At 53.8% G+C, this 230,686-nt stretch carries 216 protein-coding genes, 8 tRNA genes, 2 pseudogenes, 1 riboswitch and 1 other annotated feature (2 of these 228 cut by a window edge); of the genes and pseudogenes, 86 read left to right on the plus strand and 140 right to left on the minus strand.

What is annotated here, in order from left to right:
* A protein-coding gene (gene argS / locus ACE38U_RS01345) for an arginine--tRNA ligase (protein ID WP_038481781.1) crosses the window boundary here: on the plus strand, positions 1-63 show its 3' portion. 1,671 nt of this gene lie to the left of the window's left edge; 63 of the gene's 1,734 nt are visible here — the last part of the coding sequence; the start codon falls outside the window, past its left edge; the stop codon is at positions 61-63.
* 54 nt (positions 64-117) lie between these two features.
* Here the strand turns inward: argS and flhE are convergent, their stop codons facing one another.
* From flhE to ACE38U_RS01410, 13 genes are all read right to left on the minus strand, one after another.
* Entirely contained in the window at positions 118-513 is a 396-nt protein-coding gene (flhE, locus tag ACE38U_RS01350) for a flagellar protein FlhE (protein WP_038481778.1), read from the minus strand.
* Between the two features lie 3 nt (positions 514-516).
* The gene (gene flhA, locus ACE38U_RS01355; protein ID WP_038481775.1) at positions 517-2,595 is read right to left on the minus strand and encodes a flagellar biosynthesis protein FlhA; all 2,079 of its coding nucleotides are present in this window, start codon (positions 2,593-2,595) and stop codon (positions 517-519) included.
* Positions 2,588-3,739 carry a flagellar biosynthesis protein FlhB gene (gene flhB / locus ACE38U_RS01360; RefSeq protein ID WP_038481772.1) on the minus strand — a complete coding sequence of 384 codons (1,152 nt, stop codon included), beginning with the start codon at positions 3,737-3,739 and terminating at the stop codon, positions 2,588-2,590. The genes flhA and flhB overlap by 8 nt, the downstream gene beginning before the upstream one ends.
* Positions 3,740-3,881: 142 nt before the next feature.
* Positions 3,882-4,532, minus strand: a complete 651-nt coding sequence (cheZ, locus tag ACE38U_RS01365; protein ID WP_039294603.1) for a protein phosphatase CheZ — start codon at positions 4,530-4,532, stop codon at positions 3,882-3,884.
* A 10-nt stretch (positions 4,533-4,542) separates the two neighbouring features.
* Positions 4,543-4,932: a chemotaxis response regulator CheY gene (cheY, locus tag ACE38U_RS01370; protein WP_008453900.1), complete on the minus strand. Its 390-nt coding sequence runs from the start codon at positions 4,930-4,932 to the stop codon at positions 4,543-4,545.
* Positions 4,933-4,951: 19 nt separating this feature from the next.
* Positions 4,952-6,001, minus strand: coding sequence for a protein-glutamate methylesterase/protein-glutamine glutaminase (locus tag ACE38U_RS01375; RefSeq protein ID WP_038481767.1), 1,050 nt, complete (start codon positions 5,999-6,001; stop codon positions 4,952-4,954).
* Complete coding sequence (gene cheR / locus ACE38U_RS01380) at positions 5,998-6,864, minus strand: protein-glutamate O-methyltransferase CheR (RefSeq protein WP_038481764.1); 867 nt, start codon at positions 6,862-6,864, stop codon at positions 5,998-6,000. Before cheR ends, ACE38U_RS01375 begins: the two co-directional genes overlap by 4 nt.
* A 19-nt stretch (positions 6,865-6,883) precedes the next feature.
* Positions 6,884-8,488, minus strand: coding sequence for a methyl-accepting chemotaxis protein (locus tag ACE38U_RS01385; RefSeq protein WP_375529013.1), 1,605 nt, complete (start codon positions 8,486-8,488; stop codon positions 6,884-6,886).
* A 42-nt stretch (positions 8,489-8,530) separates the two neighbouring features.
* Positions 8,531-10,198, minus strand: coding sequence for a methyl-accepting chemotaxis protein II (gene tar, locus ACE38U_RS01390; protein WP_375529014.1), 1,668 nt, complete (start codon positions 10,196-10,198; stop codon positions 8,531-8,533).
* A 125-nt stretch (positions 10,199-10,323) separates the two neighbouring features.
* Complete coding sequence (locus ACE38U_RS01395) at positions 10,324-11,280, minus strand: Csu type fimbrial protein (protein ID WP_375529015.1); 957 nt, start codon at positions 11,278-11,280, stop codon at positions 10,324-10,326.
* 35 nt (positions 11,281-11,315) lie between these two features.
* Positions 11,316-13,595 (minus strand): fimbria/pilus outer membrane usher protein, encoded by a 2,280-nt coding sequence (locus ACE38U_RS01400; RefSeq protein WP_375529129.1) that lies wholly within the window; start codon positions 13,593-13,595, stop codon positions 11,316-11,318.
* Positions 13,596-13,650: 55 nt separating this feature from the next.
* Positions 13,651-14,370 carry a fimbrial biogenesis chaperone gene (locus ACE38U_RS01405; RefSeq protein WP_375529016.1) on the minus strand — a complete coding sequence of 240 codons (720 nt, stop codon included), beginning with the start codon at positions 14,368-14,370 and terminating at the stop codon, positions 13,651-13,653.
* Positions 14,371-14,384: 14 nt separating this feature from the next.
* A complete protein-coding gene (locus tag ACE38U_RS01410) occupies positions 14,385-14,915 on the minus strand; it encodes a Csu type fimbrial protein (protein WP_038481749.1) in 531 nt (176 codons plus the stop codon).
* A gap of 701 nt (positions 14,916-15,616) precedes the next feature.
* On the opposite strand from ACE38U_RS01410, the gene ACE38U_RS01415 reads away from it, so the two are divergent.
* A complete protein-coding gene (locus ACE38U_RS01415) occupies positions 15,617-16,882 on the plus strand; it encodes a dicarboxylate/amino acid:cation symporter (protein ID WP_375529017.1) in 1,266 nt (421 codons plus the stop codon).
* Positions 16,883-16,928: 46 nt separating this feature from the next.
* Here ACE38U_RS01415 and cheW read toward each other — a convergent pair whose 3' ends face one another.
* From cheW to flhD, 6 genes are all read right to left on the minus strand, one after another.
* Positions 16,929-17,423: a chemotaxis protein CheW gene (gene cheW / locus ACE38U_RS01420; RefSeq protein WP_016536985.1), complete on the minus strand. Its 495-nt coding sequence runs from the start codon at positions 17,421-17,423 to the stop codon at positions 16,929-16,931.
* 28 nt (positions 17,424-17,451) lie between these two features.
* Positions 17,452-19,470, minus strand: a complete 2,019-nt coding sequence (cheA, locus tag ACE38U_RS01425) for a chemotaxis protein CheA (RefSeq protein WP_038481743.1) — start codon at positions 19,468-19,470, stop codon at positions 17,452-17,454.
* Positions 19,471-19,480: 10 nt separating this feature from the next.
* Positions 19,481-20,410: a flagellar motor protein MotB gene (gene motB / locus ACE38U_RS01430; protein WP_038481740.1), complete on the minus strand. Its 930-nt coding sequence runs from the start codon at positions 20,408-20,410 to the stop codon at positions 19,481-19,483.
* Positions 20,407-21,297 carry a flagellar motor stator protein MotA gene (motA, locus tag ACE38U_RS01435; protein WP_176981750.1) on the minus strand — a complete coding sequence of 297 codons (891 nt, stop codon included), beginning with the start codon at positions 21,295-21,297 and terminating at the stop codon, positions 20,407-20,409. Before motA ends, motB begins: the two co-directional genes overlap by 4 nt.
* A 126-nt stretch (positions 21,298-21,423) precedes the next feature.
* Entirely contained in the window at positions 21,424-22,002 is a 579-nt protein-coding gene (gene flhC / locus ACE38U_RS01440; protein ID WP_038481735.1) for a flagellar transcriptional regulator FlhC, read from the minus strand.
* A 3-nt stretch (positions 22,003-22,005) separates the two neighbouring features.
* Complete coding sequence (flhD, locus tag ACE38U_RS01445) at positions 22,006-22,356, minus strand: flagellar transcriptional regulator FlhD (RefSeq protein WP_038481732.1); 351 nt, start codon at positions 22,354-22,356, stop codon at positions 22,006-22,008.
* Between the two features lie 937 nt (positions 22,357-23,293).
* Here flhD and uspC point away from each other — a divergent pair.
* Together uspC and ACE38U_RS01455 are read left to right on the plus strand one after the other, a co-directional pair.
* A complete protein-coding gene (uspC, locus tag ACE38U_RS01450; RefSeq protein ID WP_038481729.1) occupies positions 23,294-23,713 on the plus strand; it encodes a universal stress protein UspC in 420 nt (139 codons plus the stop codon).
* 823 nt (positions 23,714-24,536) lie between these two features.
* Complete coding sequence (locus ACE38U_RS01455; protein WP_375529018.1) at positions 24,537-25,040, plus strand: non-heme ferritin-like protein; 504 nt, start codon at positions 24,537-24,539, stop codon at positions 25,038-25,040.
* Between the two features lie 102 nt (positions 25,041-25,142).
* Here the strand turns inward: ACE38U_RS01455 and ACE38U_RS01460 are convergent, their stop codons facing one another.
* The 7 genes from ACE38U_RS01460 to ACE38U_RS01490 form a co-directional block, all read right to left on the minus strand.
* Positions 25,143-25,394, minus strand: a complete 252-nt coding sequence (locus ACE38U_RS01460; RefSeq protein WP_038481723.1) for a DUF2766 family protein — start codon at positions 25,392-25,394, stop codon at positions 25,143-25,145.
* A gap of 108 nt (positions 25,395-25,502) precedes the next feature.
* Entirely contained in the window at positions 25,503-26,477 is a 975-nt protein-coding gene (locus ACE38U_RS01465; RefSeq protein WP_375529019.1) for an ABC transporter ATP-binding protein, read from the minus strand.
* The gene (locus ACE38U_RS01470) at positions 26,470-27,447 is read right to left on the minus strand and encodes an ABC transporter ATP-binding protein (RefSeq protein ID WP_375529020.1); all 978 of its coding nucleotides are present in this window, start codon (positions 27,445-27,447) and stop codon (positions 26,470-26,472) included. The genes ACE38U_RS01465 and ACE38U_RS01470 overlap by 8 nt, the downstream gene beginning before the upstream one ends.
* A complete protein-coding gene (locus ACE38U_RS01475; RefSeq protein WP_375529021.1) occupies positions 27,440-28,252 on the minus strand; it encodes an ABC transporter permease in 813 nt (270 codons plus the stop codon). Before ACE38U_RS01475 ends, ACE38U_RS01470 begins: the two co-directional genes overlap by 8 nt.
* A gap of 35 nt (positions 28,253-28,287) precedes the next feature.
* Positions 28,288-29,241, minus strand: a complete 954-nt coding sequence (locus ACE38U_RS01480; protein WP_038481711.1) for an ABC transporter permease — start codon at positions 29,239-29,241, stop codon at positions 28,288-28,290.
* A 64-nt stretch (positions 29,242-29,305) separates the two neighbouring features.
* The gene (locus ACE38U_RS01485) at positions 29,306-30,895 is read right to left on the minus strand and encodes an ABC transporter substrate-binding protein (RefSeq protein ID WP_375529022.1); all 1,590 of its coding nucleotides are present in this window, start codon (positions 30,893-30,895) and stop codon (positions 29,306-29,308) included.
* A gap of 233 nt (positions 30,896-31,128) precedes the next feature.
* Positions 31,129-32,286, minus strand: coding sequence for a methyl-accepting chemotaxis protein (locus ACE38U_RS01490; RefSeq protein ID WP_375529023.1), 1,158 nt, complete (start codon positions 32,284-32,286; stop codon positions 31,129-31,131).
* A 340-nt stretch (positions 32,287-32,626) separates the two neighbouring features.
* On the opposite strand from ACE38U_RS01490, the gene yecR reads away from it, so the two are divergent.
* The 3 genes from yecR to ACE38U_RS01505 all read left to right on the plus strand — a co-directional run bounded on the left by yecR (position 32,627) and on the right by ACE38U_RS01505 (position 34,821).
* Positions 32,627-32,968: a YecR family lipoprotein gene (gene yecR / locus ACE38U_RS01495; protein ID WP_375529024.1), complete on the plus strand. Its 342-nt coding sequence runs from the start codon at positions 32,627-32,629 to the stop codon at positions 32,966-32,968.
* A gap of 141 nt (positions 32,969-33,109) precedes the next feature.
* The gene (locus ACE38U_RS01500) at positions 33,110-34,384 is read left to right on the plus strand and encodes an MFS transporter (protein ID WP_375529025.1); all 1,275 of its coding nucleotides are present in this window, start codon (positions 33,110-33,112) and stop codon (positions 34,382-34,384) included.
* Complete coding sequence (locus ACE38U_RS01505) at positions 34,384-34,821, plus strand: DUF3574 domain-containing protein (protein WP_038481697.1); 438 nt, start codon at positions 34,384-34,386, stop codon at positions 34,819-34,821. Before ACE38U_RS01500 ends, ACE38U_RS01505 begins: the two co-directional genes overlap by 1 nt.
* Positions 34,822-34,864: 43 nt before the next feature.
* On the opposite strand, the gene ACE38U_RS01510 is transcribed toward ACE38U_RS01505, so the two are convergent.
* Entirely contained in the window at positions 34,865-36,046 is a 1,182-nt protein-coding gene (locus ACE38U_RS01510) for a NupC/NupG family nucleoside CNT transporter (protein WP_375529130.1), read from the minus strand.
* A gap of 348 nt (positions 36,047-36,394) precedes the next feature.
* Here ACE38U_RS01510 and ftnA point away from each other — a divergent pair, with 348 nt between their 5' ends.
* Positions 36,395-36,892: a non-heme ferritin gene (gene ftnA, locus ACE38U_RS01515; protein ID WP_038481694.1), complete on the plus strand. Its 498-nt coding sequence runs from the start codon at positions 36,395-36,397 to the stop codon at positions 36,890-36,892.
* A 41-nt stretch (positions 36,893-36,933) separates the two neighbouring features.
* On the opposite strand, the gene ACE38U_RS01520 is transcribed toward ftnA, so the two are convergent.
* The 8 genes from ACE38U_RS01520 to uvrY form a co-directional block, all read right to left on the minus strand.
* Positions 36,934-37,509, minus strand: coding sequence for a UPF0149 family protein (locus ACE38U_RS01520; protein WP_052049034.1), 576 nt, complete (start codon positions 37,507-37,509; stop codon positions 36,934-36,936).
* A gap of 76 nt (positions 37,510-37,585) precedes the next feature.
* Positions 37,586-38,290: an alpha/beta hydrolase gene (locus tag ACE38U_RS01525; RefSeq protein ID WP_375529026.1), complete on the minus strand. Its 705-nt coding sequence runs from the start codon at positions 38,288-38,290 to the stop codon at positions 37,586-37,588.
* A gap of 168 nt (positions 38,291-38,458) precedes the next feature.
* Positions 38,459-38,544: transfer RNA gene (locus ACE38U_RS01530), tRNA-Leu, on the minus strand.
* A gap of 12 nt (positions 38,545-38,556) precedes the next feature.
* Positions 38,557-38,630 (minus strand) — tRNA-Cys (locus tag ACE38U_RS01535).
* Positions 38,631-38,680: 50 nt separating this feature from the next.
* Positions 38,681-38,756 (minus strand) — tRNA-Gly (locus ACE38U_RS01540).
* 167 nt (positions 38,757-38,923) lie between these two features.
* Positions 38,924-39,472, minus strand: a complete 549-nt coding sequence (pgsA, locus tag ACE38U_RS01545; protein WP_038481692.1) for a CDP-diacylglycerol--glycerol-3-phosphate 3-phosphatidyltransferase — start codon at positions 39,470-39,472, stop codon at positions 38,924-38,926.
* Between the two features lie 57 nt (positions 39,473-39,529).
* Positions 39,530-41,362, minus strand: a complete 1,833-nt coding sequence (gene uvrC / locus ACE38U_RS01550) for an excinuclease ABC subunit UvrC (RefSeq protein ID WP_038481689.1) — start codon at positions 41,360-41,362, stop codon at positions 39,530-39,532.
* Positions 41,355-42,011 carry a UvrY/SirA/GacA family response regulator transcription factor gene (uvrY, locus tag ACE38U_RS01555; protein WP_038481686.1) on the minus strand — a complete coding sequence of 219 codons (657 nt, stop codon included), beginning with the start codon at positions 42,009-42,011 and terminating at the stop codon, positions 41,355-41,357. The genes uvrC and uvrY overlap by 8 nt, the downstream gene beginning before the upstream one ends.
* Before the next feature lie 486 nt (positions 42,012-42,497).
* Between uvrY and ACE38U_RS01560 the strand changes: the two genes are divergently transcribed.
* Positions 42,498-42,722, plus strand: a complete 225-nt coding sequence (locus ACE38U_RS01560) for a DUF2594 family protein (RefSeq protein ID WP_038481683.1) — start codon at positions 42,498-42,500, stop codon at positions 42,720-42,722.
* Between the two features lie 56 nt (positions 42,723-42,778).
* Here the strand turns inward: ACE38U_RS01560 and sdiA are convergent, their stop codons facing one another.
* Positions 42,779-43,501, minus strand: coding sequence for a quorum-sensing transcriptional regulator SdiA (sdiA, locus tag ACE38U_RS01565; protein ID WP_038481680.1), 723 nt, complete (start codon positions 43,499-43,501; stop codon positions 42,779-42,781).
* Between the two features lie 153 nt (positions 43,502-43,654).
* On the opposite strand from sdiA, the gene ACE38U_RS01570 reads away from it, so the two are divergent.
* Positions 43,655-45,016, plus strand: a complete 1,362-nt coding sequence (locus tag ACE38U_RS01570) for a CoA transferase (RefSeq protein ID WP_375529027.1) — start codon at positions 43,655-43,657, stop codon at positions 45,014-45,016.
* A gap of 20 nt (positions 45,017-45,036) precedes the next feature.
* On the opposite strand, the gene tcyN is transcribed toward ACE38U_RS01570, so the two are convergent.
* The 6 genes from tcyN to fliA form a co-directional block, all read right to left on the minus strand.
* Positions 45,037-45,789: an L-cystine ABC transporter ATP-binding protein TcyN gene (tcyN, locus tag ACE38U_RS01575; RefSeq protein WP_375529028.1), complete on the minus strand. Its 753-nt coding sequence runs from the start codon at positions 45,787-45,789 to the stop codon at positions 45,037-45,039.
* Positions 45,786-46,454 (minus strand): cystine ABC transporter permease, encoded by a 669-nt coding sequence (gene tcyL / locus ACE38U_RS01580; protein WP_038481671.1) that lies wholly within the window; start codon positions 46,452-46,454, stop codon positions 45,786-45,788. Before tcyL ends, tcyN begins: the two co-directional genes overlap by 4 nt.
* Positions 46,455-46,494: 40 nt before the next feature.
* A complete protein-coding gene (gene dcyD / locus ACE38U_RS01585; RefSeq protein WP_038481668.1) occupies positions 46,495-47,481 on the minus strand; it encodes a D-cysteine desulfhydrase in 987 nt (328 codons plus the stop codon).
* A 119-nt stretch (positions 47,482-47,600) separates the two neighbouring features.
* Positions 47,601-48,401, minus strand: a complete 801-nt coding sequence (gene tcyJ / locus ACE38U_RS01590) for a cystine ABC transporter substrate-binding protein (RefSeq protein WP_038481665.1) — start codon at positions 48,399-48,401, stop codon at positions 47,601-47,603.
* 85 nt (positions 48,402-48,486) lie between these two features.
* Positions 48,487-49,032, minus strand: coding sequence for a flagella biosynthesis regulatory protein FliZ (gene fliZ / locus ACE38U_RS01595; protein WP_038481662.1), 546 nt, complete (start codon positions 49,030-49,032; stop codon positions 48,487-48,489).
* 38 nt (positions 49,033-49,070) lie between these two features.
* Positions 49,071-49,790: an RNA polymerase sigma factor FliA gene (gene fliA / locus ACE38U_RS01600; protein WP_008453816.1), complete on the minus strand. Its 720-nt coding sequence runs from the start codon at positions 49,788-49,790 to the stop codon at positions 49,071-49,073.
* A gap of 392 nt (positions 49,791-50,182) precedes the next feature.
* Here fliA and ACE38U_RS01605 point away from each other — a divergent pair, with 392 nt between their 5' ends.
* Together ACE38U_RS01605 and ACE38U_RS01610 are read left to right on the plus strand one after the other, a co-directional pair.
* Entirely contained in the window at positions 50,183-51,133 is a 951-nt protein-coding gene (locus tag ACE38U_RS01605) for an ATP-grasp domain-containing protein (RefSeq protein WP_375529029.1), read from the plus strand.
* Between the two features lie 10 nt (positions 51,134-51,143).
* Positions 51,144-51,860 (plus strand): class I SAM-dependent methyltransferase, encoded by a 717-nt coding sequence (locus ACE38U_RS01610; protein ID WP_038481659.1) that lies wholly within the window; start codon positions 51,144-51,146, stop codon positions 51,858-51,860.
* 47 nt (positions 51,861-51,907) lie between these two features.
* Here the strand turns inward: ACE38U_RS01610 and ACE38U_RS01615 are convergent, their stop codons facing one another.
* The 4 genes from ACE38U_RS01615 to ACE38U_RS01630 all read right to left on the minus strand — a co-directional run bounded on the left by ACE38U_RS01615 (position 51,908) and on the right by ACE38U_RS01630 (position 58,947).
* On the minus strand, positions 51,908-53,047 hold the full coding sequence (locus tag ACE38U_RS01615; RefSeq protein WP_038481656.1) for a DegT/DnrJ/EryC1/StrS family aminotransferase: 1,140 nt from the start codon (positions 53,045-53,047) through the stop codon (positions 51,908-51,910).
* A 41-nt stretch (positions 53,048-53,088) separates the two neighbouring features.
* Complete coding sequence (locus tag ACE38U_RS01620) at positions 53,089-56,457, minus strand: O-linked N-acetylglucosamine transferase family protein (protein WP_375529030.1); 3,369 nt, start codon at positions 56,455-56,457, stop codon at positions 53,089-53,091.
* Positions 56,458-56,481: 24 nt separating this feature from the next.
* The gene (locus ACE38U_RS01625) at positions 56,482-57,909 is read right to left on the minus strand and encodes a hypothetical protein (protein WP_375529031.1); all 1,428 of its coding nucleotides are present in this window, start codon (positions 57,907-57,909) and stop codon (positions 56,482-56,484) included.
* Between the two features lie 201 nt (positions 57,910-58,110).
* Entirely contained in the window at positions 58,111-58,947 is an 837-nt protein-coding gene (locus ACE38U_RS01630; protein WP_176983189.1) for a flagellin N-terminal helical domain-containing protein, read from the minus strand.
* 400 nt (positions 58,948-59,347) lie between these two features.
* On the opposite strand from ACE38U_RS01630, the gene fliD reads away from it, so the two are divergent.
* The 4 genes from fliD (at position 59,348) to amyA (ending at position 63,108) form a co-directional block, all read left to right on the plus strand.
* A complete protein-coding gene (gene fliD, locus ACE38U_RS01635; RefSeq protein ID WP_375529032.1) occupies positions 59,348-60,769 on the plus strand; it encodes a flagellar filament capping protein FliD in 1,422 nt (473 codons plus the stop codon).
* A gap of 9 nt (positions 60,770-60,778) precedes the next feature.
* On the plus strand, positions 60,779-61,189 hold the full coding sequence (gene fliS, locus ACE38U_RS01640) for a flagellar export chaperone FliS (protein ID WP_038481644.1): 411 nt from the start codon (positions 60,779-60,781) through the stop codon (positions 61,187-61,189).
* Positions 61,189-61,551, plus strand: a complete 363-nt coding sequence (gene fliT, locus ACE38U_RS01645) for a flagella biosynthesis regulatory protein FliT (RefSeq protein WP_038481641.1) — start codon at positions 61,189-61,191, stop codon at positions 61,549-61,551. Before fliS ends, fliT begins: the two co-directional genes overlap by 1 nt.
* Positions 61,552-61,620: 69 nt before the next feature.
* On the plus strand, positions 61,621-63,108 hold the full coding sequence (amyA, locus tag ACE38U_RS01650; RefSeq protein ID WP_375529033.1) for an alpha-amylase: 1,488 nt from the start codon (positions 61,621-61,623) through the stop codon (positions 63,106-63,108).
* 671 nt (positions 63,109-63,779) lie between these two features.
* Here amyA and yedD read toward each other — a convergent pair.
* Entirely contained in the window at positions 63,780-64,205 is a 426-nt protein-coding gene (gene yedD, locus ACE38U_RS01655) for a lipoprotein YedD (RefSeq protein WP_038481635.1), read from the minus strand.
* Between the two features lie 162 nt (positions 64,206-64,367).
* On the opposite strand from yedD, the pseudogene yedE reads away from it, so the two are divergent.
* Positions 64,368-65,615: pseudogene (yedE, locus tag ACE38U_RS01660) on the plus strand (selenium metabolism membrane protein YedE/FdhT); the annotation flags it as partial.
* A complete protein-coding gene (yedF, locus tag ACE38U_RS01665; protein ID WP_016537040.1) occupies positions 65,612-65,848 on the plus strand; it encodes a sulfurtransferase-like selenium metabolism protein YedF in 237 nt (78 codons plus the stop codon). The pseudogene yedE and the gene yedF, both read left to right, overlap by 4 nt.
* Positions 65,849-65,879: 31 nt before the next feature.
* Here the strand turns inward: yedF and ACE38U_RS01670 are convergent, their stop codons facing one another.
* The 3 genes from ACE38U_RS01670 to fliE form a co-directional block, all read right to left on the minus strand.
* Positions 65,880-66,734 carry a MurR/RpiR family transcriptional regulator gene (locus ACE38U_RS01670; RefSeq protein WP_038481629.1) on the minus strand — a complete coding sequence of 285 codons (855 nt, stop codon included), beginning with the start codon at positions 66,732-66,734 and terminating at the stop codon, positions 65,880-65,882.
* Positions 66,735-67,042: 308 nt separating this feature from the next.
* The gene (locus ACE38U_RS01675; RefSeq protein WP_375529034.1) at positions 67,043-67,762 is read right to left on the minus strand and encodes a YadA C-terminal domain-containing protein; all 720 of its coding nucleotides are present in this window, start codon (positions 67,760-67,762) and stop codon (positions 67,043-67,045) included.
* Positions 67,763-68,389: 627 nt separating this feature from the next.
* Entirely contained in the window at positions 68,390-68,704 is a 315-nt protein-coding gene (fliE, locus tag ACE38U_RS01680) for a flagellar hook-basal body complex protein FliE (RefSeq protein WP_038481626.1), read from the minus strand.
* A 229-nt stretch (positions 68,705-68,933) separates the two neighbouring features.
* On the opposite strand from fliE, the gene fliF reads away from it, so the two are divergent.
* From fliF to rcsA, 14 genes are all read left to right on the plus strand, one after another.
* On the plus strand, positions 68,934-70,628 hold the full coding sequence (fliF, locus tag ACE38U_RS01685) for a flagellar basal-body MS-ring/collar protein FliF (protein ID WP_375529035.1): 1,695 nt from the start codon (positions 68,934-68,936) through the stop codon (positions 70,626-70,628).
* Positions 70,625-71,617 (plus strand): flagellar motor switch protein FliG, encoded by a 993-nt coding sequence (gene fliG, locus ACE38U_RS01690; RefSeq protein ID WP_038481620.1) that lies wholly within the window; start codon positions 70,625-70,627, stop codon positions 71,615-71,617. The genes fliF and fliG overlap by 4 nt, the downstream gene beginning before the upstream one ends.
* A complete protein-coding gene (gene fliH / locus ACE38U_RS01695; RefSeq protein ID WP_038481617.1) occupies positions 71,610-72,305 on the plus strand; it encodes a flagellar assembly protein FliH in 696 nt (231 codons plus the stop codon). The genes fliG and fliH overlap by 8 nt, the downstream gene beginning before the upstream one ends.
* A complete protein-coding gene (gene fliI, locus ACE38U_RS01700; RefSeq protein WP_038481615.1) occupies positions 72,305-73,663 on the plus strand; it encodes a flagellar protein export ATPase FliI in 1,359 nt (452 codons plus the stop codon). Before fliH ends, fliI begins: the two co-directional genes overlap by 1 nt.
* Positions 73,664-73,675: 12 nt before the next feature.
* Positions 73,676-74,119: a flagellar export protein FliJ gene (fliJ, locus tag ACE38U_RS01705; protein WP_038481612.1), complete on the plus strand. Its 444-nt coding sequence runs from the start codon at positions 73,676-73,678 to the stop codon at positions 74,117-74,119.
* Entirely contained in the window at positions 74,116-75,366 is a 1,251-nt protein-coding gene (locus tag ACE38U_RS01710) for a flagellar hook-length control protein FliK (RefSeq protein WP_375529036.1), read from the plus strand. The genes fliJ and ACE38U_RS01710 overlap by 4 nt, the downstream gene beginning before the upstream one ends.
* Before the next feature lie 121 nt (positions 75,367-75,487).
* Positions 75,488-75,955: a flagellar basal body-associated protein FliL gene (gene fliL, locus ACE38U_RS01715; protein WP_038481606.1), complete on the plus strand. Its 468-nt coding sequence runs from the start codon at positions 75,488-75,490 to the stop codon at positions 75,953-75,955.
* A 4-nt stretch (positions 75,956-75,959) separates the two neighbouring features.
* Positions 75,960-76,964 (plus strand): flagellar motor switch protein FliM, encoded by a 1,005-nt coding sequence (gene fliM, locus ACE38U_RS01720; protein WP_038481602.1) that lies wholly within the window; start codon positions 75,960-75,962, stop codon positions 76,962-76,964.
* On the plus strand, positions 76,961-77,371 hold the full coding sequence (fliN, locus tag ACE38U_RS01725; RefSeq protein ID WP_008458131.1) for a flagellar motor switch protein FliN: 411 nt from the start codon (positions 76,961-76,963) through the stop codon (positions 77,369-77,371). The genes fliM and fliN overlap by 4 nt, the downstream gene beginning before the upstream one ends.
* Positions 77,372-77,752, plus strand: coding sequence for a flagellar biosynthetic protein FliO (fliO, locus tag ACE38U_RS01730; RefSeq protein WP_375529037.1), 381 nt, complete (start codon positions 77,372-77,374; stop codon positions 77,750-77,752).
* The gene (fliP, locus tag ACE38U_RS01735) at positions 77,752-78,492 is read left to right on the plus strand and encodes a flagellar type III secretion system pore protein FliP (protein WP_038481596.1); all 741 of its coding nucleotides are present in this window, start codon (positions 77,752-77,754) and stop codon (positions 78,490-78,492) included. Before fliO ends, fliP begins: the two co-directional genes overlap by 1 nt.
* A 12-nt stretch (positions 78,493-78,504) precedes the next feature.
* The gene (gene fliQ / locus ACE38U_RS01740) at positions 78,505-78,774 is read left to right on the plus strand and encodes a flagellar biosynthesis protein FliQ (RefSeq protein ID WP_008458124.1); all 270 of its coding nucleotides are present in this window, start codon (positions 78,505-78,507) and stop codon (positions 78,772-78,774) included.
* Entirely contained in the window at positions 78,771-79,556 is a 786-nt protein-coding gene (fliR, locus tag ACE38U_RS01745) for a flagellar biosynthetic protein FliR (protein WP_038481591.1), read from the plus strand. Before fliQ ends, fliR begins: the two co-directional genes overlap by 4 nt.
* A 346-nt stretch (positions 79,557-79,902) precedes the next feature.
* Positions 79,903-80,526: a transcriptional regulator RcsA gene (rcsA, locus tag ACE38U_RS01750; RefSeq protein WP_016537069.1), complete on the plus strand. Its 624-nt coding sequence runs from the start codon at positions 79,903-79,905 to the stop codon at positions 80,524-80,526.
* Positions 80,527-80,940: 414 nt separating this feature from the next.
* On the opposite strand, the gene dsrB is transcribed toward rcsA, so the two are convergent.
* Positions 80,941-81,129, minus strand: a complete 189-nt coding sequence (gene dsrB, locus ACE38U_RS01755) for a protein DsrB (protein ID WP_038481586.1) — start codon at positions 81,127-81,129, stop codon at positions 80,941-80,943.
* Positions 81,130-81,259: 130 nt separating this feature from the next.
* On the opposite strand from dsrB, the gene yodD reads away from it, so the two are divergent.
* On the plus strand, positions 81,260-81,493 hold the full coding sequence (gene yodD / locus ACE38U_RS01760) for a YodD family peroxide/acid resistance protein (protein WP_038481583.1): 234 nt from the start codon (positions 81,260-81,262) through the stop codon (positions 81,491-81,493).
* Positions 81,494-81,933: 440 nt separating this feature from the next.
* Here yodD and dgcQ read toward each other — a convergent pair whose 3' ends face one another.
* The 3 genes from dgcQ to ACE38U_RS01775 form a co-directional block, all read right to left on the minus strand.
* Positions 81,934-83,601, minus strand: a complete 1,668-nt coding sequence (gene dgcQ, locus ACE38U_RS01765; RefSeq protein WP_176982066.1) for a cellulose biosynthesis regulator diguanylate cyclase DgcQ — start codon at positions 83,599-83,601, stop codon at positions 81,934-81,936.
* 177 nt (positions 83,602-83,778) lie between these two features.
* The gene (locus ACE38U_RS01770) at positions 83,779-83,958 is read right to left on the minus strand and encodes a YodC family protein (RefSeq protein ID WP_038481580.1); all 180 of its coding nucleotides are present in this window, start codon (positions 83,956-83,958) and stop codon (positions 83,779-83,781) included.
* A gap of 92 nt (positions 83,959-84,050) precedes the next feature.
* Entirely contained in the window at positions 84,051-84,965 is a 915-nt protein-coding gene (locus ACE38U_RS01775) for a DUF808 family protein (protein WP_375529038.1), read from the minus strand.
* Between the two features lie 172 nt (positions 84,966-85,137).
* Between ACE38U_RS01775 and yedA the strand changes: the two genes are divergently transcribed.
* A complete protein-coding gene (gene yedA / locus ACE38U_RS01780) occupies positions 85,138-86,055 on the plus strand; it encodes a drug/metabolite exporter YedA (RefSeq protein WP_038481578.1) in 918 nt (305 codons plus the stop codon).
* Here the strand turns inward: yedA and ACE38U_RS01785 are convergent, their stop codons facing one another.
* The 4 genes from ACE38U_RS01785 to drpB form a co-directional block, all read right to left on the minus strand.
* Complete coding sequence (locus ACE38U_RS01785; protein ID WP_176982064.1) at positions 86,056-86,556, minus strand: very short patch repair endonuclease; 501 nt, start codon at positions 86,554-86,556, stop codon at positions 86,056-86,058.
* Positions 86,557-86,568: 12 nt separating this feature from the next.
* Positions 86,569-87,978, minus strand: a complete 1,410-nt coding sequence (locus ACE38U_RS01790) for a DNA cytosine methyltransferase (RefSeq protein WP_375529039.1) — start codon at positions 87,976-87,978, stop codon at positions 86,569-86,571.
* Between the two features lie 97 nt (positions 87,979-88,075).
* Entirely contained in the window at positions 88,076-88,771 is a 696-nt protein-coding gene (locus ACE38U_RS01795) for a phosphohydrolase (RefSeq protein WP_375529040.1), read from the minus strand.
* 165 nt (positions 88,772-88,936) lie between these two features.
* The gene (drpB, locus tag ACE38U_RS01800) at positions 88,937-89,209 is read right to left on the minus strand and encodes a cell division protein DrpB (protein ID WP_176982062.1); all 273 of its coding nucleotides are present in this window, start codon (positions 89,207-89,209) and stop codon (positions 88,937-88,939) included.
* Positions 89,210-90,882: 1,673 nt separating this feature from the next.
* On the opposite strand from drpB, the gene mgtA reads away from it, so the two are divergent.
* From mgtA to ACE38U_RS01820, 4 genes are all read left to right on the plus strand, one after another.
* A complete protein-coding gene (mgtA, locus tag ACE38U_RS01805) occupies positions 90,883-93,576 on the plus strand; it encodes a magnesium-translocating P-type ATPase (protein WP_375529041.1) in 2,694 nt (897 codons plus the stop codon).
* 75 nt (positions 93,577-93,651) lie between these two features.
* On the plus strand, positions 93,652-93,888 hold the full coding sequence (locus ACE38U_RS01810; protein ID WP_038481560.1) for a hypothetical protein: 237 nt from the start codon (positions 93,652-93,654) through the stop codon (positions 93,886-93,888).
* Positions 93,889-93,890: 2 nt separating this feature from the next.
* Positions 93,891-95,543 (plus strand): Na/Pi cotransporter family protein, encoded by a 1,653-nt coding sequence (locus ACE38U_RS01815; protein WP_375529042.1) that lies wholly within the window; start codon positions 93,891-93,893, stop codon positions 95,541-95,543.
* 67 nt (positions 95,544-95,610) lie between these two features.
* Positions 95,611-95,952 carry a DUF2493 domain-containing protein gene (locus ACE38U_RS01820; protein ID WP_176982059.1) on the plus strand — a complete coding sequence of 114 codons (342 nt, stop codon included), beginning with the start codon at positions 95,611-95,613 and terminating at the stop codon, positions 95,950-95,952.
* 44 nt (positions 95,953-95,996) lie between these two features.
* Here the strand turns inward: ACE38U_RS01820 and ACE38U_RS01825 are convergent, their stop codons facing one another.
* Both ACE38U_RS01825 and ACE38U_RS01830 read right to left on the minus strand, forming a co-directional pair.
* A complete protein-coding gene (locus ACE38U_RS01825; RefSeq protein ID WP_375529043.1) occupies positions 95,997-97,529 on the minus strand; it encodes an amino acid ABC transporter permease/ATP-binding protein in 1,533 nt (510 codons plus the stop codon).
* 24 nt (positions 97,530-97,553) lie between these two features.
* On the minus strand, positions 97,554-98,381 hold the full coding sequence (locus ACE38U_RS01830) for an ABC transporter substrate-binding protein (RefSeq protein ID WP_081948205.1): 828 nt from the start codon (positions 98,379-98,381) through the stop codon (positions 97,554-97,556).
* 536 nt (positions 98,382-98,917) lie between these two features.
* Here ACE38U_RS01830 and ACE38U_RS01835 point away from each other — a divergent pair.
* The 8 genes from ACE38U_RS01835 (at position 98,918) to ACE38U_RS01870 (ending at position 107,254) form a co-directional block, all read left to right on the plus strand.
* Positions 98,918-99,841 carry a LysR substrate-binding domain-containing protein gene (locus tag ACE38U_RS01835; RefSeq protein WP_038481548.1) on the plus strand — a complete coding sequence of 308 codons (924 nt, stop codon included), beginning with the start codon at positions 98,918-98,920 and terminating at the stop codon, positions 99,839-99,841.
* 176 nt (positions 99,842-100,017) lie between these two features.
* Complete coding sequence (locus ACE38U_RS01840) at positions 100,018-101,283, plus strand: flavin-containing monooxygenase (RefSeq protein ID WP_375529044.1); 1,266 nt, start codon at positions 100,018-100,020, stop codon at positions 101,281-101,283.
* A gap of 25 nt (positions 101,284-101,308) precedes the next feature.
* Positions 101,309-101,737: a RidA family protein gene (locus ACE38U_RS01845; RefSeq protein ID WP_038481542.1), complete on the plus strand. Its 429-nt coding sequence runs from the start codon at positions 101,309-101,311 to the stop codon at positions 101,735-101,737.
* Positions 101,734-102,408, plus strand: a complete 675-nt coding sequence (locus tag ACE38U_RS01850; protein WP_375529045.1) for a DUF1028 domain-containing protein — start codon at positions 101,734-101,736, stop codon at positions 102,406-102,408. Before ACE38U_RS01845 ends, ACE38U_RS01850 begins: the two co-directional genes overlap by 4 nt.
* Positions 102,401-103,549, plus strand: coding sequence for an acetylornithine deacetylase (argE, locus tag ACE38U_RS01855; protein ID WP_375529046.1), 1,149 nt, complete (start codon positions 102,401-102,403; stop codon positions 103,547-103,549). Before ACE38U_RS01850 ends, argE begins: the two co-directional genes overlap by 8 nt.
* 323 nt (positions 103,550-103,872) lie before the next feature.
* Entirely contained in the window at positions 103,873-104,502 is a 630-nt protein-coding gene (locus ACE38U_RS01860; protein ID WP_375529047.1) for a hypothetical protein, read from the plus strand.
* 114 nt (positions 104,503-104,616) lie between these two features.
* Positions 104,617-105,885, plus strand: a complete 1,269-nt coding sequence (locus tag ACE38U_RS01865) for an MASE1 domain-containing protein (RefSeq protein ID WP_375529048.1) — start codon at positions 104,617-104,619, stop codon at positions 105,883-105,885.
* Positions 105,886-105,928: 43 nt separating this feature from the next.
* Entirely contained in the window at positions 105,929-107,254 is a 1,326-nt protein-coding gene (locus ACE38U_RS01870) for an HdeD family acid-resistance protein (protein ID WP_038481533.1), read from the plus strand.
* Positions 107,255-107,262: 8 nt separating this feature from the next.
* Here the strand turns inward: ACE38U_RS01870 and ACE38U_RS01875 are convergent, their stop codons facing one another.
* Entirely contained in the window at positions 107,263-107,598 is a 336-nt protein-coding gene (locus ACE38U_RS01875) for a DMT family transporter (RefSeq protein WP_038481530.1), read from the minus strand.
* 177 nt (positions 107,599-107,775) lie between these two features.
* A tRNA-Ser gene (locus tag ACE38U_RS01880) sits at positions 107,776-107,865 on the minus strand.
* 94 nt (positions 107,866-107,959) lie between these two features.
* Here ACE38U_RS01880 and mtfA point away from each other — a divergent pair.
* Together mtfA and ACE38U_RS01890 are read left to right on the plus strand one after the other, a co-directional pair.
* Positions 107,960-108,757 (plus strand): DgsA anti-repressor MtfA, encoded by a 798-nt coding sequence (gene mtfA / locus ACE38U_RS01885; RefSeq protein ID WP_038481526.1) that lies wholly within the window; start codon positions 107,960-107,962, stop codon positions 108,755-108,757.
* A gap of 100 nt (positions 108,758-108,857) precedes the next feature.
* A tRNA-Asn gene (locus ACE38U_RS01890) sits at positions 108,858-108,933 on the plus strand.
* Between the two features lie 105 nt (positions 108,934-109,038).
* Here ACE38U_RS01890 and ACE38U_RS01895 read toward each other — a convergent pair.
* A complete protein-coding gene (locus tag ACE38U_RS01895; RefSeq protein ID WP_375529049.1) occupies positions 109,039-114,612 on the minus strand; it encodes a DUF3320 domain-containing protein in 5,574 nt (1,857 codons plus the stop codon).
* A 498-nt stretch (positions 114,613-115,110) separates the two neighbouring features.
* Between ACE38U_RS01895 and ACE38U_RS01900 the strand changes: the two genes are divergently transcribed.
* Positions 115,111-115,485 carry a gamma-glutamylcyclotransferase family protein gene (locus ACE38U_RS01900; RefSeq protein ID WP_375529050.1) on the plus strand — a complete coding sequence of 125 codons (375 nt, stop codon included), beginning with the start codon at positions 115,111-115,113 and terminating at the stop codon, positions 115,483-115,485.
* Here ACE38U_RS01900 and ACE38U_RS01905 read toward each other — a convergent pair.
* The gene (locus ACE38U_RS01905; protein ID WP_375529051.1) at positions 115,436-115,738 is read right to left on the minus strand and encodes a hypothetical protein; all 303 of its coding nucleotides are present in this window, start codon (positions 115,736-115,738) and stop codon (positions 115,436-115,438) included. The two genes, ACE38U_RS01900 and ACE38U_RS01905, sit on opposite strands and share 50 nt — an antisense overlap.
* 270 nt (positions 115,739-116,008) lie before the next feature.
* Positions 116,009-117,031 (minus strand): LLM class flavin-dependent oxidoreductase, encoded by a 1,023-nt coding sequence (locus ACE38U_RS01910; protein WP_375529052.1) that lies wholly within the window; start codon positions 117,029-117,031, stop codon positions 116,009-116,011.
* Positions 117,032-117,193: 162 nt separating this feature from the next.
* Positions 117,194-117,295: riboswitch (TPP riboswitch) on the plus strand.
* A gap of 59 nt (positions 117,296-117,354) precedes the next feature.
* Between ACE38U_RS01910 and tenA the strand changes: the two genes are divergently transcribed.
* The 4 genes from tenA to ACE38U_RS01930 are packed head-to-tail and all read left to right on the plus strand — an operon-like array spanning position 117,355 to position 120,498.
* The gene (gene tenA, locus ACE38U_RS01915) at positions 117,355-118,035 is read left to right on the plus strand and encodes a thiaminase II (protein ID WP_375529053.1); all 681 of its coding nucleotides are present in this window, start codon (positions 117,355-117,357) and stop codon (positions 118,033-118,035) included.
* Positions 118,032-118,772 carry an ABC transporter ATP-binding protein gene (locus ACE38U_RS01920; protein ID WP_375529054.1) on the plus strand — a complete coding sequence of 247 codons (741 nt, stop codon included), beginning with the start codon at positions 118,032-118,034 and terminating at the stop codon, positions 118,770-118,772. Before tenA ends, ACE38U_RS01920 begins: the two co-directional genes overlap by 4 nt.
* Positions 118,769-119,539 carry an ABC transporter permease gene (locus ACE38U_RS01925; RefSeq protein WP_375529055.1) on the plus strand — a complete coding sequence of 257 codons (771 nt, stop codon included), beginning with the start codon at positions 118,769-118,771 and terminating at the stop codon, positions 119,537-119,539. The genes ACE38U_RS01920 and ACE38U_RS01925 overlap by 4 nt, the downstream gene beginning before the upstream one ends.
* A 26-nt stretch (positions 119,540-119,565) precedes the next feature.
* Positions 119,566-120,498, plus strand: a complete 933-nt coding sequence (locus ACE38U_RS01930) for an ABC transporter substrate-binding protein (RefSeq protein WP_176982047.1) — start codon at positions 119,566-119,568, stop codon at positions 120,496-120,498.
* A 44-nt stretch (positions 120,499-120,542) separates the two neighbouring features.
* Here ACE38U_RS01930 and zigA read toward each other — a convergent pair whose 3' ends face one another.
* The 8 genes from zigA to ACE38U_RS01970 all read right to left on the minus strand — a co-directional run bounded on the left by zigA (position 120,543) and on the right by ACE38U_RS01970 (position 129,481).
* Complete coding sequence (zigA, locus tag ACE38U_RS01935) at positions 120,543-121,763, minus strand: zinc metallochaperone GTPase ZigA (protein ID WP_176982046.1); 1,221 nt, start codon at positions 121,761-121,763, stop codon at positions 120,543-120,545.
* Between the two features lie 144 nt (positions 121,764-121,907).
* Positions 121,908-123,452 carry a methyl-accepting chemotaxis protein gene (locus tag ACE38U_RS01940; protein ID WP_375529056.1) on the minus strand — a complete coding sequence of 515 codons (1,545 nt, stop codon included), beginning with the start codon at positions 123,450-123,452 and terminating at the stop codon, positions 121,908-121,910.
* A 385-nt stretch (positions 123,453-123,837) separates the two neighbouring features.
* Positions 123,838-124,782 (minus strand): HTH-type transcriptional regulator Cbl, encoded by a 945-nt coding sequence (gene cbl / locus ACE38U_RS01945; RefSeq protein ID WP_038481486.1) that lies wholly within the window; start codon positions 124,780-124,782, stop codon positions 123,838-123,840.
* 106 nt (positions 124,783-124,888) lie between these two features.
* The gene (gene nac, locus ACE38U_RS01950; protein ID WP_038481483.1) at positions 124,889-125,806 is read right to left on the minus strand and encodes a nitrogen assimilation transcriptional regulator NAC; all 918 of its coding nucleotides are present in this window, start codon (positions 125,804-125,806) and stop codon (positions 124,889-124,891) included.
* 255 nt (positions 125,807-126,061) lie between these two features.
* On the minus strand, positions 126,062-126,565 hold the full coding sequence (locus tag ACE38U_RS01955; RefSeq protein WP_375529057.1) for a protein disulfide oxidoreductase: 504 nt from the start codon (positions 126,563-126,565) through the stop codon (positions 126,062-126,064).
* Positions 126,555-127,184 (minus strand): DsbA family protein, encoded by a 630-nt coding sequence (locus tag ACE38U_RS01960; RefSeq protein WP_375529058.1) that lies wholly within the window; start codon positions 127,182-127,184, stop codon positions 126,555-126,557. Before ACE38U_RS01960 ends, ACE38U_RS01955 begins: the two co-directional genes overlap by 11 nt.
* Positions 127,181-129,067 (minus strand): protein-disulfide reductase DsbD family protein, encoded by a 1,887-nt coding sequence (locus tag ACE38U_RS01965; protein WP_375529059.1) that lies wholly within the window; start codon positions 129,065-129,067, stop codon positions 127,181-127,183. The genes ACE38U_RS01960 and ACE38U_RS01965 overlap by 4 nt, the downstream gene beginning before the upstream one ends.
* Positions 129,068-129,115: 48 nt before the next feature.
* Positions 129,116-129,481 (minus strand): hypothetical protein, encoded by a 366-nt coding sequence (locus ACE38U_RS01970; protein ID WP_038481471.1) that lies wholly within the window; start codon positions 129,479-129,481, stop codon positions 129,116-129,118.
* A 191-nt stretch (positions 129,482-129,672) separates the two neighbouring features.
* Between ACE38U_RS01970 and ACE38U_RS01975 the strand changes: the two genes are divergently transcribed.
* Together ACE38U_RS01975 and ACE38U_RS01980 are read left to right on the plus strand one after the other, a co-directional pair.
* Positions 129,673-129,748, plus strand: a tRNA-Asn gene (locus tag ACE38U_RS01975).
* Between the two features lie 558 nt (positions 129,749-130,306).
* Entirely contained in the window at positions 130,307-130,942 is a 636-nt protein-coding gene (locus tag ACE38U_RS01980) for an acyl-homoserine-lactone synthase (RefSeq protein WP_038481465.1), read from the plus strand.
* Positions 130,943-130,950: 8 nt separating this feature from the next.
* On the opposite strand, the gene ACE38U_RS01985 is transcribed toward ACE38U_RS01980, so the two are convergent.
* From ACE38U_RS01985 to ACE38U_RS02000, 4 genes are all read right to left on the minus strand, one after another.
* Positions 130,951-131,661 (minus strand): helix-turn-helix transcriptional regulator, encoded by a 711-nt coding sequence (locus tag ACE38U_RS01985; RefSeq protein ID WP_375529060.1) that lies wholly within the window; start codon positions 131,659-131,661, stop codon positions 130,951-130,953.
* Positions 131,662-131,810: 149 nt separating this feature from the next.
* Complete coding sequence (gene nfsB, locus ACE38U_RS01990) at positions 131,811-132,464, minus strand: oxygen-insensitive NAD(P)H nitroreductase (RefSeq protein ID WP_038481462.1); 654 nt, start codon at positions 132,462-132,464, stop codon at positions 131,811-131,813.
* 61 nt (positions 132,465-132,525) lie between these two features.
* On the minus strand, positions 132,526-132,831 hold the full coding sequence (locus ACE38U_RS01995; RefSeq protein ID WP_038481459.1) for a putative quinol monooxygenase: 306 nt from the start codon (positions 132,829-132,831) through the stop codon (positions 132,526-132,528).
* A gap of 1 nt (position 132,832) precedes the next feature.
* The gene (locus ACE38U_RS02000) at positions 132,833-133,840 is read right to left on the minus strand and encodes a zinc-binding alcohol dehydrogenase family protein (RefSeq protein ID WP_375529061.1); all 1,008 of its coding nucleotides are present in this window, start codon (positions 133,838-133,840) and stop codon (positions 132,833-132,835) included.
* Positions 133,841-133,951: 111 nt separating this feature from the next.
* On the opposite strand from ACE38U_RS02000, the gene ACE38U_RS02005 reads away from it, so the two are divergent.
* Positions 133,952-134,872, plus strand: coding sequence for a LysR family transcriptional regulator (locus ACE38U_RS02005; protein ID WP_038481454.1), 921 nt, complete (start codon positions 133,952-133,954; stop codon positions 134,870-134,872).
* On the opposite strand, the gene ACE38U_RS02010 is transcribed toward ACE38U_RS02005, so the two are convergent.
* Positions 134,869-136,506, minus strand: a complete 1,638-nt coding sequence (locus ACE38U_RS02010) for a methyl-accepting chemotaxis protein (protein ID WP_375529062.1) — start codon at positions 136,504-136,506, stop codon at positions 134,869-134,871. The genes ACE38U_RS02005 and ACE38U_RS02010 overlap by 4 nt on opposite strands.
* A gap of 200 nt (positions 136,507-136,706) precedes the next feature.
* Here ACE38U_RS02010 and ACE38U_RS02015 point away from each other — a divergent pair, with 200 nt between their 5' ends.
* The 3 genes from ACE38U_RS02015 (at position 136,707) to ACE38U_RS02025 (ending at position 140,171) form a co-directional block, all read left to right on the plus strand.
* Entirely contained in the window at positions 136,707-138,161 is a 1,455-nt protein-coding gene (locus ACE38U_RS02015) for an AMP nucleosidase (RefSeq protein ID WP_176982039.1), read from the plus strand.
* Between the two features lie 21 nt (positions 138,162-138,182).
* Positions 138,183-139,964 carry an aminopeptidase P family protein gene (locus ACE38U_RS02020; protein WP_375529063.1) on the plus strand — a complete coding sequence of 594 codons (1,782 nt, stop codon included), beginning with the start codon at positions 138,183-138,185 and terminating at the stop codon, positions 139,962-139,964.
* Positions 139,965-140,095: 131 nt separating this feature from the next.
* Positions 140,096-140,171 (plus strand) — tRNA-Asn (locus tag ACE38U_RS02025).
* Positions 140,172-140,229: 58 nt separating this feature from the next.
* Here the strand turns inward: ACE38U_RS02025 and ACE38U_RS02030 are convergent.
* The 4 genes from ACE38U_RS02030 to ACE38U_RS02045 all read right to left on the minus strand — a co-directional run bounded on the left by ACE38U_RS02030 (position 140,230) and on the right by ACE38U_RS02045 (position 144,323).
* Positions 140,230-140,562: a type II toxin-antitoxin system PemK/MazF family toxin gene (locus ACE38U_RS02030; protein ID WP_038481446.1), complete on the minus strand. Its 333-nt coding sequence runs from the start codon at positions 140,560-140,562 to the stop codon at positions 140,230-140,232.
* On the minus strand, positions 140,563-140,820 hold the full coding sequence (locus ACE38U_RS02035; protein WP_375529064.1) for an AbrB/MazE/SpoVT family DNA-binding domain-containing protein: 258 nt from the start codon (positions 140,818-140,820) through the stop codon (positions 140,563-140,565).
* Positions 140,821-141,137: 317 nt separating this feature from the next.
* The gene (locus ACE38U_RS02040; RefSeq protein ID WP_038481440.1) at positions 141,138-142,526 is read right to left on the minus strand and encodes an APC family permease; all 1,389 of its coding nucleotides are present in this window, start codon (positions 142,524-142,526) and stop codon (positions 141,138-141,140) included.
* 378 nt (positions 142,527-142,904) lie between these two features.
* Positions 142,905-144,323, minus strand: coding sequence for a glutamine synthetase family protein (locus tag ACE38U_RS02045; protein ID WP_038481437.1), 1,419 nt, complete (start codon positions 144,321-144,323; stop codon positions 142,905-142,907).
* Positions 144,324-144,535: 212 nt separating this feature from the next.
* On the opposite strand from ACE38U_RS02045, the gene puuD reads away from it, so the two are divergent.
* The 5 genes from puuD to ACE38U_RS02070 all read left to right on the plus strand — a co-directional run bounded on the left by puuD (position 144,536) and on the right by ACE38U_RS02070 (position 149,323).
* A complete protein-coding gene (puuD, locus tag ACE38U_RS02050) occupies positions 144,536-145,300 on the plus strand; it encodes a gamma-glutamyl-gamma-aminobutyrate hydrolase (RefSeq protein ID WP_038481434.1) in 765 nt (254 codons plus the stop codon).
* A gap of 25 nt (positions 145,301-145,325) precedes the next feature.
* The gene (puuR, locus tag ACE38U_RS02055; RefSeq protein ID WP_154189164.1) at positions 145,326-145,883 is read left to right on the plus strand and encodes an HTH-type transcriptional regulator PuuR; all 558 of its coding nucleotides are present in this window, start codon (positions 145,326-145,328) and stop codon (positions 145,881-145,883) included.
* Positions 145,884-146,021: 138 nt separating this feature from the next.
* Positions 146,022-147,515 carry an aldehyde dehydrogenase PuuC gene (puuC, locus tag ACE38U_RS02060; protein ID WP_038481428.1) on the plus strand — a complete coding sequence of 498 codons (1,494 nt, stop codon included), beginning with the start codon at positions 146,022-146,024 and terminating at the stop codon, positions 147,513-147,515.
* A complete protein-coding gene (locus ACE38U_RS02065; protein WP_038481425.1) occupies positions 147,512-148,792 on the plus strand; it encodes an NAD(P)/FAD-dependent oxidoreductase in 1,281 nt (426 codons plus the stop codon). The genes puuC and ACE38U_RS02065 overlap by 4 nt, the downstream gene beginning before the upstream one ends.
* A gap of 270 nt (positions 148,793-149,062) precedes the next feature.
* Positions 149,063-149,323: a YdgH/BhsA/McbA family protein gene (locus ACE38U_RS02070; protein WP_038481422.1), complete on the plus strand. Its 261-nt coding sequence runs from the start codon at positions 149,063-149,065 to the stop codon at positions 149,321-149,323.
* 44 nt (positions 149,324-149,367) lie between these two features.
* Here ACE38U_RS02070 and ldtA read toward each other — a convergent pair whose 3' ends face one another.
* Positions 149,368-150,303, minus strand: coding sequence for a L,D-transpeptidase LdtA (ldtA, locus tag ACE38U_RS02075; RefSeq protein WP_375529065.1), 936 nt, complete (start codon positions 150,301-150,303; stop codon positions 149,368-149,370).
* Between the two features lie 159 nt (positions 150,304-150,462).
* Between ldtA and ACE38U_RS02080 the strand changes: the two genes are divergently transcribed.
* Entirely contained in the window at positions 150,463-151,704 is a 1,242-nt protein-coding gene (locus tag ACE38U_RS02080; RefSeq protein ID WP_375529066.1) for a mechanosensitive ion channel family protein, read from the plus strand.
* Here ACE38U_RS02080 and ACE38U_RS02085 read toward each other — a convergent pair.
* Complete coding sequence (locus ACE38U_RS02085) at positions 151,701-153,155, minus strand: EmmdR/YeeO family multidrug/toxin efflux MATE transporter (RefSeq protein WP_038481414.1); 1,455 nt, start codon at positions 153,153-153,155, stop codon at positions 151,701-151,703. The genes ACE38U_RS02080 and ACE38U_RS02085 overlap by 4 nt on opposite strands.
* 197 nt (positions 153,156-153,352) lie before the next feature.
* Here ACE38U_RS02085 and ACE38U_RS02090 point away from each other — a divergent pair.
* Positions 153,353-153,428 (plus strand) — tRNA-Asn (locus ACE38U_RS02090).
* 104 nt (positions 153,429-153,532) lie between these two features.
* Here the strand turns inward: ACE38U_RS02090 and ACE38U_RS02095 are convergent.
* Both ACE38U_RS02095 and ACE38U_RS02100 read right to left on the minus strand, forming a co-directional pair.
* Positions 153,533-153,721 carry a helix-turn-helix domain-containing protein gene (locus ACE38U_RS02095; RefSeq protein ID WP_176982030.1) on the minus strand — a complete coding sequence of 63 codons (189 nt, stop codon included), beginning with the start codon at positions 153,719-153,721 and terminating at the stop codon, positions 153,533-153,535.
* Positions 153,718-154,365, minus strand: coding sequence for a hypothetical protein (locus ACE38U_RS02100; RefSeq protein ID WP_176982029.1), 648 nt, complete (start codon positions 154,363-154,365; stop codon positions 153,718-153,720). The genes ACE38U_RS02095 and ACE38U_RS02100 overlap by 4 nt, the downstream gene beginning before the upstream one ends.
* Before the next feature lie 320 nt (positions 154,366-154,685).
* Between ACE38U_RS02100 and ACE38U_RS02105 the strand changes: the two genes are divergently transcribed.
* On the plus strand, positions 154,686-155,141 hold the full coding sequence (locus ACE38U_RS02105; protein ID WP_176982028.1) for a GNAT family N-acetyltransferase: 456 nt from the start codon (positions 154,686-154,688) through the stop codon (positions 155,139-155,141).
* Between the two features lie 17 nt (positions 155,142-155,158).
* Positions 155,159-155,337 (plus strand): annotated as a pseudogene (locus tag ACE38U_RS02110) (helix-turn-helix domain-containing protein); the annotation flags it as partial.
* A gap of 65 nt (positions 155,338-155,402) precedes the next feature.
* On the opposite strand, the gene ACE38U_RS02115 reads toward ACE38U_RS02110, so the two are convergent.
* Positions 155,403-156,530: a DNA alkylation repair protein gene (locus tag ACE38U_RS02115; RefSeq protein ID WP_176982027.1), complete on the minus strand. Its 1,128-nt coding sequence runs from the start codon at positions 156,528-156,530 to the stop codon at positions 155,403-155,405.
* Positions 156,531-156,615: 85 nt separating this feature from the next.
* Positions 156,616-157,359 carry a Crp/Fnr family transcriptional regulator gene (locus ACE38U_RS02120; protein ID WP_235212888.1) on the minus strand — a complete coding sequence of 248 codons (744 nt, stop codon included), beginning with the start codon at positions 157,357-157,359 and terminating at the stop codon, positions 156,616-156,618.
* A 218-nt stretch (positions 157,360-157,577) separates the two neighbouring features.
* On the opposite strand from ACE38U_RS02120, the gene deoD reads away from it, so the two are divergent.
* Together deoD and ACE38U_RS02130 are read left to right on the plus strand one after the other, a co-directional pair.
* On the plus strand, positions 157,578-158,291 hold the full coding sequence (gene deoD, locus ACE38U_RS02125; RefSeq protein WP_235212943.1) for a purine-nucleoside phosphorylase: 714 nt from the start codon (positions 157,578-157,580) through the stop codon (positions 158,289-158,291).
* Positions 158,292-158,313: 22 nt separating this feature from the next.
* Positions 158,314-159,840, plus strand: a complete 1,527-nt coding sequence (locus ACE38U_RS02130) for a purine-cytosine permease family protein (RefSeq protein ID WP_176982026.1) — start codon at positions 158,314-158,316, stop codon at positions 159,838-159,840.
* 17 nt (positions 159,841-159,857) lie between these two features.
* Here the strand turns inward: ACE38U_RS02130 and ACE38U_RS02135 are convergent, their stop codons facing one another.
* Complete coding sequence (locus ACE38U_RS02135) at positions 159,858-160,757, minus strand: LysR family transcriptional regulator (protein ID WP_038481401.1); 900 nt, start codon at positions 160,755-160,757, stop codon at positions 159,858-159,860.
* Between the two features lie 110 nt (positions 160,758-160,867).
* Here ACE38U_RS02135 and ACE38U_RS02140 point away from each other — a divergent pair, with 110 nt between their 5' ends.
* Entirely contained in the window at positions 160,868-162,244 is a 1,377-nt protein-coding gene (locus ACE38U_RS02140) for an MFS transporter (protein WP_375529067.1), read from the plus strand.
* 3 nt (positions 162,245-162,247) lie between these two features.
* Positions 162,248-162,622 carry a DUF4440 domain-containing protein gene (locus ACE38U_RS02145; protein WP_176982023.1) on the plus strand — a complete coding sequence of 125 codons (375 nt, stop codon included), beginning with the start codon at positions 162,248-162,250 and terminating at the stop codon, positions 162,620-162,622.
* A gap of 46 nt (positions 162,623-162,668) precedes the next feature.
* Here ACE38U_RS02145 and proR read toward each other — a convergent pair whose 3' ends face one another.
* The 3 genes from proR to fusA form a co-directional block, all read right to left on the minus strand.
* Positions 162,669-162,971 carry a transcriptional regulator ProR gene (gene proR, locus ACE38U_RS02150; protein WP_038481391.1) on the minus strand — a complete coding sequence of 101 codons (303 nt, stop codon included), beginning with the start codon at positions 162,969-162,971 and terminating at the stop codon, positions 162,669-162,671.
* Positions 162,956-163,330, minus strand: coding sequence for a type II toxin-antitoxin system RelE/ParE family toxin (locus tag ACE38U_RS02155; RefSeq protein WP_038481388.1), 375 nt, complete (start codon positions 163,328-163,330; stop codon positions 162,956-162,958). Before ACE38U_RS02155 ends, proR begins: the two co-directional genes overlap by 16 nt.
* A 214-nt stretch (positions 163,331-163,544) precedes the next feature.
* The gene (gene fusA, locus ACE38U_RS02160) at positions 163,545-165,647 is read right to left on the minus strand and encodes an elongation factor G (RefSeq protein WP_375529068.1); all 2,103 of its coding nucleotides are present in this window, start codon (positions 165,645-165,647) and stop codon (positions 163,545-163,547) included.
* A gap of 192 nt (positions 165,648-165,839) precedes the next feature.
* Here fusA and ACE38U_RS02165 point away from each other — a divergent pair, with 192 nt between their 5' ends.
* Positions 165,840-166,148: an ArsR/SmtB family transcription factor gene (locus ACE38U_RS02165; protein ID WP_038481382.1), complete on the plus strand. Its 309-nt coding sequence runs from the start codon at positions 165,840-165,842 to the stop codon at positions 166,146-166,148.
* A 154-nt stretch (positions 166,149-166,302) separates the two neighbouring features.
* On the opposite strand, the gene ACE38U_RS02170 is transcribed toward ACE38U_RS02165, so the two are convergent.
* The 5 genes from ACE38U_RS02170 to dacD all read right to left on the minus strand — a co-directional run bounded on the left by ACE38U_RS02170 (position 166,303) and on the right by dacD (position 170,258).
* Positions 166,303-166,638 carry a DUF496 family protein gene (locus ACE38U_RS02170; protein ID WP_038481379.1) on the minus strand — a complete coding sequence of 112 codons (336 nt, stop codon included), beginning with the start codon at positions 166,636-166,638 and terminating at the stop codon, positions 166,303-166,305.
* Between the two features lie 174 nt (positions 166,639-166,812).
* Positions 166,813-167,871: an FUSC family protein gene (locus ACE38U_RS02175; RefSeq protein WP_038481376.1), complete on the minus strand. Its 1,059-nt coding sequence runs from the start codon at positions 167,869-167,871 to the stop codon at positions 166,813-166,815.
* Between the two features lie 155 nt (positions 167,872-168,026).
* Positions 168,027-168,461, minus strand: a complete 435-nt coding sequence (locus tag ACE38U_RS02180) for a VOC family protein (RefSeq protein ID WP_375529069.1) — start codon at positions 168,459-168,461, stop codon at positions 168,027-168,029.
* A gap of 12 nt (positions 168,462-168,473) precedes the next feature.
* Positions 168,474-168,938, minus strand: a complete 465-nt coding sequence (gene sbmC, locus ACE38U_RS02185; protein ID WP_375529070.1) for a DNA gyrase inhibitor SbmC — start codon at positions 168,936-168,938, stop codon at positions 168,474-168,476.
* 153 nt (positions 168,939-169,091) lie between these two features.
* Positions 169,092-170,258: a serine-type D-Ala-D-Ala carboxypeptidase DacD gene (dacD, locus tag ACE38U_RS02190; RefSeq protein WP_375529071.1), complete on the minus strand. Its 1,167-nt coding sequence runs from the start codon at positions 170,256-170,258 to the stop codon at positions 169,092-169,094.
* 252 nt (positions 170,259-170,510) lie between these two features.
* Between dacD and ACE38U_RS02195 the strand changes: the two genes are divergently transcribed.
* Both ACE38U_RS02195 and sbcB read left to right on the plus strand, forming a co-directional pair.
* Positions 170,511-171,662, plus strand: coding sequence for an acyltransferase family protein (locus ACE38U_RS02195; RefSeq protein WP_375529131.1), 1,152 nt, complete (start codon positions 170,511-170,513; stop codon positions 171,660-171,662).
* A gap of 76 nt (positions 171,663-171,738) precedes the next feature.
* Positions 171,739-173,166, plus strand: coding sequence for an exodeoxyribonuclease I (gene sbcB, locus ACE38U_RS02200; RefSeq protein WP_176982421.1), 1,428 nt, complete (start codon positions 171,739-171,741; stop codon positions 173,164-173,166).
* Positions 173,167-173,228: 62 nt separating this feature from the next.
* Here sbcB and ACE38U_RS02205 read toward each other — a convergent pair whose 3' ends face one another.
* The 4 genes from ACE38U_RS02205 to ACE38U_RS02215 all read right to left on the minus strand — a co-directional run bounded on the left by ACE38U_RS02205 (position 173,229) and on the right by ACE38U_RS02215 (position 176,801).
* A complete protein-coding gene (locus ACE38U_RS02205; RefSeq protein WP_038481358.1) occupies positions 173,229-174,593 on the minus strand; it encodes an APC family permease in 1,365 nt (454 codons plus the stop codon).
* A complete protein-coding gene (yoeI, locus tag ACE38U_RS22445) occupies positions 174,583-174,645 on the minus strand; it encodes a membrane protein YoeI (protein ID WP_494545903.1) in 63 nt (20 codons plus the stop codon). Before yoeI ends, ACE38U_RS02205 begins: the two co-directional genes overlap by 11 nt.
* Before the next feature lie 375 nt (positions 174,646-175,020).
* Positions 175,021-175,935 carry a LysR substrate-binding domain-containing protein gene (locus ACE38U_RS02210; RefSeq protein ID WP_375529132.1) on the minus strand — a complete coding sequence of 305 codons (915 nt, stop codon included), beginning with the start codon at positions 175,933-175,935 and terminating at the stop codon, positions 175,021-175,023.
* A gap of 38 nt (positions 175,936-175,973) precedes the next feature.
* A complete protein-coding gene (locus ACE38U_RS02215; protein ID WP_375529072.1) occupies positions 175,974-176,801 on the minus strand; it encodes an SDR family oxidoreductase in 828 nt (275 codons plus the stop codon).
* A gap of 200 nt (positions 176,802-177,001) precedes the next feature.
* Between ACE38U_RS02215 and hisL the strand changes: the two genes are divergently transcribed.
* The 9 genes from hisL (at position 177,002) to hisIE (ending at position 184,236) form a co-directional block, all read left to right on the plus strand.
* The gene (hisL, locus tag ACE38U_RS02220) at positions 177,002-177,052 is read left to right on the plus strand and encodes a his operon leader peptide (protein WP_126358378.1); all 51 of its coding nucleotides are present in this window, start codon (positions 177,002-177,004) and stop codon (positions 177,050-177,052) included.
* Positions 177,028-177,150 (plus strand) — a sequence feature (His leader region). (Overlaps the previous gene by 25 nt.)
* A gap of 37 nt (positions 177,151-177,187) precedes the next feature.
* On the plus strand, positions 177,188-178,087 hold the full coding sequence (gene hisG / locus ACE38U_RS02225) for an ATP phosphoribosyltransferase (RefSeq protein WP_038481352.1): 900 nt from the start codon (positions 177,188-177,190) through the stop codon (positions 178,085-178,087).
* A 4-nt stretch (positions 178,088-178,091) separates the two neighbouring features.
* Entirely contained in the window at positions 178,092-179,399 is a 1,308-nt protein-coding gene (hisD, locus tag ACE38U_RS02230) for a histidinol dehydrogenase (RefSeq protein ID WP_038481349.1), read from the plus strand.
* Complete coding sequence (gene hisC / locus ACE38U_RS02235) at positions 179,396-180,478, plus strand: histidinol-phosphate transaminase (protein WP_375529073.1); 1,083 nt, start codon at positions 179,396-179,398, stop codon at positions 180,476-180,478. The genes hisD and hisC overlap by 4 nt, the downstream gene beginning before the upstream one ends.
* Positions 180,475-181,542, plus strand: coding sequence for a bifunctional histidinol-phosphatase/imidazoleglycerol-phosphate dehydratase HisB (hisB, locus tag ACE38U_RS02240; protein WP_375529074.1), 1,068 nt, complete (start codon positions 180,475-180,477; stop codon positions 181,540-181,542). The genes hisC and hisB overlap by 4 nt, the downstream gene beginning before the upstream one ends.
* Positions 181,542-182,132, plus strand: coding sequence for an imidazole glycerol phosphate synthase subunit HisH (gene hisH / locus ACE38U_RS02245; RefSeq protein ID WP_038481340.1), 591 nt, complete (start codon positions 181,542-181,544; stop codon positions 182,130-182,132). Before hisB ends, hisH begins: the two co-directional genes overlap by 1 nt.
* Positions 182,133-182,135: 3 nt before the next feature.
* Positions 182,136-182,873 (plus strand): 1-(5-phosphoribosyl)-5-[(5-phosphoribosylamino)methylideneamino]imidazole-4-carboxamide isomerase, encoded by a 738-nt coding sequence (hisA, locus tag ACE38U_RS02250; RefSeq protein ID WP_375529075.1) that lies wholly within the window; start codon positions 182,136-182,138, stop codon positions 182,871-182,873.
* On the plus strand, positions 182,855-183,631 hold the full coding sequence (gene hisF / locus ACE38U_RS02255) for an imidazole glycerol phosphate synthase subunit HisF (RefSeq protein ID WP_038481334.1): 777 nt from the start codon (positions 182,855-182,857) through the stop codon (positions 183,629-183,631). Before hisA ends, hisF begins: the two co-directional genes overlap by 19 nt.
* Positions 183,625-184,236, plus strand: coding sequence for a bifunctional phosphoribosyl-AMP cyclohydrolase/phosphoribosyl-ATP diphosphatase HisIE (gene hisIE, locus ACE38U_RS02260; protein WP_375529076.1), 612 nt, complete (start codon positions 183,625-183,627; stop codon positions 184,234-184,236). Before hisF ends, hisIE begins: the two co-directional genes overlap by 7 nt.
* A gap of 56 nt (positions 184,237-184,292) precedes the next feature.
* Here the strand turns inward: hisIE and wzzB are convergent, their stop codons facing one another.
* The 17 genes from wzzB to rfbB form a co-directional block, all read right to left on the minus strand.
* A complete protein-coding gene (gene wzzB, locus ACE38U_RS02265) occupies positions 184,293-185,291 on the minus strand; it encodes an LPS O-antigen chain length determinant protein WzzB (RefSeq protein ID WP_375529077.1) in 999 nt (332 codons plus the stop codon).
* Positions 185,292-185,489: 198 nt separating this feature from the next.
* On the minus strand, positions 185,490-186,899 hold the full coding sequence (gnd, locus tag ACE38U_RS02270) for an NADP-dependent phosphogluconate dehydrogenase (protein WP_375529078.1): 1,410 nt from the start codon (positions 186,897-186,899) through the stop codon (positions 185,490-185,492).
* Positions 186,900-187,039: 140 nt separating this feature from the next.
* Positions 187,040-188,413, minus strand: coding sequence for a phosphomannomutase CpsG (gene cpsG, locus ACE38U_RS02275; protein ID WP_375529079.1), 1,374 nt, complete (start codon positions 188,411-188,413; stop codon positions 187,040-187,042).
* Between the two features lie 2 nt (positions 188,414-188,415).
* Positions 188,416-189,159, minus strand: a complete 744-nt coding sequence (locus tag ACE38U_RS02280; RefSeq protein ID WP_375529080.1) for a glycosyltransferase family 2 protein — start codon at positions 189,157-189,159, stop codon at positions 188,416-188,418.
* Complete coding sequence (locus ACE38U_RS02285; protein ID WP_375529133.1) at positions 189,149-190,567, minus strand: mannose-1-phosphate guanylyltransferase/mannose-6-phosphate isomerase; 1,419 nt, start codon at positions 190,565-190,567, stop codon at positions 189,149-189,151. Before ACE38U_RS02285 ends, ACE38U_RS02280 begins: the two co-directional genes overlap by 11 nt.
* An 18-nt stretch (positions 190,568-190,585) precedes the next feature.
* A complete protein-coding gene (locus ACE38U_RS02290; RefSeq protein ID WP_375529081.1) occupies positions 190,586-191,032 on the minus strand; it encodes a GDP-mannose mannosyl hydrolase in 447 nt (148 codons plus the stop codon).
* 9 nt (positions 191,033-191,041) lie between these two features.
* Positions 191,042-192,007: a GDP-L-fucose synthase gene (gene fcl, locus ACE38U_RS02295; protein ID WP_375529134.1), complete on the minus strand. Its 966-nt coding sequence runs from the start codon at positions 192,005-192,007 to the stop codon at positions 191,042-191,044.
* Positions 192,008-193,126: a GDP-mannose 4,6-dehydratase gene (gmd, locus tag ACE38U_RS02300; RefSeq protein ID WP_375529082.1), complete on the minus strand. Its 1,119-nt coding sequence runs from the start codon at positions 193,124-193,126 to the stop codon at positions 192,008-192,010.
* Positions 193,123-194,157, minus strand: a complete 1,035-nt coding sequence (locus ACE38U_RS02305; protein ID WP_375529083.1) for a glycosyltransferase family 4 protein — start codon at positions 194,155-194,157, stop codon at positions 193,123-193,125. Before ACE38U_RS02305 ends, gmd (ACE38U_RS02300) begins: the two co-directional genes overlap by 4 nt.
* A complete protein-coding gene (locus ACE38U_RS02310) occupies positions 194,144-195,373 on the minus strand; it encodes a hypothetical protein (protein WP_375529084.1) in 1,230 nt (409 codons plus the stop codon). Before ACE38U_RS02310 ends, ACE38U_RS02305 begins: the two co-directional genes overlap by 14 nt.
* A 171-nt stretch (positions 195,374-195,544) precedes the next feature.
* Positions 195,545-196,798 carry a glycosyltransferase family protein gene (locus ACE38U_RS02315; protein WP_375529085.1) on the minus strand — a complete coding sequence of 418 codons (1,254 nt, stop codon included), beginning with the start codon at positions 196,796-196,798 and terminating at the stop codon, positions 195,545-195,547.
* A 20-nt stretch (positions 196,799-196,818) separates the two neighbouring features.
* Positions 196,819-198,069 carry an O-antigen translocase gene (locus ACE38U_RS02320; RefSeq protein WP_375529086.1) on the minus strand — a complete coding sequence of 417 codons (1,251 nt, stop codon included), beginning with the start codon at positions 198,067-198,069 and terminating at the stop codon, positions 196,819-196,821.
* Positions 198,066-199,169 (minus strand): DegT/DnrJ/EryC1/StrS family aminotransferase, encoded by a 1,104-nt coding sequence (locus ACE38U_RS02325; protein WP_375529087.1) that lies wholly within the window; start codon positions 199,167-199,169, stop codon positions 198,066-198,068. The genes ACE38U_RS02320 and ACE38U_RS02325 overlap by 4 nt, the downstream gene beginning before the upstream one ends.
* Positions 199,162-200,361 carry a formyltransferase family protein gene (locus ACE38U_RS02330; RefSeq protein ID WP_375529088.1) on the minus strand — a complete coding sequence of 400 codons (1,200 nt, stop codon included), beginning with the start codon at positions 200,359-200,361 and terminating at the stop codon, positions 199,162-199,164. Before ACE38U_RS02330 ends, ACE38U_RS02325 begins: the two co-directional genes overlap by 8 nt.
* Positions 200,358-200,759 (minus strand): sugar 3,4-ketoisomerase, encoded by a 402-nt coding sequence (locus tag ACE38U_RS02335; protein ID WP_375529089.1) that lies wholly within the window; start codon positions 200,757-200,759, stop codon positions 200,358-200,360. The genes ACE38U_RS02330 and ACE38U_RS02335 overlap by 4 nt, the downstream gene beginning before the upstream one ends.
* A 10-nt stretch (positions 200,760-200,769) precedes the next feature.
* Positions 200,770-201,633 carry a glucose-1-phosphate thymidylyltransferase RfbA gene (gene rfbA / locus ACE38U_RS02340; protein WP_375529090.1) on the minus strand — a complete coding sequence of 288 codons (864 nt, stop codon included), beginning with the start codon at positions 201,631-201,633 and terminating at the stop codon, positions 200,770-200,772.
* A complete protein-coding gene (rfbB, locus tag ACE38U_RS02345; protein ID WP_375529091.1) occupies positions 201,633-202,706 on the minus strand; it encodes a dTDP-glucose 4,6-dehydratase in 1,074 nt (357 codons plus the stop codon). The genes rfbA and rfbB overlap by 1 nt, the downstream gene beginning before the upstream one ends.
* An 89-nt stretch (positions 202,707-202,795) precedes the next feature.
* Here rfbB and ACE38U_RS02350 point away from each other — a divergent pair, with 89 nt between their 5' ends.
* Positions 202,796-203,011: a hypothetical protein gene (locus ACE38U_RS02350; protein ID WP_375529092.1), complete on the plus strand. Its 216-nt coding sequence runs from the start codon at positions 202,796-202,798 to the stop codon at positions 203,009-203,011.
* Between the two features lie 99 nt (positions 203,012-203,110).
* On the opposite strand, the gene galF is transcribed toward ACE38U_RS02350, so the two are convergent.
* From galF to ACE38U_RS02455, 21 genes are all read right to left on the minus strand, one after another.
* Complete coding sequence (galF, locus tag ACE38U_RS02355; RefSeq protein ID WP_375529093.1) at positions 203,111-204,010, minus strand: UTP--glucose-1-phosphate uridylyltransferase GalF; 900 nt, start codon at positions 204,008-204,010, stop codon at positions 203,111-203,113.
* 174 nt (positions 204,011-204,184) lie between these two features.
* Positions 204,185-205,609, minus strand: coding sequence for a colanic acid biosynthesis protein WcaM (gene wcaM, locus ACE38U_RS02360; protein WP_038481283.1), 1,425 nt, complete (start codon positions 205,607-205,609; stop codon positions 204,185-204,187).
* Between the two features lie 26 nt (positions 205,610-205,635).
* Positions 205,636-206,856 carry a colanic acid biosynthesis glycosyltransferase WcaL gene (wcaL, locus tag ACE38U_RS02365; RefSeq protein ID WP_375529094.1) on the minus strand — a complete coding sequence of 407 codons (1,221 nt, stop codon included), beginning with the start codon at positions 206,854-206,856 and terminating at the stop codon, positions 205,636-205,638.
* Positions 206,853-208,133, minus strand: coding sequence for a colanic acid biosynthesis pyruvyl transferase WcaK (wcaK, locus tag ACE38U_RS02370; RefSeq protein WP_038481277.1), 1,281 nt, complete (start codon positions 208,131-208,133; stop codon positions 206,853-206,855). Before wcaK ends, wcaL begins: the two co-directional genes overlap by 4 nt.
* Positions 208,134-208,154: 21 nt before the next feature.
* Entirely contained in the window at positions 208,155-209,633 is a 1,479-nt protein-coding gene (locus ACE38U_RS02375; RefSeq protein WP_375529095.1) for an MOP flippase family protein, read from the minus strand.
* Between the two features lie 12 nt (positions 209,634-209,645).
* Positions 209,646-211,040, minus strand: a complete 1,395-nt coding sequence (gene wcaJ / locus ACE38U_RS02380; RefSeq protein WP_176982859.1) for an undecaprenyl-phosphate glucose phosphotransferase — start codon at positions 211,038-211,040, stop codon at positions 209,646-209,648.
* Between the two features lie 200 nt (positions 211,041-211,240).
* A complete protein-coding gene (cpsG, locus tag ACE38U_RS02385; protein ID WP_375529096.1) occupies positions 211,241-212,611 on the minus strand; it encodes a phosphomannomutase CpsG in 1,371 nt (456 codons plus the stop codon).
* A 73-nt stretch (positions 212,612-212,684) separates the two neighbouring features.
* Positions 212,685-214,127 carry a mannose-1-phosphate guanyltransferase gene (gene cpsB / locus ACE38U_RS02390; protein ID WP_375529097.1) on the minus strand — a complete coding sequence of 481 codons (1,443 nt, stop codon included), beginning with the start codon at positions 214,125-214,127 and terminating at the stop codon, positions 212,685-212,687.
* Positions 214,128-214,144: 17 nt separating this feature from the next.
* Complete coding sequence (wcaI, locus tag ACE38U_RS02395) at positions 214,145-215,365, minus strand: colanic acid biosynthesis fucosyltransferase WcaI (RefSeq protein ID WP_375529098.1); 1,221 nt, start codon at positions 215,363-215,365, stop codon at positions 214,145-214,147.
* Positions 215,362-215,841, minus strand: coding sequence for a GDP-mannose mannosyl hydrolase (locus ACE38U_RS02400; protein ID WP_038481260.1), 480 nt, complete (start codon positions 215,839-215,841; stop codon positions 215,362-215,364). The genes wcaI and ACE38U_RS02400 overlap by 4 nt, the downstream gene beginning before the upstream one ends.
* Positions 215,842-215,843: 2 nt before the next feature.
* Positions 215,844-216,809 (minus strand): GDP-L-fucose synthase, encoded by a 966-nt coding sequence (gene fcl, locus ACE38U_RS02405; RefSeq protein WP_375529099.1) that lies wholly within the window; start codon positions 216,807-216,809, stop codon positions 215,844-215,846.
* Between the two features lie 2 nt (positions 216,810-216,811).
* Positions 216,812-217,933 carry a GDP-mannose 4,6-dehydratase gene (gene gmd, locus ACE38U_RS02410; RefSeq protein ID WP_038481254.1) on the minus strand — a complete coding sequence of 374 codons (1,122 nt, stop codon included), beginning with the start codon at positions 217,931-217,933 and terminating at the stop codon, positions 216,812-216,814.
* A gap of 55 nt (positions 217,934-217,988) precedes the next feature.
* A complete protein-coding gene (gene wcaF, locus ACE38U_RS02415) occupies positions 217,989-218,528 on the minus strand; it encodes a colanic acid biosynthesis acetyltransferase WcaF (protein ID WP_038481250.1) in 540 nt (179 codons plus the stop codon).
* A 17-nt stretch (positions 218,529-218,545) separates the two neighbouring features.
* Positions 218,546-219,298, minus strand: a complete 753-nt coding sequence (wcaE, locus tag ACE38U_RS02420) for a colanic acid biosynthesis glycosyltransferase WcaE (protein WP_038481247.1) — start codon at positions 219,296-219,298, stop codon at positions 218,546-218,548.
* Positions 219,298-220,530 (minus strand): colanic acid polymerase WcaD, encoded by a 1,233-nt coding sequence (gene wcaD, locus ACE38U_RS02425; protein ID WP_038481244.1) that lies wholly within the window; start codon positions 220,528-220,530, stop codon positions 219,298-219,300. Before wcaD ends, wcaE begins: the two co-directional genes overlap by 1 nt.
* The gene (locus ACE38U_RS02430) at positions 220,505-221,722 is read right to left on the minus strand and encodes a glycosyltransferase (RefSeq protein WP_375529100.1); all 1,218 of its coding nucleotides are present in this window, start codon (positions 221,720-221,722) and stop codon (positions 220,505-220,507) included. Before ACE38U_RS02430 ends, wcaD begins: the two co-directional genes overlap by 26 nt.
* Positions 221,719-222,204, minus strand: coding sequence for a colanic acid biosynthesis acetyltransferase WcaB (gene wcaB, locus ACE38U_RS02435; RefSeq protein WP_038481239.1), 486 nt, complete (start codon positions 222,202-222,204; stop codon positions 221,719-221,721). The genes ACE38U_RS02430 and wcaB overlap by 4 nt, the downstream gene beginning before the upstream one ends.
* 2 nt (positions 222,205-222,206) lie before the next feature.
* A complete protein-coding gene (wcaA, locus tag ACE38U_RS02440; RefSeq protein WP_038483364.1) occupies positions 222,207-223,058 on the minus strand; it encodes a colanic acid biosynthesis glycosyltransferase WcaA in 852 nt (283 codons plus the stop codon).
* 10 nt (positions 223,059-223,068) lie between these two features.
* Positions 223,069-225,237, minus strand: coding sequence for a tyrosine-protein kinase Wzc (gene wzc / locus ACE38U_RS02445; protein ID WP_038481236.1), 2,169 nt, complete (start codon positions 225,235-225,237; stop codon positions 223,069-223,071).
* Between the two features lie 2 nt (positions 225,238-225,239).
* Positions 225,240-225,683 carry a low molecular weight protein-tyrosine-phosphatase Wzb gene (wzb, locus tag ACE38U_RS02450; RefSeq protein ID WP_038481233.1) on the minus strand — a complete coding sequence of 148 codons (444 nt, stop codon included), beginning with the start codon at positions 225,681-225,683 and terminating at the stop codon, positions 225,240-225,242.
* 6 nt (positions 225,684-225,689) lie between these two features.
* Entirely contained in the window at positions 225,690-226,829 is a 1,140-nt protein-coding gene (locus ACE38U_RS02455; RefSeq protein ID WP_176982852.1) for a polysaccharide export protein, read from the minus strand.
* 731 nt (positions 226,830-227,560) lie between these two features.
* Here ACE38U_RS02455 and ACE38U_RS02460 point away from each other — a divergent pair.
* Entirely contained in the window at positions 227,561-229,144 is a 1,584-nt protein-coding gene (locus ACE38U_RS02460; RefSeq protein ID WP_038481226.1) for a TerC family protein, read from the plus strand.
* A gap of 54 nt (positions 229,145-229,198) precedes the next feature.
* Here ACE38U_RS02460 and asmA read toward each other — a convergent pair whose 3' ends face one another.
* Positions 229,199-230,686, minus strand: partial view of an outer membrane assembly protein AsmA gene (asmA, locus tag ACE38U_RS02465; RefSeq protein ID WP_375529101.1) — the 3' portion only. Its footprint extends 366 nt past the window's final position; the window shows 1,488 of its 1,854 coding nt (coding positions 367-1,854); the start codon falls outside the window, past its right edge; the stop codon is at positions 229,199-229,201.

Raw genomic sequence — 230,686 nt, forward strand, 5'->3', positions numbered from 1 at the left:
ACCGCGAAGACCCTGAAGCTGGGTCTGGATACCCTGGGGATCGAAACCGTAGAACGCATGTAACTGCCACAGTCTGCGGGAACTAAAAAGGCTCATCGTTTGATGAGCCTTTTTATTTTACTGGATGTAGTTAACGATAACCTGATTACTGCGCACCCGCAGCGGTGGGTACATTGAGCCGCCGCCCGGCACTTCCCAGACAAAACGCAAAGGCTGGTTGGCGTCGGTATTGGTCAGGCCGCGCGTGGTGCCGTTATCACCCTCAAGCGGCGTGCAGTTGGTTGGCGAACAAAGTTTGACCGCCAGTCCGGCAGGCGTCGGGCCATCCAGCACATAGGTCCAGGCAATCAGCGTCATTTTGCCGGTAACGGGCTGCATCGGCTTCAGCGGGCGGGATGATGCCGTCACGCCACGGTTGCTCAGCGTCACGCCGATACCGCTGTCCTGCCAGGAACCTTCGCCTAACGCCAGCGCACCAAACGGCACCAGCAGCATCAAAAGCAACGCTTTCATTATTTATTTCGCTCCGATTGTGGCCGTCATACGGATGTTACGGTTGTCAGACAGCTCGAGGCTCGACAAGACCACCAGCTGAGGCAGCGTTCTGCGTAAGAAACGCGCCAGCAGCGGACGCAGCGCGTGGTTCACCAACAGAACCGGCGGCGCACCCAGCATCTCCTGGCGCTGCAGGGCATCCTGAGTCTGCTCCAGCAGGCGATCGGCCAGCCCCGGCTCAAGGCCGCCACCGCCCTGCAACGCCTGTAGCAGCAGACGCTCAAGCGCCGCATCCAGACCGATAACCTGCACTTCGCCGGTGCCGGGGAACCATTGCTGAGTGATAGCCCTGCCCAGCGCCACGCGAACCACGGCGGTCAATTCATGCGGATCGCTCTGAATAGGCGCATGCTCGGCCAGCGTTTCCAGAATCGTGCGCATATCACGAATCGGCACTTTCTCTTCCAGCAGGTTTTGCAGCACCTTGTGCAGCGTGGTGAGCGTCACCACTGCCGGGATAAGATCTTCGGTCAGCTTAGGCATTTCCTGGGTCACGCGGTCAAGCAACTGCTGCGCTTCCTGACGGCCAAACAGCTCCGGCGCAAACTGCCCGATAAGATGGTTCAGGTGCGTTGCCACCACGGTACTCGCTTCAACCACGGTGAAGCCCTGAATCTGCGCCTGCTCTTTCAGCGCACTTTCAATCCAGATAGCGGCCAGGCCAAAGGCCGGATCGATAGTCGCCTCGCCCGGCAACGTCCCCGCGGCGGTGCCGGGGTTAATCGCCAGCCAGCGGCCCGGATAGGCATCCCCGCTGCCGATTTCAACGCCCTTCATCAGAATACGATAGCGCGCGGGCGGCAGGTCCATATTGTCGCGAATATGCACCACCGGCGGCAGGAACCCCATCTCCTGAGCGAATTTTTTACGGATACTGCGGATACGCCCGAGCAGCTCGCCGTCCTGCTGGAAATCAACCATCGGGATCAGGCGGTAGCCCACTTCCATCCCCAGCGGATCTTCCAGCTGAACGTCATTCCAGGTCGCTTCCACCGCCTGAGTATTTTCCGGCATTTTAACCGGCTGCGGCGCTTCCGGCGCGGCCATCTGGCGGCCACGCATCCACCAGGCTAACCCCAGCAGCGCGGCGGTAAACAGCAGGAAGACGAAGTTAGGCATCCCCGGCACCATGCCGAGCAGCCCCAGAACGCCTGCGGCTAGCAGCATCACGCGTGGGTTATTGAACAGCTGGGTGACCATCTGTTCGCCAACGTCCTGATCGGTCGCCACGCGAGTTACGATAACGCCCGCCGCCGTGGAGATAACCAGGGCGGGGATCTGGGCGACCAGCCCGTCACCGATGGTCAGCAGCGTATAGCTTTGTGCCGCCGCGCCCATCGCCATATCGTGCTGGATAACGCCGACCATCAGCCCACCGACCACGTTAATCACCATGATGATAAGCCCGGCCACGGCGTCGCCACGCACGAACTTACTTGCCCCGTCCATAGAGCCGTAGAAGTCCGCTTCCTGGGTCACTTCCGAACGGCGCTTTTTCGCCTCTTCTTCGCCAATGATCCCGGCGTTCAGGTCGGCATCGATGGCCATCTGTTTACCCGGCATCCCGTCCAGCACAAAACGCGCCCCGACTTCAGCGATACGTCCCGCACCCTTGGTGATAACCATAAAGTTGATGATAACGAGGATGATAAACACCACGATACCGATGGCGAAGTTACCGCCGACCAGGAAGTGGCCAAAGGCCTCAACCACTTTACCCGCCGCCGCGGCACCGGTATGCCCTTCAAGCAGGATGATACGGGTAGAAGCCACGTTCAGCGCCAGGCGCAGCAACGTGGTAAACAGCAGAATGGTCGGGAACGCCGCGAAGTCCAGCGTGCGCTGGGTGAACATCGCCACCAGCAGCACCATGATCGACAGCGCGATGTTAAAGGTAAACAGCAGATCGAGGACAAACGGCGGCAGCGGCAGCACCATCATCGACAGAATCAGCAGGATCAGTACCGGGCCGGCAAGAATTTGCCATTGCCCGGATTTCATGTTGCCCGGCAGGCGCAACATCGCAGCCAGATTAGCCATCGGAGTCCTTCTCGTTTGCAAAGTCCAGCGCCTCAGGCACCGGCAGATTTTCAGGTTTCTTCGGAATTAAGCCGCCGGCCATGCGCCAGCGCCGTAGCTGCCAGACCCAGGCCAGCACTTCCGCCACGGCGGAGTAAAGCTGACCGGGGATCTGCTGGCCAATTTCCGCATGGCGGTACAGCGCACGAGCCAGCGGAGGGGCTTCCAGCATTGGGATACGGTTTTCATTACCAATCTCTTTGATGCGCTGCGCGATCAGCCCGGCTCCTTTGGCCAGCACCTTCGGCGCACTCATCTTGTTTTCGTCGTACTGCAGGGCCACCGCATAGTGGGTCGGGTTCGTCACGATAACGTCAGCCTTCGGCACATCGGCCATCATGCGACGGCGCGCGATCGCCCGCTGCTGCTGACGAATACGCCCTTTGATATGCGGGTCGCCCTCGTTTTGTTTGTACTCGTCACGAATATCCTGGCGGGTCATGCGTAACTTTTTAATGTGGCTGTAAATCTGGAAGAAAACGTCGAACCCCACCATTGGGATAAGCCCCAGAATGACCAGCAGGGCACAAAGCGCCACCATGTTCAGCGCGTTTGCCAGCGCGGTAACCGGGGATTCGCTCATCAGCCGCATCATCGCCGGCCAGTTGTGCCACAGATACCAGCCGGCCACGCAGCCCACCAGGGTCGCTTTCAGCATTGCCTTCAGCAGTTCCGCCGCCGTCTGCATGGAAAACATCCGCTTAATCCCGGTAATCGGATTGAGCTTGCCGAGATTAAACTGAATTGCTTTTGAGCTGAAATTCACCCCGCCCAGCAGCATCGGCGCGGCTATCGCCACAATCACTAATCCGGAGATAAGCGGCAGCAGCGCCATCACGGCAAGCTTAATCAAATGGCTGATCTGATTCACAATCAGGCTGGGATCGTTGATGATTTTATGGTCAAAGTGCAGGCCATCAGACAGCATCGCGCCGAGCATTTTGCCAAGCGACGCCCCGCCCATCCAGATAATGCACAACCCCACCAGCAACATCAGCAGTGAGGTCAGTTCTCGGGAACGCGGGATTTGCCCCTCTTCACGAGCCTTTTCAAGTCGGTGGGCCGTGGGGGCTTCTGTTTTTTCCTGATCGCTATCTTCAGACACCGCAACAATCTCGTGGCCGCAATTTCAAGGACAGCATGCCAGAGCACGGTTGGGCTAATAGAGGAATTACAAACGTTTTTGTACGTTTATTTTGGCGTTAAGAAGCTACCTCCCCCGCACACGCAGGAGAGGTAGCGGGCGTTTAGAACCCTAAGCTGTCGAGCAAATCGTCAACCTGGTCCTGGCTTGCCACTACGCCGGCGGCGGTAGCATCAAGCTGCGGGCCGTTCAGCAAGCCTTCGTTCACGCGCTTAGCGCGAGCGTCCGGCTCCGGCATATTTTCCAGCAGCACCATCAACAGCTGGCGTTCAATCTCCTGGATAACGTCCATCATGCGCTTGATAACCTGACCGGTAAGGTCCTGGAAATCCTGCGCCATCATGATTTCCAGCAGCTGGGCGTTGGTGAAGCTGGTGTGCTCCGGCACGCCAGACAGGTAGCTGCGGGTATCGGTCACCAGTTCACGGGCGTCTTTCAGCTCGATTGGATTTTCAAACCATGCATCCCAGCGGCCGCTCAGCGCTTTGGCTTCGCTTTCCAGCTGATTCTGATGAGGCTGGGACAGCTCCACGCAGTTCAGGGCGCGTTCCGCGGCCTGGGCGGTCATCTGCACTACATAGTCCAGGCGATCACGGGCGTCAGGAATAGCTTCAGCCGCTTCGGCAATCGCCTGGTCGAGCCCCAGTTCACGCAGGCTGTCGCGCAGCATGCGGGTCAGGCTGCCGATACGTGCGATAATATCGGTCGGTGAATGCTCGTGTATCTCTGTTGCCGGGTTTGTTGATGAGTGCATTTGCGCCTCCTTACATGCCGAGCTTTTCGAAAATTTTGCCCAGTTTCTCTTCCAGCGTCGCCGCGGTGAATGGCTTCACCACGTAGCCGCTCGCCCCGGCCTGTGCTGCCGCGATGATGTTTTCTTTTTTGGCTTCCGCCGTCACCATCAGCACCGGCATGGCTGACATCGCACCATCGGCACGAATGGTTTTCAGCAGTTCCAGACCGTCCATGTTCGGCATGTTCCAGTCAGAAATCACAAAACCAAATCCGCCTGCCTGCAGTTTGTTCAGCGCGTCTACGCCGTCTTCAGCCTCTTCAACGTTATTAAAACCCAGCTCTTTAAGCAGGTTACGCACGATGCGGCGCATGGTTGAAAAGTCGTCTACGACCAGAAACTTAAGTTCTTTGTCCGCCATAAAATCCGGGCTCCTTCAGTTAAATACGTATTGCCTGTCCGGCACTAATTTTCGCCAGCATCTGCTGGCTTACCTGGCTTAAATCGACCACTTCGCTGACGCCACCGGAATTGATGGCCTCACGCGGCATGCCGAACACCACACAACTTGCTTCGTTTTGGGCGATGGTCCACGCCCCTGCCTGGTGCATCGCCAGCATCCCGGCGGCACCGTCATTACCCATTCCGGTGAGGATCACGCCCACGGCGTTTCGCCCCGCGTGTTTCGCCACCGAATGGAACAGCACATCCACGGCCGGGCGATGCCGGTTCACGGGTGGGCCGTCATGTAATTTGATTTGATAGTTCGCGCCGCTACGCGCCAGCTCCATGTGCTTATCGCCCGGAGCGATATAAGCATGGCCCGGCAGCACGCGTTCGCCGTCTTCCGCCTCTTTCACACTTATCTGACAGAGCTTATTCAGGCGCTCGGCAAACGACCGGGTAAAACCAGGCGGCATATGCTGGGTTATCAGCAGCGCCGGGCTGGAAAGCGGCAGCGGCTGCAGCACGTGACGAATCGCCTCGGTGCCTCCGGTTGAGGCGCCAATGGCAATCAATTTCTCAGAGCTCAGCAGCGGCCCGGCCTTCAGGGTCGCAGGCACGGCGGTCGGTGCATGAGCGGCAATCTTAGCCCTGGCGGCAGTACGCACCTTCTCGGCAATCATTTCGCTGTAGGCCAGCATCCCTTCGCGGATGCCAAGCTGCGGCTTGGTCACGAAGTCGATCGCGCCCAGCTCCAGCGCCCGCAACGTAACCTCAGACCCTTTTCCGGTGAGGGAAGAGACCATCACCACCGGCATAGGCCGCAGGCGCATCAGCTTTTCCAGGAAGTCGAGGCCGTCCATACGCGGCATTTCGACGTCCAGCGTTAACACATCCGGATTAAACTTTTTAATCAGATCGCGCGCCACCAGCGGGTCCGGGGCGGTAGCAACCATTTCCATATCGCTATGACTGTTGATAATTTCCGTCATTATCTGCCGCATCAGCGCAGAGTCATCGACCGATAAGACACGTATTTTCGTCATGTTCTTTCCTTACTCAGGCCATAGACCGTCTGGCCACGCAGCCAGAAGTCGCGGCTGAGGTTACTGAAGTTCTCCGAATGCCCGGCAAACAGCAATCCACCGGGCTTCAGCAGCGGAACAAAGCGCTGCAAAATGGCCTGCTGTGTTGGTTTATCGAAATAAATCATCACATTGCGACAAAAAATGGCGTCAAAAGGCCCCGGCACCGGCGCCTGCTTGTCCAGCAGGTTGATCGGCGCAAAATCAATATGACTCGACAGCTCACTGCGCACGCGAACCAGGCCGTCATGCGGGCCCGTGCCGCGCATGAAATAGCGCTGCATCTGCATCGGTGACAGCGTTTTCAGCTCTTCCTGGCGGTAAACGCCGCTCTGCGCCTTCTCCAGCACCTGAGTGTCTATGTCGCTGGCAAAAACCTTCCAGCGCCCCGCGCCGCCGCCCAGCACATCGGCAAGCGTAATGGCGATGGAATACGGCTCTTCGCCGGTCGAAGCCGCTGCGCTCCAGACTTTATAATCTCCGCCGCGCTTGCGGGCGTGTTCCGCAAGGATCGGGAAGTGGTGCCCTTCGCGGAAAAATGCCGTCAGGTTAGTGGTCAGCGAGTTAATAAAGGCCTGCCATTCGGCGGTACTGGAGTTGGCCTCCAGCATGCCCAAATAACGGCCAAAATCATCCAGTCCCAGCAGCCGCAGGCGGCGAACCAGACGGTTATAAACCATGTCCCGTTTATGGTCTGCCAGCACGATTCCCGCGCGCTGGTAAATCAACTGACATATCCGACGAAAATGCGCGTCGGAGAGCGGCAGACGCTGTGTCATCTGTAGCATTAATGACTGTTGCCCCGTGGGCGTTGGTGATGTCATAGCGCCTTCTTCATTCCATTCAAGATGTTACCCATTCTCCGGAAGCGACAAACTCACTGGCGGAGGGCTGAGGTTCGGCGCCGCTCAGGTTAAATACGGCCACCACGCCGGAGAGATATTCGGCCTGGCCCGCCAGCGCATCGGTGGCGCTCGCCGCCTCTTCAACCAGCGCGGCGTTTTGCTGTGTCACCTGATCCATCTGGCTTACCGCCTGGGCGACCTGTTCGATGCCACGACGCTGTTCATCAGACGCCGAGGCTATTTCACCCATAATGTCGTTCACCTGCGTCACCGAACGGACTATCTCGGCCATCGTGGTCGCCGCCGTATCTACCAGCTTTGACCCCTGCTGTACGCGGTTAACGGACTCTTCAATTAATACTTTGATCTCTTTTGCCGCCTGAGCGCTGCGGCTGGCAAGATTGCGAACCTCACCCGCCACCACGGCGAAACCACGGCCCTGCTCACCGGCGCGCGCCGCTTCTACCGCCGCGTTCAGCGCCAGGATGTTAGTCTGGAATGCAATGCCGTCGATAACGCTGGTGATGTCGCTGATTTTCTGCGAGCTGCCGGCGATGTCGCGCATGGTGCTGGCCACGTTAGCCGCCTGCTGCCCACCCTGCTTCGCGGTATCGGCCGCGCTGCGGGAAAGTTGAGCCGCCTGGCGCGCATTATCCGCATTCTGCCCCACGGTTGCCGTAAGCTGCTCCATGCTGGCGGCAGTCTCGGCCAGCGAAGCCGCCTGCTGCTCGGTACGAGCAGACAAATCGTTATTGCCTGCGGCAATCTCACCAATGCCGGTATGCATCGCGCTGGTGCCGCTTCGAACCTGGCTTACCGTCTCTTTTAACGCGGCCTGCATGTTTTTCAGGCTGGCGAAAATCTCCGAGATCTCATTGCGCCCAAAGACCGAAATCGGCCTCGCCAGATCGCCAGCGGCGATGTTGTCAAAATGGCTACGCACAATCGCCAGCGGCTGAACAATCATTTTTCGCGACCAGGCCAGAGAACCGAGCAAAAGCACCACGGCGACAATCGTCACCACGGTAAAAATCACCGCAGAGAGATGGTAATTTTTCTGGCTGTCGCCGCTGGCGGTCGACACTATCTGGTTAATGCTCTGCTGCCAGGCGTTGAAATTCGCATCAAAAACGTCCTGCGATTTCTGTACCGGGGCGCTCATAAAATCAGAAAGCTGGTTGTTCTCAAGCCACGTAGCCTGATGCTGGAGATCGTCGCGGAACGCCGCATAGCTCGCTTTCGTCGACGCCATCAATTTCTCGACATCGCCGCCCGTCTGCGGAACTTCGAGGAACTGGTTAAACAGCATATCCGCCTGCTTCAGGCTGCTGCGGGCGTTAGCCATCAGGCGCTTAATATCGTCCGGCGGATAGCTCAGCGCCGTCAGGGTACCCGCCCGGTTTAAGGCGTTGCTGGCCTGCAGTAAAGCGGCACGACTCTGCGTTAACGCATCGCGCTGCTGATTGCTCACCTCGACTCTCTTGAAGTTCTGAAAATCGTCACGAAAAGCCCAGAAAGACAAACCATTACTGCCAATCTGCAGCACGCCGCAGACAATCAAAATCAGGAAAAGAGTGGTCGAGATCCGGATACGGTTTAACATCAAAGCTTTCCTCTGCTGGCCATTTGGCCGCGGTTCATCCGATCAGAAAGTTTCCCAGTTATCGTTATCACCGGCCCTGGCCGGAGTACGCGGGGTGTGAACCACAGAGCTTTGCGCCACCGGCGCGGCCGCTGTAGTTTTTTTACTGCCCGCATTCCCTTGCAAACGGAACGTCGCAACCGACTGAGTCAGGCGGCTGGCCTGCTCCTCCAGCGCGGCGGCCGCGGCAGCAGACTCTTCCACCAGGGAGGCGTTCTGCTGCGTAACTCTGTCCATTTCAGAAACGGCAAGGGCGACCTGGTCGATACCTTTGCTTTGCTCATCTGACGCCGAGGCGATTTCTCCCATGATGTCCGTGACTCGCGTAACGGCGTTCACGATATCGCTCATAGTTTCCCCGGCGCTTTCGACCAGCACGGAGCCGGTGTCCACGCGTGAAACGGAATCTTCAATCAGTGACTTAATCTCTTTCGCAGCCTGCGCGCTGCGGCTGGCTAAGTTACGAACCTCACCGGCCACCACCGCAAAACCACGCCCCTGCTCACCCGCGCGAGCGGCCTCTACCGCCGCGTTCAGCGCCAGGATATTGGTCTGGAAAGCGATGCCGTCGATGACGCTGATAATGTCGGCGATTTTTTTCGAGGAGCCGGCAATGTCGTGCATGGTTTTCACCACGCCGTCCACGACCTTGCCGCCGCGCTGCGCGGTTTCAGAGGCATTCAGCGCAAGCTGGGAGGCCTGCCGCGCGTTCTCGGCGTTCTGCTTAACGGTGGCGGTCAGTTGCTCCATGCTGGCGGCGGTTTCTTCCAGAGAAGCCGCCTGCTGCTCGGTACGGGAGGAGAGATCGTTGTTACCTGCGGCGATTTCGGTGGTCCCGCTGTAGATAGCGTCAGAGCCTTCGCGCACGCTACTAACCGTGGCGATCAGTTCCTGCTGCATGTGCTGCACGCTGGAGGCGAGCTGGGTCAGCTCGTTTTTTCCTTCAACGTTAATTTTTTCCGTCAGGTTACCGGCGGCAATTTCGCGAATATGGCCAATCACCACGTTCAGCGGTTTGAGCAGGACCCGGCGCATACCGAGCCAGACCAGCAGAATGACCGCCGCCAGCGCCAGGGCTAAAATACCAAGCTGCCAGATGGCGAAGGTATAACCGGCACGGCTGTCTACGTAGGAGGCTTCGTACATGCGGTCGTTCAGCGCCAGATAGCCGTCGTAGGCTTTTTCGAGCGCGTTTTGCATGCCCTGAGTTGACTGGCCAAAGTAGGCGTCCATATTGCCGCTTTCCAGGTAACCAATCAGCTCAGCCAGCGCCTGGTGATAGGCCTGGTAGTCACCGTCGATGTCTTTCACCACGGCGTTCATTTCTGGGGAGATCGGAGCGACCTGTTTAAAGCTGTTGTAGTGCTGCCCGGCGCTGGCGAGGGACTTCTTCGCATTGTTCAGCAGGTCGGTCTTCGCGGCGCTCTGGCTGTTCGCCGGGTCCATCATCATGCGTGCGGCAGAGCGGCTCAGGTTGATACGCGTGTGCAGCATCAGGATCCAGGCCTGGTTTAACTCTGCCTGCTGAACCCGTAATTCTCGAGAAACCTTGAAGTTGTCATTATTGCTTTTTAAAGAATTAAAGAACATTCCACCGGAAATGATTTGCAGCAGCGCGAACACCACCAGCACCATCATTAGCATGGTGACAACGCGAATACGCTTTAACATAGGACGCCCTTTTAACGACTTGTTCCCGAAGTTATCGGCACAGGGCGCGGGAACTTTACGTTAAGTCACAGGGAAATTAACCGGTTGCGCTACAGCAACCGGCTATGGGCAAGACGTGGCGACGATCAATAAGTTACGGTGATGGTTACCGTGTCAGCGTAATCATCGGGGGTGTAGTTAGTGCTGGGAATGGTGACGTAGACCGGGTACGCCTGTGCGACGCCGGTTCCCGTGCTGGAACGGTAGTTTGATGCCGTATTCCCCCACACCGCCCCGGATGCTCCGGTAGCTTGCCGGAGCTGATAAGGCACCTGATCGGTATTCGTTCCGGTGCCTTTTAACGCCCCTGTTCCCCCGGTGTTGTTATTCGAAGGAGTAAGGCCCACGGTGTAAAGGGTGCCGTTAGTGCAGGCAATGCCTATGGTGTTATTCGAGGCCAGATTGGTTTGCATGGCCGACACCGGCCCGAAGCTCACGTTGTTGGCATAGCTGACGTTGCACTGCTTGCTGACGGTTGCGATGACATTAAAAGGAAAGTTTGTTGCGACGCCCGTGCCGCAGCCAGCGGGTGGCGCCAGCAGGCCGGTATTCATCGTTACCGTTGTCATACCGCTGGTGTAAATATCCTGATAACCGCCCGGCGCGGCGGAGGTTTGCGGCACCGACATTTGCGCGTAGACCGTCAGGCTGCCGGTGACGGGCGTCAGGTTGAGTAAATTTAACTGTATCATCGGATAGGTGGTCCCCGACTGGAACTGACTTCCCCATGCGCCTCCGCTGACTGTCCCCTGATAAAGCTCATAGCTCAGCGTGCTGGCAGGCGGCCCGGCAAAAGACATTTTGTGGTTCCCTACCCCGGCCCCGTCAATATTAAAACAAAGCGTCACCCCGGCCAGCAGATCGCCCAGTTGCTTGGAACAGCTGTAATCGAAGGTCATCGACGTATTGGGCGTACCTGTCGCCAGCGGGTTGACGGTACCAAAGTTAACCGTTTGAACGTTGCTCACCGAGCAAACCACCGCCTGGCTAATTCCGGGGGACAGCAAGAGCACCGCCAGCAGCAGCAATTGTTTTAATCTCACGCGGATAACTCCTGTATCAAAAGGCCACAGACTTGCTAGCGGCACACAATCGGGCCGATATTCGGCACGCTTTTCTGGTTCTCGGGGTAGTCAAATTCGGCGATACAAATGCCGTTTTCCGTGGTCACTCTTAGCTCGTTGTGACTTTCAAGCGCGTCAAAGTAGGCCAGGCCATCAAACCCGACCACGGTGTCTTGCCCAATGCCCGCCATCAGCCTGACGGGGCTGCCTTCCGCAATAGCATTTCCTTTAGCATCCACCAGGCTCACCTGCGCAGCGCGTACCGGCTTAATGTCAAAATTCACCAGAGTCCCGGAGCGGTCTGCCGGCGTGGCGTTCATGCTCACGTTACGGATCCGCATATTGGCCGGGAGGTTCATCGGGTCAATGCTGATGAGGTTGTTTTGGTAGCTGTTCAGCGGCGTAACCAGCAGCTGACCGTTGCCGTCGCTGTTGCCGACCAGATTATGCTGCAGCTTCACCGGCACGTTCGGAATGCCGTCCGTCGACACCACCGCAAAACCGTTATTGATCTCGCGTGCGGCAAACACGCCGCCGCCCATCATCACCAGCGAGCCGGTAGCGCCCGCATAACCATAGTTATTATCAGGAATGCTGCGGAAGCCGCTATATACGCGGCCGTAGCGCCCCAGATAGCCCACTTCGCCCTGCCCGCTTTGCTGAGAACTCTGCTGGCTGGCGGCCACGTTCCAGCCCACCCCGCCTTCAGACGGCGGGGTCTTGCTGGCGTTGAGCTGGTACCCCATCTTGTCGCCCGTGCGCTGAACCGTTGCGCCTGCGGTAAGGTTGTTCTGGGTACTGACGGTCACCATCAGGTAAACGCTGCGGTCGCGGCTGTCGTCGATGTTCTGGTTAAAGCTGGCGCTGAGGGAGACGTTTTCGGAAATGGATTTAAACCAGCTGGCGTTGGCATAGCGAATTGCGCTTTGGTCCGGGTAGCGAAACTGCAGATAGCTCATACTGAGGTTCCCGCCAACGCCAAAGTTATACCCCACCACCGCGCTGCCGCTGAACGCGGGCGGCGCGGAACCATAACGAGTGGCAACGTCGCGATAATCTCCGGAGGTGGCCGTGGCGCTGGAGCTAAAGTTGAAACGCCCCCCGGACCAGCGGTAGCCCAGGCCGTATAAATAGCCATTCTCCCCGGAGTCCGAGCTGGCGGCGAGCGCCGTTGAAATTGTTCCGGCCTGGCTGGCGGGGATCCAGTCGCTGCTTATCCCGCCGTTCACCAGGCTGTCGCTGGTTTCGAAATGACCTCCGGCGGTCAGGCTGTTGCTGAAGCCACGCCGCCATGTGCCGCTGATCGCCGGCTCGCTGGCGTAGTCAAAAGAGCTGTAGCCGTAGTTTTTTCTGACCACACCCAGTTCGAGGGACCAGTCGGTCAGCCCCTCCCTCAACAAAAGCTGATCGTTATAAAAAGAAAAGTTCTGCACGCTGGTTCTGCCCAGCGCATCGGTCATCATTACCTGAGCATTCCCTGCCCCGGTGATGTTTGGCAGCGTATTCAACTGGAAGCTGCCCGCCGGCACTTCACCGTTATAATATTTCACCCCATTGACATATAGCTCAACGCTCGACGGCAGCGTTGCCGAGCCAAGAAAAGCCGGCAGCGGCGTCGTGGGCATATTGGGATTAAGGCCAAAATCGGTACCGATTTTTACCCCGGCGATACGTGTCTGACGGGACCAGGAAAGCGAACTGGTTAGCGTGTCACCGAGGGTGACCGCCAGCATTTTGTCGGGAAACGAAGAGCGCCAGCTGGTATCAAGCCGGCTAAAGGACTCGTTATCATTTTGCTCGGTGGAATAGCGCGTAAGCTGGGTCGAACTGAATACGCCTGCAGCGCCAAACGCGCGGAACTCACTGAATGAATTGAAGTTACTTTCTTTCCCGCTGTCCGCATAGAGATCGTAGTTCAGCAATGCGCCGACGGCATTTGAGGCCGTCGGAGAGGACACATCCGTCTGGTTTAGCTGGGTTGTTTTCAGATCTAACAGGCTCAGCGGCGCGTTCAGCGCCAAAGTTTGCTGCTGAACGTTATAGTCAACCGTGACCTGCGAAATATCATTGAGGTAAAAAGGCGGGCGCGCTTTTTCCGGCAGGCGAAATCCCAACTGACGCAGGGCCATTGCGTCGCCGTATAATTTGCCGTTAGCGTAGCCAAGATGAACCAGACCCACGGGATTACCATTCACCGTCGTGTCGAGATATAAATCAACGCCTACAGGCTGAGCTGTGTCATTTTTGACCGCATTCTGAGGTAAGTCATTATTAGTATCTTGTGCTGCCGTTATGCCTGAGAAAAATAAACCATTAAGCAATATAATTTTTACCAAAGAATATGGCCAGTCATAGATCTTGTTCTGTTTTTTGACCATTGATAGCGACTTCAACTTTTCCACTATGGTAAGCATCACCGGCAGATGAAGATATTATCCACCGCATAGTTGAACCTGGAAGAACATAACCTAGCAGACCTGAAGTAATCGTTTTTCGCGCACCATTAGGTGAAATAAACGTCATGGCCGAAAGCTGAGCGTGGCTGTTTCCCTGATTGCTCACTTCGATAAACGTTTTGCCCTCGACATTAATTAATGCCCATTTTAGCTTCGCCGAGTTTTCCCCCTGCCCAACGGGCTGTAAAAACACCGGAACGGAATAGCGCATCACAAACTGAATTTTATTCCGCTGCAGTTTGGCCGGCGGAAGCTCATCGATAAACAAGCGGTACGCCTGTTCCACCTGGTTGGTGGCAGGCCCGGTACGGATAACCCTGATCAGCTGACGCTCTCCCGCCGGCAGCGTCACGATTGGCGGGCTGATAACCAGCCCCTGAGACGTTGACAGCTTGTCGGCATAGCCGCTTTGCTGCCAGTTGAAAACCCGCACCTGCGCGTTGAGCGGCGCGTCACCTTCATTACTCAGCCAGATCCCATCTGCATTTTGTGCCGCCCTTAACGTCAGGTTAACCGGTGATATTTGCAGGCCACCGGCTAACGCATGCCCCCCCGCCGCCAGCGCCAGCCACAGGCACGCACAGGCGGAGCGTCCACCTAATTTCAATTTCATCCGCTGTCCTGAAATCAGTAGTTAACGTTGACGGTAACCGTATCCGCATAGCTGTCTGGCGTGAAGTTCGCGCTCGCCGCCGTCGCATAGACGGTATAAGTCTGCGCGGCGCCCGACCCGGTACCCGCCACGCCGTTACCGACCACGGTGGTGGTCGCGGTGTTCCCCCAAACCGGCCCGGTCGCCGAGGTTTGGTTCAGCTGGTAGGGCACTTTATCGGTGTTGGTCGCGGAGTTAGCGACTGACGACATGGCCCCGGACCCGGTGGTGGTTCCCCCGTTCGCTGCGGAAGGTGCAAGGCCGATAAAATAAGGCGTTGTCTTTGAACAGTTAACGGTAAAGGTATTGCTTTGCGAAGTGTTTACTGCACTGGCGTTAACCGTCCCCAGGTTAATATTCGAGCCGCTGCCGGCGGTCACCGCGCAGGACTTTTGAATAGTAATGAGGACCTGAAATGTGCCGTTTGCCACCGCCGCATTAGCCGATGGAATAACCGCAAACGCAGTACAAGAGAGAATTAAGCGTGCTGCAGTGGCTGAATTCATATCCTTAACCTTATTCAAATGACTCAATCATGCTTCGTGAATACGCAACGAAGCGGTACGGGATGATTTAACGTTAGATTTTTCTCTTTCCCTGTTTTTCTCTTTAACTGTTTTCCACTTTAATAGTGACAGCCGACACCATAACTCACCGTTAATATAATTCGCCCTGAAATCTCATTCGCTGCCTGTAAAATACCGTGGGCAATATCGCACCCCATAATTCCGGAGTTCCCTCCCCACCTGTTTGTACATTTTACGACCAGGCAATTTACAACCGGGCAATGCGGCTTCCCTGGCGACATGGGCAGGCGAACTGGTAAGAAAAAAATCAGTACGTTACGTCATCACTTAGTTGAAATTTAGTTTAGAGACCCGGAAATAACCAACCGCGCGGCAAAATTCAGCAAAACGGCGGATTGACGAGTTATTTACTATTAAAACAGTGAGTTAACCCTTCCCTCTCATATCTTGATGCAAACTGAAAAGAATATATCCGTCAGTTTGTGATATTCATCACAAATAATGATTAAGCACTGCTTAATTAACAATTTACAGAATTTATAAAAAAGAGTTGTATATCGACGCCGTTTGATTCAATTTATGCTCCGCATATTTACTGCCCGGCAATAATAATTATATAGGGGTCAGTAAGTTACAAAAAAACACACATTAACTACAGTCAACTACGGGATACTAAGTCAGTGGCAAGTTCAAACAAACTCACGCTATTCATCATTTTGTTCATGATAGCGGGGATCTTCACCGGTGCGGCCATCCACGAATACGCCGCCGCAGACGTTATCAAAGGCTACGCCGACAACATCACGCTGTTTACCGACATCTTCCTGCGACTGATCAAGATGGTGATTGCACCGCTGGTCTTCAGCACCCTGACGGTCGGTATCATGAAGCTCGGCGAAACCTCCACCATTGGCCGCGTGGGCGGTAAGGCGATGGTCTGGTTCGTCTCCTCTTCCGTGCTTTCTATTCTGGTCGGGCTGTTTATCGTTACCCTGGCGCATCCAGGCGCGGGCATGAATCTGGAAGTGCCGACGGAAGCCGTACAAACCGGCCTTGCCGTAAGCGGTATGACGCTGAAAGCCTTTATTTCTCACACCATTCCAACCAGCATTGCTGGCGCGATGTCGGACAACGAGATCCTGCAGATTGTGGTGTTCTCGATGTTCTTCGGCATTGCCGGAGCCTCTTTGGGTGAGAAATTTAACGCACCGCTGGTGAGCGCGCTGGATGTGGTTTCTCATATCATGCTGAAAGTCACCGGCTACGTTATGTACGTTGCGCCGTTGGCCATCTTCGCCGCCATCTCTTCGGTAATTGCCACCCAGGGCCTGGGCATTCTGCTGAACTACGCGTCGTTTATCGGCGGCTACTATGTGGCTATCGTACTGACCTGCGTGGTGCTGATTAGCGTGGGTTATATGGTGCTGAAGCGCGACGTCTTCCGCCTGTTGGCGATGCTTAAAGATCCGGTGCTGGTCGCTTTCACCACCAGCAGCTCTGAGGCCGCTTATCCAAAGACTCTGGATCAGCTGACCCGCTTTGGCTGCTCGCGTAACATCGCGTCGTTCGTGCTGCCTATCGGCTACTCCTTTAACCTGGTCGGCTCGATGGTTTACTGCTCCTTCGCGTCGATGTTTATTGCCCAGGCTTATAACATTCACCTCTCCTTCTCCGAGATTGCCGTGCTGATGCTGACGCTGATGCTGGCGTCAAAAGGGATTGCCGGGGTACCGCGCTCCGCGCTGGTTGTGCTGGCGGCGACCATCCCAAGCTTCAATATCCCGGTGGCCGGGATCCTGCTGCTGATGGGTATTGACCACTTCCTGGATATGGGCCGTTCGGCCATTAACGTGCTGGGCAACGGCGTGGCTACCGCGATGCTGTCCAAAAACGAAGGTATGCTGGAAGAAACCGGCAGCGTGCCGGGGGCAGAAGTTAAGGCATAAAAAAAGGGGCTACCTGCCGGTAGCCCCCATTTTCTAATCGATTCGATTAAGCAACCGCAGAATCCAGCAGCTCCATCTCTTCGCTGTTCAGCAGCTTCTCGATGTTCACCAGAATCAGCATACGTTCGCCCAGCGCGCCCAGGCCGGTCAGGTATTCGGTAGACAGCGTCACGGCAAACTCCGGGGCAGGACGAATCTGGTCGGCGGTCAGCGACAGTACGTCGGATACGCCGTCAACCACGATCCCCACCACGCGCTTCTCAAGATTCAGCACGATAACCACGGTATTGTCGTTATATTCCACGCCGTCCTGCTCGAACTTCAGGCGCAGGTCGATGATCGGCACAATCACACCGCGCAGGTTGGTCACGCCTTTGATAAAAGCAGGCGTATTCGCGATACGCGTTACCTGGTCGTAACCGCGGATCTCCTGCACCTTCAGGATATCAATGCCGTACTCTTCATCGCCGAGGGTAAACACCAGGAACTCCTGGCCTACGTTTTCCCCGGTCAGTTTTGTCACATTCGTTAGTGCAGTCATTTGCGTACCTATTTTCTTATGCAGTTAATCAGGCGACGGTAAGCGCCAGACGTTGTTCACGGTTTAGCCCCTGCAGCGCAGAAACATCGACGATCAGCGCCACGCTGCCGTCACCCAGAATGGTGGCAGCAGAAATTCCCGGTACCTTGCGGTAGTTGCTTTCGAGGTTCTTCACTACAACCTGATGCTGACCAATCAGCTGATCGACCAGCAGCGCGTAGCGACGTCCGGCGCTTTGCAGGATAACGACAATGCCCTGCGTGGCTTCGGTTTTCGCGCCCTGAACGTCAAAGACTTTCCACAGTTCGACCAGCGGCAAGTATTCGCCACGCACTTCCAGCACGCGCTCGCCGCCCGCCAGCGGGTGCAGATCTTCTTCCTGCGGCTGGAGTGATTCCATCACCGCGTTCAGCGGCAGGATAAACACTTCATTGCTGACCTTCACCGACATGCCGTCGAGGATGGCAAGCGTCAGCGGCAGCAAAATACGGATGGTGGTCCCGGTACCGGCTTTCGACTGAATTTCAACGTGGCCGCCCATCTCCTGGATGTTACGTTTCACCACGTCCATGCCGACACCACGGCCGGAAACGTCGGTGACCTGTTCGGCGGTGGAGAAGCCCGGCGCGAAAATAAGCATGCCAACTTCGTCGTCGGTCATGCTCTCGCTGACCGGCATTCCCTGGGACATCGCCTTCGCCAGGATGCGTTCACGGTTAAGCCCCGCGCCGTCGTCGGTCACTTCGATACAGATATTGCCGCCCTGATGTTCAGCGGACAGGATAAGGTTGCCGACTTCGGACTTCCCGGCAGCCCGGCGCTTTTCAGGCGACTCGATACCGTGGTCAAGACTGTTACGCACCAGGTGCGTTAACGGGTCGATAATACGCTCGATCAGGCTCTTATCCAGCTCGGTGGAACTGCCCATCAGCGTCAGCTCAACCTGTTTGTTCAGCTTGCCTGCCAGGTCACGCACCAGGCGCGGGAAGCGGCTGAAGACGTATTCCATCGGCATCATACGAATCGACATCACCGATTCCTGCAGATCGCGTGCGTTACGCTGCAGCTGCCCCATGCTGGTTATCAAATCACCGTGATTAACCGGGTCAAGTTCGTTAGAACGCTGGGCCAGCATCGACTGGGTGATGACCAGCTCGCCGACCAGGTTGATCAGTTGGTCAACTTTCTCAACCGCAACACGAATACTGGTTGATTCCGACGCACGAGCGGCAGGTTTATCACGCTCAACGCGTCCGGTGGCCGGGGTTAACGGCTCAGGCAAGCCGGCTTTTTGCACGGCGACGGCCGTTTGCGCAGGCGCTTCCGGCACCGCCACGGAAGTCGTTTCCGCGGCCGCTGGCGCGCTGGCTGCCGCCACCGGCACAAAGCTGATTTGTTCTGGCTCAATCACGAAGCAAAGTACGGCGGTAATGTCGTCTTCGCTGACGCTGGTTTCAAGCGTGGCGGTAATAGAAGACGCATCTTTGACCACATCGCTCAGGGTACCAAGATTACCCAGCTCTTCGAGCATCAGGTCACGCTCGGTCTCTTTCAGTCCGTCAATCACCACTCGCAGCCTGCCGCCGTTATCGGTAGCCGTAGCAGCCTGCTGCTCCGTTTCTACCACGGAGAGTTTGGCCGGCGCCGAAGGGACTTCGCCCTTGGCTTCCAGGGCCAGCTGGCGCAGCGCTTTGCAGATGTAGTCGAAGCTGGCAGCATCCGGCTCTTCAGAGTTTTTATAAGCGTCCAACTGTTCCTGCATAATATCCTTGGTTTCCAAAAACAGGTTGATGATATCGGTGTTGAGCTGCATCTCACCGCGCCGCGCTTCGTCGAGCAGGTTCTCCATCAGGTGCGTCGTTTCCTGCAGGATGGAGAAGCCAAACGTTCCGGCCCCGCCCTTAATGGAGTGGGCAGCACGGAAAATAGCGTTCAACTGTTCAGAATCAGGCGCCTCGGGCACCAGATCCAAAAGATGCTGCTCCATATCCGCCAACAGTTCGTCGGCTTCGTCAAAAAATGTCTGATAAAAATCGCTAATATCCATGCTCACGCTATCACCTCATGCCTGGTTGTGGCGCAACTGTGTTATTCGCCGGAGCCGCCGTTGGGACCTGCTGCAGAACCCCGATCGGCTGGTTATCGCTCTCTGAGTTCTCATGCATGATGGCGTCTTCGGTCTGTTTATTAAGCACCAGCAAACTGATGCGACGGTTAATGGCGTCACCGCCTCCGCGTTTGGAGAGGCTCATCTGTGAGGACATCCCGATGACGCGCAGCACTTTGCCGTCGTCGAGACCGCCCGCCACCAGCTCACGACGGGAAGCGTTCGCGCGGTCGGCGGAAAGCTCCCAGTTGCTGTAACCGCGTTCGCCGTTGGCATAAGGCAAATCATCGGTATGGCCGGACAGACTGATTTTGTTAGGAATACCGTTCAGCACTGGAGCGATTTTGCGCAAAATATCGCGCATGTAAGGCTCCACTTCCGCGCTGCCGTTTTTAAACATCGGGCGGTTCTGGCTGTCGATAATCTGAATACGCAGACCTTCCTGCACCAGGTCAATCTGCAGGTGTGGCCGCAGCGCGCGCAGTTTCGGGTCGGACTCAATTAGCTGGTCCAAATCCCCTTTGATACGCTTCAGGCGGTTAGCCTCCATGCGCTTGCGCAGCTCTTCAATGTTGGGCTGTTTTTTCACTTCACCCTGCTGTTGAGTGACGTCATCACCCCCGCCGGGGATCGGGCTTTCACTGTCGGCAATACGTTGGCCGCCGGTGATAGCCTGGGCCAGTGGAGTGCGGAAATAGTCAGCAATTTGCGCCAGCTCTTTCGGGCTGGAAATGGAAATCAGCCACATCACGAGGAAGAAGGCCATCATCGCGGTCATAAAGTCCGCGTAGGCAATTTTCCACGAGCCGTGAGCCGCCCCGCCGTGTCCCTTGTGCTTGCGGCGCTTTACGACAACGATGGGATGGGCCTGATTTTTCATACTTCTTCTTCCGTCGCGCGCTGCGCGTTCGGTGAACGTACCGCCCTGACGTGCTCTTCCAGCTCAATGAACGACGGACGCTCGCTGGAGTACAGCGTTTTACGACCAAATTCCACCGCGATCGGCGGCGCATAACCATTGAGGCTGGACAATAAAGTCACCTTCACGCACTGCATCATTTTGGTGGTTTCAGCGCTTTTCTGACGCAATACCGTGGCTAATGGGGAAATAAATCCGTAGGCCAGTAAAATACCGAGAAAAGTTCCCACCATAGCGTGAGCAATTAATGCCCCTAACTCCGCGGCAGGACGGTCAGCGGAGGCCAGCGCGTGCACAACCCCCATTACCGCAGCAACGATACCGAAGGCGGGTAATGAATCCCCCATTAACGCCAGGCTGTTTGCAGGTATTTCCGATTCGCTTTCATGGGTCTCGATTTCTTCATCCATCAGCGCTTCAATTTCGAAAGTATTCATATTTCCGCTGATGATCAAACGCAAATAATCGACAATAAAATCAAGCATCATGGCGTCCGCTAAAATACGCGGATAGCTGGCAAAAATTTCGCTTTCTTTAGGGTTTTCGATGTCTCTTTCAAGTGAAAACATCCCCTGCTGACGCGACTTAGCCATCAGACGATAAAGCAATGCCATCAAGTCCATATACATGCTTTTGGTATATTTTGAACGTCTGAAGAGCAGCGGCAGCGCTTTTAAGGTGCCCTTAATCGCTTTACCGTTATTCCCTACAATGAACGCCCCAATACCCGCCCCACCAATGATGATAAATTCAGCAGGTTGATAAAGTGCGCCAAGGTGGCCGCCGGTTAACATGTAACCGCCGAACACTGTCCCTAAAACAACCAGGTAACCTATTAAAATCAGCACGAGATCATCCTTACGCCGTTGAGTGTAGCGAGGATGCCCAGGGGGGCAGATGCAGCGTCATGTTTGGGCATAAAAAAAGCAGCGGCAATCACTTACCGCTGCTGGAATACGCAAACACAGAATCTGTTAAACAGCCTGTTCCACCTGGTCATCCAGCAGTTGTGGAATAATATCGGCAGTATTCTGGGAAAGTTTACGTCTTTTTACCGCCCTTGATGGCGGCTGGCACAGACTGCAGGCAAAGCTGCCGACCGGCTGGTGTGCGTGGGTGATAAAATTACCCCCACAGCAGTTACATTGGCTTAACTGGAGCATTCCGCTCTCGACAAAACGCACCAGTGTCCACGCGCGAGTCAGCGCCAGAAGCGGGCCGTCGGCCTGGGAAGGACATTGTTCAAGGTAAAGTCGATAGGCTTTAATGACCGCATCAACGCCGGTGCAAAGCCCACTGCGAAGTAAAAACTGCCAGGCATTACAGAACATGGAAGCGTGAATGTTTTGCTCCCAGGTCATAAACCAATCAGTAGAGAAAGGCAGCATCCCTTTTGGAGGAGGACTTCCACGGAGTTCTTTGTAGAGTTTGATCAGGCGACCACGGCTCAGCTGCGTTTCGCTTTCCAGCATTTGCAGTCGGGCACCGAGGGTTATCAGCTCCATAGCGAGCTGAATGTCGCGAGCTTCCTGGACAATACTTTTCTCGCTCATTTGTTATGCCCTTTTTTTCTTAGGTGCCTCGGCAGGCGTCGACACCTCATTCAATAAACGGGTAGATAACAAAATACCGGTATGAATTTGCTGTAAATCATCCACACGGGAGTCTTGTGTTAAGCGAGTAATCGCCTGACTTTCGTTAAAGCGGAACTGACAAACTAATTGGTTAGTTTCTGCCAATTTTACCATTTGGGGCAACGTGAGTTCCCCTAGAGTATTTGCCATATCCTCAGCGATGCCTAAACGAAACATTGCTGATGCTTTGTCCTGACTAATAAGACGCTGTGCAAGCAATAAATACGATAAATTAATGTCGTAAATATGTTTTAGCAACTCGGAAGTATGCATTTTTTCCATCCCGAATAACCAACTATTATTGTATGCGGCCTAGCCTAAATATTTCGGATGACAGTAACGTGTCAACGTCAGGAAATTCTCCAGAAACTTACAGCTGTAAGAAACCGAAGCGAGCCTTCGCGCCATTACCGTTTTCTGAACTATTAGGGGGTTGTTACCGCACCCCGCGATGTCGCCGGGTCGCCCCGGGTAAATTAAAACAATCGTTACGGCCAAAATGCACGGATAAATCTTACGCTCTGACTAGGCTCCTCCGCCTACCGCGGTAGAAGCTACTTCCCTGACAAAGCCCGAACGCCTGTTGTCGTTCATCATTTTATTACAAAAAACTAAGATTTTTCCTAATTCGGGCAAACTCTACTCGCAGCCCCTGGCACATACAATGCAGCCATCGGCGATTTTGGAATTTATGTGACGCAGATCACATAAATACATCATCCTTCGAAGTGAAAAGCATCAGAATCGCTTTTCATTTGCTTAATTTTTAATCTGATTGAGAATTTTACCGATAACATCAGACGAATAGTGACACTGAAACATCACAACTCCATGAGTTACCATTGCTTTTTATCCGATACCGGCGGTCAGGAATGCTTAGGCGATCACACTTTACGAAAGCAGTTAGGAGTAACCTGCTGTTATTCAGAGACTTAAGCTAAATTATAGCGGCATTTTAACCGAGCGTTATGATTTCAAAAGCGCCAGTTACTGAAAGTTATCACTCGATCCAGGTTCGCAAATTAATCCGTTCGCCTTATGGCAAATTTTTACAAATCGTCTACGAAATAATGTTGCAAATTCGTTTCATAAGAATAACTAAACAATTTCTATGAGTGGCTTCACATTTCGTATGGCGACAAGCGTTGCGCCTGGACAACAAGTGGTGTAAGAAAATGTTAACAATTCACACAATATGTGGAGGGTCCGTATGAGCTATCGTCATGTGCTGGTTGCCGTGGCCATCACGCCTGAGAGCCATCATCTGGTGCAAAAGGCCGTCTCTATCGTCAAACCCGTCAACGGAAAAATTACTCTCGTCACGCTAGCCTCCGATCCCGAACTGTATAACCAGCTTGCCGCCCCGATGCTGGAAAACCTGCGCGATCTGATGCTGGAAGAAACCCACCTTTTTCTCGATGAGCTGAAAGAGAAAGCGCAATATCCTATTGAAAAGGTAATTATTTCCACAGGGGAACTAAGCGAACACATCCTGGATATCTGTGAAAAGCAGGATGTGGACCTGGTGCTTTGCGGCAATCATAATCAGAGTTTCTTCGGTAAGATCACCTGCTCAGCCAAGGCTGTCGTGGCCTCAAGCCAGGTTGATGTGCTGCTGGTCCCTCTTTAGAACGACCTCAACAGGAAGCGGAACCTGCTCCGCCTTTCCGCCCTCTGCTAAACTACTTTCCGGGTTATTCCATAGCGACTAATTATGCCAGTTTCGGAAAACTCGATTTTTTATCCTGACTTTTCTTTCCTCGCCAATAAGAACAAAAATGTTCAAATAAGCGGCACAAATTTAGAATCCTGCCCGCGTGAATGATAACCCGCTTCCCTCAGCAAATTGCCCTCTGCTTCTCAGCCGGAGCAACGCCAGCACGCCAGGGCCTCAAAATCATCACGTCAAGCCATAAGGATTTGCGATATGCACAAAAAAACAACTCATTAGCCGCGCCCGCAAATCCAGGCCCTGGGATCTCCTCTGATTTGCTCTCTTTTTATACTTTCGATCTTTTATTGCGCAATCCCAGTCCCTCCTCAGCGTCGATTAATTTTCATCTTGCCTGGGATTTTTTTGTTTGGTGCACGGATTTTAGAATCATGAAAATATGCAGCAGGAGGCACAAAGATGATCTCATCCCGTTTAAGTGAAAAATAGTAAAATTAACCAAGAGGCAAAAAATGATTAACACACAAACGCCGAACAGGCACGCCTAACATGCTCTTAACATAAAATGAGAGCGAAACCACAAAAACAAAGTTCAAATATATTCTATATCAAATACAGTGAGTTACACCTAGCCCAGAAAATGAACATCTCGGTGCACTATTATCATGAAAAAAATTAAAGAAATGATAAATAGACTTGCTTAGGACTTTTCTCGAACTTGATAGCAGCGTATGGTTATTTAATACTCCATAAAATTGTCCACGGAAATAAGGATATTAATATGCCCGCTGCCAGCATGATCCAAAAACTTAATGCGCAAATTAATCGTGAATTTTATGCCTCCCATTTGTGTCTGCACCTGAGCGCCTGGTGCACGAAGAACAGCCTGACCGGCAGCGCGAATTTTCTACGCAGCCAGGCTCAAAACAACGTTACGCACATGATGCGGGTATTTAATTTTATGAAGCACTCTGGCGGCATGCCGAGCGTAGGCGCGATGCCTCCACCTGAGTGCCACTGCCTGACGCTTGAAGAGCTGTTTCAGCAAACGCTGGATGATTACCACCTGCGCCACGAAACGCTGGCTACCCTAAAAGAAGAGGCCAAAGCGGCCAATGCCCGTAAGGTCATGAGCTTTCTGATGGCATTAAGCGAAGAACAGGATCGGGACGGTGAACGGCTGCAGACAATTCTGGAAGAAGTGCGCAATGCTAAAAAAGCGGGCCTGTGCATGAGCCAGACCGACCGACATCTGCTGAATTTTGTCGAACACGAGTCTCACTGAGAGCCTCCTCTTTAGATAAAAAAAGCACCAGCAATCCGCCGGTGCTTTTTTATTATCTTGTGGACGCTTAGCCTTCCGGCGTCCAGGAGAAGGAAAGAAGGATTAGTGCGCTTCTTTCTGCTGGGTAAATTTCAGCTCAATCAGGGCTATCGCTTTTTGAATCGCGCGGCGAGTTACCGGGTCAACGGCAGCAGGATGGCTGGTAAAGTCGATGGTTTTCAGCTGTTCTGACATCTTTTCACGGACTTCAACCGGCGCAATCACATCAATCACGTCGAGAATTTGTTTGATAACCAGCTGGCACGCCACGACGTCGGAAACCAGTTCCTGATCGGCAGAGAGTTGTTCGGCCATTTTAATCTCCTGTTTTATTTGCGCGACAGTCTACCTGCCCCGCTCCGTGCGAGGCAACAGTCCATTCGGCGTAAAATCCCTAAGGCGGGGAAAAAAGCCCCCATGGATTTACTTTTCAAACTGCCAACAGGCAACCCGATGCCCCGGAGAGATCTCCTGCATTTGCGGAGGCTGCCGATGGCATTTCTCCATCGCACGTGGGCAACGGTTAGCAAATTTACAGCCTGTATATTCACCAATCCCCCCGGCAGTTTCGCCTTTTAGCCCGCCCTGCTCCAGCATTTGTACATGCGGGTCGGCGAGAGGAATAGACGCCAGCAGCGCCCGGGTGTAAGGGTGAGCCGGCTGGTTATACAGCGTTTCTGCCGGAGCCTCCTCCACCAGCGAGCCGAGGTACATCACGCCAATGCGGTCAGAAATATGGCGCACCATCGACAGATCGTGAGCGATAAACAGGTAGGTCAGGCCTGATGCCTGCTGCAGATCCTGCAAAAGATTCACCACCTGCGCCTGCACTGACACGTCGAGCGCGGACAGCGGTTCATCGCAAAGAATGAACTCGGGGTTCACCGACAGCGCGCGAGCAATACTGATACGCTGGCGCTGCCCGCCGCTGAACTCGTGAGGAAAACGATCGAGGTGCTCACGGCTTAACCCCACCTGCCCCAGCAGCTCCAGCGTTCGACTTTTCCGCCGTTCAGCATCGTAGCCGTGAATACGCATCGGTTCGGCAATCAGCTGCTGCACCGTCATGCCTGGATTCAGTGAGGAATAAGGATCCTGAAAAACGGCCTGCATCCGGCGGCGGACGGGTTTCAGCTGACGTTCGCTTAGCCCGGCAATGTTTTGCCCGTCAAACTCAATCTCACCTTCGGTAATGTCGAACAGCCGCAACAGGCTTCGGCCTAGCGTTGACTTGCCGCAGCCCGACTCTCCGACCAGGCCGTAAGTTTCCCCTGGATAAATATCAAAACTGACGCCGTCCACGGCCTTTACCGTCGTGCGTGGCCCGAACCAGCCCCGGTCAGAGGTGAAATGTTTACTCAGGTTGCGGACGCTAATCAGTGGAATAACCTCAGGCATGAGCCACCTCTTTTTCCCACAGCCAGCAGCTAACTTCGTGACCATCGGCGAAAGTGTGTTTAGGTGCCGCCTTATCACAAACGGCCATGCGTTGCGGACAGCGAGCGGCAAATGGACAGCCCGCAGGGGGATTCAGCAAGCCGGGCGGGCTCCCTTCTATCGGAGACAAGCGTTCTTCACTGCCGTCGGGGCGGGGCAGCGATGCCAGCAGGCCACGCGTGTAGGGATGCGAGGGGCGATAAAAAATAGCCTCTACACTTCCCTGTTCCATCACCAGCCCGCCGTACATCACAACCACCCGCGAGCACACCTGCGCCACCACGCCTAAATCATGCGTTATCAGCAAAATTGCGGTATCCGTCTGCTGCTGAAGCTGTTTAAGCAGCCGCAGGATCTGCGCCTGGATTGTCACGTCCAGCGCGGTAGTCGGCTCGTCGGCAATCAGTAAAGACGGATGGCACGACAGCGCGATGGCAATCATTACCCGCTGGCGCATGCCGCCGCTAAATTCGTGCGGGTATTGGTCGTAGCGTTTTTCCGGCTGGCTAATGCCCACCTGCCCGAGCATCGCAATCGCCTTCTCTTTAGCCGCCTTTTTGCTCAGGCGTTGATGACGAATAAGGATTTCACTCATCTGCCGCCCGATGCTCAGCACCGGGTTCAACGCGGTCATCGGATCCTGAAAAATCATCGCTATCTCACTGCCGCGAAGATGGCGCATTTGCTCCGGCGTTTTGCGGGCCAGATCTTCGCCCTGAAAGCGAATATGGCCCCCCACTATCCTGCCGTGGCTCCCCAGCAAATTGATAACCGATTTGCAGGTGACGCTTTTCCCACAGCCAGACTCGCCGACGATGCCCACGACTTCTCCACGCCGCACGCTGAAGGTGACGCCACGCACCGCATGAACTTCGCCGTCGCGGGTAAAGAAGGATGTTTTCAGACTATCGATTTCAAGCAGGTTACTCATCGCGGTTTGCTCCCGGCTCAAAGACGGTGCGGAACACATCGCCCAGCACGTTAAAGCTCAGCACCGTCAGCAGGATCAGCACGCCGGGGAACATGGCAAGCCAGGACGCTTCACCGATGTAAGACTGGGCGTTATTCAGCATGCTGCCCCAGGAGGCATTTGGCTGCTGTACGCCAAGACCAAGAAAGCTCAATGTAGACTCCATTAAAATAGCGGAGGCGATATTCAGGGTCGCCGCCACGATAATCGTCGGCAAAATATTGGGGATAATATGGCGGGCGATAATCAGCAACGGATGCTCACCGGAGGCACGCGCGTAAACCACGTACTCACGCTCTTTTAGCGTCAAGGTTTCTGCGCGAACCAGGCGCGACATGTTCATCCAGGTCAGCGCGCTGATGATCAGGATAATGTTAGCTATGCCGGGCTTCAGGTAAGCATTGAGCACCAGCAGCAGGAAAAAGGCCGGGATCGACATGAGTATGTCCACCAGCCTCATCAGCAGGTTGTCTATTTTACCCCCGAAGTAGCCGCTGACCGTGCCCACCAGCGTGCCGATAAGCGTGGAGAACAGCATCGCCAGAAACCCAACCATCAGGGAAATCTGCCCGCCGTAAAGCGCACGCGTAAAGTAGTCCCTGCCGTACTCATCCGTGCCAAACCAGTGCCCGGTATCCGGCGGCAGCATGCGCGCCTGGAGCGACATCTGGTTTGGGTCCCAGGGGCTAAAGAATGCCGACAATGACGCCAGGGCAAAAAGCACCAACACCGCCAGCGAACACTGCGCGGGACGGCTGTGTTTCATGCCCTGTTTAACCTGTGTCCATCTTCTGCTCATCATTACCTCAGCGCCTTAATGCGCGGGTCCGCCACGCGATACAGAAGATCGGCCAGTAAATTTCCCGCAATCAGCATCAAAGAAGAAAGCAGGATAATGGCCATGATCAGCGGGTAGTCCAGGGAGGTGATGGACTGGATCCCCAGCAGCCCCATCCCCGGCCAGGAAAAGACGCTTTCCGTGACGTAAGCCCCCACGATCAGCTCGCCAAAGGAAAGACCAAACAGCGTAATCACCGGCAGCAGCACGTTCTTAAGCACGTGACGGAACAGAATGGCACTGCGGGTCGCACCGTAGGCGAGCTGGGTTTGCACGTAGTCGGCGGACAGCTGGCTAATGGTATTAGATCGGATATAGCGCACGTAGCTGGAAAGGTTGTAAAAGGTCAGTGCAATACAGGGCAGAATGCCGTGGCGCACAACATCAAGCCACGAATCTTCCATGCCAATCGTTCTCATCCCCATGCTGGGCAGCCAGTTTAGCTGCACCGAAAACACGGTAATCAGCAGGATGCCAAACCAGAAAATCGGTACCGAAATACCCACGTAGGCAAAGAGATTCAACACGTGATCCAGCCAGCGGTGTTTAAACGCGCCCGCCAGCAGCCCAAGGGGGATCGCCAGCACAATCGCCAGCAGCAGTGACGCGCCCATCAGGCCAAGCGTGGCCGGAATGCGTTCGGCAATCATCGTCAGCACCGGACGGTGATAAATCAGCGAGTAGCCCAGGTCGCCCTGCAGCAGATTTTTCAACCACAGCAGATACTGCACCGGCAGCGGTTTATCCAGGCCCATACTTTGACGAATACGTTCGATATCATCCGGGCTCATGCGCGGCGTGATATACGCCTGAACAGGGTCGCCCGGAGCAAGCTTTACCAGTAAAAAAGAGACCAGCGAGATAAAAAGCAGCATCGGGAACAGCTGCAGTAAACGCCGGAAAAGAAGGTTATTCATATTTTTACCGCCCTCGCCCTGCCGCCGCGCCGTAAGAGCACGCCAGGGCGAGGGTCATTCCCTGTTATTGTTGATAAATCTTCGACAGATCCTGGAACATATAAACAGGCTTAGGCTCCGCCTCTTTTGTGCCGCCAAAACGTTTATCCACCGCCACGACCGCGTTGGTGTAGGCAACAGGATACCAGGCCATATCATTGGCTACGGTTTGCTGAATTTGTTTGTAGATGGCCGCACGCTTGACGGCATCCGTTTCGGAAGCCCCCTGCTCCCACAGCGCATCAAACGCCGGGTTCTTATAGTGTGCGTAGTTATAGGCTTCGTTGCTCATGTACAGCGACTTATAGCCGTCCGGCTCTGACCCCATGATGTATCCGCCCAGGCTTAGCTCCCAGGCCGTATTCTTCATGTCCTGGCTACGCTGCGACATCGCGTTAGCGTCCAGGGCCAGCAGCTCTACGTTGATGCCAATCGCCTTGAGCTGCTGCTGAATATAAAGCCCCATACTTTCCTGGGTTTTATTGCTGTTGATGTAAGCCAGGCGCAGCTTCAGGCCGTCCGGCTGCCCGGAGGCTTTAAGCAGCGCTTTGGCTTTTTCAATATCGAACTTGTACGGCTCAACGTCGCTGGTCTGGTAGAGGGTATCCGGGGTCAGGATAGAAGCCGCAGGCCTGGCGTAGTCGAATGAGGTAAATGCCGTTTGTACCAGATCGTCTTTATTCAGGGCGTAAGCAATGGCCTGGCGAAGATCCTTGCTTTTCATGCTGTCGACGTTCTGGTTAAAGGTCATATAGGCCAGACGACCTTCCGGGTAGATAACAAAATCAAACTTGCCGGTGGCCTTCAGGCGCGAGACGTCCTGCGGGTCAACCATCTTAAGGTTGATTTCACCGTTCTGTAGCGCAAGGTTGGCCGAGTTAGCATCCTTGGCAAAGCGATAAGTGACCGAGTCCAGCTTCGGTTTACCGTTCCAGTAGTCGTCAAAACGCGTCAGGGCGTAGTACTGCCCGGCGCGGTACTCTTTAAATTTGAACGGGCCGGATCCGACAGGTGCCTCGTTGCGGGCGCTCTTTTCGAGATCGCCTTTTTCACTGTCGAAGATATGCTGCGGGATCGGGAAGATTTGCACCAGCGTACCGGCAAAGGCGGCGCTCACCTGCGGCAGGGTAAATTTCACCGTCAGCGGATCCACCTTGCTCACGCTAAGAGGCTTGTTGCCATAGACAAACATGCTGCGGAAGAAGCTGTGCTGTTTTTCATCCAGCAGCTTATTAAAGGTGAACACCACGTCATCGGCGGTAATGGCCTGACCGTCCTGCCATTTCAGGCCGGACTTCAGCTTCAGCGTCCAGGAGAGATTATCCGCAGACGGCGTCAGGCTTTCCGCCAGGCCCCACTCGATTTTGTCCCCGTTGTAGCTGTATAACGGCGAATAAAGCGCCTGCATAATCGTTAACGTAGTACGGTCGCTGGCGTACAGCGGGTTGATGGCCAACGGATCGCCGGACGTGATGCCGATAATCAGGCTGCCGCCCTGCTTTGCTTCTTTTGCCGGGGCAGGTGCGGCCGCGGTTTCTTTTTTGGCGTCATCACAGCCGCTTAATGCCAGGGCCAGCGCGGCGACCAGCGCCGACAATACCAGAGGTTTACGCATTGCTTCAGAAACTCCTTGCTTAATAAGAGCCCGCATAGTGCGACACTCACTATCGCTTGTAAATGTGCCTAAAAAGCATAAGCTTAGCCAAATTTTGACTATCCGCATGGCGCCTGAGCGCAACGCCTGAAGGGAATACTATTTAACCGGCACACGTCACATAATTTTCGTCACCTCACCGCGTACAGGCGTAAAAAAAGCAGCCATCTGGCTGCTTTATCACTTCATTCGTTTCAGCTTCCGCTGCCGCTCAGGCGGAACATCGCCACCACATCGTGCAGATGGTGCGCCTGTTTCTCCAGCTCGCCGGAGGACAGCACCGACTTCTGCACCAGGTTAACGTTCTGCTGCGTTACGCTGTCCATCTCTCGCACGGCCACGCCCACCTGCCCGATCCCCTGGCTTTGCTCAACCGATGCGCTGGCAATCTCGCCCATAATATCGTTGACCTGCTTCACGGCCTTGAGGATCTCGTCCATCGCTTCCCCGGCCTTTTTCACCTGCTGCGAGCCGGTGTGAATATTGCTGACCGACTCATTCAGCAACGTTTCAATCTCTTTTGCTGCCCCGGCACTGCGGCTGGCCAGGTTACGCACTTCGCTGGCAACGACCGCAAACCCTTTGCCCTGCTCCCCCGCTCTTGCCGCCTCGACCGCCGCGTTCAGCGCCAGGATGTTGGTCTGGAACGCAATGCTGTTAATCACCGTGGTGATATCGACGATTTTATTCGCGCTGCTGGCAATAACATCCATTGTCTTCACCACCTGCTTCACCGATGCACCACCGTTCACCGCCGTGTTGGTGGCGTTCTGCGCGAGATGGCTGGCGTGGTTCGCGTTGTCGGCATTGAGCTTCACCGTACTGTTCAACTGCTCCATGCTGGCGCTGGTCTGCTCCAGCGCGGCGGCCTGCTGCCCGGAACGGGATGACAGGTCGGTATTTACCCCGGAAACCTCGGTGGCACTGGTGCGAATCGCATCGGCGCTGTCCCGGATACGGCTCACCGCCTTTTCCCAGTTATCCTGCATTTGCTGAATAGGCGGCACCATCAGGCCAATGCAGTTACGCCCCAAGTCCGGCAGCGCCGTGGCCAGTTCGCCCCGGGCGAGAACATGCATGTGATTACGGATAGTATTGACCGGCTTCACCAGGCAAAACCACAGGTAGCGTTCGGTAAAAAGGGTAATCGCAATACTAATAGCGATTGAAAGCATCAGCATCAGCTGGGCCATGTTAATCCACGCCAGCTGGTCCGGGCTCAGCGCGAGCTGCTGCTTGAGGTTGTGTAAAAGCCAAAGCGTCGCGCCCGCGACGCTTATCCAGGCTAGCGTCGAAAAGATTTGTATCAGCACCACCATTGCGCGGATTTTGATATTGCGAATCACATTCATCTGTCTGGTTCCCCGGTCAAAAATAAAATGCACCTCCTGTGCGGCTTTAGCGGCACGCGTCCTGATTTATTCCCTCGTATACCTGCATAAGTGAAATTAAACCGCGCCGTAGCGCTATTGTCGGCACGTTTCAGCAAAACTTGACGCGTATTTGATCAAAAAATCGCCGCGCATTTTGTGGGGAATTTACGTTAGGTGAAATGTTTTTATGCCGTAATTTGAATTAAGGATTATTTAAAATTCGAAATTTATGGAATCCGTTGCCCACAGCAGTGAACCGACTTTTCTGGCCGCCCCGCGTGCTACCATAAAAGCGGTTAAGCATGAGGTATTAATAAAGATGAAGCGCATTTATCTGGCCGTTACCGCCCTGTTCCTGGGTGGATGCACCGTAAGCAAAACGCCCGTCCCGCTCAACGCTAACGAGCCAGCCGGCGTTGTTCGCCTCGCCTATAACCTGCCGCCGCTTCAGACGGCGAAAGTAGACAAGTTCCTCGCGCAGTCAACCGCCTCGCGCCAGTGCCAGCAGTGGGGCTATGCCAGCGCGCTCCCTTACGGCAGCGACGTCAAAACCTGTACGACCTACAGCGGCACCCTTTGCCTGAATACCCAGGTTGTGCTGGAGTACCAGTGCCGTGGCGTGAGCGGCCCACAGTATGCGGGCGTCACCAGTAACTGGTAATTCCTGAAAATTTCTCTATTTTTAGTGACATCCAGCCAAAGAGAACCCTGACGCCAATGTAACCCTTCCTGACGATAACTTTCTCGCGCTGCCGTTTTGAAAAACGGCGGCTTGACGCTGTTTATTCATCAGGAACTTACCATGATTCTTTTGCTGCTACGCGCCCTGCGCCAGCACCGCTGGTTCGCGCTACTCGGGCTTGCGCTGCTGTTTTCATCGATTGGCAACGGCCTGACCTACGTTCTGGTCTTCAGCCAACTTTTAAACAGCCATGCCACGCCCGCCTGGCTTTCTCTCGCCTACGTGCTCGCCCTCGCTCCCGGCTTACCCGCCAGCTTCTTTGGCGTGTGGTTATTAAAACGTTGGCCGGCGTTTTCCGTACTTATTCTCGGCGAGGTACTGGGCCTCACAGGCCTGATCCTGCCGGGTATTGCGCTGCTGGTTGACCACCCGGCGATGCTGCTGTTAAGCCAGGCCGCGGCGGCCTTTAGCACAGGTATGACGGTGCCGGTGCTCAGCAAGCTCTTCAAACAAGGATTATCCAAAACACTGATGCCCGCTGCCGCCGGAATTGAAACGCTGGTATTCGCGGCCAACGTGATTTTCGGCGTCGGCATAGGCACGCTGCTGTACGGCCATATCAGCCTTTGGCTTATGCTGTTGATGGATGCATTCAGCTTCACCCTCGCGACCGGTTTGCTATGGCGAGCAGCCGTCTCGTTTACCACGCAGTGTGACGAGGAGCAGGAGTCCGCTCAAGACGAAAGGTTTAGCTGGCGCGGACTGCCGCCGGGGCAAAAACGCAGCCTGCTGTTGCTGCCCAGCCTGGCGCTCGTTGGGGCTCCGGTGATGGCGTTGCTCCCGGCACTTGCGCCCGCATTGCCTGGCGATAACACCGACAACGGGCTCATTCTGCTGTTTGCCCGCAGCGTTGGGCAGCTCTTAGCGCCGCTGGTCCTCAGCGAGAAACAGGTGCGTTACCGCGCCAGCGCCACGTTACCCCTGATGCTGGCGCTCTTACTTTTCACGCTTTGTTATTTCACCGTCGCTGTGTCAGGCAGCCTGTGGATTGCCGTGCCGCTTATCGTTCTCGCCCACCTGTTCAGCAACTGGTTCTATCTGGTGGCAACGCTTAACGTGATGGACAGCTTTCCCCCCGGCCAGGTTGGCGCGGCAATGGCCTCCAGCTGGCGTCTGCAGCTTGGTCTTACCCTCGTCGTCCCGCTGGTCACCGGGATGATTGCAGATCGCTTCCCCGCGCAGTGGGTGCTGCTCGGGAGCGGCATCACCGGGATTATTCTTGCCCTGTTGATGCTCGGTGACTTGCGAAAAACACCAAATTGTAATTTGATAGCGCGGCGGAATCATTCCGCACTTAATTTTAATAATGATGATGACAGTAAGACAGGTGGATAATGGCATTTTATAAAGCAACACTTGCAGGGGCATTAGCCCTGGTGCTGGCGGGCTGTGTGGCCCCGGCAAAAACGACCACGGCGGTTACGGCCCCGGCTAAGCAGTGCCAGGTCGGCGACGCAATGACGCAAACCACGCTCTATTTCGGCATTAGCCGCCCATCCGGCGCGATAATTACCGCGAACGAGTGGCGTAGCTTTGTGGATAAAGACGTCACCCCACGTTTCCGCGAAGGGCTGACTGAGTATGACGCCAAAGGCCAGTGGCTGAATGCGAAAGGCGAAGTGACGCACGAACCGAGCAAGGCGATTATGCTGATCCGCGGCAGCGATGCTGAGAGCAGTAAGAAGGTTGACGAGCTGCGTGCTATCTATAAAACCCGCTTTGCGCAGGAATCTGTGATGCGCGTTGACCAGCCGGTCTGTGCCGCATTCTGATCGTTCTTCGTTAAACAAACGGCGGTTTCCCCGCCGTTTTATTTTACAGTACCAGGCCGGCAAACGCCGCCGACAGCAGGCTGACCAGCGTCGCGCCGTAAACCAGGCGAAGGCCAAAGCGAGAAACCACGTTCCCCTGCTTTTCATTCAGCCCTTTAATGGCGCCGGCCACAATCCCGATTGAAGCAAAGTTAGCAAACGACACCAGGAAGACGGACAGGATCCCGAGGCCACGCGGCGACAGCGTTGCCATGATCTTTTGCAGCTCAATCATCGCCACAAATTCGTTAGCCACAAGCTTGGTTGCCATAATTCCGGCCGCCTTCAGCGCATCCGCCTGAGGAATACCCACCAGCCAGGCAAACGGATAGAACACGTAGCCAAGAATTTGCTGGAAGCTCATGCCAAAGACCGTGGCAAACAGCGCGTTAACGGCGCTGATAAGCGCAATAAAACCAATCAGCATCGCCAGAATAATCATCGCTACCTTGAAACCCGCGAGGATGTACTCCCCCAGCATCTCGAAGAAGCTCTGCGACTCGTGCATCTTCTCAAGCTTAATTTCTGGCTCAGCGCCCGGACGAGTCGGGTTAATGATCGACAGGATAATAAAGGCGCTGAACATATTCAGAATCAGCGCAGCCACCACGTACTTCGGCTCCAGCATCGTCATGTAGGCCCCGACGATCGACAGCGAAACGGTGGACATTGCCGTGGCGGCCATAGTGAACAGGCGGCGAGAACTCAGGTCGCCCAGCACGCCCTTGTAGGCAATGAAGTTTTCTGACTGGCCCAGAATCAACGAGCTGACGGCGTTAAAGGACTCCAGCTTGCCCATGCCGTTCACTTTTGAAAGCAGCGTGCCGACGATGCGAATAATAATAGGCAGAATGCGGAAGTGCTGAAGAATACCGATCAGCGCAGAGATAAAGATTATCGGACACAGCACGCCGAGGAAGATAAAGGCCAGCCCGGCTTTGCTCATTCCGCCGAAGACGAAATCACTGCCCTGTCCGGCAAAGGTCAGAAGGTGACCAAAGAAACCGGACACGCCGTTAATCACCCACAGCCCGCTGTCGGAGTGCAGGAAGAAGAAAGCCAGCAGGCCTTCAATAACGATAAGTTGTAACAAATAGCGGAGACGGATGGTTTTACGATCGAAGCTCACCAGCCACGCCAGCCCCATGATGACAACAAGTGCGAGAAGAAAATGAAGAATATTCATGTGCAGTCTAGTTTTGAAAGAAACGTATTTAGCCACACCTCCTGCGCCAGGTAAATGGCGGGCATAAGAATATTTAGCCATAAGTTTTTCCAATGACAACATACGCTTACTCTTAGCATGGTTATCATTTCAACCGCAGAATATGACGAGTTTATTACCCATTACATTGGCGCATAATAAAGAAACGGAACAAGATTAATTCTCATTATTAATTCGCAACGTCACAAATAAAATAATAGTAACAACCATTCTCATTACACTAATATAATTAACATTTTCTTTGCATTCGGGAAAATAAATAATTAAAGTAGCGCCATATTAACGCCCCCACAAATTATGGAGCCTGTGATGCTGAAGACGGAAATGATTGAAAAACTGAACGAGCAGATGAACCTTGAACTCTACTCCTCCCTGCTCTATCAGCAGATGAGCGCCTGGTGCAGCTATCACAGCTTTGAAGGGGCTGCCGCCTTCCTGCGCCGTCATGCTCAGGAAGAGATGGAGCATATGCAGCGTCTGTTTGCTTATTTAAATGATACCGGGAGCATGCCGCGCATTAACGCCATTCAGTCCCCGTATTTAGAATATGCTTCGCTGGATGAATTATTTAAAGCCACCTACGAGCATGAGCAGTTAATTACTCGTCAGATTAATGAACTGGCACACTCCGCAATGATTTCTCAGGATTATCCAACCTTTAATTTCCTGCAGTGGTATGTTGCCGAGCAGCATGAAGAAGAAAAACTGTTTAAATCCGTGCTGGATAAACTCAGCCTGGTGGGTAAAAGCGGCGAAGGTCTGTACTTCGTTGATAAAGAGCTGGCAACCCTGGACACTCAGGCTTAATTGCCAAGAATTAGCAGGCCTTACGGCCTGCTGTTTCTATTTTAGTGCAGCGAAGCCCCATCGCGCTGGCTGTGCCAGTAGCCATAAAGCGCAAGCGCTGCAGGTTTAATTGCCTCGATGCTTGCCAGAAACGCTTCCGGCGTCAGGTTCTCAAACTGCTCTTCATTCTCTATAAGCCCGTGCAGCGCAATGGCATCCAGCTCAGGCTGAAGCTCAGCAGGCAGCGCAGGCCAGCTTTCCAGTGAAACACCTCGCATATAGCCGTAGCACCACTCTTCAACAATCGTAATTTCACGGTTGTCTACTTCGCTGGTGCCAAACAGCGGCTCAAACTGCCCGGGATATTCTGCCAGACGCTCCGCAATGTCATTCATGTGCTGGAACACGAGGACGTTAAAGCGGGTAAGTTCTTCTTTGGACTCCCACTCAGGCTCAACATCACCGCCCCATACGGCCCGCAGCACGGTGGCAGGCTCGATCGTTTTAGGGCCAGAAAGGACTGCCGTGAGCAACCCATCCAGTTCGGCCACGTCAATCACCGAATGCGCGGTGCCATACTTCAGCAGCACATCATCAAGCCAAATAATTTCGTCTTCGTTCAGCGGTCCCTGGGTCATCTGTGGGCTCCTCATTTCGCGGTTTTAAAAAATGTAGCGCATTGTACCCGTTCCTTGCCCGAAAGGTTATGTTCCATTACGTCGGCGTCAGGCATTCCTTCAGTAAACAGCGGGTTTTATCACAGAGTTGAGGGCTGTGCTGCAGCGCCGGCCACACGCTGCTATGGTCTGAATCAGGCACCGTCAGCAAGGCATGTTTCCCCTGGCCCGAGGCTGAGTCATAAAGCCGCGGCGGGATCTCTGCCGGAATCACCCGATCCTCAGCGGCGGCAATCACCAGAACATTACCGCTAAATTCGGACACAAGCTGCCACGCATCGCTTTCTTCCCAGCTGCGCGGCTGACGAATGATGGTGGAAAATTCAGGCCCAAAATTTACTCGATACGCCGCAGGATGATACACGCCGGGCACCATCAGGATCAGCGCATGCAGAGGAACAAACTTGCTGAGATGCAGCGCGTTGTAAGCGCCCATACTCACGCCCATGCAAGCGGTGAGCTGAGAACCCAAACGATCGGCTATTGCTCTGGCCTGCTCTGTACGACTAATCAGTGAGGAATGAGACAGCTCGCCGCCGGTTTCCCCATGACCGATGCAGTCGAACGCCGTGCTGCCAAAGCCCAGCTCCGCCATCAGATGCCGGTATTTCAAGCCGGCCTCACGGTCTTTTGAGCCACCGTGGATCATCAACACGTGGCCTTTACTGCCGTATATGCTGTCGGCCTGGAGCCTGTGGCCCTGAAAATCAACGTCAAAAGCGTGGCGGGAGGTGGTGTTCATGGCTGCCTGATGGAGTGCGAATGAATGGCTTAGCATGGCATTTTTTAAGGGAAACGGACAAAAAACAAAGGGATTAATTTCAGGCAGGCAAATCGCAGGCAATAAAAAACCACCCGAAGGTGGTTTACACGACACTGCTTATCATTGATTTTATTCTTTTTATTCCCATGGTACCCGGAGCGGGACTTGAACCCGCACAGCCATAAGCCGAGGGATTTTAAATCCCTTGTGTCTACCGATTTCACCATCCGGGCTCGGGAAGAAATTGGAGGCGCGTTCCGGAGTCGAACCGGACTAGACGGATTTGCAATCCGCTACATAACCGCTTTGCTAACGCGCCAAAATCTTTTGCCTTTTCAGGCGGTAACAGAAAACTCTATTACCTGAATCTGGAGCGGGAAACGAGACTCGAACTCGCGACCCCGACCTTGGCAAGGTCGTGCTCTACCAACTGAGCTATTCCCGCATTTTGTACAAGTGACCGTTGGTGGCCGTTAAGCTAATCACTTGATTTTATTATCTTCCGGCTAGCCATGCTGCCTTTCGATGCGTTGCATTCTACTTACCTGACGCAATGAGTCAATGAAATTTTCTAACACCACGAATCGTTTGCTGAATTTTGCGCCGGATAGATCACGGTTCGAGCAAATCGCCGCGTGCCGCAGCAAGATACTGGAACATTGACCAGAAGGTCAGAACCGCAGCCACGAAGAAAAGCGCGATGCCGGTGTATTCGATCCACATGTTCGGCCGCCACAGCATCCCGATCAACGCCAGCATCTGTGCCATGGTTTTGGTTTTGCCAATCCAGGACACCGCCACGCGGCTGCGCTTGCCAATTTCCGCCATCCATTCGCGCAGTGCGGAAATAATAATTTCACGAGCGATCATCGTTGCCGCAGGCAGGGTCACCCACCAGGCATGGTAGTGTTCCGCCACCAGTACTAAAGCCACGACCACCATCACCTTATCAGCAACCGGGTCAAGGAATGCGCCAAAGCGCGTGCTCTGGTTCCAGCGACGCGCCAGGAAACCGTCAAACCAGTCGGTGATAGCCGCCAGCCAGAAGATGAACGCGCAAAGGAACGGGCCCCAATTGAACGGCAGATAAAACGCCAGCACAAAGAACGGGATAAGGATGACACGAAACAGCGTGAGCAGTGTTGGGATATTGAATCGCATAGTGCCAGTTAACTATCTGTCATAAGTGGAAATTGTCTCTATGTTGCTACAGAGCCCTTAATGTTTCAACGAGTAGTAGATCTTTTCTGCCAATGCCTGCGAGATGCCCGGCACTTTTGCGATCTCCTCGATAGAGGCATTGATTAACGGTTGCAATCCGCCCATATACTTCAGCAACATCTGGCGGCGTTTAGGTCCGATCCCTTCGATGGTTTCCAACGAGCTGGTACTTTTCACCTTAGCGCGTTTTTTACGGTGCCCGGAAATCGCATGATCGTGTGAATCATCACGGATGTGCTGGATCACATGCAGTGCCGGAGAATCCGGCGGCAAAGAGAACCCCTCACCTTCCGGTTCGAAGAACAGCGTTTCCAGCCCTGCTTTACGGTCGCTGCCTTTTGCCACGCCAAGCAATAAAGGATGGTGTTTGTCCCAGGGCACGTCCAGCCCGGCAAATACGGACTTCGCCTGCCCCAGCTGCCCCTTCCCGCCGTCTATCAGGATAACGTCGGGTATTTTGCTTTCTTCTATGGCCTTGCCGTAGCGACGACGCAGCACCTGGTTCATGGCGGCATAATCATCGCCCGGCGTAATGCCGGTAATATTATAGCGGCGATATTCAGACCGCAGCGGACCGTTGCTGTCAAAAACAACGCAGGAAGCGACGGTTTGCTCCCCCATTGTATGACTGATATCAAAACACTCCATCCGCTTCACTTCCGGAAGTTTTAGCACCTCAGCCAGCGCTTTCAGGCGCTGATGGATAGTGGACTGTTGGGAAAGCCTGGTTACCAGTGCCGTTGCCGCGTTGGTACGCGCCAACTTCAGGTAACGCGCCCGGTCACCGCGAGGTTTGGTTTGCACGTTCACCTTACGGCCCGCCAGCTCGCTCAACGACTCCGCCAGCAGGGATTTATCCGCCAGCGCAAAATCAAGCAGAATTTCAGAAGGCAGCGTGCGCATCTGGCTGCCCTGCAGATAAAACTGGCCGACAAACGTCTCGACAACTTCGCTCAGCTCGGTACCGGCTGGCACCTTAGGGAAGTAGCTACGGCTGCCAAGCACTTTGCCCTGGCGAATAAACAGCACGTGAACGCAGGCCATCCCCGCATCAAACGATACGCCAATAACGTCGAGATCGTCGCCGGTATTGGAAACAAACTGTTTCTCGGTAATGCGCCTTACCGCCTGAATCTGATCGCGGATCCTGGCGGCCTCTTCAAACTCAAGATTTTTGCTCGCCTCTTCCATACGGCCGATAAGCTGCGTCAGCACCTGATCGTCCTTCCCGGCTAAAAACAGACGGACATAATCCACCTGACGAGCATAGTCATCTTCCGTTACCAGACCTGCAACGCAGGGACCGAGACAGCGTCCGATTTGATACTGGAGACAAGGCCGGGAGCGGTTGCGATAAACGCTGTTCTCGCACTGACGAATCGGGAAAACCTTTTGCAGCAGCGCCAGCGTTTCGCGCACGGCATAGCCGTTAGGAAACGGGCCGAAGTATTCACCCTTCGCATGCTTCGCGCCGCGGTGCATGGCCAGCCGCGGGTGGCTGTCCGCGCTCAGGAAGATAAAAGGATAGGATTTATCGTCACGCAGCAGCACGTTGTAGCGAGGCTGATAGAGCTTGATGTAGTTGTGCTCTAACAGCAGGGCTTCGGTTTCGGTGTGGGTCACCGTGACGTCGATGTGGTGAATCAACGCCACCAGCGCCTCGGTTTTGCGGCTCGCGAGGTTTGTACGGAAGTAGCTGGAAAGGCGTTTTTTCAGGTCTTTGGCTTTGCCGACGTAGATAACGGTGCTGCCGGCATCGTACATGCGATAGACGCCGGGCTTGCTGGTTACCGTCTTGAGAAAAGCCCGGGAATCGAAAGTGTCACTCACTACTGATTAACGTCTCCGCGTTGAATAACCCATGGCGGATAGCCAGGTGTGTCAGCTCAACGTCGCCGCTGATATTCAGTTTACTAAACATCCGATAGCGGTAGCTGTTCACCGTTTTAGGGCTGAGATTAAGCTGCTCAGAGATCTCATTGACCTTCTGGCCTTTGGTGATCATCAGCATAATCTGTAATTCACGCTCAGACAAACTGGCGAAGGGGGATTCCGCCTCGGGCTCTATCTGGCTTAAGGCCATCTGCTGGGCAATGTCGGAGGCGATGTAACGCTGGCCCGCATTGACGGAGCGAATCGCGTTAACCACGTCCTGAGGCGCCGCGCCTTTGCTCAGGTAACCTGCCGCGCCGGCCTGCATCACTTTCGCAGGCAGCGGATTCTCGGTATGGATAGTCAACATGATAACTTTGATATCTGAAGAGTAACGGGCAATCTTACGGGTGGCTTCCAGGCCGCCGATCCCCGGCATATTCATATCCATTAACACGACATCGACCGGGTTGCTGCGGCACCATTTAATGGCATCCTCACCGCAGTTCGCTTCACCCGAGACTTTGATGCCTTTAATCTCTTCCAGAATGCGTCGTATCCCTGCGCGCACCAGTTCGTGGTCATCAACAAGAAGAACGTTGATCAAAGGGCTATTCTCCAGAAAGGGATAACGCTGCTGATAGCTAATTGGTCATATATTAACGTTTTTCTGGCAACATTAAAATCCAAATTGCAGTGAGCACGTTGTGCTACCTTAAAAGGAGAATATATCTTTACTTTCGGGAGCGTTTCTGCGGCACACATCAACTTTCTAAAATCCAGCGGCTCGCTATTATTCTCTGATTAAAAAACAGCTAATTACCTGAATGAGATCATTATCGAGAATGAAAATCGTATTCTCTCGATTTATTTAACGTTAGTTAAACGAGAACGAAACAAATTGTTTTTACTCCCCTCACCCACCGCCACGAATAACCTCTGCGCGTATTGTTTATTACCGTAAACATTCGCACGCCTTTCCACGGCTGAACATGAATAATTTTTTCAAAGCTTATGGTATACTCCGCCGCCTTATGAATATCACGGTGCATAATGGCAAGCATTCGTACTAACTAAGCATTGAGGAAAGTAAATGAGCACTCCTGATTTTTCCACCGCCGACAACACCAGCGAACTGGCACAAGAAGTCACCTGTCTGAAAACGCTGTTAACCCTGATGCTGCAGGCTATGGGCCAGGCTGATGCGGGCCGAGTTATCCTGAAAATGGAAAAACAGATCGCTCAGTTGGAAGACCAGGCTCAGGCTGAAGTATTCGGTAATACCGTTCAGCAAATTAAACAGGCTTACCGTCAATAAGCCGGGGCGGCTGGCAGAATCTGGGTTCTCCAGCCGTCAGGACCTGCGCTGCAGGCTCAAATAATTCCCATCGCTGCGGCGTAACACGCTATCTGCGTCTTGTTTGGCGCGTTGAATTTCTTCTGCATATTCTTCTGGTGGAAGTTCACCGTATTCTCAGAAATTGACAGAATAATCGCGATTTCTGCCGACGTTTTCCCCTCACCCGTCCACTGCAAAATCTCCCGTTCACGCCTGCTGAACTTCATATCCAGTATTTCAACCGACGGATCGTCAAGCCTCGTTAGCGTCGCCATGCTCAGTTCTGCAATGTAGCCAAGCCGCAGCCCCAGTTCGTCTTCAGGCAAAACATCCGGGCGTACGTTTGAGCGCGAAACGGAGAGAAAACCAGCCGTGCGGTTAGGCGACATCACGCAGTGAGTCCTGCCTGTCGCCAGGCCGTGGTCGCGCGCGGCGTCCCAAAGCTCACGAGACTCGGCAAACAAGGCGTCGCTCCAGATTATTTCCCCGCGCATGAAATTAGACTGTTTCAATACCGGATCAATAGCAAAATAGTTTTCAGTCACATACCACTCTAACCATTTTTGTGGATAAGAACTCTGCAAGGATAATTTAGGCCGCGTAAATGGCACCGGGTGCCGAACGCACAGCGAAAAATAATCAAACTCCAGGCGCTGAGTTTGTTGTTGAACTAAAGTTTGTAATTCGCTGGCCTGGGTAATTGACAGGAAAAGTTCGAGTGCTTCCCGTCGCCAGCTAAAAAAGTCACGTTCCAGCATTATATCTGGCGTTTCTCCCGGCGCTAAAAAGTATTTCATTAATAGAATGTAATAAGCTAACACATTTATTAAAGTAATTAATGTGATTTATTGTCATTCAGGCACAATTATTCGGTTTTTACATATGTCAGGAAAAATTTACTGGAGCTCTGTATGGTTAAATCCTCGTTTTCCTCCCTCCTGGCCGCAATGAGTCAGGAACAGGGGCTGGGCATCCCTTCCAGCCCGGTCGTTGTGAGCGGCGAAGGTGCACTCATATCCTGTTTTCCTGTTACCGAACTCGCCGCCGCCAGTATCACTACCGCAGGAATCGCGCTCAAAGCGCTGCTCTCTCGCCCGAATGCCCCTCTTTCTATAGACCAGAGACTTGCCTCGTACTGGTTTTCCGCCAGCCACTTTCCCGTTAACCGCGCTCCGGCAGCATTATGGGATGAATTTGCCGGGGATTACGCCACGGCGGACGGCTGGGTGCGGCTACACACCAACGCGGCGCACCACAGGCAGGCAATGGAACGCGTGCTGGGCGTCAGTAAAAATAAAGCCACACTCGCGCAGCAGGTCGCTCACTGGGGAAAAACCGAGCTTGAAGAGGCGATAGTGGCTGCAGGCGGATGCGCCGCCGCGATGCTGACCCACGACGAATGGCTCAAACACCCGCACGGGAAAACCGTTTCAGCAGAGCCGTTATTCTGGCAGGAGTACCACGCTGAGGCCTCCCGCCCCGAACTGACTTTGCCACCTGCTCGCCCGCTGGCCGGCATTCGGGTCCTGGACCTCACCCGCATTATTGCCGGGCCGGTCGGCACACGTTTTTTAGCCGGCCTGGGCGCGAAGGTACTGCGCCTCGACCCGCCGGAATGGGAAGAGCCCACGCTTGTCGAGGAAGTCACGCCAGGGAAAAGATGCGCGAGGCTCGACCTCAAATCCTCCGGCGGACGGGAGCAGTTCAAAGCCCTGCTTGGCGAAGCGGATGTCCTGGTGCACGGCTACCGAGCGGACGCGCTGGAATCGCTGGGCTTTGACGCCGAAACCCTGCAGGCAATCTCGCCGGGGCTGGTAGACGTTTCGCTCAACGCCTGGGGGTGGCGCGGCCCCTGGCGGAACCGAAGAGGCTTCGACAGCCTGGTGCAAATGTCCAGCGGCATTGCCGGGGCAGGACAGCGTTGGAAAAAAACAGAGCGCCCTCACCCATTGCCCGTTCAGGCCCTGGATCACGCCACGGGCTATCTCATTGCTGCGGCGGTGCTTAAAGGCTTAAAGGTACGGCATGAACAGCATCGGGGATATAGCGCCCGCCTGTCCCTCGCCCGCACGGCCGCGTTATTGATGTCGCAGCAGGCAGGTGACCATCCCGCGCTTGCGGCAATCAATACGCATGATTTCCAGCCGCTGATCGAGTGGTCCGAGTTTGGGATGGGCAACCGGTTGAAGTTCCCCCTTATGCTGGCGGGCACGCCGGTTATCTGGGCCACACCACCGGCGGCGCTCGGCTCGGCGAAAGCCGCCTGGTGGTGATATAGCGAAAACAAACCGGTTTATTGGGTCAAAAACTTATCCAGGAACTGGCGAGTACGAGGCTGCTGCGGGTTGGCAAAAAGCGTTTTGGCCGGCCCCTGTTCCACGATTTTGCCCTGGTCCATGAAAATGGCGCGGTCGGCCACGTCGCGGGCAAAGCTCATTTCGTGGGTCACAATGACCATCGTACGCTTCTCTTCCGCCAGCTGGCGGATGGTGTTCAGCACTTCCCCCACCAGCTCAGGATCCAGCGCCGACGTGGGTTCATCAAACAGAATAACCTCCGGGCGCATTGCCAGCGCCCGGGCAATCGCCACACGCTGCTGCTGCCCGCCGGACAGGCGACGTGGGTAGCTGGATTCTTTCCCGCTGAGCCCCACCTTCACCAGCAGCTCTCGCGCCCGGGCAATGGCTTCTTCTTTCGGCTCACCCTTAACGATGACCGGGCCTTCAATAATGTTTTCCAGCACCGTGCGGTGCGGAAACAGATTGAAGTTCTGGAACACGAAGCCTACCTGCTGACGCAGTTGGCGAATCTTCTCTTTCTGCTTCGCCAGCGGCTGCCCGGCATCGATCGTGATGTCGCCCACCTGAATGAGGCCGCTTTCCGGCTCTTCAAGCAGGTTGATGCTGCGCAACAGCGTTGTTTTTCCCGAGCCGCTGGGGCCAATTATCGCCACCACTTCACCCGGCTTGACGTCGAGATCGATGCCGTGCAGCACCGTCTGACCGTGGAATTTTTTCACCAGTTTTTTTACGTCGATGGCGCTCATTTCGGCTCCCTGTCCTGGCGATTAAGCTGATTTTCGAAATAGTTCTGCAGCGCGGAGAGCACCGTCGCCATCACCCAGTACACCAGGGAGGCGGCGAGATACATGGTAAAGACTTCCAGCGTGCGCGAGGTAATCAGCTGCGCCTGGCGGAACAGCTCGGGCACCTGAATCGTCGCCGCCAGGGAGGTATCTTTCACCAGGCTGATAAAGCTGTTGCCCAGCGGAGGTAATGCCACGCGGGCGGACTGTGGCAGAATCGCGCGCCGCAGCGTTTGCCAGCGCGTCATGCCGATACTGGCCGCCGCTTCCCACTGCCCTTTATCAATGGACGAAATGGCCGCACGCAGCGTTTCGGAGGCATACGCCGCGGTATTGAGCGACAGGCCGATCATCGCTGAGGGGATCGGGTCCAGCTCGATGCCAAACTGCGGCAGCCCGTAATAAATCATAAAGAGCTGGGCGATAAGCGGCGTGCCGCGAAATATTGAGACATAGAAACGCGACAGTAGCGAAAACGGTAAAAACGCCGACAGGCGCATCAGCGCCAGCATAAAACCGAGGATCAGGCCGAAGAACATTCCGCCGATACTCAGCTGCAGCGTAAAGACCGCCCCTTTAAGCAGATACGGTGCTGAGTCCAGCACCAGTTGCAAACTTTCTTGCATGGTAATTCCCGATTATCAAATCCTGGCCTGCGCCCATTGCTTACAGGTGCGGATGGTAGGCAAATAGCGCGGGTGCTCCGCCGGTGTGAATAAAGGCGATTGGCCCCTGATCTTTGAATCTCTTTTGTGCCACGCCGTCGATAAGCCCGGCCATCGCTTTGCCGGTATAAACCGGGTCCAGCAAAATACCCTCGAGCCTGGCCAGCAGTTTTACCGCTTCCATGCCTTCTTCATTCGGCGTGCCGTAGCCCGGCGCGAAGTAGTCATCCCACAGGATGATATCGCTTGCGGCGCTCACTTCCAGAGAGTGCGCCACGGCCTGCTGCAACGCGACGACCTTTGGCTTTTGCTGCGCCACGGTTCTGGAAACGGTAACGCCAATCAGCTCAACGTCGGGCATAAGCTGCTCAAGGCCAACCGCCAGGCCTGCGTGCGTGCCCGCGCTGCCGGATGCGACCACCACGGATGACAGATTCACCGCACCTTCACACTGCTGGGCGATTTCCAGCGCGCTTTCGACATAGCCTAATGCGCCAAGCGCGTTAGAGCCGCCCACCGGAATAACATAAGGCCGGAACCCCTGAGCTTCCAGGCGCGTAGCCACCGCTTCAAGCTGCTTGTCCGGGGCGTTCAGCGCCTCGCACATTTCGACTTCAACATTAAACAGATCGAGCAGCAGGCGGTTACCGTTGGTCAGGTAGTTTTCCGCGCGGGTCCCGATTGGGTTCTCGAGCAGCGCCACGCAGTGCAGCCCGAGCTTCGCCGCCACCGCCGCCGTCTGGCGAACGTGGTTGGACTGGATAGCCCCGGCGGTAACCAGCGTATCGGCGCCTTCGCGCAGCGCGTCGGCCGCCAGAAACTCCAGCTTGCGCAGCTTGTTGCCGCCCATCGCCATCGGCGTCACGTCATCACGTTTAATATAGATTTCACGGCCAAGATAGTCAGAAAAGCGTGGCAAATACTCCAGCGGCGTCGGCGCGCCAATAAATTCAAGACGTGGAAAACGCGTTAAGTGATGCAGTGACATAGGGCCTCCTGAGCCGAGATCGATATCCAGTTTCATTATGCACCAGAGTGGCGGCTTCCCTCTCTACGATAAATAAAAAAAGGTGCTGAAATCAGCACCTTTTTCACCGTGATAGAGCGTTATTTGGTTACGTCCGCGCCAAACCACTTGTCGGAAAGCTTCGCCAGAGAACCGTCTTTCTGCATCCCGGCGATAGCCGCGTCGATGGCCTGCAGCAGATCCTCGTTGCCTTTACGCACGGCAACGCCAGCTTCCTGACGGGAGAACGCATCGCCCGCTACCGCCAGCGTGTCTTTCGTTTTCTTCACCAGATCCAGCGCGGCCAGACGATCGACCAGGATCGCATCAATACGGCCCACGCGCAGATCCTGATATTTGGTTGGGTCATCGTCATAGGTACGAATATCTACGCCCGGCACGTTTTCGCGCAGCCACTGCTCGTAGTTAGTCCCGAGACCCACGCCCACTTTTTTGCCCTTCAGATCGGCCGCGGTTTTAATGCTGCCTTCGTTACCTTTTTTCACCAGCGCCTGAATACCGGAGATGGTGTAAGGGGTAGAGAAGTCGTATTTTTTCTTACGTTCGTCGGAGATGGTGACCTGGTTTATCACCACGTCGATACGTTTAGAGTCTAAAGAAGCCAGCATGCCGTCCCACTTGGTCGGCTTCAGCGCCGCTTTGACGCCAAGATGCTGGGCCAGCTGCTCGGCAAATTCAACTTCAAAGCCGGTCAGCTTGCCGTCATCTCCCTGGAAGCTGAACGGAGGATAGGTTCCTTCCAGCCCAACCAGCAGCGTGCCGCGCTCTTTCACTTTATTAAGAAGATTTTCAGCCGCGAAGGTTTTGACGCTCGCACCGGCCACCAGCGCTACGGCCAGCACGCCCATCAGCGCCTGGCGTCCCATCATTGTTAGTTTCATGTTTACCCCGAATATTTACATTTTTTGTAGTGTAGCGGGCAGGTCCGGAATATATCAAAACCAGTCCGCTACAACTTATGCAAATTTAGTATATATCGGAGGTTGCGCTAATTTCCTGACGCGGGATCGCATGTCCCTGCACCTGGAATTGCCAATATTTTCTTAGTGCAATGCGGTAATTGTTGGTGCTGGTGCGGGGCAGCCAGGCGTCCAGCGTCTCATCCAGCAGGCCCTGCAGCGAGCCGGGAAGCGGAACTTTATGCTCGCTCAGATGGTTACCAAGCCGGCGCAGACGAACCACATATTCGCGAATCGTCCCGTGGCTCATTTCGGTCTGCTCAAACAGATACTGTTTGAAGCCAATAATATCGAAGTAGTTGTTTTGTTCTTTGCAGTGCAAATCACCGCAAAAACGACACAGCGCCATCCACTCTTTCTGCTCGATAAGCCAGGTGGCTTCATCAATAAGCGTATCAAGCTGAGCGATGGTGGCCTTATTGATAATGACCCCGCTGCGCGTGAGCGTGATGCGGTCGAGCAGCTTACTGCAATGGGCACAATGTGTCTGGGTGTGTTTGAAATCTTTGAGATAGCGGCTTAATGGCCGTCTTTTTGACTGCTGCACCGTCATGATAATTCCCAGGTCGTCAGATAATTGTGCGGCACTCCCTACAACTTACCCAGCTTGGTGCGCAAACGCTTGATCGCCTGGCTATGCAACTGGCTGACTCGCGACTCACCCACATCAAGCACCGCCCCAATCTCTTTGAGATTCAGCTCTTCCTGGTAATAAAGCGTCAGCACCAGTTGCTCGCGTTCAGGTAAAGCTTCAATGGCTTCCATCACGCGCTGGCGCAGATTACTGTCCAGTAACTGCTGTAGCGGGTTTGCCTGCTGGTGTTCCTCGGTGACCAGTTCAATACTATCGCCGTGCTCTTCACGCCACTCATCATAAGAGAAGAGCTGGCTGTTATTGGTGTCGAGCAACATCTGGCGATACTCTTCGAGCGGGATGTCCAGCCGCTCCGCGACTTCCGTCTCGGTAGCGTTACGCCCCAGCTCTTGCTCCAGTTGACCAATCGCCTGTGCCACACCGCGAGCGTTACGCCTGACGCTTCGCGGCACCCAATCACGGCTGCGCAACTCATCAAGCATCGCCCCACGGATGCGCTGCACCGCGTAGGTAGTAAATGCCGTTCCCTGCAGGGCATCGTAACGTTCGACTGCATTCAACAACCCGATGCCGCCTGCCTGTAGCAGATCGTCGAGCTCCACACTCGCCGGCAGACGTACCTGCAGGCGCAATGCTTCGTGACGCACAAGCGGTACATAACGCTGCCACAGCGAGTGTTTATCCATTACACCTTCAGCGGTATACAGTGAATTCACGATAAACAGCCCTGCGTTAGTTGAGTTATCGGCATGATTATCCGTTTCTGCAGGGGTTTTAATCGGATGAATAGTGGGTGAAATGGGGGGTTATTTGGAGGTTACAGCAGAATAAGCCCCCAGGATTTTAACCATTAACGATGGCAAATCATGTTCAGGCTTACTTAAAAGTATCAATTGGTTGTTAAATATTAACGCCAGATACTATAGCGGGACTTCTTTAATAAAGCCGAAGAATCTATCGCGTAAAAAGGGTGTAAAAAGCCCTGTTATTCAGTGCCTGAGTCCGGCTATTTTTATCTTAAAGTGGTAAATATCCATATTGTTACAATACCGCGACGACAGGTCACCCTCTCGGGTGAACCGCATCGATGACAAGGCAGGTCACGACCATGAATATTTTAATTACGGCCATCGGCTCAATGTCGGCTAAAGCCGTAATTGCAGCGCTCCGGCGAGCGAATCATGGCGTATTTGGGTGCGATATTTATCCTGCTGAATGGCTTTACGCTTCACGCCTGGTGGATGATTTTAGCCAGGTTCCCCGAGCGGATAATCCTACCGCCTATCTTGCAAGCATCAATGCACTGTGCGATCGCCACAAAATAGACCTGATTATTCCGCTCACCGATGTTGAAGTGGACACGCTCTCCTTACATCGCGATAAATTAATCCCCTCATCAACGCTGGCGTTGATGTCAGCGAAATCCGTGTCGCTTGCCCGGGATAAGTTTAGCTGGAGCCAAAAGTTATCTCTGTCTGCTGATATTCAGCCTCTTCCAACCTTCCTGCTGGCTGACGTCCCGCTACAGGGCTTGCATTTTCCGGTAATGCTGAAACGTCGTGACGGCCGCAGTAGCGAAGGCCAGCGCCGTATTGAGACTGAAAGCGAATTTCTGGAACTGCAGCATCGCCTTCCAGGCAAAGAGTGGATTGTTCAGCCTTTTCTGCCGGGCGAGGTACATGTCATCGATCTGGTGCGTAGTCAGGCCAGCGGCGAGTGCGCTGCGGTTGCCCGTAAAGAGCTGCTGCGCACCGCCAACGGGGCAGGATTGACCGTAGAAATGGTCGCCGATGAGGCATTAGTAGCCAAAGCCACCGAGGTCGCCCGCCTGCTCGACCTGAACGGCTGCATCAATATTGAGTTTATGCGCCATGCGACGGGGGATTATCTGATGGATATTAATCCTCGTTTCTCCGCCGGCGTGGAGTTTTCCGTCATGGCTGGCTACGACATGATTATTAACCATCTTCATTGCTTCACCGGGCGGCCTGTTCAGCCCTCCACCGTGGTGCAAAATGCCATTTTTACTCGCCACTATGTCGCCGAGCATTCAAGTTAAGGATAGAGAAATGAGCCAAACTACCGAGCCTGCAAAACTGATCACTGCCGAGGACTGGGACAATAAATGGCAGGGTATTTTTGACCATTATCAAAATGATATCCGCCACGCCTACTATATCGACGCGGTCAGAAAGAGCGGTGAAAAACGGGTTCTGGAGATTGCCGCCGGAAGCTTTCGCGACATCGTCCAGTTGACCAAACGAGGCGTGGAAGGCCACGGCATAGACTTTTCACCTGAATCAGTAAGCCTGGCGAAAAAGCTCTATCCATCGCTGCAGGACCGTTTTTCCGTGATGAATGCCTTCAATCTGCAATATCCGGATAAGCATTTTGACCTGACCTACCACAACGGGTTCTGGGTGCTGTTCTCAGACGAAGACATCCAGAAAATGGCGATTGAGCAGGCTCGCATCACCAAAGGCCGCATGATCGTTACCGTGCATAACGCCCATAATCAGCCGTTCGTTAATTACTTTAACTCGAAAAAAGAAAGCGACTCGCTGTTTAATATTCGCTTCTTTACCGTCGACCAGATGCAGGAGATCCTCGGCAAGGTCGCCAGGAAAGTGACGATTATTCCGGTGGGTAAAGGCAAGAAAACGCATGAAGACTGGCTTATCCGTCACGGTCTGCACAACCCTCTGCTAATTAACAGCATGTTTAAACTCTGCGGACATCGCTATTTAGCGCGCAGTGAACGCCTGATGTGTATCGCTGAACTTTGATCGTAAAAAAGGGCTTTTGACAAAGCCCTTTAACCTTCCCTACACCATTAAGCCGCAGCAGACCCCTTTACCTTCAGAGGCAGACCAATTCTGCGCACTGCGGCAATAACTCTCTGCTGTTCCTCCTCGCTCATGTCCGGGAAAATCGGCAGGCAAAGTACCTTTTGCGCAATCTCGTTGGCCACGGGTAAATGCTCCGGCGCGGAAGAAGGCAGATGGCGGTACATGGCGAAGGAGCTGATGAGCGGATAGAAATAGCGCCGAGAATAGATCCCCTCTTCTTTCAGCGCGTCATAAAGCGCGTCACGGGCAATAGGGAAGCGCGCATCGACCAGGATCGGGTAATAAGCATGATTCCACTCGAAATCGCCCTCTGGGGTGTAAAGTTCGATGCCTGGAATGTCTGCCAGACCTTCACAATAGCGCTGATAGATAGCCGCCCGAGCCGCTAACGCCGCATCAATATGCTGCAGCTGCAGCAGACCAAAGGCCGCCTGAACTTCATTCATTTTGGCGTTGATTCCCGGCGCTATCACCGTGGTTTCATCAGCAAAACCAAAGTTTTTCAGATAGTCGATGCGTTTTTTGGTTCTGGCATCCGGGCAAATTATCGCCCCGCCCTCAATGGTATTGAACACCTTGGTGGCGTGGAAACTCAGGATCGAAAGATCGCCGCAGTTCAGAATGCTGCTGCCGTTCTGCTTGACGCCAAACGCGTGGGCGGCATCATAAATGACCTTCAGCCCGTAGGTATCGGCGATACGCTGAATTTTATCCACTTCGCAAGGAATGCCATAACAATGCACCGGCATAATGGCGCTGGTTTGTGGCGTGATCAGTGCTTCAATGCTGTCGGCGTTGATATTAAAAGTCTGCGGATTTATATCGGCAAATACCGGCGTCAGGCCGTTCCACAAAAGGCTGTGCGAGGTGGCGACAAAGGAGTAAGGCGTGGTAATGACTTCCCCGCTCAATCGCAGCGTCTGAAACGCCGTGAGCAGCGCCAGCGTGCCGTTTGAGAACAGCGAAAGGTGTTTTACACCCAGATAATCGGCTAGCGCCTGCTCAAGCTGCTGATGAAAAGGCCCGTTGTTAGTCAGGTATTTATTTCCCCAGATTTGCTCCAGGTAAGGAATAAACTCCTCAAGCGGCGGGAGCAGAGGGCTGGTGACAAAAATATTTTTCATAGTACACCTCGGTGTGAAACCAGTTGGCGCGCACCCGCGCCTTATTCCAATACGGTGAACGTCCGGCGTGCTTCACCGGCACAGTAAATTCGCCATGCTTCCCGCAACGCTCGCCCAAAGGTGTCCGCGACGTTAAAGCCATCCGCGGTTTCCGTCGGCATTCTGTCACGCATCGTCAGACGTATTTCACTGAGTTCGGCGACCCGGTCTTGCCAGCTCAATGCCTTCCGGATGTAATCCTCTTCGCCGTAGGCAATAAACTCCTCCAGCCCATGAATACGCATAATATCGACGCCCTGACGGGCAGCCATCGTTGCGCCACAGAGCGTCAGCGTCGGCACGCCCATCCAGCAGGCATGGTTGCTTGTGGTGCCGCCAGAATAAGGAAACGCATCAAGCAAAATGTCTATTTCATGGTGGTAGGCCAGATAATCGAGCAACGGCGCTCTTTTCTTGAAAATCAGGCGCGACGGGTCAATACCCAGCCGTTCGAGCTTCCTCGTCATCCCGGCCACCATTTTTTCATCGTTCATAAAACCGATAATAAATTTGGCGTCAGGACACTGCGTCAGAATAGTGGCCCAGACCCTAAGCACTTCATCGTTGATTTTTTTAGGACGATTGAAGCTGCCGAAGGTCAGATAGCCATTTTTAAGCGCCGGGAGTGGCGCAATATCAGGACTTTGCGGATCGGGCTCAAAGAACTTACGCATCTCAATAAACATGATGCTTTCGGTCAGCTGCTGTTCAAGATCGGCTGGCTCAGCCAGGGTCGCGGTCACAATGCGGTAATCCATCGTGCTTAAACCGGTCGTCCCAGGGTAACCAATCCAGGAGATTTGCACCGGGGCCGGGCGCAGCGCAAACGCCGGTAGCCGGTTGTCTGAGGTATGCCCGGAAAGATCGAACAAGATATCAATCCCGTCCTGATAAATTTGCTCGGCAAGCTGCTGGTTACTTAACCTGTCCACCTGTCGCCACAGCACCGAGCCAGCTGCAAGATGGTCGGTGACCTCGTCATGGACATAAGAGACGCTGTAGCCCACAAGCTCAAAATGTTCTCTGTCCAGCCCATCCCAGAACGGCTCTAAGAAGTGGCTCACAGGATGTTTACGTAAGTCCCCGGAAACAAAGCCCACGCGCAGTTTTTTATCAGGATCTTTTTTGCCACGGTATGGCAGCTGTAGATTACAGTCTTTAGCCCATTTCCCCACCGCCTCACCGTACTGCTGGTGTTTCTGGAAGAGCTGCTCTGCCGTCACCTTATGATCGTGGGTCATGGCAAAAAGCAGCGCGGTAAAGTAATCAAAATGGCTCGGATCAAGCTCTATGGCTTTGTTAAGGAACCAGGCCGCCTCATCGAGTTTTTGACTGTCGCTGAGAATCACACCCATGGTGGCATAGTGAATTGCCTTTACCCCCTCGCTGCGCAGCGAGGCGCGAGAACATTTTTCCGCCAGCGACATTTCGCCCAGTTGGTAATAAGAGTAGGCCAGGCTATGCCAAAAATTAACGTTGTTATCTTCCAGCCTCAGCAGGCCCTGCAAGAGGGTAATGGCGTAATAATGCTTGTTTGTTTTCTGTAAGCCTGTCGCCAGGTCGTAATAAATATCCAGACTTGAGAAATAGTGCCCCATCAGGCGGCAAAGAACCTCAATGGCCTCTTCCCAGCGATTGGATAACACGAGGGTTCGCGAATAGCAGCGAAGCGCGGCAATATCTTCCGGGTTCTCTTTCAGCAGTTGCTCAGCCAGCGTTTTTGCATTCTGAATCTTTTTCTCACCAATTAAATGGTTAATCCGGTCATAAATATCTTCCCCACCCTCTGATTCACGCTGGGGTAAGTCATTCACGTCTTTGCTGAGCAAGCCTCCCCGCTGTTCCGAAACGCTAAGCAGCAGCAAAGTGTTCAACAGCGGCAGCAAAAATTGTCTATTTCCCGTACGTAAAAAAAGCTGGTACTGCTTTTTCCATGCCATCGAGGTGCCCGTCAGCGCGCCTTTATTACGCAGTGACATAAAACACTGCCACGCTTGCGCATCCACGCCGGTCAAACCCTGTTGCAAGTAGCGCCATTCTTCGGGCGTCAGAGAGAACTCCTCTCCCCGGAGGTTCTGAAATATCTGCGGGGCATTCCCTTCAGACTCACCGTTTTTAAGCGGGGAAATAGCCTCCAACGTGTCATTCTCAGCCCGATCGTACGCCTGCGGAGTGCAGCTCCAGTACAGGCCGGAAGGCTGAATAACAAACAAGTCTTCCAGCACTTTCAGCACCGCTGCCCGAACGTCAGCGTTATCTTCCGGCTGACGACAGTTAATGACCAGTTGTTCAAAGCTCAGGCTGAATGGCCAGGCGGCCCCCAGCACATCCAGCACACGTAAAGTCACCGGGTTTTCGCTGCTCGACAGCTGCCCATTGCCGCCAACATGGCCGTTCAATATATTGCCGTGCTCGTTCATTTTGCGGCTAAAGTTCCCGGCCCAATAAAGCGCGTCGAGGCGAGAGCTGTCCGGTAATGCCGGGAAATGTTGCTCTGCGCTGGTCGCGCTAAGCAGGCTGAAGCGTTCGCGGCGCGATACCGCAAAGTCCAGATATTGCTGGGCGGCAATGCGTTGCTGCCCGGCAACCAGGGCGTGTAACGCCGCCACTTTTTCACCATAGGAATGCGGCAACTCATACTGAGGCACCGCATCGCCGACATAGCTCAATCCCAGCTCGCTGGCCTGATGGCAAAATTCGCTAAACGACAGGGATGCCGTGCCAGGAGAGAGATAGCGCAGGGTCAGGGAGAGGTCGCTCTCTTTCTCAGCTTCTTCAATCCGGGCTTTAAGCATGCCTTCCGGCAGGATCATCGCCAGATAGCTCAGCATGCCGCGCGCAGCATTAACCTGTGCTTCAGGATCGCTATTGCCATCACGCGCAGCATGGTAGCTAAGAGCATCGCGGATAGCCGCCGTCTCGTGGTCACCGGTGGAAGGATACCAGTGCAGGCAGATAACGCCGGATGCAGACAGGTTTTGCCGACACCACAGCAAAAGCGCTTCTCGCTCCTGACTGCCGAGTAAAGAGAAAACGCCGCGCACCAGGATGTAGTCAAATTCCCCGCCCTCGATGCCAAGGATATCGCCCAGCCCGGAGGTGAACAGCTCAATATTACTCAGCCCCAATGCCTGGGTATGGCGCTGTCCGGCGGCAATAAGGCTTTCATCAATATCAATCCCTATCACCTGACTTTCCGGGTACGCCAGCGCGTGGGCCGCAATGCTCATTCCCTCACCGCACCCTATTTCAAGGATGCGGGCACACTCGGGCCCCACCGTGGACAGATGGTAGAGAGAGGCTGCAGCCTGAATAGCCGCGGGCGAAATACGATGATCCGGGTAATACTGACTCACGTTACGCTTATCCATTATTTTGAGAAATTAAACTCTGACTCAACCGATTAACGCGCGGTACTTTTCCAACAGCGACGCTTTGTATCGACGATACTCTTCGCTCTCGGCATCGGAGCGACTCAGCACCCAGCTAAATGCATTCTCGCCGTGTTCCGCATCCACCAGCGTGTCCACCTGAACGCGGCCTATTGCCATTTTGTCCAGCGCGCTAAGCTCATTTTCTACGACGGCCAGCGCCACCTGATCGAGGAACCATTCGGCGTTGTTGTTTTGCAAATTGAGATCGATAAACCGGGCAACGGCTGCCAGGTATTTCGTCGACAGCTCGCCCCCTTCACAATAGAGACATGCCGCCAGAATTGATTCCCAGAACGGCGCCCTGTCATCCCAGGTCAGCAGCAAATCTTTGGCGTCTAACTGCCCCTTCACCTCTGCCCACGACTTTCTGACGAGGCTATCGGCGTCGAGCAACAGCACAGGAGAAGTCAGTTTTTCCAGCGCATGTGACAAAAAGACCAGCCGACGGCTGGCGAAGTGTGCTCTGTCGGCCGCGCCTGGATTAAACGTCTCGCTGCTTAAGGAAATAGCCAGCTCGGGCATCGCCTCGTGGAGCGAAGCAATTTGCTGCGCCAGGCCAGCATCGCAGTTATAAATATGGAAATGAACGTTGAGCTCGTTGCGATTGGTGTCGAAGAGGGAGAGCAGCAGCGGCAGGCCATGGGCGGTAAAATAGGCTTTATCACACCCAACCAGCACGGTCGTTTTATGATTGTTTGCCGGCTCAATTAACCAGCTATAGCGGCCAGCGTCAGGCTGCCAGTCGTGCACGGCTAACGGGCTAAAATCGATAAAGGAATCCGGGCGGCCGCCCAGTTTGTAGATAGTCGTGACGACCATCAGCAGCGCCATAGGATCTTCGCCTATCAGCGCCATATTCTCGGTAAGCTGCTGAATAATGACATAAGCCTGATTAAAATCTTCTTCCATCAGACAGATAAGCAATAAGATTTTTAACGCGACCGGTGATTCACTGAGCTCGGAAAGATTATTAGAAATAAGGAAAACGGTAGAATTGATTTCATTAATACGAAATAGAATTTGAACGGCTGCAACCAGATAGTTTTTATTCCCGTCGAGCTTCAGTGCCTCAACGATAAATTGCGTTATTTTTTCAACATTCGCCGCTTCAACCGCCGTAGACTTTTCTCCAGGCCGTTTGTAGAGCGCCGCATTGGCCAGAATAATCGCCCCCGTCATCAGCTTGAGCGCTCTGTCTTTTTCTGGGTTAAGTCCGGTCTGTGCCTGGTTTAATTTATCTTCGAGAGCGGCAAAATCAGAATTGGCAAAATTCAGGACTTCCGTCACCAGCCACGCGGGTAAAGCATCGGCTTCAGGCAGGTAAATCGCACGGGTAAACAGATCGCGGTAATATTGATGCAGGGCCCGAGTGCGGGAGAAACTGTTCATAACTGTCCTTTAGATTGCACTATTTTGCCAGACGGGTGATTGTCTGATGCTAGCACTCGAGCAGTAGGCATAATGCGCTGAACAAAACCGAAATTAACGCCTTATCCTTCATATTAAAAAAGCCCTGCTGCCCGCTATTTTCGACAAAAACAAAAAAAAGGCTGCTGTTTCCAGCAACCTTTCTTGTAGCGGCCTGCGAAATTAACGCAGCAGGGACAGCATTGCCTGTGGAACCTGGTTTGCCTGAGACAGTACGGAAGTACCAGCCTGCTGCAGGATCTGCGCACGGCTCATGTTGGATACTTCGGTCGCGTAGTCAGCGTCCTGGATACGGGACTGAGCAGCAGACAGGTTGGTGATGGAGTTGTTCAGGTTGTTGATAGTGGATTCGAAACGGTTCTGAATCGCACCCATGTTAGAACGTGCGGTATCGATTTTCGCGATAGCAGCATCAGCAGCAGAAACAACAGCCTGTGCAGTTGAGTGGTCGGTGATCGCGGTGCTCAGGCCAGCGCTCAGGCTAGCGGAAGAGGCGTTGATCAGAGAGTCGCTGCCGATAACGATGGTATCGTTAGAGGTGGTGTTAGCGCCAACCTGGATATTCAGACCAGTAGAGACAGAACCGTCCAGCAGGTTTTTGCCGTTGAAAGAAGCACCGCCAGAGATACGGTCGATTTCAGACAGACGCTGGGTGATTTCAGTCTGGATGGATTTCAGGTCAGTGGTGCCGTTGGTATCGGTAGCAGCCTGCAGGGACAGTTCACGGATACGCTGTAAGTTGGTGTTGATCTCGTTCAGGTTACCTTCAGCGGTCTGAACCAGAGAGATACCGTCGTTAGCGTTACGAGCCGCCTGAGTCATACCCTTAACCTGGGAAGTCATACGGTTGGCAATCGCCTGACCAGCAGCATCGTCTTTCGCGCTGTTGATACGCATACCGGAAGACAGACGCTCGATAGCGGTACCCAGTGAAGACTGAGATTTGCTCAGGTTGTTCTGAGTAGTCAGGGACAGCAGGTTAGTATTGATTACGGACATAGTATTAATTCCTTAAAAATTGGGTTTAGGTTCGGTGCCTAACACTCACGGCGTCTCTCACCGTCAACAAGGTTATCGACGCCCTCTGTTCCAACTTTAGATTTAATGATAAAAAAAATTCAATCCATTGAATTAAAAAGAAATTAATTTCACCCTTGGTTCCTGACCTCACCTTCCCTACACTTTTATAATGCGTTTATTGCCCGTTCGAAAATATATCTTTGCGCCACTAAGGCCCATCAGCCACGCTATTAATGAAGGCGTCTTTTCCGACAATCGTCATATAAGGCCGATCCACGGCCTGCTATTCGGCTGATTATTTTTTTTACCTGGCTGTAAACTTTTCACCGAGTCAGCCGATAAGTTAATGAAACTACCAGCGACTTAAAGGAAGACATCAATGGCATCGATCTCTAGCCTTGGAGCAGGCACGACCCTGAACCTCCAGGACACTTACGATAAGCTTTATACGGCAGAGCAGACAAAATTAACCATTTTTGATACGCAGACCAAAACTTATCAAGCTCAGTTTAGTGCCTTTGGTCAATTAAAAACGGCGATATCGGGTCTGGAAACGGCGACGGCAGCGCTGACCAAAAGCGGTGCCCTGCTGGCAACGTCCGTGAGCAGCACGAACACTGCATTCAGTGCCACGACGACCAGCGATGCCATTCTTTCTGACTATACGGTTAACGTACAGCAGTTGGCGAAAGGCCAGGTATTAATGTCCGGCAGTATCGCCAGCAACACTGCACAGCAAGGGGCGACGACGGGCGGAACGCGTACGCTTACCATCACGCAGCCAGGGACGACGACCCCGTTAAACGTGACGCTTTCCGACAGTGACACCTCGTTAAACGGCATTGCAAAAGCAATCAATGGGGCCAACGGTAATGTTTCAGCCTCTGTCGTTAAAGCCACCGATGGTGATTACCGCTTGATGCTGACGTCCAAGAGCACCGGCGCTAATTCAGATATGACCGTGACCGTCACCGGTGACGACCAGCTACAGGGCGTGATTGGCTACAACTCTGCCACCAAATCTGGCGCGTTGAGCGAGCAAACGCCGTCGCAAAATGCCAAAGTCTCGGTAAACGGCGTGGTGATTGAGCGTCAGAGCAATACCATTAGCGATGCTATGCCAGGCGTAACCCTGAACCTGAAAGCAAAAAGCACCGCCGACGAAACGCTGAGCGTGACGCGCACAACCGATGCCAGCAAAAAAGTCATTAACGATTGGGTAAAAGCCTATAACACCCTGCAGTCAACGATTGCGACCGTCACCAAGTATGTGAAAGTGACGCCGGGTGCGGCACAGGATAGCAGCAACGGCGCGCTGGTCGGCGACAGCACCGTTCGCGGTATTCAGGCTGATATTCGCAGCATGCTGACGCAGGTTCAGGGCGGCGATTTCAGCATTATGGCGCAGCTAGGGATTAGCCAGGATCCGGTGCTGGCACCTGATGGCTCCAGCGCGCTGAAAGTGGATGACGCCAAGCTGACTAAAGCGCTGAGTGATAACCCACAGGGCGTGATCAACTACTTCGTGGGTGACGGCAAAACCACCGGTTTTGCAACCCAGCTGGACACCAAACTGAACAACATGCTGAGCACCAGTTCCATCAACGCCGGGGTTATTAAAAACGCGCAGGATGGCCTGACCTCAACATTGAAAACTGTAGCAGATCGTAAACAGGATATGAGCGACAGTATCGACGCCACCATGGCTCGCTATAAGGCTCAGTTTACTTCCCTGGCAAACCTCGTCAGCCAGATGACCAATACGGGGAACTACCTGGCGCAGCAGTTCAACAAAAGTTAAGGATGTAATATGTACAAGAGTTCTGGTGTACAAGCCTATCAACAGGTCGGTCTGGAAAGCGCCGTTATGAGTGCCAGTCCACACCAGCTCGTGGTCATGCTGTTCGACGGGGCACTCAGTGCCCTTGTACGAGCCCGCCTGTTTCTGGAACAGGGGCAAATGCCACAAAAGGGAGAGGCGCTCTCCAAAGCCATTAACATCATTGATAACGGACTAAAAGCAGGTCTGAATATGGATATCGGAGGGGAACTTCCCGGTAACCTTGCGAATCTTTATGACTATATGGTGCGGCGTCTCCTGCACGCTAACTTGCGTAATGATGCCGACGCAATCAGCGAAGTAGAGCAATTGCTCGCCAATATTGCAGATGCATGGAAACAAATCGGCCCCTCTTCCTCTACATTTCAGGATGCTATCTGATGAATGATTTCATCTCATCCCTAAATGAGTGGTATGCCCTTCATGCCCTCAGTCAAACCATGCTTGACCTTGCTCATTCTGGAAAGTGGGATGAGTTGATTGAACAAGAAGTAAAGTACGTACAGCTGGTGGAGGCGATTGCTAATAATCCCATCGCTCAGGCCAGCAACAGAAGCCAGGAAGAAGCAAAGGCGTTACTCGATATGATTCTCACTAATGAAAATCAGATCAAAACGCTGCTTCATAGCAGGCTTAATGAGTTACGAGATCTTATTGACCAAAGCGGTCGTCAAAAGTCGCTGAACAATACCTACGGATTTCTTTCCGGCAACGTCCTGATGCCGAGCGATTTGAATCAGTAAACCTGCTGAATCACGTTTCTTATTCCATACTCCAGAGGTCAGCTAAATGACTTCTGGAGCACGGACGAGATGACTAACCCCACCCTGTTACAGTTTTTCCACTGGTATTCCCCCGGCGACGGAACGCTTTGGTCAGAAGTCGCAGACCGTGCGGCCAGCCTCAGCGACATCGGCATCAACATGGTCTGGCTCCCTCCCGCCTATAAAGGCAGCGCTGGCGGCTATTCGGTGGGCTACGACTGCTACGATCTTTTCGACCTCGGCGAATTCGACCAAAAAGGCAGCGTGCCTACCAAGTATGGGGATAAAACCCAGCTGCTGTCGGCGATAAACGCCCTTCGGGACAACAATATCTCTGTGCTGCTGGACGTCGTCGTCAACCACAAAATGGGCGCCGATGAAAAAGAGCGGATCCGCGTCAACAGGGTCAACGAAGACAACCGCAACGACATCTCGCCGGAGGTCATAGAATGTGAGGCCTGGACGCGCTACACCTTCCCCGCCCGCGTAGGGCAATACTCGCAGTTTATCTGGGACTACAAATGCTTTAACGGCGTAGACCACATTGAAAACCCCGACGAAGACGGCATTTTTAAAATCATCAACGACTACACCGGCGAAGGCTGGAACGACCAGGTTGACGACGAGCTGGGCAATTTCGACTACCTGATGGGCGAAAATATCGACTTTCGCAACCACGCGGTGACCGAAGAGCTAAAGTACTGGGCACGCTGGGTCATGGAGCAAACACACTGCAACGGCTTCCGGCTGGATGCGGTCAAACACATCCCCGCCTGGTTTTACAAAGAGTGGATTGAGCACGTCCAGCAGGTGGCGGAACAGCCGCTGTTTATCGTGGCCGAATACTGGTCACATGAAGTGGACAAACTGCAGGAATACATATCTCAGGTCGAGGGCAAAACGATGCTGTTTGATGCCCCGCTGCAGATGAAATTCCATGAGGCATCGAGGCTTGGCCGCGACTATGACATGAGCCAGATTTTCACCGGTACGCTGGTTGAAGCCGATCCGTTCCACGCCGTCACGCTGGTGGCTAACCACGACACGCAGCCGCTACAGGCGCTTGAGGCCCCCGTAGAGGCCTGGTTTAAGCCGCTGGCCTATGCGCTGATCCTGCTGCGTGAAAACGGCGTGCCGTCGGTGTTCTACCCTGACCTGTTCGGCGCGAGCTACGACGATGAAGGCGGAGACGGCCAGAACTACCACATCGACATGCCGGTCATTGAGCAACTGGATGACCTGATTCATGCCAGGGAGCGCTTTGCCCACGGCGTGCAGACTTTGTGGTTCGATCACCCTAACTGCATTGGCTTTAGCCGCAGCGGCACGGCAGAAGCGCCGGGCTGCGTGGTTATCATGTCCAACGGTGATGACGGCGAGAAAACCGTCACATTAGGCGAAAACTTCGGCGAAAAAAACTGGCGTGATTACCTGGGTAACCGCGAAGAAACGGTGCATACCGATAAAAGCGGGAGCGCAACCTTTGCCTGTAACGGTGGAAGCGTCAGCGTTTGGGTGCTGGAGGATGTGTTGTGATTTAGCTTCACCTGGCGCATTGCCTATTAATCATTAATAGCCACAATTATGTGGCGCTGGATAAAGATTCCGTTCACTTCCTGTCCAGTGTTTTCTGTAGCTCCCGTACCGGTGAACGTCTTAGGGGAGTCACCGTCACTCCCCTAAGAACCCGGACTCCCGGCCAAATAAATCGACCGCTGAAGCGGCAGACCTCCGTTTTATCTCCCAGTCCTGGGTCGGCTGAGATGCGTTCCCGACGCTCTCAGCCTCCGGCCGTTCCCGACGCCCGGCCCCTGGTCAGTCGGAGAGAAAACGGAGGCGATTTAAGCCGGAACCGTGCCTCGCTTCTTATTTTTACCCTCACCCTAACCCTCTCCCTCTGGGAGAGGGAATAAACAATGTTCCCCATCGTCTGTTTTCCCCCTCTCCCTCTGGGAGAGGGCCGGGGTGAGGGTTGAATTGCCTCCCGGCTCTCATCGCCCCCGGTGACGACCCCGAGTCGTTCACCGGTTCGGGGGTTACATATAAAGTTGTATTTGAAGTGAACGGAATTTGCGCCGTCCCTACATAATCATCGTTATTTGTAACGACAAGACAGCCTAAAAAGAGTGAGCGAATGAAATCATAACTAAACATTTGCACAATAAAATCCCCTCGCCCCTTTGGGGAGAGGGTTAGGGTGAGGGGCCTTATTTTTTCTCTTTGGATAACTTCCCACCCAAAGGATTTTTCGCCAGGTAATCAGCGCACTCGGTCGTCAAACGATCCACGCGCTTCAAAGTCATGCCCGCATATTCCAGCGTATCCCCGTTACGCTCGATGCCGTAAATTTCACGCTTAACGGTCACGTTACGCAGATCGCCAGATAAATGCGTCAGCTTACCCGGAACCGCAATCACCCGCTGCCACTGGCGGCAATCAAGGGTATCACCTTCAGGCGTGACGACCAGCGAGGCAATGGCCTCCGGGCTCACCAGCTCGCTCTGCGGCCCGCTGGACTGCCAGTAGCCTGCCATGCCTGCCGGTGCCTCGGTACGCACCACCTGCCCATAATCTCTAACCTCGACGCAGCCGCTCAGTGCCACCAGCGCCGCCAATACTAAAAGCTTCTTCATCGTCTATCCTGACTGCGGAGAAAGAATAATTTTGGCATTAAAGCCCTGGGCCTGCCAGCACTTCCTCCCGAGGCATAAAAATTGATCCAGATTGATTTTTCGTCTTTTCAGCCTGTTAAGCAAAAAAGATAGGCGTATGATCGCGCCCTCTTCCGCTCCTGGCGGCACGTTCTTCTGAGTTCAGAGGCGAAAACAATGACCTGGCACTCCTTCAAACAGCAATATCTCATTACCTTCTGGAAACCGATGCCCGCCGTGATAGCGGCCGGGATCCTCTCCACCTACTACTTCGGCATCACCGGCACCTTCTGGGCGGTCACCGGCGAATTCACCCGCTGGGGCGGCCAGCTGCTACAGCTGATGGGCGTTCACGCCGAAGAATGGGGTTACTACAAGCTCATCCACCTCGACGGCAGCCCGTTGACCCGCATCGACGGCATGATGATCCTCGGCATGTTTGGCGGCTGCTTCGCGGCGGCGCTGTGGGCCAACAACGTTAAGCTGCGCCTGCCTCAGCACCGTATCCGCATCATTCAGGCGGTGCTCGGCGGCATCATTGCCGGCTTTGGCGCAAGGCTTGCGATGGGCTGCAACCTCGCGGCTTTCTTTACCGGGATCCCTCAGTTCTCGCTGCACGCGTGGTTCTTCGCCCTGGCAACCGCCATCGGCTGCTGGTTTGGCGCTCGCTTCACCCTGCTGCCGATGTTCCGCATCCCGGTTAAGCTGCAAAAAGTTTCCGCTGCCTCACCGCTGACGCAGCAGCCAGACCGCGCTAAGCGCCGCTTCCGCATGGGGATGCTGGTGTTTATCGGCATGCTGGGCTGGGGCGGTTTAACCGCCATCAACCAGCCGAAGCTGGGCCTGGCTATGCTGTTTGGCGTCGGCTTTGGGCTGCTTATCGAACGCGCGCAGATCTGCTTTACCTCGGCCTTCCGCGATATGTGGATAACCGGGCGTACCCACATGGCAAAAGCCATTATTCTGGGAATGGCGGTCAGCGCGATTGGCATCTTCAGCTATGTGCAGCTCGGCGTGGAAGCCAAAATCATGTGGGCAGGGCCGAATGCGGTTATCGGTGGCCTGCTGTTTGGCTTTGGCATCGTGCTGGCCGGTGGCTGTGAAACCGGCTGGATGTATCGCGCGGTTGAAGGCCAGGTGCACTACTGGTGGGTTGGCCTGGGCAACGTTATTGGCTCTACGCTGCTGGCCTGGTTCTGGGATGATATTTCCCCCGCGTTGGCCACCAGCTGGGACAAGGTCAACCTGCTGAATACCTTTGGGCCGCTGGGCGGGCTGCTGGTGACTTACCTGATGCTGCTCGTCGCTTATCTGCTGATCGTCGGCTGGGAGAAACGCTTCTTCCGCCGTAAAAACCAGGCTATCAACACCCCAACAGGAGAAACCGCATGAGCCAGAACATCGTGCCTGACTATCGTCTGGATATGGTGGGCGAGCCCTGTCCTTACCCGGCGGTTGCAACGCTTGAAGCGATGCCTCAGCTAAAAAAAGGCGAGATTCTGGAAGTGGTGAGCGACTGCCCGCAGTCCATCAACAACATTCCTCTCGACGCCAAAAACCACGGCTACACGGTGCTGGATATTCAGCAGGATGGCCCGACCATTCGCTATCTTATTCAGCGCTAATGATACAAGGGGCAGAGAGTTGCCCCTTTTACTAACGGACCGGCTTCACCCACGCGCCGGAGTCCAACAGGAAACGTTCCGCGCTGGCAATTTTCTCCACCGCCCTGTCCCCGTGCTTTGCCACCAGCATCGCCAGTAAACATTCAGCAATGCCCATCGCCGACACCACTGAAGGAAAGAATGACGGGCTGTGCGCGGAGAAATAAAGCGTGCTTGTGGCGTGTTCCGCAAGGGGAGAAAGCGGGGAGTCGGTCAGCGCCACGATTTTGCTTCCGGCCTGCCGGGCAGCGCCCAGCACATCAAGCGACTCACGCGAATACGGCGCAAACCCTATCATCAGCACCACATCCTTTGGCGTCAGCTCGCGGGTAAATATTTCGTAGTTACTCGCCTGGCCGTCGATGAGCGACACGTTCTTATTAAACAGGCGATAGATATAAAACAGCGTGTAGGCCACAGAATAGCTGGCGCGAAAGCCGCACACATAGACGTGTTCTGCGGCGTCCAGCACGTCCACCGCCTTTTCCATCGCCTCTGGGTTTTCGGCCTCGGTGTGGGAAAGATTGACCGCGTGGGCGTCAAATACTTCCTGATAGAGTGACGCCGTGCTGCCTTTATCCACCAGTTTTTCGGCCCTTGCCTGATGCGTTTCGTGGCTCAGGCCAAGCTCCTGAATAAAAGCTGTTTTGAATTCCCCCCAGCCGACATAGCCCAGGCGCTGGGCCAGGCGCAGCAGCGTCGCGGGTTTTACGCCAATCCGCGCAGCAAAAGCCCGCATCGAAAGCGCCACCAAATCCTTCACGTTATGCAGGCTCAGGTCAGCGGCTCGCTGCAGCTCGGGGGTTAATGTCTCGTAATGCTCTTCTAGCGTCTGTTGCGGGGTCATAGGCTGGCAGGACTCTCCCATTTAGACCGGAAGTCCCTTCCGGCACAGTAAAGGTATCATCCTGATTTTGCAGTGGAATTACTTTCCACGTCAAACGAATGCGCGCATTAAACCCATCTTACTGGCAAAAACGATACTTCGCTCAACAAACGGAGAGATAAGTCTCCATCACGCGGGAGATAATCAGCATCAGCGCGATGCAAACTCCCATAATGCTGAATGCCGCCAACAGAAAGATTAGATAAAAGCGCATTACTTGCTCCCTTAAAAGAAAAAGCCCCATAAGGGGCTTTTTTAGCGCAGCGTGTTTACCACTGCAGGGATGCACCCGCGCCCACAACAAAGTTTTGCTGTGAATCGTTTGAAACGGAGGCTTTAACCACGGTGCTTTCCGTCGCACGAGCGGAGAACCCTACCGCAAGCGCGCTCTCACCGTCGGTTGTGCCTGCCCCGGCGCCTACGGAAAACGTCGCGCCCTGGGTTACCTGGGGAATGTTAGCCATCGCGGCAACGCCGGCAATACCCGCAGAGGCACGTTGACGGTTTTCGTCCACCCGATCTTTTAAGCGGTTAAAGCTACTGCTGTTGACGGTATTGGCTTCCAGGGCATCAATACGTGATTCATGGTCGGCCAGCTCAGCGGTATGCGCCGCCACGGCCTGATTGGTTTTGTCCAGCGCGGCTTTGTTGGCTTCGGCATTTGCCATCGCGGCGTCAGCTCTTGAACGTGCATAAGCCCCGGTATTTTGTGCGCCCAGAACATCCTGGCCCAGCGAAGCAATCGCCGCCTGGTTAGCACTCACGCCTGCTTCAGTTGCAAGCAAAACCCTGGCATTTCTTTTTACGTCAATATCGAACTGTTCGAGATTGTAGAAGCCGGCCAATCCTGACACCGTGTTTCCGCCGAGGGTATCCGCCACTATCGTGAATTTTCCGTTATTGCCCGTTACCTCATAAGAAGTTTCGTCGGCCCAGGAATAATGACTAATAAAAACGCCCAGAATTAACGCTAAAGTTGCCTTTTTCATGCTAAAAACCTACTATATATTCGCTTGTGAAGATTTAGTAAAATCCGATCAAATCGATAGTTAACCGGCTGCAACCGGTTAACTATCACCTCAATAATTTATTAAGCACCATCACTCTTCTTTATTTAATACGTTATTCCCTTAATAGTTTCGCCAGAAATTAAATAAGCTTTATCGACTTTCTTTAACCCTCGATCTTTCTCTCACCCCATGAGGCGCGCACCCGACAGCCCAGCAGGACGTTCAGTCGTCACGCTGTCATTTTTCAATTAACAATATACTTATGGTCGGCTATTCATTTCCCTGATGCGATATGAACCTGTTCGAATATCACCCAGAAAAAAATAAAATAATAATAATGTGTGATAATTCCGGCGCTGAATATGCATTGCAATGCGGGGGGAAAGTTTGATCTGCGTCATGCCATTTAGCATTCATTGGGCATAAAACGAGAAAATTCCGAGTGTCTTTCATATGAAATATTCAGTTGTTAATCGAATATTATAAAAAGGTTTAGCGTGCGGAATAATACAGAATTGAAATAAGAATGATAATTAATAGTGCTTGTAATAGAGGAGTAAAAGGCCCGTCGTAGACCTTTTCCCCGCTAAAACCGTGCTGGTGTCACTACACCTGCATGTTCATCACTTCCTGGTAGGCTGCGACCAGCTTGTTACGTACCTGAATACCCATCGCCAGAGAAACGGAAGATTTTTGCAAATCGACCATTACGTCATTCAGCGCTACGCCAGGGGTGCCCAGGGCAAACTTCTCTGACTGCGCGCGCGCGGTATTGGACGTTTCGCTGATGCGTCCTAAAGCCGCCTGCAGCTCGCCGGCAAAACTGACCGTTGGCGCAGCAGCCGATGCCGCGGGATTGGTCGCCGCCAGCGCGGTCGTCTGAAGTTGTTGCAGTACGCCTTCGATACCCTGAATTGCCATTTTTTAGCCCCGTTTTTGTTAAGCGGGACAAGATTACCACCTTGTCAATAGGATAAAGGCGTTAAATAGACGTAAAAAATAGAGCTAATTCAGCCATCGAAATTTCCCGAAACGAAAATAATGACACTGCCATCCATATGGAACTTTTGTCGTGTTTGTCGACCCGGGAGTCAGTCTTGTTCACTCATTACTCTAAAAATTTTGTCAACGCTAAGCCGCGAGGTGTGGAATGACCACTGCTGCTCAGGCACAAACGCCGCAAAACAAGACTCTTGAGTGGTTGAATCGCCTTCGTGCAAATCCAAGAATTCCACTGATGATGGGCGGAGCCGCCGCCGTTGCCGTGCTGGTGGCCCTGGTACTGTGGGCAAAAGCGCCTGATTACCGCGTGCTTTACAGCAATCTCGCCGATCAGGACGGGGGCGCGATTGTGACCCAGCTTCAGCAAATGAATATCCCCTACCGCTTCTCAGACAACGGTAGCGCCATTATGGTCCCGGCAGATAACGTCTACGATCTGCGTCTACGCCTGGCTCAGCAAGGTCTGCCGAAAGGCGGCGCCGTGGGCTTCGAGCTTCTGGATCAGGAAAAGTTTGGTATCAGTCAGTTTAGCGAGCAGGTGAACTACCAGCGCGCGCTGGAAGGCGAACTGGCCCGCACTATCGAAACGCTTGGCCCGGTGAAAAACGCCCGCGTTCACCTTGCGATGCCAAAACCTTCTCTGTTTGTTCGTGAGCAAAAATCCCCTTCCGCCTCCGTTACCCTGAGCCTTGAACCTGGCCGCGCGCTGGACGAAGGGCAAATCAACGCCGTCGTGCACATGGTTTCCAGCGCCGTGGCGGGTTTACCGCCGGGTAACGTCACGCTGGTTGACCAGGCAGGCCACCTGCTGACCCAGTCGAACAACGCCGGACGCGATCTTAACGATGCGCAGCTCAAATACGCCAACGACGTTGAAAGCCGCTACCAGCGCCGCATTGAATCTATCCTCGGGCCGATAGTTGGCAACGGCAACGTTCACGCCCAGGTCACCGCGCAGATTGATTTTGCTAATAAAGAGCAGACCGAAGAGCAATACCACCCGAACGGCGATCCGGCTCAAACGGCGGTGCGTTCACGCCAGCTGAACCAGACCTCTCAGGTTAACGGCCAGTTCCCTGGCGGCGTGCCGGGCGCGCTTTCCAACCAGCCCGCTCCGGCTAACACGGCGCCAATTTCAACGCCGCCGCAGAACAATAACCAGGCCAATCAGCAGGCCAATAACGGCCAGCAGAACCAGACCAGCACGTCCAGCCAGAACGGCAGCAGCAACACGTCACGTGACGAAACCACCAACTATGAAGTGGACCGCACCATTCGCCACACCAAGCTGAACGTGGGCGATATCCAGCGCCTGTCGGTAGCCGTGGTGGTGAACTACCGCACGCTTGCCGACGGCAAACCTTTGCCGCTGACCGCCGATCAGATGAAGCAGATTGAAAACCTGACGCGTGAAGCGATGGGCTATTCAGAAACCCGTGGCGACACCCTGAACGTGGTCAACTCTCAGTTTACCGCCACCGAAGACGACGCCGGCAGCAACCTGCCATTCTGGAAGTCTCCGGCCTTCTTCGACATGCTGCTCTCCGCAGGTCGCTGGCTGATTGTGTTGATTGTCGCCTGGCTGATATGGCGTAAAGCGATTCGTCCGCAGCTGACTCGCCGCGCGGAAATCCTGAAAGCCACTAACGAAGCGAAGCAGAGCGTTAAAGCCGAAGAAGAAGCCGTGGCCGTTACGCTTAGCCGTGACGAGCAACAGCAGCAGCGTAAAGCTAACCAGCGCCTGAGCGCAGAAGTCATGAGTCAGCGAATTCGTGATATGTCCGATAACGATCCTCGCGTAGTCGCGCTGGTGATCCGCCAATGGATGAGTACTGAAATATGAGTATGACCGGAACCGAAAAGAGCGCCATCCTGCTGATGACCATTGGTGAAGACCGCGCCGCGGAGGTGTTCAAGCACCTCAGCCCGCGTGAAGTGCAGCATTTAAGTGCCGCGATGGCGAACACCCATCAGATCTCCAACAAAGTCCTGACCGAAGTGCTGGCGGAGTTTGAGCAGGAAGCGGAACAGTTCGCGGCGCTGAGCATCAACGCCAACGACTACCTGCGTACCGTATTGATCAAGGCGCTGGGCGAAGAACGCGCCTCCAGCCTGCTGGAAGATATTCTCGAAACGCGCGACACCACGAGCGGCATCGAAACGCTCAACTTTATGGAGCCGCAGAGCGCCGCAGACCTTATTCGCGACGAGCACCCGCAGATCATCGCCACCATTCTGGTTCACCTCAAGCGTGGCCAGGCCGCGGACATTCTGGCGCTGTTCGACGAGCGCCTGCGCAACGACGTGATGCTGCGTATCGCCACCTTTGGCGGCGTCCAGCCTGCCGCGCTGGCGGAGCTGACCGAGGTACTGAACAACCTGCTCGACGGCCAGAACCTCAAGCGCAGCAAAATGGGCGGCGTAAGAACCGCTGCGGAAATCATCAACCTGATGAAAACCCAGCAGGAAGAGGCCGTTATTACCGCCGTGCGCGACTTCGACGGCGAGCTGGCGCAGAAAATCATCGACGAGATGTTCCTGTTCGAAAACCTCGTGGCCGTCGACGACCGCAGCATCCAGCGTCTTCTGCAGGAAGTGGAGTCCGAATCTCTGCTTATCGCCCTCAAAGGCGCGGAGCAGGCCCTGCGCGAGAAGTTCCTGCGCAACATGTCCCAGCGTGCGGCGGACATCCTGCGCGACGACCTTGCCAACCGTGGCCCGGTACGTCTGTCGCAGGTCGAAAACGAACAGAAAGCTATCCTGCTCATCGTGCGTCGCCTGGCGGAGACCGGCGAAATGGTAATCGGCACCAGCGAGGATACCTATGTCTAATACGCTGCCATGGAAACGCTGGACGCCTGACGACCTTGCCTTCCCAACGCCGGTTTTCGAAGAGATTGTGATGCCGGAAGCCAGTACAGAAGAGGAAGAGCAGGAAAGCGAGCCGGACCTCCAGCAAACGCTGGCGATGATGCAGGCTCAGGCGCGTGAACAGGGCCACAGCGCGGGCTTTGCCGCAGGGCACGATCAGGGCGTAGAAGAAGGCCGCAAGGCCGGATTCCAGCAGGGGCTTGAGCAGGGCATCAATGAAGCCCGTCAGCAGCAGGCTCCGGTGCACGCACGTATGCAGCAGCTGGTGAGCGAGTTCCAGTACACGCTGGACGCGCTGGACAGCGTTATCGCCTCCCGCCTGATGCAAATGGCGCTGGAAGCCGCTCGCCAGGTCATCGGCGAGACGCCAGCGGTCGATAACAATGCGCTGATCAAACAGATTCAGGGACTGCTGATGCAGGAGCCGTTGTTCAGCGGTAAACCGCAGCTTCGCGTCCACCCGGATGATTTGCAGCGGGTAGAAGAAATGCTGGGTGCCACGCTAAGCCTGCACGGCTGGCGCCTTCGCGGTGACCCAGGCCTGCATCAGGGCGGCTGCAAAGTCTCCGCCGATGAGGGCGATCTCGACGCCAGCGTGGCAACCCGCTGGCAAGAACTTTGCCGTCTGGCCGCGCCGGGAGTGCTCTGATGACCGCCCGCCTCACCCGTTGGCTGAACACGCTCGATAACTTCGAAGCGCGGATGGTAGAACTGCCGTCCGTTCGTCGCTACGGCCGCCTGACCCGCGCCACCGGCCTGGTTCTGGAAGCCACCGGCCTGCAGCTGCCGCTGGGAGCGACCTGCATCATTGAGCAGCACGATCGCGAAGTCGAATGTGAAGTGGTCGGTTTTAACGGCCACAAGCTGTTCCTGATGCCGCTCGAAGAAGTCGAAGGCATTTTGCCAGGGGCCAGGGTTTATGCCCGCTCGGCCACGGCGGAAGGCCTGCACAGCGGTAAAAAATTACCGCTCGGCCCGGCGCTGCTGGGGCGCGTGCTTGACGGCAGCGGTCGCCCGCTCGACGGCCTGCCTTCACCGGATACCGACCTGATGGGCGCGCTTGGCGCTGCGCCGTTTAACCCGCTCCAGCGTACGGCCATTGAACATGTCCTCGATGTTGGCGTACGCCCGATTAACGCCCTGCTGACCGTAGGTCGCGGCCAGCGTATGGGCCTGTTTGCCGGCTCCGGCGTCGGTAAAAGCGTCCTGCTCGGCATGATGGCGCGTTACACCCAGGCCGACGTAATCGTCGTGGGCCTGATCGGCGAACGTGGGCGCGAAGTAAAAGATTTTATCGAGAACATTCTCGGAGCCGAAGGCCGCGCGCGTTCGGTAGTCATTGCCGCTCCGGCGGACGTTTCCCCGCTGCTGCGCATGCAGGGTGCCGCCTACGCCACGCGTATCGCAGAAGACTTCCGCGACCGTGGCCAGCACGTGCTGCTGATCATGGACTCGCTGACCCGTTACGCGATGGCGCAGCGTGAAATTGCCCTCGCCATCGGCGAACCGCCGGCCACCAAAGGCTATCCGCCTTCGGTATTCGCCAAGCTCCCGGCGCTGGTTGAACGCGCGGGCAACGGCATTCACGGCGGCGGTTCGATTACCGCTTTTTATACCGTACTCACCGAAGGCGACGATCAGCAGGACCCGATTGCCGACTCCGCGCGAGCCATTCTTGACGGCCACATTGTGCTGTCGCGCCGCCTGGCAGAAGCGGGCCACTACCCGGCCATCGACATCGAAGCTTCTATCAGCCGTGCCATGACATCGTTGATTACCGAGCAGCATTACGCCCGGGTACGTCGTTTCAAACAGCTGTTATCCAGCTTCCAGCGCAACCGTGATTTGGTCAGCGTGGGGGCTTACGCCAAAGGCAGCGATCCGATGCTCGATAAGGCCATTGAACTGTGGCCGCATCTGGAAGCATTCCTGCAACAAGGCATTTTTGAACGCGCAAGCTGGGAAGAAGCCTGCCTCGCACTGGAGGCGCTCTTCCCAACGGTTTGATGAGAGGTGACCATGAACCAAAACAGCGCACTGGATACATTACGTGAGCTCGCCGCCCAGGAAGTAGAAAAAGCGGCGATTCGTTTAGGGGAGATGCGCCGGGGCTGTCAACAGGCAGAAGAGCAGCTCAATATGCTGATTAACTATCAGTTTGAGTACAGCAACAGCCTGAATAACAACATGAGCCAGGGGATTGCCAGCACCCGCTGGCAAAACTACCAGCAGTTTATACGCACGCTGGAAAAAGCTATCGACCAGCACCGCCAGCAGCTGATGCAGTGGACCAATAAAGTCGACCAGGCATTGGGCGCGTGGCAGGAAAAACAAAAGCGCCTGCAGGCATGGCAAACCCTGCAGGACAGAAAGGCAGCGGAGCTGTTGCTCGCAGAGAACAGACTCGATCAGAAGCAGATGGACGAATACGCCCAGCGGGCCACATTGAGGAAAGGTGAATGATCGCATTGCCAAAAATTCTGTTAAACAACGGGGCCGATACCGCTGCGACCGGGGATGTAAAAGGCACGGGCGCGGATGGCAAAGGCTTCGGCGAAGGCTTTTTAGATTTGCTGAGTAAAGCCCTGCCGGGCAAGGTCGAGCTGGAAGACGGCAAATCTCTGCCTCTGGGCGCAGCCTTAAGCAAAGTCGCGGCCACTAATGCAGCGAAAGGCGACGCCAAAGATGGCCAGGCGGTGCTGAACGAATTGCTCAGTACGCCGGAGCAGCCAGAAGCGCTGTCCGCCCTGCTCGCCTCCATCGGCAAAACCGACGCGAGCGGCAAGCCAGAACTGGCAGATAAAGACGCCAAAAGCGACAAGCCGCTGAGCGACGCCGAGCTGCAAACGCTGAGCGCGCTGCTTGCCATGCTGCCGCAGCCGGTTTCCGCCGCACAGCCCGCGACGCTGGGTAAAACCGGTGCCAGCATCGATACAAAAGCGTTATCTGCGCTGACCACGGCGGGTAATTCCGCAGGCAAAAGTGCCACGGATAGCCTGCTGCCGGCCGACGCTAACGCTAAAAAAGCGGCCCCGGCAACCTCGGCCCTTGTTGACAGCAAAACCGCAGCGGCAACGGCTGCCTCCGTGGCTCAGCAGCCCGCTGACGATAAAGCCCAACTGGCCGCCAACAAAGGTGGCGACGGCCGTGACAACGCGCCTCTGCAGGTAAATAACACGGCCCCGGTTACGCCTCAGATAACCCCGGCCATCAGCAGCGCCACCATCGCCACCCCGACGACCACGCACATCGCCACCCCAACGGCGCCGATGATCAGCGCCCAGTTGGGAAGCCATGAGTGGCAACAGCAGATTTCTCAGCACGTGACGCTGTTCACCCGCCAGGGCCAGCACAGCGCCGAGCTGAGATTGCACCCGGAAGATCTCGGTCAGGTGCAAATTAGTCTAAAACTAGAAGATAACCAGGCGCAGCTGCAGATGATGTCCCCGCACAGCCACGTGCGTGCCGCGCTGGAAGCCGCGCTGCCAACCCTGCGCACGGCGCTGGCGGAAAGCGGTATTCAACTGGGGCAGAGCAACATCAGCAGCGAAAGCTTTGCCCAGCAGCAATCTGGCCAACAGCAACAGCAGCAAAGCGCCCGCGGCACGGAGCGTTTCTCGCTTAACGGCAGCGACGCAGAACCGTTGCCGGTGGCCGATAGCCTGCAGCGTCTGGCCAACAGCAACGGCGCGGTGGATATCTTTGCCTGAGCCCCGTTGACGGGTAAACGCCAGAGCTAGCGACAATAAACGCGTGTTTTCCGGGCTTTGACCGCCCGGAGACACGGGATAATTGCTATTCAGCAGTACCGATACAGGAATAAAGCGTTCAATGACTGATACCGCTATCACGAAAGGCCGTAAGCGCGCCATCTGGGTGCCGATACTGGTTCTTATCACACTCGCCGCATGCGCAACCGCAGGCTATAGCTACTGGCGCATGCAGCAAACGCCAGCCACTGCCCAGGCCAAAGCGCCTGAGCCACCGCCTGCGCCAGTGTTCTTCGCTCTGGATACCTTTACCGTCAATCTGGGTGATGCGGATCGCGTCCTGTACATCGGCGTTACGCTTCGCCTGAAAGATGAAGCCACCCGCCAGCGCCTGAGCGAATTCCTGCCGGAAGTCCGCAGCCGCCTGCTGCTGCTGTTCTCTCGTCAGGATGCCAACCAGCTCGCCACCGATGCGGGCAAGCAGAAGCTGGTAGAAGCGATCAAAACTACTCTGGCGCCGCCTCTGGTCGCCGGGCAACCTCAACAGGTAGTCAGCGACGTGCTGTATACCGCCTTTATTTTGCGGTAACTCCATGGGCGACAGTATTCTTTCTCAGGCCGAAATCGATGCGCTGTTAAACGGCGACAGTGAGAATAAAGACGAGCCGAAGGCCGGGACGCCGGGCGAAACCGACATTCGTCCTTATGACCCGAACACCCAGCGTCGCGTTGTGCGTGAGCGCCTGCAGGCGCTGGAAATCATTAACGAGCGTTTTTCTCGTCAGTTCCGTATGGGGCTGTTTAACCTGCTGCGCCGTAGCCCGGACATTACCGTCGGGGCGATTCGTATTCAGCCGTACCACGAGTTTGCCCGCAACCTGCCGGTGCCAACCAACCTGAACCTGATCCACCTTAAGCCGCTGCGCGGCACCGGGCTGCTGGTCTTTTCACCAAGCCTGGTGTTTATTGCGGTCGACAACCTGTTCGGCGGTGACGGGCGCTTCCCGACCAAAGTGGAAGGCCGCGAGTTCACCCACACCGAGCAGCGCGTTATCAACCGCATGCTGAAGCTGGCGCTGGAATCCTACAGCGACGCGTGGAAGGCGATTTATCCGCTGGACGTGGAATACGTTCGTTCGGAAATGCAGGTCAAGTTTACCAATATCACCACGTCGCCTAACGACATCGTGGTTAACACCCCGTTCCACGTCGAAATTGGCAACCTGACCGGTGAGTTCAACATCTGTCTGCCGTTCAGCATGATTGAGCCGCTGCGCGAGCTGCTGGTGAATCCTCCGCTGGAGAACTCACGTCAGGAAGATCAAAGCTGGCGCGACACCCTGGTGCGTCAGGTGCAGCATTCCGAGCTGGAGTTGGTGGCGAACTTCGCCGATATCCCGCTGCGGTTGTCCCAAATCCTAAAACTGAAACCTGGCGATGTGCTGCCCATCGAAAAGCCAGATCGTATTATCGCGCATGTAGACGGCGTACCGGTATTGACCAGCCAGTACGGCACGGTCAACGGCCAGTATGCCCTGCGCGTCGAACATTTGATCAACCCGATATTGAATTCGCTGAATGAGGAACAGCCCAAATGAGTGATATTAATCAACCGTCCGATGACAATGCAGGCTCAGTGGACGATCTGTGGGCTGATGCGTTAAACGAGCAGAAAAGTTCCGGAAAAAGTACCGCAGACAACGTGTTCCGCGCGCTGGAAGGTAATGATATTGCCGGTAACGTGCAGGATATCGACCTGATTATGGATATTCCGGTCAAACTGACCGTCGAACTGGGCCGCACCCGTATGACCATCAAAGAGCTGCTGCGCCTGACGCAGGGTTCCGTGGTGGCGCTTGACGGGCTGGCCGGTGAGCCGCTGGATATTCTGATCAACGGTTACCTGATTGCCCAGGGTGAAGTGGTGGTGGTGGCCGACAAATACGGCGTGCGTATTACCGACATCATTACCCCGTCAGAACGTATGCGTCGCCTGAGCCGCTAAATGAAAACCCAGGCCACCGTCAGTCAGCCTACCGTCAACGCCAGTTCGCCGCTTGTTCAGGTGAGCGGCGCGTTGGCCGGTATTGTTATTTTTATCCTGGTGGCCGCGTGGCTGGCCAGGCGCTTTGGTTTCACCGGCGCGGGCGTTGGCGCAAAAAAGTCGCTGAATATTAGCGCCAGCGTGAGCGTAGGCCCGCGCGAGCGCGTGGTGGTGGTGGACGTTGAGGACGCTCGCCTGGTGCTCGGCGTGACGTCCACCCAAATAACCCATCTGCACACATTGCCTCCGGCGCCTGCCGCAGACGTTGTGGAAAAAGCGCCTGCGCCTGCTGATTTCCAGAAATTGATGAAGAACCTGCTTAAACGTAACGGGAAAGATTGATGAAACGGTTGCTAACGCTCTCGTTACCGGGCTTATTTTTGCTGCTCCCTGCCGCCGCCTTTGCGCAGTTACCGGGCCTGATAAGCCAGCCCCTCGCCAACGGCGGGCAGAGCTGGTCGCTGCCGGTGCAAACGCTGGTCTTTATTACTTCCCTGACCTTCCTGCCGGCCATTCTGCTGATGATGACCAGCTTCACGCGCATCATTATTGTGTTTGGCCTGCTGCGTAACGCCCTCGGCACCCCGTCCGCACCGCCTAACCAGGTGCTGGTCGGCCTGGCTTTGTTTCTGACCTTTTTTATTATGTCGCCGGTGTTCGACAAAATTTATAGCGACGCCTACCAGCCTTTCAGCGAAGACAAAATATCGATGGAAGTCGCCATCGATAAAGGCGCTCAGCCGCTGCGTGAGTTTATGCTGCGCCAGACGCGTGAAGCAGACCTGGCGCTGTTTGCTCGCCTCGCCAATACGCAGCCGCTGCAGGGACCGGAAGCGGTGCCTATGCGCATCTTGCTGCCGGCTTACGTCACCAGCGAGCTGAAAACGGCGTTCCAGATTGGCTTTACGGTGTTTATTCCGTTCCTGATTATTGACCTCGTGATTGCCAGCGTCCTGATGGCGCTCGGGATGATGATGGTTCCCCCTGCGACAATTGCCCTGCCCTTTAAGCTGATGCTTTTCGTGCTGGTAGACGGCTGGCAGCTGTTGGTGGGTTCATTAGCGCAAAGTTTTTACAGCTAGCGGAGAGAGAAAATGACGCCAGAATCGGTCATGATGATGGGCACCGAAGCCATGAAGGTCGCCCTTGCCCTTGCGGCACCTCTGCTGCTGGTGGCGCTGATAAGCGGCCTGGTCATCAGCCTGCTGCAGGCGGCGACGCAGATTAACGAAATGACGCTGTCTTTCATTCCAAAAATCCTGGCGGTGTTCGTGACTATCGTTATCGCCGGGCCGTGGATGCTCAACCTGCTGCTGGACTACATGCGCTCTCTGCTGACTAATCTGCCGAACACCATTGGATGATCCACGTTGACAGCAACCAGTGGCTTAACTGGCTGAGTCTCTATTTTTGGCCGCTGCTGCGCGTGCTCGCGCTTATCATGTCGGCGCCAATTCTTAGCGAGCGTTCGATCCCCAAGCGCGTCAAAATCGGCCTCGGCCTGATGATAACTTTCATCATCGCGCCTTCCCTGCCCGCAACCGGCGTAACGATTTTTTCCGCCGCCGGGTTTTGGCTGGCAATGCAGCAAATTCTTATTGGCGTAGCGCTGGGTTTTACGATGCAGTTCGCGTTTGCCGCCGTGCGTACCGCCGGGGAAATTGTTGGCCTGCAGATGGGCCTTTCCTTTGCCACGTTCTTCGATCCCGGCAGCCGCCTCAACATGCCGGTACTGGCCAGGTTTCTGGATATTCTGGCGATGCTGCTGTTTCTCACCTTTAACGGCCATTTATGGCTGATTTCGATGCTGGTCGATACCTTTCACACCTTGCCCATCGGCGGCAATCCGATCAACGGCAACGCCTTTATGGCGCTGACGCGAGCAGGCGGGCTTATATTCCTCAATGGCCTGATGCTGGCGCTGCCGTTAGTCACTTTGTTACTTACCCTTAACATCGCCCTGGGCCTGTTAAACCGTATGGCGCCCCAGCTATCGGTATTTGTTATCGGCTTTCCGGTCACCTTGTCTATCGGGATGCTAATTTTTATGGTAATGATGCCGCTTATCGCCCCCTTCACCGAGCATTTATTCGGCGAGATTTTTGACCTTCTCGCGGATATAGTCAGCGAAATCCCCGCAAATTAATTCCCACACCTTTCATGATGCCTCTCTGAGGATATTCCTAAAAAAAATTGTTAATAACATCCGCCAAGATATATCTGGCGCGGAATATAAGTTTTTACCTTGCTCACAATACGCAACATTCACTTTACTTTAAGAACATTCCTGGCAAATTATAGGCAACTTTCCGGGATAGTGATTTCGCCTTTTAAATTATTAATAATGGTTACCCAAAATAATTCGAACTGCGGAAATGCGGCGGGCGGGTTTTGCCCTGAGATTGACCTCGTCAGTCACTGGTAAAACCAGTACAGCTTTCAATCTGCACTGCGGCATATTGCGGGTATAACGCGCTTAGTGAGGGTTTGCTATGTCAACGATTATTATGGACTTATGCAGCTATACCCGGCTGGGGCTTGTCGGCTACTTAGCCAGCCGCGGGGTTAGAAAACGGCACATTACAGATGTAGAAACGGTAGAACAGCTGGCACAGGCATGCCGGTTGCAGGCACCCAGCGTGGTGTTTATTAATGAAGACTGCTTTATTCATGACCCGGAAAGCAGTCAGCAAATAAAGCAGATCATTAATCAACATCCTGGGACGCTATTTTTAGTCTTTATGGCTATTGCCAATATTCATTTTGATGAATATCTGCTGGTTCGGGAAAACCTGTTGATCAGTTCGAAATCCATCAAGCCTGAATCTTTAGACGATATTTTAGCGGAATACTTAGCAAAAAATGCACAATGTATTGGACATATTAATTTGCCGACACTTTCTCTTAGTCGCACAGAGTCCAGCATGCTGAAAATGTGGATGTCAGGACAGGGAACGATTCAAATCTCCGATCAAATGAACATCAAGGCAAAAACCGTTTCATCGCATAAAGGGAATATTAAACGCAAAATCAAGACCCACAACAAGCAGGTGATATATCATGTAGTTCGCCTCACCGATAACGTCACCAACGGTATTTTTGTTAACCTTCGGTAGCTTTTTTTACTTGCGCCTCTCCCCTACGCCTTTAAGGCCGTGGTATTTAATCTCTGACGGTGTCAGAGATTAAATACAAGCTCACGACACCCATAACCGTAACAAAACCGCAACAGCGAGCGTGACCTCAACAGCAGCAAACCCTGAAGAAGCAAAATCGTAAGGTATATTAAGCGATGAAATATTCGCTGATTACGCCGATTTTTGCGGCGGTTATCGTGCCAGGCGATCGATTTCTTTCGCTGCTCCCGGCAGCTCAACCCCGCCTGAGTTGGGTCATAGCCGGGGGTGATGAGAGCCGGGAACAAATCTTCCCCTCACCCCGTCCCTCTCCCAGAGGGAGAGGGGGAAAACAGCCAACGTGGAACATTTTTTATTCCCTCTCCCTTCCAGGGTGAGGTTCATCCCCAAAACCTACTCGTCCCTCTCCACGAAAATCCCGTCCGGGTGCCCGGACTCGTTGAAGAACCAGATCCCCAGCGGGTAATCCTCCAGCGCCACGAGATACATCGTCCCCTCGTTAAACGGCTCCACCGCCAGAACAACGCCCGAACGTCGCGGGCCTCCGTCGGTCTTAACGGTCACCCGATCGTTGATTTTCATGGTTATTTCCTCCAGATACATTGTTTGCCATTGTAGATCAAAAAGCCCTTCAGCGCCCTCTCTGCGGACGGTCTGGCGCATTATCTGAAGCGTCTATACTTAAGGCTGGTAGTCAGGCGAGGGTAAAGTGATGAAGACCGTGAAAATGAGCGGTAACGCGGCGCATCAGGACACGGAAGTCGATGTTGACGCGCTGCTGGCCGCCATCAATGAAATTAGCGAGAGCGATATCCGGCACGCCGGCAACGATGAGCACCCGCAACGAGTGAGCGTTGATGGCCGGGAATGGCATAGCTATAAGGAACTGGCGGATGCTTTTGAGCTGGATATTCGGGATTTCAGCGTGAACGAAATTAATCGCTAAGAAAAGCATCCCGGCCGGGGAGCCGGGATGAAAACTTGCTTAAGCAAGAAGCACTTGAAATTCGTTACATCAGGAAATCTGATGTGTTGACCACATTACCTTAAATTTTATTGAATACAAGGATATATTCTTTTAAAGAATGGAGAGACGCTACCTTATTGATGTGGTGAATTTGATGCTAATTGCTTATGAAACGTATTTTTTTTGCCATCCCCCTGAGCTCAAACAAAAGTGACCACCTGATAAAAATGAGATTTATCCTAAACCACCCGGTCCCTTCCTTCCCATTATCTCAGCGCAAACTCAGCAAACTTCCCCGTAGGCAGCAGTGTATGACGCGGCAAAACATTACCCTTATTTCTGCAACGGCTCCCGCTTACACCGCGAACAAAACATCAGCAGTGCTTATATGATATAGCGGACATCGTTCGCGGGAAGGATCAGTCCTGGGTGCAAACCTGATTGCGGCCGTTTTGCTTCGCTTTGTATAAACGCCTGTCGGCAATCGACTGCAGGTGTTCAAAATCATAATCATGGCGCTCATGCGCGCAGCTGACGCCAAACGAGGCGCTGATTTTAATGGTTTCACCGGCCATCAGAAGCAACTCTTTGGTATGAATCCTTAATCTAATACGCTCTGCCACTTTCGCGGCTGCAGGAAGGTTAGTTCCCGGCAGCAGGACGCAGAACTCTTCGCCGCCCACTCGCCCGGCCACGTCTTCCTCACGCAGGGCTGAGCTTAGCAGCGCTGCAGCGTGAGCCAGGACCTTATCCCCGGCGTGATGCCCATAGCGATCGTTAATCCCTTTGAAGAAGTCGAGATCCATCTGGATAACCGAAAAAGGTTTATCCTCGCGTTGGCAATCCTGGGCGAGACCGTGGGCAATATCGAAGAACGCGCCACGATTGTAGAGCCGGGTAAGGGTATCGTAATTCGCACGCCAGCTAAGCGTCTGCTGCAGGGTCAGCATGTTATTCACCAGCCGGCGGATGATTCGCCAGGAAATAAGCAGCATCAGCGTAAAGAGCAGCCAAAGCACCGTCAGCACAATGCTGATCCGACCAAACTCTCCCTGAACGCCCTCGCCCAGGGTATGCACCTTGATCAACACGCCGTCAAAGTTCATCAGCTTCGCCCACGTCACGAAGCGGGTATCCATCCGCAGCTCACCTTCTTCTCCGTTTTCCATGGAGCGTGCAATCTCGGCCTGTTGTTTTTCGTTAAACACCGGCGCGAGCGACACGTGGTCAGCCGCCGTAGCAATCAGCGAGAACTGTCTGTCAAACAGCATAACCTTGCCTTCATAGCGATCGTGAGAAAGCGCCTGGAGGAATTCGTGCATGCCGTTGATAGGGAAATCCATCGCCAGCACGCCATACCAGCGGTTATTCAGATCAAGCGGCACCGACGCGGTGATTATTTGCCCGCTGTGGCTGCCGGGGTTATCGGTGTGGGTCCACTGGAGGCCACGACCGGGGTTATTTTCCGGTGACTGGGCGACAAAATAGGGCTGGGCAATCAAACGATGGTAGAGCGAAACAATCGCCGGGTCGTTTTCCGGTGGCGTGCTGGAAAGGAAAAAGCCCGCCCTTGAGGCGTAAAATACCCGCCGTTGCAGGTCCCGCTTAGCGTCGGCAAGCTGCATGATGTAGCTGAACTCCAGCGCCGCCTCCAGCTCCGGATAAAGCCAGTTTTCATCGCGGCCAAGCAGGCTGTTATGGGCGACAAATTCGTCGGAAACGCCGCTAACCGGCATGCCACGATTAAGATCCAGCTTCAGCTGCCAGTAAGGTTGCGTTCGCTGGATGGCGAAATCTGCCAGCGTTTTACGGGAAATGTCCGTCGAAATAGGCGACTGCAGCGCGTAGTGCATGGTATTGCGGTAAAACAACAGGTTATCGATGCTGTGCTGCAGCTGCCGGTCCAGCGCGGTAGCGACGTTATCCAGGCTATTGCGCTGGTTAGAGATATAGGCTGATTCCAGCACCGCCACTTCGCGCCAGGTCAGCAGCGTTGAACAAAGAAACACCACAACAAAACAGAGGTTTACCACCCGCTGCGGTCTTTTATAGCGGCTTAAAAACCGCTCAAATGCGTTACCGATCAAGGGGGAGACTCCCTGGCTGGTGGCCTAAGCCGCCGTTATCAACTCCTCCCGGAAATGCCGGAAGAATGAAATCATGGCAGATTTTGCCATCGCGGCGGCGCTTTGTCGAAGATAGCCCACGCTACGGCGGCATAAAAAAACCCGGCAATGCCGGGTTCAGTTAGAGAACCAGAGGCTTCACGCCTGGTGATGCTCTCTGGTTTCAACAGGCGCCAGGTCGTCCTCACGGAACGCCTCGCGCTTTACGCCATAACCGTCGTACCACCGGCACTCCACCATGCCACTGGAATAACCCGTGACTATCATGCGAGGACCACCGTTTTTACGCCGGACTTCATCGCTGACCACATAGACCATTGCCGCCTCCGGCGTTAGGGGTGAAAACCTCTAAAGGTATAGCCAATGGTCAGCGTTTTTTCCTGACTAAAGCGATATTTTTCTTCTCGAACTTAGTGCGAAGCGCTTCCCCGCAGGTGATTTATGCCATTCACCAAGAGCAGCACAATACCGCCGGCGATAAAGCCGAGCACCAGATTAGCAAGCGTGGGGCCAACAAGCTCCACAACGCCGCCCAACTGGCCCGCCCATTGCTCAATGCCGTGATGCAGCAACGGCACACCGTGTACCAGAATGCCGCCGCCAACCAGGAACATCGCCAGCGTGCCAACAATCGTGAGGATCTTCATGAGCCACGGCGCAAGAACAAGCAACCCTTTGCCCACCATCCGGGCCAGCGCCGCGCGTTTATCCACCAGCCAATAGCCCAGGTCGTCGATTTTCACAATCATCCCAACCAGCCCGTAGACGCCAATAGTCACCAGAATCGCGATACCGGCCAGGATGAGTACCTGATTCAGCAGCGGCGCTTCGGCCACAATGCCCAGCGTAATGGCGACGATTTCCGCCGAAAGAATAAAGTCGGTACGCACTGCCCCTTTCACTTTGTCTTTCTCAAAAGCCATCGGATCCTGGGCAGCTATAGATTCCAGCCTCGCCTGCTTTTCCTCCGCGCTTTCCTTGTGCTTGCTCGCCTTTATGCTGTGCAGCACCTTTTCCACGCCTTCAAAACATAAAAATGCCCCGCCCACCATCAGCAACGGCGTAATTGCCCAGGGAGCAAAGGCGCTGATAATCAGCGCCAGCGGCACCAAAATCAGTTTATTGATAAACGACCCTTTTGCCACACTCCAGACGACGGGCAGTTCCCGGTTAGCGCGAACGCCCGACACCTGTTGGGCATTAAGCGAAAGGTCATCGCCCAGTACGCCAGCCGTTTTTTTTGCCGCGAGTTTGCCCATCACGGAAATGTCGTCCAGCAGCGTGGCGATGTCGTCGAGCAATGTCAGTAAGCTACTTCCAGCCAAAATATCTGTCCTTATTGATTTCGTTACCCAAGAGTATGAAGCAAAATCGCCGCCGCGAAAATTACTCGTCTTTGTCAATGTAAATTAACATTACATCAACAAGTAAAAGGCTCGCTATCCGCTGCCTTTTGGCGTTAACTATCGGCCTGAAATTGAAGCCTGGTGAGGGAATATGCGTCTTCGTTCTGGCCAATTGTTGCCGCTGATTGCGGCTCTTTTCGCGCTGTATATCATCTGGGGGTCGACCTATTTTGCCATCGCCATTGGGGTAAAAAGCTGGCCGCCCTTTATGATGGCCGGCGTGCGTTTTCTCTGCGCTGGCGTGATATTAACGGCTATTTTGCTTTTCCGGGGGCACAAGCTGCCTCGCCTGCGGCCAATGCTTAATGCCGCGCTGATAGGCGTCCTGCTTCTGGCGGTTGGCAACGGCTTTGTGACGCTTGCCGAGCACCAACACGTTGCTTCCGGCATTGCTGCGGTGATGGTTGCCACCGTGCCGCTGTTTACCCTCTGCTTCAGCCGCCTGTTCGGGATTAAAACCCGCAAGCTGGAGTGGCTGGGCATTGCCATTGGCCTGGCGGGCATTTTGTTGCTGAACAGCGGCGGCAACCTCAGTGGAAATCCGACGGGCGCGTTGTTGATTCTCATTGGCTCATTAAGCTGGGCATTTGGCTCGGTTTACGGCTCGCGGATCGAGCTGCCCGAAGGGATGATGGCGGGCGCCATTGAGATGTTAGCGGCGGGCATTGTCGCCCTTTGCGTTTCGGCCCTGAGCGGCGAACGCTTAACGGCTATGCCGGATGCCGCAGGCTTCCTGGCGGTAGGCTATCTGGCGCTGTTTGGCTCCATGATCGCCATCAGCGCCTATATGTACCTGATTCGTAATGTTTCCCCGGCCGTAGCGACCAGCTATGCCTACGTTAACCCGGTCGTCGCCGTGCTGCTGGGCACCACCTTTGCGGGCGAAAACCTTTCGCCGATTGAATGGCTGGCGCTGGGCATCATCATTTTTGCCGTGGTGCTGGTCACGCTGGGCAAATATCTCTTCCCAGCCAAACCGGTTGTTGAGACTTGTGAAGTAGAAAAATAGCTACTCTGCGGCCAGCGTTTGCTGGTCGCCTTCATCCCGCTGATGTATTCCGGTCACGTTAATTTCTGCGCTACGCCCGCCGCTGCAAATCCACTCTTCTAAACGTTCACACAGCGCCCGATCGCTCATTTTCTCGCGGCCACGCAGCGCGCATTCCCAAACCACCAGTACCCGCCAGCCCCGCGCCAGTAAAAGCCCGACATCGCGTTTATCTCTTGCCACATTGCGGCCGATCTTATCCAGCCAGAAGTCGGTGCGCGTGGCCGGGACCTTAAACAGGTGGCAGTCGTGGTGATGCCAGAAACAGCCGTGGGTAAAGATAACGCAGCGGAATTCATCCACCACAAAGTCCGGCTTGCCGGGCAGGGCTGCGTCCTGAACGCGGAAGCTAAATCCGCATTCGGCCAGCAGCGCGGCAAGGCGTTTTTCAATGGCGGTGTCGCGCGTAGCAATGGCTCGCATGTTTTTACTGCGTATAGCTTTGCTGTGTACATCCGCCATATCTTTCTCCGCTTAGCGCTTTTTCACCGCTTGCTTGATGACCGGCTCCAGCAGTTTTGCCACTGCGGCAAACGCGGGAACGACTACGGAGTTACCAAACTGGCGGTAAGCCTGAGTGTCGGACACGGGAATGCGGAACGCTTTGCCCTTCGGTGATTCAAAGCCCATCAGCCTGGCGCATTCACGCGGCGTCAGGCGGCGCGGCCTGTTCAGCTGATTATCAGGATCGTTAAAGTCAACCTCGCCCAGCGCCTTATCCCAGCCACGATCGATCAGGATCTCCGCGCCATCCTTAAAGTAACGGGCCGACAGCGTTCTGGCCACGCTTGCCGGATTGGTCGGGTCAACCAGCCCGTAGCCGAAGCCGTTCCCTTTGGCCTGGTGCTTCTTCGCGTAGTTATAGAGGTATTTCCACAGCGTCGGGGTCAGAACATATTTTGCTTCGACTTCATCATCCAGCAGCTCACCAAACGTCGGGCGACGAGCCGGATAAAAATCGCTGAGCCTTGCCAGCGTCACCGCAGAGTCCAGGTTCAGGTCACGGCGCGTGCCGACCAGCACGATGCGCTCGCGATGCTGCGGCAGGAAGTTTTTGCCATCGACAATTTTCGGGTCATTGCGCCCGGTGACGGCGGCATCAGCCACGTCATAGCCCAGCTCGTCCAGCGTCTGCATGATGATGCGGAACGTGTTGCCTTTGTCGTGGCTCTTCAGGTTTTTAACGTTTTCCAGCACGAAAATCGGCGGACGTTTGGCGGCAATAATTCGCGCCACGTCGAAGAACAAGGTGCCCTGGGTTTCACAGGCAAAGCCGTGCGCGCGCCCAAGGGCGTTTTTCTTCGACACGCCCGCCAGGGAAAACGGCTGGCAGGGGAAGCCGGCCAGCAGCACATCGTGGTCGGGCAGCGTGGCCTGAATGTGTTTCGTCGCCTGCTCGTCCGTCACGTCGCCGCGGTTGCTGAGCGTCACGTCACGAATATCTTCATTAAACTGATGCTGCGCCGGGTCGCAATACCAGTTTGCCTTGTAGGTTTTCACCGCATGTTTGTTCCATTCGCTGGTAAACACGCACTGGCCGCCAATCGCCTCAAAGCCGCTGCGAATGCCGCCGATGCCGGCAAACAGGTCGATAAAGCGGAAGGCATAGCGGCCATGATGCGACGGCGGCGACGGCAGCATACTTTGCAGCATCTGCACTTCCACCTCGGTTAAGCCCCGTGGCGCAGACTTGCCGTTATACCAGCGGTTCAGGGATTCGCGCGTCCAGTCACCTCCCACCTGTCGCAGGCGCAGGGCGACGGTTTTTTGATCGTAGATTTCGAGTAAGCGGCTGACCAGGGCGTGATCTTCTTCTTGCTGAGTTTGTTTGTGGCGCTGTGCCTGAAGGGAGAGGTGTTCTGCTATCGCGTCAAGATCGTTCATCGTGAACCAAAGATGGGAAAAGGGAGTGAAACTGTATCACTGATTTGACCCAGAGAGAACGGAAACAGCCCGCAGACTGAACTGCGGGCCGGGAAGATTAAGCCTGTGATTTAAAACGCTGCAGAACCTGCTCGTCTACCTGCAGATAGTCGCCTTTCAGCTCGGCGCACAGCTTCGCCATATAGCCCACGAGGAAATCCGCATTGTGGTGCGCCAGCGCTCGCCCGGCTTCGGTCTGCATTGAGTCCGGCAGGCGCAGAAGCTTTTTCTGAAAATGATCCACCGAGTACTGCGTATCGTCCAGCTCGCGGCGCTCGGCCAGCGGATCGTCGCTGTCAAACAGCGAGCGCCCCAGCGCCCCGGAGACATAAAACACGCGCGCGAGGCCTATCGCCCCCAGCGATTCCAGCCTGTCCGCGTCCTGCACCACTTTTGCTTCCAGCGTCTGCGGCGCAATGGCGGCGCTAAAGCTGTGGGCCCGCACCGCATGGGCTACGTCGTCATACAGCTCGCGGGGAAAGTCCGGGAAGTGCGTTTCCAGAATATACAGCGTTTCCTGCGCGGCCTGCGTTGAGGCCAGATGGCGCTCCGGGTGATTCTTGGGCAGGTTAACAATGTCATGGAAATAACAGGCGGTCAGCACCACAAGCCTGTCGGCCTCGGTCCCTTCCATAATATGCTGAGCGGTTTTCCATACTCGCCGAAAATGCGCCACGTCATGGGCCTTGTCGTCCTGCGCCCAGTTCTCAATCAGATACTGCTCAAACTGCTGCTGCCAGCGGGCAATCGGCATACACGTACTCCCCTTCTCGTGAAAAGCGCAAGTTTGAGTATAACCAGATTGATGACAATAATATGACAACATCAATGCAGGCTGGGGACGCGGGAGTGAAGGCAGGTAAGGCGGGGGAACGCGCAGAGCCACAGACAAATGCGGCTCTGCCTAAGAAAGTTCGTTTTAATGCTGGCGATTATCGCGGACGCGGGCAGGATAAACACGTGGCCGGGTATACCAGGCTACCCAGCCCAGCACTGCCGCAACGGAGCCAAGTACCAGCAACCCCATTAATGCGCCAAGCAATTTCCCGCCGAAGGTGCCCAGATCGCCGCTGGTGACCCCACTGACGACCCAAAAATAACGCACCATCGCCCAAACGATGTACAAACAAAAAGCATAAAACAGCCACAGCGCAATTTTTCCACCGGGGCTGCGAGTTGGTTTCGCATCCATAACGTTCGACCTAACTTTTTCAACTGAAACAAAAACGGGCTGTCGACGGCAGGTCCCCCACCGTCTTAATGTGATTTTTATCACACTAACGGATTAGATGAACCGCTATAAGCGTTAAATTTTGTTTCAAATCAAAGCTTATAGGGCATTAATCAGCATTGACAACCGGGTTTGATTTAGCTTAAGGAAAGTTCTTAATCGTGGTGACGCCTCCCGCCAGAGGGTTCGTTTATGTTCACTGCGTCTTTTAATTACAGATATCCGCACTTATGCGGGCTGGCGGATTTTCCGTTCACTCGTAGGTCTGTTTACACTGCACGTTTAGAGCACGGTGAACGTGTCAGGGAGATAACGCCATCACCCAAACATTCAGGGTCGATGAGAGCCGGGAACAAGGGTGTGGCTGTAGGTCTTGAAGCAGCTGTAACGTTCTGTGTAGCTGCGGGTTTGAAGCGAGGCTCGGTTCCGGCTTAAATCGCCTCCGTTTTCTCTCCGACTGGCCAGGGTCCGGGCGTCGGGAACGACCGGAGGCTGAGAGCGTCGGGAACGCATCTCAGCCGACCCAGGACTGGGAGATAAAACGGAGGTCTGCCGCTTGCGGCGATTTATTTAGCCGGGAGTCCGGGGTCTCGGGGAAGTGACGGTGACTTCCCCGAGTCGTTCACCGGTTCGGTGGTGACATATGAAGCAGCTCTGGAAGTGAACGGAACCTTTACCGAACCTACTTAAAACCCTGTATTTATGACCAAGAGACAGCCTCTTGCTTAAGAAAAGAAACTGCTCGGGAAGAGAGATAAAAATACCCTTTATTCTCTTCCCTCAATATTTCCTCACTGAAATATAAACGAACGAATTTAATTTACATTGCCGGGTTGACAATAGTATTGCTCATGGGTAGATTTCACGGGCCGAAGTTGCGGCCTTTCCTAACCTGACATAAGAGACTAATGGATACTGAATTTAGTAGCTGCCCGAACATTGCCTTAATGGCGGTTCGGGAAAGTAAACATGAAATCGATTGTGATCACTTCTTCGTTTTGGTGTGTCTCGCCGGAGCCTGATGCTCTCGTGTTGTCCCACCTCGACCAGGGTTTTCACGGTCCCGAGGTGTGTTATGAACTTCAAATCTACCCTTTTTCCTGGTGTCAAAACAGTGACATCAACGCTGCGTGTCCGGCCGCCCCGCGATCGGGTACTGTCCGCACGCAAAAAACAGAAAAACTCAATTTTCTCTTCGAAAATCAGTGAGTTGAATCAACGTATCACTAACTGGCGTGTCAGTCCTGTCACCGGCCAGCTGGAGCGTCGTTGCAGCTTCTCTGACGGCGAAGACCCACAAAGTCGACCCTTCGTAGCCTGATTCAGCCGTTACGCCGTAGGTTCGTCTGCGCGCTATGCCGCAGCCCGCTTCCGTGCGCCACGCTGAGTTACGTCACTATTGGTAGCTGTTTATTCCCTGATGCAGGCATCCCTGTACATCGGCAGGAATAACCACGTCCAAATAAAAGAAAATATAAATTTCTCGCCTGTTTATTTTAAAAAATAAATAGCGTGGAGCCCTGCGAAATTAATTCAAAACCGATCGCTCATGCGGCATCGGGCTATTTTCGGCCGCCTTTAATCCGGCATTTACCGTAAAAAGCCTGCTGCCGCCCGGCGACAGGAGCACCACCATGACTGTACAAACCAAGAACCGTAATAAAAAAAGCACGCTGTCTATGCGCGCCGCCCAGGAAGCCAAAAACGGCATCGCAGAAACCCTGGTCAACCTCAACACCACCCGGGAAGGGCTGCAGGAAGCCCACGCGAATGCCCGGCTGGAGCGGGATGGCCTGAACGAAGTCGCTCATGACAAGCCGCCTCACGCGCTGCTCCAGCTGCTGATGGCGTTTAACAACCCGTTTATCTACGTGCTCGCTATTCTCGCCAGCATCAGCTTCTTTACCGACTACTGGCTGCCTACCAGCCACGGCGAAGACGGTGACCTGACGACGGTGATCATCATCGGCACCATGGTGGCACTCAGCGGCCTGGTGCGCTTCTGGCAGGAACACCGCTCGGCTAAATCCGCCGAAGCGCTGAAGGCAATGGTGCGCACCACCGCCACGGTCGTTCGTCGTGAACATGCAGGGCAAAAAGGAACCCCGCGTGAAATCCCGATGCGCGAGCTGGTCGTGGGCGATATCGTACAGCTCTATGCGGGCGATATGATCCCGGCAGACGTGCGCCTCATTGAGTCTCGCGACCTGTTTATCAGCCAGGCCGTGCTGACCGGTGAAGCGCTGCCGATTGAGAAATACGACACCCTGGGCGATGTGGCGCAAAAATCCGCGCACGACAAGGCGATCGACAGCGAGAACCTGCTGGATATCCCTAACATCTGCTTTATGGGCACCAACGTTGTCAGCGGCACCGCGCAGGCGGTAGTAGTGGCGACCGGGCCACGGACCTACTTTGGCTCGCTGGCAAAAGCCATTGTCGGTACCCGGGCGCAAACGGCGTTTGACCGGGGAGTGAACAGCGTCAGCTGGCTGCTGATCCGCTTTATGCTGGTGATGGTGCCGGTAGTGTTCCTGATCAACGGCCTGATGAAAGGCGAATGGTGGGATGCCCTGCTGTTTGCCCTGGCGGTCGCCGTGGGCCTGACGCCGGAAATGCTGCCGATGATCGTCAGCGCCAACCTCGCCAAAGGCGCGGTGGCTATGGCGAAGCGTAAAGTGGTGGTTAAGCGTCTCAACGCGATTCAGAACCTGGGCGCTATGGACGTGCTGTGCACCGATAAAACCGGCACGCTGACGCAGGACAAAATCATTCTGGAGCACCACGTCGACACGCACGGTCAGAAAAATGAGTCCGTGCTGGCACTGGCCTGGCTCAACAGCCACCACCAAAGCGGCATCAAAAACCTGATGGATCAGGCGGTCATTTACTTCTCTGAAAATGAGCCGGGATTTGTGAAACCGCAGGGTTACAGCAAGGTCGATGAAATGCCGTTCGACTTCGTGCGCCGTCGCCTGTCGATTGTGGTGAAAGACAGCCAGAGCAATCACCTGCTGGTGTGCAAAGGCGCGGTGGAAGAGATGCTGAGCATCGCCACCCACATGGAAGAGAACGGCAAGGTTATCGCCCTGGACGAGCAGCGTCGTGAGGCGATGCTGGCAATGACCAACGACTACAACAAAGACGGTTTCCGCGTCCTCGTGGTGGCCACCCGTGACATTCCTAAAGCCGAAGCGAAAAAGCAGTACGGCACCGACGATGAACACGACCTGATCATCCGTGGCTTCCTCACCTTCCTCGATCCACCGAAGGAGAGCGCAGGCCCGGCGATTGCCGCCCTGATGGACATCGGCGTGGCGGTGAAAGTGCTGACCGGCGATAACGCCATTGTCACCACGCGCATTTGCCGTCAGGTTGGGCTGGAGCCGGGCGAGCCGGTGCTCGGCCCGCAGATTGAGCAACTGAGCGACGCTTCCCTGCAACAGTTAGTGGAAGAGCGCACCGTGTTCGCCAAGCTGACGCCGCTGCAGAAGTCTCGCGTGCTGAAGGCGCTGCAGGCTAACGGCCATACCGTCGGCTTCCTCGGCGACGGGATTAACGATGCCCCTGCCCTGCGTGATGCCGACGTTGGTATCTCGGTCGACAGCGGCACCGATATCGCCAAGGAATCCGCCGACATCATCCTGCTGGAAAAGAGCCTGATGGTGCTGGAAGAAGGCGTCATCAAAGGCCGCGAGACCTTTGGCAACATCATGAAGTACCTGAACATGACCGCCAGCTCCAACTTCGGCAACGTGTTCTCGGTGCTGGTTGCCAGCGCGTTCATCCCGTTCCTGCCGATGCTCGCCATTCAGCTGCTGCTGCAAAACCTGATGTACGACATCTCCCAGCTCGCGCTGCCGTGGGACAAAACGGACAAAGAGTTCCTGAGCAAGCCGCGCAAATGGGATGCCAAAAACATCGGCCGCTTCATGGTCTGGATTGGCCCGACGTCGTCCATTTTTGACATGACCACCTTTGCCCTGATGTGGTTTGTGTTCAGCGCCAACAGCGAGCACATGCAGACCCTGTTCCAGTCCGGCTGGTTCGTTGAAGGCCTGCTGTCGCAAACGCTGGTGGTGCACATGCTGCGTACCCAGAAGATCCCGTTCATTCAGAGCACTGCCGCCTGGCCGGTGATGATGATGACCGGCCTGGTGATGGCGGTAGGGATTTACGTGCCGTTCTCTCCGCTCGGGCCGTTGGTTGGGCTGCAGGCACTGCCGTGGCAGTACTTCCCGTGGCTGGTCGGCACCCTGCTGGCCTACTGCTGCGTGGCTCAGGCGATGAAAACGTTCTACATGCGTCGCTTCAAACAGTGGCACTAACTCTGCGTTAAGTACGGTAATTCGGTGCCGCTTCGGCGGCACCTTTCAGGCAGGCAACACAAGCTGGAAAGCATTATGGAAAAGCAACATTCCATTATTTTCCTGATTAAAAATAAGACCATCGCGTTGGTTGTCTTATTTTTAATGAAAATAACCCGCGTCCTTCGCGTCCGTGCCCTGGCATGGTTCGCCGGAGGGAAAATTAACTACCGACACACCAAAGCATTACTGAACCTCGCCAGCGCCATACATCGTTTTTCGATCAGGTTACTGCGTTTTGTTACACCACCCGCCCTTAAGAGGGGGAATTAATCATGTCCGGAACTACTCTGTTAATTAACCTGGCTGGCGCCATCGCGTTGCTGCTCTGGGGCAGCCATATGATTTCAACGGCGCTGCAGCGCGGCTTCGGCACGCCGCTGCGCAACTGGATGGGACGCCACCTCACTAACCGCTGGACCGCCCTGCTTGCCGGCATTGGCATTACCGGCGTCCTGCAAAGCAGCACCGCGGTGAGCATGATGGCAACGTCGTTTACCGCCGCCGGCACCTTGAGCCTTGCCCCCGCTCTGGCGGTGATGCTCGGCGCGAATATCGGCTCCACGCTGGTGGTGCAGCTGATGAGCTTTAACATGGAAATCGCCATTCCTCTGCTTCTGCTGGCCGGGTTTGTGGTCTTTAAGCTGCGGGACCATTCCAACTTTGAGAGCGTGGGCTGCGCCCTGATTGGCCTCGGCCTGATGCTGCTTGCGCTGCATTTGCTCAGCGGCACGCTGGCGGACATCGAAGTCACGCCGGTATTTCATGCCGTCATGCAGGGGCTGGAGGGAGACGTATTAATCGCCCTGCTGGTGGCGGCTCTCCTGACGCTGCTGTGCCACTCCAGCGTGGCGATTATTTTGCTGATCGCTTCCCTCGCGGCTACCGGCGCGATGACGCCAGCTACCGCGCTGGTACTGGTGCTTGGGGCAAACATTGGCGGCGCATTACCGCCGGTGCTTAACGCCGGGTCCGCCGTGGCTCGCCGCCTGCCGGTGGGCAACCTGATAGTTCGCCTGTCCGGCTGCGCGCTGGCGCTACTGCTGCTGCCTCTGCTGACGGATGTCGCACAGAAATCCGGGCTGAACACGCCGCAGCTGGTGGTGTGGTTCCACACGGCCTTTAGCGCAGTGCTTGCGCTGCTGTTTATCAGCCTGACCGCGCCGATGGCCCGGTTCCTCGAGAGACTGTTCCCGGAAGAAGAGCGCGTGGGCGACCCGGGCATGCCGATGTATCTCGACGATGCAGGCCTCGAGGTCGCTTATATCGGCCTGTCGAATTCGGTTCGCGAATCGCTGCGCGCCGCCGACATGCTAACCATCATGCTCGATCGCCTGCTGGTTCTGTTTGTCACCCAGGAAAAACAGGCTGCCGACGAGATTCGCCAGCTTGACCAGTCTGTGGATCTGCTTAGCGCGGCGGTTCGCGCCTATCTCGCCGACATCGGTCAGGACGGGTTGAATGACGCGGATGCCGATCGCGCGCAGGAAATTCTGATGTTCATCATCAATTTTGAGCACGCGGGCGACATTCTCTCCAGCAACCTGACCCAGCTGGCAACGCGTCGCGCACGCCGGGGCGAGCTGTTTAACGACTTTGAGTTACACAATATTCACCTGCTGCACGCGGAAATCCTCACCAGCCTGCGCCTGGCGATTGCCGCGTTCATGCGTGAAGACCTGTCTGCTGCCCACCAGCTGGTGCAGCGCAAAGAAACCATTCGCCAGCTCGAGGCCTCCGCCAGCCGCGAGCATTTCAAAAAGCTGCGTGAGGACAAAAATGCCTGGGCGGAATCCGGCGACATCTTCCAGCGGGTACTGCGGGACTACCGTCGCGTGCATCACCACATCGCCGCCGTGGCCTACCCGGTCATTGACCGACTGGGCGATAAATCCCTGCTGTTTATCGACACGCCGCCGGACGTTTAAAAAAACAATAACCGCCGTCGCGCGGACGAGAGTTTTTTCAAGGAAAGCAACTTTAAGGTACAGAAAAGTGAGAGTTTTAATCTGCTCAGGTCGGTTTTATGCCGACACCCATACCATTACCCACGTGCTGGATTTATATGCCCGCACGCAGACTATCAACGTGCTGATTCACGGGGGGCACCAGACGCTGGGCGGCGCGATAGAAAACTGGGCGCGCGGTATCGACGTGCACGTCATTCGCTACCCGGCCAACTGGGCGCTGCACGGCAAATATGCGGAAACCAGGCGCAACCTGTTTATGCTGGAAGACAGCCGCCCTGACGTGCTGCTGGCTTTTCCTGGGGGAGAAGACACGGCGGAGTGCATAAGAATGGCGCGCAATTCCGGCGTGAAGGTTATCGAGATTTAATGCAGACGGGCTGCGACAGATTTATGTTACCGCAGCCCGATTTTTCAGGCCGCCGCTGGCGCCAGGTTAACGTCTTTGAGGAACTCGGTAATACGCGGATTCTCTCCGCTGCGCAGCGCCTGCGGGGAGTCATCGCAAACCACTCGTCCTTTTTCCATAAACACAATTCTGTCCGACACGCTGAACGCGAAGTTCATTTCGTGGGTGACGATCACCATCGTTATCCCCTCGCCCGCCAGGTTCTCGATCACCTGCAGCACCTCATTCACTTTTTCAGGATCGAGCGCTGAGGTAGGCTCATCGAACAGCATAATTTGCGGGCGCATCATCAGGGCCCGGGCGATAGCCACCCTTTGCTGCTGCCCGCCGGAAAGCTGATGAGGATATTTGTGAGCGTGCTCCAGCATGCCAACCTTGCGCAGCAATACGCAGGCCTCACGCTTTAGCTCTGCATCCGTCGCCAGGCGATGGTAGTGCGGCGCCAGCATCAGGTTTTTCATTACCGTTAAGTGCGGGAACAGGTTAAATCCCTGGAAAACCATGCCGATATTCAGCCGGTGTGCGGCGTTTTCCACGTACTGAGGCTTCTGAGCCCCCTGTTTTTCCAGGCGAATAAACGGCTGCCCGTTAATCAGGATCTCCCCGTTATCCAGCTGTTCCAGGCCATTCAGCAGGCGGATAAGCGTCGTTTTCCCGGAGCCGGACGGGCCAATCACCGACACCACTTCCCCAGACTTAATATCCAGGTTAACCGCGCCAAGCACCTCCACGTTGTTATAAGCTTTATGTAACTTACGAGCCTGCAGCGCGGGAACGTCTGACGCCAGCGGCGCGCGTGATACCAGCCCGCTTTCCTGCGCGGCCATCGCTTCCAGTTCGGCTTCCGGCAGGCGGGCGGTTTTGCGCTGGGTGACATCCAGCCGTTTTTCCAGCAGCTTCAGCAAGAAGTCAAAGACCGTCACGATAAACACATAATAGAAAGCCACCGCCGCCATGGTTTCCATCACCAGGAAGTTTTGCGAATAAAGCCGCTGCCCGACCATCAGGATCTCGGTCAGCGAAATCACCGAAACCAGCGAGCTTAATTTCACGATGGAGATGTATTCGTTGGCCAGCGACGGCAGCGCCACCCGCAGCGCCTGCGGCACGATAACCAGCCACTGAATGCCTGCGTAGCGCAGCCCCAGGGCGCGGGCGGCCTCACGCTGACCACGAGGAATGGCCAACAGGCCGCCGCGGTGGATCTCCGCAATATAGGCCGTTTCGCTCAAAACCAGCGCTATGAGCCCCGCCCAGAAAGGGTCGCTCAGCAGGGCCGAACTGCCCGGCAGCGCCTGGGGCAGGTTATAAACAAAGATAAGCAGCACCAGCAGCGGCAGGCTCCGGAACAGCCAAATATAGGCCCGCGCCGGTAAAGAGAGCCAGGGAGAGGCGGCCTGTTTACCCAGCGCCAGAAGAAAGCCAAACCCAATACTGATTATCCAGCTCAGCAGGCTCAGCTTAATCACGGTCCAGGTCGCCTGCCAAAAATCAGCGTTGCTGAACAGGCTGAATAAATAGTTCCAGTCAAAAGACATATCCGCACTCCCCGGCGATGGTGATTACAAACTGCTGGCCTGAATTTCGGCTTCGGACGGCTCCGCCAGGTGATACTTTTTCACTAAGGCCGAGTACTTGCCGCTGGCCTTAAAGGCCGCAATCCCGTCGTTCAGCTCTTTTTTCAGCTCAGGGTTGGTTTTGCTCACCCCCAGGCCCACCAGCACCGGGTACAGCAGTTCCGTCGAGGTCACCGCCAGCCGCCCTTTCATTTTATCCACCACCTGACTTGCCACGGCGGCATCGGTCATCTGTACTTCTACCGCGTGGGAAAGCAATGCCTGGGTGGTTTGCGGGTCGGTTGAAAACTCGCTCACCGCAATCGGCTTCAGCCCCTGCTTGACGCAGTAGTCGGCCGACAGCGTGTGCAGTTTTTCCAGCCAGTAAGTCCCCTGCATCGACCCGACTTTATGCCCGCAAAGCTCTTCCGGTTTGGTTGGCTTAAAGCTGGCGTTGCTGAGGGTCAGCAGCGATTCGCCGGTTTTCAGGTATGGCACCATGTCGATAACCTTCTGGCGCTCGGGGGTGATAAACAGCGCGGAGGCAATCAGCTCGAAGCGCTTCGCCTGCAGGCCGGGGATCAGGCTGGTAAAGCGGGTATCCACATAATCAGGTTTGAGCTTCATCGCCCCGGCAACGCCGTTGATAAATTCAATATCAAAACCTGCGGGCGTTTTGCCGTCGAGGTATTCGTAAGGCGGGAAGGTAATGTCGCTCCCCACCGTAAGCTGGCCGGGGGTCATCACGGCGGCCTGAGCCCCGCCGCTGAGCAGTAAAGGCAGCGCCGCCGCCATGCAGGTGAATAACGCCTTGCTATGTGAAGATGTAAACATGCGATGACTCCAGTGCAGGTGATAAAACATTTTTTATTGGCTCCGTAACGGAGGCGCTTTTCACAGCTTATGGTTTCGCCCTGGCTACTGCCTTGCAATATATTCGCCAGGACGATAATCATTCGGTGAGCGTTTGCGATTGAGCCATGCTGCAGGAGAAAGGCACGGGGATAAAGGACGAAAAATATGCCTTACCTCTATAAAAAATTGTTTTAAGGCAATGGCTATTTTTTTGCACCAGCGCAGCGCAATACTTTAATTCCCAACAGGAAAGCGAATAGAGACATATTTCAGACAGATAATAGCGATATAAAATATTTATCCGCACCAAAAAAGTGCAGCTTATTTTTTTATTGCCACTTTTTGGGGATTATTCGTGACCAATAAAAATGAAAATATTTTTTCTGAGCATCATTTTTACCGTTAACGCCTACCACGGCGGCATCTGGCACAGGCTTTGCTACTAACAGAAATAACTGGATAGCCTGAAACTATCTTGCAAGGTCCACTGCCAATAAAAAACCGGGGTTAGCACCATGACACATTTCACGCTCAAGCAGCTCAAGTACTTTGTCACCGTCGTTGAAGCGCAGAGCATCGCCGAAGCCTCAAGGCAGCTGCATATCGCCCAGCCATCGGTTTCTATTGCCATCAAAAACCTGGAAGACACCTTTGAGCAGCAGTTTTTTATCCGCCACCACGCGCAGGGCGTTTCGCTGACGCCCGGCGGGCTGCGGTTTTATGAAAAAGCCCGCGAGCTGCTGCGGCTTTCATACCAGTTTGAGCAAAATGCCAAGGCGGATAACGACCTTGTGTCCGGCACCATCGCCATCGGCTGCTTCGAATCCGCAGCCCCGCTTTATCTGCCGAGGCTTATCGCCGGGTTTCGCAAGATTTACCCTGAAATAACCATCCGGCTGTACGACGGCGAACAGAATGAGCTGACCCACGGGCTGCATCGCGGGCGCTTTGACCTGGCGTTTATGTACAACCTCGAGCTGGAAAGCACGCTGCATACCGAAAAGTTGAACGCCCCGCAGAAGCCTTATGCCCTGCTGCCTGCGGCTCATCCACTGGCGAAGAAAACGTCCGTGACGCTGAAAGAACTCAGCCGTGAACCGATGATCCTGCTGGACGTCATCCCCAGCAAAAGCTACTTCATGAATATTTTCACCGACAAAGGCCTGCACCCTGAGGTGGCCTACAGTTCGCCGTCGATAGAAATGGTGCGCTGCATGGTCGGCCAGGGAATGGGGTTCTCGGTGCTGGTCACCCGCCCCTGCACCGACGTGACCTATGACGGCCAGCGCGTTACGCAGGTGGAAATAGTCGATGATATGGCCGCCTCAACGCTGGTGATGGCTTATTTACGCCATAACGAACCGACGCGCCCGACGCGTTTATTTATGGATTATTGCCGTACTTTTGAACTGATGCCGGAGGGCGTGATTGAAGAGTAAAAAAGGCGTGAAGCGTAGCCTTAAAATACAGGAAATTCATAGCCTGTAGATTGAGGCTAATTTATTTATGCCTTATCCCTAGATTTATAATATTTTACGGAATGTCTGCCGCTCAATAACCTTGTGCCATAGCGAAGCTGCGCTGAATCTTATTTCCCGGCCCCAAGGAAACAGACATGACCGTAATAAAAACACAAACAGACACTCTAGTGATTGGCGCCGGCCAGGCCGGGATCGCCATGAGCGAGCACCTGACGCGCCTCGGTATTCCGCATCTGGTGCTGGAGAAAAACCGCATTGCCGAAGCCTGGCGCAGCGGGCGCTGGGATTCGCTGGTGGCGAACGGCCCGGCCTGGCATGACCGTTTCCCTGGGCTGGAATTCAGCCAGGCCGATCGGGACAGCTTTATCCCTAAAGACGAGGTAGCTAACTACTTCGAAGATTACGCCCGCAAGTTTGAGGCTCCGGTAAAAACGGGCGTAGAGGTAAAAAGCGTGACGCGCAATCACGGCAGGCCGGGTTTCACCGTGGAAACCAGCGACGGCATTGTAGAAGCGAAGCATATCGTCGCCGCAACGGGGCCTTTCCAGCGCCCGGTCGTACCGGCCATTGCTCCGGAAGATGGCAGGCTCTACCAGATACATTCCGCTGCCTACAAAAACCCGGCGCAGCTGCCTGCCGGAGCCGTATTGGTGGTGGGCGCGGGCTCATCAGGGGTACAAATTGCCGACGAGATCCAGCGTTCGGGCAAGCAGGTTTATCTCTCCGTCGGCGCGCACGACCGCCCGCCGCGCGCTTACCGCAATCGTGATTTTTGCTGGTGGCTGGGCGTGCTGGGGCTGTGGGATGCGGCGGCCAATCAGCCCGGCAAAGAGCACGTCACCATTGCGGTGAGCGGCGCTCGCGGCGGCCACACCGTTGATTTTCGCGCCCTGGCGCATCAGGGCATTCACCTCGTCGGCCTGACTCAACGCTTTGCAGATGGGAAGGTCTTTTTTGAAGACAACCTCGCGCACAATATCCGCCAGGGCGATGAAAGCTACCTTGCCCTGCTGGACGCCGCCGATGCCTGGATTGCCCGCAACGGCCTTGATCTGCCCGAGGAGCCGCAGGCCCGCATCTTCCCGGCCGATCCGCTTTGCGTCACCCAGCCCACGCTTGAGCTGAACCTTGCCGAGACGGGGATCGCCTCGATTATCTGGGCGACCGGCTATGCGCCGGATTACGGCTGGCTGCAGGTGGACGCTTTTGATGCCCAGGGCAAACCCCGTCACCAGCGCGGCGTTTCCAGCGAGGCTGGCGTCTATTTCCTGGGGCTGCCGTGGCTGTCCCGCCGGGGATCAACGTTTATCTGGGGCGTGTGGCATGACGCGAAATACATTGCCGACCACATTGAAACCCAGCGCAATTACAGCCGCTATTCCGACGCTTCCCAGCGCTAACCTCTTGCCAACAAGGAATTGACCGATGCCGACACATACTCGTATTCGCATGTTTAACACCAAAGAAACCTACCCTAACCAGTCGCTGAACAACGACCTCTGCCAGGCGGTGCGCGCCGGTAACACCGTCTATGTTCGCGGCCAGGTCGGAACGGATTTTGAAGGGAAGCTGATTGGGCTGGGCGACCCGCAGGCGCAGGCCGAACAGGCGATGAAGAACGTTAAGCAACTGCTGGAGGAAGCCGGGAGCGACCTCTCCCACATCGTCAAAACCACCACCTATATTATCGACCCGCGCTATCGCGAGCCGGTGTATCAGGAAGTGGGCAAATGGCTGAAAGGCGTATTCCCGATCTCCACCGGCCTCGTGGTTTCTGCCCTCGGCCAGCCGCAGTGGCTGATGGAAATCGATGTCATTGCGGTGATCCCTGACGATGCCGAGGGGAAAAAATGACATTTTCTATCGCCGCACGCTGCCGGGAAACCGGCCAGCTTGGCATCGCCATTAGCTCATCCAGCATCGCGGTCGGCGCACGCTGCCCGTGGCTGATGCCGGGCGTCGGGGCGGTGTCGAGCCAGAATATAACGCTGCCCGCGCTGGGGCCGATGGTGCTGTCGAAGCTGGGCGAGGGTGTTGCGCCGCAGGAGGCTCTAAAGCTGGTCGTCAGCGAGCATCTGCACGGCGACTACCGGCAGGTGACAGTCATCGACAGCAACGGCAAAACCGCCTGTCACAGCGGCGAGAAATCATTGGGTATTTATCACGCCGTGGAGGGGGATAACTGCGTGGCGGCAGGCAATATGCTGGCCGATAAAACGGTGATTAACGCCATGATCGAGCGCTTCGAAAAAAACTGTGGCACGCTGGCAGACCGGCTGATTGCCGCGCTTGAGGCGGCGCTGGAAAAAGGCGGCGAAGCCGGGCCGGTGCATTCGGCGGCGTTAAAAGTCGTGGATACCGTCGCCTGGCCGGTTATCGACCTGCGCGTGGACTGGGCGGACAAGAGCCCGATAGCCGAACTGCATTCGCTCTGGCTGGCCTATAAACCACAAATGCAGGATTACCTGATCCGCGCACTCGACCCGCGAGAAGCCCCCAGCTATGGCGTACCCGGCGATGAATAAACGGCTGCTTCCCTTATTGCAAAAGCTGCTGTCGCGGGACACCACCAGCCGCGAGTCGAACCTGGCGTTGATCGAGGATATTCGCGATTACCTTGCCGGGTGGGGCATCGACGCAGAGCTGTTTCACAGCGAGGACGGACGCAAGGCCAATCTTTATGCGGTACTTGGCCCCTCAGGTGGCGGCGGCGTAATGCTGTCCGGGCATACGGACGTGGTGCCGGTAGACGGGCAGCCGTGGAGCGTTCCCCCTTTCGACATGACCTACCGGGATGGCCGCTACTACGGGCGCGGCGCGGCGGACATGAAGGGCTTTATCGCCTGCGTGCTGGCCTCCGTGCCGGCGTTTCTCGCACAACCGCTGAGAATGCCGCTGCACCTGGCCTTCTCCTATGACGAAGAAGTTGGTTGCCTCGGCGTGCGCAGCCTGGTGGAGTATCTGCGCGCCTCAAAAGAAAAACCCGCGCTTTGCATCGTGGGCGAGCCGACCGAAATGCGCCCGGTTTACGGGCATAAAGGCAAAATAGCCCTGCGCTGCGAAGTGCACGGCCACGCCTGTCATTCCGCCTATGCGCCGCAGGGCGTGAACGCCATTGAATATGCTGCCCGGCTCATCGGCAAGCTGGGCGAGGCTCGCGAGGCGTTAACGCAAACGACGGATGCCCGCTTTGATCCTCCGTTCAGCACCCTGCAGGTGGGAACGATCCGTGGCGGCAGCGCATTAAATATTGTCCCCCAGGAGTGCCAGTTTGATTTTGAAATCCGCTACCTGCCGGAGGTTGATGCCGCCGCGGTGGTGGATGACGTTCAACGCTATGCGCGACAAACGCTGGAACCCGCCATGCAGCGCGTTTCCCCGACAGGCGCGATTCGGTTTGTTCCCCTGAGCCACTATCCCGGCCTGCTGACGGACGCTCAGTCCGAATTTGCCGGCTGGCTGGCGCAGTGGTGCGGCAGCGATGAGTACAGCACGGTGGCATTTGGCACCGAGGGCGGGCTTTTTGATGAAGCCGGGATAGCCACGCTGATTTGTGGCCCCGGCAGCATGGATCAAGGGCACAAACCCGATGAGTTTGTGGCCGAAGAACAGCTGCACAAATGCATGGCGATGCTGGACAACCTGCGCCAGTGGATGAATGCCTGAACGCTGCGTAGCGTCTGCAGGAAAAAACCAGCGAACATATGTGACGCAACAGCAAACCAACAGAATTTAATCCTTAAAAATATCATTATTTAAATCATTAACCCCAAAAACGGAAAGGGCAGCGGCAAATAACCAGTGTAAATATGGGTTTATTCCTTATCGTTGAGCCATTATTTACTCTTAAGGAGGATGATCGTGGAGGATTAATAGTAATAACGCCCTGCTTTCAAAACATTTCATTCACAATAAATTAATCTAATTATTACATAAGGGTTTTGCTGTTTAGCTTATTAAATACGGGTTAGATGAGGGTCATTTTCTTATTGAAAACGACCGATTTAGCCCTGGGGTTGGTAGGGATGTCCGGGTTCAAAACACGCTTATTTTTGCTTAATAAAAACAGCCAACGCCTGCTATTGTTGTGCAGTGGCTTACTGCTTAGCATGCTGGCCGCACTGATTGTCATCGCCATTTTCAAACCCGCTGGAAAGCCGCTGGATGACAGAAGAGATCCTGTTGCTTTACTGGTTTATAGCTGGGAGGCGGAGGCCAGCTCGCACCTGACGTCCGCGAAAATCTTCCATTCGGCGGATGCGGAGACCCGCAAGGACATTTTATTGATGGTCTGGAACGTGAAACCCGACCTTCTGGCGGGTAAAATGTCCGTCTCAGCCATGCCAAATAAGGCCATGAAATGGGTGCAAAGAGAACTTAGGGAGTCTCTGCGCATCGCTTTGCTTCCCTCTCCCGCTTCACGCTGCTTACGCCCCGGGACGGAAGAACAACCCAATATTTATAAGCAAAGCATCGTGGCAGAAGCCGGATCGCATGGACAACCCCCGGAACAAGCTATTGAAGAGAATCATCAGTATGAAGGGCAAATTCAACCGTCAGGGGCAAGCCTTAGGGGCATTTTCTCACCAGAGAAAATCGATGCACGCCATGCCGTCTGACGGGGCATAAACGGTCCTGCTTTGTCTTTTCAGCAAAGGGTTGTTAGCCTTTAAGTAAAATAACGCCCGACAGCAGAATGCTGCGCGCTTTCCTGAATCAAAAATGGACGAGAAATGAAAACGTATTTCCCTTCCTGGCTGCAGCAAACCGCTATCCTGCTTTTGTGGGGGCTGGTCTATTATCTGTCCGGGCTTATCTCATTAAAATTTGACGACCCAAACTCTGCCATAGCGATTGTCTGGTTCCCATCGGGCGTCGCCGTAGCGGCTTTTTTGTCCGCCCGCTGGCGAGACTACCCTGCGCTTATCCTTATCTTCGCGCTGGCAAGCGTACTGCTGGACGAAGCCTGGCAGAGTATTCCACTTTTTTTAACCACGCTGGGTTATTCGCTGCTGGCGATGCCCGCCAACGTTCTCATTGCCTGGCTGGTGCGCCGTTTCTCGCGGCCAAATGACGACCTGCACGTCATCCTGCTGTGGATTTGCGCCACCTTTGTCGTCAGCGTGTTCGATGCGCTTATCGTCGGAGGGGGTTATGCATTTTTCACCGACCAGCCAGTGGCGAAGACTATCTCGAACGGGTTCGTTGCCGATGTGACCGGGATCTTCTTCGCGACGACCGTCGTCATGGGCTTCGTGAATAAACGAGGTCCCCGGGCCGCTCTCGCCTGGTCGACCCGCCTGGCAGGTCTGGCGCTGTTGCTGCTGATTTGTGCAGCAACAGTATTTATCTTCGACTACAGCGGAACCTGGCTCAAAACCGAGGCCGCCGCGCTCTATTTTGCCCTTTCTTGCCTGCCGATTGTGCTGACGATGATGCTTTCCCTGGTCTGGGGCAATCGTGGAGGTTCCATCGGCCTGCTGGCGTTGGGCGCCATCGTCATCCACTTTACCGACCAGCATCAAGGGCCTTTCTTTCTTCACGGCCTTAGCTTTACCGAATCGCTACTGCTGGCACTGAGTTACCTCTCGGCGACCGCCTTGCTTATCGTATTTGTCCGTGTGTTAAGGCGCTCGACGACCCGTTTTAACCCGGATACCGGCAGGCTTGCGGGTAACGGCATACTTTATCGACTGGAGCCTGAAACCGGCGTATTCAGCTGGGAAAACGATCTCTCGTCACTGCTGGGCGCGGGTTACCCGGCAGTGTTTGACACCGTCGAGCGAGTGCTGGGTTATGTACATCCTTCAGATCGGGAAAAACTCAGGCAGCACTGGCTCGCCCCCGTTCAGAACAAACACAAGCCCCTGATATTTCGTATCAAGACGAATGACGATGAGTGGCTAACGCTGGTTGACAGCGGCGGCGTTGCCATGTCAAACGGCGGCAAGCGCATTATTGTCGGAAACTGGCAGGCCAGCCATTACGATCTGGCTATCTAAATCTAAACACGGACGTGATGACTTTTTAAGGAGAGACAGGCTTGTGATTCAGATTGCGTTGTTACTGTTCGGCGTCGACTTTATGCGCTCCAGGGTCAAATACCTGATCCTGCTTGGCAGCCTGTGGAGCCTGCTCGGGCTGGCTATTTTCCTCGATGGTCTGGACGGCGTGACCTACTTCCCCCTGCGCTTTTTTGGCCTGCTTTTGCTGCTGGAAAGCCTGGTGACGCTCAGCATTGCTTCCGGCGGCGTCGGGGCGCAAAAAGCGGTGCTCTACTTTAAGGGCGGCATTTTTTGTTTCGTCTCGCTGCTTATATTATCCAACCAGTCCTACAGTAATTTACTGCTGGCCATCGTCTTTGGTTTTGCCTATTTCGTCATTGGCCTGTTCGTTATTTTCTCGGCGTGGATTGTGCGTTTCCCTCACTGGAAGAGCACCCTGGCGACCGGTTTAGCGCAAATTATATTCGCTTTTTTTATGTTCAGCCCGTGGCCAACCCATTATAAAGCCACGGTTTCGTTCTTCCTGGGCACGCTGATGATTTTCAGCGGTATTCATACCGTCCGGCTTGCGCTTCGCGTGGCGAGGCTACGGGAAGGCACCTCGGTCTTCGATCTCCTGGTGCCTGCTGGAATCGGTTTTGAAGTGAAAAAAGGGGCTGACGCAAAGCCGAAGGTCGCAGAGCCGGAGCACGCTGATTTTCGTGAGCCGCTAACCGTACACATCTGGACCCCGGAAGGCACCGCCAGCGCGTCGACCATTCCGCGCCCGGTTATCAATCGCTATATTGCCGCAGTGGACTCAGAAGGGGTTATATCGACGGGCCACGCCGCGCTTGAAGTCCCGCCCGGCCTCTACATCAGCCTTTATCCTGCAGAAGACATCGACCGCTCGCCGGCCGAGTTTTTGAACACGCTGAAGGCCACGCGCGATAACGACGTGCCGGGGACGTTCCAGCCTGACTATGCCACCGAGGCGGCAGAGTGGTGCCAGTCAGATCGCAAAATCTACTTCCACCAGTACAACGGCAAAGCGTTGCAGCGTTTCTGGAGCGCCTACAAGCTGACGAAAACCTATAACCTGACCTATCGCAATTGCTCCAGCAGCGTTGCCTACGCCCTGGAAGCGTCGCTGGATGGCGTGCTCTCAAAACGCACGAAAAGCGGGCTATCGATACTCAGGACGCTCGCCATGCCTGAACTCTGGATAGCCGCTCAGGTACGCAAACGCGCCATTTCTATGGCCTGGACACCGGGACTGGTGATGGATTACGCCAGAGCGCTGCGCAGCATCGTTCACCCTGTCCCCGAGCCCTGGTATCAACGCTTCTCCTTCAAATGGCGCGACGACAGAAAGGCCGGGGAATAACGCGCCAGTCAGTGGGTAACAGACTTTGAGAAAAGCTGAATAATTATGATGCCCACGGCAATAAACAGCATGCCTGCGATAGCTGGCAGATCGAGTTTCTGCTTATAAAACAGGAATGACATCACCGAAACCAGGAAGATCCCCATTCCGGCCCAAATTGCATAGGCAATACCAATATTCATGGTCTTTACCACCTGGGAAAGACCGTAGAATGAAATCGCATAGCCCACGACGACAACCACGCTGGGAACCAGCCGGCTAAACCCGTCGGAGGCTTTCATCATGGTTGTGGCCAGCGTTTCAGCGCAGATAGAGATGGCGAGGATAACGTAAGTATTAAGCATCTTTTTTTCCCGTTGTATAAAATCCTCGGGAGAGTATAGAACTTAATGAGGCGCGGAATTTCAACAACGGGGAAATCACGGGCTCGTTAAGCTTTGTGTCATGCAGAATGGTTGCGCCCGACTTCCGGGAGCGAGAGATAGGTCACTGAAATTTAATGCGATTAGTGCTTGAATAATTGGCGGAGAGAGGGGGATTTGAACCCCCGGTAGAGTTGCCCCTACTCTAGTTTTCGAGACTAGTCCGTTCAGCCGCTCCGGCATCTCTCCGTTCTGATGGTTGCCATCATGCCAGGTTATGCGGCATTTTAACAGTCTGGGTTCTTTCGTTTCAGTTCAAACGATGACTTTGCGAGCAAGTAACATGATTAAGTGGCCCTGGAAAGCAAGTGATTCAAGCCCTGACCCCGCTTTGCCGTGGGAACAGGCGTTAGCTATTCCCGTTCTGGCATCCCTCAGTGAAACCGAGCAGCAGAAATTAGTTAGCCTTGCGGAAAGGTTTTTACAGCAAAAACGGCTGGTGCCGCTGCAGGGTTTTGAACTGGATGAGTTGAAGTCCACTCGTATTGCGCTGCTGTTTTGCCTGCCCGTGCTTGAGCTGGGCATCGAGTGGCTGGACGGTTTCCACGAAGTTCTGCTCTACCCCGCGCCGTTTATCGTTGATGACGAATGGCAGGACGACTTCGGCCTGGTGCACAGCCAGCGCGTGGTGCAGTCCGGGCAAAGCTGGCAGCAGGGCCCCATCGTCCTGAACTGGCTCGACGTGCAGGACTCCTTCGACGCGTCCGGGTTTAACCTGATTGTTCACGAAGTTGCCCATAAACTGGACAGCCGTAACGGCGACCGCGCCAGCGGCGTTCCCCTGATTGCTTTGCGCGACGTTGCGGGCTGGGAACATGACCTCCACGCCGCGATGGACAGCATTCAGGATGAAATCGACATGGTTGGCGAAAATGCCGCCAGCATCGACGCCTATGCCGCTACCGACCCGGCAGAATGTTTTGCCGTGCTTTCAGAATATTTTTTCAGCGCCCCGCAGCTTTTCACGCCGCGTTTCGCTTCACTTTACCAACGTTTTTGCCAGTTCTACGGGCAAGACCCAATACAACGTCTAGTTGAGCGCGAAAACTCACCCGGCATTGCCGGAAATACGGTGCATTAAATCAGCAACGCGGCTTAAATTTAATCATATGAATTAATGCGTTACTTTTACTGTTGACAGTTTTTATGGCTAAAGCTAATATTCGCCCCGTTCAAACGATTCCTCTGTAGTTCAGTCGGTAGAACGGCGGACTGTTAATCCGTATGTCACTGGTTCGAGTCCAGTCAGAGGAGCCATATTTGAGAAGCCTGCTTAGGAAACTAAGCGGGCTTTTTGCTGTGCTGCTATCCACTAGAGTGGCAACTCAAAGATGTTTCTTTGAGTTGCTCTTAACTCAGAAATCAATCTGTAACTATTGCTTTATTTTCAATAATCAACGCATCTTCTTTTATCAAAGTACCTTTTAAAAGGAGTTGCTCGATGACATCTACAATCACCTTACGTAATGTTCCGCTGGTTGCCTTAAACCCAAGTTTTCTGGAAATCGAGGTGACAATTTCATCTTCAGTTGCGCCATAATTATTTCCTACAACCTCAATGATTCCGGCAGCAATTTCTTGAGGAGGTAACATTTCAGATTTACGCAGCCCTGGCGACTCAACATTCTGCCTGTTTCTTAAAATCATCGTTGATTTTTTATGCATCAAGAATTGACCATCACGATCAATATCTTCTTTACCGCATACCAGGCTGATAGCTCTATTAACAACGGCTTCAATTCTGGCTCCAGCACGTTGTAATCCCCAGGCCGTTCGTAATCTGGTTATCACCTCACTCACATGCACCGGGGACTCAACCTCAATTATCTGTTCTACCATTTCACTAAGAATTCCTAACGGCGTCTCATGTAATTCGTAACCCAGATGAGCAACAAGCGTCGCCTCTACATACGTGTGATGAGATTCACGTGAAGTTTCAGAATCAACAAAGCCGATTTCGACAACCGGGCCTCTATCAACGGTAACAATTTCAACAGGTACCGCTCGTGCTCTTTGTCGTACTTCTTCGCTTCGTTCTGAAAGCTCTTTTTTAGCGGATTCAATCGCTTGAAGTGTGCGTGCCAGCTGCTCTTCAGGGCGCTGGAACCAGTCAGTACTCCAGATTCGATGGATAATCCATCCATGATCTTCTAGTACAGCCTGGCGAAGACGATCGCGTTCACGAGCTGAACGCGATGAGTGGTAAGCGCGACCATCACATTCAATCCCCATTAAATATCGCCCTGGCATATCAGTATCTGCGATGGCTAAATCGATGAAGAAACCAGCGATACCTACCTGAGGATGGACCTGGTAACCGGCTTTTTGCAGCGCTTCAGCAACCTGTTCTTCAAATACACTATCCATTTCTTTTTCTGAACGCTGAGCAAGCGATATTCGTCCCGTACGCGCATATTGCAGGAAGAGTTTGAAGGCGAAAACGCCCTTCCCTTTTGCCCGCTCTAAATCAATATCTTCATCTGTAATGGATGCGTAGACTTCACATCGCCGTTTGGCCCGACTTATCAGAACATTCAACCGTCGCTCACCACCTTCGGCTCCCAAGGGGCCGAAGCGCATTGCTATATACCCTTGTGCATTTCTGGCATACCCGACAGAAATCATAATTACATCACGTTCATCGCCCTGCACGTTCTCAAGGTTTTTAACGAAGAATGGTTCACTCGGATGAGCATTAAAGAATGTCTCCAGATCGGGGTTTAAACGTCGTAATAACTCTAGTTCGTCCTGTATAGCCTTACGTTGTGACACTGAGAAGGTTGCAACACCGAGTGATTGTTCAGGATATCTACGAGCATGCTCCATAATCGCTTTAGCGACGGCTTTTGCTTCTATAGTATTAGTTCCCTTACCGCCAGATTCGAAAACGCCATCGGGAATATGATGAAATTGCAGGCCCATTCCCGCTTCCTGCGTGTAGGGGCTCGGTACAATAAAGAGTTTATTTTCGTAGAACTGGTTATTTGATACTGCAATTAATGATTGATGGCGGCTTCGATAGTGCCATCTCAACATACGCTGAGGTAATCCCCTGGCAACAAATAACCCCAGAACGCTTTCTATGTCAGAAACTTGCGATAAGTCATCATCCTCATTTTCCGCAGATTCTGTCATTTTCGCGAAGAATCGTGTTGGAGGGAGCTGTCTTTCATCACCTACAACCACAACCTGTTTACAGCGAGCAATTGCACCAATCGCATCAACTGGCTGTATCTGACTTGCTTCATCCATAACAAGAAGATCGAATTTTTGTTTCCCGGGGATCAGGAATTGGGCAACGGATAATGGGCTCATCATCATCACTGGCTTTAATGCTTGAATAGCCACGCCAGCCTTTAGCATTAATTGACGGATCGGCAAATGGCCTCTTTTTTTCACCATTTCCGAGCGTAGTATCCCCACAGGGCCAACACCACCAGTCCTGGCGGGTATTTGCCGATGATGTGCGCGGGCAACTTCAAGGCTGGCAGCTTTGATGCGTTTAAGATCGAGCTCAGCAAATCCTCTGACCTGACGAGAATGAAGCTCACCATCAAAACGAACCAAATCAGGCTCCTCTGAAGCCATTATTTTAAGTAACGACTCAAAATAGGTACGCTCAACAACTGGAATAGCGGAATCCAGAGCCAGACTCCCACTAGCGAGATTTTCAACTACCTCAGATAAACCATATGCTCTGGCCTGAGTAATGCGGTGCTGATAAGCAACCCATTTAGAAAGTTGTTCTGAATTCGAAATCCATGTACGAAGTTTTTCGCGTACAGCTGAGATATTTAATGTTTCAGAAACTGAACCATACAGATGTTCTACCGTGCCCCTTAAATCCACCGCAACAGCTTCAAGCTCAGTCCTGAGCTTACGGCTAACCAGATGTGTTGCTTGCGCATATTCGGCGGTTTCTTTTCTGTTTGCCTGTTTAGCCGCAACAAAACGTAGTGCACTATTGTCTTCAAGCCATACATAGGCCTGCGCCAGATAATCCCAGTCGGATGACAACGATTTCCAATGCTCATCAAAAGCATTTGAACCCAGAGAGTGTTCCGCTCGTATTTCCGCAATCCGATTTTGTAGCTCAATCAAACGAATAATTAACTGGCTACGCTCATCGATATTAACTGGTGGCGTCACCATTACACGAGCACACTGTTCATCAATATGAATAAGCTTTTGAATTATTTCTTCAATGAAGACAAGCGACACTCGAGTGATCGATATTTGGTTTGAAAAATGCTCCTCGGCTGATAAACCAAAGGCATTCCATAATATGTCTAACTGAGTCCTCACCTGCAGTAATAGCTGGTTGAGCTGCTGCGAACGAAGCTTAACGCCTTCACGATCAATAAGTCGACTGGCTAATAGCCTCGCTTCAGTTCCAACACCACGCAGCGTTCTCATCCATTCAACTAATGCCATTAAAGAAACACTGTCGCTTTTTTCACCACGCCAATCACGACCAAAAGCTGACTGACCAAAGTCATTGCCTTCCTTGATTTTTTTCCTCTCACCCTGGGCTACAATTAACGCATCCAGTAATACCAATTGCTGGTCCATGGGCAGAGAACGATCGCGCAATAAAGACCCTACAAGCGCCTTTGCTTTTCTCCAGTCACCGCTCAAAAATTTAAAAATACCGGTATGGCTCGCCAAATAATTTCTGGCCGCCATCACATCTGTATTCCAGGAAATCTCATTCATTTTAGAATCAATAGATTCACTGATCGATTTAAAAGAAGTAATTGACTCAACAAGTTCTGCTGCCTTTTCCACGCCATGATCCCATACTGATGCAATAAATGCATCGGGACTGGCGTCAGGGGCCGCTGCAATCCTTTCCCCCAAAGCTATTAGCCGCTCAATTTCCTGAATCGTGTAATATCCTTCCTGAGTACCAAGTTCTTCATGTAAGCGGGAAGCATCAAGCCGTAACTTCGCTAACTGTTTTTCCAGAGCACGCGCGGCGGTAAAACCACTTATCTGGAAATCTCCTGGAAGTGTTGCCAGAGACTCTTCAAGTTCATCGACAGGCGTTTCAATTTCTTCGGCAATGATGTCATTTTCAAGGTTTAATCGGGCTAGCTGATACTCTTTGCCTAATACAACAAGTCGCTTAATAGCAGGCATTTCATCTTGCCAACTGGTTGAAGTCAGGGCCCGGGCTGATAAGTCAGGTGCTTTCTTTATACACTCTGCTATATCAACTAATTCGCTAACTGAAGAGAATAAATCTGGAACGGGTATCACCTCCAGTTTTTCTGACAGACTGGCCATATCATCAGCAAAACGTTCAACGTTATCTTCCAGATGTTGCAAACGCACAAGCAATTTTTCCAGATCCATTGGCAAAATCTGCTCAAGACCAACGCCATTCCACGGGTGACGATCGGGAATACCAATATCCTGAATTCTTTCAACTATTTCTCTTACAAGATCAAGTCGCTTGTTGAAATCGTCGGCATTCCAGTTTTCAAATTTTTCGAGACTAAAATCAGGAGCTGCATGACCTGACTGACGTAACCGAACCAGATTGCCCATGACCTGATAAGGTGTGAATGTCGAGGGATGATATATTTTGTGCAGCCTTGCCGGATGCTCATTCAGTTTGTCCCTGGCATCTGTTAAATTTTCAACTAGTGCTTCAGGGAATTCCCCTCTAGGCGATCCTAACTCCCAGACCCTTTTTAACTCTTCCAGAAAAACTTTTTTGTTTGCCTTATTACTGTGTAGTTCTAAGCAAGCATCTCCCACTCCTGCATAGTCGAGACGACGTTTAACAACTTCAAGCGCGGCCATTTTTTCAGCAACAAACAAAACTGTTTTCCCGTCCGCGACAGCTGAAGCAATAACATTGGCTATTGTCTGGGACTTCCCTGTTCCAGGCGGCCCCTGGATAATCAAGTTTTTCCCCTGACGCACGTCGTGGATAGCAAGGGTTTGAGAAGTATCGCTATCCATAATATGGAGCATATCTTTCGGAAGGATGAAAGGATCTATAGGTGTATCATCATGGAGTCTCTCATCTGGTTCATCAAACCCATCAACCATTAGGGATTGTATAAGAGGTTGGGCCGTGATGTTATCGCCTTCAGGCCAGTTTTCCGGGTCTAAGTCACGATACATTAGAAACTTAGCGAAGGAAAAAAATCCCAGCGTGATATCGTTTTCCTGAACACCCCAATCTGATTTTACCTGTACTGCCTGGGCAATTTCATCGATGTATCTGGAAAGATCAAACGCATCATCTGTATTGAGCTTGGGCAGTATAATTTCATGAGTTCGCTGGAGATAAGCTTCCAGAGAAAGGTTTTCAATAATTTCATCTTGCCTTGCCCGCAGTTTAAATCTTTCACCAACGGTTCCGCGCTCAAGAGAAACAGGAATCAGGATTAAAGGTGCATACCTTACGTTCTCTTTATTGTTAGGATCGATCCATTTTAAGGAGCCCAATGTTAAATAGAGAATATTTACACCTTGTTCTTCCTCTAATGTTCTGGCGTCATGGTATAGATCCAGCAATTTTTTTTGCAGCCCCTGGAGAGTCAATCTTGTTTGAAGCTTAGTGTCCTGATGCTCGGCACGGATAGCATTTGGGGCAATATCATCATCAAAAATGAGTGATGCTTCATTTATGTTCACCGCATCAGGATCGTTTTCCATCTCTTCAACATCAATTAACTCTCCTTTTCTACCCGCTCGTCCTGGCAAAAAAGTGAATGCTTTGCCTTCTTGTACGAGAAGACGATAGATCTCAGTAGACCTCTCGTCAGTAATTTCCAAAAGTTTCGCTGTCTTAGATTTTGGTATATTTAGGAGTTTATTACGCGCAGATAAGTCAAGAAGCTCCATGCGCGCTCGTTCGAGTTTTTGCTGAAGGGAAAGACTATTATTCTTAAATAGTGAATCTTCGTTATCATTCATAGCAGATGTTCCACAGGTTTCTTGAAGACGTATTGAGCATCCAGCCTATGATAGGTCGGAGGCATTCAACATCAGAATGTCGGTATCTTAGCTATTTTTTTGGGGTTATTCTAATTGTAATTTATATAAAACCCCCAAATCGACCAATGTATCTTAAGCCGTGCTTTACATGTTGATTCCATACAGTACAGGTTGTTATATCCTATAACTCAGTCATCAACATCTTCACCTGATAAAAACAATCCAACAAAAAAACATATCTCTTACGAATTAAATAACGAAATCATCTAAACATGCGCGCATTATTATGATTTATCACTAACAGCGAAGGTATACCTCACACATAACCACATACTCAGTCAACTGTTGTCTAAGCTAATGTCAGCCAGAAATACTAAACACTTGAGAAAGGCTTTCCCGTTGCCAGCCGCCCAATTACGCCGTATGTTAAATCCCCTTCCCTACCCCTGATTTAGCTGCTCTGCACGAGGAAGAAAAATGGAATCATTGTTTGTTTACGGCACGCTTCGCCCCGGCCATGTTAATGCACATATCATGGAGAACATCGGCGGAGAGTGGCGGCCTGGCTACGTGAACGGGACTTTTTATGAAAAAGGTTGGGGAGCCGCCGCCGATTTTCCCGGCATCTTGCTGGACAAGAACGGCCCGGAGGTGCACGGCTATCTGTTTATATCTCCCAACCTGCACGAACACTGGCCGATGCTGGATGAGTTCGAGGCCGGTTACGATCGTGTAGAGATTGATGTCACCACGCTTGATGGCAGGACGGTGACCGCCTGGATTTATCAGCTACAGCCACGGGTTATTGGAATAACAAAGAAGAAAGCCCAACGGCCATCACGACGCCCATGACGACCTGCACGAGGACAACCAGAAATGCGAGCACGCCAAATACGGTGATTTTTCTGCGAAGAATGCATGTCACGCCGGATAATACCGCGCTAAACAGCACTATTTTAAGCAGATAGCTCAGCGGCACCAGAGCAGGGAGGTTGGCATGTATCCCGACGATACCTACGAGCCCAAGAAGAAATCCCCCGCAAAAACCCCATCCCCAAAACGTCATCGGCAAACTGAGTTGCCCCGTGACCAGTCTCTTCAACACAACGCTATCCCTTTATAATGTTTATATGTAAACGCCAGTTATCTGGCTTATTCAGTACGGTAATGTGCCGTATATAATAACCTCTTCTAATACGATTCAATGCCGCTAAATAAAAACCATAACCTACCAAAAATAGTAGGCCTGCCTTTTGTTTTTCCAAAATAGAAAAGCCCGCCGGGTCTCCCACGGCAGGCCTGGAAACATACAGACGTCAGCTTAAATCATGCAGGTCTTTATTCAGCGCGTCGCTCAGCACAATATCTTCGAAGTTCACCGCCAGCCCAGTTCCGGCGCGATGTGCTTCAGAATAGATTCGATTACGTGCACGTTATAGTCCACGCCCAGCTGGTTTGGCACGGTTAACAGCAGCGTATCGGCTTCGGCAATCGCTTCATCCTGCGCCAGTTGCTTAATGAGCAGTTCCGGTTCGGCGGCATAGCTGCGGCCAAAAATAGCCCGGGTTTGTGGGTCGATGTAGCCCACCTGGTCGCCTTCTTTGCCGCTGCCGCCAAAGTAGTTGCGGTCACGCTGATCCATTAACGCGAAGATGCTGCGGCTGACGGAAACGCGCGGCTCACGCGCATGGCCCGCCTCTTTCCAGGCGGCACGATAGGCGCGGATTTGCTTCGCCTGCTGGATATGGAACGGCTCGCCGGTTTCATCGGTTTTCAGCGTCGAGCTTTGCAGGTTCATCCCTGACTGCGCGGCCCACACAGCTGTCGCGTTGGAGCTTGCTCCCCACCAGATTCGCTCGCGCAGTCCGGCAGAAAACGGCTCAAGGCGCAACAACCCCGGAGGATTGGGGAACATCGGCTGCGGGTTCGGCTCGGCAAAGCCTTCGCCTTTCAGCGCTTCGAGGAACACCTCGGTATGGCGGCGAGCCATATCGGCCTCGGTTTCCCCTTCTCCAGGCACATAGCCAAAGTAGCGCCAGCCGTCGATCACCTGCTCAGGAGAGCCGCGGCTTATCCCGAGCTGCAGGCGTCCGCCGGAAATCAGGTCGGCAGCACCGGCATCCTCCACCATATAAAGCGGATTCTCATAACGCATATCGATAACGCCAGTGCCGATTTCAATACGTTTAGTTTTTGCCCCAATGGCTGCCAGCAGCGGAAATGGCGAGCTTAGCTGGCGAGCGAAGTGATGCACGCGGAAGTAAGCGCCGTCCGCGCCAAGCTCTTCTGCGGCAACGGCAAGGTCGATAGATTGCAGCAGCGTGTCTGCCGCAGAGCGCGTGCCGGACTGGGCGGAGGGCGACCAGTGGCCAAACGAGAGAAAGCCAATCTTTTTCATCGGATATCGTCCTTAGACTCGGGGTAATCGGCCTACAGTGACAAAAGTTTCGCCCCAAACGCCAGCAAAATATTGAGATACCGCACTAAACGAATCACCGGTTTGATCGGGGCCAGGCACAGCGCCTGACGATTGTAATCAAAAAGTAAATGTCGTATAACAGGCACCTCCGAGGGGTGTCCTGTATGGGCTGAGATGGCGTAAGCCGAACCCTTTGAACCTGATCTGGGTCATGCCAGCGAAGGGACGGTCGGCAATTTCGCCTGTGTTATTGCCTGTTCATACCTCTGCGCGCCCGGATCTCCACTTACACAGGAGGTCCCATGTACACCCCACTTTTCGAAAACGGTCTTTACGGACGGCTGCGTCAGCAGGCCGGTCGCCACTGGCAGGATTACGTCGATCATCCTTTTCTGCAGCAGCTTGCCGCCGGAACATTGCCCAAAGCAGCATTTCAGCGCTATCTGACCCAGGATTACCTTTTCCTGATCCACTTTGCCCGTGCCTATGCCCTTCTGGTGAGCAAGCTCCGCACGCTGCCCGAAATGCGCGCCGCGACCGCCTCTCTGAATGCAATAGTTTCTGAACTGCCGCTCCACGTGGCCTGGTGTGCAAGCTGGGGTTTAGACGAGGAGCAGATGGCCGCCCAGGCGGAAGCACCGGAAACCATGAATTACACCCGCTACGTGCTGGATATCGGCCATTCAGGTGACGCGCTCGATCTGCTGGCCGCCCTGCTGCCTTGCGTGGCTGGCTATGCCGAAATCGGACTTGGCTTGCTGCACAGCCCCGACACGGTAATGGAGGGCAACCCCTACGCCACCTGGATCCGTAACTATGGCGATGAGGGCTATCTGGCCGGGGTGCAGGCCGCTGTTCAGCTACTTGAAACCGTAGGGCGTCAGCGCGGGGCAGAGAGCCGCTTCGCCGAGCTTTCGCAAATATTCACCACCGCAACGCAGCTTGAATCCGCGTTCTGGCAAATGGGGCTGAATGCCTCATGACCGAAAGCCATACCTCGCCGGGCATTCAGGTTCGCGATCTCAGCCTGCGGTTTGGCAGCCAGACCATTTTTGAAGGGCTGAATTTTGATATTCCTGGCGGGAGCTTCGTTGCCCTGCTGGGCGCGAGCGGTGCCGGTAAAACCAGCCTGCTGAAGATTATCGCCGGGCTGGCGCAGGCCAGTGCCGGAAACGTGACCTGCAGCGACGGCCAGCCCGTTGCCGGGCGCATAGCCTGGATGGGGCAGAAAGATTTGCTTTATCCCTGGCTGAACATCGAGCAGAACGTGGCCCTGGGTTCGCGCCTGCGTGGCGAGACTGTTGATCGCCAGTGGACGGCGCATTTGCTTGAGCAGGTTGGGCTGGCGGGCTATGCCAAAGCTTTGCCCGTCGCGCTGTCGGGTGGTATGAGGCAGCGCGCAGCTATCGCCAGAACGCTCTACGAACGGCGGCCGATAGTGCTGATGGACGAGCCGTTTTCGGCGCTGGACGCCATTACCCGAACGGCGATTCAGGATCTGGCGGCGGAGCTGCTGGTAAAAAACACCGTGCTGCTGATCACCCACGATCCTATGGAAGCCTGTCGGCTCAGCCACCGCCTGCTGGTGCTGTCCCGCTGGCCTGCGGGCATCGATGATACGCATGTTATTGCCGGGCAACCGCCTCGCGCGCCGGACGATGTTGACCTGCTGAAAAGCCAGGCCAGCCTGCTGCAACAGCTGATGAGGGCCGCAGAATGAGGTCACCCTCAGAAAGTCATGCTACTCGCCTGTGCCGGGGGCTGACCGTCTTCGCCGGGTTGCTGCTGCTCTGGTATCTGCTCACCCTCGGCAATATTCCCGCCTTTCTTTTGCCTTCACCTTCGGCGGTGGCGCTGGCGTTATGGCATGGCCGCGACTATCTCGTCTGGCACACGCTGGTCACCGCCTCAGAGATTATCAGCGGCCTTGTCCTCGGCGTGCTGTTCGGCGCAGGCCTGGCGTTGGGCATGATGTTTTCCCCCCGCCTGCAGCGCTGGCTAATGCCGCTGGTGCTCACCAGTCAGGCAATCCCGGTCTTCGCCCTGGCTCCGCTGCTGGTGCTGTGGTTTGGCTTTGGCATGAGCGCCAAAGTGGCGATGGCCGTACTGGTTATCTTCTTCCCGGTGGTGTCGTCGTTCTTTGACGGGCTGCGTCGGGTGAACAACGACTATCTGGACCTGGCCCGCACCATGGGCGCTTCGCGCTGGGCACAGCTGAGGCACGTGCGGCTGATGGCGGCGCTGCCTGCTTTTGGATCAGGCCTGCGCATGGCGGCCGCAGTGGCCCCCATCGGGGCAATTATTGGCGAATGGGTCGGCTCTGCCGAAGGGCTGGGCTACGTCATGCTCAACGCCAACGCCCGTATGCAAACCGACGTCTGTTTTGCCGCGCTGTTTATTTTAGTCCTGATGACCGTTCTGCTTTGGCTGGCGGTAGATGTCCTGCTGCGGCGGTTGATCGCCTGGTCGCCTGAAAACACTGAATAACCGTCTTAATTAAGGAACCAATTAAAATGAAAAAAACGATTTGTGGCCTGCTGCTCACCGCTGCCTTTGCCGCCCAGGCCTCCGCCGCCGAAAAGCTGACGCTGGTGCTCGACTGGTACATCAATCCCGATCACGCGCCGATCATGGTCGCCGAACAGATAGGCGCTTTTAAAGCTGAGGGACTGGATGTGAAGATTATCCCACCGTCCGACCCTGCCCTGCCGCCACGCCTGGTCGCCGCCGGGCAGGCCGACCTGGCCATCACCTACCAGCCGCAGCTGCATTTCTTTGCCGACCAGGGCCTGCCGCTGGTGCGCGTGGGCACGCTGATAAACTCGCCGCTGAATACGGTGATGACGCTGGATCAAAACATCAAATCGCCGGCGGATCTCAAGGGCAAAAAAATAGGGTATTCCGTGAGCGGTATTGAGCAGGCGACGCTTGCCACCATGGTTGAGCATGAGCACATCAGGCCGGAAGAAATGAAGCTGATAAACGTTAACTTCCAGCTGACCAGCGCTCTATTGGCGGGCCAGGTGGATGCGGTGATCGGCGGCTATCGCAATATCGAAGCGCTGGAGCTTAAACTTCAGGGTAAAACGCCGACGGTGTTTAACGTCGAGGACTACGGCGTCCCGGCCTACGATGAGCTGATTTTCGTGGCGAACCGCAACGCGGCCAACGAGCCAAAGATCAAAAAATTCCTCGCCGCGCTGAAAAAAGGCAACGAGTACCTGCAGGCGCATCCGCAGGAAACCTGGCAGGCATTTGCTAAAGCCCACGCGGAGCTGAATACCGAGCTGAACAAACAGGCCTGGCAGGCAAGCCTGCCGCTGTTTGCCGCTGACCCGGCAAAACTCGATCGTGCACGCTACCAGGCTTACGAACAGTTCCTGTTTGATAACAAGCTGATCAAGAAAATCACCCCGGTAGACGACTACGCCGTAGAACTGCACTAAGCCAGATAGCCCGGCCGCCTGCAAACGGGCGGCCGGGCATTCGGTCAGTCAAACCAGGCATCTATCGGATCGTAATAGCGTGCCCAGGCTTTGGGGCCTTCCGCCATCTCGGCATCGGTGAGCAGCGCATATTCCAGCTTCTCACGCAAAACAGCCTCATCCATATCAATACCGATAAAGACAATTTCCTGCCGCGCATCGCCGATGCCGTCTTCCCAGTTGTTTAAAATGTGCTGGAGACTTTCTGGGTCCTGCGGCCACCGTTCACGGGGAATACCAGCCCACCACATTCCCGCCAGCCCCTGACGCATCACGCCGCCCGCGTGGGACCAGGATCCGGCATGATGAGGGCGACTCGCCAGCCAGAAAAAGCCTTTGGAGCGAATAACGCCTTTTAGCCCACCGTCGGTCACCATCTGGAAACGTGCCGGATGGAAGGGACGACGAGCGCGAAAGACAAAATTGCGAATGCCGTATTCTTCCGTTTCGGGCGTGTGCTCCCCGCGCAGCTCTTTGAGCCAGCCCGGAGCCTGTGCGGCGGCGTCAAAATCAAACAGGCCGGTATTCAGCACCTGGTCCAGGCTTACCTCGCTAAACGCCGAAGTAATAATTTTTGCCCTCGGGTTAAGGGAATGCAGCATGGACATCAGGCGGCGCTTCTCTTCGTCGCTAATAAGATCGGTTTTATTGAGGACAAGCACATCACAAAATTCGATCTGGTCAATCAGCAGGTCAACCACCGTGCGCTCGTCTTCTTCCCCCATCGATTCCCCGCGCGACTGAATGCTCTCGTAAGATTCATAGTCACGAAGGAAGTTATATCCGTCCACCACCGTCACCATGGTGTCGAGCAGCGCGATATCGGACAGGCTCTCACCCTTGTCGTCCACAAAGGTAAACGTCTCGGCGACCGGCAGCGGTTCAGAAATCCCGGTTGACTCAATCACCAGGTTATCAAAGCGGCCCTCTCTGGCTAGCTGGCTAATTTCCACCAGCAGGTCTTCGCGCAGCGTGCAGCAAATGCAGCCGTTGCTCATCTCCACCAGCTTCTCGTCGGTGCGCGTCAGGCTCGAGCCTCCCTCACGCACCAGCGCCGCGTCGATGTTCACCTCGGACATATCGTTGACGATCACCGCCACCCTGCGCCCTTCCCGGTTGTTTAAAATATGGTTCAGCAGCGTGGTTTTCCCGGCGCCCAAAAAACCGGACAGCACGGTAACGGGCAGCTTTTTCGCCCCTTTGTGGGCCTGTGTAAACGATGACATTGCAACTCCTTACCGACCATGTCGTTATTATTGATATGTTATAACATAACAACAATGATGAATGTTGTCATGCCGGAAGCGAAAAAAGCAGACGGTAGAAATGAAAAAAGCCAGCGGGCGCTGGCTTAAAGGAGGGATGAAAGGTTATTGCAGGCGGAACACGCGCACCAGGTCACGCAGCTGTTTTGCCTGGTCGTTAAGCGACGCCGCCGCCGCCACCGACTCTTCCACCAGCGCGGAGTTCTGCTGGGTGGTTGAGTCAATCATGCCAATGGCGCTGTTGATCTGGGAAATGCCGTCGGTTTGCTCCTGGCTTGCCTGCTTGATTTCGCCGAGGATGGTGTTCATTTCCTGCACGTTTTCGATCATACCGGCAATCTGCGCGTTGGCTTTCTCCACCAGGCCCATCCCTTCACGGGTCTGGGTGGTCGAGTTTTCAATCAGGCTTCTGATCTCGCTCGCGGACGAGGCGCTTTTCTGCGCCAGCTGGCGAACTTCACCGGCCACCACCGCAAAACCGCGGCCGTGCTCACCCGCGCGAGCCGCTTCCACCGCCGCGTTCAGCGCCAGAATATTGGTCTGGAACGCAATGGAATCGATAAGGTTAATGATGTCCGACATACGATTAGAGGTTTCGTTAATCACGCGCATTTTGCTGGTGACCTGAGACATCATCTGGCCGTTGTTTTTCACCACCGATGCGGCTTCGGATGAGAGTTTGGTTGCCTCGTTGGTGTGGTCAAAGGTGTTTTTCACCGTAGAGGTAATCTGCTCCATAGAAGCAGCCGTTTCCTCTACCGAGCTGGCCTGCTCTTCGGTACGCGCCGCCAGGTCCTGGTTACCGGCCACGATTTGCGCGGCGGCAGAAGAGATAGTTTCCGAGCCCTGCTGAACCTGATGGACAATCTCTTGCAGGCGCACTTTCATGCTCATCAGCGCCTGCAGCAGTTCGCCTGTTTCGTCTTTATGGGTCACCGTGATGCTGCCAGTAAGGTCACCTTCCGCAATCGCCTCGGCAAACTCAACGGCCTGAACCAGCGGGCGGGTGATGGAGCGCACGATGAACATGCCAATCAGGGTACCCAGCGCAATGCTCAGCAGCGTCAGCAGGACGGTGACGAGCCGGTTGGAGCGGTAATCTTTATCCACCTGCTGCCCGGCGGCCGCCATCTTTTGGTTCTGGATGACGATAAGCTCCTGCACCTTATCTTTGTATTTTTCCTGAATCTGAATGGTAGTGGCCATCATTTCCTGCAGCGCGCCGGCCCGGTTGTTCTGCTGCACCGCCTGTAAAATACGAAAACGCGAGTCCAGATACTCTTTACGGATGCCAGTCAGCTCCTGCAATGCTTTTTGTGAAGCCGCGTCGGTGCTGGATTTGTTTAAATCGGCCAGCAGCGCGGTAATGTGCGCGCTAATTTCGGCCAGGTGCTTTTCTGACTTCTGGCGAAAGACGCCCGCTTCGTCCAGCAGCATCAGCTGCTGCGTATTCACAAACTCCTGGAAACTATCGATCAGATCGTTGGCTTTAACGGTCGTCGGGTAATCACTGTTAACAATGGTCTGGATGCCGGTATTTGCCCTGCTGAGGCTGAGTAAAGAAAGCCCCGAGCTGAATACCATCAGCACAATAAAAATAGCGATCGTCAGCGTTAATTTGCTGCGAATTTTTACATCATGTAGTGACATTTTTTCTCCCTTGGGAAGCGTATTTTTATGAATGCGCAAAATCCTCTGCGGTCGAAACAGCAGAAAATAAATAGCACAAAGGGATGGAAGCACCTCGTACAGGCTTATCGGATATATTCTGATTAACTTTATGAATTTGATCGGTTTTTTCGTATGGTCAGGCCACATAGATAGCTGGGAGCTATTAATTTAATCGCAATTGATCGATAATTTGCGATAGGGAGCGTTTTTCTGTCTTATTTTTCTCAGCGAGAAACTTTCTCAACACTATTTTTAAAAATACAGCAAGCGCGCGGTAAATATAAATTCACCGCGCGCCGCTTTATTTAATTATTTAATGTTTCATTAACAACAGCCCGAATACCACAAATAAGGTATGGGCATGTCAGATTTGATAATCGATGGCGGGTTCTTCGGGCTCAAGCGCCAGGCGCTTAATTTCGTCGACCGAAAGCTCCGGGTTGCACAATTCAATAAAGCGCCAGACATAGTTTCGCTGCAGCTGCCCGCGTCGAATGCCAAGCCACACGGTGTTGGCGTCAAACAGATGGCGAGTGTCCAGGCGTACCAGACTCCCTTCTTCACCGCTGGCCTGGTCGGCCACCAGCCCAATCCCCAGGCCGAGCTCGACGTAGGTTTTCACCACGTCGGAGTCCTGGGCGCTAAGCACCACATCAGCCGTCAGGCCTCTGCGGGCAAACGCCTCATCTATGCGTGAACGGCCGGTTATCCCCTGGCGATAGGTGATCAGCGGCCAGCGGCTGATATCATCCAGCGTCAGCGGGCTGGTATGAATCAGCGGATGCCCCTGCGGCACCAGCAGGCTGTGATACCAGCGGAACCACGGGTAGGCGACCACCAGCGGGTCGGTGCTCAGGCGTTCGCTGGCGATGCCGATATCAGCCGCCCCGCTGTGCAGCAGGGATTCAATTTCCTGTGGCGTACCCTGAATAAGCTCGAGGCGAACTTCGGGGAATAATGCGCGAAAGGCTTTGATCACCACCGGGAGGCTATATCGAGCCTGGGTGTGGGTCGTGGCTATCGTTAACACGCCGCTGGTGTCATTGGTGAAGAGATCGGCCAGGCGACGAACGTTACTGGCTTCATTAAGAATGCGTTCGGCGATCACTAACAGGGCCTTGCCCGGTTCGGTCATACCTAATAACCGTTTGCCGCGACGAATGAATATTTCAATGCCCAGCTCTTCTTCAAGCTCGCGAATATGACGGCTGACGCCAGACTGAGAGGTGAAAAGCATGTTGGCGACTTCGGTGAGATTGTAGTCCCGCCGCGCCGCCTCGCGGATTATTTTAAGTTGCTGGAAGTTCACATCGCCCCCGGGATCGTGACTGTTCTTTACACCATTGTTAAAGTCACAGCCCCGGCGGGACAAATAATAAAAACCAGCAACCTATTCCATTTAGTAATAAGCGAACTTAACCCACCAGCATCAGCTCGCGATTTTCCAGCGCCGGGCGGGTCACCAGAGACATAAGAATTTCTTTTACCGCCTGGGCCTGAGGGGAAAGCGGTAAACGCGCGGAAAGGTTCAGCGACAGCGGTAAATTTAGCGACGGACTGGTGATGCGTGCCATCCAGCCGCTGGCCGAATCGGCAAGCGAACGAGCCGCAGATTCCGGCAGCACGGTCACGCCCATACCGCTGGCAATCGCCGCAGTTAGCGTCGAAATTGACTCGATTTCGCCGATGATTTTTGCCGTCAGGCGGCGCAGGGAAAAAGCCTCATCCACCCGTTTGCGCACCGCGCTGTAGTCGCGTGGCAGGAAAAGATCCATGGCGGCAACGTCAGACAAATCTATCGTCGTGCCCGGGCAGTCACGGGTGCCCACCAGGAACAAATCTTCTTTCAGCAGCGGCTGGCTGGTTAGCCCGGCCGTTGGCGTGCGGTCATACAGAACGGCCATATCAAGCTGCCCGCTGAGCAGTTTGTCGTTAAGCTGCGACCCGCTGTTTTCATGCAGATAAACCTGCACATCCGGCAACTCGGCACGCACGGCCTGCAGCAGCGGCATGGTAATAGAGGAGGCAGCCATCCCCGGCGCCAGGCCAATGGAGACGTGCCCGTTAATGGTCTGGCCGACGTTATTAACCGCCAGCTGCGCCTGCTCACACTGGCGCAGAATGGTCCGCGCATGAGCATAAAGAATTTTTCCCGCTTCCGTCGGCGTTACGCCTCGTTTGGTGCGGATCAACAGCTGCTGATCCAGCTCCCCTTCCAGGGTGGCAACCTGCTGGCTGAGCGCCGGCTGTGCGATATGCAGTACTTCTGCCGCCTGGGTCAGGCTGCCAATATCAACGATTTTTACGAAGTACTTCAGTCGTCTTAAATTCATTTTGCCCCCTATTACGGAATGCCAGCGCCAGTCATGGCAGTGATGTCGTAGAAGGTTTTGCAATATGCTTGCCACATTTCTCGTTTACGGCACAAACACGATAACAGGCTGGATAATAAGAGAAACTAATAAAGCCTTCGGGGATGATTAATGAAACTGGGGTTTTGCTTATGCCCCATAAGAGGTATGAATGCACCACGAGGGTGCATTTCTGAGACTGAAAACAGCGTGCCGGTTATAAACCGACACGGTTATTCACACCCCGGCCCACCACAGGCGCATTTTCATTCCCCAGTAGCTCGTCCAGCCGCTGGTTGTAGACACCACCTTGCCTTTATCCACCACGACAAGCGTTGGCGTCACGTCAATCTGCCAGCTGCGGGATATTGCGCCGTCGGCGTCGTTAATAACCGGGAAGCTCACGCCTTTACGCGCCAGCCAGCGGGAAACTTCGCTTTCATTGCCGGAGCGGAGCGCAATGGTTATCACGTTCTGCCCTTCGGCCTGCAGCTTCGCCACGTCCGGCGTGGTAAAACGGCACACCGCGCACCAGCTGGCCCAGAAGTAAACCAGCAGCGGGCGATCCGCACTCAGCGCACCGAGCGTGACGTTTTGCCCGTCTAGCGTGTACAGCGGGGTGCTGTCAAAAGCGGGAGGTGACTGAGGTGCGCGCCACCAGTCCATTACCAGCATCACGCCCGCCAGCAGCACCAGCAGAATTAATCCTTCTCGCAGCCAGCGCCGCAGCTTACTTGCCACGGGCGGCCGCCAGCTTTTCTTTGACCACTTCTTCCAGCGTTTCCCACGGCACCGCACCGGGGATCATTTCATCGCCAATAATGGTGGCTGGCGTGCCCTGCACGCCGACGATGCGCGCTAATTGAAGGTTGGTGCTTAAGGTTTCCATGCTTTTTTCATCCGGCTTTACCGGGGTTGCTCCGCTCTTTTCAACGGCTACCGCGATGCTCGCCGTATCGTGATAGCCCTTCTTCTGCATCAGCTTTTCATGCAGCGCCAGAAACTGTTCGGGATGCTGACGCCAGGTGGTCAGCACGGTTCGCGCCGACAGCACGGAGCTTTCTCCCTTAAACGGCAGCGGCTTCACAATCACCGCCACATCGGGATATTTCTGCACAATCTTCTCCAGCATCGGGTCGAGCTGCTTGCAGTACGGGCAGTTGTAATCGGTGAAGTTCACCAGGGTTAATAGCGGTTTTTTAGCGCCGAAGCGCGGGCTGGCCGGGTCATTAAACAGCGCCTGCTCAATCAGCACTTCCAGCTGCTTTTGCTGCTCGGCGGAAAACGGAGCGGGCTGTTCTTTTGCCGCCAGCGCCAGGCCGGAGAACAGGGAGAGGATCAGAATCAAGGCGTATTTCATGGGGTTGTTCCTTTGGCTTCATCCAGGGTTGTCAGCACCGAGTCGCGTGACAGCAGCGTGGGCAGCACTTTGCCTTCCGGCAGGCCTGGGCCATAAATTTGGTTGAAAGGCACGGCAACCTGGCCGCGGCTTCTTAAAAAGTCGGTGATTTGCGGGGACGGCAGCGTCCAGTCACCGCGCAGGGCAACCACGTCCGGAGCCTGCAGCACGGCCTGCACGTCCTCTTTATTGAGCACGTTGTATTTGTTGGCTTTACAGGTGATACACCAGTCGGCGGTGACGTCGATAAACACACGTTTATGCTGCGCCAGCGCGTCCTGAATCGCCTGTTCGCTGAGCGGCTGCCAGGCAATATTTTCCTGCGCGGGCTTGCCGCCAGAAACCCCGAAATGCACCAGCAGCAGGCTTGCCAGCCAGATAGCCGACCCGAGCATCAGCAGGCCAAGCACGCGGCGCAGCCAGTTCATCCATTTCCCCGGACGCGGTAAGCGCATGGCAAGGCCGGGACGAAGCGCAATCAGCAGCCACGGCAGGCTCATGCCCAGCCCCAATGCCAGGAACAGCCCCCACAGAACCGGGTAGGAAGCGGTCAGCGCAACGGCCACCGCCGTGCCGAGGAAAGGCGCGCTGCACGGCGTTGCCAGCAGCGTGGCAAAAGCACCCTGCCAGAAATGCCCGGCCATGCCGTTGCCGCCCTGGGTAGCCAGGCGAGTGTTCATATTGGAGGAAAGTCGGAACTCGAACAGGCCAAACAGATTGGCGCTGAACACCAGCATCACCAGCGCCATAAAGCCGATGAACCACGGGTTCTGGAACTGGATGCCCCAGCCCAGCGCCTGGTTGGTCAGCCGCAGGACGGTCATCAACAACGCCAGCACCATAAAGGAAGCGATAATCCCTGCCACCGAGGCTAAAAACTGGCGGCGCACCAGACTTCTGTCTTTTTGCTGAACCAGCAGAATAGACCCGAGCTTCATGCCCAGCACGGGCAGCACACACGGCATCAGGTTAAGGATAAGACCGCCCACCAGCGCCATCAGCACCACCTGCCAGAGCGGGAACGCGTCGTTTCCGCCTGCAGCGGCGGGAGCCGAACCAATAGTGAGCGTGTTTTGCTGGGCGATGCCGCTGTCAGCCAGCACCAGAGTGACCGATTTACCGCGTAGATCTGGCGCACCCTCGCCCCAGCCGTCGCTCACCGGCACCGTCGCCTGCAGCGTGTCGCCGTCGATGCGGAAGGTCGGCTTGCCCAGATCCGTATCTTCCGGTGGGTCAAGATAAAGCCCCGGATTCGTCCAGCCTCCGGCACGCACGGCGTCGATAACCAGGCTTCCCTGGCGGTAGCCCGCTTTTAGCGAATCCGTCAGCCCGCCTTCAACCGGCACCTGCCCCATCGCCTGAGCGAAGTCGTGAGCAAACGTAGCGTCCGCAGCCGTAGAGGTGACGGTAAAGGAATAATCGGTCAGCAGGCAAACGTTGCTGCAGGTGGAAAGCGTCAGCACGCCGCGAAGGGTTTCCGGCGCACGGCCATGAATAACCATCGGGATGGTGACCCGGTCGTGATAGCCCTGGGTCGTTATTCCGGCGACGTCAAAGCGCGCAGGCGTGGGCCAGAACCATTCCACCTTTGGCATATCCTCTTGCCAGGCAATAGACGGCGCAACGCCGCCTTCTCCCGGCGAACGCCAGTAGGTTTTCCAGCCTTTCTCAAGCTTTACGTCCAGCAGAAGACGAGTTTCGTTATTGGCGGTGGTGTCCGCGCGCAGCCTGACGCTGGCGTGATCGTTATCCGGTGATTGTTGCCAGCCGGCCTCTGCCGCCCAGGATACGGGCAGCCATAGCATAAGCAGGCAAAGCAGCGCCTGCCTGAAGCGATTAAACATGTTTTTTCTCCGTAAATGATTAACTAACTGTCGGTAACAGCCAGTCTGTCATTCACGGAATACGCAGAAACGTAGATGCACCCTGAGGGTGGGAGGTGAAGTCGCTCTTGGAGGGGAAAACGGCATTCGCGTGGAACGCACGGGCGCCAGCAGTGAAAGCAGCAGGCAGAACACGAATAAAGCGCCGTCAAATAATACGGGCGGCACGCTCAGCAGTGATTTGGCGCTCAGCTCACAGGGCGTGACCGGGGCATCACTGTCGGCCTGTGGGCTTTCGGACTGAGCAACAACGGCGCTGGCAACGGTTTGCATCTGCAACGCGTGCAGGCCCGCCATGCGTTGTGCGGTACAAACCAGTACCACGACACATGCCAGACAAAGAAACCATATTCCTATACGCTGCTGTTTTACCATTAGGCCCTCACTGTTTAACCCGGCCTATCTTAGCGGCTGGTGAAAGATTGGCAATCTTTGCGCTGTAAAGTTATGTCGGGGACTGATTTTAGCCGGGGGTTGATTGTTTTATCGGCAAACGATGCAAAAGATGTCTTGCAGGCTTTGACAAGCCAGAGCGCCCTCGCTAATATTCGCCCCGTTCACACGATTCCTCTGTAGTTCAGTCGGTAGAACGGCGGACTGTTAATCCGTATGTCACTGGTTCGAGTCCAGTCAGAGGAGCCATATTTAAGAAGCCCGCTTAAGTTTCCTTAAGCGGGCTTTTTGCATCTGGATTTTTCATACGGCCTTTACGCCCTCACAAAATTCACTTTTCCCTCGCGCAAGACATTCACTTTTTTAATTCGTCGGCTACTATTCAACTGTGCCGTACGCTTTTCGCGCGATCAAAGCCCCCTGTTTTATAAAATAATTTTCCGCCTGCAGGCCGTTATGTTAGTAAATTTTCACGAAGAATTGCGGCATATTGTAGAGAACGGCGGAGAACGTGTAGCGATCCTGAGAGATATAAAAGAAAAGCCCCCGCATGAGCGAGGGCTTAATTTTCTTTATTTTTATTTTTCGTAATGTAAAATTACAAGTGCTTACAATCTTGTGCATCGGGAAATCGGTGTACTAGATAATAATCTGTGAACATTTCCCTTGGTGTTGCTCAGGTCTTTGACCGCCTGACCAGTTTGCGTGTTGGCGCGGCCGGTCAGGATTTTTTTAGTTTAGAGAAGGCCTTAGGCAAAAAAAAGCTGTCTTTAAGTACAGGGGGACTTCCACATACAGGGATACGCTATGTGTTCTGCAATTGAATTTTTTATAAGTCATCATAATGATTTACACCCTGGTCTTGCCCGGGAGCTGTATGCGTTACGCAAAAAAACATTTCATGAACGGCTCGAATGGGATGTGAAATGTGAAGACAATCTGGAAAGAGATCAGTTCGATAACGAGAATACAACTTATTTAATGGGCATGTCGGAAGGCCAATTGTTTTGTGGCGCGCGCTTTATTGACGCTAAATACCCGACAATGACCGATGAAATATTTCATCAATATTTCAATAATATTAGTTTACCAAAAGATATTCCATGCTGTGAAATCACCCGATTATTCCTCGACAAAGAACGTCGTGACGACGGTAATTTACGCACCCTGCCCGCCAGCAAAGCCTTATTCCTGGCGATGATTATGTATTGCATTAAAAACGGCTATCCCGGCATGCACGCGGTAACCAGTCGTGGGATGTACGCCATTTTCCGTCAGGCAGACTGGAAGGTTGAGGTGATTCAGAAAGGGCTCTCAGAGAAGGGCGAGGCGGTTTATTATATTTTTATGCCCGCCAATCAACAGATTATCGAAGACATTATCAATAAAGACAACAACAGCGCATGGCTGCGCGACACGCTTACACAGCTCAACCACCTGTAGTAATTCGGTCAGGCGTTCAGGTCCAGCAAGCGGAGTTCGATACTTAATTTGACCGCGTGGCGGGCATTGTTTACGCCCAGCTTTTTCATGGCATTGCCCATGTGGAATTTTACCGTACGCTCGGTGATTGAGAGAATCACGGCGATTTCCGCATACGTTTTGCCGGCATAAACCCACTGCAGAATTTGCTGCTCACGCGGCGACAGGAAGACGTTTTTTTTCTGCCGAATATCGCTGTATAAATTCAGCATCTTTTGATGCAGCCTGATAAAGAAAGCAATCACCGCTTCGCGGTTTTCGGTCAGGTTAGCGTCGGAAGGCTGATGGCTGATCAGCGAGAGCACCACAAGGTTATTAACATAGTCATGCAGCGGATACGTATGCCCCTGAACGATGTTGTGCTGCGAGCCTTCGTCAAAAATACGTTTCAGCGTATACCCGGAAGAGACCATCATGCCGCTGTCCCAGGAGAAATCCTCGAGGCTGCTGAGAGACCGCACAATCACCGGGTCAATAAACTGATATTTATTTTCGAGATAGATGTTAAACCATTGCGGATTGTTATTGATAATACGCATCTGGGAAGGGTCTTTCTTATTCATCACAGCATACGCATAGGTCGTATGTTTGTAATTCAGAATAAATTCATCAAGTTCGCGCTGAATTAATGAATTTACCTTGCTGTCATTATAATACGTGTCCTTCACAACCATGGCCATCCGTAGAATTAAGAGAGCAAAGTATAGATCATTTCCCCCCTCTTTCCACGCCTCAATGCCCCCAATCTGATGAATAAGCGCAGGAATGGCCTAATATCCATTCCTGCGCGCAGGGAAAATAAAAGTTAAATCACGTTATCATCACGCACTTAGATCTCTGTCAGGATCTGACTAAAATCAAGGCGCGACTTCGGCAGCCTGGCGTTAAAGTCCTCCACGCTACGGTAGCCCAACGCCACCATCACCACGCTGGTAAGGCCTTTCTCACGCAGGCCAAACTCTTCGTCCAGCACGGCGGCGTCAAACCCTTCAATCGGCACGGCATCAATATTCAGGGTGGAGACGCCCAGCAGCAGCGTGCCCAGGTTGAGATAAACCTGCTTCTCCATCCAGTGCTGCGCATCTTTCAGGTCAAAACGGTGCTTATTGGCATAGAAAGAGCGGCCTTTGTGCTGCCCTTCTTTTGCCTGCTCGGTGGCAAAACGCCCGTCTTCCTGCTCTTTTTGCAGCAGCGTATGCAGATGAGCATCGTCGTAGGTAGTTTTCGCGCAGAACACCACGACATGTGAAGCATCCAGCACTTTGGGCTGGTTTGCCGCGTAAGGCCCGGTGGTCGCTTTCGCGATACGCGCTTTGCCTTCATCCGTGCTCGCCAGAATAAAGTGCCACGGCTGCGAGTTGGTGCTTGAAGGACTGAGGCGCAGCAGATTTTTAATCTTATCCACATCTTCGGCGGCAATTTTTTTAGCAGCATCGAAAGCTTTCGTCGCATAACGGCGGGAGGCAGCATCAATAATGTTCATGATTTTTCCTGAATAAGTCTTTGTGTTTTGCAGCGGCCCGCCTGGCCGCCGCGCATATAAGTTAAACGGCAACTTCGTCCAGCGGCACCAGCTTCAGCGGTTCCGCCAGCAGGGCGTCCATCTGCTGCACAAATGCCTGGAAGTGAGGCAGCGAATTGTGCAGATCAAGCGCCTGCTGGCCCCGCCACGACTCGCGGACATAAAACGTATCAGGCGCTTGTTGAAGCTGGAACAGCGTGTAATCGAGGCAGCCCGGTTCAAGGCGGCTCGGCGCAACCAGCGCTTTCAACGCGGCTTTCAGATTATCCTGCTGACCGGCTTTCGCCTTCAGCATTGCAATAATGGTCAGCGTTTCCGTCGTCGCCATATCAGAAGCCCTCCAGCACAATTTTGCCCACCGCACGCCCGGTTTCCAGCAGCGCGTGGGCGCGGCGCAGGTTGTCCGCGTTAATCGTGCCATAATGTTCGCCAAGCGTGGTTCTCAACACGCCCTGGTCGATAAGCTTCGCCACGCGCGTCAGCAGGTTGTGCTGTTCAATAATATCGCTGGTGACGAACATCGAACGGGTAAACATAAACTCCCAATGCAGCGAAATGCTTTTGGCCTTGAGCGCGCGAACGTCCAGCGCGACCGGGTCATCAATCAGCGCAAATTTCCCCTGCGGAATGAGCGCTTCGATCAGCTGGGCATAATGCTCCTCGGTGTTGGTCAGGCTGGCAACATGCGTGACGTGCTTCACGCCAATACGCTGCAACTCTTCGGTCAGCGGTTTGCTGTGGTCGATAACGTGGTGTGCGCCAAGCTCGGTCACCCACTTCTGGCTTTCAGGGCGAGAAGCTGTGCCAATGACCGTGACTTTTGTCAGCCTGCGGGCTAGCTGGGTCAGGATAGAACCCACGCCACCGGCCGCGCCGACGATCAGCAGTACTTCACCTTCGCTGCCGTTTTCCTGAATGCCCAGGCGGTCAAAGAGCATTTCCCAGGCGGTGATCGCCGTCAGCGGCAACGCGGCCGCTGCGGCATTTTCTACGGATTGAGGCTTAAGCGCCGCAATGCGCTCATCCACCAGCTGATATTCGCTGTTGCTGCCGGGGCGGGTCAGCGAACCGGCGTACCATACCGCGTCGCCTGGTTTGAACAGCGTCACGGCTTCGCCTGTTTCCACAACGGTGCCTACCGCATCCCAGCCCAGCACGCGAGGCGTGTCGCCGCTAAAGCCGCTGCGGACTTTGGTATCCACCGGGTTGACGGAAATGGCGTTCACCGCCACCAGGATGTCGTGGCCCTGTGCAACGGGTTTTGGCAGCGTAATGTCCTGCAGCGCGTCAATATTGCTGCCGTCTTTCGCGGCGCGGGTAATAGCAATAGCTTTCATAGCAGCTCCAATAAGGTAATGGGTTCATCAATTGAGTAAAATCATGGTACAAGGAGCGCGGAAGCTGAAAAACAGGCGCCAGGAAACAACACTTATACTCGGAGAGTGAAAATGCTCAGGCTGGAAGACCTTACCCTGTTTGTCAGGGCCGCGGCGTTAAACAGTTTTAGCGATACCGCCAGAGAAGCCGGGCTGCAGCCAGCCCAGGTGAGCACGGCCATTAAGCGCCTGGAGCAAAACCTCAATATTCGCCTGTTCGCCCGCTCTACCCGCAGCCTGAGGCTCACGCCGGAAGGCGAAGCGTGGCTGCCCTATGCCATGCAGGTATTGCAAACCCTTGATGCCGGCTACGAGCAGATCCAGCCTCCCAGCGACGAAGTGCGAGGTACGCTGCAAATCGCCGTCCCTTCCGACCTGGGCCGTAATTTGCTGCTCGACGTTTTCCGTCAGTTTCGCAGCACTTACCCGGCGCTGAGCCTGAAGCTTCTGTTTTCCGACAGGATAACCGACGTGTTTAAAGACCCTGTGGATGTGGCTTTTCGCTATGGCAACAACGATGATGCGTCTTACATCGCCCTGCCCGTCGCGCCAGAAAATCGCCGCGTGCTCGTGGCGTCTCCGGCCTATCTTGAACGTAATGGCGAGCCGCAAACCCTTGCCGACCTGGCTCAGCACAACGCGCTCACGTTTGTGCTGCGCGGGCGGGTGCACAATAGCTGGTCGTTTAGCCTGCACGGCAAAGAGCAGCAGGTGGCGGTGAAAGGCACGATGATGAGCGATGATGCGGAAGTGATTCATCGCCTGGCGGTCAAAGGCGAAGGCATTACCTATAAATCCTGGCTGGACGTGAGCGAAGATGTGCAGGCAGGCCGCCTGAAGCTGCTGCTGCCGCAGTACGAAGGGGATAGCATTCCGCTGAATATGATTTGCCCGCACCGTAAACAGCTGTCTGCCACGGTGCGGTTACTGCACGAAGCGGTCAAAGCACGCTGCGAAAACGCAATGCGCACCCTGCCCACGATAGAAAGTTAAAACGTTACCCAGTCATCCCCCGCCGCGCCAGCAGCGGCGACTTTCGCCTGAGGTTTTACCTTCGTTTCCACCACGGCCTGTTCTTCACGCCCGGACAGGCGGAATCGCGCCACCGCTTTTTGCAGCATTTCAGTCTGGCCTTCGAGCGCCGCCGCAGCCGCAGAGATCTGCTCGACAAGGGCGGCGTTTTGCTGGGTCACGCTGTCCATTTCGCTGACCGCCACGCTCACCTGCGAAATCCCCTTGCTCTGCTCGTCGGTCGCCGAGGCAATTTGCTTCATGATTTGCGTAGTATCGGAGACGGCCTTCAGCACCTCTTTCATGGTGTTGCCCGCTTCATTGACCAACGCCGCACCGCTGTTAACCCGGTTCACCGAATCGGCAATCAGCGTTTCAATCTCTTTCGCAGCGCCCGCGCTACGGCTGGCCAGATTGCGTACTTCACCCGCCACCACCGCAAAACCTCTGCCCTGCTCGCCTGCTCTGGCGGCTTCTACGGCGGCGTTAAGCGCCAGGATATTGGTCTGGAATGCAATGCTGTTGATGACGCTGGTGATTTCACTGATTTTACGGGAGCTGTCGGAGATCCCTTCCATCGTGACCACCACGTCCCCAACCAGCTTGCCGCTGCGGCTGGCGGTTTGCGACGCTTTCTCCGCAATGCTGCTGGCCTGGCGGGCGTTCTCGGCGTTAAATTTTACCGTGGCGGTCAGCTGTTCCATGCTGGCAGCGGTTTCTTCCAGCGCGGCGGCCTGCTCTTCGGTGCGCGAAGAGAGATCGTTGTTGCCGGAGGAGATTTCCGCCGACCCACGATAGATATTCTCCGTGCCACTGCGAATGGCGCTGACCGCATCGCGAAGGCTGGCCTGCATCTCGGCAAGCAACGGGAACAGTTTGCCTACGCAATTGCGCCCAAAGTCCTCCACGGGATGGCTGAGATCGCCTTTTGCGATAACCGAGAAATGTTCACGAATGCGATCCAGCGGCTTCACCAGCAGGTTCACGAGGTAGCGGTCGGTAAACAGCAGGATTAGCAGACCAATAACAATCGCCACCAGCACGGTGATTTTCATCAGCCGGGTTAGCGAGTCTACGGCCACTCGGGTGCGGTCCAGACGTTCTTCGGCCACGGCGGTAAATTTGCTGCTGCTGGCCCCAAACGCCCTGCTCAGGGGCGGCGTAACCTGGGTGGCCTGCTGGCGATAATCTCCCGCGCTCCCCTGCTGAGCAAGCTGCATCTGTACCGCCACGCCGTTATCCAAAAGCTGCTGCCATTTTGCTATCACGTCGGCGGAAACCAGCGGGTCCATCGGGCCCGGTGAAACGCTTTTCAGGCGCTCAAGCTCGCTTTTCATGTTATCCAGCGCTTCCTGCACGGGCTTAAAGTCGGCAGTTTCGCCTGCGGCCTTCGCTTCCATCACCCTCGACAGGCGGGTAATAAAGCGGAAGTACTGGTCATTCCCTTTGCTGAGAATCGTCATCTGTGACACCAGTTGATGATCAACGGCGTTACCGTCCCCAAGCTTCGCCAGTGAATAGACGGTAAACACGCCGACGGCCGACCACAGCAGGCAGAACAGCCCCAGCACGGTGAGCATCACCCTGCGTACGGTAAAATTCTTAAACATCCCCATGTTGTTCCCCTAATCATTATTGTCGTTATCCCATCAATCTCGGGTATCAAAGGGGTTATCGGCAGTCTTTGCGCGGGTATTCATTTATTTGTGATGAATTTTTTATGAGGCTCGCAACTCGGGCCCGGTTCCCCTTCCGTTCTGCTCCCGGCATGACATACTGAATATCTAATCCGGCCTGAACCGGTAAAGGAGAATCAATGAATAATAACGCTGTATGCCAGGGGCTGACGCCTGCTGAGGCCCTGGATAAGCTGGAAGCCCTGTACGAAACTTCGGTAACCGCCCTTCGCGACGCGATTGCCCTTTACACTCAACAAGGCACGCTGCCGGACGTCGACGCCCGCTCCGACGGGCTGTTTGTCTACCCTGAACTGCGCGTCAGCTGGGACGGCGTTCCCCGTGGCCCCAAAAATACCCGCTCCTACGCCCGCTTTACCCACTCCGGCAGCTACACCACCACGGTGACTCGCCCCGCATTGTTCCGCGACTATCTGAACGAACAGCTGAGCCTGTTGTGTGAAGACTATGGCGTCCACATCGAGGTTGGGCCTTCTCAGCACGAGATCCCTTACCCTTACGTGCTTGACGGCCTGAACCTCGACCGCACCATGAGCGCCGGGCTGACGCGCCATTTCCCGACCACCGAGCTGTCGCAGATTGGCGATGAAACCGCCGACGGCCTGTTCCACCCGACGGAAGCCTGGCCGCTGTCGCACTTTGACGCCCGCCGCGTGGATTTCTCGCTGGCACGCCTGCGCCACTACACCGGCACGCCGGTTGAACACTTCCAGCCTTTCGTGCTGTTCACCAACTACACCCGCTATGTGGACGAGTTCGTCCGCTGGGGCTGCCAGCAGATACTCGACCCGGACAGCCCGTACATCGCCCTCTCCTGCGCCGGTGGCACCTGGCTTACCGCCGAAACGGAAGCCCCGGAAGAAGCCATTTCCGATCTGGCGTGGAAAAAGCACCAGATGCCTGCCTGGCACCTGATCGACAAAAACGGCAGCGGCATTACGCTGATTAACATTGGCGTGGGCCCGTCAAACGCCAAAACTATCTGCGACCACCTCGCGGTGCTGCGCCCGGATGCCTGGCTGATGATTGGCCACTGCGGCGGCCTGCGCGAAAGCCAACAGATTGGCGACTACGTGCTGGCCCACGCCTACCTGCGCGATGACCACGTGCTGGACGCGGTGCTGCCGCCGGATATCCCGATTCCAAGCATCGCCGAGGTGCAGCGCGCCCTTTATGACGCCACCAAACAGGTCAGCGGCATGCCGGGCGAAGAAGTTAAACAACGCCTGCGCACCGGGACGGTGGTCACCACCGATGACCGAAACTGGGAGCTGCGCTATTCTGCCTCCGCGCTGCGCTTTAACCTCAGCCGCGCGGTGGCTATCGACATGGAAAGCGCCACCATTGCCGCGCAGGGTTACCGCTTCCGTGTGCCATACGGCACGCTGCTGTGCGTTTCCGACAAACCTCTTCATGGGGAAATCAAACTGCCGGGCCAGGCCAACCGCTTCTATGAAGGGGCGATTTCCGAACACCTGCAAATTGGCATTCGCGCCATTGATTTGCTTCGCGCAGAAGGCGAAAAGCTGCACTCGCGCAAGCTGCGTACCTTCAACGAGCCGCCGTTCCGTTAACAAAAATAATAAGGAAGCTGGATGCAACACACTTCATCACTTGGCGCCCTGCGTGCGCTACTCAAAGAACGCGAGCTGGATGGGATCATCGTGCCGCGTGCCGACGCCCATCAGAGCGAAGATTGTGCCGCTCATGATAATAAACTGGCGTTTATCAGCGGCTTTACCGGGTCAGCCGGGCTGGCGCTGATCCTCGCCGACCGCGCCCTGCTGTTCGTGGACGGGCGCTACCAGGTTCAGGCTCGCCATCAGGTGAACCTGCAGGACTTCGAGATTCATCACCTGCACGAGGAGCCGCTGCACCTGTGGCTGCGGGACAACCTGCCTGCGGGCAAACGCATCGCCTTCGAGCCGCTGCTGATGGTTAACAGCCAGTACGAAAGCCTGCGCACCAGCGGCTGTGACCTGGTGGCGGTGGATGACGACCCGCTCGACACGATCTGGCCAGACCGCCCTGTGGCACCCTGCGGGGAAATCAGCGCCATGCCGGACGAAATCAGTGGCGAAAGTTCTGCCTCAAAACGCGATCGTGTGGCGCAGGCGCTACACAAAGCCGGGGCCGATTATCTGGCCCTGACGCTGCCGGACAATATCGCCTGGCTGCTGAACGTGCGCGGTTCGGATATTGCGATGAACCCGGTGCCTCACTCCTTCGCGCTGGTGAGCGCCGACGGCGGCATTGAGTGGTTTGTCGACGAGGGCAAACTGCACAATCTGGATAAAGCCCAGCTCAGCGGCATATCTCACAGCCCGATGGGTGAATTCCTCGCCCGCTGCCAGCAGGCGGCGGCAGGTAAACGTATTCTGATTGATGCTGACTCTGCGCCGGTCGCGGCGCGCTTTGCCGTCGAGCAAGGTGGCGGCAGCGTGTTGTGGGCACCCGACCCTATTACCCTTATCAAATCCAATAAGAATGAAACCGAGCTGGCGGGCTACCGCGACAGCCACGTCGAAGACGGCGTGGCCTGGGTGAATTTCCTGAGCTGGCTAACCCATGAAGTGCCGCTGCGCGAGGCCGCAGGCAACCCGGTCACCGAGCTGGAAGCCCAGGAAAAACAGCTGAGCTTCCGCCAGCAAGGTGCCACTTTTACCGAGCAGAGCTTCAGCACCATTTCCGCAGCGGGCAGCAACGCCGCAATGTGCCATTACCACTCTTCACCGGAAACGAATTTCGCCCTCACCGGCGAGCAGTTCTACCTGAATGATTCCGGCGGGCAGTATATCAACGGCACGACGGACGCCACGCGCACGCTCAGCTTTGGCGAGCTGGATGCAACCCGGCGCCTGCACTACACCGCCGTGCTAAAAGGCTTCCTGGCGCTGATCTCACTCCAGTTTCCGCAGGGGACTCAGGGCCACCAGCTCGATGCCTTTGCCCGTCGCCCGCTTTGGGAACTTGGGCTGGATTATGACCACGGCACAGGGCATGGCGTCGGCCATCGGCTGATGATCCATGAAAACCCGCACCGCATGGCGAAGAAGGTGAACCCGTGGCCGATGCTGCCGGGCAACATCATCACCATCGAGCCGGGTTATTACCTGGCGGATAGCCACGGGATCCGCATCGAAAACCAGGTCGAGGTGGTTGCCTCCCGGCCGGGCTTCTGCAAGTTCTCGTCGCTGACGCTTATCCCTATTGACCTGTCGGCGGTAGATTTTGATTTGCTGAGTACCCAGGAGATAGCCTGGCTTGATGATTACCACCGGCAGGTGCGCCAGACGCTCTCTTCGCGCGTTGGGGAAGAAACCCGCCGCTGGCTTGCTTCAGCTACGGAACCGGCCAGCGTTCAGCGACGCAGGTAACCGCTCAATGGCCGCAGAAATGCGGCCTTTTTCATTGATTTGCTGGATTAATCGGCAGTTGAACGCATTTCACCAAAACAGCCTTTGACAACCCAGACTCACCCCGCTAGTATTCGCCCCGTTCACACGATTCCTCTGTAGTTCAGTCGGTAGAACGGCGGACTGTTAATCCGTATGTCACTGGTTCGAGTCCAGTCAGAGGAGCCATATTTAAGAAGCCTGCTTAGGAAACTAAGCAGGCTTTTTGCTTTTGTATGTGTTGAGATTAACTCAGAATAGCGTCCAGCCTTGCCAGCACTTCATTCACAATAGCCTCGGGTAGACGTTCCAGACGCTTACCATTTCTGGCCGCCATATCAATCGTTCTCGGTTGATCACAGCGAATAACACCCGTCGTTTTGGTCTCAGCATCATCCAGTGAAACGGTAAAACCGGCTGTACGGGCAAAGTTTCCTCCGCTGGTGACAGGAACAACAACGGGTAGTCGGGTCAGCTTGTTAAACGATGCCTTCGAGACGATAAGTACCGGACGCTTTCCACTTTGCTCGTGACCGGCAATTGGATCCAGTGAAACGAGCCAGATTTCCCCTCTGTCCATTTACAGGATCTCCTTGCCTACCGCAGGCGAATCAATCCATTCTCGATCATCTTCACTCATTTCGGCGTGCGGGTCGCACTGCGCCAGCAGTTCCTCAAGCGAATAACGAGGCCGTTTCTGGGGTTCAATAATCAGGCAGCCATTATCAATGGTCATGCCCACTTCGCTGTCCGTCGACAGCTCCAACGTTTTCAGCACGGCGGGAGGAACCGCCAGCATGATAGAGCCGCCGACCTTTTTAAGGCGAGTTTTATGCATAGAGCACCTCCGAATATTATATTTTAATATAACATTCACGGTAGGGGATGCACAATTATTCATCAGATTCATTGTGATTTCCTTAGCGTAATAGTGCGTAAAGCAAGTCTTAATCCATCGAAGGGCAGATCCGGCATTTTTCAAGTAAGAAGGCCGATAATAGAAAAACTGTTTCTGCGGTTCAAAGGATTATGGCGGTTTGGATAAACGAAATGCGGCGCAGCTTCCGTATTCGGGCTGCGCCGGAGGAAGATCGAAGGTGAAAAGCCCGCTTAACCTTCTTAAGCGGGCTTTTTATTCTCTGACGCGGCCTGGCTTTACTCCCAGGCACGCTCGGCCTTGCTGGCGTCAAACACCGGCGGTGGCCTGCGGAAACGGCGGGTCAGGAAGGTCAGGTACAGGACGCCGACCGCGGCCCACACCAGCCCGAGCGTCAGGGAAGTCACTTCCAGGTTCACCCACAGCACCGCCACCGTTGTCGCGCCGATCAGCGGCAGAATGAGGTAGTGCAGCTTCTCACGCCAGGTTTTGTTGCGGCCTTCGCGACGCCAGAAGTGGTTAAACACCGACAGGTTCACGAAGGTAAAGGCCACCAGCGCGCCGAAGTTGATCAGCGCCGTCGCCGTCACCAGGTCAAAGAACAGCGCGGACAGCGCCACGATGCCCACCATGATCACGTTCAGCGCCGGGGTGCGCCATTTAGGGTGCACGTAGCCGAAGTATTTTTCCGGGAACACGTTGTCGCGTCCCATCACGTAGAGCAAGCGTGAAACGCTGGCATGAGAGGCAAGACCGGAAGCCAGGGTATTCACGAAGGTCGTGCAGAGGAAAATCGACTGGAACAACTTGCCGCCGACGTACAGCGCAATTTCCGGCAGCGCCGCGTCCGGGTTTTTGAAGCGACTGATGTCCGGGAAGAACAGCTGCATAAAGAACGACGCCACGATAAAGATAATGCCGCCGTAGGCTGCGGTCAGAAAAATGGCTTTAGGAATGGTGCGGGCCGCGTCGGGCGTCTCTTCCGAAAGCGTGGTGACCGCGTCAAAGCCGAGGAACGAGAAGCAGACTATCGTCGCGCCGGTAATCACCGGGATCAGGTGTGCATTTTCGCTGATAAACGGCTGCAGCGACCACACGGTCCCCACGCCCTCGCCTTTATGCAGCCCCTGCACCACCAGAATGATAAACACCACCATGATGGCGACCTGTACCAGCACAAACAGGGTGTTGAAGTTCGCCACCAGGTTAACGCTCTTCAGGTTCGCCGCCGTCAGAATGCAAACAAAGCCCACCACCCAAATCCACGGCGGGACTTCCGGGAACAGCGCCGAAAGGTAAATTTTTGCCAGCAGGACGTTGATCATTGGCAGGAACAAATAATCCAGCAGCGACGACCAGCCCACCATAAAACCCACGTGCGGGCTAATGGCCTTTTGGGCATAGGTATAGGCTGAACCCGCCTGCGGGAACTGGCGCACCAGCTTGCCGTAGCTGATGGCGGTAAACAGCACGCCAGCCAGCGCCAGCAGATAGGACGCAGGCACGTGGCCGTCGCTGATGCCGGACACGATACCAAAGGTATCAAACACCGACATTGGCGTGAGATAGGCCAGCCCCATCACCACTACCTGCCAGAGTTTTAGAGATTTGCGCAGCTGCGGCTTACCCGCCTGCGAAGCGATGTCTACGGAGGAATTAGTCGCCATGACGATGTCCCCCCACGCAGATACAGGTTTGCGAAGCGTTCTTCGTTCGGGCAAACCTGCTTAGCCTGGGGGTTAATCGTAACTGTCGGGGAATTGTTATCGGACTCACGCACGCCGCTGGCCCGTCGTTATCAATACGGCAGCAGCGTTCGCCCTCGCCGTGCGGATATTTAAACATTTGCGTCTGCATCATCTCATTTCCTCGTCGTACACATTGTCGTTAACAGAAGACCCGTTGCCGCCTGCGCTCCGTTACGCGACTTCGGGAAATGGCAGGTTGCCCTGCAAAACGTCCGGCCTGGCTCCGCTCAGCCCGCATGATGCTACTTATTTATCAGCTTGCCCGGCCACGCTTGCTCCGCCGGGCAGGAGCCACTATCAGGCGTTTTTCAGCATCCACTCAATTTCAGTTTCCGTGATTAAACGCTCAAACTGCACCAGCTCATCGTGCTTACACGCGTGGAACACGTGGCTGAAACGCTCGCCAAGCAGTTCGCGCAAACTATCGTTCTGAGTGAATTCCCACAGCGCGTCGCTCTGGCGAATCGGGAACGGTAGCCCTTCCTGCTCCAGCCCGTTGCCCTCAACTTCTTCCTGCAGCGGCAGGTCGGTATCCAGGCCGTGTAAAATCCCGGCGAGGATCGTCGCCATCACCAGATACGGGTTGGCATCCGCCCCCGCCACGCGGTACTCCACGCGGTGGTTGTCCCTGTCACCGCACGGAATACGCAGCGCCACGGTACGGTTGTTATGCCCCCATGAAGCCTGGGTCGGGACGTACATCCCCGGCTGGAAGCGGCGCCACGAGTTCACGTTCGGCGCCAGCAGCGCCATAGAAGACGGCATCAGGTGGATCATGCCCGCCAGCGCACGTTTCAGCAGCGCAGAGTCTTCGCCGTCGGCGTCCGCCAGCACGTTTTCGCCTTTGTTATTCAGCACGCTGATGTGGATATGCATCCCGCTGCCCGCATGCTCTTCGTAAGGCTTCGCCATAAAAGTGGCGTGCATCTTATGCTTCTCTGCGACAGTTCGCACCAGGCGTTTTAACGCTAACGCATCATCGCAGGCATCCAGCACGTTATCGGTGTGATGGAGGTTGATTTCGAACTGGCCTGGCGAGGCTTCTGCCACCGCGCCATCCGCCGGGATCAGCTGCAGGCGAGCCAGATCGTCGATGTCGGTCAGCACATCGGCAAAGTGGTTCAGGTTATCGACGGAATAGACCTGGCTTTGGGTATTACGGTCGTCGGTGCCCGGCGCGCAAGGCGGCTGCAGGTAGCCTTCTGCATCGCGCTGGCGATCGATTAAATAGAACTCCAGCTCTACCGCTACCACGGGGAACAGGCCGCGCTGGCGCAGTTGCTGCCAGAGTCGGTTCAGCACGTTCCGCGGCTCAACGTCAAAGGGAGCGCCATCTTCGTCCAGCATGGTTAACATCATCTGGCCGATAAACTCGGGATCTGCCGCCGACGGCGTCAGCGTTCCCGGCACCGGCACACAGCGGCGATCCGGCTCGCCCAGTTCCTGCCCAAGCCCGGCCTCTTCTACTACATTGCCGAGGATATCCATGGCAAACACCGACGCCGGGAAATAACAGCCCTTCTCTACCTTACGCAGACCGGCGATCGGAATACGTTTTCCGCGGAAGCAGCCGTTCAGGTCAGTAAGCAGGACATCGACATATTGGGTATTGGGATAACGCTCAAGAAAGGTATTCACTTCGCGTGCAAACGCGCTACTTCGTCTCTCTTCGGAATGCTGAACAAAATTCTCAACTTCTACGATATTGGTTTCCATGATTCACCGCCGTTGCGTTGGATGCCGGTCGCTGATGTCGACCGTTAAATATAATGTCCACTTATCGACAATGGTGTGAAACAAAATGTTTGTCAAATGTTAATTTAAGTTTGCAAGGACGTTACACCGCTGCTAGATTGAAAAAATATTGAACGGATACGGGCAACATGGAATCGTTTGGCAATAATTTAGTCCATTATGTGAGGTTGATCATGGTCGATATATTTGACAAGCCAGTGATTGGTGTCGTGATGTGCAGGAACAGGCTTAAGGGTCATCTGACCCAGACGTTGCAAGAAAAATACCTGAATGCCGTGTTGAACGCCGGCGGGTTACCGATAGCCCTTCCCCACGCGCTGGCAGAGCCTGAACTGCTGAATGCGCTGCTGCCAAAACTGGACGGGATCTTCCTGCCGGGCAGCCCCAGCAACGTGCAGCCGCACCTCTATGGTGAAAATGGCGATGAGCCTGACGCCGACCCAGGGCGTGATGAACTGAGCATGGCGCTTATCGCCGCCGGGCTCAAAAGGCGCATTCCCATTTTCGCCATTTGCCGGGGTTTACAGGAACTGGTTGTCGCCACAGGCGGGACTCTGTATCGTCGCCTGTGCGATCAGCCTCAGCTTCTGGAACACCGTGAAGATCCCGAGCTTCCCGTGGAGCAGCAGTACGCACCTTCACATGAAGTTCAGGTACAGGAGGGAGGATTGCTTTCGCATTTAATACCGGGTTGCAACACGTTTTGGGTTAACTCATTACATGGCCAGGGAGCGAAAACGGTGGGCCCGCTGCTGCGCGTAGAGGCAAGGTCGCAGGATGGACTGGTGGAGGCGGCAAGCGTTCACGATCATCCTTTTGCCCTCGGCGTTCAGTGGCACCCAGAATGGAACAGTAGCGAATACGCCCTGTCGCGTTTGTTGCTTGAAGGTTTTATCAATGCCTGTCAGAAGCACCTGTCTGAAAAACAGCGGCTCTGACCACTACTGTTAAGGAAATGCCAATATGAGCGATGACGGCCTGGCGCCGGGTAAACGTTTGTCAGCGATCCGCCAGCAACTGGGTCTTTCTCAACGTCGTGCCGCCGAACTGTCTGGATTAACGCATAGCGCCATCAGCACCATAGAACAGGACAAAGTAAGTCCTGCCATCAGTACGCTGCAAAAGCTGCTGAAAGTCTACGGGCTGTCGCTCTCCGAGTTCTTCGCGGAACCGGAAAAACCTGATGAGCCGCAGGTGGTTATTAATTATGACGACCTGATTGAAATAGGCAGTCAGGGTGTTTCAATGAAATTAATACACAATGGGAATCCTAACCGTACGCTGGCGATGATCATTGAGACCTATCAGCCGGGCACAACCACCGGCGAGAGGATCAAACACCAGGGTGAGGAGACGGGCACGATACTGGAAGGTGAAGTGGTTCTGACCGTAAACGGGCAAACCTGGCACCTTGTTGCGGGGCAAAGCTATGCGATTAACACCAGCATGCCGCACAGCTTCAGCAACACCTCGGCAGGTATTTGCCGCATTATCAGCGCCCACACCCCCACCACGTTCTAATTATTTCCAGGCCTGAGTTTTTCAGGCCTTATTTAAACCACGTTTTTAACAGGACTCAATTCCTGGGGCTTTTTGCAGCCCAAATTTGCCTGAAGAACCCAGTAAGGCCATTTATCCGATTGAATAAAAGGAGTCATCATGGACTTTCAGCATCTTAATTACTGGCAGGAAAAAGCAAAAAATGCCTCGCCGGAAACCCGCCTGTTTATTAACGGCGAATATTGCTCTGCCAAAGACGGCGAAACATTCAGTACCGTCGATCCTTTTGCGCAACGCAATCTCGCCGAAGTCGCCCGTGGTAAAAAAGCGGACGTGGACGTTGCCGTTCGGGCAGCTCGCAGTGTTTTTGAGCGTGGCGACTGGGCGCAGGCGTCCCCGGCAAAACGCAAAGCCGTGCTCGGCAAGCTGGCAGATTTAATGGAACAGCATCACGAGGAACTGGCGCTGCTGGAGACGCTCGACACCGGCAAACCTATCCGCCATAGCCTGCGTGATGATATTCCGGGCAGCGCCCGCGCTATTCGCTGGTACGCCGAAGCCATCGACAAAGTGTACGGTGAAGTCGCCACCACAGGCGTGAACGAACTGGCGCTGATTGTGCGCGAACCGGTTGGCGTGATTGCCGCCGTTGTGCCCTGGAACTTCCCGCTGCTGCTGGCCTGCTGGAAGCTCGGCCCGGCGCTGGCCGCGGGCAACAGCGTCATCCTCAAGCCTTCGGAGAAATCACCGCTGTCGGCCATTCGCCTTGCGGCGCTGGCCAAAGAAGCTGGCCTGCCGGACGGCGTGTTTAACGTCGTGACCGGGTTTGGTCACGAAGCGGGACAGGCGCTGGCTCAGCACCCGGACGTGGACGTGATTACCTTCACCGGCTCCACCCGTACCGGCAAACAGCTGCTAAAAGATGCAGGCGACAGCAACATGAAGCGCGTCTGGCTGGAAGCGGGCGGCAAAAGCGCCAATATCGTTTTCGCCGACTGCCCGGATCTGAAAAAGGCCGCCGCCACCACCGCCGCCGGTATTTTCTATAACCAGGGCCAGGTCTGCATCGCCGGTACTCGCTTGCTGTTAGAAGAAAGCATCGCCGATGAGTTTATCGCCCTGCTGAAAGAGCAGGCCAAAAACTGGCAGCCAGGCAACCCGCTGGACCCTGAAACGACGATGGGCACGCTTATCGACAGCGCCCACGCCGACAACGTCCACGGCTTTATTCGCGATGGCGAAAGCCAGGGCAAGCTGGCGCTCGACGGGCGTAACGGCAGCCACCCGGCGGCCATCGGCCCGACGATTTTCATCGACACCGCAGCGGATGCACGAGTCGGCCGGGAAGAGATCTTTGGCCCGGTGCTCGTCGTCACCCGCTTTACCTCCGAAGCTCAGGCGCTATCGCTTGCCAACGACAGCGACTACGGCCTCGGTGCCGCAGTGTGGACCCGCGATCTTTCCCGAGCCCACCGTATGAGCCGCAGCCTTAAAGCAGGTTCCGTTTTCGTCAATAACTACAATGACGGCGATATGACCGTCCCGTTTGGCGGCTACAAGCAGAGCGGCAACGGACGCGATAAGTCCCTGCATGCCCTCGAAAAATTTAGCGAACTGAAAACCATCTGGATTGCCCTGGAGCCTTCATCATGACTGAACATACCACCAGCTATTACGCGGCCAGCGCCAATCAATATGAGCCCTTCCCGCAGTTGACCGAGTCCGTAACCTGCGACGTGTGCGTGGTCGGCGGCGGCTATACCGGCCTTTCTTCTGCGCTACATCTGTCCGAAATGGGCTATGACGTGGTGCTGTTAGAGTCCGCCCGCATCGGCTTTGGCGCCAGCGGGCGCAACGGCGGGCAGCTGGTTAACTCCTACAGCCGCGATATTGATGTGATTGAGCGCCGCTATGGCCCGGAAGCGGCCAAAATGCTCGGCGGCATGATGTTTGAAGGCGGAGAAATTATTCGCGAACGCATTAAGCGCTATCAGATTGACTGCGACTATCGCCCTGGCGGCCTGTTCGTTGCGATGAACCACAAGCAGTTGGAAAAGCTTGAAGAGCAGAAAGCTAACTGGGAGCGCTATGGCAATACCCAGCTGGAGCTGCTGGATGCCGGCGAAATCAAACGCGAAGTGAACAGCGATCGTTACGTGGGTGCCCTGCTCGACCACAGCGGCGGCCATATTCATCCGCTAAACCTGGCCATTGGCGAAGCTAACGCCATTCGCCTCAACGGTGGCCGAGTATTCGAACAGTCTGCGGTGACCCATATTCAGCACGGCAGTCCGGCCGTCGTCAGCACGGCGAAAGGCAAGGTCACGGCGAAGTACGTGATCGTGGCCGGTAACGCCTACCTTGGCGATAAGCTCGAACCAGAGCTGGCAAAAAGTAGCATGCCGTGCGGCACCCAGGTGCTGACCACCGAGCCGTTGGGCGAAGATCTTGCCCGTTCGCTGATCCCGAAAAATTACTGTGTGGAAGACTGTAACTACCTGCTGGATTACTACCGCCTGACGGCCGACAACCGCCTGCTGTACGGCGGCGGCGTGGTCTACGGCGCGCGTGACCCGGCAGATATTGAGCGCCTGGTGATGCCTAACCTGCTGAAAACCTTCCCGCAGCTGAAAGGCGTGAAGATTGACTACAGCTGGACCGGGAACTTCCTGCTGACGCTGTCCCGCATGCCGCAGGTGGGCCGTCTGGATAACAATATTTACTACAGCCAGGGCTGCAGCGGGCACGGCGTCACCTATACCCATCTGGCTGGCCGCCTGATTGCAGAGCTGCTGCGCGGTGACGCCGAGCGCTTCAACGCCTTCGCCAACCTGCCGCACTATCCGTTCCCTGGTGGGCGCACGTTCCGTATTCCGTTTACCGCGATGGGCGCGGCTTACTACAGTCTTCGCGATCGCCTTGGGGTTTAAATAAACCCGACGCACGGAGCGATCCCTCCGTGCGTTTTTTTATTAACGGCCCAAAGCTTTATCGCCGCGAAAACTTCACGTTGCGGCAGATTAATTAAGGAAAATATAAGGCGGCTTAAGCTAATTTACAGTCAATAACACCCAGATATTACCAGCCAGAATTTTTGAAAGTCTTCATCAATAACCCCTGCTATTCATTAGCCCGGCGGCAACGTAGCATGCAACGCATTCACCGACGACTCGCTTATTACCCACATTGAGAGACTCATTATGATGCGTAAAATGATAACTTCCGCCCTTGCCCTTACCGTATTTACCGCCCTGACCGGCACGGTTTTAGCCGCCACTGAAGTTCAGCAGGCAAGCGCCGGGCAAAGCATAGGCTCCATTTCAACCAGCGGCGCAACTACGCTTGACCAGGCTATTAATCAGCTTTCCGACAAAGCTGATAAGGCCGGAGCAACCTCTTTTAAAGTGACCTCCGCAGGCGGGCAAAATAAGCTCTTCGCCACGGCAGAATTATTCAAATAAAGAAAAGCTCGCACATGGCGAGCTTTTCTTTTTCTTACTGATAATTACAGTCGCCCGGACTCCGTAGCGGCTGCATTTATTTGTACCGGCATACCGGAACGGCGATTCAACGCCTCGCTGACGACGGCAGCATGCACATCCGACGCCTGAGTTTCGCTGCGCAATATCGTGGTCATCGGCAGCGGGACTTTTTTGTCGGACTCAAACTCCGCGCGATTACGCGACAGCGGCTCGTGAACCTCTAACCAGCGCTTGCCGTCCGGCTCTGTGGTGGCTTTCACCGGCTGGTCAATCAGCTGTACGCGAGTCCCGACCGGCACATTATCGAACAGGAATTTAATGTCGTCGTTGCGCAGGCGGATACAGCCCTGGCTGACGCGCAGGCCGATGCCAAAGTTGGCGTTAGTGCCGTGAATGGCGTACAGCTTGCCGATGTAAATGGCATACAGGCCCATCGGGTTATCCGGCCCCGGCGGCACAAAAGCAGGCAGCGTTTTGCCTTCTTTGGCGTACTCGCGGCGGGTGTTCGGGGTTGGCGTCCAGGCCGGGGCGTCCTGCTTGCGCTCCACGCGAGTTACCCAGTTGCGCGGCGTTTCACGCCCGGCCTGACCGATGCCGATCGGCAGGATTTCAACCGTGTTGCTGTCCTTTGGATAATAGTAGAGGCGCATTTCCGCCACGTTCACCACAATCCCTTCACGCACGGTGTCAGGCAAAATAACCTGCTGCGGAATAACCAATTGCGTGCCGACTTTGGGCAGGAACGGATCGACGCCCGGATTAGCCTCCAGCATATTGCTGAAGCCCTGCCCGTACTGAGCGGCAAAATGTTCCAGCGGCTCCTTGTTGCCCTCCGGCACGGTTACCGTGATCGGTGCGCCAACCAGGCGACTGCCTTCCGGCGGCAAAGGATAAGTTACGGCCATCGCGCTTTGCGTGACCGCCGCCAGAGCAAAAGCCAGCGTGGAGAAACGAATCATAATTTCCCTGTTAGTTAACATGACGTGAATACGTTAAGCATAACCGCCCCGAGAAAATTCTGTAAGGATCGGCGGTGAATATGTTTACAAATTGAACGGTCGGGTTGCGACCGCTGGCTGCAGAGGGCATGATGTCCTCTTGTTTTCAAAGGAGACGTTATGCAGGAATTGATATCCGCCCTCGAGCAATACGGTATTGAACCCAACCACACCACTTCCCTGATCGTCATTTTCGGCATCATTTTTCTGACCGCGCTGGTCGTGCATTTTATTCTGCACGGCATTGTACTGCGGGCCTTTGAGAAGCGGGCGCAGTCCAGCTCCAGCCTCTCGCTGCAGATAATCACCCAGAACAAGCTGTTTCACCGGCTGGCGTTTCTGCTGCAGGGCATCATCGTTAACGTTCAGGCTGTGTTATGGCTGCAAAAAGGCAGCGACGCGGCGACCATTCTGACCACCTGCGCCCAGCTGTGGGTGATGCTCTACGCGCTGATGTCCTTCTTCTCCCTGCTGGATGTGATTTTCGGCCTGTCGGGTAAATTCTCTTTCGCTTCTCAACTGCCGCTGAAGGGTATTTTCCAGGGCGTGAAGCTGCTGGCCGCGATTGTCGTCGGCATCATGATGGTTTCGCTGCTGATTGGGAAATCCCCGGCAATATTGATAAGCGGCCTCGGCGCGATGGCCGCCGTGCTGATGTTGGTGTTTAAAGATCCGATTCTTGGCCTGGTGGCCGGGATCCAGCTCTCTGCCAACAGCATGCTGAAGATGGGCGACTGGCTGGAAATGCCTAAATACGGCGCGGACGGCGCGGTGATCGACATCGGCCTGACGACGGTGAAAGTCCGCAACTGGGACAATACCATTACCACCATCCCAACCTACGCCCTGGTGTCTGACGCCTTTAAAAACTGGAGCGGGATGTCGGCCTCCGGCGGGCGACGCATTAAGCGCAGCGTGAACATTGACACTACCAGCATTCGTTTTCTGTCGCAGGACGAGCAGGAGAAACTCCTTAAGGCGAAGCTGCTGCAACCGTATATGGCAGAGCGCGGGAAAGAGATCAGCGAATATAACCAGCAGCACGCCGACGACTCGGTGCTGAACCAGCGCAAAATGACCAACGTCGGCACCTTCCGGGCTTACCTGAATGAGTACCTGCGTAGCCACCCGCGAATTCGCAAAGACATGACCCTGATGGTGCGCCAGCTTGCCCCTGAAAGCGAAGGGCTGCCGGTGGAAATTTATGCCTTCACCAACACCGTGGTGTGGGCGGAGTATGAAAGCATCCAGGCCGATATCTTCGACCACATTTTTGCCGTGGTGGACGAGTTTGGGCTGCGTATTCACCAGACGCCAACCGGCAACGACATGCGTGCCATTGCCGGGGCTTTCGATCGCTAAACGGCGCTTTCTTCTGGCACCGTAAGCGGTTCTTTCGGCGGTCGTGGGTATTTTTTCAGCCAGCGACCGCTGATCATTCGCCAGTAGAAGCACGCGCCGCGCACCGCCCAGTCGCCGAACATCCCCAGCCAGACGCCCACCACGCCCATCCCGAGCACAATCCCCAGCGTGTAACCGGCGATAACACGGCAACCCCACATTCCCGCCATCGACACCCACATCGCGTAGCGGGCATCGCGCGCGCCCTTCAGCCCGGCCGGCAGCACCCAGGACGCGGCCCAGATAGGCATAAACGCGGCGTTCATCCACAGCAGGACTTTAACGACTTCTTTGACGTCATCTTCACTGGTATAGAACGAGGCGAACAGCCCGGCGAACGGCGCGGTTCCCCAGGCAATGACCGTCAGGCCAATCGTGGCGAGCCAGAACGTGTGGCGCAGCTGGCGCTCGGCCTGGCCGATTTGCCCTTTTCCAAGCCGCCTGCCGACGATTATTGTTGACGCCGACCCGAGGGCGTTGCCCGGCAGGTTAATCAGCGAGGCCACGGAGAAGGCAATAAAGTTCCCGGCAATGACGTTGGTGCCCATCCCGGCGACGAACATTTGCGTCAGCAGCTTGCCGCCGTTGAACAGCACCGACTCGACGCTGGCCGGGATACCGATGCCGAGCACTTCCCATAAAATGCCCCAGTTGAGCGGCGTGAAGTAGCTTTTCAGCGAAATGCGTAGCGCCGGATTAAAGCCAATCATCAGCACGAAAATAATACCCGCCGCGCCGATATAGCGGGAAATGGTCAGCCCCAGGCCTGCGCCGACAAAGCCCAGCCCGCCCCAGCCGAAGATGCCGTAGATAAGAATGCTGCTGATGATGATATTGAGGATGTTCATGCCGCCGTTAATCAGCAGCGGGATTTTGGTGTTCCCCGCCCCGCGCAGCGCACCGCTGCCGATAAGCGCGATGGCCGCCGCCGGGTAACTCCAGACGGTGGTTTGCAGGTAGGAAAGCGCGAGACCTTTTACTTCTGGCGTGGCGTTCCCGGCGATGACATCGATGATATGCGTGCCCGCCAGGTGAATGCCTGCGGCCATAATAAATGACACGATGGTCATCAGGATCAGCGACTGCCTGGCCGCCGCCCTCGCCCGCTCCGGATCCAGCCTGCCGAAGCTGAACGCCACCACCACCGTGGTGCCAAGGTCGATAGCGGCGAAGAACGCCATAATAACCATATTAAAGCTGTCGGCGAGTCCCACGCCCGCCATCGCCTCTTTCCCTAACCAGCTGACGAGGAAGGTACTGAGTACGCCCATCAGCAGCACGCAGGTGTTTTCTAGGAAGATAGGCACCGCCAGCGGCGTTATCTCTCGCCAGAACAGCACCCGATAACTCTTACGTTTGGCGTACCACGGCGTTTTCGCCACGGTCTGGCGAAGGACTGCATGTAAGTTCAAGCGAGGACCTGCAAGGAAAGATAAAACGGCATTTCAAATAATGGGCGACAAATCGTTATCCTGCAAAGGATTTTTTTGTCTCTGATTGCCTGAAAAGGCAACAAGATGTTGATAGTTTCTGCAAACGCACCGCACCGTGAGATTTTGCCTTTGACAAGCCCCTGAGCCGCCGCTAATATTCGCCCCGTTCAAACGATTCCTCTGTAGTTCAGTCGGTAGAACGGCGGACTGTTAATCCGTATGTCACTGGTTCGAGTCCAGTCAGAGGAGCCATATTCGAGAAGCCCGCTTAAGGAAACTTAAGCGGGCTTTTTGCTTTTGATGGTTCAGGAAAAAGCGCTACCTGCTGCCACCAAGCTCGGCGATCACCCGGATTCTTATGCTCTCAAATCTTTTATCAGGTTAGGGTTACGCTGCAATAATGACAGGAGCTTTAAGGCCGTGCCGTTTGGCTGGCGTCGCCCCAACTCCCAACTCTGCACCAGCGCAACCGAAGTCCCGACCGCATCAGCAAATTCGGCACGATTGATACCCAAACTCTCGCGTAATGCTTTAACGTCAATCATGAGGTCTGTTCTGCGGCTGGCAATGGCATTACGCTGATAATCGCCAGGCGGTTTTGGTAGTTATCATCATCTCCCCAAAGCCACTCTGTTACCTGCCCTATTTGCTCAGGCGTTTCTATCTGGCGCAGCTCGCAAGAGATCATGTCATACCCATACACGAATTTATTTGCCGCCAGCGCTTCATACAGCCGCGTTAACCAAAAGTTTTGCCCCTGCTGCGTCTGGTGGCGGTCAGTTATCACCACATTGTAATTTTTCAGCAAATACAAGGTAAACACTTTACCGGCCAGTCCCTGCAACGCAGCATTGTGCACTGGGTTTGGTGTACGCCATACCAGAATCTGCGTCACGGGCAAATGGTTCAGGAAGGCATCCGGCTGGATTATTACGCGGTTGTAATAGACCACCTCGCGCAACAGATGGTTGATAACCACTAGCTCGAAATGCTCAAAAGGAACGGCAGGCAATCGGTTATCAATACGCACAAGCTGATAGCCTGGCGGCAGAGAAATAGCCGCAAGTTCGATTGGCGTCATGGTCGGCACATTGACGATTGCCTCAAAGAGCTCCTCATTGCTGATACGCATGTTGAGTTGGGCAAACGTTTGTTGCACTTCTGACGGCTTGAACAATTGTTTTGGCATTGTCTTTTCCCTGTTGATTTAAAGAACACCTTATCATGTACCCTGTACGCGGCTCAACTGCCCTCATGAGACAAAATGCCGCCAGGCGAATCCATAACAGCGCTGCTGTAGTGCGAACGAGTGATATTTAAGAAGTCAACTGAAAGAAACTTAAGCGGACTTTTGCTTTTGATTCTTTGCTTCTGCTTTGAGCGAACTGCGGATGTTGTGCTTTAGCGCTAACGGTTCAATCTTTGGAAGTCAGCTCGATTCAGTTCGGATCATTTCTCTTAGACAATGCTAAGGTTAAGCCTCCCTAAAGTATCTGTGCAGGTGTCAAAGTGAGCATTTCAGCGATACATGAATGGCGGATGAATGATTTTCTGATTAGTACTGACAATGCAAAGTTGAACATACAGGCTGTGCATCAGTATTTGACAAGATCCACATGGGCAAAAGGTATCGATCTGGAAACTGTCACCACTTCAGCAGCGAACAGCCTTAACTTTGGCATTTATCATAATGAATCCCAGGCAGGATTTGCACGTCTGATAACGGATTATGCAACTTTCGCGTATCTTTGTGATGTGTATGTACTTGAGGAATACCAGGGCGACGGGTTAGGAAGATGGCTTATGGAATGTATTCATAGCCACCCGGTGTTTGAAAAGCTTCGCAGGGTCTTGTTATTCACAACAACTGCGCCCTGGCTTTATGAAAAATTTGGCTATGAACCGGTGAATAAGAAAAATTACGCGTGGGCTATTACCCGGCCTGATATCTATAACAATAGATAAAAGCAAACATAAAAAGCATTTCACTCTGCCCGGCCTCAGTTCTTTTGAGTGTACAAGGTCCGTTTTTGGCGGCGGTGTATCGTAAAGCTGGGCTGGCGTCTTTTACGCTGGCAAATGCGTTAAAGCGCGCTGGCCTAAAGGGGAAAGGCTTATTGCCGATGCGTTAGGCGTTGCCCCTGAGCAAACCTGGCTGTCGGCCAACGTAAGACTAAAGAGCAGTAAAACTGTCGCCACCCGCAAACCGCCGGTGGCGAATACTTGCTATAAATCCAACGCCCACTCCTCTCCCCCAAGCACCTTTCCGTTGACCTGGATCTCAATCAGTTGCACGCCGGGGTAATACTGGCGGGTGGTGATTTTCTTCACCGCGTGCTTTTTCTCTATGGTGACCGTGCCTCCGGCCGGGAGTTCGAACGCGCGGAGCTTGAAGACCTTCGGGGCGGTGCTGCCGTTGGCTTTCATAAAGTGCAGCACGTAATCGACAACGATATTTTGTGGAGCGTCGCTGGTTGAGCGCAGGCTGACCTTAAATTCCAGGTTTCCTCCGAGGGCGATGGCTTTTTGCCTGATGGAGAAGGCATCCAACGCGACGTCCGCGCCGTGCTGCACGCCGATCAGCGCCAGCGCGTCCGGGTGACCGTTCTTAATTAAGGTGCGCAGCGAGTGGCGGGTTATCCACGCGACTTTTTTTACCTCTTCACTGCCGGACTGTTTCGCCTGCTGCTGCCAGCTTTGCAGGAGCTGAATTACGTAGTCCGGGTGATCTTTGGTGATGTCGTTCAGGTGGTTGGCCACGCTTTTTCGGACGTACAGCTCCGGGTCGAACTTCAGGGCATCCAGAATCGCGCGTGTTCCCGCCGGGTCTTTGATAAACAGATGCAGCTTTTCGCCCCACGGCACGCGCGGGCGTGTGCCTTCCGAAGCCCAGCGGCGAAGGTCCACGCTTTCGTCCTGCGCACATTTGAGCAGAAAGCGCATGGTTGCGTCAGGATCCTGTTTTATAAAAGGCCTCACCGCCCATTCGGCGGTAAAACAAACGGTGACCACTTTCAGGGCTTCGAGGGAAATTTCCGGCTGGTCCAGGCCATAAACCTGAATAAACTCCGCGAAGGGCCAGACGGCAAAACCGCGAAGCTTATTCTCTTTTAATACCGAAACCACCACGCCCAGTGCCGCCGGGTAGTCCTGCGGCAGCTCAGCCGCCAGCGCGTCGCGGATGGTCTGGACCCTGGCCTTCATCTCCAGCTTATCCAGCTTCTCTGCTTTTTTTAGAAAGGCATCGACGTTAAAGGCGGGATAGTGCTGCGCGATTAAGTTCGCAATTTCCTGCAAAAGCGCATGATTAAAAGCATGCTTAAACGCGTTCTGATTTTCGACGGACTCACTCACAGCCCTACTCCCTTGCGGATGATGTATTGCCGGAGTCTATCACCGTTTTTTCCCGGTTTTTTAGCCGTTTGCTACATAAATTTTGCTAGCCAATGCGCCCTGGATGGGTCAGCACCTGGCGGAATTTCTCTATGTCGCAAATCACGTACTCATGGGCCACTTTCTGAATGTACTGCTCTTCTATCAGTTGATTAATGACGCGGCGGTAGGTTCTTTCGGAGCAGCCAAAACGTTCGGCCTCGCGGGACACCTGCGAGAAGTCCACCAGCGGCTTGTTCTGCTGATGGCGTTCATACAGGTCGGCCACGATGTTAAACACCAGCGGCTGCAGGAAGCGTTCCATGGTTCTCGCCATTCCGCGCTGGTAGCTGGTGGAAAGCAGCTGGCTGAGCCAGACGCCGACTTCCGCGTGGCTGGTCAGGATGGTGTCCATCATCGCCAGCGGGATGACTTTTACCGCCATGGTGTCGTGGGCCACGACCGAGAACTGGCTCGGCGTGTGGGTAAGATATTCAATTTCGCCGATGATGGTATCGCTGACGAAGCGTTGCCCCAGGCTGAACGCTTTCCCGTTTTCGGCGTTGTAGTGCATGGTGTACTCGCCGAGCGTTATCCAGTAAAGCGCTTTGATCTCTTCGCCCTGACGCAGAATAAATTCGTCGGGGCCGATCTCTTTGGTTTTAAGCGGCGCGGCGTACACGGCATCGCGCAGGATCTGGTGCCCGCGCTGAGCGAACTGCTGAATAATATTCATGGTGTTGTCGCTCTCCGGCAGGGCTGCCACGCAGCAAAATAAGGTCACTAACTCGTCAAGTATTGCCTGTTTCACCAGACTCTGCGGTGAAAAAGGCGGCTGAGATTAACTATCGTCCCTCGGTATTGTCAATACTCCGCGTTTTACTCATCCCTTGCCAGCCCTGGCGTTTCTCTTTTCTTGCCAGGGCAAAAATCAATTTTGTGATCGCCGTCAGTCCGGTCGGACATTTGCCTTTTTCTGCAAGCGACGGGGTTTCTATCTTAGCGGCATGAAACCAGCCAGGAGATCGTCTGATGACGCCACATATTAACGCCAACCCAGGCGACTTTGCCGAAACCGTGATCATGCCCGGCGACCCGCTGCGCGCGCAGTACATCGCGCAGACTTATTTAACCGATGCAAAGCGCGTGTGCGATACCCGCAATATGTTCGGCTTTACCGGCTACTACAAGGGCAAGCGTCTTTCCGTGATGGCGCACGGGATGGGCATTCCGTCCGTTTCGATTTACGTCCATGAATTGATCAACGCGTTTGGCGTTAAGCAGCTTATTCGCATCGGCACCTGTGGCGCGGTGGATGAAAGCGTGGATATGCGCCACGTGATTGTCGCCACCGGCGCGGGGACGTCCTCTTCGGTAAACCGCGACCGCTTTGGCGGCTATGACTACGCGGCCGTGCCGGACTTTGACCTACTGCGCCGCTGCTGGATGGCGGCTGAGCAAAATAATATTCCGACCCAGTTCGGCAACACCTTCACCAACGACCTGCTGTACGACAAACCCGAAGGCATGCTCCCTGCCCTCAAAAAGATGAACATCCTTGCGGTGGAAATGGAAACCTCGGCGCTATTCACTATCGCCGCGCAGTACCGCGCCAAAGCCCTGAGCCTGCTAACGGCCTGCGTAAGCAGCGTTACGGGTGAAGAGCCGACGGCAGAAGAACTCCAAAACACGTTAGACAAAATGATTGAGCTCGCTTTAGAAACCGCAATTCTCTGCGATTGATTTCTCCCATAAGGGTTCTCCGATGACAAACTCTACACACCAGCCGGCCTCTGGCGGCATAAAAGTTGAATCAAACGGCGTCAATGCCGTGCCCGAAGCTGAACGTTACGGCAAACCTTCGGGGCTGTTCCCGATTTGGTTCTCCTGGAATGTCTCCATTCTGGGGATGACCTACGGGATTTACGTTTACTCGCTGGGCCTGAGCGTCTGGCAGTCTATCACCGCCGGGATTCTCGGCTACCTGCTTTCCTGCTGCCTGGTCGGCGTGCTGGCGGTGGGCGGGCCAAGAACCGGCCTGCCGACGCTGACCCAGACCCGTTTCTGCTTCGGCTATCATGGCAATAAATTCCCGACGCTGTTTGCCTATATCTCCAACATGGGCTGGAAAATCACCATTATTACCCTCGCCTCGTCCACCGGCGCGGCGCTGTTTGCCAAACTCTGGCCCGCGGCGTTTGCGCTGGCGGACGGCAAACCAACGCTGGTCTGCATTCTCGGCTGGTTTATCGTCAGCCTGGCGCTGACCATGTCGGTCGCCATTTATGGCCACCAGCTGATCATGAAGGTCGAGAAATACATCGCGTGGCTGACCGGGTTTATGAGCATCATTTTTATCTTCCTGATGCTGCCGCACATTCACTGGGAAAAGCTGGGCCAGAGCGCCGCGCACGGCGACCTGCTGACCTGGATCGGCGGCGTGGTGATGGCGATGACCATGGTGGGCCTGGGCTTCCTGAACTACGGCGGCGACTTCGCGCGCTATCTGCCGAAGAAAACGCAGGCCTCAAAAGTGATTTTTTGGACGACAACGGGGATTTCCCTGCCGGTAAGCATTCTGCTGGTGTTGGGCGCGTTCCTGGCCGACAGTAACCCGGAGCTGGGCGCAGCTGCGGCGCAGTCGCCTATCGCCTCGCTGACTAACCTGCTGCCGTTTTGGTTCTACGTACCGTTTTCCATCGTGATTATCGTTTCGCTACTGGCGGCTGCGATTACCGGCGTGTACAGTTCCGGCCTGGCATTACTGGCGCTGGGCATTCCCGCCAGCCGCGCCACGACCACCACGCTGAACGCGGCCATCATAGGCTTCGGCGCGTTCTACCTGATGTTTATTTCTGACTCGTTCCTCGCGACCTTCCAGTCATTCCTGGCCTCTATCTCGGTGGTGATTGGCTCCGCCGGGGCGATTCAGCTGATCGACTTCCTGCGCCAGAAGCGCCTGGGCTGGGATGTGGCGATGGCGAACAAGGCGGGTTTTGGTGGCAGAGATGGCCGCTGGACGGCGCTGCTTTCGCTGGGCGTGGCAACGTTTGTGGGCCTGGGCACGATTACCTCGGGCGACCCGTATATCGCGCATGTGGTCGGTTTCCTGCTGACGGAAGAGACCCGCCATAGCGTCTTTGCCACCGCGAACCTGGGTGTGATTGCCTCGATGCTGACCGGCGGCGTGATGTATTCGCTGCTGACCTTCGGCCTGAAGATTGGGCTGCCGGGGATCTCATCTGCGCCAGCGGCTGTAACCTTGCAGGGCAAGGCTCAAAAAGCTTTGTAAGCCTAAAAACGGACCCGCTAAGCGGGTCTGTTACTTTCCCAGTCCTGTAAAAAATCTATCAGCGCACGCACCTTCGCCGGAACGTGCCGGGTATTTGGGTAAACCGCATAAATCCCCTGGGAGGGGAAACGATATTCAGGCAGTACGTACTGAAGTTCACCGCGTTCTATCGCGTTTCGCACCAGCCATTCGGGCAGTAAACCCACGCCGCAGCCCTGCACCACAAAGGCCATTAGCGCTGCCGCCGTGTCGGTCATAAAGCGTGCTGGCCCGGTAATCGTAAGATCTCGCGTTTCCTGGTCACGCCCAATAACCTGCCATTCTCTCGGCGTTGGCAGCCGACGATGAATAACCCATTCCGCTTCGGCCAGGGCTTCCAGACTGCCGATCGGGTTGCGTTCGATCCACTGCGGGGCGGCAACTGCCACAATCTCAAAGCGCTCTATCAGCGCGGCGCGGTAAGAGGAATCCACCAGCTTGCCGAGGCGGATAGCAACGTCAAACTGCCCGGAGATCAGGTTAACCGGCGCAGAAGAGGACTCATGCCGGATAGTCAGCCCGGGATGCAGCCTGCCGAAGGCGCTCAGGGCGGGAATGACCTTTGCCTGGCCGTATTCCGGCGTCGTCGAAATACTCAGCTCGCCCGAAAATCCTCCGTGGTGCCCCTGAACGTCTTCAACCAGCGCTTCGCTTTCTCTTAAGAGCTGTAAAGCACGCTGGTAAAACACCTCGCCCGCCTGGGTTAACGCCACGCGGCGCGTGGAGCGCACGAGAAGCGAAACGCCAAGCTCCGCCTCAAGCTGGCGAACGTTAAAGCTTATCACCGCCTTAGTTTGCTGCGCTGATTGCGCCGCGGCGGTAAAGCCCCCGGCCTCCACCACGGCCACAAACTGCGCCACTCGCTGTAAGTTCAGCATGCTAATTCGCCTGATTATCAAATTATTTTTGACAGTGTATCAGCCGCAACAGGATTTATCCGCCCGGCCGAACCTGCTGAAATCACCTTTTCTTTTTCACGAGAACCGTCATGCCTTACCGCTACAGGGTTGCTGCCGTTTATCTGCTCGGCTTTTTTCTCGACCTGATCAATATGTTTATCTCCAACGTCGCCTGGCCTGAAATGGGCAGGGAGCTTAATGCGCCGGTCACCGAACTGGCGTGGATAAGCCACGGCTATCTTTGCGGCCTGACGCTGGTTATTCCCTGCAGCGCGTGGCTGACGCAGCGCCTGGGCGCCAAACGCCTGTTTATGCTTTCACTTGCGCTATTTACGCTGGGTACGCTGGCATCCGGCCTCGCGTCCGGCCTCGAGGCGCTGGTCGCCGCGCGTATTCTGCAGGGCGTTGGCGGCGGGCTGCTGATCCCCGTTGGCCAGGCGCTGACCTGGCAGCTTTTTGCGGTGCACGAGCGGGCCAGACTTTCATCAGCCATTATGCTGGTGGCGCTGCTGGCTCCGGCGCTTTCGCCAACGGCGGGCGGCCTGCTGGTGGAGTCTTTCGGCTGGCGCTGGATATTTTTGTCGAGCCTGCCGCTGGCGCTGCTAACGTTAATGCTCGCCGGGCTGTGGCTAAAACCCACCGGGCAACAAACTCCCCGCAGGCCGCTGGACGTCAAAGGGCTGATACTGGGATCTGCCGGACTGTTTGCTATTTTGTTGGGCGTCACCCAGGCCGGAAACCCGGCGGCACATTTATCGGCGCTGCTGTTACTGGCCTCCGGCACGCTTATTCTGTGGCTGTTCGTTCGCCGGAACGGCAGGCACCCTTATCCTCTATTCAGCCTACCGCTGCTGGCAGACCCGTTGCTGCGCTACGCGATGTTCGTTTACCAATGCATTCCGGGCATTTTTATGGGCACCAGCCTGGTCAGCATCGTCTATCTGCAAACTCAGCTGAGCCTGTCCGCCACCCAAACCGGCATGCTGATGCTACCCTGGGCGCTGGCCTCTTTTGTCGCAATTTCGTTTACCGGCAAGATGTTTAACCGCCTCGGCCCTCGCCCGCTGATTACTGCCGGAGGCTTACTTCAGGCTGCAGGGATCCTGCTGCTGGCGCAGGTCAGTTCCGGCGAGCAAACTCCGCTGCTGGTGGGGGCTTATATTCTGATGGGCCTGGGCGGGAGCCTTTCCAGCAGCACGGCGCAGAGCACCGCTTTTATCTCCATAGCTTCTGAGGCAATGCCCGAAGCCAGCGCGCTGTGGAACATTAATCGCCAGCTAAGCTTTTGCTTTGGCGTGGCGCTGCTGAGCCTGCTGCTGGCCGTATTACAGGGGTTGATGCCCGCCCCTCGCGCTTACCTTTTTACTTTTAGCCTTGCCGCCGCCGGGACGCTTGCCCCGCTGGCTTATCATCTGCGGCTGAATAATCAGCACATTAAAAATCAACTTATCCAAAAGGAGCACTGAGCGATGAATATCTGGTTTAAAGAGGTGATCGACGCCCACGTTGCCATTGAGCATTGGCTTGGCGCGGGCCAGGGCGAGCTGGAGGCGCTTTTGGCACGCTTTTCTGACGATTATTCGATGATCGCGTTGAGCGGTACAAAGCTGGATTACCCGGCGCTTTGCGGCTTTTTCAGCGCCAGCGGCGGCAGCCGTGAAGGGCTGGCAATTGAAGTCGATAGCCTTACTCTGCTGGACGAATGGCAGTACGGTGCCGCCGTGCTTTACCGCGAGACGCAGACCCTGAACGGCTCGACTACCGGGCGCTGGTCTACCGTTATCTTCCGTCGTGAAGGTGAACAGGTGCTGTGGCGTCACTTGCAGGAAACCGGGCAGGCATAGATTACCCGGCGGAGACGGCATAGGCCGTCTTCCTGCCCGAATAGCTTTAGAGCGCAATTTTAAAGTGAGAGCCGTCCGGTAGCTCAACATCCAGCTGAACCTTGCCGCCCGCCGCTTCGACGTAGCGTTTGAGTGAAGATAGCTTGATATCACGTCCTTTTTTTTCCATTTCGGCAACGGTCGGCTGCTTCACGCCCAGCTTTTGCGCCATCTCGTTCTGCGTTTTCCTTACCCGATCGCGTAGCTCAGCCAGATGGATATTCAGCAGCATTTCATCGGCCATGGCCTGCGCGGCGGCGACAACTTCTGGTTTTTCCGTGGCAAGTAGCTCTTCTAGTGTTCGACCCATTCTATCTGCTCCTTTTCCGTTAACTGTTTAAGGTGAGCTGCAAATTCCTTATCGGCCCGAGGAATCATGACATCATAAAATCGTTTCTCGTTTCCGGCCTTATTGCCAGCACACAGCAGGATGGCGCAACGTCTTATATCAAAAGCGAAAAATAGCCTTAATGGTTCGCCTCTGCACTGAACGCGCAGCTCTTTCATGTTGGCGTATTGCGAACCTCTCACCGTGTCTGCGTAAGGCCTGCTTAGTAAAGGTCCTCTGCTCTTCAGCAACACCATTGATGCGATGACGCTGGCTTTGATTGCATCATCCGATGCCGTAAACCAGGCATCAAACGTATCCGTCATTTTTATCGACCACATACGACATCCTTTTCACTATAGGTTAAATACTATATAGGCACAAGACTATATCGGGGAGTATCTGTGTAAAAATGAAGCGGAACATGGCTCTGATTCAGAATGACCGAGCGGCCTTCAGGTATTTTTTGACGTATACGGGATGTTGCAGAGCGGATGGGAACTAACTCGCAGATAAAAAAATGGGCGAGATAACCTCGCCCATTTTGAGTACAGCTTAAGCTTTTACGCGGCTGGCGATAATGTCGTCGGCCACGTTGCGCGGCGCTTCAGCATAGTGATGGAACTCCATGCTGTAGGTCGCCCTGCCCTGAGACATAGACCGCAGCGTGGTGGAGTAGCCAAACATCTCCGCCAGCGGAACATCGGCCCGGATTATCTGGCTGCCAAAACGTTCTTCCATGCCCTGCAACATGCCGCGACGGGAAGAGAGATCGCCCATGATGTTACCGGCGTACTCTTCTGGCGTTTCCACCTCAACGTGCATGATCGGCTCCAGAATAGCCGGATCTGCCTTGCGTACGGCGTCCTTGAAGCCAAAGATCGCCGCCATTCTGAACGCCATTTCCGAAGAGTCGACGTCATGGTAAGAGCCAAAGGTCAGCGTGGCTTTGATGTCCACCACCGGGTAGCCGGCCAGCACGCCGGTGTTCATGGCTTCGCGCAGGCCTTTCTCCACGGAAGGAATGTACTCGCGCGGGACCACGCCCCCTTTGGTCGCATCTTCAAACACAAACCCTTTCCCCGGCTCCTGCGGCTCAAGCGTCAGCACCACGTGACCGTACTGCCCTTTACCGCCGGACTGGCGCACAAATTTACCTTCAACATCTTTCACCGCCTTGCGGATCGTTTCACGATAGGTAACCTGAGGCCGACCGATGTTCGCCTCCACGCCAAACTCGCGCTTCATGCGGTCCACGATGATCTCCAGATGGAGTTCGCCCATGCCGGAAATAATCGTCTGGCCGGATTCCTCGTCCGTATGCAGTCGGAAAGAGGGATCTTCTACCGCCAGCCGCTGCAGTGCGATACCCATTTTTTCCTGATCGGCCTTGGTCTTCGGCTCGATAGCGAGTGAAATTACCGGTTCTGGAAACTCCATACGCTCAAGGGTTATCACCGCATTCGGGTCGGTTAGCGTATCGCCCGTGGTAACGTCTTTCAGCCCTACGCAGGCCGCGATATCACCGGCGCGAAGTTCGTCTACCTCATGTCTGTCGTTCGCGTGCATTTGCACGATGCGGCCAATACGCTCTTTTTTGCCTTTTACCGGGTTATAAACCGAATCGCCTTTACGCAGCACGCCGGAATAAACACGGATAAAGGTCAGTTGGCCAACGTAAGGATCGGTCATCAGCTTGAAAGCCAGCGCCGAGAACGGTTCGTCGTCGTTGGCATGGCGTTCAATCGTCTGGCCCTTTTCGTCCACGCCCTGAATAGAAGGAATGTCGAGCGGGGAAGGCATCAGCTCAACAACCGCATCCAGCATGCGCTGTACGCCTTTGTTTTTGAACGCGCTGCCGCACAGCATAGGCTGTATTTCCCCGGAGATGGTACGGGCACGCAGGCCGGTAACGATCTCCGCCTCGCTCAGCTCGCCGGTTTCCAGGTATTTGTCCATTAGCTCATCGTTGGCCTCCGCCGCAGCGGACACCATTTTTTCCCGCCATTGTTGTGCGGTTTGCAGCAGATCTTCAGGCACCGGCGCATAGCTGAACGTCATACCCTGGGTTGCGTCGTCCCACAAAATTGCGCGCATTTTGATCAGATCCACCACGCCGGTGAAGCGTTCCTCCGCACCAACGGGGATCACAATCGGCACCGGGTTAGCCTTCAGGCGGTCAATCATCATCTGCACCACGCGGAAGAAATCGGCTCCCGGACGGTCCATTTTGTTAACGAAGGCCAGCCGCGGTACGCGGTATTTATTCGCCTGTCGCCACACGGTTTCGGACTGAGGCTGCACGCCGCCCACGGAGTCATAAACCATTACGGCGCCGTCGAGTACGCGCATGGAGCGCTCCACCTCAATGGTGAAGTCCACGTGTCCCGGCGTGTCGATGATGTTGATACGGTGCGGTTCAAAACCGCGATCCATACCCGGCCAGAAGCAGCTCACCGCGGCGGACGTAATGGTAATGCCGCGCTCTTGCTCCTGAGCCATCCAGTCTGTCGTTGCTGCGCCATCGTGAACTTCGCCCAGTTTGTGGCTCATGCCTGTGTAAAACAAAATACGTTCGGTCGTAGTTGTTTTACCGGCATCAATGTGGGCGGAAATACCAATGTTGCGATAGCGTTCGAGAGGGATGGGTCGGGGCATGATGTGTCCTTAGTCTTTTTGACTGTTAAGCGACGGCCAGGATGGCCGCCCAATTTGTTCGCCATCATAATAGTACAACTGTACGAGTATATTCGAACAATTTGAGCTATCGTTAATCTCGATACAGTCGAAGTCCGGCAAGTTTGTTATAGTAGCCAGCCGCCGTGCCGTAACCGCCGATACAGGAAGAGTATGATCGCCAACCATCCCGAACGAGAACAAATCCGCCTTGAAAATGTCCTTTTTGCGCTGGGTAACCCGCTGCGACTGGGGATTGTTAAATCGCTCGCCGGTGGCGAAGAACTTACCTGCGGCGCTTTGCGTCAGGACGTAGCGAAGTCGACCATGACCCACCACTGGCGCGTATTGCGCGATAGCGGCGTGATTTGGCAGCGCCCTCAGGGACGTGAGAATCTGATTTCGTTGAGGCGTGAAGATCTGGACGCGCGGTTTCCCGGCCTGCTGGAAACCTTACTGCGGGTTATGGTGAACGAGGCATAAAAAAACCGCCCATGAAGGCGGTTAGATTGATGGCAAACCCGAGAACATTATTCATTGTTTTTATTAGACCTGGGTTCGGTCTTTTTTAGAGCAATGAACTTTGTCAGCAGCCTCACCACCGCCCATGAAGGCGGTTATTTTAGATTCACTGAAGTTATTCAGCTTTGGTATCGGCTACTTTCTGCTCGCCCATCACTTTCAGCTTCTTAGAGATTTCACGACGCTCTTTAGACAGCTCGGCGTTTTTGATGATGTAGTCATCCACGCGGTCTTCGTAGTCGGTTTTCATGCTGGCGATAATGCCCTGCACCGCTTCGATGCTCATGCCCGGCTTGATGTAGTCGCTCAGGTTATCAAGCAGCAGCACACGCTTCTGGTTGTCACGGATCTTTTTCTCTACGTCCTGAATTTCACGCTGCAGTTTGTTTTTACGACGGAACAGACGAACAAACTCCAGAACGTCCTGGAAGGTAGGTTTGATATTTTCCATTTTTACACCCCTGCTAAATTGGTACTCGGATTCGTTAAGACAACCGCCATAACCTTAGTCGTCGCGGTTGACGATGACAATTTTTTTGTCAATCTCACTGACGGGCTGGCCCTATCTTAACCTCAATTTCTGCTGAATCGAAACAAGCATTGTCATTTCTGCACTTTACGCGCGCTATTTGCGCAGCGCCCGGCAAATAAGATGCGACAGCAGCTCAAGCTGGCGGGCCAGTTCGAGGCTAAGCCAGACGTAGCCATGAATCGGCGTCTCCTGCAGCGCGCTTCCCTTACCCTCTTCCATCAGTTGCCGTAGCTCCAGAACGATTTCATTCAGCTTTTCAGTGTTGGCAGCGATTGGAGAAGGATTTCCTTCATGCAATGCCTTCGCAATGGCCGCCAGCGTTCGCTGCGTCATCTGCTGCGTGTCGCGCAGCGTATGGGCGTTGATCATCACGAAATGGCTGGCCCGCGTTGCCCAGTAGGCGTTTATCTGCAGCTCGAGAGTACAGACCATGTTGCGGTTGATGGTCTGAATGGCTTCAAAAACCGACTTCTGAATGCGGGTTTCTTTGCTGGCAGGGCCAATCAAGGCACGCATTTTAACAACGTCATTGAGGATCTTCTGCAGCGGTTTTTCCAGCCGCGGGCGGTCCACGAGGTTTGGCGAAAAACCGGCGGTATAGACCTTACCGAACGCCTGCACGAAGGTCGCCATCTGGATGCGCCAGTGAATAAACGCGCGCTGTGGGTAAACGCTGGTGAACAACATTGCCAGAAGAGAGCCAAAAATAACGTCGCCACTTCGCCACAGCGCAATCTCCATGTCGCCCGGAGGCGCTCCCACGACCACCGAGAGCGTGATGCCGATAAGCAGAGCCTGGTATGGGCGTTTGCCGAGTGCCAGATAGCCGCACAGGAACATTGCCAGCCCGCACCAGATAATCATCAGCGGCAGAGAGAAAAGCTCAAGCTTGAGGGCTATCAGCCCGATGGCCGCCCCAAAGATGGTGCCGCCAATACGCTGGAAGGCGCGAGGCACCACGTTTCCCCAAAAGGAGATAGGCCCCATTACCACCACCAGCGTGATCAGCGGCCAGGTCCCTTCCGGGATCTGCAGCAGGCGAACCAGAACAAACGTCAGCACAAAAGCAAGGGCGATGCGTATACCGTGGGCAACGCGATAGTTGCGGTAAATACGGATCTCAAACGGGGTCAGTGATTTGTCGGGACGCACACCCGGCTCTCCGAAAACAAAAAAGAAATTGTACCCGTTTTTCTCATAAAGAAATCATAAAGCCTCGGAGCGCAGGGCTTTTACGCGGGATATTTCATGTTTCTTTGCTGAATATCAGAAATGGGGCGGCAACCTGCCGCCCAGGTTGACCGACGCTAACGCAGCCAGGGGGTGACCGTAACCCCAACCAGCAAACCTTCAGGGCTCAGCAGGCGTGACAGCGTTTGCCCCCAGGGCTCCAGGCGGTTATCCACCAGCATTTTGTAGCCTGACTGCTTCAGCACCTCCGTCGCCTGCCCGACGTCTTCCACTTCAAACTCCACCCAGCTTTGTGGCGCGCTAACGTCTTCAGGCCAACTGCCCACGCCAAAACAGGATTGTGCCGCCTGAGCCAGCGGCCAGAGGGCGAAATGTTTCACGCCGTCCAGCACGCCGTTCTCCGTTGCCAGATAGTCTTCGTTGCCTTCCATAGCCTTCAGCGGCAGGCCAAGCACCTGCTGATAAAATCCGGCGCTTGCCGCCACGTCACGCGGGACAGGGCCATAACCGGCAATGAATAACACCTTTAACCCTGCGATAGCTTCCGTCATGATTTCCTCCTGTCAGGCTTTAGCGACCGGGATATACATATCAATTTCCCATACGCCGGTTGCAGACCCGTCGTTCAGGTAGATTTCATAGCAGGGTTTTCCGGTTAACCGATAGCCGCCGTCGGCCTCTATCTGGTCGAAGAAGGTTTCCCAGGCCTGCTGGAAAGCTTCATTTTCCACCCTGGCATGACCGATGGCGTAGGTATCGGCCTCGATAGCCGTGACGATTACGCCTTCGCTGTTCGCCGGAACCTTGAAATCATCAGAAACGCCGAGCACGGTGTCAACGCGGAGCTTTTGCGCCGGAACGACATCGGGATCGTCGTAGTAAACGGCCAGCCATTCTCCATTCAGGCTGTGGGTTTGTGCCCACATCGCCAGCTGACCAAAACCCTGCGGAACCGTGGTTTCCCAAGGCCCGACCAGATGAAAGCCGGCCACTTTTCGCGCCGGAACGTGCTGAACTTTAAATGTCATACTGCCTCCACGCTGATGAATAAATGCACTGTACGTTTATACACTATAGCGTTTATGGCGTCGGCACAAGCTGCCAGTTTTGGGAGCTGTTTCGCAAGAAACCGGGACAAAAAAGCCGCGCAGGAAGCGCGGCTCAAGAGCGTGGTAAATGGATTAAAGCGTACGGCTGATGAAGTCGCCGAGACGTGAAAACACCCCGCCTTTCTCTACCGGCGTGAGGTTCACCAGCGGCCACTGGGAGATAAGCTTGTCGCCATCGAACAGCTGAATCTCGCCCACCTGAGCATTGGCTGCCAGCGGCGCCTCCATATCCTGCTTGCTCAACACATATTTGGCCTTGATGTTGGAGACTTCAGCTTTAGGCAGCGCCAGAAAAACGTCCTGATCCGGGCCAACGCTGATGTCAGGCTTATCGCCGTACCAGATGTGCTCGCTGCCGATGGCTTTGCCTTTTTGTAATACCTGCACGGTGTCGAAGTTATCCTGCCCCCAGTGCAGCAGTTTGCGGGCCTGCTCTTCGCGCCCTTTTGAGCTAAGGCCGCCCATAATAACCGCAATCAGTCGGCGCTGGCCGAGCACGCTGGAGGCGATAATGTTGAACCCGGCGCTTTCGGTATGCCCCGTTTTCAGGCCGTCAACGTTCAGGGCTTTATCCCACAGCAGGCCGTTACGGTTCTGTTGGGTAATGCCGTTCCAGGTGAGGCTGCGCTCGCTGTACATATGGTAGAACTGCGGCTCGCCGTGGATGATAGCGCGGGACAGAACGGCCAGATCATAGGCCGAACTGTGCTGCCCCGGCGCGTCCAGGCCGTGAACGGTTTCAAAATGGGTGTCATGCAGGCCAAGCTGCTCGACATAGTGGTTCATCATGGCGACAAACTGCTTTTGCCCGCCGGCCACATAATCTGCCAGCGCAACGCAGGCATCGTTACCGGAATCAATAATAAGCCCCCGACTTAAGTCACGTACGGTGACCCTGTCGCCCGGTTTAATAAACATCAGCGATGAGCCATCAAAGACCGGGTTGCCTTTTGCCCAGGCGTCTTTCCCCACCGTGACCACATCGTCCGGCGTGATACGTTTGCTGTCGATAGCACGGTCTACCACATAGCCGGTCATCAGCTTTGTCAGGCTGGCCGGATTACGCTGGACGTGCTCGTTACCTGCGGTCAGCACCTGCCCGGTGGTGTAATCCATCAGCACCCATGCGCCAGCCTGAACCTGCGGCGGCTGCGGCTGATGGGGGAAAATATCATCAGCAAACGCGGAGTTAACGGAAAGGGACAAAAAGCTCAGGGCAACAAGCAGGCGGGTTTTCAACGGAATATCCTCAAAGACTTAATTTACAGCGGCTCGTTTTACGGGAGTTCTTGTTAATTTGCTTCTTTAAATTGCAAGAAAATATGACATTTCATATTTGGTAATAATAATGAATGATATTTGTACGAATATATTCCTGCCGAAAGTTGCCCTGCGTTTATTCTGATATTCCCCGATTGCGCGACTTTCTGATTGTGGCGGCTTTGATTCATTTTTACTCTGACCGAAGAAAATACAGATATAGGTCATCTTATAGTGGAAAGTAAACGCTGGTCTCCCGAGCTGGAAGGGCTGCGCGGTCTGGCATCGCTCTGGGTTCTGCTCGGCCACATTTGTTTGCTGGTGCAATGCCGCATCCCCGTGCTCTACGATCCGGGCATGGGGGTTGATTTATTTATTTTGCTGTCCGGTTATTTGATGGCAAAAAATTATCAGGAACGACGGGTAAAAGAGCCGTGGAATAGCCCCAACACATTTCGCGTATTCTGGCTGCGTCGCTTCTTTCGCATCGCCCCACTCTATTATTTACTGCTGATAATTGCCCTGTTCTTTGGCGGCTGGTTTGGCGAAATGCGCGATATTATCGCCAGCGCCTGGCCGACTACCGCCACGGCAAGCAGCCGCTATGCCGACCATTCCGTTACTAACATTGTCAGCCACCTGTCGTTTATTTTCGGCCTGCTGCCCGAATACTCCTTCCGCACCGTATTGCCCGACTGGAGTATTGGGCTTGAGATGCAGTATTACCTGCTCTTCCCGTTCATCATGTTGCTGGTGATGCGCTACGGGTTTGCGGTCAGCGCCACGCTGCTGATGGTCGTTTGCCTGGCGGCGCGCTGGCTCTTTCCGGACTACTTCAACGCCTTCCCGATGCCGTCGATGATCCTGATAAAGCTGCCGCTGTTTATCGCCGGTATGCTGATATCTCACACGGTGATGCAGAGAAACCTGCGCTATTGCGCGCTGGCGCTGCTCGCCCCCGTCATTGCCTGGCAGATGCATATTGCGGAAACTCACCTGCGGCTGGCAGCGGAGTGCGTGATGATTGTTGGGATGACGCTGCTGCTCTGGCAGCATCAGGGCGAAAGCCGCCTGAGCCGGATGACAGACGCCCCGCGCAGGCTGCTCACCTGCCGGTTTAGCCTGTTCCTCGGGGACGTGTCTTACTCGGTGTATCTGCTGCACCTGATGCTTGTGATTCCCGTCATCGGCCTGCTGGTTCGCTACACCGCCTTTGCCCACCAACCTTCTCTCATTCGCTTCCTGATTGTGACGGTGATAGCGCTGCCGGCCGTCTGGCTGATTGCAGTGGTGCTTTACCACAGGGTAGAAAAACGCGGTATCGCGCTGGGTAAACGCTTGATTAGCCGCGTCGGGCTAAAGTCCCAGCGGGCCACATCTTAAACGCGCTTTTCCTTCTGATGAGCCAGCAGATGGTTTACCATTGAGCCAGAATACAACTAGCTCAATGGTAACTTCTGTGTCTGATTCTGCTCCCCTTGCTACATTTCTTTTTCACGATTACGAGACCTTCGGCAAAAGCCCTTCGCTGGACAGGCCGGCCCAGTTTGCCGCCATCCGCACCGACGGCGAATTTAACGTTATTGGCGATCCGGAAGTGTTTTACTGCAAGCCTGCGGATGACTACCTGCCTCAGCCAGAAGCCGTGATGATTACCGGCATAACGCCTCAGCAGGCGCTGGCTCGCGGCGAAAACGAAGCGGATTTTGCAAAGCGTATTCACGGTATTTTTACCGTGCCAAAGACCTGCGTGGTGGGCTACAACAACGTGCGCTTCGACGATGAAGTGACGCGTAATATCTTCTACCGCAACTTCTACGATCCCTACGCCTGGAGCTGGCAGAACGACAATTCCCGCTGGGATTTGCTCGACGTGATGCGCGCCTGCTATGCCCTCCGCCCGGAAGGTATCGTCTGGCCGGAAAACGAAGACGGGCTGCCAAGCTTCCGTCTTGAGCACCTGACGAAGGCTAACGGCATTGAGCACGCCAACGCACACGATGCCATGTCAGACGTCTATGCGACCATCGCCATGGCGCAGCTGGTTAAAACACGTCAGCCGCGCCTGTTTGACTATCTCTACAGCCACCGCTCGAAGCAAAAACTACAGACGCTGATTGATATCCCGCAGATGAAGCCGCTGGTTCACGTGTCCGGCATGTTCGGCGCACAGCGCGGCAATACCAGCTGGATAGCGCCGCTGGCCTGGCATCCCGATAACCGCAATGCCGTGATTATGGTGGACCTGGCCGGGGATATTTCCCCGCTACTGGAGCTGGACGCCGGCACCCTGCGCGACCGCCTGTATACGCCAAAATCCGAGCTGGGGGATAACGCCGCGGTGCCGATCAAGCTGGTGCATCTGAATAAGTGCCCGGTACTTGCCGTCGCCAACACGCTGCGGCCGGAAGATGCCGAGCGCCTCGGCATAAACCGCCAGCGCTGCCTTGATAACCTGAAAGTGCTGCGTGAGCATCCGGAAGTTCGTGAAAAAGTGGTGAGGCTGTTTGCCGAGGCCGAACCATTTGTGCCTTCCGATAACGTTGATGCCCAGCTTTACAACGGTTTCTTCAGCGATGCTGACCGCGCCGCAATGCGCATCGTGCTGGAAACTGACCCGCAGAATCTACCGGCGCTGGATATCACCTTTGCCGATAAGCGTATCGAGCAGCTGCTGTTTAACTACCGGGCGCGCAACTGGCCGGGCACGTTAAGCGAAGAGGAGCAAAACCGCTGGCAGCATCACCGCCGCGATGTGCTTTCTCAGGAAGCCCTGCAGGCCTACGCCCTTGAGCTGGAAACGCTGTATAACCAGCATGAAGGTGATAAAGAGAAACTGGCGTTGTTGAAAGCGCTGTTTGAATACGCGCAATACCTGGTCGGTTAACGCTTTTTACAGACAAAAAAAATGGCTCCCACCGGGAGCCATTCTTATTTCATCAAAACTGATTAAGCGATGTCTTCGTTGTACTGTGGAACCGGGTTACGGAAGCTGCGGGTTACGCAGGCAACGTAAATCAGACCGATTGCACCCCAAATCAGGCCGAGGATCATCGAGCTTTGCTCCAGATTAATCCACAGCGCGCCTACGGTCAGAGCACCGATAGTCGGCAGCACCAGGTAGTTGAAATGGTCTTTCAGTGACTTGTTGCGCTTTTCGCGGATCCAGAACTGCGAGATAACCGACAGGTTAACGAAGGTAAAGGCCACCAGCGCACCGAAGTTAATCAGCGCAGTTGCGGTTACCAGGTCAAAGTCGATAGCCATCAGCGCTACGGCACCCACCAGCAGCACGTTAAACGCCGGGGTACGCCATTTCGGATGAATGTAGCCGAAGAAGCGGTTCGGGAACACGCCGTCACGGCCCATCACGTACATCAGGCGAGAAACGCCGGTGTGCGCCGCCATACCGGAAGCCAGCACGGTAATGGTGGAGAAGATAAGCGCGCCAACCTGGAAAGCTTTACCCGCAACGAACAGCATGATTTCAGGCTGAGACGCGTCCGGATCTTTAAAGCGAGAGATATCCGGGAAATACAGCTGCAGGAAATAGGTCGACACGATGAAAATCATGCCGCCAATCAGCGCGGTCAGGAAGATAGCCCGAGGAATCACACGCTCGGCGTCTTTGGTCTCTTCAGACAGGTTGCTGATGCCGTCAAATCCGGTGAACGAGAAGCACAGGATAGTTGCCCCGGTAATCATCGGTGCAATATGGGCGTTTTCAGACCAGAACGGTTTGCTGCTTGTGAGAGTACCCGCGCCTTCACCCCCGGAAACGCCGTAAACCACCATGCCCATAATGACCGCAATCAGCACGATTTGCAGCAGCACGATGACGCTGTTGAAGTTGGCAACGGTTTTTACACTGCGCAGGTTAGAGACGGTCATAAAGCCAACCAGCACCACTACGAAGATCCACGAAGGGACGCCGGGTACCAGAGCTTCAAAATAGATTTTTGCCAGCAGGATGTTAATCATCGGCGCGAACAGATAGTCCAGCAGCGACGACCAGCCCACCATAAAACCGACCAGCGGGTTAATGGATTTTTGGGCGTAGGTATAAGCGGAACCCGCAGACGGGAAACGACGCACCAGCTTGCCATAGCTCAGCGCAGTGAACAGAATCGCCACCAGAGCAAAGGCATAAGCCGTCGGCACATGGCCATCGGTCATCCCGGAAACAATACCGAAAGTATCAAACAAGGTCATCGGCTGCATGTAGGCAAGGCCCATCATAACTACCGGAACCAGCGTCAGGGTCTTACGCAGACCTGGGCGGGTGTTTGCACCTGCGGTGACGTTAAGCGACATGGTTGTTTCCCTCAATAGAGAAAGCCTGCGCAAAAGCAAAAATCTGCCCCATCTGAATTTCCTCGGCGACACGACTGTCGTTTTTTAAAAGCTAGTATCTATCCGGTACGAAGCCCGGCCTCTTGGTTTTTTTGGCAAATGCCGTTTGTCTGACTTAATTGATTGCAAAAAAATAACCGACGTCTCTTAAACGTCGGTTAGTCTTCTATTTTTGCTGGCGCGTATTTTGCACCATACGGCGCCACAATGACAAGATGTTAAAGCCATCTTTGGCAATTTCTTTTTCAGCGTCTGGCGGAAGTAAAACCTCCCACATTCAGCACTGCAGAAGAAGATAGGCCTGTCCACGCGTATCACTGCTCTAACGTACTGCCTGGCTGACATTGAACATAGCCGCGCTATGCAAAAATCGCCAGTCATAAAGAGGCTATTTTTCTACCGGCATATACACCTGAGCAATGTGCTGGTCGCTGACGATTTTCTCACGCCACCATTCACTGGCGAGCCCGGCAGTTTGTTCATTCCAGCCAATCCACACCGGGACATAGGACACCTGCCCCGCGACCTGCTTTTCGACCAGCGCGCCGCTGTCGATATAACGCTGCGCCATATAGCGCGGCATATACCCGCAGCCAATGCCGCTGATTTGCAGTTCGAGCTTGGTTTTGAAGTCAAATACGGTGATGGCTTCCTGCTCTTCAAGCAGATGCATAGCTCGAGCAGATTCTATTCTGGAGGTGTCTCCCACCACCACGGCGCGCGACTGCTTGATTAATCGCCGGGGAAGTGGCTCCCCGGCCTTTGCCAGCGGATGATGCGGAGCCACAACAAAAACGATTTCCAGCCGGCCTAACAGAGTAAAGCCGAAACCGCTCAGCGAGGGTGGTTCGCTCATCGCCCCAACGATAATATCCGCCCGCCCTTGGGTGAGCGCTTCCCACGAGCCGCCAAGCACATCGTTGATGAATTTAAGGCGAGTCACGCTATAGCTTTGGTAGAACGCTTCGATTAACGGCGTAAGCAGAGAAAACGGAAAGGCGTTATCAACCCCAATGGTGAGTTCGTGCTCCCAGCCCTGCTGGAGCTTAATGGCCTGCTGTTCCAGTTCACGAACCGAGTGCAGGATTTCTCGCCCTTTTTCCAGCAGTAGCTGGCCGGTTCGCGTAAAACGCGCCCGATGACCGCTGCGGTCGAGAATTTGAATATTAAGGTCGCTTTCCAGTTTTTGAACGCTGTAGCTCAGCGCCGAAGGGGTTTTAAAAAGCTTTGCCGCCGCGGCAGCAAAGCTCCCTTCTTTATCCAGCGCATCGAGAATTATCAGCACGTCAAGCAAAGGTTTAATACTCACCCCCGGGTGCGCTTAGCACGCCGGGGCTGAACTTACTGCATCGGCATGACCAGCGGATTAGGATATTGATACTCGAAGCCTAGCTCATTACAGATACGGCTGCCGTCAATCAGCTTGCCGTGGCCGGTTTCGGCTTCTTTGCGGAACAGCGGCGCCTCCAGGCCAATTTGCCGGGCCATGTGCGAATAAAACTCTTCGCGCGTTGGGTGGGCTGGCGCGCAGAGATTATAGATGTGTCCGCCTTTCGGTGCCTGAAGCAGCAGCGTAATGGCAGCAATGACGTCTTCCAGATGCACCAGGTTTACGCCGTGCTGCCCGTTCGCAACATCCTTTTTCCCCGCCAGAAAACGCCCGGGGTGGCGTTCCGGCCCCACCAGCCCGGCAAGCCGGAGAATATCCACCGACGTCCCCGGCAGCTTGTGCAGCCAGTCTTCAAGTTCTTTAAGTACTTTACCGCTGGCGGTGACAGGCCGCAGCGGCGTCGTCTCTTTCACGTTCCCCTCGCCTTCGCCATATACCGAGGTCGAACTGGTAAAAATGATGCGGGGAACGGAATGCGCGAGCGCGCTATCGACAATTTCCTGCACCGCCTGAAGATAAAAGTCATCGCCTTCACCGCTGCGTCGGGCGGGAAGCGTGACCACTAATGCATCGACGTCCAGCAGCTCAGCCAGATCGTCACTGTCGCATACCAGTTCCGGCTGCAGCTGCAGCTGATAACTTTCAATTCCGCACATGCGGGCAGCTTCTACGCCATCCAGCGTCGTTTTGCTTCCGCTGACCTGAAAGCCCCGCGCTGACAATGAGAGCGCCAGCGGCATTCCCAACCACCCTAAACCGACTATCGCGACCCTTTTCATGCCTTGTCTCCTGACCTTGCAGCATTATCTTCTGACGAGTGAATTTAGCTCTCCGTTAAGGCTACGCCACCCAGGCAGAACTGACAATTCCCGCAGCCAAACAGAATATTAATGAACCGGAAAAAAACCCCTTGCACTCAACGCGTAATCTGGTTTACGTTAATTGGCACATAATGAATAGTCATTCATACGAGAATTTTATGACACGCGCTCAGTTTAAAAACCACCATCATCACCATCACCCTGACTAGTCTTTCAGGCGATTGGTGCTGGGAGACGAAAAGATCTTCCAGTGGTGCGTGAACGCGAGAAAAAGCCCCCGGAAGATATCTTCCGGGGGCTTTTTTATTGGGCGTCAGACAGGAATGAATAAGGGGTAACTACCGATGACCGACAACAACCGTTTACGCATAGCTATGCAGAAATCTGGCCGTCTTAGCGACGATTCACGCGAATTACTGGCCCGCTGCGGCATAAAAATCAACCTGCACACGCAGCGCCTGATTGCGCTGGCGGAAAACATGCCGATCGACATTCTGCGCGTCCGTGATGACGACATTCCAGGGCTGGTGATGGACGGCGTAGTTGACCTCGGTATTATCGGTGAAAACGTCCTCGAAGAAGAGTTACTGACGCGCCGCGCTCAGGGTGACGATCCTCGCTATTACACGCTGCGCCGCCTGGACTTCGGCGGCTGCCGCCTGTCGCTGGCCACCGCCGTGGACGAGCCGTGGGATGGCCCGGCCGGCCTCAATAACAAACGTATCGCGACCTCTTACCCGCACCTGTTAAAACGCTACCTCGACCAGAAAGGCGTGCAGTTTAAATCCTGCCTGCTGAACGGGTCGGTGGAAGTAGCTCCGCGCGCTGGCCTGGCCGACGCCATCTGCGATCTGGTGTCTACCGGCGCAACGCTTGAGGCCAACGGCCTGCGTGAAGTGGAAGTTATCTATCGCTCCAAAGCCTGCCTGATCCAGCGCGATGGCGAAATGCCGGAAGCCAAACAGCAGCTGATCGACAAGCTGCTGACCCGTATCCAGGGCGTGATTCAGGCCCGCGAGTCCAAGTACATCATGCTGCACGCGCCAACCGAGCGTCTGGACGAAGTGATTGCCCTGCTGCCGGGTGCCGAGCGCCCAACCATTCTGCCGCTGGCAGGCGACCAGCAGCGCGTGGCGATGCACATGGTCAGCAGCGAAACGCTGTTCTGGGAAACCATGGAGAAGCTGAAAGCGCTGGGCGCCAGCTCTATTCTGGTACTGCCCATTGAGAAGATGATGGAGTGATGTGATGAGCAACTTCAACACGCTGATTAACTGGAACGACTGCGACGAAGCCGCTCGCCGTGCGCTGCTGATGCGCCCGGCCATCTCCGCTTCGGACAGCATTACCCGCACCGTGGCAGAGATCCTGGATAACGTTAAAAGCAACGGCGACGAAGCCCTGCGCGAGTACAGCGCGAAGTTCGATAAAACTGAAGTGAAGCAACTGCAGGTCACTCAGCAGCAAATCGATGAAGCCGTGGCGAGACTCGGCGACGAGATTAAAGAGGCGATGGCCGTGGCCGTCGCTAACATTGAGAAGTTCCACCTTGCGCAGCAGCTTGCTCCGGTAGATGTGGAAACCATGCCCGGCGTGCGCTGCCAGCAGGTCACCCGCCCGGTCGCCTCCGTAGGCCTCTACATCCCTGGCGGCTCCGCCCCGCTGTTTTCCACCGTGCTGATGCTGGCCACGCCGGCCCGCATCGCTGGCTGCAAAAAAGTGGTGCTTTGCTCTCCGCCACCGATTGCCGACGAAATTCTTTATGCGGCCCAGCTTTGCGGCGTGCAGGAAGTGTTTCAGGTAGGCGGCGCGCAGGCCATTGCCGCTCTGGCGCTGGGCACGGAAAGCATTCCGAAAGTGGACAAAATATTTGGCCCCGGCAACGCCTTCGTCACCGAAGCGAAGCGCCAGGTCAGCCAGCGTCTCGACGGCGCGGCCATCGATATGCCCGCAGGCCCGTCTGAAGTGCTGGTGATTGCAGACAGTGGCGCAACGCCTGACTTCGTGGCCTCTGACCTGCTTTCTCAGGCGGAACACGGCCCGGATTCTCAGGTGGTCTTGCTAACCCCGGACAGCGCCATGGCTCAGGCCGTTGCCGAGGCCGTTGAGCGCCAGCTGGCTGCCCTGCCTCGCGCAGAAACCGCCCGCAAGGCGCTGGAAAGCAGCCGCTTAATTATCGCTCGTGATTTAGCGCAATGTATCGAGATATCAAACCAATACGGCCCTGAGCACCTGATCATCCAGACGCGCAACGCCCGTGAGCTGGTAGACGACATTACCAGCGCAGGTTCGGTGTTCCTTGGCGACTGGTCGCCTGAGTCCGCGGGCGATTATGCCTCCGGGACGAATCACGTGCTGCCGACCTACGGTTACACCTCCACCTGCTCAAGCCTTGGGCTGGCGGACTTCCAGAAGCGGATGACCGTGCAGGAACTCTCACCTCAAGGTTTTGCCTCGCTGGCAAAAACCATTGAGATCCTGGCCGCCGCCGAGCAGCTGACCGCCCACAAAAACGCCGTAACCCTACGCGTCGCCGCCCTTAAGGAGCAAGCATGAGTATCGAAGAGTTAGCCCGCGCCAACGTTCGCGCCCTGACCCCTTATCAGTCCGCCCGCCGCCTGGGCGGGAACGGCGACGTGTGGCTGAACGCCAACGAATACCCGACGCCGGTAGAATTTCAGTTAACCGCGCAGACGCTGAACCGCTACCCGGAGTGCCAGCCAAAGCAGGTCATCGCCAACTATGCCAGCTACGCGGGCGTGAAGCCTGAGCAGGTTTTGGTGAGCCGTGGCGCAGATGAAGGCATTGAACTGCTGATTCGCGCGTTTTGCGAACCGGGCAAAGACGCCATTCTTTATTGCCCGCCGACGTACGGCATGTACACCGTCAGCGCCGAGACTTTTGGCGTAGAGTGCCGCACCGTTGCCACGCTGGATAACTGGCAGCTTGACCTTGCAGCTATTGCAGAAAACCTCGACGGCGTAAAAGTCGTTTATGTTTGCAGCCCGAATAACCCGACCGGCCAGCTGATTAATCCGCAGGATCTGCGCGTGCTGCTGGAAATGACCCGCGGCAAAGCGCTGGTGGTTGCCGACGAAGCGTATATCGAATTCTGCCCACAGGCGACGCTGGCGGGCTGGCTGAAAGAATACCCAAACCTGGTCGTGCTGCGTACGCTCTCTAAAGCATTTGCGCTGGCAGGCCTCCGCTGCGGCTTTACGCTGGCGAATGAAGAAGTTATTAATCTGCTGCTAAAAGTCATCGCCCCTTACCCGCTTTCTACGCCGGTGGCCGACATCGCCGCCCAGGCGCTTAGCCCGCAGGGCATTAACGCAATGCGCGAGCGCGTTGCCGAAGTGCTGCTGAATCGCCAGTACCTGATCAATGAGCTGAAAAGCGTCCCTTGCGTTGAGCAGGTTTTCGACAGCGAAACCAATTACGTTATCGCCAGAATTACCGCCTCCAGCGCGGTCTTTAAATCGCTGTGGGATCAGGGCATTATCTTACGTGACCAGAATAAACAACCGACGTTAAGCGGCTGCCTGCGCATCAGCATCGGCACACGCGAAGAGTGCCAGCGCGCTATCGATGCGCTGCGTCAGCAACCCGGCCTGCAGGCCACGGAGAGCAAATGAGCCAGAAAGTACTTTTTATCGACCGCGACGGGACCTTGATTTCCGAGCCACCGAGCGATTACCAGGTCGACCGCATGGAGAAACTCGCCTTTGAGCCTGCGGTGATCCCGGCTCTGCTGCAGCTGCAAAAGGCGGGCTACCGCCTGGTGATGATCACTAATCAGGACGGGCTGGGCACCGCCAGCTTCCCGCAGGCCGATTTCAACGGCCCGCACAACCTGATGATGCAGGTGCTGACCTCTCAGGACATCATTTTCGATGAAGTGCTGATTTGCCCTCACCTGCCTGCGGACAACTGCGAATGCCGCAAGCCAAAGCTGGCGCTGGTGACCGGGTATCTGCAGGAAGGCGCACTGGATAAAGCCAACAGCTACGTGATTGGCGACCGCGCGACGGACATCGAGCTGGCCGAAAATATGGGCATTCAGGGGCTGCGCTATAACAGCGACGGCCTGGACTGGAAGCAAATCGCCGAGAAACTCACTAAGCGCGATCGCTACGCTCACGTAGAACGCAATACTAAAGAAACGCAGATTGACGTCAAAGTCTGGCTGGATCGCGAAGGCGGCAGCAAAATTGCCACCGGCGTCGGCTTCTTTGACCACATGCTGGACCAGATCTGCACCCACGGCGGCTTCCGCATGGAGATCGCGGTTAAGGGCGATCTGTACATAGACGATCACCACACCGTCGAAGATACTGGCCTGGCGCTGGGCGAGGCGCTTAAGCTGGCGCTGGGCGACAAACGCGGCATCACTCGTTTTGGCTTTGTGCTGCCGATGGATGAATGTCTGGCCCGCTGTGCGCTGGATATCTCCGGCCGCCCGCACCTCGAATACAAAGCCGAGTTCAACTACCAGCGCGTGGGTGACCTCAGCACCGAGATGGTGGAGCACTTCTTCCGCTCGCTTTCTTACACCATGGGCGTAACGCTGCACCTGAAGACCAAAGGCAAGAACGATCACCACCGCGTGGAGAGCCTGTTCAAAGTCTTTGGCCGCACCCTGCGCCAGGCGATTCGCGTTGAGGGCGATACGCTCCCCTCTTCGAAAGGAGTGCTGTAATGAACGTGGTGATCCTCGATACGGGCTGCGCCAACCTGCATTCGGTGAAGTCGGCCATTCAGCGCCACGGCTATGAGCCGCAGGTGAGCCGTGATCCGGATGTGGTACTGCGCGCCGATAAGCTATTTTTACCCGGCGTAGGCACCGCTCAGGCGGCGATGAACCAAATCATCGAGCGCGATCTGGTGGAGCTTATCAAAGCCTGTACTCAGCCCGTGCTGGGCATTTGCCTGGGTATGCAGCTCCTCGGCAGCCGCAGCGACGAAAGCAATGGCGTCGAGATGCTGGGCATTATCGAGCAGCCGGTGTTGCAGATGAAAGATTTTGGCCTGCCGCTGCCGCACATGGGCTGGAACCGGGTTTACCCGAAAGCGGGCGACCGCCTGTTCCGGGGCATTGACGACGGGGCGTACTTCTACTTCGTCCACAGCTATGCGATGCCGGTCTGCGAAAATACTATCGCCCAGGCGAACTACGGCGAAGCTTTCACCGCGGCGGTACAAAAGGATAACTTCTGGGGCGTTCAGTTCCACCCTGAGCGTTCCGGCGCGGCTGGCTCTCAGCTGCTGAAAAACTTTCTGGAGATGTAGGCCATGATAATCCCGGCACTTGATTTAATTGACGGCAAAGTGGTGCGCCTCCATCAGGGAGATTACGGCCAGCAGCGCGATTATGGCAGCGACCCGCTGCCGCGTTTACAGGATTATCAGTCGCAGGGTGCAGAAGTGTTGCACCTCGTTGACCTGACCGGAGCCAAAGACCCGGCGGCTCGCCAAATCCCGCTGCTGCAAAAGCTGCTGGCAGGCGTAAGCGTGCCGGTTCAGGTTGGCGGCGGCGTTCGCACCGAGCAGGACGTTGAAGCCCTGCTGGAAGCCGGTGCAGCTCGCGTAGTTGTCGGCTCCACCGCGGTGAAATCCCCTGAGCTGGTACAGGCCTGGTTTAAACGCTTTGGCGCCGATGCTTTAGTGCTGGCGCTGGATGTGCGTATTGACGCCGAGGGTAACAAACAGGTTGCGGTTAGCGGCTGGCAGGAAACCTCCGGCACCACGCTGGAGCAGCTTGTCGAACAGTTTCTGCCGTTCGGCCTGAAACATGTGCTGTGCACCGACATTTCTCGCGACGGTACGCTGGCAGGCTCAAACGTTGAGCTTTATCAGGAAGTTTGCGCGCGTTTCCCGCAGGTCGCGTTTCAGGCCTCCGGCGGTATCGGTGGGCTTGAAGATATTGCCGCCCTGCGCGGCAGCGGCGTGAAAGGCGTGATCGTTGGGCGCGCGCTTCTGGAAGGTAAATTTAACGTGAAGGAGGCCATTTCATGCTGGCAAAACGGATAATTCCTTGCCTGGACGTGCGTGACGGCCAGGTTGTCAAAGGCGTGCAGTTCCGTAATCACGAAATCATCGGCGACATCGTGCCGCTGGCGCAACGCTACGCTCAGGAAGGCGCAGACGAGCTGGTATTTTACGATATCACCGCCTCAAGCGACGGCCGCGTAGTGGACAAAAGCTGGGTGACTCGCGTTGCCGAAGTGATCGATATTCCTTTCTGCGTGGCGGGCGGGATCAAGTCCGTCGAAGATGCGGCTCAGATCCTCTCCTTCGGCGCGGATAAGATTTCCATTAACTCCCCTGCCCTGGCCGATCCTGAGCTTATCACTCGCCTGGCCGATCGCTTTGGCGTGCAGTGTATCGTGGTCGGCATTGATACCTGGTTTGATGCTGAAACCGGCAAATATCACGTGAACCAGTACACCGGCGACGAAAGCCGCACTCGCGTAACAAAATGGGAAACGCTGGACTGGGTGCAGGAAGTGCAGAAACGCGGCGCGGGGGAAATCGTCCTGAATATGATGAACCAGGATGGCGTGCGTAACGGCTACGACCTGGCTCAGTTGAAGAAAGTGCGTGAAGTATGCCACGTGCCGCTTATCGCCTCCGGCGGCGCGGGGACCATGGAACACTTCCATGAGGCCTTCCGTGACGCTGACGTCGACGGGGCCCTTGCGGCTTCCGTGTTCCATAAGCAAATTATCAATATTGGTGAACTGAAGGCGTTTCTGGTTCAACAAGGCGTGGAGATTCGAGTGTGTTAACAGAACAACAGCTAGCCCAGCTGGACTGGGAAAAAACCGATGGCCTGATGCCGGTGATCGTTCAGCACGCGGCGTCCGGCGAAGTCCTGATGCTCGGCTATATGAACCAGGACGCGCTGGCGAAAACCCTTGAGAGCGGCAAAGTCACCTTCTTCTCACGCACCAAACAGCGCCTGTGGACCAAAGGTGAAACGTCAGGGCATTTCCTGAACGTGGTACGAATGGCCCCGGACTGCGATAACGATACGCTGCTGGTGCTGGTTAACCCCATCGGCCCAACCTGTCACCTCGGCACCTCAAGCTGCTTCGGTGAAGCGCACCACGACTGGCATTTCTTGTTCGAGCTGGAACAGCTGCTGGCTTCGCGCAAAACCGCCGATCCGGCAAGTTCTTACACCGCGAAATTGTATGCCAGCGGCACCAAACGTATTGCTCAGAAGGTGGGGGAAGAAGGCGTGGAAACCGCACTGGCGGCAACCGTGAACGATCGCCACGAGCTGACCAATGAAGCCTCTGACTTGATGTATCACCTGCTGGTGCTGCTGCAGGATCAGGATTTGGACCTGAGCACGGTGATTGAAAATTTACGGGCTCGGCATAAATAAGCCCTGGAACAGATGTAAAAAAGGCCGCTAATGCGGCCTTTTGTTTTTTTGCAGGTTTACGCGGCTGATTTATAGTTACGCAGCGCGTTACGCCCCAGGACATAACCTGAACCGACAATAATACCCAGCAAGGCAGCCAGCACGAGCGTCAGGCCTTTTTTCGGGCTGTCTTTACGCACAGGCAAAGTTGGCTTCATGATATAGCGGAACGCATAGGTTGTTTCTGGCGTCGATTTTAACTCACTAACCGCAAGCAACGCCTGGCGGGCGTTGAAGTAAGAGTTATCCAACGGCAGAGGACGAGAGGCTTCATTTTTAATCATCGAAGAAAGCGCCTCGCTACCCAATACGAAAAGGGTATCTTCAGATAACGTTTCTGCCTGAGAGACTACCGGTTTAGTAATATTGGATTGTTGGGCGACAACCAGCGCCTGGTTTAGCTCATCAAGGCGTTTTTGCTGCTTCTCTTTGGCGACTTTTTCTTTTGCGGTGAGCTGATCTTTAATATCGCTTATTTTTGTATCAATTGAAGTTTTAAGGTCATCGTCAAGCTCGCTAACCGTGCGCTTATTGATTTGCTGTAGATAGACATTCAACGTTTGCTGCGCCTGCTGCGCGGAGTTAGCTACGTAGCTGATTTTTAGCGGCAAAGGCTGATCCTTTGCCGCAGCTTCGATGGTTAATTTTTCGGGTTTCTGCTGATTGTCCAACTGCTCAGATAACGCGGAAATTGCAGCATTAAAACGTCCAAAGAAGCGCAGTTGCACATCATTTAGCGAGGGCGCACTATCTGGATGCTGAATACTCAGAACGTTCATCGCGTTGCTATAGTTAGAAACCTGCCCGGCATCCGGCAAGGTTACGATAGCAGATGAGGTCCATTTCTCTTTAGCGACGAAAAGATATGCAACAGCACATAAAATGAAGGCAATGACAAAGATCGAGATTATTTTTTTACCACGCCAAAGCTGTATAAGGAGATCAATTAAATCAATTGATTCTTCATTGTGACTCTCAGTATTAACCTTTGTCACATTACTATTATTTGTATTCATAATAACCCTAGGAATTTATTAATTTTTCCGCACTATCAGAAGAACCACAAACATTTCACATAGCTAAAAACTAAAATAACAGGAATGATTCAAAAGAAGTCACTGTTACTCAAAGCACAAAATATATAACTCAGCTTAGATTACAGAAAAAGGGTCCCTGAAGAAGGACCCTTTTTAACTAGACGTCAGATTTTAAGATTAATCTAACCATTCGGTGTGGAAGACGCCATCTTTGTCGGTACGCTTATAGGTGTGCGCCCCGAAGTAGTCACGCTGAGCCTGGATCAGGTTAGCCGGCAGCACGGCAGCACGGTAGCTGTCGTAGTAGGCAATCGCAGCGGAGAAGGTTGGCGTTGGAATACCATTTTGAACAGCGTAAGAAATCACATCACGCAGCGCCTGCTGGTAATCGTCAGCAATCTTCTTGAAGTATGGGGCCAGCAGCAGGTTAGCAATCGCCGGAGTCTCAGCATAAGCGTCGGTGATTTTCTGCAGGAACTGCGCGCGGATGATGCAGCCCGCACGGAAAATCTTCGCGATCTCACCGTAATTCAGATCCCAGTTGTTCTCTTCAGAAGCGGCACGCAGCTGGGAGAAACCCTGAGCATATGAAACGATTTTACCCAGATACAGGGCACGGCGAACTTTTTCGCTGAACTCGACTTTGTCACCGGAGAACGGTTTAGCCTGCGGACCGCTCAGGACTTTAGATGCCGCGACGCGCTGCTCTTTCAGGGAAGAGATATAACGTGCAAACACGGATTCTGTAATCAGAGACAGTGGCTCACCGAGATCCAGAGAGCTCTGGCTGGTCCATTTACCGGTACCTTTGTTAGCGGCTTCGTCCAGAATCACATCAACCAGGTATTTACCGTCTTCATCTTTCTTGGTGAAGATATCTTTGGTGATGTCGATCAGGTAGCTGCTCAGCTCACCTTTGTTCCATTCGGTAAAGGTTTCTGCCAGCTCTTCATTAGACAGGTCCAGGCCATGCTTCAGCAGAGAATAAGCTTCTGCGATCAGCTGCATATCGCCGTATTCGATACCGTTATGCACCATCTTCACGTAGTGACCGGCGCCATCAGGCCCGATGTACGTTACGCAAGGCTCGCCATCTTCAGCCACTGCGGCAATTTTAGTCAGGATTGGAGCAACCAGCTCGTAAGCGTCTTTCTGGCCGCCAGGCATGATGGATGGGCCTTTCAGCGCCCCCTCTTCCCCACCGGAAACACCCGTACCGATAAAGTTGAAACCTTCAGCCGACAGATCACGGTTACGACGAATCGTGTCATGGTAGAAAGTGTTGCCGCCATCAATGATGATGTCGCCTTTATCCAGGTAAGGTTTCAGAGAGTCGATTGCGGCATCGGTGCCTGCGCCCGCTTGCACCATTAACAGGATACGACGCGGTGTTTCGAGAGATTCAACAAACTCTTTCACCGTGTAATAAGGAACCAGCTTCTTGCCTGGGTTCTCTGCGACGACTTCTTCAGTCTTCTCACGGGAGCGGTTGAATACGGAAACGGTATAGCCACGGCTTTCGATGTTCAGCGCCAGGTTGCGCCCCATCACGGCCATACCAACAACGCCGATCTGCTGTTTGGACATTACATACTCCTGTCAGGTGTGCTCACCGCGCATTGGGCGCGGCTTGAAATGTGGCTTTGATGTTAACTCACCTTATAGACTCTGGGTAGAGTTTGATACAACTCACATAATAAAGAGCACAGAGTTAGAAAACATAGAATTCACTTCTGGCGTAACAAGTCTATAATTTCAGCAGTTTTTTGCTTCATCAATGCCTCGTCGCCGCGAGACTCCACGTTCAGGCGTACCACCGGCTCGGTGTTAGAGCTGCGCAGGTTGAAGCGCCAGTCGCCAAACGCCATGCTGATCCCGTCCGTGTGGTCGATCTCTTCCGCGTGCGGGCCAAAATGCGCACGCACACGCTCAATCGCCACGGCAGGGGCTTCCAGCTTGCTGTTGATCTCCCCGCTGGCAGGCCACGCCGCCATGCGGTCCTGCACCAGTTCACCCAGCGTTTTCCCCTTCAGGCAAAGCAGTTCGGTCACCAGCAGCCACGGGATCATCCCGCTGTCGCAGTAGGCAAAGTCGCGGAAGTAGTGGTGGGCACTCATCTCGCCGCCGTAAATTGCATCCTCTTCACGCATGCGCTCTTTGATAAACGCGTGCCCGGTTTTCGACATCACCGGTTTGCCGCCCGCGCGCTCGACGATATCTACCGTGTTCCAGGCCAGGCGCGGGTCGTGAATGATTTTCGACCCAGGCTGTTTTTCGAGGAACGCCGCCGCCAGCAGGCCCACGATGTAGTACCCCTCGATAAACTGCCCTTTCTCGTCGAACAGGAAGCAGCGGTCAAAGTCCCCGTCAAAGGCGATGCCCATATCGGCTCCGTGCTCAATCACCGCGTCGCGGGTATCGGCGCGGCATTCCGGCAGCAGCGGGTTAGGGATCCCGTTGGGGAAATTGCCGTCCGGCGTGTTGTGCACTTTCACGAAGGTCAGCGGCACGTTGAGTGCCTTAAAGCGGGCTTCAATGGCGTCCACAATCGGGCCCGCCGCACCGTTGCCGGAGTTGATCACCAGCTTCAGCGGTTTGATGTGGCTGACGTTGATGTAGGAGAAAAGATGGTCGAGGTAGGCTTCCACCACCGACACTTTCCGGTAGCTGCCGCGCGCCGCCTCATTCACCGGCGGGAAGTCGTTGGCTTCCGCCAGGCGCTGCACGTCGCGCAGGCCGGTGTCGCCGCTGATCGGGCGGGCGCCCTGGCGCACCAGCTTCATACCGTTGTAGTCCATCGGATTATGGCTGGCGGTCACTTCGATCCCGCCGTCCACGTCCAGATGCCAGGTGGCAAAATAGATTTCTTCGGTGCCGGACAGGCCGATATCCAGCACGTCCACGCCCGCGTCCTGCAGGCCACACGCCAGCGCCTGCTTCAGCGATTCGCTGGTCAGGCGCACGTCGCCGCCCAGCACGATAGTTTTTGGCTGCAGGTACTCACCGTAGGCACGGCCGATGCGCCAGGCGATGTCTTCGTTCAGCTCGTCGCCCAGGCGGCCGCGGATGTCGTAGGCTTTAAAACAGGTTAAATTTGTCATGTTTATTTAAGAAACTGTGGAAGTTTGGAAAGGTTTTTGCATATAAGAACGACAGGCCATAACAACCCATTATTACGCATAGCCTTAATGTCTTCTTTCGATTTTTGGACTATATTTGCAAAAGAGCGATTACTCATGCCACCTACTCTCATGCGAGTCAAAACTTTCGGCAAATAGCTCAGTGTAGCGTTATTCGTCCATAAATAACGAATTAGAGAATCATAATCAGCTGAAATCCGATAATCTAAATTGAAACTCCCCCATTTTAAGTAAAGCTCTCGCTTCATATAAAAACTTGGGTGGGGAGGCATCCAGCCTAGCTGCATCTTAAAGCGTTTAAACTGACCACTCTTCCAATGACGAATAACTTTGTTAATATCGTCCTTAGATACATAGTCGAGGTCGCCATAGACCGCATCACAATTGTTTTCTTTAAATTTCTTAACAACATCAGTAATAACATCAGGATACGCGAGAAGATCGTCTGAATGTAAAAAGCCAATGACATCTCCCGACGCCGCCTGAATACCTTTGTTAAGGGCATCATAAATCCCTTTATCCGGCTCACTAATAATTTTAGTAACTCGACGAGAAACATTATTTATTAACTCAATAGTTGAATCTTTAGATGCGCCATCAATAATAATATATTCTATATCATGATAGGACTGTGAGTCTAAAGAGAGTAAGGTATCGGACAGTGTTGCAGCGCTATTATAAGTAGCAGTAATGATACTAACCTTCATGATTATTACCGTGGATATATTGTTCCAGACGTACTATATCATCATCAGCCAAATAAGCCCCTGTTCTGACCTCAATAATCTCAAGGGGTATTTTCCCCGGATTCTCAAGGGAATGTGGAATACCAACAGGGATATATGTTGACTCATTCTCAGTCAGTAATTGAACACCTTCACCACAATACACTTTTGCTGTACCAGTGACGACAATCCAGTGTTCAGCCCGGTGATAGTGGATTTGAGTAGCCGTTCTCTCACCCGGTTTAACGGTTACCTTACGCACATGATAACGAGAACCCTCAGATATAGAATCTGATGTTCCCCATGGACGGTACAATTCCCTATGTTGCAAATATTCATTTCGTGAACATTCTTTAAGCCTATTCACAACATTTTTTACTGACTGAACCTTATCTTTGTGAGAGACCAGGATAGCATCTTTAGTCTCAACAACAATTAAATCATCTAAACCTACGGCACTGATTAATCTGTGCTGCGAATAGAGATAACTATTCTTTGTATCTATAGCAATTATATCGCCATGAATGACATTGTTATTATTATCTTTACTATCCACTTCCCACAATGCAGACCAAGAGCCCACATCGCTCCAGTTGGCATCAAGCGGAACTACAACAGCATCAGAGGTTTGTTCCATCACTGCATAATCGATCGAATCATCAGGGCATTTAGTGAACGAATCAATGTTTAAACGCGTAAAATCAAGATCAAGAGAGGCGCCATCAAGTGCATCACTACAAGCATCTAATATCTCAGGACGGTATAATTTTAACTCTTCGATATATCGTGAGGCTTTGAACATAAACATACCACTGTTCCAGTAGTATGTTCCTTCATCAAGATATTTCTGTGCAGTTTGTAAATCAGGTTTTTCAACAAATTCAGAGACAACAAAGGCATTATCAGAAACAGGAATGCCTTGTTTTATATAACCATAGCCCGTCTCAGGTTTGTTAGGTACAATTCCGAATGTAACTAATTTACCTCGCACTGCAAGATCCAACGCATTTTCAACGGCAGAGATAAAAGCAGCATTATCCTGAATAACATGGTCAGCAGCAAGAACTAACAATATCGGATCTTTCTGTTGTTTAAGGGCATGTAATGCAGCTAAAGCGATAGCCGGGGCAGTATTGCGCCCGACTGGTTCTAAAATAATACCACCGTGCTGTAATTTCAGCTGGCGAAGTTGTTCCGCAACGATAAAACGGTGTTCTTCATTGCAAATGATCAGAGGGTTTTCATGCTCAAGACCGTCTAAACGATTAATCGTTTCCTGCAACATTGACGAATCAGACGTCAGAGAAAGAAACTGTTTAGGATAAAGGGTTCGAGAGAGAGGCCATAAACGGCTTCCCGTTCCGCCGGCCATCACTACAGGAAGAATAATGTTGGACATCTTAACCTTCTAGTTAAAATATTGCTGAGTATAAGTATGTACTTGCCCGTGGCAATTTGCATGTTGAGCGTCAATAAATATGTACTCATTATGTTGCGCTGAGGGCAATTCCTTCAACTCCAGATTTAGAAGAAGTTTATATGCGAGGACTAAATAATGAGTGGTCACATCCTTACTCACAAAAGAATCCGCGTAGAAGTGCTCAAATACACCTATGAATTGTGCTGCGGATAAATCAACACTCATACCGAGCTCAGATAAACAGACCCGTTGGAAAGCATCTTCTATTTTTTCATTTTTATAGATTCTACCTCCGGGTACAAAATAAAAATTCTTTGCCGGCGCGTTTTTTCTTTTACCCAGCAAAACTTCGCCCTTATGATTATAAATAATAAGATCTATAGAAATGAGTGGCGTGTGTTCTACTATAGTTCGAAATAACGCAAGTTCTAACATTGGTAATGCCTATTTTCTGAAGTTATCTTGATTCTTAAGGAACCAGTCGTATGTCATTTCAAGTCCTTGCTGAAGCGACACTGACCATTTCCATCCCATGCTTTCCAAACGCTCAATATCCATTAACTTGCGCGGGGTCCCATCTGGCTTGCTGGCATCAAAAACAACCTTGCCTTTAAAACCGACGACTGAGGCAATGGTTTCCGCGAGCTCACGAATGGTACAATCAACGCCAGTACCAACATTGATATGTGACAACATTGGTGAGGTGTTTCTGGCATAAACCTCTGCAGATAAATTCATGACATGGATTGACGCTGCAGCCATATCATCTACATACAGAAATTCACGCATCGGTGTACCACTTCCCCACACCACCACTTCAGAGGCATTTTCCTGTGCCGCTTCATGAAAACGACGCAGCAGCGCCGGAATAACGTGAGAGTTGTTGGGATGAAAATTGTCATTTGGCCCATACAAATTTGTCGGCATCACAGAGCGATAATCACGACCATACTGCCTATTGTAAGACTCACACAGTTTTATGCCGGCAATTTTGGCGATTGCATAGGGTTCGTTAGTGCTTTCCAGGGTTCCAGTTAAAAGTGCATCCTCACGCATCGGCTGTGGCACTTCTCGTGGATAAATACAACTGGAGCCTAAAAACAGCAGTTTATTAACATCATTACAGTGCGCCGCATTAATGATGTTAGCTTCAATCATGAGGTTCTGATAGATAAAATCAGCAGGGAAAGTGTTGTTAGCATGAATGCCTCCAACCTTAGCCGCTGCTAAATAAACTTGATCGATTTTCTCTTTCTCAAAAAAGCTATTCACTGCATGCTGTGAAAGAAGATCAAGCTCATTGCGATTTTTGGTAACAATTTCGACATCATTTTCCTGGCAAAGATTTCTGACCAGAGCAGACCCCACCATGCCATTATGTCCAGCAACGAATATTCTCTTAGCCATGATTTAATTCTCCAGTGAAATGGAAACATCAAAACCGTTAGCTTTTAAGAGGGCATGCTGCTTCGCCTTCTGAAGATCGCTTTTGACCATCTCCCGGCACATCTCCTCAACGGTAATTTCTGGAACCCAGCCGAGTTTTTCTTTCGCTTTTGACGGATCGCCAAGTAATGTCTCTACTTCTGCTGGACGGAAGTAGCGAGGGTCAACACGCACAATGACATCACCAACCTGGATTGCATGGGCATTATCGCCAGAAACTTTAGCAACGGTGGCGATTTCATCCACACCTTCACCACTAAATTGGAGCTCAATACCGGCTTCAAGCGCTGACATACGCACAAATTCACGTACGGAGATTTGTTTACCGGTTGCAATAACAAAGTCTTCCGGATGTTCTTGCTGCAGCATCATCCACTGCATTCTTACGTAGTCTTTGGCGTGGCCCCAGTCGCGCAGGGAGTCCATGTTGCCAAGGTACAGGCATTTCTCCAGGCCCTGAGCAATGTTAGCAATTGCGCGGGTAATCTTACGGGTCACGAAGGTTTCGCCACGGCGTGGAGATTCGTGGTTGAACAGAATGCCGTTACAGGCGTACATGCCGTAGGATTCACGGTAGTTAACAGTTATCCAGTAGGCGTAAAGCTTGGCTACCGCGTATGGGGAACGAGGGTAGAAAGGCGTGGTCTCTTTCTGTGGAATTTCCTGCACCAGGCCGTACAGTTCTGAAGTGGATGCCTGGTAGAAGCGAGTTTTCTTTTCCAGACCCAGGAAGCGAATGGCTTCCAGCAGGCGCAGGGTGCCCATCGCATCCACGTCAGCGGTGTATTCCGGTGACTCAAAAGAAACCGCCACGTGGCTCATCGCGCCCAGGTTATAGACTTCGTCCGGCTGAACTTCGGACAGAATGCGGGTCAGGTTGGAGGTGTCGGTCAGGTCACCGTAGTGCAAATGGAATTTAGGATTATTGGCATGCGGATCCTGGTAGATATGATCCACGCGCTCCGTGTTGAAAGAAGAAGCGCGGCGTTTAATACCATGAACTTCATAGCCTTTTTCTAGCAGGAACTCCGCCAGGTAAGAACCATCCTGCCCAGTGATACCAGTAATCAATGCAACCTTCATTTTTTGCCTCTTATGCAATTGTAAAATTCCAATGTTTCTAATGCCATTTTATCCCAGGAATAATTCTCGGCATTATCAATACCTGACAATATTTTTTCCATCCTAAAATCATGGTTTTTAAATTCAACAATCCCTTGTTTTATTTTTTCCGCAGTAATATTTTCAAACAATATTGCCGCATTGGCGGAAATTTCGATGATTGACGATGATTTTGATGCAATCACGGGACAGCCAGATTTCATTGCCTCAATCACTGGAATACCAAATCCCTCATAGTACGATGGGTATACGAGCGCTAGGGCATTTTGATACAGACTCTCAAGCTCTTGTTCAGAAATAAATCCAGCGTGGGCATAGCGTCCCACAATTTTGCTATCTAATAACTTCAGTTCATCATCGGTAAACTTCCCTCCACCAACGACGACCAACCGCACATCATGTAAATCCTCGAGCGAGGAAACACACATATCGAAGTTTTTATATCCTCCACGGGCACCAACAAATATGACATATGAATCATATTTGCCATCAGTGTTTTTCACTGAAAAGTCCCCCACACCATTATAGATAACACGTGTCGGAATTTTTTTTGATTCTGGAATAAAGTTATGCATATCTTTTTTAGTATTTTCAGATATGCAAATTAGACCATCACTATTCAAAATTGCAGTTCTTTTCTGTGCATTAAGAATCTTTGAATTAATACCCCGAGGGTAAATATCCTCTGTGAAATCATGAACAGTAGTAATCACCTTGCCGTCGAACTTCTTATCAGGTAATCGGTAATAACTGGAGTGGAAAATGTCATCCTTCCCTCCCGCAACCTTTACTCGCCTGAATCTTTCAAGCTCGATATGCAATCTTACTTTACTATTAACGCTGATGTTTTTGGTGTAATTATTTTTATTTTCATATAGTAAATGTAGAAATTTTTCATCATGGTTATTCAAACGCCATATCAGCTCATCAAAATATACCGATATTCCACCTGATTTTTGTAGAGAAAAGATAATCCCATCAATAATAATCACGATCACTCCCTTTTTTTAATAAGGTTAATACCTTGGATGTAAACACATATATACAAGGTATAATTAATCCAGTAAAAAAAACAACCTTATTAATAATACCGAATCCGTCACGATAAAACATGAATGGTAATGTGGCACAACTCATTAAATAGAGGGTGCGGACATGTATTTTATTTGACACCTGAAAACGGCTCACAAAAAAACCTAGTATGAGCATAAAGAAATAAGTGCCTATAATACCAAAATTAGCCATTAAGGAGACAAATACGCTGGTAGCACCTAATGGAGAAGAGTATCTGTATCCCATTGATTCGATATCAACATGAATATACTGCTTATAATCCATAATATTTGGAGCTAACATCAAAAAGGAATTAAAGAAGTTAGTTGGGAGAGAGAGCAAATTGAAGTTATCAGGAATGACCAAAAAGGTCAGTGCCGAAAAACTTGTAAAAACAGGCTCTGCTAGCGCTATATAGACAAAATTACTTAACCCATTGGTATTACCAACCCTTAGCATTCCGGTAACAACGAGAGAAGCACATAGCAATGCCATTAAAAAAATCAGTAATTTGGGAGGTTTTTTCCCATCGAAAAAATAAAAAACAACAAACAAAGCACATGTAATAACATACATTCTTCCACCCATACTCAATAGGAATATGCTGTTACATAACAAGGTAAATATTAATATTTTTTTCATCACATTACGTGTATAGAACACAGTAACTAGAATCAGTAAGTTTAGTGACGCCATCTGCCCCATGAGGCCTGTATTATATGTGTCCGTATAACCCCTAAAAAACAGATCTTTCGTCACAAACCAAATAATAGAAGTAAATGCAAGTACAACAAGGCCAATAATAATTGACCCAGACATTCCCAATGCATTTTTACTAAACATTACTTTAGAGCTAACGAGAGAATCTTTATTAATACCTCTATAAGCTAAAGCGCTGCCAAGAATATAAAACAAGACCATTAGCAATGCATTAGCCAAAAAAAACAATTTATCTTCATCTTCTATTCTGCGATAGGCATCGAACCATTGATCAAATTTTGAAACATCAAAAAAAAAGAAATTCTCACCTACAATTATTGGTAAAATAAAATAATAAAGAGCACCAAACACCACACATTTTCGATGATCTATAGGACCTTTTATGAAATAAACTAACATGGAAGCAAATAAAAAAAAGGAAATATAATTGACCATTCTTTAACCCCAAAAACGCATGACAATTTGGCGACATTCAAAATACATACTTACAATTCATATGCAGAAGTATACATAATTAGAAAGAGTAATTCTCTATATTTTTTGGCAACCAATATTCAGGAACGTTTTCCATTATAAGCATAAAACCATATGAATATTGGCAATCGCCTAGACGCCTGAATTTTTACGTTTAGACTCTACACATTTTAAATAGATTGTAGTGAACACATTTCTTTTAAATCTTTGGACAGGAACGGATTCAATAGAATTCAACGCTACCAGAAAATGATTAACAGTTGATTCTTTACTATAGTTATTTGTGAAAAATTTTTTTATCCCGACTTTTAAATTGTCGTAATCATTATCACTTAATGTAATAACATCTACCAGACTGCATCCATTCTGAATCTCAAATGGCGTATCTATGTATTCGCCCAATGAAACAGAAGATTCTTCGTTGAGAAATTTATAGACATTGTCACGACTGGCTATTGGTCTATCGGCACAGGGTAGTAGCACTGTCGGTACTCCTCTGCAGGCTCCCTCCAACGCTGCAGTGCCCATGGCAAATAAAAGATCATAGCGATTACTAAACAGATTATCTAACTGATTATTTTCTATATACCCATGAAAAACCAAATCGATATTGCTAGCATCTTCACAGCTATCAATCACTAATTGCTTTCCATCGCCATCACCTGCTATGTGCAATTCAAACATACGCCCATCAGCATTAAATTTCTTTAAGTCTTTTATCAGTTTAATAATGCCATGAAGCTTAAAATCATCTAACCGACTAAGTACCAAAATTTTTAAAGTTAATCGGGGCTTGGTGCGATCAATTTCACTTTTTAAATCGAATCGGGATTCTAAATTTGTAATCAATGGAAGAATTGAATATTCAGATATTTTCAAATCGAAAAACCACTTACTTTCGGCCTGACAAGCTTCGTCCATTAACCACAAGTTTCTACCTTTTAAAAGTAAAGTGATTTCTTCTTTGAAATTTTTAAACCCCGGTAGACATTTCAAGAAAAACTTTAAGTAGCTGTATCCAAACTTTGATTTTATCGCAGTGCTACCAATACAGTAGCCAGCATAAAGTTCAGATGGATGCAAAAGCCAAAAAAAAGGTTTTATACTCGAGACTCTATTTGATACACATAACTCAGCAATACGGCTAATATTTCTTGCGCTTGCTATTAATATGCTTCCCTCAAGTAATTCTTTTTTATTGATATCATTCAACCCGTGATATTTAACCTTTTCTTTTATGAATTTAGAAGATAAAATACCGTCATTATAATCGATGACATTAACATCCTCAAAACCATTAAGTAAAAGCAAATCAATCACGCGTGAAAATAGTATTTCAGTACCACCAAGATATTTACTCGGATGATATATTGTAATTCTAGACATTCATAACCTCTATTTACAATTTACTTGGCGATTCTTTTAAAATTAATAACCATAAATAAGAAATAGATAATGTAATTTATCAAATACGCCAAATTCGCACCATGCACGCCATATAGAGATACAAAAAAAAGAGCCAATAATACAAATGTAATGGCAAAAATTATTTCTGTCGTAACATACCACTTTGTTGCTCCACGCGATAACATCGGATAAGCATATAACCAGCTTCCTATTTTCACTACATCGCCGATCAGCTGTACCAGGAAGAGATCTCTAGATGATGAAAACTCACTGGTAAACAAAATAGAAATAATAATATCACGACAGAAATAGACGCTCAGCGCCATGATCATAGCGACTGGAATAATAATAACCGCAGTTCTATTTACTTCACTAAGAATTTCATTAACGCCTGTAAGAGACGATAGTCGTGGCAAATAATAAGTACTTAAAGCAATGGTAATTACGCTTAAATAAACCTCTGATATCTTCCAAACAGCCTGCCATTGCCCGGCCTGCTCCCACCCATCATAGGCAATAATTATATTTCTTACCAGAATCAATGCTACCGGTGCTGTAAATGCAGTAGTGACTGCCATTAATATATAGCCACCAATATCTCTGCGGGCCTGTCTATTCGTTTGCCCCCACCAGTATCTTAGCGAAAACCATTTCTGTTTGATGTTTGCAGACAGCATTACAACGCCGATAAGTGAGGACTGTAGCACGGCGGCAACAAAAGCACCTTTGATACCATAGAAAATTATCATCATTATCATTATTGCGCTTGAAATCACCACCGAAATCATTGTCAGAGCAATGTATCTGCGATAATTTTCCAGGCCATTAATAACAGAAGAAAATAACGTTCCTACAGCAGCAAAAGGCAAGCAAACTGCAGTCAGGCAAACAATCCAACGGTATTCTGCGCTTTGGAAAAGCCATTCGGATAATACGCCAGAGAAAATAAACCCCGCAGGGATAAGGATCGCACATAGTACGAGCGTCCACTCTAATGAGGCTCTCCACCATGGAGAGCATTTATCATATCCGGAGGAATGTTTTTCGGCTGTATACCTTACAACCCCGGAACTGACCGGGGCATTAACGATACCATTGAAGCTGTTAATGAGACTCTGCACTTGCCCTAACATGGCCATACCCGTTGGCCCTGTATAGATAGCAATGACTTTTGCGATAACAAAACCCATCATCATTTTGAGCAAAGTCAATAGACCAGTTAAGGCCGTTACTTTAAGCAACCTCTTCATAGTTGAAAATCGTTTACCGCACTTATGACTTTAGCAATTTCATCTTCTGACATAGTAGGGTCCATAGGTAGAGATATCACTCTGTTATGGATCGATTCAGTTACAGGCAGGCTAAGATGGTTGAGGTACTCATAAGCCTTTTGTTTATGTGGCGGTAATGGGTAATGTATAAGTGTTTGAATACCACGTGAGGATAAATACGCCTGTAGCTTTTCACGGTGATCAGTCTGCATAACAAATAAGTGCCATACATGTCCTTCATTGGTTACAAATGACGGTAACTTAACGAAGGGATTATTAATTTGAGTTAAATATTTATCTGCAATAGCCCTTCTCAAATCAGTTTCATGATCAAGGTATGCCAATTTAACACGCAGCATAGCCGCTTGAATCTCATCTAAACGACTATTATAACCAATATATACATTTTCGTATTTTTTATGAGAACCATAATTGCGCAGAGCTTTCAATGCTTCTGCCAGTTCTGCATCATTGGTGGTGATCATACCTGCGTCGCCCAAGGCACCTAAATTCTTCCCTGGATAAAAACTGAAACCTGCAGCATCTCCCCATGCTCCTGCTTTTACACCCCCAATAGATGCACCATGTGCTTGTGCAGAATCCTCTAAAACTAATAAATTTTTCTCTTGGGCAAAACGCATGATTTCATGCATCGGCGATATTTGCCCATAAAGATGCACAGGTAAGATAGCTTTAACACTTTCATCCCAGGATGAAATAAGTCCTTCGTAGCTAATATTAAATGTTTTATCATCGGGCTCGACTAAAACAGGAATCAGACCATTCTGGGTTATAGCCATTATAGATGCTATATACGTGTTAGCTGGAACAATAACTTTATCATTATCTTTCAGCTTACCTAGTTCTTTCCACGCTCTCAGAACAAGGATGAGTGCATCAAGCCCGTTTGCGACGCCGATAGCATGCTTGACCCCAATGAATTGAGCAAATTCGCGTTCAAACTCAACCAGTTCGTTGCCCTGGATGTACCAACCAGAACCTATTACCCTTGCACAAGCATTTTGCAATTCCTGTTCGTATTGTTTATTGATTCTTTTTATATCCAGAAAATTAACCATGGTTGCACCCCATCATGTATTCAATTAACTCTTTATCTTTACATTTATCTAAATAATCGAAAACTGTAAAACCGTTATAGTCCATCAAAAAGAGATTTAGGCCTAAGTCTATTAATTCTTTTAATCCTGAATAATCACCAGTTCTCTTCATGAAATCTTTGTAATACATTCCTACCGTTGTTCCTTTATAGTTGCAATCATTGATATCAGCACCTTTTTGCACTAACCACTTGATAATGGACATATTGCCATGATATGCAGCTACAATAATAGGACTCCATCCCAAGTTATTTTTCTCAAGCAAAACACTCTCATGCCTCACCAATTTTGAGATAGAATTAACATCTTTGTCTTTACATGCATCTAATATTGTCGAAAAGTTATCTTTATACAATACAAGATCGTAATCTATTGTCGCAATGACAAATCGTTCGAAATTATTTTCCAGAATAGACCCTGGTTTCCCTAGCGACTTACTCTCTAAAATGTCACCCTGAAAAACACTCTCATTTTCAATTTTAACCAACTGGTAAGACCTAAACGTGAACGCCTTAACCTGGTTTAAAATTTCATATGCTGTTTTATTAAAATCTATTTCTAAATTAGCATAGTTGATTGTTTTTTTGGAATAATACGATGAATCTGTCCCACTCTGTTTTTTCGCCTCATATTGCGCATTAATTATGCGATCAAAGTTGGCAATTACTAATTCAGTGCCGTGTTTTATATATTTTAGATATAAGCTATTTGCCGTCTCAGATGAGCTTAACATAAACGCCCTCTGTTCTATCACATCACCAGTATCAATGCCATGATCAATTTTATGTAATGTTACACCGCTTTCTTTTTCGGCATTTAAAATTGGCCATGCTGATGTATACATCCCTTTATATTTAGGAAGGTATGAAAAATGAATATTAATTATGTTATTGTGTGAAAATTTTTCAGGTTTAACTATTTTGTCAAATTCGAGTGAAATGAAACAGGCATCATTTACAGAATAAGCTTCATCTAATGATATAATTGGTATTGATGCATTATTGCAAAATTTCTTGAATGATCTCTGAAACCCGTCTTCACCATTATCAGTCCCATTACAAACAACGAGTATTTCGACGTTTTCTCTGTTGCTCAGTATCCAATTTGTAACGTCTATTGCTATATTATTCTTCCCAGCAATAATGACTTTCATTTTTCACTCACTATTCTTAAAAAGTCTTCATAATCTCTGATATAGTCGGACTCGTCGTAATGCTCACTGGCTAAAACCATTAATATGCAATCAGGAGTAAAATCTTTCATCTCACGCCAAATAATTGAATCAATCAGCAACCCTTGAGCCGGGTTGTCTAGAATAACCTCTACTCTATCTTTACCATCATCAAGAACAAAACAGCAGGAACCGCGAATGACAATTGCTACTTGTTTTAAAGCCTTATGGGCATGATAGCCGCGCGTTACATTTTCACACGTATCAAACATATAATATACACGCTTAATTTCAAATGGTATATTTTCTGAATCTTCAAGAGCAATTAAAGAACCTCGCTCATCACCATGCATTTGAAGCGGAATGAATTCTATTTTCATTTTTTCTTTCTTACTTAATTAGCTTTAACAAATACTGACCATAATGATTTTTCTTAAGCATTGTTCCGCGATTTTCAATTTCAGTATCGCTTAACCAACCATTACGCCAGGCAATCTCTTCCGGACAGGCAACCATCATTCCCTGCCTTTTCTGTACGGTTTCAACAAAGCTGCCAGCTTCAATCAAGCTGTCGTGCGTGCCGGTATCTAACCATGCAAATCCACGCCCAAGCTGCTCAACATTCAATTGCCCACGCTTTAGGTATTCATCGTTAATTGAGGTTATTTCTAACTCACCACGCTCAGATGGTTTTACATTTTTTGCAATTTCAATGACCGAGTTATCGTAGAAGTACAGTCCGGTGACAGCCCAGTGAGATTTAGGCTCAGCGGGTTTTTCTTCTATAGAAATGGCTTTGTTATTTTCATCAAATTCGACCACGCCAAAACGCTCAGGATCCATTACCTGGTAACCAAAGACAGTTGCGCCTGTTTCACGTTGCGCCACTGCTTTTAATTTAGGACTGAAACCTTGCCCAAAGAAAATATTATCACCGAGGACAAGGCAAACTGAATCATTGCCGATAAATTTTTCGCCAATAATGAACGCCTGCGCTAAGCCATCCGGGGCAGGCTGGATTTCATACGTCAGGTTAATCCCCAACGCACTGCCATCACCCAATAACCGAATAAAGCTGTCCTGATCTTCCGGGGTCGTAATAATCAAAATGTCACGAATACCCGCCAGCATAAGTACTGACAGCGGATAATAAATCATTGGCTTGTCATAAATCGGAAGTAATTGCTTAGATACTCCCATTGTTATTGGATACAAACGGGTGCCAGACCCTCCGGCCAAAATGATACCTTTCATTATTCTAATCCTAAGCGTTCACGTTGATAGCTGCCGTCCTGCACACGCTGGCACCACTTCTGATTTGCCAAATACCAGCTAATCGTTTTACGAATACCCGACTCAAACGTCTCCTGCGGCTTCCAGCCCAGCTCGCGCGCGATTTTATCTGCATCAATCGCGTAACGACGGTCATGCCCAGGGCGGTCAGTGACATAGGTAATTTGGTCGCGGTACGAGCCCTCTTTAGGCACAATCTCGTCCAACAAATCACAGATAGTATGCACAACCTCGAGGTTCTTCTTCTCGTTGTGACCACCGATGTTGTAGGTCTCACCTACCTGCCCTTGAGTAACAACCGTATAAAGCGCACGCGCATGGTCTGCAACATACAGCCAGTCGCGGATCTGATCGCCTTTACCGTAAATCGGCAGCGGTTTTCCTTCCAGAGCATTCAGAATAACGAGTGGGATTAATTTCTCAGGGAAATGGAACGGCCCGTAGTTATTTGAGCAATTGGTGACGACCGTCGGCAAACCATAGGTGCGGAGCCAGGCGCGAACGAGATGATCGCTGGAAGCTTTCGATGCAGAGTATGGGCTGCTTGGCGCGTACGCCGTCGTTTCCGTAAACAGGGGCAATGCTTCGCCCTGTGCAACTTCATCCGGGTGCGGAAGATCGCCATACACTTCATCAGTAGAGATGTGATGGAAACGGAAGTTCGTCTTCTTCTCCGCGGCTAATCCGGACCAATAGTGACGGGCTGCCTCAAGCAAAACGTAGGTGCCAACAATATTGGTCTCAACAAAAGCTGCCGGGCCGGTGATGGAGCGATCGACATGGCTCTCTGCGGCCAGATGCATGACGGCATCCGGCTGGTGTTGTTCAAAAATCTGCTCGATTGCTGCAGCATCGCAAATATCCGCCTGAACGAAATGATAGCGCTCATTAGCGGAGACATCGGCTAAAGACTCCAGATTACCGGCATAGGTTAACTTATCTACGTTAACCACACTATCCTGAGTATTATCAATGATATGACGAACAACGGCTGAGCCAATAAACCCGGCACCGCCGGTAACAAGGATTTTCACTGTGCAGTCTCTCTATAATCTTGTTATTACATTCAAGGGAGCAGCACCCTGAATATAATATATTTGAGATATCTCTTAAGGATAGATGCATGCTGAACCTGAATTTTAGCCATGCTACCGCCCCTGGCTCAACAGCTACCAGTGCACTGTACAACATAGGCCATAGCGTACCTTCAGGTACCGCATGTAAGAAATCGCCACGATTTTATATTTCATACGGCGATTCTCAAGGAAAAACTTTGGTCTATACACAACGGCCAAAAAATGATAAGCCCATGAAAAACTTAGACTTCACTGTCGATTAATAAAGCAAAACGGCGGCTCATCGTTCAACGCCTCTCTCAGACTGAACGTTATGCCACCGTTTACCGCACCCTCATCCATGAAAGCGACTTAAAGCAGGCCTATGCGTCAGCAAGAAGCTTTTGAATACGCTCGCGAAACTTCTGCCCTTCTTTATGGTTGCGTAGCCCGTACTGGACGAACGCCTGCATATAGCCCATTTTCTTACCGCAGTCGTAGCTCTCGCCGGTCATCTGCATCACTTCAACTGGCTGAGTTTCGTTCAGTACCGCTATGGCGTCGGTTAACTGAATACGCCCCCATGCACCTGGCTCCGTTTTTTCCAGCAGTGGCCAGATATCGGCCGAAAGCACATAGCGCCCCACCGCCGCGAGATCGGAGTCCAGCGTTTGCGGCTGATCCGGTTTTTCAACAAACTCAACCACGCGGCTCACCTGCCCTTCGTTCAGCAAAGGTTCCTGAGTGGTAATCACCGAGTAGGCGGCCAGATCTTCATTTGGCATATGCTTAGCCAGCACCTGGGTGCGGCCGGTTTCATTGAAGCGAGCGACCATGGCTGCCAGGTTGTACCGCAGCGGATCGGCGCTGGCGCCATCAAGCACCACATCTGGCAAAACCACCACAAATGGATTGTTACCAACGATCGGCTGTGCGCATAGGATAGAGTGCCCCAGCCCAAGCGGCTGAGCCTGGCGAACGTTCATGATGGTGACGCCCGGAGGGCAGATAGACTGGACTTCAGCCAGCAGTTGGCGCTTAACGCGCTGCTCAAGCAGGGCTTCCAGCTCGTAAGAGGTGTCGAAGTGGTTTTCAACGGCATTCTTGGAAGAGTGAGTCACCAGCACGATTTCTTTGATACCCGCGGCAACAATTTCGTCGACGATATACTGGATCATCGGTTTATCAACAATTGGCAGCATCTCTTTAGGGATAGCCTTTGTTGCTGGCAGCATATGCATGCCCAAACCGGCTACCGGGATAACTGCTTTTAAATTAGTCATTCTTAGTCCCACCTCTAAATGGTTGGAAGATTATAGTCTTTTCGTGCTTTGATGCCAGCATGAATTCGCTAAACAAATAACGCATGCTAGCGCTCTGGCGCGGCGAGCAAAATAGGCAAACACCTCTACTTAAGCGTCCGTTGACTGAGAATTGTCCCAAAGGGAGTTGCAATATTACTTATTCACTTCCGGCAGCCTGAAATTGAGATTCTCACTATTGACATGTAGCTGGTCTACCCGGTCTATATCAACCGAGCTTTGCCCTTTTTCATTGACAGCATGAATATTTGACAGCGACAGTAAGGTGTCATTTTTAGCCATAAACTTCCCACGTACGTCTTTGCGAAGATCAAAGTTCATCTTCAGCGCAGGTCCGTTAGTTGAAAGCTGCATAACATTGATATTTCTCATAAAAAGATGCTGAGGTTTGTTATGAAACTCTAGCGTCGCGCGCTTCATGGTAACGTTGGTCATCGCCACAAAGGAGGTCGCATTGCCGGATGAAATCTGGATCCCGCGCAGCGGGCTGGTCAGCTCGCTGTTATCGAGTTTTATATCGCTCAGCTTAAAGTTTTGCGGAATAGACAGGTAATTACCTTTGATTACACCGTAACCAATCAGCATTCCCGCACTGTTAACCATATCCACATCATCAATCACAAAGTTATCGCAGCCATATATCGCGACGGTGGCATTATCGATCCCGGCGGTGCGGCTAAAGGTCGGATTAATATTCCGCGCTTTTACGTTACGAATAAGGAAATGCTTCCCATTCTCAACATGAACTAACTGGCGACAGTTACTGCCGGTGATATTGGCCACCACGAAGTTTTTTACCGCCTGATCTTCTGGATAATTATTGTTATACGTACTGCCCGCCAGCCCGATGCCTATTCCCCAGTTAATCTTTCCGTTAGTACAGTTAATGTTGTCAATAACATGGTCAGAAATCAGCAGATCGCTATCGTTTATCGCCACGTTCCACTCAATGGCATCCCCTTGCAGATGGCTGAAATGGCCGTTAGTGATGCGAACGTTCTCCATGCGGTTATGAAAGCCCTGGCGCAGTATCGCGTAGTTGGCATCGTGTACGGTGATGTTGTCGATGGTGAAGTTACGCATCGTACGGTTATCTTTCCCGCCAATGTAAATCTGCGCCACATTGACAAACCCGCTCATATCAATGCCTTTGATCGTACAGTCGGAACCCCGCACATCCAGCGTGATGTTGTTAAACCGCCCCTTTCCCTCGCCGACAATCTGGCAGCCATCCTGCAGCACAAAGCGCCCTTTGCCGTTGCCTTTCAGCCCGCCGGCCACCTGTAGCGTTTTACCCTGCGGCATGAAAATAGCGGTATTGATGCTGTCGCAGACTAAATCCACCGGCACCTGAACGACGTCTGCCTCGGCAAACGCCTGCTTAAAGGCGGCTATCCAGTCGTTTTGATAGAAATCTTTGACGTTGACCTCTGTTCCCCGGCCGATAGCTTTTACCGTGCCGGGAATAAGGGATGCAGCCGCTAGTGCAGAACCCGCGGCCAGCAGCTTACGGCGAGATGCGGAGAAAGGAATGCGCTTCAGTGGATTGCTTTTCGACATAAGTCCTCATCATAGGATTCGGTGATTTACAGCGTCTGAAGCTGACGGGCAAGCTGCTGGTTGATAACCTGCTGATTGAACTGGCTGGTAACTTTTTCCCTGGCGCGCGACAGCATCAGCTGCAGGTCACTTTCCGACACGGAAGCCGAGGCCTGCAGCTTATCGGCAAGGGCAAAAGCGTCCTTTTCCGGTACCAGCCAGCCCGACTTATCGGCGTCGATAAGCTCAGGGATGCCGCTATGAACGGTCGACACGACGGGGATCCCAACGGCCATCGCCTCCATCAGCGCGACGGGGATCCCTTCCATGTCGCCATCTTCACCGGTGACAGAAGGCAGCAAGAAGAGGTCGGCCCTGTCGAGCATCGCTTTCACCTCATGACTCGGCTTGAAGCCGGGCATAAAGACCACGTCCTCCAGCTGCAGTTGCTCAATCAGCGTCTTCAGACGGCGCTCCCAGGGGCCAATGCCAAGAATGTTGTAGCGAAATGCCACGCCGCGCGCCTTCAACAGGCGGCAGGCTTCAATGGCAATATGTAAGCCTTTTTTTTCCGTCAGGCGCGCCACGGAGACAATCTCCAGCGGCGTGCCCGGCGTTTTCATAGGCCTCAAAGAAAACTTGTCCATATCCACGCCCATTCGGGATACCGCAATTTTGCTCTCCGGGCAGCCCATCTGCTTCAGGCGATTTGCCCAGAGATTGCTTATCGGCAGCATCAAATCTCCGCGCTCAAACAGCTGCCTGTATTCAGGCGTGTAATGAGCCAGCGCATCCCGGTGCGAAATATCTATGCCGTGGAATACGGTGGCAATTTTGCCTTTTAGCACACCAAGCTCCTTGAGCTTGGCTGCCGTGACGCCTGCCGGGCCAAAATGCGCGATAAAAACGTCGGCCTCCAGCGGCTGCTTCTGCCGCCCGCAAATAGATGACAGGATCAGATTACGGGCCTCATCGCCGTAGCGAGCACGACTCAAGGCTCGCCAGGTTCTGCCCCGCAGGCCGCCACGGAGCGTATTCAACGCACGGCTTTGCAGCTTGGCGACTTTACCCTCTGGTTCATCAAGCAACCAGACGGTTTTTTCCGAAAGCCCGTAGCTTTTAAACGTCGCGTGGGTATTGGTCAGATCCCCTTTTTGCAGGGCAACAATCTCAACCTCGTGGCCCATGTCGATAAAAGCGGTGATCTGGTTCAGCACAAAGGTTTCCGACGCCAGCGGAAACTTCAGCAGGAAGAAACCAACCTTCATTTCCCCTCCTTGACTCGCTCAAGCACCGATTCCACCATTTTCATGCCGTTTGCGCGCTCGGCGCTTACCGCCAACGCAAGCCGCTGGTTAATTGACGGCAACTGCCCAAGCACGTCAGCGACTACGCCCTGCAGAGAACCGTCCAGCAGTTGGCGAATATCGATGGCCATTTCAGGCATGCCGAGCTGCTGCATAATGCCTGCGGATTTGTGTTCGTAGTTGATCGCCACGGCCGGCGTGCCAAAGTTCATCGAGATAATCGCCGAGTGCAGGCGAGTCCCCACCGTCAGCTCGCAGGCGGCGAAGATTTTGCCCATCTCCAGATCGTTAAGCTCATCCATCACGACGTGATAGTCATCGGGCTGCCTGATGTACTGGCGAATGTTGAGCGCCACCATGCGATCGTCTTTGTTATAGCTGTCGATACCGGTACAGGTGGAAAGCGCCAGAACCTGGTAACCCTGCTCAATGGTGCGGTTCACCACTTCGGCAAAGGCCCGCTCGTAAGCTTCCTGGGTGGTACCCAGCCGCTTATCGAACGGCGCAAGTTCCCGTAGCGTAATCGCCACGGTTTTCTTACCTTCAATTACGCCAAGCCAGTGCTTAACCGCATAGCTCGGTACAAAATCCTCTTCATGCTGTGCCACCAGCCATGCCGTATCGACCCCCTGCTCGACCTTGCTGGTATCTATCTGACTTTTCTTCATCAGATCCAGGCTCACGGTTTCGCGCAGGATAAGTGACTTCGCGTGGCCGAAAACGTAGTTCGCCAGCTGGTTAAACTGCGGATCCTGGAACGGCCCCACGCTATGGCCGACCATATAGACGGGTTTACGCGCCATAAAACTGCACAGCGCATGTTCAAACTGGCTCACGCCATACAGGTCAACAAAGAACGAGCCGCCGACCTGAATAATCGCATCGTACTCCTGCAGCGATTTCACAAAATCGATGAACCCCTGCGGGATAGCAATATTACGCAGTCGCCCGGTGTTGGTCGCCTTCGCCAGCAGCACCTGGTGCTGATATTTACGGCGCAGCACTTTTTTTACCCGGCCTACGAGCCCGGCCGCATTGTTGTACTGCTTCATTTGCTTATACAGCCCATCGCCCAGGACCGGGCGCCCCAGCAGCCAGGCTGAACTCACCGGGTAACGGCTCATAACATCTACATGTATGCCGTCGTCAAGCGTGGTAATGGCATCGATCAACCCGCGCAAAATGGCGCTATCACCGCGATTGCCGCAAGTATGGTTGCCAAGAATAAGTAATTTCATATCGACCTCTTAATAGGGTTCTTAGCCAGCGCGAAGCAGCGCTTTCAGGCGTTCGCTGCGGCAAAACTGTCGCTTCATTTCGACGATCAGCGCATTGCGGGACAAAATAATCATCACCATAAAAGCCGCAGCCCCGGCCGCTACCTGTATGCAGAGCAAGGCCGCCAGGGGCAGATGCCCGTTAAGCGCCACGCCAAGCCCGGCGCTGACAATCAGCGTCGGAAGCGACAGATAAAAAGGCAGCCAGATGCTGAGGATGTACTCCCGGTAGCTGGAGCCCAGCACCGGTTTGATCATGATGAAATAGCTGAGGACGGTGTTAACCACCTGAACAAGCAGGAAACCGAGCGTGACGCCGAGCGCGCCGCCCAGCTGGCCGCCGACGATAATGGCCGGGATAAACAGGAAGGTTTTAAAAACGTTGAACTTAAAGCTGATATCCACCCGCGCCTTCGCCATCAGCAGCGACCCGATCGGGTTCCCGATGGAGCGCAGCAGGCCGACGACGCACAGCAGCTGCAGGATTGGCGTAATGAACTGCCATTTTTCCCCAAACACCAGCGGAACGAAGTTATTTGAGACCACCATCAGCCCCAGCAGCGCCGGGAAGTTGATGATGCCGACAATCGACAGCAGCTTGTAGAAGTTCACCCGCAGCTTCGCGGTGTCATCCTGAATCTTGGCAAACGCCGGGAACAGCACGCGCGTGATGATCGGGTTGAGCTTCATCGGCGGGACAACCGCCACGTTATAAGCCAAGTTATAACCACCGGCGACGCCGGCGCCGAGAATACGCGCCAGCACCAGCGTGGAAAGGTTGGTATTGACGTAGTTGATCACGCTATCGGCGGTCAGCCACGCGCCAAACTTCAGGTTGGAATTAACCGACTTCAGGGAAAAATGGAAACCTGGGCGGTAAATCTTGCGCCCGAAGAAGCCAAACAGTGAGGTACGAACGACGGTATTCACCAGGTAACCGATGATTGCCGTAATAGCAAACGGGTAGTACATCGCGGCCGTGACGGTCACGCTAAAGCCCACCAGCACGGACACCGTCTCAATGGAACCGATTTTTGAGAACTCGAGTTCCTTTTGCATCAGGGCGCGAAACTGCTGCCCGTGCGGAATGACGATAAAAGCAAAGGACAGCGTTTTAATCAGCGGCGACAGGTCCGGGTTATGCAGCACGCCGGCAATCACATCGCTCAGTAAAAAGACCACGATGCATACCAGCACGCCCAGCCCGACGTTTAGCCAGTACAGCGTGGTCAGCTCCAGCTGGCTTATCTCTTTGCGCTGAATAATGGAGTTGGCAATACCAAAATCAGACAGCGTATCGGCCAGCGCGATAATCACCAGCGACACGGTAAGCAGGCCAAACTGGTGGTTATCAATGGTTCTGGCCAGAATAGTCATCTGCGCCAGCCCCAGGCCAATAATAATGACCGTGGCAATCGCGGACCACTTTGCGCCGCTGATGGTTTTTTCTCTCAGGCTCATGTTGGGTTCCGGTCAGTATGCCGCTTTGTTAACAAAGCCTTTGAAAACGGTAAGGAAAACAATCTTGATGTCGAACCACAGGCTCCATTCGCGAATGTATTCCAGGTCAAATTCGACGCGTTTTTCCATCTTGTCGAGCGTGTCGGTTTCGCCGCGCCAGCCGTTAATTTGCGCCCAGCCGGTAATACCTGGCTTGACCTTATGGCGCAGCATGTAGCCTTCGATTAACGCGCGGTATTCTTCGTTGTGGGCAACGGCATGGGGACGAGGGCCGACAATTGACATACCGCCAAGCAGGACGTTAATAAACTGCGGCAGCTCGTCCAGCGAAGTGCGGCGCAGAAAGCTCCCGATAGGCGTAATACGCTTGTCGCCTTTCGTGGCCTGCACCACCACCGCGTCGTTCTCCATCACTTTCATGGAGCGGAATTTCCACACTTTGATGGGCTTGCCGTCCATCCCGTAGCGGGTCTGACGGAAGATAACCGGCCCTGGCGAAGTCAGCTTCACCGCGAGGCTGATGCACAGCAGAACGGGGGAAATCAGCAGCAGGATAAAAGAGGACAGCACGATATCTTCCAGCCGCTTAAGCACGCTGTTAAAGCCGCTCAGCGGGGTTTCAAACAGCGGCACGACGGGCACGCCGTTCACCTCTTCAGTGCGGGCATTAAGAATATTGAAGGTAAAAACATCGGGGATCAGCAGCACGGAACAGGTGGTATCCGCCAGTTCGCTCACCAGCTTTTTAATGCGCGACTCGTGGCTCATTTCCATCGCAATGTAGATTTTATCAATCTGGCCGTTGCGGGCGTCGGTCACGAGCGTATTGAAGTTGCCCATATAGTTGATCAGCGCGCCTGCCGGCGGTTCATCGTCGTAAACACCCAGCACGTTAAAGCCCAGCCAGGGTTCATTTTTAAAGCTTTGCGCCAGCACCTGACCGACCGGCAGAGAACCTGCAATGGCAACACGACGCGTATTAAAGCCTTTGTTACGCAACCAGCCTGCGGCAAATCGAATCCACGATCGGCAAACAACCAGCCCCACGCCGGTCAATACATACCAGGCCAGATAAACCCAGAACGAGCCGTCAAAGTCGCTATTAAAAGCCAGCAGTCCGGCGCTGAAAATCACGCTCAGCGTCCAGTTCTGCAGCAGCAGGAATAACTCGCTGGAGATTTTTACCCCACGCCACGAACGATAAAAATCCGTCATCCCACCGATCATCTGAAACACAACGAGGGTCAATAAAGCCATCAGCAGATGCATATAGAGAAACGGCAAAGCGTTAGCCTTACAGACCATCCACAGCCCGGCAAACATGATGCTGATGTCGGAAAAACGTTGCACCATAGAGATCAACGATGCGTTGGTTTTTGGCAGCTCGCGCTTTTTTAGATTTGTCATCGTTTTACCTTTGAAAGAAGTCGCATCGGTGTTTTCCCCCTCACCCCAACCCTCTCCCCAAGGGGAGAGGGGGTAATAACTGGAACCAGGAGCATTCCCTCTCCCTTCAGGAGAGAGTAGGAAGTTCTGGCTCCTGACTTTCCCCTCTCCCTTCCAGGGAGAGGGCCAGGGTGAGGGTTAAAACACACAGATGCGGCAGATTACTGGTTCAGCAAAGCCATAATTTCCTGCGTTCGCGCCTGCATCAGCATCTCATCACCGCGAGACTCCACGTTCAGGCGCACCACCGGCTCGGTGTTAGAACTGCGCAGGTTGAACCGCCAGTCGCCAAACGCCATGCTGATCCCGTCCGTGTGGTCAATCTCTTCCGCGTGCGGGCCAAAATGCGCACGCACACGCTCAATCGCCGCGGCAGGGGCTTCCAGCTTGCTGTTGATCTCCCCGCTGGCCGGCCACGCCGCCATGCGGTCCTGCACCAGTTCACCCAGCGTTTTTCCCTTCAGGCAAAGCAGTTCGGTCACCAGCAGCCACGGGATCATCCCGCTGTCGCAGTAGGCAAAGTCGCGGAAGTAGTGGTGGGCACTCATCTCGCCGCCGTAAATTGCATCCTCTTCACGCATGCGCTCTTTGATAAACGCGTGCCCGGTTTTCGACATCACCGGTTTGCCGCCCGCGCGCTCGACGATATCTACCGTGTTCCAGGCCAGGCGCGGGTCGTGAATGATTTTCGACCCAGGCTGTTTTTCGAGGAACGCCGCCGCCAGCAGGCCCACGATGTAGTACCCCTCGATAAACTGCCCTTTCTCGTCGAACAGGAAGCAGCGGTCAAAGTCCCCGTCAAAGGCGATGCCCATATCGGCTCCGTGCTCAATCACCGCGTCGCGGGTATCGGCGCGGCATTCCGGCAGCAGCGGGTTAGGGATCCCGTTGGGGAAATTGCCGTCCGGCGTGTTGTGCACTTTCACGAAGGTCAGCGGCACGTTGAGTGCCTTAAAGCGGGCTTCAATGGCGTCCACAATCGGGCCCGCCGCACCGTTGCCGGAGTTGATCACCAGCTTCAGCGGTTTGATGTGGCTGACGTTGATGTAGGAGAAAAGATGGTCGAGGTAGGCTTCCACCACCGACACTTTCCGGTAGCTGCCGCGCGCCGCCTCATTCACCGGCGGGAAGTCGTTGGCTTCCGCCAGGCGCTGCACGTCGCGCAGGCCGGTGTCGCCGCTGATCGGGCGGGCGCCCTGGCGCACCAGCTTCATACCGTTGTAGTCCATCGGATTATGGCTGGCGGTCACTTCGATCCCGCCGTCCACGTCCAGATGCCAGGTGGCAAAATAGATTTCTTCGGTGCCGGACAGGCCGATATCCAGCACGTCCACGCCCGCGTCCTGCAGGCCACACGCCAGCGCCTGCTTCAGCGATTCGCTGGTCAGGCGCACGTCGCCGCCCAGCACGATAGTTTTTGGCTGCAGGTACTCACCGTAGGCACGGCCGATGCGCCAGGCGATGTCTTCGTTCAGCTCGTCGCCCAGGCGGCCGCGGATGTCGTAGGCTTTAAAACAGGTCAGTTGCTGCATGATTTCGCTCCTTCGGGCAACAGTTACCCAACCCACGGGTTCGTGGCCCGTGGAGAATGTTTACAATCAGGGATTAAATGCGCCCGTAGCGGTCCTGGAAACGGACGATGTCGTCTTCTTCCAGGTAGGTACCGGAGCGAACCTCAATCAGGTCGAGAGGAATTTTGCCGGGATTTTCCAGGCAGTGGGTCATGCCGAGCGGGATATAAATAGACTCGTTTTCACCCAGCAGTTTGACCTCCTCGCCCAGCGTGACCTTCGCGGTGCCCGCCACCACAATCCAGTGCTCAGCACGATGATGGTGCATTTGCAGCGAAAGCCCCTCGCCCGGCTTGACGGTGATGCGCTTCACCTGGTAACGATCCCCGGAATCAATGGAGTCATATTTTCCCCACGGACGGTAAACTTCCCGGTGATTGTGGTGTTCGTGGCGGCCATCGCCTTTGATTCTCTCCACCACTTTCTTCACGTTCTGGACGTGATCGCGGTCAGCAATCAGCACCGCGTCTTTGGTCTGCACCACCACCAAATCCTTCACGCCAACGGTGGTGACCAGGCCGGACTCGGCATAGATGTAGCTGTTTTCGGTTTCATGGCTGATAACGTCCCCGTGGTGCACATTGCCTTCCGGGGTCTTGGCGCTGATTTCCCATAGCGAAGACCAGGAGCCTACGTCGCTCCAGCCCGCATCCATCGGTACCACAACCGCATCGGCGGTTTTTTCCATCACCGCGTAGTCGATGGACTCATCCGGGCAGGCCAGGAATGCCTGCTCGTCCACGCGAACAAAATCCAGATCCGGATCGACGCTCGCCATCGCTTTTTCACAGGCTGCCAGAATATCCGGGCGGAACTTCGCCAGCTCTTCCAGGTAACGGCCAGCGCGGAACAGGAACATACCGCTGTTCCAGTAGTACTCGCCGCTGGCAACATAGGCCTGGGCGGTAGAAAGGTCAGGTTTTTCGACGAACTGCGCCACGCCAAAGGCCAGCGCATCAACGCCGTTTTCCGGGTTAGACACGGTGCCACGGCGAATATAGCCGTAGCCCGTTTCAGGCAGGTCCGGAACAATACCAAAGGTCACCAGCTTACCGGCCTCGGCGTAAGGCATCGCGCTGCGCACCGCGTTACGGAAGGCTTCTTCATTCTGGATGACGTGATCGGCGGCCAGAATCAGCATCAGCGGATCCTGCTGCGGCTGGTTACGCAGCGCCGCAAGCGCCGCCAGCGCGATGGCCGGAGCCGTGTTGCGCCCGGCGGGTTCCAGCACGATATTTTCGGTCAGTTTATTCAGCTGGCGCAGCTGCTCGGCGACGATAAAACGGTGTTCCTCATTGCAAATTACCACCGGGCTTTCGCACTCTACCCCGTTCAGGCGATTGATGGTGGTTTGCAGCATGGTCAGATCCCCTTTCAGGCAGAGGAACTGCTTGGGGTACAGCACGCGGGACAGCGGCCAAAGGCGACTGCCGTTTCCGCCCGCCATGATCACCGGATAGAGTTGTGACTGACTCATAATTTATCCCCGACTTTTTATGAAGAGATGGCCGCAATAAATTGGCTTAACACGTTCTCTTTTTCGAGCGTGCGTTCGGCATATTCACGTGCCACCGTGTTGTTTTGAGGAAGCTGCAGGCACCGTTCTATGCCCGCCGCCAGCGCATCGGCGGACTCGGGCACCACGCAAACCGCAATCCCCGGATAAGCTTCGCAAAGCTGGCCCAGCTCGGTTTCCGGCTCGGCGGTAATCACCGCATTGCCGCCTACGGCCAGGATATTGGTCAGTTTTGAAGGCAGTACGGCATCCGCCGCCCCACAACGTTGGATAACCAGATGACAGTCGGCCATGCCAAGCAGCGCCGGGAGCGCTTCGTAAGACTGTAGCGGGTGGAAAACCACATTATTCAGCCCGTGAACATGCACCAGTTTTTCGAGCCGCTCTTTGCCGCCGCCCTGGCCAACAATCACAAACAGGTACGGGCTCCCGGCGAACCGGCCCGCCACTTCAATCACCGTTTCCAGCCCTTGTTTTTCGCCAATATTGCCGGAGTACAGCACGATTTTTTTATCTGCCGGCAGGTTGAGCGCATGGCGAACGGCTTCGATTTGCTCGGGCGCGACATCGCGAAAACGAGCCACTTCCGACCAGTTAGGGAAGAAAATCACCCGCTGCGGATCTACGCCTTTCTCGGTGGCTTTATTCATCATTGAGCGGGAAATAGTGGAGACGTTATCGACGTTGTGCAGGCCGCTCTTTTCAAAGCGCTGCGCAAGGCGAGCAATTTTGCCCGGCGTCTTACCTGCCATACCCAGGCCAAGCATCGCGTCCACTTCATAATCCTGGATATGCAGCAGCGTGCGTGCCCCGCTCAATTTTGCGAGCAGGCGCATCCCCGGCACGCAAAACAGCGTCGGCACCACGCCAATCACGCGATCTGGCTTCCAGCCGCGCTGGGCGAGAAGCGGGAAAAATGAGCTCAGCGCGAAACTGCCTAAATGCAGCAGGCGCTTGAGCGTAGAAGGTTGCTTTGGCACATACAGCGGGCAGCGCCAGACGGTAGCCTTACCCTGCTCTTTTTTGTATTTCCATGCCGAGTAGTCCGGGTGAACTTTCCACACCGGATAGTAAGGAGGCGCGGTGATCACCCGCACCTCATGGCCCTGGCTGGTCATCCACTCCACCATTTCACCGGTGTACTTGCCGATGCCGGTCAGCTCCGGTGAATAGTTAATGCCGTAGACCAGTATTTTCATAAGCCCGGTACCTTCCCTTTGCCCTGCTTAATGAAGTAAGCGCGGCTGTTATCGTGCACGTCCTCACGCTTGAGCAGCGCTTCCGGCGTCAGCCAGCAGTACGCTTTATGCTGCTCGGCCGGCAGATTTAGCTGCTTGTCGTCCACCCGCAGGCGGAAGCCGAGCACCACGTAATGCGTCGAGAAATCTTTCCCGGAGAAGTTATCGCCGTAAAAATGCTGCCAGACGCCGTAAAACTCACCCTCTGCAAGGGTGAAGGCCGAGCCCAGCTCCGCCTCCGTCAGGCGCATAAACGCATTAGCCAGGGTTTCATCCTTCTGCACGCGGCCGCCCGGCACAAACCAAAAGCCCTTTGCAGGGCGATTGGTTCGCAAACCCAGCAGGAACTCGCCCGCCTGGTTTTCGACGATAAGATCGATTGAGATAAGCGGAGTCGCGCTCACTACGGTGGCAAAATCTTCAGCGCTAAGAAACATGCCTACCCCCGGAACCGCTGCTGGTTTTCGAGGAACCACTGGTAGGTGCTGGCGAGACCAGCTTCCAGGGTAATCTCGTGATACCAGCCGAGGCGATGCAGGCGGGAAACGTCCAGCAGCTTACGCGGCGTGCCGTCCGGCTTCGTGGCGTCAAACACCACGCGACCACGGTAGCCGGTCGCTTTCGCCAGCGTCTGCGCCAGCTCGCGGATCGTGCAGTCCACACCGGTGCCGACGTTAATGTGCGACAGCATCGGGTCGGTGTTCTCCTGCCACACTTCCTGGGCCAGCTCCATCACGTGAATGCTGGCCGCAGCCATGTCATCGACGTGCAAGAACTCGCGCATCGGCGTGCCGCTGCCCCACACCACCACGTCAGGCGCGTTCTCCTGCGTGGCTTCATGGAAGCGGCGCAGCAGGGCCGGAATGACGTGCGAGTTGCTCGGGTGGAAGTTGTCGTTCGGCCCGTACAGGTTGGTCGGCATCACCGAACGGTAATCCCGCCCGTACTGGCGATTGTAGGACTCGCACAGCTTGATACCGGCAATCTTGGCAATGGCATACGGCTCGTTCGTGGCTTCAAGCGTGCCCTGCAACAGCTCGCTTTCGGCCATCGGCTGCTGCGCCATCTTCGGATAAATACAGGATGAGCCGAGGAACAACAGTTTGTTCACGCCGTGCGTGTGCGCGGCATGAATAATGTTGCTTTCGATCATCATGTTCTCGTAGATGAACTCCGCCGGGAACGTGTTATTGGCAACGATGCCGCCCACTTTTGCCGCCGCCAAGTAAACCTGATCGATTTTCTCACTGGCGAAAAAGGCATTCACCTCGCCGCTGTCCAGCAGGTTCAGCTCATCGCGCCCGCGCAGCACCAGCTCAACGTCATCACGCTGCCCGAGCTGGCGGACAATGGCCGAGCCGACCATGCCACGGTGACCGGCAACAAAGATACGTTTCTTATTCATACTCAGGACTCCAGCGCGATGGCAACCTCATAACCATGGGACTTCAGCAGGGAGTGTTTCTTCGCCGCTTCCAGGTCTTTGGCAACCATCTCACCGACCATTTCCTGCAGGGTAATTTCCGGCTTCCAGCCCAGCGTTTCGTGCGCTTTGGTTGGGTCGCCCAGCAGGGTTTCTACTTCGGCAGGACGGAAGTAGCGCGGGTCAACGGAGACGATAACGTCGCCTGGTTTCACGCCCGGCGCGTCGTGGCCCGTGACGGATACCACAATGCCCTTCTCTTCCACGCCCTGGCCTTCAAAGCGCAGCTTGATGCCGAGCTGCGCGGCAGCCATTTCCACGAACTGACGCACGGAGTACTGCACGCCGGTGGCGATGACGAAGTCTTCCGGTTTTTCCTGCTGCAGCATCATCCACTGCATTTTCACGTAGTCTTTGGCATGGCCCCAGTCGCGCAGGGAGTCCATGTTGCCAAGGTACAGGCATTTCTCCAGGCCCTGAGCAATGTTGGCAATCGCGCGGGTAATTTTACGGGTCACGAACGTCTCGCCACGGCGTGGAGATTCGTGGTTGAACAGAATGCCGTTACAGGCGTACATGCCGTAGGATTCACGGTAGTTAACGGTTATCCAGTAGGCGTAAAGCTTGGCTACCGCATACGGGGAACGAGGATAGAAAGGCGTGGTCTCTTTCTGTGGAATTTCCTGCACCAGGCCGTACAGTTCTGAAGTGGATGCCTGGTAGAAGCGAGTTTTCTTTTCCAGCCCCAGGAAGCGAATGGCTTCCAGCAGGCGCAGGGTGCCCATCGCGTCCACGTCCGCGGTGTATTCAGGGGACTCAAAAGAAACCGCTACGTGGCTCATCGCCCCGAGGTTATACACTTCATCTGGCTTCACCTCAGACAGAATACGAGTCAGGTTTGAGGTGTCGGTCAGGTCGCCGTAGTGCAGATGGAATTTCGGGTTGCCCGCGTGCGGATCCTGATAAATATGGTCCACGCGCTCGGTGTTGAAAGAAGAGGCGCGACGCTTGATACCGTGAACTTCATAGCCTTTTTCCAGCAGGAATTCCGCCAGGTAAGAGCCGTCTTGTCCGGTGACACCCGTAATGAGAGCTACTTTAGTCATGATATTTCCTATGATTGAAGATAAAAATAAGAGCTTTTCTTTAAATAAAGAGCGCTCACGCGCGTTCGCGTATTTTTACTGCCGGGTTACCCCGGCAAACGGCGTTCGCCGGTAATGATTTATAAACGCTGCTCCTTGCCCCCACGACGCAGCCATCACCTATCGTGACGCCAGGGGAAACAAACACATCCGTTGCCAGCCAGCATTTTTCGCCGATAACAATCGGTGACTGGGTAATATCAAAATGTTGGCTCATATAATCGTGGCTGCCGGTGCACAAATAACACTTTTGCGACACCACGGAATTTGCGCCGATGGTAATTTCGCCGAGGGTATAAAGCACCGCGTCATCGCCAACCCAGGCATAATCCCCAAGCGTTAATTTCCATGGGTAGGTAATTTTTACCGAGGGACGAATAACAACTTTTTTGCCTACTTTCGCCCCAAACATGCGTAATAAAAAGGCACGCCATGGATATAAAATCTGTGGTGACCAGGCGAACAGCGTGGCCTGTACTGCCCACCACAGTTGCACTTTAATGCCGCTCGCGCCGCGAAATCCCCTCGGTACACTGAAGCCGCTTAAATCCTGCATAATATTTCCCGTGTGCTTTAGGTTTTGTTATAAAGCGCTTTGGCTTTGCCGGTTGTTTTTAACCGCAGTTGAAAAGAGAGTTCTGCAATGAATCCCGGCACGCGTAAAATTTTACGCTGCACGTTTTTTGCATCCCGGCACAGCTCAACGTTATTAGAGGTAGAGACGCCGCCCATTGAGAATTCAGACACCAGGCCTTTGATACGTTTGAAGGCATAGCCGCTTTTATACATTTTTGCCGCCAGCGCATAATCGGATGAGACTTTATATTGCAGATCGTAAGGGTATTTACGCAGGCCGGATAACGGGAAAAAGATAGCCTGATGGCTTGCCGGCAGGCTGTGATAGATATACCAGCCACGTTTAGCGCTGCGGCGAATTTTATTGCCGTCGCCAAAGTCCAGAAGCGCATCGCCGATCACCATCGCATTGTCACGTTCGCCTTCGGCTGCCAGCTGATGAATCACCCCGGCAATTTCAGGGTGAAAGGCATCGCCGGAGTTCAGAAAGAGCGCGTAACGCCCCTGCGCCATGGCGATCCCTTTGTTCATCGCATCGTAAATGCCGTTGTCTTTCTCGCTGACAAAGCGCAGGTTGTACTGGCCCTGCAGGCCAGCAAGAAACTCGGCCGTGCCGTCCGGAGAATTGCCGTCAACGACAATCCATTCAAACTCAATGCCTTTGGCCTGTGCCAGATGCGCCAGTGATTGCCAGGTTTTCACTACCCCGTCATAATTACGCCATGCGACTGTAATAACACTTAATAACATTATTGCGCACCTCCTGGCAGCGAACCCTTAATTGCTTTACGCAAAATAAATGGGCAAACAATTAAAAATGCATATTCCGGGCTGAAAATTGAACCGGTAAAAAACAAGGATACAGGCATAAACAACCAAAGCTGAACACGATAATTCTCATTATTGCCAAATGCATTGCGCATCATTTTCATGACTCGCCACATATAGCCAACGGTCATTAATACAGCAAACCATGAGAAATAAATAATCAGCAGATACAGTCCATTGTCCACGGTTTTCCCTACGTCCGCACCGTTGAATATTCCGAATGATGCGACATATTCATAGAGTGAACCAAAACGCACAACGCCATCAACGTTCGCCAGAGAATAACCGACCATGGCTAACGGACCAATTATGCGGTAATACGATGAAGATCCTTCCGTGCCTAAATCACCGATTCGGGTTGCAATATAAGGAAATGCAAACACCAGACCGATCAGAAACACCGCCAAAGAAATAATCGCTAACGGCAACTTCTTTTTAATGGCACTTTTATTAAGGTATTGGAACGCCCACTCCAGCAGGTAAAACAAAATAAACGTCATCACCCCGGAGAAAGATCCTGAAAGGATTATCCCTAAAAGAATCATAACATCAGTTTTCGGCGTTTTGATACCAAACTGTTTGATGCTGAGCCAAATTGAGATTAATGCCAGGGCGAAGAACGCGGGTTCAAAATAGAGCGCCGTGGTGCGTCGCCCGCCGAAGCTAATAAAGTTGAGCACGTAGCTGTTACTGTAAATGAGAAATTTCGAAATTTTCTCAATCAGACTGCTGCCGCCGGTCAAGATAATCTGGGCCATTTCCGCCGCGGCAAGCGCCACGATAATCCCCACCACGCCATAGAAAAAGCGCAGTATCTTACGGTGATTTCGCTGTGAAATAGTCTTGAAGCGGCAGCTCCAGGTCATCCCGAGAATCAGCACAATATAGACAAACAGCATCATTGAGGTGACGTATTTGCCGGGGTCCAGCGACTGGCCAAAAATGTAGTTAAACGCCGTGAGTCCGGCCCCTACCCCAAGCGCAATCATCAGCTTTTTAAGGTTGATGCGCTCAATATACAAAAACAAGATAGCCGGCAGGAACGTCACGATGGTTATCGGAAAACTTTCCCCGAGGGAGGCCAGCTTGACGTTCACCACCAGATAGATAAACGGCAGCAGCAGATAGCTACAGACCCTGATAGAACGAGACATACTCCTCCAGCATCTGTTTGCCGCTGTAGGCCTGACGGCTGGCTGCGCGGAAGGTCGCTAAATCGGTGGCGAACACCTGCTCCGCAAGCTGCGCTTTTTTGAGCTGCACCAGCGCCAGAACCTGCTCAGGCGTGAAAGTCTTGCCGCCTACCTTGCGCAGAACTTCGTCTGCCGCTTCGCTGCTCGTCGCTACCACCGGCACGCCGATAGAAAGCGCTTCACAAAGGATCAGCGGGTAGTTATCCACCCGGGAACTGAACACCAGGCTGTCCATGGTATTCAGCTCGCTCATCAGCGCGCGTTTGTCGGTCATGTAGCCGTGGTTCACCACGTTAGCGCCTTCAAACGGCGAGAACTTGCCGAAGGTATGCAGCTCAATGCTGTTCCCCAGCGCCATCATCGCCTGCACCAGCTTCTGGTTGGTTTTGCCGTCATAGCGCAGGTCATGGGCAACAATCGCCACGCGGGGTTTTGCCGTTGCCACGCCGCTTTCAGGCAGCTCGGCCAGAATCGCCTCGGTTGCCACGTCGATACCGTTATTGATGATTTTGCAGCGCCCTGCCCCATAGAGCTGGTTAAAGGCTTCCGCCACGTGCTGGCTGGGAGAAATAAACCTGCAGCCAAGTGCCAGCATTTCACGGAACAGCTGGCGTTTTCCCTCCACCTGCTGATGGGCCTTATCGACCTTCACCGGCGGATAGTTGTTCAGCGTCGGGCATTTGACGCAGCCCGTTTTCCAGCCTTCGCAGCCGTCGAGGAAAGCGCAGCGGCCGGTAATGCTCCAGTGGTCATGCAGCGTCCAGACGAAGGTCACGTCCGGTTTATGCGCCTTCACCCGCTGGCAAAACGACACCATTTCTTCCAGGTTCAGCCAGTAGCTATGCACCACGTGAAAATGCAGCACCACGGGCTGCTGGCTACGGGTGACGCGGCGGTAAAGCTTGTTCAGGTTGCCAAACGGATCGCGATTCAGGAAACGGAACAGGGCGATGTTGGCGACGGACACCAGGCGCGGCGTATGCTTTTCAACGTCCTGGTAGAGATCGTGGCTGGCGCTTTTCTTTCCGCCCTTGCCGTAACCGTAGATAAAACGTGAAGATAATCCGGCCAGGCGAGCACGTTGATGAAGGTCAAGCGCCACGCCTGCCGCGCCGCCTTCAGCAAGGCGCACATTAAACTGCATGATGTTCATTTGATCACCTTCACCCGCGCTTTTTCACCCACCACCAGCGCGTTGTCCGGCACGCTGTCCAGCACCACGCTGCCCGCGCCCACCGCCACGTTATTGCCGATGGTGATGTCGCCCACGATAATCACGTTGGCGCCCAGCTCAACGCCGTTGCCGATCACCGGGCAGGCCAGGCTGTTGCCACGGTTGCCGATGGTGACGCCGTGGCGGATGGTGAAATCATCCCCCGCGACGACAAACTTATTGATAACCACCGCGTAGCCGTGGTGAATAGTGAAGCGGCGACCAATGGTGGCGGCCGCCTGGATTTCATAGCCAAACAGGCATTCGGTAATGAAGCGGTAGGCCAGAAGCACCGGCGCCGCCCAGAGATTGTTGATAACGCTTTTCTTGCGCCACACCGAGCAGAAGTGGGCAACGCGGTAGGCCAGCACCATGCAGCACGGGCGCAGGCTCCAGCTATTGGCTCGTAAATCTTCCAGCACGCTTATTTCCCCCGCAGGCTATCGGCGAGGCGCTTGCCGTTGCGCACCGTCAGCAGGGCTAACAGCGTGCGCAAAGACATGCGCTTGTTGCGGATCTGGTAGAGCGTATACAGCTGGTATTTCTTGCTGCCCCGGTCGAACTTGTCTTTGTGCTTGCGGTAGAAATGGAAATAACCGGCAAATTTCTTCGGCGATTTGGTTATCTGCATTTCGCCGTGATTCACGTGCAGAATTTGCGTTGCCTCTTCTACCTTCCACGGCTGGCCGTATTCCACCACCATGCGCAGGAAGATGTCGTAGTCCTGCGCGGCTTTCAGCTCGGTATCAAACAGGCTGCTCTTAAAGCGCCCGGCGTAGGTGAACACCTGGTTGCCGATGATGTTGCGCTTATAGAACAGCTTGAGCGAATACGGCGACTTCGGGTACAGCGGCAGGCTGGTCGGCTGCGAGTAGACCTGCCCTTCGCACAGATAGTCGTTAGCGTATAAAAACGCGTGGGTGACCAGCTGATGCTGATGGGACAGGAACACCGATAGCCGGTTCGGCGTCCATTCATCGTCATCATCAATGCCGGTGATAAATCTTCCCTGCGCCAGCTGAATCGCCTGATTGCGTACCGCGCAGGCGCCGCTGTTCACGTCGTTGTGAATGTAACGCACCCGGGGATCGCCGAGATCCTCAACAAACTGCTGCAGCTGCTGGAAGCTGGCCGAGCAGTCATCGACGATAATCATTTCCCAGTGGTCATAATCCTGACGCAGCACCGAGTTTATGGCCCGAATAGCCAGCTGCTGGCGGTTCCACGTAGGCATATAAATAGAGATAAGCGGGCGAGTTACTGCGCTGCTGTTCATGGCCATCACCTTATTTAGCATCCGACTTATATTCGTATTCGTAGTAGCCGTAATCCTGGTAGCCGGTGGCCCGACGGAAGATCGAGTTAAGGATAACGCCGCGCACGGCAATGCCGTTTTGCTCGAAGCGGCTCAGGCTGGTCTCCACCTCTTTCAGCGTGTTCACCGCATAACGTGCCACCATCAGCGTGGTACCGGCATGCCGGCCAACAATCGCCGCGTCCGTGACTGCTAGGATTGGCGGGGTATCAATCAGCACCAGGTCATAATTTTCGCTGGCCCACTTCACCAACTGGGCGAAGCGTTCGTTCATCAGCAGCTCTGACGGGTTGGCCGGAACCTGCCCACGCGGGATAAGGTCAAAATTCGGCACGGAGGTTTTCTGCGCACAACGGGTGATGTCTCCCTGCCCTGAAAGCACGTCGGACAGGCCGTTCACGTTGGTCGTCCCCAGCAGTTCGTGGGTATAACCTTTGCGCATATCGCAGTCCATCAGCAGCACGCGCTTGTTGGTCTGGCTAATCACCGCCGCCAGGTTGGCACATACAAAAGTTTTACCGATTGACGGGCTAACCCCGGTGAGCATCAGGACGTTGTTGGAGGCCTGCATCATGGCGAAGTGCAGGCTGGTGCGCAGGCTGCGGATGGCCTCAATAGCCAGGTCAGTTGGGTTCCCGACCGCCAGCAGCTGACTTTGCTTAAAGCGTTTGGTGCCTTTCGCATTCCGCAGGTTGGCCTGGTCGCGGGTTTTCTGCCACTCGGAAAGAGGAATGCTGGCGTAGACGCTAAGCCCCGCCTCTTCCAGCGCCGCCGGGCTTTCAATCCCGCCCTTAAACAGCGAACGAAGCAGCACGCCAATAATCGAAACGATAAGGCCCAGAATGATGCTGCCCAGTACCACCAGAGCGCGCTGTGGCTTCACCATGCCCGGCTGCGTAATCGCCGGGTCAACGATGCGGACGTCACCCACCGTGCTGGCCTCGGTAATTTTCAGCTCCTGCTGCTTGTTTAACAGCTGCATGTAAACCTGCTGCCCGGATTCCACGTCGCGGGTCAGGCGCACAATTTCCTGCTGGGTTTTTGGCATCGCAGCGATGCTGTTGGTCAGGCGAGCTTTCTGGTCTTCAAGCGTTCTGCGCTGCTCCAGCAGCGTGCGATATGATGGGTGAACTTTGGTATACAGCTTGGAAATTTCCGCTTCTTTGAAGGTCAGCTGATTCAGCTGAGAGTCAATATTCACCACGGAGTCCAGCAGCGATTTCGCCTCGAGGGACAAGTCCACCGAATCCTGGCGCTGGCGATAAGCGTTGAGTTTGTTTTCAGCCGAATCCAGATTGTGGCGAACTTCCGGCAGCTGCTCGGCCAGGAATTTCAGGCTTCTGGAAGCTTCTTCAGATTTACGCTGCACGTTCTGAGCAAGATAGTTACGGGTGATGCTGTCCAGAATCGCGCGGATCTGATCTTTATCTTCCCCGGTATAAGACAGGCTAAGCACGCCGGTATCTTTCCCGTTTTCGGTCACCGTCAGGTTGCCCAGAAGCTGGTTGATCATACCGAGCGTGGAGTACTTCACCACGGTGAAATTATCACCCGGCTGGGCCTTGATGCCGTCAACCTGCATCGTGACGCCGCCTTTGCTCAGCGGCTTGCCCACTTCACCTTTGGCGCTAAAACCATTGTCGCTGGTTAGCTGATACTGTTTGTCGTTCAGGACTTCAACGGTAAAGGTGTCTTTGTTCATTCCCGCCGGGAGGGTGAAAGTGGTGACGTTAACCGTGTCGTTCTGATGCCCCTGCAGCCGGTCCCAGCCGGCCCCGAACAGCCAGAAGGTGTTCTTGCTCACCGAAATATCCAGGTTCAGATCGTCCACGGTTTTACCCAGCACCAGGCGAGACTGAATCAGCTGAATTTCTGCGGCAGACGCCGGGGGCTTATTGCTCAGCGCGGAGCTGATGTCATTCACCAGCGTGTTACCGGCATTTTGTTCGATTTGCACCAGCGCGTCGGCCTTATACACCGGCGTCGCGAACAGCGCATAGACCACGGCCAGCGCCGCGAACAGGCCGGTGATACCGATAACCCACCAGCGAGCCTCCAGCACGGTGCCAAACAAACGGCCGATATCAATTTCGTCATTGCCCTCGGTCGGGGCGCTCGAACGGCGTACTTTCTCTGTCATTGTTATCCCTGATGAGCGTTAAGTGCGTTAGCCCACTTTTGGGCAGAAAGGTCGAGCATGCTGTAGACCGCTTCGAAGGCATCGCGGCTTTTGCGGTAGGGATCGGGAATTTCTCTCTCTGCATCCCAATGGCCAAACAGCATCACTTTGCCGCGCATCTCTGGCGCCATTTCGCAAAGCGTGGTGATGTGGCGTTTTTCCATCGCCAGAATCAGGTCATGCTCCCGGCACAGGCGCCCGGAAACCTGCCGGGCTAAATGCCCTTCCAGAGAAAGGTCGTGCCGCCCGGCGACTTCAACGGCACCGGCATCGGCGCCCTTCCCTACCAACGCACCCAGCCCCGCAGAGCTGACGCTAAGTTCCGGATGGTAGCGTTTGAGCAGACGTTCAGCCGTGGGGGAACGGCAGATGTTCCCCACGCAAACCACAAGTATTTTGTTGAACATAGCGCGTTACCAGGTGTGGATATCTTTGGCGGTATCGGTCATGTAGCGAACGCCGCTGATGGTTGGCAGAAGCTGGTTGATCAGGCGATTCCAGCGGGAAACTGGTGCGGTGGTCACGTACACCACGTCATAAGGCTGCAGCTGGAACTCGGTGCCCATCACCAGCGAAGTCGCGTCGGACATATCAAGCTGATAAATATTGGCAATCTTGCCGTTTTGCTGAGTCTGGCCTTTGAGCGGACGAATAACGAAGATGCCGCTGGCGTTCGAAGACGTGAGATCGATACCTTCGGCCTGGCCCAACGCTTCGGTCAGCGTCATGCCGCTGAAGTCCATTTTGAGCGTGGCCTGTTTCTTCACTTCGCCCATGACAAACACTTTCAGATCGTCATTTCGCGGAACAAAGAGGATGTCGCCGGGGTAAAGCAGATGGTTTTGGCTCAGGTCGCCGTTTTGCATCAGCGCCTGCAGGGAAATACGTTTTTCCTGCCCTTTGTGGGTCAGCACGACGTTGCGCCAGTCTGCCGCATCGGTTAAACCGCCCGCCGCGTTGATGGCGTCAAGAATAGTCAGCGGGACGTTGGTGATGGGCTGCTGTCCGGACTTATTGACCTGCCCGGAAACATAGGCCTTTTGCGAACGGAAGGCAGCGATATTCACGTCCACCTGCGGCTGGGCAATGTACTGCGCAAGGCGACTGGTAATATCGCCGCGAATTTCTGCCAGCGTTTTGCCGGTTACGCTGACCTTTCCTACGTAGGGGTAGAACATGGTGCCATCGGGCTGCACCCAGTTACCGGCGTCGCTCGAGCTACGATACTGGCCCGCCGGCGTGGTTAATTCCGGATGGTCCCAGACCGTGACGTTTAAAACATCCCCTGGCCCGACGCGATACTCGTAATTAGCGATATCTTTGTCCAGCCCGGCATTCGGCTGGGCGACGACCGGACGCGGCCGCAGCTGCTCCACCAGACGAGGCGTTAATGGATAGACATTGACCATTCTATCGAGGTCGAAATCGGCATCCTGTTGTTTGATGACGTCCTTTCCCGATGTCGACATATTGCTGCCGGGAAATACCGTGCAGCCGCTCATCAGGGTGACTGACACCAATAAAGGCATCAACTTAAGTTTGTATTTTATCATTGAATATTTATCACTATGGCAGAGTAATTATCCTGAGCGAATAAAACAAGCAAGCAATTAGCCGTGAGGATGAAGTACAGAATTGAACATATTCAGAGAGCGAGATAATTGGCATTATTCCTAAAATAAGCTTATTTCCCGACACTCTGATGACTCCATGACTTGCTGTTGTCTGGCCGCATCCGGGCACGCTACCGCCCCTGGCTCACAGTCACCAACCTACTGAAAATGGTAAACAATACTCATGGTCGGGCGAATTAAAATATCCATTAAGATATTGAAATCAGACCATCAGATTTTATGAAAATGCTGGGGCGAACTATTAACCAATGTATAAAAAACACATTCATTGCTAATCATCGATAAGGATTGTTGCAGCTTAAAACTCAGCAGGCAAGGAGACAAAAGGCAGTAACCGGACTTTTAAGAATAATATGAACCACGCAATAATAATATTTTAGGAATTTCTTTATATTGACAGCAAAATTAATCAGACAATCGCCCTAAGAATATGCAGAACTATCTCATAGTGGTTGATTCATTAATAAAATACAAAATCAAAGCACCTCTTTAATTATTAACCACAATAACCAATGGGATATTTCGCTTCATGCTGACAAGAATATAAGCCATTACGGATTAATCTCAGGCAAACGTTGCTTTTTTTTAGACAATTATCCATCATTTCAGTGTGGCATTTGCCCGCAAGTTAAAAAGGCTGTAAACCCCGTATGGAATGGATTGCCGACCCCTCAATCTGGGCTGGGTTAGTTACCCTGGTCGTTCTCGAACTGGTTCTGGGCATTGATAACCTCGTTTTCATTGCTATTCTCGCCGAAAAACTGCCTCCCAAACTTCGCGACCGCGCTCGCGTGACGGGATTGCTGCTGGCGATGATCATGCGCTTGCTGCTGCTGGCCTCGATTTCATGGCTGGTGACCCTCACCCGACCACTCTTTACTCTCCACGAGTTCAGCTTCAGCGCCAGGGACCTGATTATGCTGTTGGGCGGCCTGTTCCTGTTGTTTAAGGCCACCATGGAGCTGAATGAGCGGCTGGAAGGTAAGGACAGCGAACAACACACGCAAAAGCGAGGCGCCAGATTCTGGCCCGTGGTGGCGCAAATTGTTATCCTGGATGCCGTGTTTTCCCTGGATTCGGTCGTCACCGCCGTCGGCATGGTCGACCATCTTGCGGTCATGATGACCGCGGTCATTATTGCCATCGGGCTGATGGTGCTGGCCAGCAAATCGCTGACGAAGTTTGTCAACAGCCACCCGACCATCGTCATTTTGTGCCTGAGTTTCCTGCTAATGATTGGTTTTAGCCTGGTGGCCGACGGCTTTGGCTATCAGATTCCAAAGGGTTATCTCTACGCGGCTATCGGTTTCTCGGTAATGATTGAATCGCTGAATCAGCTGGCTATTTTTAACCGCCGACGCTTTCTTTCTGCCAATCAGTCGCTGCGCGAGCGCACCGCCGAGGCCGTACTGCGGCTGCTGAATGGTAAAAAAGAAGAAGCCGAGCTGGACGCCCAAACCGCGTCACTGATAGCCGACAGCGGCATAGACAGCGATATTTTCAACCCGCAGGAGACGCGCATGATCGAACGCGTGCTGCACCTGAATCAGCGCAGCGTCAGCAGCATCATGACTTCCCGTCACGATGTGGAGCACCTGAACATCGCCGCGCCGGAAGAGCAGATCCGGGAGCTGCTGGACAAAAACAAGCACACACGCATCGTGGTGACCGATGACGGGGAAGAGATCCTCGGCGTGGTACACGTCATCGATTTGCTGCAGCAGTCTCTGCACGGTGAAGCCCTGGACATTGCGCCGCTGATTCGCCAGCCGCTGGTCTTCCCCGAGGCCTTGCAGCTGCTGCAGGCGCTGGAACAGTTCCGCAACGCGCGCACCCATTTCGCCTTTGTAGTGGACGAATTTGGCTCGGTAGAAGGGATCGTGACGCTCAGCGACGTGATGGAAACCATTGCCGGCAATCTTCCAAATGAAGTGGAAGAGATTGATGCCCGCCATGATATCCAGAAAAATGCGGACGGCAGCTGGACGGCGAACGGCCACATGCCGCTGGACGATCTGGTGCAGTATATCGCCCTGCCCCTGGACGATAAGCGTGAATACCACACCATTGCCGGGCTGCTGATGGAGCATTTACAGCACGTGCCTGCCGAGGGTGAAACCGTTGAGGTGGGCAATTATTTGCTTAAGACGCTCGAGGTGGTAAACCACAGGGTGAATAAAGTACAGATAGTGCCGCGCCTGCAGGAAGAGAGCCTGCTGGATTACGAGGTATAAAAAAGAGGTATAAAAAAACCGGCAAATGCCGGTTTTTTTATTGCAGCCTGCTCGTTAGAGTTTATTCATCAGCTGCTTAACGTCTTTCGCTTTGTCACTGTCTTTATTCTTATCCAGCCAGTCGTTGAGTCGGCGCTTAGCTTCATCCTGCAGCTGCTTACGCAGAGCCTGATCGACCTGCAGCGTGTAATTTAGCTCCTGCCAGGGCCCATAAACGCGCAGCGGAACGGCCGTTGTTTTCAGCGCTTCAATCAGCTTGCTGTTGCTACCCTGCCAGCCGTCTCTGACTTTAATCGCAAAGTGGGTATCACAGATTTCTTTCACCAGATCCATCGTGCCGTTGCCGGTCAGGGACAATACGCTGGACTCACCGACCATATTGTTCAAGGTCAGAAGCCCGTTATCCAGCGATGCCGAGGTCGAGAAATGATCCAGTGGGGTGGAGTTATCGAGGTTTTGCTGCCCGTCGACACCTTCGCTGCTGCGGCTGACCGCCTGTTGGATCAGCTGCTGGAAGTTCATGCCCTGCAGCCGCGAGTGCGCCAGTTCAAGCTGAGCGTCGCCTTGCCAGCCGCTGCGGAAATCTTCCGCATCCAGGCGTTCACCGCTGAAGTTACCGCTCATCGACAGTTTTCCGGTCAGCGCGATAGGGTAATCAAAGGCGGTTAGAATATCGCCTATTTCAATATTTTTTACCTGCGGCTGGAAAGCAAGCTCCGGCGTATCGCCGCTGGCATCCAGAGAGCCCGGCAGCGACAGCGTGCCCTGCCCCAGCTTGCCGCTGAGCTGATTGATACTGAGCTTGCCGTCCTGGTTCACCAGCGCTGACTGAACGTCGGTGAAGCCCAGGCCACGCCAGCGGACTTCACCGGCCTTGATATTCACCGCGGCATTAAAATCACGCAGGCTGTGATAGTTTTTCTCACCCTGCTCTTCGGCTATCACCGGGCCAGGGCGGCTTGGCTGCTGGGCCTGCTGTGCCTGTTGATTAATACCGCTATCTGCGGCCGAAGAATTCGCCACCAGCTTGTCGAGGTTCAGCAGGTGAGACTGTAATTCTACCGTCCACTGCGGCTTATTCTGCAGCTTCACGCTGAGATTGCCCTGCAGATCGCTGTCGTTGGCGGTGACCTGTATCTGGCTCAGCGAAAGTTGGTTATCGGCATTTCGCCAGCCGAGCTGCAGCGCACCCGTGCCGCTGATGCCGGTCGCGGGGAGACTCGCCCCGTGAAGCTGGTAATCAATCTGGCTCAGCGTGGCGTTTATCTGCTGTGGGTAGTCGCTCAGGTCCACATCGGCGGTTAACGAAAGTGCTAAATCACGCTGATCGCGGTTAACGCGGCTGCTAAATTCAATATGCGCCTGACGCTTATCGTCCTGTTCCATCTGCAGATTAATATTGCGGACGGTGATTTGCTCATCGTTGATATGCTGGAAGACCAGCACGCTATCGACCACTTTGAGCTTCGAAACGTCAAAGGACCAGCCGCGGTCGGCGTCGGGTTCGCTCACGGTACCTTTCGGGCCTACCGGAGCATTTTT

This window comes from Cedecea selenatireducens (genome assembly GCF_042138895.1).
Taxonomy (GTDB): domain Bacteria; phylum Pseudomonadota; class Gammaproteobacteria; order Enterobacterales; family Enterobacteriaceae; genus Cedecea; species Cedecea selenatireducens.

Coding starts and splice junctions, on each gene's coding strand:
- fliN (WP_008458131.1), top strand. CDS start 76,961: ATGAGTGATATTAATCAACCGTCCGATGACAATGCAGGCTCAGTGGAC.
- ACE38U_RS01835 (WP_038481548.1), top strand. CDS start 98,918: ATGACACATTTCACGCTCAAGCAGCTCAAGTACTTTGTCACCGTCGTT.
- gmd (WP_038481254.1), bottom strand. CDS start 217,933: ATGACTAAAGTAGCTCTCATTACGGGTGTCACCGGACAAGACGGCTCT.
- fliQ (WP_008458124.1), top strand. CDS start 78,505: ATGACGCCAGAATCGGTCATGATGATGGGCACCGAAGCCATGAAGGTC.
- puuR (WP_154189164.1), top strand. CDS start 145,326: ATGAGCGATGACGGCCTGGCGCCGGGTAAACGTTTGTCAGCGATCCGC.
- fliS (WP_038481644.1), top strand. CDS start 60,779: ATGTACAAGAGTTCTGGTGTACAAGCCTATCAACAGGTCGGTCTGGAA.
- ACE38U_RS02045 (WP_038481437.1), bottom strand. CDS start 144,323: ATGGAAACCAATATCGTAGAAGTTGAGAATTTTGTTCAGCATTCCGAA.
- fliF (WP_375529035.1), top strand. CDS start 68,934: ATGACCACTGCTGCTCAGGCACAAACGCCGCAAAACAAGACTCTTGAG.
- cpsG (WP_375529079.1), bottom strand. CDS start 188,413: ATGACAAATTTAACCTGTTTTAAAGCCTACGACATCCGCGGCCGCCTG.
- ACE38U_RS02065 (WP_038481425.1), top strand. CDS start 147,512: ATGACTGAACATACCACCAGCTATTACGCGGCCAGCGCCAATCAATAT.
- ACE38U_RS02325 (WP_375529087.1), bottom strand. CDS start 199,169: ATGGTTAATTTTCTGGATATAAAAAGAATCAATAAACAATACGAACAG.
- ACE38U_RS01460 (WP_038481723.1), bottom strand. CDS start 25,394: ATGGCCGAACAACTCTCTGCCGATCAGGAACTGGTTTCCGACGTCGTG.
- ACE38U_RS01675 (WP_375529034.1), bottom strand. CDS start 67,762: ATGAAAAAGGCAACTTTAGCGTTAATTCTGGGCGTTTTTATTAGTCAT.
- ACE38U_RS01505 (WP_038481697.1), top strand. CDS start 34,384: ATGGCATTTTATAAAGCAACACTTGCAGGGGCATTAGCCCTGGTGCTG.
- ACE38U_RS02100 (WP_176982029.1), bottom strand. CDS start 154,365: ATGCCAAAACAATTGTTCAAGCCGTCAGAAGTGCAACAAACGTTTGCC.
- gnd (WP_375529078.1), bottom strand. CDS start 186,899: ATGTCCAAACAGCAGATCGGCGTTGTTGGTATGGCCGTGATGGGGCGC.
- ACE38U_RS02335 (WP_375529089.1), bottom strand. CDS start 200,759: ATGAAAATAGAATTCATTCCGCTTCAAATGCATGGTGATGAGCGAGGT.
- zigA (WP_176982046.1), bottom strand. CDS start 121,763: ATGTCATCGTTTACACAGGCCCACAAAGGGGCGAAAAAGCTGCCCGTT.
- cpsB (WP_375529097.1), bottom strand. CDS start 214,127: ATGAGTCAGTCACAACTCTATCCGGTGATCATGGCGGGCGGAAACGGC.
- motB (WP_038481740.1), bottom strand. CDS start 20,410: ATGAAAAATCAGGCCCATCCCATCGTTGTCGTAAAGCGCCGCAAGCAC.
- fliE (WP_038481626.1), bottom strand. CDS start 68,704: ATGGCAATTCAGGGTATCGAAGGCGTACTGCAACAACTTCAGACGACC.
- yedA (WP_038481578.1), top strand. CDS start 85,138: ATGCGTCTTCGTTCTGGCCAATTGTTGCCGCTGATTGCGGCTCTTTTC.
- cheA (WP_038481743.1), bottom strand. CDS start 19,470: ATGGATATTAGCGATTTTTATCAGACATTTTTTGACGAAGCCGACGAA.
- cheW (WP_016536985.1), bottom strand. CDS start 17,423: ATGACTGCACTAACGAATGTGACAAAACTGACCGGGGAAAACGTAGGC.
- ACE38U_RS02130 (WP_176982026.1), top strand. CDS start 158,314: ATGACAAACTCTACACACCAGCCGGCCTCTGGCGGCATAAAAGTTGAA.
- wcaL (WP_375529094.1), bottom strand. CDS start 206,856: ATGAAGGTTGGTTTCTTCCTGCTGAAGTTTCCGCTGGCGTCGGAAACC.
- ACE38U_RS02035 (WP_375529064.1), bottom strand. CDS start 140,820: ATGCATAAAACTCGCCTTAAAAAGGTCGGCGGCTCTATCATGCTGGCG.
- hisC (WP_375529073.1), top strand. CDS start 179,396: ATGAGTATCGAAGAGTTAGCCCGCGCCAACGTTCGCGCCCTGACCCCT.
- flhD (WP_038481732.1), bottom strand. CDS start 22,356: ATGCATACTTCCGAGTTGCTAAAACATATTTACGACATTAATTTATCG.
- wcaI (WP_375529098.1), bottom strand. CDS start 215,365: ATGAAAATACTGGTCTACGGCATTAACTATTCACCGGAGCTGACCGGC.
- argE (WP_375529046.1), top strand. CDS start 102,401: ATGAATAAACGGCTGCTTCCCTTATTGCAAAAGCTGCTGTCGCGGGAC.
- ACE38U_RS02315 (WP_375529085.1), bottom strand. CDS start 196,798: ATGTCTAGAATTACAATATATCATCCGAGTAAATATCTTGGTGGTACT.
- wzb (WP_038481233.1), bottom strand. CDS start 225,683: ATGTTCAACAAAATACTTGTGGTTTGCGTGGGGAACATCTGCCGTTCC.
- ACE38U_RS02070 (WP_038481422.1), top strand. CDS start 149,063: ATGATGCGTAAAATGATAACTTCCGCCCTTGCCCTTACCGTATTTACC.
- ACE38U_RS01525 (WP_375529026.1), bottom strand. CDS start 38,290: ATGAACACCACCTCCCGCCACGCTTTTGACGTTGATTTTCAGGGCCAC.
- ACE38U_RS02020 (WP_375529063.1), top strand. CDS start 138,183: ATGCAACACACTTCATCACTTGGCGCCCTGCGTGCGCTACTCAAAGAA.
- ACE38U_RS01960 (WP_375529058.1), bottom strand. CDS start 127,184: ATGAAATACGCCTTGATTCTGATCCTCTCCCTGTTCTCCGGCCTGGCG.
- ACE38U_RS01520 (WP_052049034.1), bottom strand. CDS start 37,509: ATGACCCAGGGACCGCTGAACGAAGACGAAATTATTTGGCTTGATGAT.
- ACE38U_RS01900 (WP_375529050.1), top strand. CDS start 115,111: ATGGAATCATTGTTTGTTTACGGCACGCTTCGCCCCGGCCATGTTAAT.
- puuD (WP_038481434.1), top strand. CDS start 144,536: ATGGTCGATATATTTGACAAGCCAGTGATTGGTGTCGTGATGTGCAGG.
- ACE38U_RS01410 (WP_038481749.1), bottom strand. CDS start 14,915: ATGAATTCAGCCACTGCAGCACGCTTAATTCTCTCTTGTACTGCGTTT.
- ACE38U_RS02180 (WP_375529069.1), bottom strand. CDS start 168,461: ATGACGGAAGCTATCGCAGGGTTAAAGGTGTTATTCATTGCCGGTTAT.
- ACE38U_RS02140 (WP_375529067.1), top strand. CDS start 160,868: ATGCCTTACCGCTACAGGGTTGCTGCCGTTTATCTGCTCGGCTTTTTT.
- ACE38U_RS01490 (WP_375529023.1), bottom strand. CDS start 32,286: ATGAATGTGATTCGCAATATCAAAATCCGCGCAATGGTGGTGCTGATA.
- hisH (WP_038481340.1), top strand. CDS start 181,542: ATGAACGTGGTGATCCTCGATACGGGCTGCGCCAACCTGCATTCGGTG.
- ACE38U_RS02290 (WP_375529081.1), bottom strand. CDS start 191,032: ATGTTAGAACTTGCGTTATTTCGAACTATAGTAGAACACACGCCACTC.
- ACE38U_RS01980 (WP_038481465.1), top strand. CDS start 130,307: ATGTGTTCTGCAATTGAATTTTTTATAAGTCATCATAATGATTTACAC.
- fliG (WP_038481620.1), top strand. CDS start 70,625: ATGAGTATGACCGGAACCGAAAAGAGCGCCATCCTGCTGATGACCATT.
- ACE38U_RS01455 (WP_375529018.1), top strand. CDS start 24,537: ATGCCCGCTGCCAGCATGATCCAAAAACTTAATGCGCAAATTAATCGT.
- ACE38U_RS01985 (WP_375529060.1), bottom strand. CDS start 131,661: ATGGCCATGGTTGTGAAGGACACGTATTATAATGACAGCAAGGTAAAT.
- ACE38U_RS01910 (WP_375529052.1), bottom strand. CDS start 117,031: ATGAAAAAGATTGGCTTTCTCTCGTTTGGCCACTGGTCGCCCTCCGCC.
- ACE38U_RS01620 (WP_375529030.1), bottom strand. CDS start 56,457: ATGGATAAGCGTAACGTGAGTCAGTATTACCCGGATCATCGTATTTCG.
- ACE38U_RS01770 (WP_038481580.1), bottom strand. CDS start 83,958: ATGGTCTATGTGGTCAGCGATGAAGTCCGGCGTAAAAACGGTGGTCCT.
- ACE38U_RS02430 (WP_375529100.1), bottom strand. CDS start 221,722: ATGAACATCATGCAGTTTAATGTGCGCCTTGCTGAAGGCGGCGCGGCA.
- ACE38U_RS02000 (WP_375529061.1), bottom strand. CDS start 133,840: ATGAAAGCTATTGCTATTACCCGCGCCGCGAAAGACGGCAGCAATATT.
- yedD (WP_038481635.1), bottom strand. CDS start 64,205: ATGAAGAAGCTTTTAGTATTGGCGGCGCTGGTGGCACTGAGCGGCTGC.
- hisB (WP_375529074.1), top strand. CDS start 180,475: ATGAGCCAGAAAGTACTTTTTATCGACCGCGACGGGACCTTGATTTCC.
- ACE38U_RS02155 (WP_038481388.1), bottom strand. CDS start 163,330: ATGTGGTCGATAAAAATGACGGATACGTTTGATGCCTGGTTTACGGCA.
- fliO (WP_375529037.1), top strand. CDS start 77,372: ATGAAAACCCAGGCCACCGTCAGTCAGCCTACCGTCAACGCCAGTTCG.
- pgsA (WP_038481692.1), bottom strand. CDS start 39,472: ATGCGATTCAATATCCCAACACTGCTCACGCTGTTTCGTGTCATCCTT.
- hisD (WP_038481349.1), top strand. CDS start 178,092: ATGAGCAACTTCAACACGCTGATTAACTGGAACGACTGCGACGAAGCC.
- ACE38U_RS02375 (WP_375529095.1), bottom strand. CDS start 209,633: ATGAGCCTGAGAGAAAAAACCATCAGCGGCGCAAAGTGGTCCGCGATT.
- wcaA (WP_038483364.1), bottom strand. CDS start 223,058: ATGAACAGCAGCGCAGTAACTCGCCCGCTTATCTCTATTTATATGCCT.
- fliL (WP_038481606.1), top strand. CDS start 75,488: ATGACTGATACCGCTATCACGAAAGGCCGTAAGCGCGCCATCTGGGTG.
- ACE38U_RS02095 (WP_176982030.1), bottom strand. CDS start 153,721: ATGATTGACGTTAAAGCATTACGCGAGAGTTTGGGTATCAATCGTGCC.
- fliT (WP_038481641.1), top strand. CDS start 61,189: ATGAATGATTTCATCTCATCCCTAAATGAGTGGTATGCCCTTCATGCC.
- ACE38U_RS01875 (WP_038481530.1), bottom strand. CDS start 107,598: ATGCTTAATACTTACGTTATCCTCGCCATCTCTATCTGCGCTGAAACG.
- mgtA (WP_375529041.1), top strand. CDS start 90,883: ATGACTGTACAAACCAAGAACCGTAATAAAAAAAGCACGCTGTCTATG.
- ACE38U_RS01470 (WP_375529020.1), bottom strand. CDS start 27,447: ATGAGTAACCTGCTTGAAATCGATAGTCTGAAAACATCCTTCTTTACC.
- ACE38U_RS01895 (WP_375529049.1), bottom strand. CDS start 114,612: ATGAATGATAACGAAGATTCACTATTTAAGAATAATAGTCTTTCCCTT.
- ACE38U_RS01810 (WP_038481560.1), top strand. CDS start 93,652: ATGGAAAAGCAACATTCCATTATTTTCCTGATTAAAAATAAGACCATC.
- nfsB (WP_038481462.1), bottom strand. CDS start 132,464: ATGAACATTATTGATGCTGCCTCCCGCCGTTATGCGACGAAAGCTTTC.
- ACE38U_RS01850 (WP_375529045.1), top strand. CDS start 101,734: ATGACATTTTCTATCGCCGCACGCTGCCGGGAAACCGGCCAGCTTGGC.
- fliH (WP_038481617.1), top strand. CDS start 71,610: ATGTCTAATACGCTGCCATGGAAACGCTGGACGCCTGACGACCTTGCC.
- fusA (WP_375529068.1), bottom strand. CDS start 165,647: ATGCCCCGACCCATCCCTCTCGAACGCTATCGCAACATTGGTATTTCC.
- cheY (WP_008453900.1), bottom strand. CDS start 4,932: ATGGCGGACAAAGAACTTAAGTTTCTGGTCGTAGACGACTTTTCAACC.
- ACE38U_RS01965 (WP_375529059.1), bottom strand. CDS start 129,067: ATGTTTAATCGCTTCAGGCAGGCGCTGCTTTGCCTGCTTATGCTATGG.
- ACE38U_RS01475 (WP_375529021.1), bottom strand. CDS start 28,252: ATGAAACACAGCCGTCCCGCGCAGTGTTCGCTGGCGGTGTTGGTGCTT.
- yecR (WP_375529024.1), top strand. CDS start 32,627: ATGAAGCGCATTTATCTGGCCGTTACCGCCCTGTTCCTGGGTGGATGC.
- cheR (WP_038481764.1), bottom strand. CDS start 6,864: ATGACATCACCAACGCCCACGGGGCAACAGTCATTAATGCTACAGATG.
- ACE38U_RS02310 (WP_375529084.1), bottom strand. CDS start 195,373: ATGGTCAATTATATTTCCTTTTTTTTATTTGCTTCCATGTTAGTTTAT.
- flhE (WP_038481778.1), bottom strand. CDS start 513: ATGAAAGCGTTGCTTTTGATGCTGCTGGTGCCGTTTGGTGCGCTGGCG.
- proR (WP_038481391.1), bottom strand. CDS start 162,971: ATGGGTCGAACACTAGAAGAGCTACTTGCCACGGAAAAACCAGAAGTT.
- ACE38U_RS01605 (WP_375529029.1), top strand. CDS start 50,183: ATGAATATTTTAATTACGGCCATCGGCTCAATGTCGGCTAAAGCCGTA.
- ACE38U_RS01570 (WP_375529027.1), top strand. CDS start 43,655: ATGGTTAAATCCTCGTTTTCCTCCCTCCTGGCCGCAATGAGTCAGGAA.
- ACE38U_RS01970 (WP_038481471.1), bottom strand. CDS start 129,481: ATGGTAAAACAGCAGCGTATAGGAATATGGTTTCTTTGTCTGGCATGT.
- ACE38U_RS02010 (WP_375529062.1), bottom strand. CDS start 136,506: ATGGGGATGTTTAAGAATTTTACCGTACGCAGGGTGATGCTCACCGTG.
- wcaK (WP_038481277.1), bottom strand. CDS start 208,133: ATGAAATTACTTATTCTTGGCAACCATACTTGCGGCAATCGCGGTGAT.
- ACE38U_RS01845 (WP_038481542.1), top strand. CDS start 101,309: ATGCCGACACATACTCGTATTCGCATGTTTAACACCAAAGAAACCTAC.
- wcaJ (WP_176982859.1), bottom strand. CDS start 211,040: ATGACAAATCTAAAAAAGCGCGAGCTGCCAAAAACCAACGCATCGTTG.
- ACE38U_RS02400 (WP_038481260.1), bottom strand. CDS start 215,841: ATGTTTCTTAGCGCTGAAGATTTTGCCACCGTAGTGAGCGCGACTCCG.
- ACE38U_RS01785 (WP_176982064.1), bottom strand. CDS start 86,556: ATGGCGGATGTACACAGCAAAGCTATACGCAGTAAAAACATGCGAGCC.
- ACE38U_RS02330 (WP_375529088.1), bottom strand. CDS start 200,361: ATGAAAGTCATTATTGCTGGGAAGAATAATATAGCAATAGACGTTACA.
- ftnA (WP_038481694.1), top strand. CDS start 36,395: ATGCTGAAGACGGAAATGATTGAAAAACTGAACGAGCAGATGAACCTT.
- ACE38U_RS02080 (WP_375529066.1), top strand. CDS start 150,463: ATGCAGGAATTGATATCCGCCCTCGAGCAATACGGTATTGAACCCAAC.
- ACE38U_RS01995 (WP_038481459.1), bottom strand. CDS start 132,831: ATGGCGACGACGGAAACGCTGACCATTATTGCAATGCTGAAGGCGAAA.
- ACE38U_RS02350 (WP_375529092.1), top strand. CDS start 202,796: ATGCTGAACCTGAATTTTAGCCATGCTACCGCCCCTGGCTCAACAGCT.
- ACE38U_RS01920 (WP_375529054.1), top strand. CDS start 118,032: ATGACCGAAAGCCATACCTCGCCGGGCATTCAGGTTCGCGATCTCAGC.
- fliZ (WP_038481662.1), bottom strand. CDS start 49,032: ATGACGGTGCAGCAGTCAAAAAGACGGCCATTAAGCCGCTATCTCAAA.
- tenA (WP_375529053.1), top strand. CDS start 117,355: ATGTACACCCCACTTTTCGAAAACGGTCTTTACGGACGGCTGCGTCAG.
- ACE38U_RS01840 (WP_375529044.1), top strand. CDS start 100,018: ATGACCGTAATAAAAACACAAACAGACACTCTAGTGATTGGCGCCGGC.
- ACE38U_RS01480 (WP_038481711.1), bottom strand. CDS start 29,241: ATGAATAACCTTCTTTTCCGGCGTTTACTGCAGCTGTTCCCGATGCTG.
- ACE38U_RS01940 (WP_375529056.1), bottom strand. CDS start 123,452: ATGTCACTACATGATGTAAAAATTCGCAGCAAATTAACGCTGACGATC.
- ACE38U_RS01630 (WP_176983189.1), bottom strand. CDS start 58,947: ATGTCCGTAATCAATACTAACCTGCTGTCCCTGACTACTCAGAACAAC.
- ACE38U_RS01560 (WP_038481683.1), top strand. CDS start 42,498: ATGAGCACTCCTGATTTTTCCACCGCCGACAACACCAGCGAACTGGCA.
- hisA (WP_375529075.1), top strand. CDS start 182,136: ATGATAATCCCGGCACTTGATTTAATTGACGGCAAAGTGGTGCGCCTC.
- tar (WP_375529014.1), bottom strand. CDS start 10,198: ATGTTAAAGCGTATTCGCGTTGTCACCATGCTAATGATGGTGCTGGTG.
- hisG (WP_038481352.1), top strand. CDS start 177,188: ATGACCGACAACAACCGTTTACGCATAGCTATGCAGAAATCTGGCCGT.
- drpB (WP_176982062.1), bottom strand. CDS start 89,209: ATGGATGCGAAACCAACTCGCAGCCCCGGTGGAAAAATTGCGCTGTGG.
- ACE38U_RS01385 (WP_375529013.1), bottom strand. CDS start 8,488: ATGTTAAACCGTATCCGGATCTCGACCACTCTTTTCCTGATTTTGATT.
- ACE38U_RS01510 (WP_375529130.1), bottom strand. CDS start 36,046: ATGAATATTCTTCATTTTCTTCTCGCACTTGTTGTCATCATGGGGCTG.
- fliR (WP_038481591.1), top strand. CDS start 78,771: ATGATCCACGTTGACAGCAACCAGTGGCTTAACTGGCTGAGTCTCTAT.
- tcyN (WP_375529028.1), bottom strand. CDS start 45,789: ATGAGCGCCATCGACGTAAAAAAACTGGTGAAAAAATTCCACGGTCAG.
- ACE38U_RS02135 (WP_038481401.1), bottom strand. CDS start 160,757: ATGCTGAACTTACAGCGAGTGGCGCAGTTTGTGGCCGTGGTGGAGGCC.
- wcaD (WP_038481244.1), bottom strand. CDS start 220,530: ATGTCTCGTTCTATCAGGGTCTGTAGCTATCTGCTGCTGCCGTTTATC.
- fliI (WP_038481615.1), top strand. CDS start 72,305: ATGACCGCCCGCCTCACCCGTTGGCTGAACACGCTCGATAACTTCGAA.
- wcaE (WP_038481247.1), bottom strand. CDS start 219,298: ATGTTATTAAGTGTTATTACAGTCGCATGGCGTAATTATGACGGGGTA.
- ACE38U_RS01815 (WP_375529042.1), top strand. CDS start 93,891: ATGTCCGGAACTACTCTGTTAATTAACCTGGCTGGCGCCATCGCGTTG.
- ACE38U_RS02455 (WP_176982852.1), bottom strand. CDS start 226,829: ATGATAAAATACAAACTTAAGTTGATGCCTTTATTGGTGTCAGTCACC.
- yodD (WP_038481583.1), top strand. CDS start 81,260: ATGAAGACCGTGAAAATGAGCGGTAACGCGGCGCATCAGGACACGGAA.
- ACE38U_RS01925 (WP_375529055.1), top strand. CDS start 118,769: ATGAGGTCACCCTCAGAAAGTCATGCTACTCGCCTGTGCCGGGGGCTG.
- yedF (WP_016537040.1), top strand. CDS start 65,612: ATGAGCCAGAACATCGTGCCTGACTATCGTCTGGATATGGTGGGCGAG.
- cpsG (WP_375529096.1), bottom strand. CDS start 212,611: ATGCAGCAACTGACCTGTTTTAAAGCCTACGACATCCGCGGCCGCCTG.
- rcsA (WP_016537069.1), top strand. CDS start 79,903: ATGTCAACGATTATTATGGACTTATGCAGCTATACCCGGCTGGGGCTT.
- ACE38U_RS02460 (WP_038481226.1), top strand. CDS start 227,561: ATGGAATGGATTGCCGACCCCTCAATCTGGGCTGGGTTAGTTACCCTG.
- ACE38U_RS02280 (WP_375529080.1), bottom strand. CDS start 189,159: ATGAAGGTTAGTATCATTACTGCTACTTATAATAGCGCTGCAACACTG.
- dsrB (WP_038481586.1), bottom strand. CDS start 81,129: ATGAAAATCAACGATCGGGTGACCGTTAAGACCGACGGAGGCCCGCGA.
- galF (WP_375529093.1), bottom strand. CDS start 204,010: ATGACTAATTTAAAAGCAGTTATCCCGGTAGCCGGTTTGGGCATGCAT.
- tcyJ (WP_038481665.1), bottom strand. CDS start 48,401: ATGAAACTAACAATGATGGGACGCCAGGCGCTGATGGGCGTGCTGGCC.
- fliP (WP_038481596.1), top strand. CDS start 77,752: ATGAAACGGTTGCTAACGCTCTCGTTACCGGGCTTATTTTTGCTGCTC.
- ACE38U_RS01795 (WP_375529040.1), bottom strand. CDS start 88,771: ATGCCGATTGCCCGCTGGCAGCAGCAGTTTGAGCAGTATCTGATTGAG.
- ACE38U_RS01625 (WP_375529031.1), bottom strand. CDS start 57,909: ATGAACAGTTTCTCCCGCACTCGGGCCCTGCATCAATATTACCGCGAT.
- ACE38U_RS02205 (WP_038481358.1), bottom strand. CDS start 174,593: ATGTCGCTTAACGTCACCGCAGGTGCAAACACCCGCCCAGGTCTGCGT.
- ACE38U_RS02030 (WP_038481446.1), bottom strand. CDS start 140,562: ATGGACAGAGGGGAAATCTGGCTCGTTTCACTGGATCCAATTGCCGGT.
- rfbA (WP_375529090.1), bottom strand. CDS start 201,633: ATGAAAGGTATCATTTTGGCCGGAGGGTCTGGCACCCGTTTGTATCCA.
- ACE38U_RS01865 (WP_375529048.1), top strand. CDS start 104,617: ATGAAAACGTATTTCCCTTCCTGGCTGCAGCAAACCGCTATCCTGCTT.
- fcl (WP_375529099.1), bottom strand. CDS start 216,809: ATGAATAAGAAACGTATCTTTGTTGCCGGTCACCGTGGCATGGTCGGC.
- wcaF (WP_038481250.1), bottom strand. CDS start 218,528: ATGCAGGATTTAAGCGGCTTCAGTGTACCGAGGGGATTTCGCGGCGCG.
- mtfA (WP_038481526.1), top strand. CDS start 107,960: ATGATTAAGTGGCCCTGGAAAGCAAGTGATTCAAGCCCTGACCCCGCT.
- ACE38U_RS01710 (WP_375529036.1), top strand. CDS start 74,116: ATGATCGCATTGCCAAAAATTCTGTTAAACAACGGGGCCGATACCGCT.
- ACE38U_RS01500 (WP_375529025.1), top strand. CDS start 33,110: ATGATTCTTTTGCTGCTACGCGCCCTGCGCCAGCACCGCTGGTTCGCG.
- cheZ (WP_039294603.1), bottom strand. CDS start 4,532: ATGCACTCATCAACAAACCCGGCAACAGAGATACACGAGCATTCACCG.
- ACE38U_RS01930 (WP_176982047.1), top strand. CDS start 119,566: ATGAAAAAAACGATTTGTGGCCTGCTGCTCACCGCTGCCTTTGCCGCC.
- ldtA (WP_375529065.1), bottom strand. CDS start 150,303: ATGATTCGTTTCTCCACGCTGGCTTTTGCTCTGGCGGCGGTCACGCAA.
- sbmC (WP_375529070.1), bottom strand. CDS start 168,938: ATGACATTTAAAGTTCAGCACGTTCCGGCGCGAAAAGTGGCCGGCTTT.
- fliM (WP_038481602.1), top strand. CDS start 75,960: ATGGGCGACAGTATTCTTTCTCAGGCCGAAATCGATGCGCTGTTAAAC.
- wzzB (WP_375529077.1), bottom strand. CDS start 185,291: ATGAATACAAATAATAGTAATGTGACAAAGGTTAATACTGAGAGTCAC.
- tcyL (WP_038481671.1), bottom strand. CDS start 46,454: ATGCAAGAAAGTTTGCAACTGGTGCTGGACTCAGCACCGTATCTGCTT.
- flhC (WP_038481735.1), bottom strand. CDS start 22,002: ATGAGCGAGAAAAGTATTGTCCAGGAAGCTCGCGACATTCAGCTCGCT.
- fliD (WP_375529032.1), top strand. CDS start 59,348: ATGGCATCGATCTCTAGCCTTGGAGCAGGCACGACCCTGAACCTCCAG.
- ACE38U_RS02005 (WP_038481454.1), top strand. CDS start 133,952: ATGCTCAGGCTGGAAGACCTTACCCTGTTTGTCAGGGCCGCGGCGTTA.
- ACE38U_RS02170 (WP_038481379.1), bottom strand. CDS start 166,638: ATGGAAAATATCAAACCTACCTTCCAGGACGTTCTGGAGTTTGTTCGT.
- ACE38U_RS01830 (WP_081948205.1), bottom strand. CDS start 98,381: ATGTTTACATCTTCACATAGCAAGGCGTTATTCACCTGCATGGCGGCG.
- nac (WP_038481483.1), bottom strand. CDS start 125,806: ATGAATTTAAGACGACTGAAGTACTTCGTAAAAATCGTTGATATTGGC.
- ACE38U_RS01610 (WP_038481659.1), top strand. CDS start 51,144: ATGAGCCAAACTACCGAGCCTGCAAAACTGATCACTGCCGAGGACTGG.
- flhA (WP_038481775.1), bottom strand. CDS start 2,595: ATGGCTAATCTGGCTGCGATGTTGCGCCTGCCGGGCAACATGAAATCC.
- uspC (WP_038481729.1), top strand. CDS start 23,294: ATGAGCTATCGTCATGTGCTGGTTGCCGTGGCCATCACGCCTGAGAGC.
- amyA (WP_375529033.1), top strand. CDS start 61,621: ATGACTAACCCCACCCTGTTACAGTTTTTCCACTGGTATTCCCCCGGC.
- ACE38U_RS02015 (WP_176982039.1), top strand. CDS start 136,707: ATGAATAATAACGCTGTATGCCAGGGGCTGACGCCTGCTGAGGCCCTG.
- ACE38U_RS01790 (WP_375529039.1), bottom strand. CDS start 87,978: ATGAACGATCTTGACGCGATAGCAGAACACCTCTCCCTTCAGGCACAG.
- wcaM (WP_038481283.1), bottom strand. CDS start 205,609: ATGTCGAAAAGCAATCCACTGAAGCGCATTCCTTTCTCCGCATCTCGC.
- ACE38U_RS01465 (WP_375529019.1), bottom strand. CDS start 26,477: ATGCCTGAGGTTATTCCACTGATTAGCGTCCGCAACCTGAGTAAACAT.
- ACE38U_RS01375 (WP_038481767.1), bottom strand. CDS start 6,001: ATGACGAAAATACGTGTCTTATCGGTCGATGACTCTGCGCTGATGCGG.
- ACE38U_RS02145 (WP_176982023.1), top strand. CDS start 162,248: ATGAATATCTGGTTTAAAGAGGTGATCGACGCCCACGTTGCCATTGAG.
- ACE38U_RS02040 (WP_038481440.1), bottom strand. CDS start 142,526: ATGGCGACTAATTCCTCCGTAGACATCGCTTCGCAGGCGGGTAAGCCG.
- ACE38U_RS01405 (WP_375529016.1), bottom strand. CDS start 14,370: ATGAAATTGAAATTAGGTGGACGCTCCGCCTGTGCGTGCCTGTGGCTG.
- ACE38U_RS02165 (WP_038481382.1), top strand. CDS start 165,840: ATGATCGCCAACCATCCCGAACGAGAACAAATCCGCCTTGAAAATGTC.
- gmd (WP_375529082.1), bottom strand. CDS start 193,126: ATGAAGGTTGCATTGATTACTGGTATCACTGGGCAGGATGGTTCTTAC.
- sdiA (WP_038481680.1), bottom strand. CDS start 43,501: ATGCTGGAACGTGACTTTTTTAGCTGGCGACGGGAAGCACTCGAACTT.
- ACE38U_RS01615 (WP_038481656.1), bottom strand. CDS start 53,047: ATGAAAAATATTTTTGTCACCAGCCCTCTGCTCCCGCCGCTTGAGGAG.
- puuC (WP_038481428.1), top strand. CDS start 146,022: ATGGACTTTCAGCATCTTAATTACTGGCAGGAAAAAGCAAAAAATGCC.
- ACE38U_RS01485 (WP_375529022.1), bottom strand. CDS start 30,895: ATGCGTAAACCTCTGGTATTGTCGGCGCTGGTCGCCGCGCTGGCCCTG.
- ACE38U_RS02215 (WP_375529072.1), bottom strand. CDS start 176,801: ATGAAAAGGGTCGCGATAGTCGGTTTAGGGTGGTTGGGAATGCCGCTG.
- hisF (WP_038481334.1), top strand. CDS start 182,855: ATGCTGGCAAAACGGATAATTCCTTGCCTGGACGTGCGTGACGGCCAG.
- ACE38U_RS01670 (WP_038481629.1), bottom strand. CDS start 66,734: ATGACCCCGCAACAGACGCTAGAAGAGCATTACGAGACATTAACCCCC.
- ACE38U_RS02320 (WP_375529086.1), bottom strand. CDS start 198,069: ATGAAGAGGTTGCTTAAAGTAACGGCCTTAACTGGTCTATTGACTTTG.
- dcyD (WP_038481668.1), bottom strand. CDS start 47,481: ATGTCACTGCATCACTTAACGCGTTTTCCACGTCTTGAATTTATTGGC.
- wzc (WP_038481236.1), bottom strand. CDS start 225,237: ATGACAGAGAAAGTACGCCGTTCGAGCGCCCCGACCGAGGGCAATGAC.
- ACE38U_RS01825 (WP_375529043.1), bottom strand. CDS start 97,529: ATGTCTTTTGACTGGAACTATTTATTCAGCCTGTTCAGCAACGCTGAT.
- fliJ (WP_038481612.1), top strand. CDS start 73,676: ATGAACCAAAACAGCGCACTGGATACATTACGTGAGCTCGCCGCCCAG.